Here is a 215,390-nt window from a genome sequence, read left to right as displayed (position 1 = left end):
TAATGCGTCCCATGAAAGACTACGAGATACTCTTCGTGGCATCACCGAGGTATCCGGTCAACGCCATGACCCGCTACGGAAGGGTCATCTGCCCGGGAAGCATAGGATTCCCACCTGGAAGGGAGCACAAGGCCACGTTCGCCCTCGTGGATGTTGATACACTCCACACAAAGTTCATAGAGGTTGACTACGACAAGAAACTCATAGAGGAGAGGATACGCAGGGAAGGCCTGCCAGAGGAGCTCGTCAGGATTCTCTACCACGGAAAGATTTGACCAGACTTATTCCATCCGTTATCTCCTTTCTATTGTAAGCAAGGAAAAGCAGAAATCCTCCCAGTAGAGCAAACTTTGACAGGAACACCAGGGACTGGAGAAGCAACGCCAAGGCCAGTGGAACGTATATTCTGGGGGATATATCCAGAAGGGCTCTTGCATAGTGGGCAACGCCTGCGAGTATGAGGCAGTAACCAAGTATCAAGCCCGCCATCACACCCATAGCTCCAAATGCAGGTATGAGGTAGAACCACGAAAGGAAAACTGCAAAGGCACCGAGGAGAGCAACAAGTGTCCCTCTCCTGACATAGGCCGTTGAGTTCAGGGCGACTATGCTGGGGTTGTAAGCTATGTAGACCTCCATAGCCATAAGGGCCAGGTAGAAAGCGGAACCCACATCGAAGCCAAATATTGCCGAGAGAACCTCCCTGCCGAGCAACATGAGAACAAAGACTGCAACACCGGTCACGAGTATCAAAATGGACGTGGTCTTCTCGGCGAGGAGTTTAACGTAGTCGCTCTCATTTCTCCCGTACTTGTAGGAAAAGAGGGGCATTATGGCCGACTGAAGGATCTGGGGGAGATACGTCAGAAGAAAGGCCGCGGAGAGTATCGCCGACACTCTCCCAGCAACCTCCGGGCTGGATAAATATTCACTCATAAAATAGGGACCCTGTATCAGGAATACACCTGATAGGGTACCCAAAAACGCAAAGGCCGAATATGAGATGAGGAGACCTATCTCGCTAGTTCTGGGCTTTCCAACGAAGTCAAACCTCACCAGATAAGCGGCAGAGAAAACCGCAATCAGCCCAAGGAAGAGCAGGTACGGCGCGAAGACGTTGGGGAATAAAAACCCCACCAGAAAACCCACAAAGGCCAGTGTTATTATGTACGCGTAGTGCTCCCCCCGGTGGATGCCGTAAAGAAAGTTCCTGAGGGTCAGCTGAATTCCTCTGAGTGTTGCAAGGATTCCTAGGTAGAGATTTAAAGGGATGAGGAGCAGTCCAACAAGCGGGAGGAGGAATGAGGGAAGGGTTATTGAGCGTATTGAATCAGTTTTGCCGGCCCCCAAGAATTCAGAGGCGTATTTGCCAAGGGCTATCGCAAAGAAGCTCAACGGGATGGCTAAGAAAAACGCCTGGGATATAAGGGAGTTCGCCGCCCCAAGAGCCTCAATGCCAAAGCGCCTAGCGACTACTGCGCTGTACAGAAACCTAGTTAGCCCAGTGAGGCCCAGGGCGACCACCGATGCGAGCGAATGGCGTAGAATGACCCGGCGCTCGTAGCTCATGGATGGAGAGGGAAAGGGAAAAATTTAACCTTTTTGGAAGCCCAGATAGAATCCCACGACAAACGCCCCAGTTCCAGGAAGTATCCCCAGAACTTTGTCGGACAGGCCGATTATCTCACTTGTCCATCCACTGGCAAGGTTAAACAGCCTGTCCTGGTTCACCGTTATGACTCCCTTCTGCTGGAGCCAGAACAGGCTCAGGACATAGGCCCCTATAAGGGCCAGTGCGAGCTTCATTAGTTTTTTCAGGGCATATCCTGTGACAAAACCCACAACGCCCCCAACCCCAATGTCACCCACCATTGCATTTACGTTGAACTCCATTTCAGTCACCTAATATCAGTCGTGCACTGGAGAATAAAACGTTTTTGCCAAAATGTTTAAATTACACGATTCCAAAATATTTCTAAAGCATAAAAGTAGGTGTGAAAGCCATGACGACCCCGATGGAGAGGCTCAAAAACAAGATAACAAAGGAAGTCTTGTGGCTCTACATTCTCCGGCTCCTAAAGGAGAGGCCAATGTACGCTTACGAGCTCAAGGAGAGAATAAAGGAAGCCTTCAACTTCGAGCCCGCAACGGTCAGTTCGTACGTCGTTCTCTACAAGCTGGAGAAGGAAGGATACGTTACCGCAGAATGGCAGGAGAGCGAAACGGGAAAACCGTCCAGGAAGTACTACAGGCTCACCCCAGAGGGGGAGAAGCTCCTGGAGGAAGGCATAGCTTTTCTTGAGAATATGCTCTCAAAGCTCAGGGAGTGAATTTCCATAAGTTTTTCCAGAAGTTTTTTAGTCCGACAACGCAGGCACCTAGAAAAGTGCAAAAGGGAAACCTTTGAGGGCTAAAGCCCTCAGCGTCCCATTCCACCGCGCGGCTCTCTCGCCTTCGGGCGGAGACCCTTGTAGCCACACTTTCTGCACTTCCTGGCCTTCCACGGGTTGGTAGCGCCGCAGCGCATGCAGATGTACTTCCTAAAGATTCTGGCCTCAGCCTCTGGGAATCTCGCCATCGTGATCACCTCATGATCTTAATCCAACACACCTATCCCCATAGACTTTTAAAGCTTTGGTGCGGGGGACGGGATTCGAACCCGCGCAGCCCTGCGGCAGCGGATCTTAAGTCCGCCCCCTTTGGCCAGGCTCGGGCACCCCCGCGCGAGGGTGAGTAAAGCGAGGGGAATTAAAAGCTTTCCCCTCAGGTTCTGATGATCCTCATCTCAAAGTCCTCAACAGGAACCTTGAAGTCCTCCCTGCTCTCTATCTCCTTCCTGTTGTAGAGTATCTCCCTGGCGAGTATCCAGTAGATGAGCGCGAGGGCCTTCCTCCCCTTGTTGTTGGTAGGAATCGCAACATCGACGTAGCTGAGGAAGTTCTCGGTGTCGACGAGGGCAACTATCGGGATTCCTATTTCGATGGCCTCCTTCATGGCCTGGTGGTCGGCCCTCGGGTCAGTGACTATGAGGACATCAGGCTCCATGAAGTTCTTGACCTGCGGGTTGGTCATAGTTCCGGGCAGGAAGCGTCCCGGAATGGCCCTGGCACCGGTAACGTCACCAAACTTCTTGACCGGCTTCTGGCCGTAGAGCCTGACGCTGACGGCGAGTATGTTGGCCGGATCGAACTTGGCAAGGAACTTACCGGCTATCCTGAGCCTCTCGTCGGTCTTCCTGACGTCGAGGACGTAAAGACCATCCTGCCTAACGCGGTAGATGAACTTTTTCATGTCCTGGGTCTTCTGCTGGGTGCCTATATGGACACCGGCGGCAAGGTACTGGTCGAGTGGAACAAGGTATTCCTCCATTTTTCACACCTCCTCATCCTTCAAAGGTTATTATCCTACCCCTTTCACCCAAATCTTCGGCTATTCTTATCAGCTCGTTCAGCTTGGCGATGGAATCCGAACGGAGCACCATCGCCGGACAGCGCAGACCCACCGCAAGGTGGGCCAGTGCCTCATCGGAGGACTCGTAGCGAGCCTCCGCGAGGATGGGGGTTATCCTCTCCGACTTCGTGTCGTTCACAAGGTTGTATAAGTCGGTGAGCGTGCCTAGGTTTATCGGCTTTATTGACAGGGCGTTGTAGTAGCGCCTGTCCAGTATGTCCTTCTCGCGGAAGAGGTGCTCGCCGTCAACGAACACCTCGTGGGTACCGGCTATCAGCTCAAGGAACAGCTCCTCGTCGCCGAGGGGCTTTATATAGGCCACGTTGTTGTCCTCAACTATAGAGAGCACTTCCTCGGTCTCCATCGGGATCTTCTGCACAAGTCCGAGAGCGACTTCGAGGCCAAGCTCGTCGGTGGCCTTTTCGGTGGCCTTTGAAAAGGCCTCCACAGTGCTGGCTTCGGCATGCTCAAGAACTTTGTTGGCGGCGTCAACGACGTCGGTTATCTCCATGAGGTCACGAACCATTACGTAGTAGTCAAAGGCCTCACCACCCGCTATCTCAAGGATCGGCACCGGTAGCTCGGTCGTGAAGGTGCCCCCGATGTAGCTGTAGAGAGGCATCCTCTTGACGCTCGCCGCGGCCTTGGCGACCGCTATTGACACCGCCAGTGCTGTGTTGGCACCGATGTGGCTGAAGTCCTCGGTGCCATCTATCTCCCAGAGGTAGCTGTCTATGAGCTCCTGCTCGCTGGCATCGAAGCCTATCAGCTCTGGTCCGATTATCTCGTCAACTTCGCTCACGGCGCGGTGGGCCTCGGCTATGTACAGGCTAGGGTTCTCATCTATTGGGGATGCAAAGCGACCGAAGCCCGAGCTCGTTATGACGTCTACCTCGACTGAATACCTACCACCCTTGAGCACCGCGACCCTGCCGATTACGTTCTCTATCACGGTCATCTTTCATCAGCTCGGCCTGATTACGGTGAGGGGGATTATTCCCTTCTCAAACTCAAGCAGCGCGGCGTCGAGCGGCGTGATTCCTTCCGGGACGTCGATGAGTATGGGCGCACCCATCGCTATCTGGAGGGCCCTTGCTCCAATTATACGGGCCTTTTCAAATCTCGTGTACCTGAACATTTCAACCACCCGTGCAAATTTTGGTGGGGCCGCCGGGATTTGAACCCGGGTCTCCGGCACCCCAAGCCGGGAGGATAGACCAAGCTACCCCACGGCCCCCCCAGAAATGTGGTTTTTCAGTATACCCTGTATACCATTACCTGATCTATGAGCTCGACGTGGCTCAGCAGGGTTCTCCTGCAGCAGTACCTCTCGATCCCGAGGTCGTCGAGGACCTTTTCGGGATCCTCGCCCTTCTCAACTCGGGCCTTGAACTCGTAGTATTTGTCTCCTATGACCTTTCCACACGTGAAGCACCTGACGGGAACTATCACCCGTATCACCTTCTTGAATATTAAAGGAAAGCGGTCAGCGGTAGGACTTCTGCCTCTTCGCCCTGGGACCCTTGGTTGAGCGGTTGGGCTTGTGCGGTTCGGTGCGCCTGCTGTCCCCGACGAGCATGGTCCTGTCGTACTTCATAAACTTTTCCTTGAGGTTCATGTCGTTGGTCCACTCGACGAGGGCCCTGGCTATGGCAACGCGCGCGGCCTCTGCCTGTCCCATGAAGCCTCCGCCCTCGACCTTGACGTCGATGTCAACCTTGCTGACTATCTCCTCCCCGGCGAGGACAAGCGGTTCCATGATAGTGAAGCGCGCGATTTCCGGCTCGATGATCTCAACTGGCTTGTGGTTGATCCTGACGCGACCCTTTCCTTCCCGGATGGTGGCCCTCGCGATGGCCGTCTTCCTCTTACCAGCAGTCTGGATGACCTTCATTTTCTCTCACCTCAGAACTTTCCACCGAGGAACTTGGCAACCTCGCCAACGGTAACGTACTTCGGAGTTGCGAGCCTCGACATGTGGGCCTCGATTATGGTCTCAAGCTCTCTTCCCTCGAACTCCTTCGGAACGCCGACATAGACCTTGAGCCTCTTGAAGGCCTTCCTTCCGCGGTCGGTCTTCCATGGAAGCATTCCCCTGACGGTTCTCCTGACGATCTCGTCGCTCCTCTTTGGATAGAACGGACCCCTCCTCGGGTTGGTCCTGGTTCTCAGCTCGGTCCTCTGCTTGTACTTGGCGAAGATGTCCTCGCGGTTTCCGGTGATGATGGCCTTGTCGGCGTTGACTATGATGACTTCCTCGCCCTCAAGGAGCATCTTGGCGACCTTCGAGGCGAGCCTTCCGAGTATGAGTCCTTCAGCGTTAATTATCCTCATGGCCCATCACTCCATTATGATTACTCCACTACCCTTCGGGTTCCTCTCGATGAGCTCCTCAATCGTGAGGACCTCTCCACCGGCCTCAACTATCTTCCTTTTGGCCGTCTCGCTGAACTTCCAGGCAGCAACGGTGACCTTGTGCTCAAGCTTTCCTGCACCGAGGACGCTTCCGGGGACGATGACGGTGTCACCATCCTTGGTGTAGCGGTTGATCCTGCTGACGTTAACCTCAGCCCTCTGCCTCCTGGGCCTCTCAAGGCGCCAGGCGATGTCCTTCCAGATCTTAACCCCTTCCTCGTTAGACTTCTTTCTGAGGTAGCGGATGAGCCTCCTCAGATTGATGTCAGTGGGTCCGGTTCTCTTGACCATGAACATACCTCCTTAACGCTCTCTCGCAGGTGGGAAACCGACAGGTCCAACGGGGTGAGCGTAAATACTGGTGCGGGGGCGGGGATTTGAACCCCGGAACCCCTACGGGACGGGACCCTGAATCCCGCGCCTTTGGCCAGGCTCGGCTACCCCCGCGTCAGTCGGACGCTAATTTATGGAGTTCGCTTATAAATCTATCGCTCTTCCTCATGAGGATTTTTAGGGCTATGGCCACGATTTCCTCAACGGGGAGTTCTCCGTTGGTCTCGACGGTAAACACGAACGTTCCCGGAACTACCTCCTTCCTTATCTTATCACCCTGGTAAGCCTCAAACTTCCTCGGGAGGTAGAAGGCCTTCGTGGTAGTGATGATGAGCTCCTCTTCGGTCTCATCAACCGGAAGACCGCGCCTTTCGGCAAGCTTTTTGAGCTCTTCCCACTCCGGGACTTCTTTGCTCACGTGTATCTTTGTCAGGTACTTATAATAGACGAAGCCGGGCTGCCACTTGGCGTGATCCTTTCCGCGCCCAAGCCTCGCGTAGGCGTTGAGGGTTAGCCTCTGTCCTTCCGCCAGTTTGACTATCGGGATGTCCGGGTTAGCGGGCTTAACCCCTTCGTCATCGCTCTTCAGGTCGCCGGAGTAGACCATACCCTGCCCCTCGGCCTCAAGGGAGAGCGTGACAGTATAGTCATCCAGCTCAAGGGCATCCAGCGAGAACCTCTCAACGGGGGTGGTGAGCGGAATCATCGCCAGCCTGTGGGCGATTATCTCGTCAAAAAGTGCTGAATCGTTCTCAAAGAACTCGACCTCGTCAACGGCGAAGGTGGGAACCTCAGCCAGGATGGTTCTCCTCAGGGCGTTGGCGAAGGGAACGTCGACTCCCTCAATGATGAACCTAATCGAGTCCTCCCTTTTTTCAAGAATCTGAAACTTTGGCTCCATTGGCATCACCAAAAAAGAAGTTGTGGGGTCAGACACGCCTGCCCCGCCTTCCGCCCTTCGGCCTGGTGCCGTCGTGCGGAATCGGGGTGACGTCCTCAACCCTCCCTATCCTAAGGCCGGCCCTGGCGAGGGCACGGATAGCGGCCTGTGCACCCGGCCCGGGGCTCTTGCTCTTGCTCCCTCCCGGAGCGCGGACCTTGATGTGAACGCCGACAAAGCCCTTCTCCATGGCCTCTTCGGCGGCCCTCCTGGCGGCAATCATGGCCGCGTATGGTGATGGCTCGTCCCTGTCGGCCTTGACGACCATACCACCGCTCCACCTGCTGACGGTCTCGGCCCCGGTGAGGTCGGTGATGTGGATAATGGTGTTGTTGTAGGAGGAGTAGATGTGGGCAACTCCCCACTTCTCCTTCTTCTTAAGGTTAACCTGCTGAACTTCCTCGCTCATGCCTCACCACCCTGCTTGGCCTGTTCAATAACCATCCTCTCGGGGTGGCTCTCCTTGGCGAAAGGAGAGGTCTTCGAGTAGGTTATAGCGTCTTCCTCCTCCCTGAGAACGAGGTATCCCGGGGAGCGGATGATCTGCCCGTTGACCTCGATGTGGCCGTGGACAATGAGCTGCCTGGCCTGCCTGATGGTCCTGGCGAGTCCCTTCTTGTAGACTATCGTCTGAAGACGCCTGTCGAGGACGTCCTCAACGGTGAGAGAGAGAACGTCATCCAGGACGGCGTCGGCCGGAAGGAGGCCCAGCCTGTTGAGCCTCTGGAGGAGCTGAACCCTCTCGATCTCGGCCTGCTTACCCCTCGCCGCGAGGAGGCGCCTGGCCCTACGTCTGAACTCCTTGAGCTGGGTCTCGTGGCGCCAGAGCTCCTTCTTGTTCTTGAGGGCGTACTTCTTCATGAGGACTCTCTCGCGGTCGAGCCTCTCCTTAATCCAGGGGTGAGAGGGAGTTTCGTACTTCTTCCTCTGCCTCTTAGGGTCTCCCATCTAAACCACCTCACTTCTTCTTTCTTCTCACGCCGACGGTGGTACCGTGCCTGAAGTTCGACCTGGTCCTCTGTCCCCTGAGCGGCAGTCCGAGCTCGTGCCTTATGCCGCGGTAAGCCCTGATTCTCCTGAGCCTGTTGACGTCCTCACGCCAGGCCATAACGAGCTTGGCGGTGATAAGGTGCATGTCCTTGCCGGTCTCGTAGTCCTTCGGCCTGTTGACCGCCCAGGCTGGTATGCCGTGGGCTATCGGATCTTCGAGGATATTCTCTATGGTCTTGACCTGCTCGTCGGTCAGGTAACCGGTCTTCATGTATGGGTCAATCCCTGCCACCCTGAGCACCATGGTCGCGAAGTTTATGCCTATGCCTCTAATGCCCGTGAGGGCCCATCTAAGCTGCTTATTTCCGTCCAGATCAACTCCCGCTACACGGACGATGTGTCTGAAGTTGTCCGTCATTACGAATACACCTCCGTCTCAATCCTTCATAGAGGATTTTGGCGCCGGGACGGGGATTTGAACCCCGGTGTCCATACGGACACGGGCTCTCAAGGCCCGCGCCATCCCAGGCTAGGCGATCCCGGCATACACGCGGTAGCCGCTCCCCTTCGCCAGCTCTCTCACTTCGGTGAAGTGGTCATCCATTAGAGCCTTAATATACTTTGCCCCCTGCTTGGTCTTGATAACGAGTTGCAGGAGGCCTCCATCGTTGAGATGCCGGGGAGCGTTTATAACTATTTCCCTCAGCACTTCCTTTCCCGCGTGCACCGGGGGGTTAGTGATGATTGTGTCAAACTTTTCGCCCTTAACGGGCTCGTAGAGGCTTCCCCACCTAACCTCGGCGTTTCTAACGCCGTTGATTTTTAAATTTTTCCTCGCCATGCTGACAGCCCTTCCGTTCACGTCGGTCATGACGACGTAGTCCACGAATCGGGAGGCGACTATTCCTATAGCACCGTAGCCGCATCCCAAATCCAGGACGCGCCAGTTCCCATCAAGTATCATACTTTCTATTAGCAGTTCCGTCCCCCGGTCAAGCTTGCCGAAGGAGAAAACCCCACTGGCGGTGGTGAATTTTAAACACTGACCTCTAATGCAGACCTCTATAGTTTTCGTCTTCAGGGGGACGTTCGGCTCCTCGGAGTAGTAGTGGCTCATGGTCGGGGATAAGAAAAGGGGTTTATAAAGATGGGGGAGTTTACTTGGAAGTGACCAGCCAGTCTTCCCACCATGACCCCGTCACGTCTTTGGAAACCCCGTAATCCCAAAGGAGCAGTCGAGTCTTAGCGTCGATGGCAAGTTTGAGAATAGCGTCTCTAGTTTCCGCTTTCACTATAATACATTCTCTCCCGTTTATAGTCCTCACGTCCTCCACAGTGAGATTGGCGCAGCACAGCGTGAGGGTGTAGCCCTTTTCAGCCTTTAGTCGTTCGAATACTGGAGAGTAGGGATATCCAACCCTAAACAGTTCGACTTCAGCCCGTTCCCCCTCAACAAAGATTGAACCATCAGATTGATATACAATGGGGTTTGAGCCGACTATCTCGGCTCGGTTTTCTCCTTTGGAGATAGAGTAATCGGGCGCCTGCCACTCGATTTTAAACCTCTCGAGGATTGTAGTAGTGTTCCCCTCCCGAATTATGATGAAAGTTCTCGTTGAGTTCTGAATCAGCGTCTTCCCAGAGTATTCCACGGCTTTGTATACAAGGGTCATGTTTGGACCGGTAAAGTCAAGACTCGTTGCGTTAAACTTTATCTGAGGTTCTGTGATACTGCTGGAGCCCCGGGTGTGGAAGTAATAAGCCCCGCCTGCAACCAACAGAAAAACAAGGAAAAAGACAGAGTAGAGAGTCTTGGAGCGCTTCACGCGAATCACCTCAGCATTTATCGTGCCAGCGTTTCACAAGTGTTGGCCAGAAATTGTGCAGGAAACCGTACCAGTTCTTTTCAGGGTTGGGCTCAGGACCCTCGACATAGCCCATGCGAGTTTTTGGACTGTATCTAGCCTCATAGCGGTATCCGTATCCAATTCCCCTTGTGAAGTCCCTGCCATATATGCCATAGGCAGCATACCTGTCGGTCTTGTGGTAACCTTTGCTTGTCACCTCCTGAACAAAGCTGTCCAAGTCAGGAAAGCTCTTATAGTTACTTGGCCATCCAAGTTTTGGATCAACGTTCGTGCATCCCCAGAGGCACGCTACACCCTTTTCTTTACTGCAAGATGAAGGAGACCCTGACTTTCTCCATGAACAGTGGGAGATTCCGAGCTTTTCTTTGGTGGGAATGCCCCATGCGTAGACCAATCCATCTCTGCATGAGTATGTACCCCCCGAAGAAGCGGTTATTATAGGCCTCATTTCCGTTTGCTTAAGGGCCGAGCAACGTGCGTTGGTGAGGTACACGCTAAGCAAGAGCCTGTTTCTGATGACTTTTAACTTCACCTCATCGGGCAATCTGCAGAACGCTCTGGCTTTTTTAATATCGTCCTTTGTGAGGCCCTCGCGAAGCATTTCTTCATCGCTCATGGTACACAGTTCCCTGTTGAACTCCTCAAGTATCTCGCTTGAGTACTCCTCAACCATTGTCATCACGGTTTCATTGACCTTCACCAGAGGAAGGTCTCTCTGGAGTTCCTCTGCCCAGTAGGCCTCTTCGGGCTTCAAGGCAACCGCATTTCTTGCCCCATAGGTAACGTTGAAGCCGAGACTCAGAACTATAGCAAGCAACAACACCGCACCAACCTTCCTAATCCAGCTCCCCACGAGGGCACCTCCTGCAGTTGCCATTAGATGTGACGCTAAAATCTTTAAAAGCTTTTCTAATTACAAGTTTGAATTAGTTCCATTTTTTTTCGTAGAGTTTTCAATTTCCAACCGTATCAAAACGACGAGAATGAGACGAAAGAAGCCAGAGTAAAAGAGTGAACAAAAAAGGATACAAACGATGTTACTTGTACAACCAAAGTTTCAGGGGTTGTGGGGCGAAGCCCCACATCGTTTGAGAGTACAGAGAGATAAGGGGGCGGAGCCCCCTTGTCTTTCGTTACCAGAGTTTGGGATACCAGTCCCTCGGCATGAAGACCTTGTCCACGTCTACCGCTATTCCCTTGCTCCTCTGGAGCATCTCACCGCTCGTCATGGTGGCCTTGCCCAAAGCCACAAGCTCGTCTTTAAGGGTCATGACCGCGACGAGGTCGCCCCTCTTGATGCCCTTGTGAACCTTTACTATCCCCGGGACGGCAAGGTCGGCGCCGTAGGTTACCGCCGCAACGGCCGAATCTCTAATCCAGACCTTCGGCAGGTGTTCAACGGCCTTCTCCATAGGCTGTATCGCCTTCCTAAAGTACTCCTCGATGCCGTCCTCCTTCCAGAAGTGGTAGTAGTCAACGAGGTCGTGAAGGGTCACCAGCGTTTCGTCCTCCTTGAACGGCCCGCTCCTCGTCCTCCTAAGCTCGGCCATGTGGGCACCAACACCGAGGGCAAGACCAAAGTGGTGGATAAGCGACCTTATGTAAGTTCCCGCCTCAACTCCAACCCGGAAGAGCACGTCCTTGCCGTCTATCTCCAGAATCTCGATGTAGTAAACCTTCCTCGTTCTCAGCCTTCTCTTGACCGCGCTCCTAAGGGGCGGCCTCTGGATTATCTCACCCTCGAACTCTTTCATCACTGCTCGAATTTTATCCTCGGGAACCTCGCCGTGGAGGTGCATCAGGGCGATGTACTCTTTACCTGCGGGGAGAAGGGCCTGGACGACCCTGGTAGCCCTCTCAAGCGCCACAGGCAAAACTCCGCTGACCTTTGGATCCAGAGTTCCGCCGTGGCCGGCCTTGTTAAGGCCGAAGAGCCTCTTAATCCAGGCAACGACCTCGTGGCTCGTCGGCCCGGGCGGCTTGTCGAGGTTGATTATGCCGAACTGCATGTGCATCTCCATCGGTCTCTTCTCGGGCGGAAAGCCCCACTTTGGGTTCGTCTCGGCCTTTTCATCCTTAACCAGAACTTCTCGCTTTATGTCAGCCGGAAGGATTCTCCTCACTTCGTCCCTCGCCATGAGCATCACCCGGTGAGCGTTATCGCACTAAGTTGGGGTTTCCCTTTATAAACCCGACTAATACTTGAACCGGTACGTAAAGACCGGCCAGTTGGGGAGATATTTTACGAGTTTCAGGTAGCCCGGCACAAAGACCTCTCTCTTACCCTTTTCGAGCCCCTTGAACACTGCCCGTGCAACATCTTCCGGCTCTATCGAGCCCTTCGGAACCTTCCCGTTCCAGAATCCGGTCTTCACCTGCTTGGGATACACCCTCATAACATGGATTCCCCTATCCAGGAGCTCCTTTTCGAGGTTCACTGCCAGGTAGTGGAGTGCACCCTTTGCGGCACAGTAGGAGGGGATCTCCGGTACGTTGATAAAAGCAACGCCGCTGATTATGAACACCACAGTCGAACCCTTCCGAAGCATCGGGAGAACCGCATTTGTAAGTTCCACCGGGGCGAGTGCGTTCACCCGGAACAGGTGCTCCAGCTCCTCGCCCGAGTGCTCAAGGAGAGGCTTTCTCACCGCAAGGCCGGCATTGTTTATGAGAAGGTCAATCTTTTGCGCACCGAGCCTCTCAAGCCCCTTCAGAATCGTGCCTGGGAACTCTTCTTTACTCAAATCGGCGATTATGTATTCAAAGGCAGAGAGCCTCTCCTGAAGTTCACGGAGTTTTTTCTCGTTCCTGGCCACACCAATAACACGATAGCCCCTCTCAATGAGGCCCTCAACGAGAAGCCTCCCGATGCCTCCGGTTGCACCCGTCACCAGCGCGGTTCTCATGAAATCCACCAGAAGAAGTTTGGAAGCCAGAGCTTAAAAGCATTGAGAAGTGAAGGGAGGCCAAAAGGCCTCGGTCTCACTCAAGGCTGATTCCAGCCTGCTCAAGGGCGGCCTTGACGGCCTCGTCGTCGGCGCCGCGCTCGATGTTGACCCTCTCCGGGAGGGGCTCAAGGTGCTTGACGTTCATCCTCCTGCGCTTGACCTTGTTGAGGCCAGCACCGGTAACGAGGACGAAGTTCCTGTCAATTATGTCAACGACGACGACCTTCTGGCCTGCCCTCCTTCCGGCAATAACAACAGCAAGCCTTCCGACCTCAATAGCTGGCATTCATCCCACCTCCTCATTTTTTGTTGCCCGGGTTTGCACCCGACCCCGCGTCACCGTCGGGGTATAGGTGGTCGATGGCGGCCTTCACAATCGCGAAGACGCCATCGGGATCCCAGTGGGCAGTGTTTATGATTAGATCATAAATCGACTTGTCGTCGATGTCAATCCCATAGAGGTTTAAATACCTTTTCCTGTTGCCCTTCTCGCGCTCGGCAATCTGCACGAAGGCTTCCTCAACGGAGATGCCCTCCCTGCGGGCAACCCGCCTGGCGCGCTCCATTATCGGAGCGTCGAGCCATATCTTCAGATCAGCGTCCTTAACCATCCATCCAGCGAGACGGCCCTCTATAACGACGTTGCACTCCTTGGCTGCCTCGACCTGCCTCCTGTCGACTTCACGGTCGATTTCAGGGTGGAGCTCGGCATACTCCTGAAACTCCTGGAGGCTCATCCCCATCTCCTCGGCCATCTGGCGGAAGATGAGCCCGGCGTAGATGTGCTTGAAGCCGTAGTGCCTGGCGAGGTTCCTGCAGAGTGTGGTGGTCCCTGAACCCGCTAAACCACTGACTGTTATTACGAGGCAGCCCTTGGGCATGCTAGCACCTCAGACAAAGGTGGCCCTGACCTGAGCCTTTATGACCTTCCTCATGCAGCTAGGGCAGAGGTTCGGGTAGGGCCTCTCCGGCCTCTTTGCGGTCTTCGGGAGCTTCCTGAGCTCGCTCGGCCTTCCGCGCGGAACGCCGTTAAGGGGCCTTCCGCACATAGCGCAGTGGGCGACTTTGGGCTTCTTTCTTTCGAAGTGTATGACCGTCCTTCCGCCAGGAGTCCTGACGTACTTCCTCCTCCATGACCTTGACCTGTACATCGGCTTCATTTCTCTCACCTCGCAACCCCTAATTTCAGAGTCTTTTTAAATTTAACCCATGTCCAGGAGCTTCCTGAGGATGTATCCAGTTATCATGGACGTCATTATGTACCAGCCGACATAACCCAGCTCGTTAGCGGGCAGTCCGGACCGGTAGAGACTGTGGAACCAGTCGAATATGAAGAAGTTGAACGGGGACTTCACTATGCCCACTTCAACGTACCATCTCCTGAGCCACCCGAAGAATATCCAGAATATGGGAAGGGTAAAGAGCGTAACCTTAAGCATCTGATCCTTCATGACTTCACTCTGGAGCTTCATCAGCTCCATCTGCTCCTGCTGAAGCTTTTTGAGCCTCTTCTCATCCTTGGCGGCCTGTGCCTCCTTGTACTTCTTCTGAAACTCTTTGCTCTTCTTCTGGAGCCTCTTCATCTTTTCCTGGTCGACCAGGAGGTAGTTCAGCAGGGTGAAGAGCCCACCCAGGATTATGCCTGCGACCGTAACCACCACTATCGGGTGGTGGGCCTGTATCAGGGGCCCAAACAGATTGTCAAGGAAAGCGTATATTCCCTCAATCATACTCTCCCACCGCCAGATTCAGTACTTCAACAAGCTCATGAACGGCCTCCTCAAGGCCTTTATCTTCATGGTTCTCGATTATCTTTATGAGTGCGTTAGAGTGCATGGCATAGCTCACGGCAGCGGCACGGTTAAGGTCCTGATGCCTCTGTATCTGCTCCTCAGTCTCAACGTCCCTATCGCGCTTCAGGTCGCGGAGGCGCCTTCCGAGTATTTCGCTAGGTGTGGCCTCAATTATGACTATGAAGTTGGGGTTTATCACCTCTATGACCTCCTTGGGGAAACCGAGAAGGTATCCCACAGGGGTCCTGATGGTCGCGTGAGTGTCAAGGAGTATCGGCTCTTTCTCGGCCATTTCAACGATCCTCCTGGCAGCCTTCATTTGGAGATCCTTCTGAACGTTGGGGTCGAGCCGTCTCATCTCGTCCCTGTGTTTGACCAGCCCAGCTTTAACGGCTTCCTCGAACATCAGGTCTCCAAAGTTGACGAGTCTAAACTTGACCTTCGTCTTTCTGAGGGCCATCCTGGTTATGGTACTCTTACCCACCCCTGGAATCCCTGTGATCATGACCACAAACGGCATCCCGCTCACCCAAGGAGGCTTCTGGAAGAAGTAATTAAACCGGGTTTAAAAGGTTTTGTGAAAGAAAAGAAAGACTCACTTGGTGAAGAACCTCCTTAAGGCGGGGAACATCTCGGTGGCCTGTTCTCTGGCTATTTCCTCGTAGAACCTGTAGAGGATACCCACCGTAAGGAGGATTCCCGTTCCTGTACCCAGTGCACCAAGGAAGTCCGCCAGCACCGCGACCACTGCCAGGGTGAAAGAGCCCCAGAAGGTGACGTAGGGTATGTACCTGTTGAGCACCCTCTCCAGTATCCTCGGGTCACGCCTGAATCCCGGGATCTGCAGTCCAGCGCTCTGGAGCTGTCTGGCGATGCTCTTGGCGTCAAGGCCTGTGAGCTCGACCCAGAGGAATCCGAAGAGTATAGACCAGAATATCGTCATCAGCGCGTAAACTAAAGCCCTCCCCGGATCCGCTATGACGTGGTAGATGTCCCTTGGGGGATAGAGGTAGGTAACGAAGCCGGTCAGCGGATAACCATTCTGATCGAAGGTTCCGAGGAAAGTGTAGCCAAAGTTGTTGAGGAGTCTTGCCCAGAGCTGGATGTTGGAATAGAGGGCAAAGGTCAGGATGATCGGAATGTTGCTGACGTACATGAACCTTATCGGGTACCTTCCGCGAACGGTAACTCTTCCATAGCTAAGCGGTATCTCAACGCGCATGCTCTCAAGATAAACCACCACAAGGAACACCACTATTGTAGCGAGGACATCCATCATATCCGGCAATGTTCCCCTGTAAAGCGCACCCGTGAGGTCACCGTAGAACAGATGCTGTATGAACGCAGGAATTGCACCCACTATAGCGGGCCCCCCTGTTACCGGGTCTATGTAGTCAGGTGTCGTTGCTGGGTTCAGGGCCTTCGTGATAACGGTCTGGGAAACACCCGCTGCTATGAAGAGGCTGATACCGCTCCCAATGCCCCACTTGCTCACGAGTTCATCCAAGAGTATGAGCATGACTGAGGCAAATCCGAGCTGGAGTATTATGAGTATCGCCAAGCCGAGTCCAATGTACGCCTCACCGGCGGGTGTAGTCACAGTCTGGAAGGCGCCGAGGCTGGTGTCAACCCTACCGAAGGCACCGGCGAAGACGTAGATGGCTGCCTCGAAGAAGCTCATGAAGACTGCAAACAGCTTCTGAGCGGCCTGATAAAACTTCCTATCCTCATGATTAGAGAGATCAAGGTGAACTATCTCGGAACCAACGAGAAGCTGCATAATGATGCTCGCGGTGACGATTGGACCTATACCCAGCGTCAGGAGAGAACCACTCCTTCCTGCAAGAACGAACCTGAGCGTGGCAAAGTAGTCCTGGATCTGTGCCGGGATTCCATAGAGAGGAATCTCAGCGAGGACAAAGTACAGCAGCAGAACGATTCCCGTCCACATGAACTTCTCCTTGAGTGGCACATGCCTCTTGGGCCGCTCCACCTCGGGGAAGTACCTCTCAATCGCGAACACTACGTTTCTGAACCCCATGATTAACACCCGCCAAAAGTTAAATTAAAGGGGAATCAGGCGAGGAGAACCTCGCCGCCAGCGGCCTTTATCTTCTCCTCTGCCTTCGGAGTGACGTAGTAGGCCTTGATGGTAATTGGCCTGGTGAGCTTGCCGGTTCCGAGAACCTTGTCGACACCGAGCTGAGTGACGTCAACGACTATCTTCCCCTCCTCCTCGTAGGCGACGCCCATGTCGAGGAAGAGCTGGAGGTTCTCATCGATGTCGCTGAGGTTTATGGTCTTGGGGGTGTACTGGACGGCTTTAGGCCTGTGGAAGCCACGCTTTCCAAGATGGTCAGGGGCATACTTGATCGTCCAGGTCCACTTGGTGTTCTTCCTCTTTCCGGTTCCAGCCATTCCCTTACCGCCCTTGCTACCGCCGCCGCGGTGCTTCTTCTTGCAGCCCCATCCGTGAGTGTGACTTCCGCGGAGCTTCCTAACCTTCTTCTTTCTCCTTATCATCTCTCGCCACCTCAGAGCATTCTCTCAATGAGGTCGTTTATCTTCTCGCCACGGTAGCCGAGGGCACCGCCTTCCTTAAAGCTGCGCTTTTTGCTGCCCTTAAGGCCGCCCCTCGGAGGGTGGAGCCTGAAGACCGGCTTGATGTTCGGCAGGTCGGTGAGCTTCATCTCGCCGTCAACGACCTTCTTGGCGAACTCATCGATGGTCATTCCGAGCTTCTCCTTGACGTACTCGTCGGTTATCGGTCTGTTGCCGATGAGCCTGCCCCTCTTCCTGATGAGGGCAGCAAGGGTTTCGGCGTTTATCTCTCCCCAAGTGATGTAGTCCTTGACCTTCTGAACCATTCCCTTGTAGCTCGGGTTGTCGTCAACGAGGACGAGGTGGTTTATCCTGTGGAGGCGGAGCATGGCGAGGGTGTCTCTCACCTCACCCCTCGCCCTTATTCCACTCCTAAGCCTGATGAGTGCGAGCTTTGCCATCTTCTCTCACCTCACTCAACCTGGAAGTTTGCTGACATCTCCCTTCCAACGATTATGCCGTACTTCTCTTCCATGCCAGGCTGGACTGCAACACGGTTGGTGTTGTAGAGCGCGTTGAAGACTGCCTTGGCGAAGTTGACGGTGGTTCTCGTCTCACCCAGGCTCTGTGACCAGACGTCCTGGACACCAGCAAGGCTGAGTATCTTCTTGCCGACGTCACCTATGACCAGTCCAAGACCGCGCGGTCCCGGCATGAGCTTGACGCGGACGCTTCCTTCTTTGCCCTCTACGGCGAACGGAATTGAGTGGGGCCTCCTGCACCTGCACTCCCAGCTTCCACAGCCGCGCTTGATCTCGATGATGTTCATCTTGGCGTAGTTGATGGCCTTCCGGATGGCTATTCCGACCTCCTTGCCGTGGCCGATTCCAAGGCCAACGTAGCCGTCCCTGTTGCCCACAGCGGCGAGAACACGGAACCTTATGCGCCTGCCGCTGTCAGTCATCCTGACCGTGAGGGCTATATCGAGAACCTCCTGGTTCTCCCTCAGGTTGACCTCCGGAAGGAGCACATCGACTATCTCCGGCTCCTTGATCTGGTATCCCTTCCGGAATATCTCGTGAATGTCAGTTATCTGGCCCTCTTTGACGAGCTGGCCGAGCTTGGTCCTCGGCTCCCACTCCTCCAAAACCCTCTGGGCGATCTCCCTTGGGTCGCTCATTCTCTCGCCTCCTCAAACTTCTCGATTATCCTCGCCTTGACCTCCTCAAAGTGCTCGGGGAGCTTCTCCGGCTCAAGACCTTTGACGAGGTATCCCGAGAACTGTTTCCTATAGCGCTCCTCGTCCTCCTCCTTGAGAGCCTTGGCGTAGTTGGCTATGTGCTCGCCGCTTATCCTGTAATCCTCCGGGTAAATCTCCTCGCTGTGCGGGACGTTGAGTCCAGCATCAACGGCACCCTTGAGGACTGCGAATATGCTCGAACCCCTGGTCGGCGGGTGGAGGCCTATGTCAAGGATGGCCTCCTCGATGCCAGCCTTCCTGGCCTTGTAGCCTATGAGGAGACCGAGCAGGTAAGCTGAAGGCGTGTTGCCTCCGTGTCCCTTCCAGCCAAAGTCCCTCATGAGCTCCCTGGTGTGAGCTGAGACAACTGTCCTGTCACCCTTCGGGTCATAAAGGACTATCTGGGCTATGTGGTGGTTGAGGGTCTTCCTCACAACAAGCCTGGGCTTTCCAGACTTGAGGAGGGCAAGCCTCTTGTGATAGTTAGTCTTACCTTCTCTCCTCCTCCTGAACGGAACCCTATACCTCGGTCCGTGTGCCATCTCTCTCACCTCACTCCTTCAAGATACCGTGCTCCTGCATGAACATGTAGAGCTGCCTCTTGTTCTTGAACTGACCGCCCTTGGCCCTGATGTAGAGCCTCCTGTAGGTGTGTTCGTCTATCTTTCCTTCGGCCTTGAGCTTCCTGAGCTCCTTCCTGAGGGCCCTTATGGTCATCATCCAGCGCTCCTTCTTGCCCATCCTGGCGGTCTTCTTGCCCTTCCTGCTTCCCGGACCCCTGTGGCGGCCCTTTTTCCTGGCCTCCTGATAGGCCCTGGCGCGGGCCCTGCTCTGGCCCTTAACGGGCTTCTTCTTGATGACGCCGTCGTTGATAAGCCTCCTGATGTCCTCCCTGGTGATGGCGGTTGCAACGTCATCAATCCTCTCCGGGTCAATCCAGACCCTGTTCTCACCGCACTTCAACAAATCAGCGGCAATCCTTCTCTGCATCTTGAGCATGAGTCTCACCTCGCGTTAAGAACCTTCACACCGAGCTCCTTCGCCCTGGCAAGTATAAGCTCCCTCTTCCTGGCACCGACGGTCCTGGCTATCCTGGCGGCCTGCCTGGTCGGGTCTATCGCTTCGAGCTCCTTGACGTTGTGGACGAGGACTTCCTCGTAGCCGCTCGGGTGAAGCCCACGGACGAGCCTCGGTGAGCTCCAGCCTATGCTCGGTGACCTGGCCTTACCCTTCTTCTTGAGCCTCATTTTGCTGTCGATTCCCTTCGGCCTGCGCCACTTCGGGTCGTTCTTGAACTTCGGATAGCGCCACCACTCCTGCCTAAGGAAGCGGGGCTTCTTCCTCTTGATCCTGGCCCTTATCCTAAGGAGTCTCGCCTTCTCGTTCATTTCTCACACCTCAGAACTTTATAGGCTTACCAGCCTTCTCAACGATGTAAATCCCATCCTGGAAGACGCGCCTGTCCCACTTGGTTATCCTTGTGGCCTGCTCGATGTTGGCAGCGGTCTGGCCAACGGCCTCTTTGTCTATGCCCTCGACGATGACCTCCTGACCGTGAACCTTGACGGTGACTCCAGGAAGTATCTTGGCCCTCCTCGGGTTCTTCTCACCGAGGAAGTTCTCGATGACGACCTCGTCACCCTGAACCTTGACGGTCATGGGGAAGTGGCTGTAGACAACCTTTAGTTTGTAGGTGAAGCCCTCGGTGACCCCCCTGATCATGTTGGCTATGTGGGCCTTGAAGGTTCTGGCCATGGCTATGTCCCTCTTTCTCGGGAACTCCTTGAAGACGACGACCTTACCGTCCTCGGTGAATATCTGAACGCCCGGATACCTGAGCTCCCTCTTAACCTCTCCCTTTGGGCCCCTGACCTTGACGACGTTGTTCTCAACGGTGACCTCAACGCCCTCAGGAATCTCAACCTCTTCCCTTACCCACGCGTCTATCGGCATCTCTCTCACCTCAGTATACGTAGGCTATCAGCCTTCCGCCGATTCCCTTCTCGATGGCCTCTTTGTGGGTCATGACGCCCTGGGAGGTCGAGACTATGAGGATACCGAACTCGAAGGCCGGAAGGAACCTCTTCTCCCAGGCCTCGTACTCCCTAGCCTTAACGGGGAACCTCGGCTTTATTGCTCCAGCCTTGTTGATCTTCCCTATGAGCTGCACCCTGTAGATACCGGCCCTTCCGTCGTCGATGAACTCAAACTCACCTATGTAGCCGTTCTCCTGCATAACCCTGAGAACCTCTCCAATGAGCTTGGAGGCCGGCTTGAGGTAGACCTCCTTCTTTCCGACCCTCTCGCTGTTGGTTATATGCGAAAGCGCGTTTGCCAGCGGGTCAAGCAAAGTCATCTCCTCTCACCTCACTCGTACTTCTTAAAGCCCAGCTTGGGGGCTATCTCTCTAAAGCAGTGCCTGCAGAGCATCAGACCGTGTATCCTGATTATCGGGCCGTACTGTCCGCAGCGGACGCATCTCCTCGCACCCTTCCCAAACTTTCTGGGCTTCCTCTTGTTGTAGTCAGCCTTCGCCATCTCACAATCCCTCCACGGCAACCTTAAACTCCTCCATAGCGAAGACGATACCTTCCTCCTTGGTCAGCTTATGCCTGTTCGGTATCTTCTTCCTCTGCCTCTTCCTCTTGGCGACCCTGAAGCCGGGCCTCTCAAGGGTAACGCAGACGTCCATACCGAAGATGCCTATCTCCGGATCGTACTCGACGCCCGGTATGTTGATGTGCTCGTCTATTCCAAAGCAGAAGTTACCGTGCTCGTCGAAGTTGCTCGCCTTGAGCTTGTTGTCAACCGCAGCAAGGAGTCTCTTGAGCATCTCCTCAGCTTTCTTGCCCCTCAGGGTGACCTTCACGGCGATAGGCTCTCCGCGCCTGATTCCAAAGTCCTTGTTGGTCTGCTTCGCGCGCCTCCTTATCGGCTTCTGGCCCACAAGCTGCTCAAGCATCTTCTCAGCCTTAGTTAAGCGCTCACCACTCTCGCCAACTCCAATGTTTATGGTGACCTTGGCAATCCTGGGCTTCCTCATCGGGTGAGCTTCCCAGTCTGCAAGGATAGCCTCTCTGTTGATCTGCATCTCATCTCACCTCACGGAAGGGAAATCTCCGGCTTGTCCTTACCAACGACGAAGGCGTACTCCTTCAGCGTGTCGAAGAGCTCGCCGTTCTCGTCCTCAATGGTGACGACGTCCGGCCAGCCCATCGGGAACTGCCTGACCTCAACGACTCTACCCTTCCTCGCGACGTTCTTACCCTGGGTAACGAAGACGTAGGCACCGACCTCGAACGGGATGACCCCGATGACCTCCCTGTCGGGTACCTTCATGAGGACGGTGTAGGCAGTCCTGTACTTGTCCTTCTCGTCCATGGTGACGAGGTGGTTGCTTCCGTCGTGGAGGTTGAGCTGAACCTTCGCGCCCTTGACCATGCGCTTGTTGCTTATCCTGAGCGGCTTGATGTTGGCTTCCTTCTCGCTTATCGGGTGGAGTATGAGTTTGCCGATCCTGTTCGGAAGAACCCTGTAGTGCTCGCCGGTCTCGGGGATGGAAACGACGTCCATGATTCCGACCGGGAACTTGTAGTCCTTCCTAACCCTACCATCAACGAGTATCTTACCCTCGTTGAGTATCTTTCTGGCCTCACGAGCTGTCTTGGCGTAGCCGAGGTAGTCCCTGACTATGTAGAGGAGCGGTATGGAAGTCCTCATGCTGTGCGGACCTGGCCTCGGCCTGACCGCCCACTTATAGGTCTTTCTTGAGATGTACCACTGATTTGGAGCGGCAAGCCTCTTAAGGTGCCTCTTGGCTCCTTTCCTCGCCATCAACCAGCCCTCCTATTAATTATCTTTTCCCTCTTCTCGTCCTCAAGGTTGAGGTCTATTATCATAACGTTCGAGGGGTGGATTGGGTAGAAGACCTCAGTTCCGTCGACCTTCTTCTGGGTAACCCCCTCGATGTGTATCCTGTACCTCTTGAGGTCAACCTCAAGGACCTTGCCTTCCTTGCCCTTGAAGTCGCCGCGCATAACGCGAACCTTGTCGCCCTCCCGGATAGGAAGGCTCCTCACACCGTACTTGTTCCTGAGCTCCGGGCTCAGTGTGGCGGCCATTATCTTGCTCCTAAGGTGAAGGGGAGCGTTATAGAGGAACTTCCTCTGCTTCTTGGGCTGTCTCGTATCCAGCTTCATCTTTCTCACCTCACAACACGATGCTCGCTATACTTCCGAGCCTGACCCAGCGCTCGGCGGCCTCCCTTGCTATGGCACCTCTGATCTCGGTACCCCTCGGGACACCCTCGGGGGTGACTATTGCTGCCGCGTTGTCCTCGAACTTCACGCGCATGCCGTCAAGGCGCCTGTACTCTTTCCTCTGCCTGACGACGACGGCCCTAACTACCTGGTGCCTTATGTCGGGCCTTCCCTTCTTGACTGCGGCGATGACCATGTCGCCGACGCCTGCCGAGGCGAGCCTCCTCCTGGTGCCCTTGTAGCCAACGACGCCTATGATCTGGATAACCTTCGCACCGCTGTTGTCAGCAACCTTGAGGTAGGCACCTATCGGGAGAGCACGAGTCGGTCTCACGGGACTGATACCTCTCGTAGCACCTGCACCCTTCTTCGCCATCTATATCACCTCTCGCCAGCCCTCTTGGTGACTGCAACGACAACCCAGCTCTTGGTCTTGCTTATCGGCCGGGTCTCGGCGATGAGAACCCTGTCACCGACCTTTGCGCTGATGCACTCCGGGTTGTGAGCGTGAACCTTGCTCCTCCTGAGCTCATACCTCTCGTACTTCTTGAGATAGTGGTAGTGCTGCCTCTCAACGACGACGGTCTTCTTGCCCTTATCGCTGACGACTATTCCCTCGAAGTATCTGCCGTGTATCTTGAGGTGCCCGTGCCAGGGGCAGTGCGGGTCGTCGCACTTCTCAGCGGGAGGCTGAACCTTCAATCCAATCTCTCTCATTTTCGCCACCTCTTCTTCAATCTCATCTCGGGTCTTCCAATCAGCTCTTTTCCGTTGATCCGGATCCTTTTATCGCCAACCTCAAACTCAAGGCAAACCACGTCCTTCGGGATAACCCAGACCCTCTCACCGCCGATGGTGAGGGTGTTCCTCGTCTCGTCAAGGACGTAGCCCTCGATGCCAACCAGCTCTGGATGAGATGCCCTTATAATTTTTGCTTTCAGCCCTATGAGCTCGCTCCAGATGATGTTCTTTGCCGTTACTCGATTTCTATTAAGTCCTCTGAAAATCCAAGGTCTCCCAGCAATTTCTTGACCCTTTCTCTGTGGTCTCCTTGGAGCTCTATCCTTCCTTTCTTGACCGTTCCGCCGCATGCCAGCTTCGCCTTCAGCTTTTTGGCTATATCTTCAAGGTCGAACTCCTTCTCGTCTATGCCCTCGATTATGGTTTTAAGCTTTCCGTAGCGGGCCTTCTCTATATAGACTCTAATTCTCTGCTGCTCCTTCAGCACTTCTTTAAAGAGCATCTCATCCAGAGGGTTAACAATCCTAGGCACTAACCATCACCTTTTCTCCCTAAGCTTCTCCTTCTTTATGGTCAACAGGCGCGCGATATCGCGCCTGAGGTTCCGGATGACCATGGGGTTCTCAAGCGAGGCCCCCATGGTGAGCACACCCCTCTCCTTGGCGAGTTCAAGGCGGAGCTCCCTGATCTTCTTGTCGATCTCCTCGATGCTCATCTCCCTAATCTCACTCGGCTTCATTGGCGCTCACCTCTTCCTGAACCTTCTCTATAACCTCGATCTCATCCGGGAGCTTGGCGTCGGGCGGCATGATGGAGACCTTGACACCTATAACTCCAAGCTTGAGCTTGGCCTGGGCGTAGCCCTTGCTGACGAGGGTCTCGGCCGGGTTTCCAACCTTGGCGAGGTAGCCCTGGTAGAACCTGACGCTTTTCGCTCTTTCACCGGTTAGCTTTCCGCTCAGACGAATCTCAACGCCCCTGGCGCCGTTCCTCATGATGGCGCGGATTGCTGAGTAGGCAGCCCTCCTGAAGTGTATGCCCCTCTCAAGGGCCTGGGCAAGCCTGACGGCCTGAACCTTGGCATTGAGATAGGGGTTCTTGATCTCCTCGACCTCAATCTGCGGGTTCTCAAGGTTGAACTGCCTCTCAAGGGTCCTGGTGAGCTCCCTGATGCGCCTTCCACCCCTTCCAATGACGTAGCCGGGGTTGGCGGCGAAGATGATGACCTTTGTTCCGAGGGGGGTCTTCTTGATGTCTATTCCGCCGTAGCCCGCTCTGCGGAGCTCCTTCTCAAGGTACTCGTCGATGAGCATCTCCTTAACGCCTTCCTTGATGAAGTATCTCTCGATCGCCAAAAGTCTCACCTCCTAACTTCCTCAACGACTATCTCTATGTGGGTGGTCTGCTCGTTGAACGGTGTGGCCCTTCCAAAGGCCCTCGGGATGTATCCGCGAAGTACCGGCCCGCGCTGGGCAGCCGCGTGGATTATCCTGAGCCTGTCCGGGTCGAGGCCCTTCTGCTCGGCGTTGTTCTTGGCGTTGAGGAGGACCTTCTTGACGGCCTTCGCAACCTTAACCGGGTACCTTCCGGGGCCGAAGCCCTTGCCGGGCTTGTGACCCTGGCTGTCGTTGAAGCGCCTCATTGGAACCGGTCTCTTCAGAGCGATAACGTCGTCGAGGTACTTGATGGCATCGTTAAGCATCATGCCCTTTATCTCCCTGAGGAGCTCGATGCTGTGCTTGGGGGATATCCCGAGGTCCCTTCCGCTGGCACGAGCCATCCTGTCCGGGTCAAAATTTTGGAATGAGTAGGAAAACCTGCCCCTGCTCATCTATACCACCTCACTTGATGGCCACGAACATCGATGACCTAGTGGCTCCAACACCAGGTGAGCCGTGCTGGACGATCTTCCTCGTGAGGGCGAACTCGCCGAGGTAGTGGCCTATCATCTCCTCCTTGATCTCTATTGGGACGAACTCCTTTCCGTTGTAGACGTGGATGGTCATGCCGACCATCTCGGGAAGGATGACCATGTCCCTGCTGTGAGTCCTGATCGGCTTCTTATACTTGCCCTTCTTGGCAAGCCGTATCTTCCTGAGGAGCTTCTTCTGCTCCGGGGAAAGACCGCGCTTGAGGCTCCTCCTCTGCCTGGCAGGGAGGAGCTTTGCAAAGTCCTCAAGTGACATGTTGAGCAGTTCCTCGAAGGTATAGCCCCTATACTTAAACTCCTTCCTTCTCGCCATCTTCATCACTTCCTCCTACCAGTTCTTCTCGCGGCTATGTGACCGACCTTCCTTCCGGGCGGAGCGCGCCTCGAAACGGTGCTCGGCCTTCCTATGTGGTGCTCCTTACCACCGTGCGGGTGGTTGACGGCGTTCATCTTGACACCCCTTGGCTTCGGCCAGAACCTGTTCCTTGCCTTGGCGATGTAGTAGGCCTTACCGGCCTTAACGATGGGCTTCTCAAGCCTTCCACCGCCGGCAACGACACCTATGGTGGCCCTGCACATCGGGTTGAACTGCTTGAGCTCACCGCTCGGAAGCTGGACTATGACCTTGTCCTTCTCCCTGCTGACGACGAGGGCGTAGGCACCGCCCGCTCTGACGTACTTGCCACCGTCGCCAGGAACCCCCTCTATGTCGTAGACGTAGCTTCCCTCCGGTATCATGGCAAGCGGGAGGGTGTTGCCGATCTTGATCGGGGCGTTCGGCCCGATGGCTATCTCCTCGCCGACGAGGACTCCTTCGGGAGCTATTATTAGCTTCTCCATGCCGTTCTCGAACTTGACCCTTGCCACTGGAGCGGTCCTTCCCGGGTCGTGGAGTATCTCCACGACCTTGCCGACGAGGGTCTTCTCCTTGGTAAGGTTGAGCGGAACGTACCTGACGGCACCCCTGTACCTGTGGGAGGGGGCCCTAAAGGTCGTGGTTCCCTTACCTCTCCTCTGCTGAATCAGACTCTTTCCCATCTCACTCACCCCGTCAGAACAATCCTATCCTGGCAGCAACCTCACTTGCGCTGTACTCAGGCTTGAGCTTCACGTAGGCCTTCTTCTCTCCCCTCATGGTGATGAGGGTGTTGACTTTCTCGACCTTGACCTCGAACATCGCTTCCACGGCCCTCTTGATGTCGGCCTTGGTTGCCCTTCTGTCGACTATGAAGGTGAGCTTGTTCTCGTTCTCTATCATCGCCACGGCCTTCTCCGTGACGACCGGCTTTATGATGACCTTGTACGGATCCATCTCTCATCACCCGTAAATCTCCCTAAGCCTCTCTATAGCTCCCTTCGTCCAGACGGTAAGCCTACCGGGGTGGGTACCCGGGGCAAGGAGTTCTGCACTGAGGTTCTCGACGGTAACGACGTCAACACCCGGGTGGTTTCTGGCTCCCTGGACGATTCCCTCGTTCTTGGCAACAACGATGAGCGGGCCCTTAGCCTTCTTGTAGCGCCTTCCGCGCATCTTACCCTTACCAGCCCTTATCTTGGTGTTCTTCTTGGCCCTCTCGATGTCGTCCCAGACGCCGAGCTTCTTGAATATCTCCCGGGTCTGAGCGGTCTTGAAGACCTTCTCAAGGTCATCAACGACAACGAGGGGAACCTGCGGGACGTTGTCAACGATGTGGCCCCTGGCCCTGACGAGGTCGTAGTTGGCCGTTGCCGCTATGGCGCTCATTATAGCAAGTCTGCGCTCCTTCTTGTTGATGTCCTCCCAGATTATCTTCTCGACCTTGGGCGGGTGGGTTCTCCTTCCACCGCGGGCGAAGGGAACAAATGCTGCAAACCTCGGAGAGGTCTTTATCCTCTCAACCCTCGCCATGCCGTGGCCCTTTCCGATGTTCTCGGTAACGCGCCTCTTACCGGCCATTGGATCCCTGCCCTGCGGCTGTATCCTGTGTGTCCATGAAGCAATGACAGCCCTCCTGATGAGGTCGGGCCTGAAGGGAGTGGCAAAGACCTTCGGAAGCTCTATCTCCTCCACAGGCTCGCCTTCGAGATTGAAAACCTTAACCTTCATCTATCTCACCTCACTGCTTGGATTCCCTACTGACGTAGGTTATCTGCGGCCTCTCAACCGGCGGCTTCTTCTTCGGCGGCCTGATAGCCGGCCTGACTCTGACGATCCTCTTGAAGGAACCCGGCACGGTTCCCTGTATCATGAGGAAGTCACTCCTTATGATGCCGTAGTGCGGGAAGCCACCCTTCGGAGTGATGTCGATCTCGTTCTTCTCGTCGAGCTTGAGCTTGCCGTTCTCGCCTATGGCGATGAGCCTCTTGTTGAACTCAGTCCTGTGGTGGAAGCCCATCTGACCCGCCTGCGGAACTGTCCACATGACCCTTGTCGGGTGCCACGGGCCGAGGTTACCGACGTGCCTAGCCTTTCCAGCCCTCTGGGCCTTATGGAACTGGATCTTTATTCCCCAGCGCTTGACCGGGCCCTGGGTTCCCTTACCCTTGGTGACGGCTATGACGTCGAGGAGCTCGCCCTCGTGGAGAACCTCGCTGGCGCGGAGCTCCTTGCCTATCTTCTCCTTGGCGTAGTCAAACTTGGCCTTAACGTCGTCGCCACCGATGGCGTACTCCATGACCTCGGGCTTCTTCTTGAGCTTGATGAGCCACGGCTGGGTGTGGACGAGAAGCCTGACGTCGACTATCTCGCCGTCGTTGACGAGGTCCTCAAGCTGACCGAGCTTCTCCTTGAAGGCATCCTCGCTGTACTCCTTGGGCAGGGTCTTTATCCTCCTCTTAACGTAGTCGTTGAGCTCGTGGAACCAGACCTCAGTGGCGGTCTCAAGACCGAGGTAGCCCTGCCTGTAGGCCCTGATGCCGTAGACGAAGAGCGGCGGGACTTCCACGATAGTAACCGGCATGAAGATTTCCTTACCCTTGGTGAGCCCTGGCCTGTCGTCTATCATAAGGATGTGGGTCATGCCAGCCTTGTAGCCGGCGAAACCGAGCATCCTGACTTCACTGTCCTGCGGCCACTTTCTGATTCTCGGGACTATGCTCTTGGCCCTCTTTCTAGGGGAGTAAGCCAGTGAACCTCTCCTTGGCCTGTGTATTTTTCCCATCTCAATCCCTCCTTATGAGATTAAACACTGCGAGTGTGGCCAAGACGGCCTCCTCGGTGCGGACGGTGGCCGTCCGCTGATTTGGAATGGTGTTGAGGATTAGATCAAAGTCATATTCCTCCTCGCCGAGGAGCTCCATCACGCCCTTCCTCGGTGAGCCAAAGATGAATCCGACCTCCCCCTCAAGTGGGGGAAGCTTCACCTCCCGAATGTCGCGTCCCTTCCTGGAGGTGGCAATCGCCAAATCCAGCCTGGCCTTTTTAAGTGTTTTTGCCAGTGACTTCCCCGTGAGATGCACCCTGTAGCCCCAGTATTCAACCGGTTTAGCTGGTATCACCCTGAGCGGCCTTACTGAGACGATTCTGAAGGTTGCACGTCCCTCAACGCCCCCCTCCACCAGAGCAAGATCGTCAAGGCCAATGTCCGCGTAAACCCGCCTCCCTTTCCTGAAGGCGAAGCCCTCGCGGATTTCGCCGACCTTTGGTTTTCCCTTGAGCTTGTGGTGGGGCGTCCTAAGCGGCGGGATGACGCCAACATAGCGGAGCTCCGGCATGAGGGGGAACAGCCTCTTTCTGAGGTACTGGGGCGTTTCCGCGTACTCCAAGATTGTCTTGATGAACCTTCCGTCCCTGCCGCCAGCGTTGTAGATCCATATATGCTCAACGCCGAATATAGCGCAGGCCCTGGCTATCTGACCAACCTTGTACGTCCTGATTTTCGGGTCGTCGGTTTCTTCGAGGAGCGAATCCGGAATGAAGACGTGCCAGGCCATTTTTCCGTCATCCTTCGCTGTGCTAACTTCAACGCTGAAGTGGGGTCTATGGAGAGTATTTAAAAGGCTTTCGAACCGTTCCACCCTTTTTTGGGTTGGGAGGTGTATAATTTTTTTGCAAACGAAAGACAAGGGGGCTCCGCCCCCTTATCTCTCTGTACTCTCAAACCCCCGAGGTGGGGTTTCACCCCACGTTAAGAAACTTTTCTGGAGAAAAGTTTCATCAAAAATGGCATGCCTTTTAGAGGTGCTAACCTAATTTAAGGGTTTGCTTTAAACTCCATCCTCGTGATAAGGGTTTCTTCTCCTTAGCGCCCTTCGGGCGCTGTTTTTGAGCAAACCCCATGCCAACGGGCTCTCATGAAAGTAAACCCCAAACAAACCGCCCACTTGACGAGGCATGCACCATCTTCACATCCCTCTTGAACAGTCAGAACTTTTTGGTCAAGCTTTGCTTGCGCAAAGCTTGCCGGGGGGCTAACGCCCCCACACCCCCCAGAAACTTTGCTTGCGCAAAGTTTCATCAAATGGAGTTTACTGGTGAGAAGTGCAGATAGGCCTTTGTGCACGTTACAACCTTGGCGTGTTTTAGGAGGGCTTATTCCTCTGAACCTTGTGCAAGTGTTTCATCAATAGAATGGCACCCTTAGGGTGCCAAAATGAGTGCAAAACCATGAAGTCACCTGTTTGGAGTTAAACCCTTCAAATTAAAGCGGCAAGATCAGGATTGTGCACGAAGTTAATCGTCCGCATTGAGAACCGTCGGGACCTTTTGATGAAACTTTTCGCCAGAAAAGTTTCGGGGAAAGCCTTTTAACTTGCAGGGGTGCAAGTAACTTGTGGGGGTGCAAGTTGAGCGGGAAAGGGATAAATACACCAAGGAGCAAAAATCAATGGGGATAGCATGGGAATTAGGATGAGAAAGCCCATCATAATCAACCGCGAGCTGAGTGAGCTGGATAAGTTCGTATTGAACGTGGTCGAGCTCATAGGAAAATACGCGCCCTATGTAATAGTCAGCGGCTACGTCACGATTCTCTTCGGTCGCTCCCGCGGAACTGAGGACGTGGACTTTGTAATCGAGAGAGTTTCAGAAGAGGGGTTCCTGAAGATGTGCGATGAGGCAAGGTTAAGGGGCTTCGAGTTCCTCAACCCGGAGGACTGCGGGGGCCTCTATGAAATGCTCCTCCAGAGAATGGGAATAAGGATGGCAAGGCAGGGAGAAATAATTCCAAATGCGGAGATAAAGTTTCCAAAGGACTACTTCCACCGGGAGGCCCTTGAAAAGAGAATTCCCGTGGAGCTCAGCGGCAGGAGGATTTACATCTCACCGATAGAACTGCAGATAGCGTACAAGCTCTACCTCGGAAGTGATAAGGACTTTGAGGATGCCTTCTTCCTGTACGAACTATTTAAAGAGGAGCTTGACTGGGTGATGCTCCGTGAATACGCGAAGAGGCTCAACGTCGAAGTATCGTTCTAAGCGCGATATGGAGGAGAGACTGGCCTTCATAAGGCTGTACGTGAAAAGGTTGAAGGAGAACCCAGATGAGGTTTTCAAACAGCAGGTAAAGCTAATAAACTCATTTCTCAAGTCCGCTAAAGAATTCCCGCTCACCAAGGAGGAGTACCTCAGGATTAAGGAGGAGACCAGAAAGAGGGCTTAAATCCTCTCGATCTCTCCCAGCCTCTCGAAGTTTCCGCTCTTTATCATCTCGACTGCAAAGGCGCAGAGGCCAAGCTTTTGAAGGTTCTCGGGCGTTAGCTTCTCGGCGGAAACTTCCCCTATCCTTGCGGAGAGTCTCTCGATAGCCTTCTGCTTAGCCTCCTCGGAGAAGCCCGCAAATTCGAGGCCGTGAAGAATGGAGAGGACTTCGAGCTTTGCCTCGGCAAGTTCTCCGGAGGGTTTGGGAACTCTCGCCACGTTTATTTGTCCCTCTGGTTCCACCTTCTCCCCGCCGATCTCCGCTAGGAACTGCAGGAACTCCTCAAGTTCTGGCTCTATGTCGATGCCCGCCTGTTTGAGGATGTGGATTGGATCGTCAGCAATGCCTGATATCGCATCTCCAACGGCCCGTACTTTCTCGGGATCTTTGAAGTCTGGCGGCATCTTATCAGTGATTTTTATCGCTTTCTCCAATGCTGCACGCAGGTTTTTTCTGCGAGTTCTTTGTTGATTATCGCCTGTCTTTTCTCTAGCTGTCTGAGGAGCTCATTTATAAACAATTCTGGATTTCGCTTTATGTCTTCATAGTAATATCCACGAAGTATCCAATTGTCTAGTGCTCTTCGAACAGCCTCTCCGAGGGTTTCGTAGCTCGTTCCGGTGTGATGGATTAGTGCGAGAGTAAGTAGTCCGTGGAGTATTGGAAATCTTGCCGCACGGGGGTCTCGTTCGTGTTTTAGTTTTTGGTAGTCAGCATCTTTTATGTGAGTGATATATATCCTGAAGGCATCTTTTTTGTCCCAAGGGCTTTTGAAACTCTGTCGTGTCGCCCTTCGGGATCCGCTCTTGCCAGTATTTTGAGAAGTCCTTTGTTAGCATTCACATACAGGAAAGCAATGTGTTCTATGGACTCCTTCGGCAGGCCATGTCTCTTTGCCCATTCCTCCAACTTTTCTTCGAAGCTCTTCTTTGGCTTTTCCTCCTTTTTCTTCTTCCCCCCAAATATGAACATTCTGGCCAAAGGCAAAAGCGACAAGGGTACCACCATCTCAAACTCCGCTTTCAGAAGAGATAAGCCTTTCGAAATCAGCCAAATCCCACACGAGCCAGCCTCCAGCCCTGAATTTTTCCTTTCCCTCGATGCCCTTCGCCACCAGTCCGCAATGCTTCCCCCACCCTTCCAGCCCCACAAGCTCGGCCTTCCTCTCCAAGTCCTTCAAAATACCCCGAGCCTCCCTCAAGCTAAGGTCTTTCCACTTGACTTCCACAAAGAGGGCTTTCTTCTCCCCCTCGTTGAGGGCAACGATGTCGATCTCCTCCCTCTTGTGCCACCAGCGGCCGATTTTCGTAAACCTAAAGGGAAGCTTTCCGGCTTTGTTCAGCTCAATGAGGAACTGCCTCGCCATATCTTCAAATGCCTTTCCCACGTAGGCGTTGAAGGCATTCCAGTCCATCTCGAACGTCCCGATCTCTATCCTTCCCCGGTTCGGCTTTACGAAGCGGAACCAGAATGCGAAGAAGTTGTCGTTGAGATAGTAGCGGGCCTTTCTGCTCCTCTCGGATTTCGTAACGGGAACCTCGCGCCTAACGAGTTCGAGAGAGATTAAAGTCCTCAGGTACTTTGGCATGTCTTTGACTTCGATTCCCGCGAAGTTCGCAATCTCACTCACCCTGTGCTTTCCAAGGGCCATCGCCTCAAGAATTAGATAATACCTGTGCACGTCACCCAGTTCCTCCCTCAGGATGAACTCTGGCTCCTCGTAGAGTATGGACGTAGGCGAGAACGCCACCCTCAAAAGCTCCTCCTCGAAGTTCTTTCCCTCAAAGAGCCGGAAGTACATGGGCACGCCGCCAGTTACCGAGTATATCCTCACGACGGTTTCGATGGGCGCGTTTTTGAAGTATTCTCGAACATGGAAGAAGTTCAAGGGCTTAAGCTTAAGCTGTGCCGTTCTTCTGCCATAGAGGGGGTTGGTATAGTTCATCAACCCTTCCATAAGGCCGATTATCGAGCCGCTCAAAATTAGGAAAAATCGGTCGTCAAGGATTTCATCTATCACGTGCTGGAAAACCGCAGGAGTATTCTTGTCCGCGAGGAGAAGGTAGGAGAACTCATCTATGACAACGACAAACCTCTCGGGTGCCCTGAGCTTTATCAACTCGAAAGCCTCTCTAAAGTCCCTCACCTCCAGCTTAGGAAGTCCAAGAACCTCCACCGCTTCAAAGTAAAATCTTTTAGCATTTGACTCCAGTCCGTCCCTGTCGGCTAAAAAATAGAGGGCATTCTTCCCCCGAATAAACCTCTTTAGGAGTTCGGTCTTTCCAACTCGCCTGCGCCCGTAGAGAATCAGGATCTCCTTTTTGCCAGAAGAGTAGAAAGACTCAATGAGAGCCAGCTCATCTTTTCGATTGACAAACATTATCTTCACCAAGATAATCTTTGACAGGATAATAATTTAAGCCTTTCGGCTTCAATCCACAAACGCCCTGCCGTTCCACAGCTCCCTTATCTCCCGCGTGGCGTCCGGATAGACCCTCTTGAATGTTATCCTCCAGTAGCCGTTGCCCAGATCCTCTATGTCCTCGATGTGGATCTTCACGCCGAGCCTCTCGAAGTGGGTCACCATTTTATGGGCGGTGCTTATGCTCTTCACCCTCACCGTAAAGACCTCCTCGACCTCGCCGCCGTTGGCGACCTCGTGGATGCTCTCAACGAAAGGCCGGAGGAGGGCCTTTCCGAGGGCCTTCGCGTACTCATCGAACTCCTCGCCCCTGAGGTGCTTTTCGGCTAGGTAGAAGGCGAGGCGCTTAATCCGCCCCATGAAGTAGCCATGGGGCAGGTCGAAGAATATGTGAGAGCCTATCTTAATGTCGTTGATGTTGGCGTAGGGAGTAACGTATTTCGCGATTCTCTTCATGTCGGGCGTTTTCATCACTACTCCCTCGCGCTTCTCCCTGCTGAGCCGTTCGATGAGGTCATAAAGTTCATCTATACGAGAGCGGTTGAAGAGACCGAATCTCTCCACCTGTTCGATCCCGTACTCCTCGGCAAGTTTATATCTTTCCTCCACCGGAAGGCTTCGCCCGGTTCCCTTCTCCTGGATGTCAAAGAGGAAGAACTCTATGTCCTCCTTCACGTAGGGAGGCCCTTCGACAATGTACGGACTCTCCGGCCCGGCCATCTCGCCGGCCAGGACAAGGTTTGGGTAATCTTTGAAGAACTCATCGTTTATGAAGTCCAGTATCCTCTCCGTCGTGAAGGGACAGATAAATCCGCCCCTCGTTAGAGCGAGAACTCTGTCCTTCACCTTCACGACGCGGACGTTGTAGCCGTCCACCTTCTCCTCGACGTAGAAGGGTCTGTTCTTAAAGACCCTCTTTATCCCCCTACCCAGCTGGACGACGCGCTTTATGTGGGGGAAGCCCAGAACAACGTCGCCGTTCTCAAAGACGACCGTCCCGCGCCGGAAGCCCTTGGCGGAGTCCCGGAAGCGGACGTATCTTATGCCTTCGAATTCCCCCTCCACAACTCCACCCTTGCCCTCAAGAACCGCCAGCCTGTCCTCGGGAACGCCGAGCTTGAGAAGGGTTGCCCTAAAGCTTGAGCTTACCATCGTCCCACCAGTCTAAGTTGGGTGGCATCGTTAATAATCATTATGAATATATGACAAAAGCCATCGGCCAGGGGCACAAAACACACAATGGAAAATGTAGAAGAGGACAAGAGCTGCGCTTCAGCGTTGCGCTTTAGCGCTTCATGGTCGAAAGAACCTTGGTGGTGATGTCGTTGCCTTCCTTGTCGTAGATCCTGTAGTAGGCACTGTAGGGCAGCTTCATCTTGGCCCTGTGCATCGCTCCAAGGGCGAACTTGAGGTGGTTCTCGTTTACCCAGACGGTGAGTATCTTCTGATCCTTCTTGACGCGGGCAGCAAGTCCAATCGGCTTTCCAAAGGGCCTGCGCATACCGTTTCCGTAACGGTCGGCCTTCCTTCCGGTGGCCATCGGGTTCTCACGGAGAACCTGGAAAGGATAGACCCTTATCTTGAAGTGGTAGTTGCTCCTTCCGACGTTCTTCTGGAGGTACCTGTTCACCTGGATACGGATGGCCTCAAGGGCGTTCTGCCTTATCTGCATGGCCTGCTCGGCGTGAAGGCTGACCTCGTACTGGAATTCAGCCGAAAGGTTGCCCATGTCGAATATCGTTATCTTCGGACCGGGCGCACCGCGTATGTATTCCCTCCTCGTGTAAGCGGGCTTGTCAACGTCCCTATCAATCTTGGCTGGTCTCAGTCCCATACTCTCACCTCCAAATGAGCCTGACCTCCGAGTGAATCGGTTTACGGGCTTTTCCTACTCCCATCGCCGGTTTCGGACATCAGCCCGAAGGCCGGGTCTTCGGCCCGTTACCCCTTCAAGGGGTTATCAGCACCCGCAGTAATCCCAATGAGAGCTAAGCCTAAACTTAGCTTGCCGTCGCTTTTATAAAAGTTTTGGAGTTTCCACCAAAGGGCACTCACTCCCCTCCGCCTTTAAGCTTAACACTCTGCCAGAGCAGAGCCACCGAAACCGGCGTGAATGCCAGCAGGGCAAGGTTGAACGTCAAGATACCGTGAAGCTCGCCCAGCGAGTACGCAAAACCGAACAGCATTCCTCCCAGGAAAGTCGATAGGTTCTGGACGCCGTTTACACCTCCAATGGCCAGCGATGAGCGGTGGTAGGAAGCGAGTATTTTTCTAGACACCGGTCTGAAGCTCTGGAAGGCGAAGAGGGCGAGGAATATCCCCAGGAAAACCGTCGGGGCGGTCTTTACCGCGGCGAGGAGCGGCGAAAGAGCCGCTAACAGAGAGGTAAGCAGAACCATCCGCCTCTCGCTCCTCACGTCGGCGAGCCAGGAAGCGAAGTAGCTCAGCATCGCGGCGAGGAAACCCGCCCAGCCGATGAGCGTGGCGGTTCTTGCTTTCTCCATACCAAGGGCCTCAGAAACGTAGACGTAGGTTATCTCACCGGAAGTGAAAGCCACTATCACCGCCATGAGCGAGGCGATGATTAGAACCCTCCTCGGGTCGAGGCTCGGCCTTTCACCGTCGGGTGTTCTCTTTCTCCTGGGCGTTATCCTCCCGTATAGAAGAGCATAGCTGGCCACCATTATCAGACCCGTCAGGACAAAGAACGCGGAAGAAATCCACATCTGCTTGGCAAGTCCGAGGTCTATCGTGTAGGCGTAGACGTAGTTTCCAAGGAGGGAAGCAATGCTGCCGAAGAAGAAGTATATCGCCGTAACCCTCGCCCTTATCTCCTTCGGCGTTGCGACTGCTATCACAAACTGCGCCATCGGCCAGCTGAGGCCGTTTAGAAAGCCGTTGAGGAGCTTTATTCCCGCAACCTGAACCCAGGTTGAGGTCAGGGGGTAGAGCTGGACAGCCAGGGCGTTCCCCATCATCGCCATCGCGCCGATATAGACGAGCTTTTTACCCCTCTCAAGGATAAACCCACCCAAGACCGAGGAAAATGCCCTCGCGAGCACGAACGACATCGAGACAATTGAAACAGAGAGCATCGAGGCCTGGAGTATATCACGGGTATAGAAGGCTATGGCAGGGGTGGCGAGGCGGAAGGCTATCGTGCCGGTGAAGGCCGACAGTATGAGCAGCAGTATTCCGACCAGACGTCTGGATTCCATACGACCACCTTCTAAACGTTGGGGTGAAGCTTTTAAAAGTCTTGACTGTGCCGAAGATTTTTCAGCAAAGAATTAGGTAAAAGAACGGAGCTTCAGAGGAGAACCCGGACCGCCAGCGAACCCTTTTTATATCTCCCCTCCAAACTCCCGCCGAGGTGATGCTGATGGAGCTTAGGTTCAACATGGAGTATGAGGAGGCCTACCGGGAGGTTTACGAGCTCGTCAAGCCGAAGTACAAGCTCTTTACCGCCGGACCAGTCGCATGTTTTCCAGAGGTTCTTGCAATAATGAGCGTTCAGATGTTCAGTCACCGCTCGGCCGAAGCGAAGGAAGTTCACGTTGATACCCTCAACAGGCTCAAGGCTTTTCTTGAGGCAGATAAGGGCGAGATAATTATCTTCCCCAGCTCCGGAACGGGCTTCATGGAGGCCGCGGTGAGAAACACCGTCCCCAGGGGAGAAAAGGTTCTGGTCACCACGATAGGGGCATTCGGCAACAGGTTCAAAGATGTCGTTGAGACCAACGGCCGGAAAGCTGTCGTCCTCGAAAAGGAGCCCGGGAAAGCCATCAAGCCCGAGGAGCTCGACGAGGCCCTGAGAAAGAACCCCGACGTCGTTGCGGTTACGATAACCTACAACGAGACCTCGACCGGCGTTCTCAACCCGCTCCCGGAGCTGGCGAAGGTCGTCCACGAGCACGACAAGCTCCTCTTCGTTGACGCCGTTTCCGCGATGGGCGGCGCCGACATCAAATTTGACAGGTGGGGTCTCGACATGATATTTGCCAGCTCACAGAAGGCATTCGGCGTCCCGCCTGGGCTTGCCGTTGCCGCCGTCAGCGAGCGCGTCTTTGAGATAGCCGAGAAGATGCCGGAGCGCGGCTGGTACTTCGACTTGCCCCTCTACAGGAAGTTCAACGAAAAGAAGAAGGGAACGCCCTCAACCCCACCGCTCCCGCAGGTGTTCGGTCTCAACGTCGTTCTGAGGATTGTCGAAAAGATGGGTGGAAAAGAGAAGTGGCTCGACATGTACAGGAAGAGGAGTGAGATGATCAGGGAAGGTGTCAAGGAGATGGGTCTCGGAATTCTCGCCGAGCCGGGCTACGAGAGCCCGACCATCACTGCTGTCGTCGTCCCTGAGGGAATGAAGGGCGTCGACGTCTACAACGCCATGCGCGAGCGCGGCTTCGAGCTGGCCAAGGGCTACGGAAGCGTGGCAGAGAAGACCTTCCGCATAGGCAACATGGGCTACATGACCTTCGAGGACATCGAGGACATGCTCGCCAACCTCCGTGAGGTCATAGAAAAACTTAAGGCTTGAATTCCTCCCCTTTTATCCCGTGGATGTTATGGTACCAAAGAAGTGGCTCGCCGTATGGCTCCTTCTCAACTTTTTCATATTCTGGCTCGTCGGTCTCACCTCAAGCGGGTACTCCCTTGAGGGATACATGCCCGGAGAGAGCGAGAAGGTCTACCAGTATGCACCCATAGTCCATACAGCTCCGGATGACAGGCCCATTGGAATCCTCTACATGGTAGACTATGGCGGGGACCTCTACTACTACATCGTCTGGGAGGACGAGTACTTCAGCAACTCCCTGATAGACGAACTCTACCGCCTCTTCCGGGGTCTCGTCTACGGCGGGGCGACTCAGGACATAGAGGTCGTGAAAGTGAACCCAGACAACGGCACCTTCTATTTCCAGACCTATGACCACACCAACGTCCACGGGAGGTTCCTCAGTAATGGAAGCTGCCTCTGGGAAGAGGAGAACAGGGTAATACCAAACTGCACCGTCAACGGAACGCACATCAACGTTTACACCGTAACCTGGAACCACATGCTCTCACTGCTACCACAGAACGGGACGGAGAGAGCCGTTCTGCCCATGAGGCACATGACCCCCAACGACTACGTCGCCCTCGGAATGTTCAGGAGGACGCAGAAAACGATAGCCGGTGTCGCCGTCAACTCCCTGCTCCTAGCAGTGGTGGCCACGCTCGCGTTCAACGGCCTCATGTACGTCACGTGGCGGAAGGGCTACCTCACGAGGGAAGAACAGAGAAAGGTCAGAGACGCGATAATGGACGGATGGAGAAAGCTGAAGGAAAAGGTAAGAGGGTCTAAATGACGGCCCTCAGCTCTCCGTCCTTTACCTCATAAATGCGGTTTATCTTCTTCATTCCCGTCCTCCAGTCCCTCCTGAGCTCCACGACGATGTCGAACTTGTTGAAGGTCTCCCCGCTTATCCTGAGCCAGTGTCTGACCTCGTCCTTTATGTCGTTCGTGAGGGCAAGGGAGGTCACTATGAACGCGTAGTCGTCTATGAGCTCACGGAAGATTCTTGAAACATCAACCGTGTGGATGGTGTCGATGACGATATAGTCGGGGTTCAGCGCTTTTATTTTCGATATAACATCCGACGTGCGTCCCTCAAGGGACTGTCTGTCGAACTGAGTATCGATGACGACTATGTTGGGCTTGAAGGGCTTAAACTCCCCATAGGCGGTTATAACGGCCCCCTTCCAGTCGTCGGGTATGAAGTGCATCAGAGCCTCCACCAGTTTGGTCTTTCCGGAGCGGCTCGATCCGACCACGAGTATGTCCTTCCTGGAGAGAACCGCATTTTTCAAGACCTCGAAGTGCTCCTCGGTTGCCGAGCCGTATCGTATAAGGTCCTCCGGCGTGAATATGTACACTCCCATGTCTTACCACCGTATAAGGTTCTCGACTGGCGTTATAACGCTATCGCCAGCACTGTCCACCAGATGTCAATTATCACACGGGGCATTGTCAATTATTCGAAAATAGCTTCAGTTTAATGTCAGATTTTGCCCAAAATCCAAAAGTTTTTGCATAAAAGTCATAAAGGGGAAAATCAGTGACAAAAATCAGGTGATATACATGAACGCTCTCCAAATCGTGACCAGAAAAATTGAACCAGTTATGGAAATACAGACGAGAGTTATTGACTATATGACAAGATACATGGTGGCGAAGGGCTTCAAGTGGATGCTGCCGGTCATGCTCAGCTCCATCACAGACCCGCTCTGGCCGGATCCTGCGGCAGAGGAAGCCCTAAAGCCCCCGGAGGTCGAGGTCTACGGCTCAAGGCTGAGGCTGACCCACAGCATGATACTCCACAAGCAGATGGCGGTGGCGATGGGGATAGATAAGCTCTTCATCCTCTCGCCGAACATAAGGCTCGAAGGTCGCTCAGCCGACGACGGAAGGCACGCCTACGAGTTCACCCAGCTCGACTTCGAGATAGCCTACGCCAGCATGGACAACGTGATGGGCCTAATCGAGGGGCTCATAAGCGGCCTCTTCAAGGAGGCGAGAAGCTGGGGGCTGGAGAGAGAGGTGCCTAAAGTGAGACCACCCTTCAAGCGCTTCACGCTGGAAGAGATAAAAGAGGAGTTCGGGGACGAGGACGAGGCCAGCAAAGTCATGGACGAGCCGTTCTGGGTTACCGACATCGAGAGGGAGTTCTACGACAGAGAGGACCCGGAGAGGCCAGGCCACTTCAGGAACTACGACCTCTACCTGCCGGAGGGCTACGGCGAAGTGTCGAGCGGCGGCGAGAGGGAGTGGGAGTACGAGGTCATCGTGAGGAAGATGAAGAAAGCGGGGATAAGCCTCGAAGCCTTCAGACCGTATCTGGAGGTGGCCAAGGCTGGCCTGTTAAGGCCGAGCGCGGGAGCGGGAATCGGCGTAGAGAGGCTGGTCCGCTACATGGTCGGGGCAAAGCACATCGCAGAGGTGCAGCCATTCCCAAGGATTCCGGGCGTTCCGGCGGTGATTTGACCCCCATGACTTTTTACATTCCTCTTAGTCTTCAGTTAAAACGCCCGGAGAAGCTCCTCCGCCCCTTCAAACTTCCCTTCTTCAACCAGCCTAAGCACTACCGTGTAAAGGCCTATGAGCTCGAGTTTCCATAAGGCTTTTTGAGGAGTTCTTCGAGCCGTTCCTCCCTTTCCCCGGTTTTCTACACCACATAATATAATCTCCAGTCGAAATTCGAGAATATGCATAATGACAGCAAAAAAGATGAGAAAAATCACGAGAAAAGCTCCACCGGCGAGTAGCCTTCCCCCACCTTCTCCATTTTCAGCTCCATCCCGAAGGCGTTCGTTACCGTTCCGCTCTTCTCTGCCCACACCCCAGCCGGAATCACGAGGACGTCCCCGGGCAGTTCTTTTGCCGGCCGGCCAACGACGACATAGGCCTCGCTCTCCGGGATTCCAGTTATTCCCGCCTTGATAAGACCAGCGGCATTGACGCCTTCGTGGAGGATTAACGTCGGCACCTCCAGCGGTTCAGCTGACCCCTCAAGTATCACAACGTCGTAGTCCTCCTCGACGAGCTCCTTCCCCTTCAATAGTATCTTGAGGAGCGGGAACTTCTCAACGTCGGCCTTCAGGAGAACGCGCTTTGCCTTCTTGATGTCCTCCAGTGTGGCGATTGATGGGCTTCCGCTCACGGTCGAGCCTATCGGGATGCCGTTTTTAGCCGCGAACTCCTTGAAGAACGCTATCTCCTCGTTGGTGAGCTCCGGCGTCAAAATCAGGGCGTAGCTCCTCTCGGTGAGGAACTTCTTGGCTTCTTCCCAGCTCACCGGCTTTCCGTTGAGGAGCGGCCCGGTTAAATCCTCGGCCCAGGGCCTGTTAAAGCGACAGACGTCACAGATATGCTTGTTCCACGAGCCCTCGACGCGGGAAGCCCTCACGAGCATGCCGTCGTAGACCTCAATAGCCATCTCGCAGGCAAAGGAACAGCCGTTGCAGACGGTTTTGATGGGCTTCGTCTTCCAGGGCCCGGGCTTGACGAACGGAAGCTTCTCGGTTATCGCCCCAACGGGACAGAGGTCTATCATCTCGCCTATAAACCGGCCCTCCATGTCTCCGAGGCTCTCCCCGAGCGGCGGTGAGATTCTAGTCTTAAAACCCCGGAAGAGGGAGTCGAGGACTCCCTCTCCGGCTATCTCGTGGGTGAAGTTGACGCACTGGCCGCAGAGGACGCACTTGTTGTTGTCGAGGGTAACGAAGGGGTGGCCCTCGTCGAGCTCGAACTTGTTTTGCTCTCCCTCAAAGGCGTGCTGTTGAGCGTTGTAGAGCGTTGCGTACTCCCTCAGCTTGCAGCGGAAGACCTCCATACAGCCGCAGCTCATACAGCGCCTCGCTTCCTCAAGAACCTGCTCCTCGGTTAGGGCCGGCTCGACCTCCTCAAAGGTTCTCTTCCTCTTTTCCGGGTCGAGGAGCCTAACCCTCGCCCTCGGCTTTCTTTCAACGCCCTCGTAGTCCTTCTCCGTTACTTTCTTCCAGTGGTTGTAGGGCCTGAGGTCGAAGAGAACCTTGTAAAGGTCATCATCGCTTAAAACTTCCTCGATGTGCTTCTCGGGCTCGGTGAGAACGGCTTTAGCCTTCTCCAGCTTGCCCTTGAGGTACAGGTCTATCATTATCGCGGCCCTTCTTCCGGTGGCTATGCTCTCGATGACCGTTGATGGCCCGAGGACGAGGTCGCCGCCAGCGAATACACCTGGAACGCTCGTCTGGAGCGTCACCTCATCAACGACCGCCTTTCCGCGCTTCGCCTCGATGCCGAGGGCCTTTAAGAACTCCTCGTCGCAGTACTGGCCTATCGCCAAAATCACGTTGTCCGCTTTAACTTTGAAGTTCGAGCCCTCTATCGGTATCGGCCTCCTCCTTCCGCTTGAATCCGGCTCGCCGAGGCGCATCCTGACCAGCTCTACCTCCTCGACCTTATCTTTTCCAAGAATCTTCACCGGGTTCGTGAGGAAGAGGAACTCGACGCCTTCCTCGATTGCCTCTTCAACTTCCCTCTCGTTGGCGGGCATCTCAGCCTTCGAGCGGCGGTAAACGACGGTAACCTTGGCTCCAAGCCTTAAGGCAGTCCTTGCAACGTCCATCGCGGTGTTTCCGCCGCCGACGACTATGACGCGCTCGCCTAGCTTGACCTTTTCGCCGGTGTTGACCTTCCTGAGGAACTCTATGCCGTGCATCACTCCCTCAAGCTCCTCGCCAGGAATCCCCATCTTTCTGCTTCTCCACGCGCCGACGCCGAGGAAGACGGCATCGTATTTCTCGCGGAGCTCGTCGAGGGTCACGTCCCTTCCGAGAGCGGTGTTGGTCTTCACCTCTATTCCCGTGTTTATGACCGTCGCTATGTCCTTGTCCAGAACGTCCCTCGGCAGCCTGTAGGGCGGGATTCCGTAGCGCATCATTCCTCCTAAGTGAGGCATCGCCTCGATTATCGTGACCTCGTGACCCATCGTCCTGAGGTAGTATGCGCACGCCAATCCTGCCGGCCCACCGCCGACGACGGCTATTCTCTTTCCGGTTGATGGTGGAATCTCCGGCATCCACGGGCCGTGCTCAAGGTCGTAATCTGCTGCGTATCTCTTGAGCTGCCTTATCGCGAGGGGCTCCTCCACGAGGTTTCTCCGACATCTCTCTTCACAGAAGGCCGGGCAGACCCTTCCGAGCACAGCCGGCAGGATGTACTTCTCCTTCATCAGCTTGACCGCCTCGTGGTACCTGCCCATCGCTATGAGTGCGAGGTAGCCCTGAACGTCGCTGTGCGCCGGACAGCCGTCCTGACAGGGGCCGATACAGTCGCCGTAGTGGTCAGAGAGGATTAGCTCAAGCGCCGTTTTCCTCATCGAAACGACTTCGTCGCTCAGCGTTTCTAACTCAAGCCCCTCCATCGGCCTGAGGGTGCACGAGGTGGTGACCCCCCTCCTGGTGGAGACGAGACAGAGCCTGCAGGAGCCGTAGGGGTCGAGCTCGCTCGTGTAGCAGAAGCCGGGAACGTGCTCCCCGATTTCACGGAGAAAGTCTATGAGCGGCTTTCCTTCCGGAGCATCGATTTCCTTCCCGTTGACTATGATCTTAACCATTTCACTCACCCCCCGCATCGACTATCTCTATGGCGTTGAACCGGCACACCTCGTAGCAGGTTCCGCACTTGATGCAGGCAGACTGGTCAATGATGTGGGGCTTGAGCCTCTCGCCGCTGATGGCCTTGACGGGACAGAAGATCGCACACGCTGTACAGCCCGTGCACTTCTCGGTTATTATGACGTACCTGATGAGCGGCTTGCAGACCTTGGCGGGGCATTTCCCTTCGATGTGGGCAAGGTATTCGTCCCTGAAGTAGCGGAGCGTCGTCAGAACCGGGTTAGGTGCCGTCTGTCCGAGGCCGCAGAGAGAGCCGGCCTTGACCTGATAAGCCAAACGCTCAAGCTTTTCGAGGTCCTCCTCCGTTGCCTCGCCTTTGGTGAACCTGTCCAGAATCTCCCACATCCTTTTAGTGCCCAGACGGCAGAAGGTGCACTTTCCGCAGGATTCCTTCACGGTAAAGTCGAGGAAGAACTTTGCCACATCGACCATACAGGTGTCCTCGTCCATGACGACCATTCCGCCGCTCCCCATTATCGCTCCAGTAGCGTTCACGCTCTCGTAGTCAACGGGGGTGTCGAAGAGGTACTCGGGAATACAGCCGCCCGAGGGACCACCGAGCTGGACGGCTTTTATCCTCTTGCCGGTCTTGGTTCCCCCGCCTATCTCGTAGAGTATCTCCCTCAGCGTCATTCCCATCGGAACCTCGACGTTTCCGCCGTGCTTTATCTTGCCCGAGAGGGCGAAGACCTTCGTCCCCTTGCTCTTCTCGGTTCCTATCGAGGCGTAGGCTTCCCAGCCGTGCTTGATTATCCACGGCACGTTCGCCCACGTTTCCACGTTGTTGATGTTCGTCGGCTTGCCCCAGAGGCCCTTCTGGGCCGGATAAGGCGGCCTCGGTCTCGGCATTCCGCGCCTGCCCTCTATCGATGCTATCAAAGCGGTTTCCTCACCGCAGACGAACGCTCCGGCGCCTTCCTTGATGACGATGTCGAAGGAAAAGCCCGAGCCGAGGATGTTCTCGCCCAGGAAGCCCCTCTCCTTAGCCTGCTTCAGCGCTATCCTCAGCCTCCTTATGGCGAGCGGGTATTCTGCTCTAACGTAGATGAACCCTTTGGTTGCCCCAATCGCGTAGGCACCGATTATCATGCCTTCAATAACTCGGTGCGGGTCGCCTTCGAGCACGTTCCTGTCCATGAATGCCCCGGGGTCGCCCTCGTCGGCGTTGCAGACTATATACTTCACGTCCCCCTTGGCCTCCCTGGCGAACTTCCACTTCAGGCCGGTCGGGAAGCCCGCACCGCCCCTCCCCCTCAGACCGGACTTCATGATGACGTCTATTATCTCCTCGGGCTCCATTTTGAGGGCCTTTTTGAGGGCTTCGTAGCCTCCAACGGCGATGTACTCGTCGATGTTCTCGGGGTCTATGTAGCCGGAGTTTTCGAGCACTATCTTCCTCTGTTTTGCGAAGTAGCCGTCAACGTCCCACGTCTTTCTCTCGCCGTCCTCCCACCAGTCGCGCTTGACTATCCATTCCTCGACCGGCTTTCCGTTGATAACATGCTCCTCTATAATCCGGGGGACCTTCTTGGGGTCGACGTGACCGTAGGTGATTATCTCATCATCGGTGATTATGTCAACCAGTGGCTCGCGGTAGCACATGCCGACACAGCCGACTATCTTGAGCTTCACGTCGAGGTTTCTTCTCTCAATCTCGGCCTTTATGGCCTCGTAGGTTTCCCTCGCGCCGGCAGCTATTCCACAGGAGTTCATGCCGACTGCGATGGCCTTGATTTCAGACATCGAGCTTCCCCTCCCTTAGCTTTCTCATCAGCTTCCTGACCTTGTCAGGATTCAGCTTTCCGAAGACCTTGTCGTTTATCATTATGACCGGGGCCAAACTGCAGCATCCGAGACAGGCGACGCGCTCCAGCGTCACGAGGCCGTCCTCTGTCGTCTGCCCCTCTTGGATTCCAAGCTCCTCCGTTATGGCCTGGGATATATTGACGGCACCGTTCACGTGACATGCCGTCCCGTGGCAGATTTTGACGACGTATTTTCCGAGGGGTTCAAACCTGAACTGGGCGTAGAAGGTAGCGACGCCGTAGACCCTGCTGAGCGGGACACCGACGTAGTTCGCTATCTCCTCAAGGGCCTCCCTGGGGAGGTAGCCGAACTTTTCCTGAGTTCGCTGGAGAAGGGGAATCAGCGAGCTCGGTTCCGGCGGATAAGAGCGGATATAACCAAGGGAGGATTCCATTTTGCATCACCGCAAGGGTTTTTCGGAAAAACTTCGACTTTGATGTTTATAAGCGTGCACTAAAGTACAAGTTAGTAACATTTGGTTGGTAACCGTTTGTTTGAAAAATTCTTAAATCAATCCTTTACAAACTTAAAATCGTAAGCCCGTTAGAGGCGGTGATGCCCTTGAGATACATAAAATTGCCTTCCGAAAACTTTGAGAAGTTCTTCAAGTCACTCGAAGCCTGGGGCACTGTCTATGCTCCAGTAAGGAAGGGGAGCATATATTCTTTCCAGGAGGTTCATGACCCCAGCGAGATGGCTCTCGACTACAACAGAACCATGCTCCCGCCAAAGAAGTTCTTTTTCAGGCCCAAAGAGGCCATTCTCAGGCTGAAAAACGGCCGCTGGGAAGATGAGGTAGAAGCAGAGCCGATGGTTCTCTTTGGACTCCATTCCTGTGATATCCACGGCCTCAAGATACTCGACAGGGTGTACCTCGATGAGCCCGCTGACCCGTACTACAAGAGCAGGCGCGAGAAGACCCTGATAATAGGGATAAGCTGTATGCCGGACGAGTACTGCTTCTGCAAGAGCCTCGGCACGCACTTCGCCATGGACGGCTTCGACCTGTTCCTGCACGAATTGCCCGACGGATGGCTTGTGAGAATAGGCAGCGTCCGCGGCCACGAGATGGCCTGGGAAAACGGTGAGCTGTTCGAAGAGGTGACCGACGAAGACCTGGCCAACTTCAAGGAGTTCGAGGAGAGGCGCGCAAATGCGTTCCAGAAGGAGCTCCCGCAGGAGGGCCTCGCCGATATGCTCGATCTGGCATACAACAGCCCGGTGTGGAAGAAGTACGCCGAGATATGCCTCGCCTGCGGCAACTGCAACATGGTCTGTCCGACGTGCCGCTGCTACGAGGTCTGCGACCGCTGGATGGACGCTTACAAAGCAGTCCGCGAGAGGCGCTACGACTCGTGCTTCATGGAGAACCACGGGCTGGTTGCCGGAGGCCACAACTTCAGGCCGACTCGCTTGGACCGCTTCAGGCACCGCTACTACTGCAAGAGCTACTTTGACCCGTCAGCGGGCTACAACTGCGTCGGATGTGGAAGATGCGACGAGTTCTGCCCGGCGAAGATAGAGCACGTTAAGGTTCTTGAGGAGGTTAGGGGGTCTCTGAAATGAGCGAGAACCCGTACCAGACGTACGACGCAAGGATTCTCGAAGTGAAGGATCTGACATCGAGGGAGAAGCTCTTCACACTACGCTTCCTCGACCCCGAAGTTGGAGAGAAGTTCGAGTTCAGGCCCGGGCAGTTCGTCATCGTTGACATACGCGGTTTCGGAGAGTTCCCGATAAGCATATGCTCGTCCCCAACGAGAAAGGGCTACCTCCAGCTCTGCATTAGAAAAGCCGGCAGAATGACAAAGTTCATACACAAGATGAAGGAGGGCGACATAATAGGGATCCGCGGGCCCTACGGAAACGGCTTCCCCATGGAGGAGATGGAGGGCTCGAACCTTATCCTCGTCGCCGGCGGCCTCGGGATGGCGCCGTTAAGATCCGTGCTCTGGTACGCCATAGACACCGGCAAATACGAACACATCTGGCTCCTCTACGGCACGAAGGCCTATGAGGACATCCTCTTCCGCGACGAGATAATACACCTCCTGAAGCACGGCGAGGCCATGAACTGTAGCGTCAAGCTTGCCTACGAGGTTGAAAGCCCATCGTGCATCTATCTGGAGAGGGGCTTCTCCGACAGGGTGTGCAGGGGTGTCGTCACAGACCTATTCAGGGGAGAGGAGTTCGACGTGGAGAAGACCTATGCCCTCATCTGCGGCCCGCCGGTCATGTACAAGTTCGTGATAAGGGAGCTCCTCGACAGAAAACTCTCACCGGGCAGGATTTACATGACGCTCGAAAGGCGCATGCGCTGTGGGATAGGCAAGTGCGGCCACTGCATCGTCGGAACGAGCACGTCCATCAAGTACGTCTGCAAGGACGGACCGGTCTTCACCTACTGGGATGCTCTCTCCACGAGGGGGTTGATATGATGGACAAGCTCAAGCTGGGGGTTTTCGAGCTTACAGACTGCGGCGGCTGTGCACTAAACATTCTCTTCCTCTACGAGAAGCTCTTCGACCTCCTCGAGTTCTACGAGATAACCGAGTTCCACATGGCGACCAGCCTGAGCGAGGGGAACCACTACGACGTGGCACTCGTAACGGGAACCGTCTCGACCCAGCGCGACCTGAACCTGCTCAAGGAGGCGAGGAACCACTCGGAGTACCTCATAGCCCTGGGGACATGTGCGACCCACGGCTCCGTTCAGGGGAGCGTTGAGCTACCCATCAGAGAGAAGCTGAAGGCAGTTTACGGAGACGGTGGGGACCCGATGCGCGCCCTCGACTCCAAACCGGTCGTCGAATACGTCGCCGTTGATTTCGCCCTCCCCGGATGCCCGTACGACAAGGAGGAAGTCTACCAGGTGCTCATGGACATCGCCAAGGGCATCGAGCCCGTTAGAAAGGACTACCCGGTCTGCCTTGAGTGCAAGCTCAACGAGTACGAGTGTGTGCTGGTGAAGAGAGGCCTTCCCTGCCTCGGCCCGATAACCTACGGCGGCTGCAAAGCCGTCTGCGTGCGCTCCGGCCTTGGGTGCATAGGGTGCAGAGGCCCGCTACCCGGAGAGGTGAACCCGGCCAGCGAGTACGAGATACTCAAGAGCCTCGGCTACGATGACGAGTACATCATAAGGAAGTTCAAGACCTTTGCGGGGTGGGAGCCATGATAATTGAGATGCGGGAATTCACGCGTGTTGAGGGCAACGGCAAAGCCGAGATAGTCATCGAGGACGGCGAGGTAAAGGACGTCAGGCTTCAGATCATCGAAGGGCCGAGATTCTTCGAACTGCTCACCCTGGGGAGACACTACTACGACGTTCCGGACCTTGAAGCGAGGATATGCGCCATCTGCTATTTATCGCACAGCGTTGCCTCAGTCATTGGAATCGAGAGGGCCTTTGGGGTTGAAGTCCCGGAGGAGATAACGCTCCTCAGGGAGCTCGGTCTGATAGGGGAGTTCCTTGAGAGCCACTCACTCCACCTATACCTCCTCGTTGCACCTGACGTCTTCGGCTACCCCGACGCAATAAGGATGGCCACGAAGCACGGCGAACTCGTGAAGGAGGGACTGGCGCTCAAAGCCTTTGGCAACAGGCTCAGGGTAGTGGTGGGCGGCAGGGAGATACACGGCATAAACGTCAAGCCGGGAGGATTTGGGAGGTATCCGACCGTTGAAGAACTGGAGGAAATAGAGAGGGAAAGCGAAGCCCTTCTAAGACTGGCAAGACGTGCCGTGAGGCTCTTCGCACAGTTAGACCCCTACGGGGCAAAAGCGAAACACTTCGTCGCCACCGACGGCTACCTCTGGGGTGAAAAGCTGATATCCGACGAGCCCGGGGAGTTCCACTACACCGAGAGGATAGAGGAGCGCTCCCTCGTTTACAGCTTCGCCAAGCAGAGCCGCTACAAGGGCGAGGCGTTCTTTGTCGGAGCGCTACCGAGGCTTCTCCTGAAGTCGGAGATGCTCACACCCACCGCCAGGAGGCTCTTTGAGGAGCACAGGGAGAAACTGGAAACCGGCTACGTCAGCTACAACAACCTGGCCCAGGCGATAGAGCTTGTGTATTCCCTAGAAAGGGCGAACGAAATAGCAAAGACCCTGCTCGATAGGGGCATCGAAGGGGAAAACGTCCCCGTTGAGCCAAGGGAAGGGGAGGGAATCGGCTACGTCGAGGCCCCGCGGGGGCTGCTCATCCACCACTACAGGATAGACAATAGCGGCAATATCGCTTACTCCAACATCATAACCCCAACCGCGCTGAACCACGCGATGATAGAGGCCAGCCTCCTGAAAGAGGCCAGGGAACTTTACGGAGAAGTCGACGAGGGCAGGATGATAGGGCGCCTTGAGGAGACGGTGAGGGCATTCGACCCTTGCATCTCGTGTTCGGTGCATCTTGTCAAATTGTAAGTTTCACTTTTTACTTTTCTCTGTATTTCCCCGGTGCCTTCGAAAATTTTCCAAAGATGTAAACAAAAGGAATATATATCACCCGGAATAACCATGTTATACGGGGGATGTGCAATGGACAGCATCGATGAACTTTTGAAGGCAATAGACGCCGTAAAGCCCGGGGAAACCGTCCTGGTCGAGTACTACCCATCATACGTTCCGGAGTTCGCGACGCTGACTCTCCTGATGTACGCACGGAAAAAGGGAGTGCCCGTTGTGATAGACGACAACTTTGACGCGCTCCACGTCATACAGAAGCACCTCGCCCTGTGGGGGATTCATGAGGACTTCAGCGATGTTCTGGTAATAAAATCCGACGGGCATGTTGACGTCGGCAATATAGTATCCAGGATAAACTTCAGCGACTCTCCAGACATCTACGTCAAAAAGTATGAAGATGTGGGAAAAAAGATAGTCTCATCCGTGGGCGAATCCATAAACATAGTCCTGGGCTTCGAAAAAATATTCGCCTTTGTCCATACAATCAGGGAGTTCTACCTCGTCATGACGCGGATACAGAAGTTCCTTGGAAACCCAAGGCGGGCCTTCTACCTCGTGAACAAAAAGACCGCCGAGGGGCTGGAGTTCAACCCCCTGCCGGAGATGGAGCGCATAGCCAGCACGGTGGTCGAAATATTTCCCACCCCTGCTTCAGGCAGAATCATCTTCAAAAAAAGCCCCATTTTCGAGCTGATCGGGAGGGAGCTTGAGATTCCAATAGGGGTGATAGTAAATGCAGCCGGTGGCAAAGGAGACCACGTTTAAGTTCATAGAGGCCGCCCCCTTCGGGGACGTAATACTGATGGAGGACGACTCACCCTACGGAACAGCGCTGGCCACCTATGTCCTCGTGAAGTATGCCAGGGAGAGAGGTCTGCCTGTTTACATTGACGACGTGTTGGACTCCCTTGCACTCGTGAGGAAGCACCTGAGGTTACTCGACATTGAGGAGGATTTCTCCGACGTAAGGGTGATTAAAACCGGGGGCATGGAGACTTTCGGAGTGGTAGTCGACAGGATACACCTCGATGTCGAACCGGTATTTTATATAACAAGACACAGGAAAGTTGCCAACGCCACACTCTCATCCGGAAAACACATCCATATAGTCCTGGGCATGGAGAGACTGTTTGCGTTCCTTGAGACACGCAGGGAGTTCTACATGTTCATAGCATACCTCAAAGAATTCTTGGGGAACCCCAACAGGAAATCCTTCTACATAGTCAACAGCCCCGTGCTGTCAACGCTGAGGTTCAACCCGCTCCCGGAACTTGAGGAAATCGCCAGCACCGTCGTTGAGATAAAGATAAAAAACGGAACCCACGTTGTCATCCCCAAGAAGGCCCTGTTTCCAGATATAATAGGAAAAGAATTCCCAGGAACCCCCGAGGAAATCGCTAGATGGTAGCCTAAAACACCATCGCGAAAAAAGTTGCCATCAACACCACAACTCTAAATTCCTGAGAGTTACTCAGCACCCCTTTAACTAAACATCATTGCAAATCTTTATATTAATTCATTCAGAACCTAAAAAGGTGGGACTTATGAAGTGGGAGAAAGCCACCGAAATTATAGACTCAATTCTGCCCGGAGAGACTGTCCTGTTAAAATACCGCACATCATACATTCCAGAGTTCGTCCTAAGATTCTTCATTGATTATTCTCAAGAAAAGGGGATTCCCCTACTTGTGGATGACAACTTCGATTCCCTCCACACCCTAGCGATTCATGCCAAAACCCTGAATCTCCCCCTTGACCTCGATAGCGTGTATGTCCTGAAAACCGGGGGGAAATATGAACTTGGAAACGTGATGGCCAAAGTACCCTTTCATCCCGATCCGAGGGTCTACCTTGAAAACTACGAAGAAGCAAGCAAAAAGACCCTTAACGAGCTGCGGCCCCCTATCATAAACCTTGTCCTTGGAGTTGAGAACATCTTCCTTGTGATACGAAACCCCACGGATGTCTATCGCATCTTCCTGGCGATCCAGCGGTTCGTGGGCAGAAAGGAAAGAAAGGCATTCTACGTTATTAATGAAAACGTCATCCAAAGCCTCCCGTTTAACGTAGTACCAGAACTTGAGAGAATAGCGACAACGGTAATGGAGATGCTGCCATATCCAACAGGAGCAAGCGTTAGGGTTCTGAAAAGCATTAATCCTGAGCTGATCGGCAGAGAGCTCAGAATCAATGTCGGGGGGTGAGTGTAATGGAGACTATAAAATCCGTAGTAAGTTCCAAAGAGGATTTGAACGCCCTGATAGATCAGCTCTGGCCAGGAGGACTAACAGTAATCAAGAACAGAGCATTTCTCGGAGGGGAGTTTATACTGCACGCCTTTGTTTATTACTCAAAAATAAAAGGTATCCCCTTGATTATCGAGGATGTCTTCGATACCCTTCCAATTTATATGAAACACCTCGAAATAATGGGCGTCTATATCGACAAAAGCGACGTGAATGTCATCAAGGTGGGTGGAATTCAAGAATACGGAAATATCCTGGGCAAGATAAAGTTCGAAAATGACCCCAACGTATATCAGAGAAAAATCGAAAAGAAACTGCAGGAAATAATGTCTAAAGGCAGGTACATACATCTGGTTCTTGGTTTGGAAAGATTTCTGACACTCCAAAACGATGTCCACAGCACGTACATTCTTTTAAGCCTCATAAGACAAAAACTCGGGGATCCAAGGAGTATAAACGTATACCTGGTGGAACCCTCTGTCCTGGAAAGTGTCAACTTCAACCCCCTCCCAATGCTTGAAGATATGGCCACTTCGGTAATAGAGCTGGAAGACGATGAAGAACTAATAAGGATAAAGCTCGTAAAGTCAGTATTCACCCTCCTGAACAACAAGAGATACATCATCGTGTCCCCAAGGGAGATACTTCGGTGGTGGACGTGAGCATTCTAAAACGCCTTCTCGGGAGAAGAGATTACCATGAAGTCGATGTGGTCTCCAGGGAACCCGTCGGGAAATTTCGTGTTGAAAAGATCCTAAAAGTTCTCAATCGACAGGTTCTTGTGGGGGAAGTCACAAAAGGTCTTATCTACCCCGGCTACAAGGTAAAGGGAAAGTCCGTCAGCCCGATCATGAAGATAGAGAGGAACCATCAGAGGGTTGACTTTGCCGTTGCGGGCGATAGAGTTGCTCTCATGCTCGAGCACGAAGTCCCATGTGAGGAAGGCGAGGAGCTGGAAATCTACCGGTCGTGAGGTGGTGGCATGATAATCCTCGATAATCATTTCCACGTTGACCCATACAAGGGCCTCTTCCTTGAGGCTGTCAGGCAGTTCCACCGCGCCGGAGGAACGCATCTCGTCGTTGTCTATAAGACGGCCCACGACTACGGCTTCCCCGGGCTGAAGGCGGAGGACTTCACGAAGGCGATGGACTTCCACATCGAGCTGGTCGAGAGAATCAACAAAGAAACGCAGGTCAAAGCTTATGCCGTCGTCGGCGTTCACCCTGCGGAGTTCGTCTACCTGGCCGAGCAGAAGGGGTTAAGCTATGCCAAAAACGAAGTCATGAAGGCCCTCGAATACGCCCAGAGGCTCTGCATGGAGGGTAAGGCTATAGCGATAGGCGAAATAGGCAGGCCGCACTACGAGGTGAGCGAAGAAATTTGGGAGGCGAGCATCGAGCTGATGAAGTACGGCATGGCCCTCGCCAAAGAGGCCGACTGCGCGGTCCAGCTTCACACGGAGAGCTTCGACGAGGCCAAGTTCCGCGAGCTTGGGGAGTACGTGAGGGAGGTCGGGATAAAGCCGTACAGAGTGGTTAAGCACTTCTCACCGCCCCTTGTGAAGGTCGCTGAGGAGGTCGGCGTCTTCCCGAGCATCATCGCGAGCAAGAAAAACATCAAGGCGGCCATAGAGCAGGGAAACAGGTTCATGATGGAGACGGACTACATAGACGACAAGAGCCGTCCAGGAGCCGTTTTAGGGCCGAAGACCGTGCCGAAGAGGACTAAAGCATTCCTCCAGAACGGCCTCTTCACCGAGGAGGACGTCTATAAGATACACGTGGAGAACCCGAGGAAGGTTTACGGGCTTGAGCTTGAGGGGTGAGGGAAAGCGATTTATACACCTTCGAAAGAAACGCATAAGAGGGTCTCACATGGGAAGACTCAGAAGGGTTCTTCCACTCCTCATGATTTACTACATCGTCAAGAAGGCGGATAAGAAATACGAGAAGAAAGTCGGGTGGATGAAGAAGATTTCCGCGGACTTCGCAATAATCGACAGTGTTGACTTCACACACTAGCAGGACACCGTCTCAAACTAAGAGAGCATATCAGAAGAAAATACGGGGAGATCCCTGGAAGCCCGAGCACAGACATAAAAACAAGAGAGTACGCGATAAGCGAGGCCCTAACACACACTGGTACTTCGATTACTACGGGAAAAAGTACATCCACAAGAGCCTCGAAGATGCCCAGAAGTGGAATACGCTCGTCGGTCTGATGACGATCCTGCCGGCAATGTTCCACAAACTTACAGATACTAAAGAACTCGGGAAAAGAACAGACGCGATGCTGGAAAAAATAGCAGAAGGGCTGATATTTTACAATCATAGGAAAGAAGTAGAAGAAGAGTATGGGACATTAAAGATCCCGCCGCCAAAGGAAGCGGTGCTCTCTGAGGGCTATCTGCTGCCCGAATTTGAAAAGCTAAAAAAAGACCCCCAGTTCCAAGATAAGTTCCTCGATGCCCTTGCCGAGGCATACCACTTGCGAATATGGCCAAAAGAGCGACTGAGGGACTACCTCAAATTGGCAATAGATGCCGCTGAAGAGGTATCTAGCTACCTCGGCAAAGACGGGAAGGTGCACATACCTGCAGAAGAATTTGAGAAGTTTGAGAAGTTAAACAAATTCTTGGATACGCTGTTCACCAAAGAGTTTCATGCTCGGAAGAGACCCCAAAAACCACCGGCGGAGATGGGTGGGAAGAAGGTAGAACCTAAGTTCGGGCTGGCAGTGAGTGATACGTCAGCAGGAGAGCAAAGGGGCAGGTACAAATGGACGGATCAAGCCAAAAACCTCAAAAGCGAAGCCACGAGACTCCTCGGCATCGTCCAAAGCCTTAAACTCCTCAACGCTGGAGAGGAGGAGTTAAAGAAGGTCGAGGACGAGCTCTGGAAGGCAATTAAGGAAACACAAAACCTTGAGCTCGCTGGCCTCTACGCCAAGCTGATTACATACCTCCGCGGGAAAGACCCTGAAGGGGCCGAGGGGTTCCTCGCTTTTATTGTTGAGGAGTATCGTTGATTTGTCTTTGTCACATTGATTTAAAGAATTCCGTGGAAAGACTACGGCAAGAAGCTCCTACAACCCCAGAATGGGAAAGCTGAGATGCCAATCAAAATCTAAAGCTCTCCTACTTCCTTCAATATTCTCCCGTAAAGCTCCTCGCTCAGCCAGAAGCCGGTCTCTTTTAGCTTATCGAGCTCATCTTTTATGCTCTCAATCTTCCCCTCAAATTTCGCCCGCAGGAGGATTCCAATTGTGCCTGTGGTTTTTAACCCTAAAGCCCGGGCAATCTCCCTGCCGTCGTAGTCGTCCATCAAAAGTATCCCAGCCCCTTTTTCAATCGCCAGGACTATCGCCTCGCTCTCGCCCTCGTCGAGCTCTATCGTGAGGGACTTCTTAAGTCTCTCGTCGCGTATCCTCTCAACCCGAATCCAGCTGGCGTTTTCGATGAGTTTCGCATCCTCCGAACTCTTGCCCTCAATCATGCACTTCCTGCAAACCGCCTAGGGAATGAAAACCTCTCCAAAGAACTCCCTCAGGAGTTCAAGCCTCCCGATCTTGGCGAGGTGAATCAGTGGAGTGGAGTCGCTAACCACGGGCAAACTCCAGATTCTCCTCAAGCTCTCTCTCGGTGTAGTGCCTTGGGATCTTTCTCCTCGCAAGCTCCTCTAAAAACTCCCTCTTCGTGAGGCCAGCCAACCTTGCCGCCTTTCCCAGGGATAGAGCACCCTTCGAGTAGAGAATCAATGCTAACTCAAGCTTCAGCTCCCTCTCCATCTCTGCCCTGGGAAGCTTGATGGACACAAGGACGTCATCGGGTATGACTATCTCCATTTTTCCACCTGGGGATATTGGGGCTTCCAGGTATTTAACGCCTTCGCTATATTATACCCTTCGGGAGAAGGGAAATTTATAAATACCCGGAGGGAGAAGGGAAATGGAAGCTAAGGCAGGAAGGAACGTTGGAGAGTTAGTAAGTCGAATAAAAGGTTGGGACGCTGATGTAAAACCCTGGATTGCGTTCCTTGTAATCTCTTTTGGTTTTGGAGTTGGAGCAACAATTCTGGCCATTGATCTTAACAAAAGCTCTTGGGGAACAATTGTGGGAATGAGCGGTGTGGCAGTTGGAATCGGCATTCTGTTCCTTGGCCTTATCATGGCATTCTTTATTCATGCAGACCCAGACAGATTCGTTGAAGCTTACACCAAGGACAACAGGGATGAAGACGTTTCGGACATAGAGATTATTAGGGCTGCCTATTCCGAGTGCCTCCCTTATGTCAATGAGGGGTTGAATATAGCTTTGATAAGCTGGTTGCTACTTGGAATATGGACAGCGTTCATTGAACTCGGAATTACAACGGGGACAGTAGTGATAAAGAACTGGTCTCTGTTCTGGTTGTTGATATTCGTTTCATCAATTGGTTCCCTGCTGGGGTTTATATTGACAGTTATCTTCTTCCTCAGGAAGAGATCTATCAGAAAGGCCCTCTTAGCAATCCAGCTCAAGAAGAGCGACAAAGCAGAGATTTCAATCAAAATCTAAAGCTCTCCAGCGCTTTCCAGTATTTTCCGCACGACTTCATCAGAGATTCTAAAGCCGTTCTTCCTGAGTTCCTCGATGTAAGGTTCAATAGCATCAATCAGCCCCTTTCTTCTGGCAAGGAGAAGCAGCCCGAGGGTTCCCGTCACCCTCAACCCAAAGCCCCTCGCGACTTTTCTCGCGTCCTTGTCGTCGAGAACGACCAAATCAACGTCGTTTTCAATGGCAAAGGCTATCGTCTCGGCCTCACCGTGGTCAATCATCTCAAGCAGGAACTTGACGACCCTCTGGTTTCCAACTGAAGCCCTCTTCAGAAAACCTGCGTTTTCGATGTCAATCGCCTCCTCATGTCCAGCGCCTTCTACAACCGTCTCTTGATAAACGGCGTCGGTGATGTAGACCTCATCGAAAAGCTCTTTCAGGATATTGAGCAACTTCAGCTTGGCGAGGAAGATGAGGGGAGACGAGTTCACAGCAACCCTCACGAGAGTCCCTCCAGAGCACTCAAATCGTTTTCAAGCTCCTCCTCGTCGTAGGTAATCCCCGCACCTTCTTTTGCGAGGAGTTCAATGAACTCCCACTTGCTCACTCCAGCGAGCCTTCTCGCCTGCCCAAAGGAGAGTATGCCCTTTTCGTACAGCCGGAGTGCAAGCTCAACCTTAACTCTCTTCTCGATTTCCTCGTCGGGTATCTTCACCATTCCCGGAAGCTCGACGACTACTTTCTTCCCCATTCTCCCACCGATTTAATGTTATGGCAGGCGGGATTTAACGCCTTCGCCATATTATACCCTCCGGGAGGAGGGAAATACATAAATACCCGGAGGGAGGAAGGAAATGGCAATTTCCTCGGCGGCCATTTACCTTATGATCAGTGCTGTAATTCCCCTATTATATGCGGAATGGATCTCTTGGCCCAATGAGATCATTAAAAAGCCCGAACCTTATTACTATGAGCTTCAAGATGCTCTCAACAGGAGCCTTAAATACATAATAGCAACGGGGCTTGGATTGAGTCTCTTTTCTCTGGGCATGACTCTGATTGTCCCTCTTTTTGGATACCTATCGTGGGGAGCAACTGGAGTTATATTAATGTGGCTCAGGCACGGAAGAGAACAGCTAAAACTCAAGTTCCAAGAACTCATGATGAAAGAGGCCATAGCCAAGGGCGTCGAACTCGGAATGAAGAAGGCAAAGGAGAGCTAACCCCCCATATCAACCCTTTCGAATGGTTGTATATCCTCAGCCCCTCCACATTCTCAAAATCCCTAACGTTCCTTGTAACAAGCGTGAGGTTGTGCCTCAATGCAGTGGCTGCTATAACAGCATCGGGGAGCTTTACTTTAACCTTTCTCCGGAGTTCGATGGCAATATCTGCTATCTCATCGGTGAGAGGTATGACGTGCGCGAAGCTTATGAACTCCTTAGATTTCTCAAAGCCCTCCGGAGTGTGGCCTTTCCAGCCGAGGAACTCTATCTTGGTGATGATGGAGACGTTAAAGCTCTTCCGAAGGATTTCCTCTACCTTAGGGAGCTCCTCCTTAGGAATGGCGTCGGCGAGATAATAGATTAAAATGTTCGTGTCGATCAGAAAACCCTCTCCCATTCGTCCCTCAGCTCCCTCAGGCTTCTCTCAAGGTCTTTTCTGCCCTTGTAGATTCCCCTGTATCGTGAGGGCTCAAAGAGCTCTCCCTTCAGTTTCTCCCAGAGCTCGGGAGGGACTATGACTCCTTTGATCCGTCCGTGTTCGTCATATATATATATATTCGACACTTTCCATCCTTACACCCGGAAGGTGTTTCGTTCCGCGCATATTTAACATCTTCGCTACAGCTCTGCCTTTCTAACCACCCTCACAACCCCCGGCTCCCCGATTTCTCCTTCTATCTCAAAGATCCTGCCGAGGAACCGCTCCACGACCCAGACGTTGGTAACGAGGTGGTTGGTTATCTCCGCCACCCCAATCTCCCCGCCGGTGAAGGCCAAGAAGGGTATCAGCTGGTCGCCGAGGAACTTATCAACGGCTTTTCCCGGTGTAAGCTGTTCTATCAGCTCTTCTGCCGCCTCCTTGCCTACCACTTCAGCGGGCTTTCCGCGCTTGCCGAGGGCATCTCCGGCGAGCCTGAGCGAATCGGTCTCGGCCCAGACGACGATGCCGCTTCCCAGGCCGAGGGAGCGCGATACTTCCGTCTCTATCTCCACGGGGACGCTGTAAAGCTCCTTAAGTCGTTCTTTAGCGGCCTTTGCCTGCCTCTCCGCCACGTGGGCCGGCAAATTGGTGGCGTGGCTTATCCCGGCGAAGCGCTCCACCTTTTTCCATGCAAGGGCCACGAGCGGTTTTCTCTCCTCCCAGGGCTCTACCTTTCCGACCACCAGTCCGCCGCCCTTCGGATAGTGCCCCCTGCGCTTGATTTCGAGTTCCGCTTTGAGGCCCATCTTCCCGAGGGCAAAGAGCGTTACGTTCTTCAGGTAATCAACCGGTGGGCTCCAGGGGACGTCGGTTCCGCCGGTTATCTCAAAGCTTCCCCCAATGAAGGCCATCACCGGAATTAGAGCCTGAAGGACCAGCGTGACGCTCCCGGCCGTCTTTATGGGAACGCGGATGTGCTTTGGCTCGGCCTTTCCGGGTATGAACTCAAGAACCGTCGAGCCGACTTGAGCCCCTTTAACCCTCGCATTGCTCAGCTCCTTCAAAGCCAGAATCCCGTGGAGGTGCTGGGGCCTTAGACCGGGGTTCGGCCTGTTGGCGCGAATGTTGCGTATCCTCACCGCTTTTCCCGTGATGACCGAGAGAGCTACGGCAGTTCGAAGTATCTGTCCTCCGCCTTCACCGTATGAGCCGTCTATCTCAACCCACTCCATCCTCTCACCGGGGAAGTTTTTCTCCCGACGGCCTAAAAACCTGACGAAAGGCTTTTACTCAATGGGACGAATTTTCGGTGGTGTTAATATGGACGAGCTTGAGTTCTGCATTAAAAGCCTGAGCTATCCCCTCGGGATGCTCTTGGAGGGCCTTGAGAGAAGGGAAGGCGAAAAAGTTGAGGTGAAAGAGGGCCTCATAACCCTCCCCAGAGCCCCCTTCGCGGCCCTCTGCTATCTCACGGGAATAGCCCTCTTCGATGCCCTGGACATAGTGGACAAAAAGCGCCTTGGGGACGACTACGGTGCCATTGAGGGGTTCTGTAAAAAGCTCCTGAACTCCAAGCTCGGCGCAAGGCTGAAGCCGTACCTTGAAAGCCCAGGCAGATACATCTCCCCTGGAGAGGGACTCTCAATCGACTGGCTGGAGTTTGAGAAGAGGGAGGAAAAAGTACGCCCTCACCTTAAGAGACTTATGGAACTCAGGGAACGCACCTGTGACCGCTCCGAGTTTCTGGCCAAGACGGACTTTCTGGCCGAGCTGAGCGTTGACGAGGCACTGCTCGTAAGCTACCTCTCCGGCGAGGCCGGGCTGAGGGAGCTCGTAAACGCCGCCCTCGGCAAGCACAATTCCGAATTCAGAGATGCAGTGAAGGAGTACTTCAAGGCCCTAAGGGGCTAGTCCTCAAGCCTGAAGTCCGATGGAACGAATCCGAGGTTCACGAATATGGCAGTCTCCAGGGCTTTCTCCTTGTCGACCCCCATCTTCAAGAGCTCCTCAACGATATGGGCTATGCTCTCAATGCTCCGGTAGTTCAGCAGCTCTGCGGGATAGTCGTCCAGCATGTTCTCATCAACCTGAACCCCTATCCTGTCCTCAAGCTCCCGTGCGAACTCCTCCTTCGAGAGGGGAGGGATTTTAATGCGCACCCCAAAGGGAACCGCGAAGTACTTCTCGGGGAAGACCGTCTCAACTACAACCTGGGGGCTGGTTTTCATGGCCTCAAGAACCTCCGCCGGGGAGGGCTCCCTCAAAAGGGTCGCATCTTCAGGAACCAGAGGCTCAACGTTTATCCCCCTCCAGTTGACTATCAGGGTGTGGAGGCCGAGGCTCAGGGCGCTCGATATGGACAGGGAACCCCCTCTCTTTTTGACCCCCTGTGACTCCCTCATCCGCCTGAGCTTTGCGTAGAGCTTTTCACTAACCAGGGTGAGCTGGTAGACCCTTTCAATGCCATCCAGATAGAGAACCCCGTTGGAGAGGAGCCTGAGGCCGAGCCTGGCGAGGGATGAGCTCAGCTTTTCCTCGCTCTTCGTTGTTATCGCCTTCCTATCTCCAACCTCCTCGCTGCCCCTGCCCACGAGCCGGTAGTCAGCCGGAAAGAGGCCTTTAGCGTTGAGGAACGCCTCAAGTGTCTCCTCTGCCTTCTCCTCGCTGACCGCGTAGACCTTTATGAACTCCACGTTTTCACCGCGGTCCACCCCTATCAGCACGACAGCGTCGCGCCTTTCCTTCGGAATCAGTATATCCTCCATACCCATCGCCGGTTCTTTTCTAATATTTAAGCGGCAAAAATCGAGAGCACAGAGAGGCAGACCTTCAGAGGTGTCCGGTAGAGACGCTCGTTAGAGACTCATTGCACCCAGGAGCCCACCGGTGTCGAGGTTGACTATCTGCACCTCCCTCTTCCGGGTGTCCAGGAGGGCAACGCTCCTCACGCCGCTGACGTAGCCGCAGACCTCGCCGGGGTTGACGAGTATGGTCCTTCCCTCCTCGCGTATCTCGTAGCGGTGGGTGTGGCCGACTATGACAACGTCGTAGAGCCTGCTTCTGGCCAGTGCACGGACGATGCGCTCATCGGTGCCATGAGTTACCGCTATCTTCATGCCGTCAGCCTCGATTTCCAGTATCTCATCGTAGATCCCCAGCGCCTCGTAGAGACCCTTCCTTTCGCCGTCGTTGTTGCCGAAGACACCCTTGAGCGGTGCCTTGAGCTTCTTGAGTTCCCTGGCCACGAACGGGGCAACGTAGTCACCCGCGTGGATTACAAGCTCAACGTCCCTCCCGTTGAACAGCTCAACCGCCTTGGAGATGGCCGGCAGGTTGTCATGGGTATCGCTCATTATACCTATCAGCATGCTCTCACCACAGGTATCTACGGTGCTGGGCTTATAGGGTTAACCGTTATTTACGGCCCATCGTCTTAGGGTAAAGTTAAAAGCATCATGGGGTATGGGTATATTCGAGAGGGTGGTGTCATGTTCACGGGTAGAGCCGTCATAGCGGTTAAAATCCTCCGTCCTCTTGGGGACTGGAGCGCCGGCGATGTCGTTCTCCTCGAGGACTGGAAGGCGAAGGAGCTCTGGGAGGCCAAGATGGTTGATGTCATCGATGAGACCGACAAGGTCATAGGTGAGATAGACCGGGCCATAGCCGAGGAGCGGGAGAACGAGCCCCTGATGCCCCTCCCCGCGGGGCTGTACGAGAGGGCCGAGTTCTACATGTATTATCTAGAAAACTACGTTAGGATGAACGCGGGAGAGAGTATAGAGACGATAAACGTCAAGCTGACCAAGCTCGCCAACCTGAAGAAGAAGCTGGAGCACCTGAAGACGATACGCTTCAACAAAATCCTGAAGGCGGTTATGCTGAGGCCGAACAGCCTGGAGCTGCTGTCGAGGCTCTCACCGGAAGAGAGGAGGATATATCTCCAGCTGTCCAAGATCAGAAACGAATGGTTGGGTGAGGACTGATGGACAGGGAGGACATGATAGAGCGCTTTGCTCGCTTTCTGAGGGAGTACGTGGACGACAGCGGGAACGAGGTGTATCTCAACAAGCTCAAGGACCTGCTTACGGTTACCCCCAAGCGCTCGCTGGCGATAGACTGGACGCACCTCAACTCCTTCGACCCGGAGCTTGCTGGCGAGCTCCTCGAAAACCCCGAGGAGAGCATACTCGCCGCGGAGGATGCCATTCAAATAGTCCTCCGCGAGCCGCCCCTTCTCAAAGAGGAGGAGTTCAAGGTTCACGCGAGGTTCTACAACCTTCCGAGGACTCTCCTCGTCAAGGAACTCGGGAGCGAGCACATAAACCGGCTCATTCAGGTGGAGGGCATAATCACGCGCGTGAGCGAGGTGAAGCCCTTCGTCGAGAAAGCTGTATTCGTCTGCAAGGACTGCGGCAACGAGATGGTAAGGCTACAGAGGCCCTACGAGAACATAGTCAAGCCGGCTAAATGCGACGCCTGCGGCTCAAGGAACGTTGACCTCGACGTCGAGAAGAGCCGCTTCATAAACTTCCAGAGCTTTAGGTTGCAGGACAGGCCGGAGAGCCTCAAGGGAGGCCAGATGCCCCGCTTCGTTGACGCGATACTCCTCGACGACCTGGTGGATACTGCCCTTCCCGGAGATAGGGTTCTCGCCACCGGAATCCTCCGCGTCATCCTTGAGCAGAGGGACAAGAGGCCCATTTTCAAGAAGGTTCTGGAGGTAAACCACATCGAACAGCTCAGCAAGGAGATAGAGGAGCTTGAAATCTCGCCGGAGGACGAGCAGAAGATACGCGAGCTGGCGAAGAGGAAGGACATCGTCGATGCGATAGTGGACTCAATAGCCCCTGCAATATGGGGCCACAAGACTGTTAAGAAGGGCATAGCTCTGGCCCTCTTCGGCGGTGTGCAGAGGGTTCTTCCGGACGGGACGAAGCTAAGGGGAGAGAGCCACGTTCTGCTTGTTGGGGATCCGGGAGTAGCGAAGAGCCAAATTCTCCGCTACGTGGCAAATTTAGCGCCGAGAGCGATTTATACGAGCGGAAAGAGCAGTTCTGCTGCCGGTCTCTGCATTGCCCCTGACTCAGTTATTGAGACCAACATGGGGAGGTTTGAAATAGGCTCCCTCGTGGATAAGGTCATTCCCCAAAATGTAGGGGAACACAAGAGCGTCGATGCCGAAGCCCTTGGACTCACCGTGAAAACGAAAGACGGCGAGCGTAGAGTTCTACGTCTTTGGAAGTTAAGGTCCCCGAGAGAGCTGGTTCGCATACGCGCTGAAGATGGGAGGGAAATTATTGTAACTCCAGAAACGAGACTCCTAACACCCGAGGGCTGGAAGCAGGCTAAGGACATTAACGGTCGGGTCTTAACCGATAGGGGGGTAGTCGAAGTCTCAACCGAGATAATAGACTCCCCCTACGATCACGTCTACGACCTCACGGTTGAAGGCTCCCACAGCTTCATCGCCAGCGGCTTCGTCGTCCACAACACGGCCGCCGCAGTCAGGGACGAGTTCACCGGCTCGTGGGTTTTAGAGGCGGGTGTTCTTGTCCTAGCAGACGGTGGGTTCGCCTGTTTGCACCCGAACTCAAGGGTATTGGTAGATGGGAAGTACGTTCGCATAGAGGAGCTTTTCGAGCTTGAGAAATCCTACAAGGCGCTCTCCGACGGTCAGGTTGTGGACATTCAGGAGAAGGAGATGGGAGTTACCGCGCTAGACTTGGGAAGCATGAGGACGAAGACTTCCAAGGCCACTATAATCCGCAGGAAGCCCTGGAAGGGAGAGCTACTCAGGCTGAAGTTCCGCTCCGGCAACGAGGTAACCCTAACCCCAGACCATCTCCTCATAGACGGCCAGACCCTTGAGTGGAAGGAGGCGGAGAAGTTCAGGGCTGGAGACAAGGTAGTTGCCCCGCTAAAGCTTCCCCCGGTGAGAAACAGGGTTTACATACTTGACATCTTGCCGTCCACTTGGAAGGTCAAACTGACTCCCGAGGAGAAGAGAGAGCTGAAGGCCGAAGTTCTTAAGAGATTTAAGAGCCTCGCTGAGTTTAACAGGAAGTATGGCGTTTCAAAGGACTTTCTCTCTGGTAAGGGCTCTATAAGTGTCGGAAAGTTCAGGGAGATACTCCGTGAGCTGGGAATCTATGAGAAATGGCGCGAGAGGCCGTTAACGTACGGTCCAAACTATCGCAGGGAGCGCCTCAAAGTCGCGTACATAACCCCCGAACTCGCTTATTTCCTAGGCTTCCTTTACGGAGACGGGTGGATAAAACGGAACGGCTCGAAGGTTCACGTTCGCATAGTCCAGTCAAAGGTGCATAACCTGCAGATTGAGAACCTAAAGCGAGCCTTCAAGAGCTTCTACGATGGACGGCTGAGGGAGTACGAAAGGACCACGAGGAGTAAACTCGCGGGCAACGAGATAGAGAGTAACACGATTACGTTCCACGTCAGCTCACCATTGCTCGCGTATATTTACGAATACGTCACCAAAGACAACTTCAGGAATGCATTCTCCCTGGACGACGAGGCCCTGAAGGCCTTTGTTGCCGGGGCCTTGGACTCGGACGGCTGTGTATCAATCAAGAGCGGCAAGAGGGGAAGTGTTGTTCACGTTGATTTTCTGCTTTCGAACGACCTGGAGATGGACAGGGCCTTTGCACTCCTGCTCCGCAGGTTTGACGTGTACGCGCGCGTAATTCCTGGAAAGGGTGTGAATAGGATTCAGATAACAGGAAGAGAAGATGTAGCAAACCTACTTAACGCGGTTAGGGCGTACAGTGTCAAGATTAAGGAGATACCCGTTAAAAAGCACCTCGTCTCGTCGAGGAGTGATAAAGTTCCCACCAAGCCCGTTGAGAGAATCGCAAGGGATATCATCGAAAGTGTCCCGGCTAAGTTACTACAGGAGAGGGGGCTGTGGAGCACCGTTTATTCATACGCCAAGGGCAGGTACCAGCCCAGCAGGATTCAGCTGAGAAAGCTCATTGAGAAGCTCGGCGATGTTCTGAGTCCAGAAATCAGGATTAAGCTTGAAGTCCTCGCTACGAGGGATTACTTCCTCGATGAAATCGTCTCCATCGAGAGCGTTCCCTACGACGGCTACGTCTACGACCTCTATGTTCCGGGCGAGCACAACTTTCTCGCTGAGGGAATCATAGTCCACAACTGCATTGACGAGTTCGACAAGATGAGTGACCGCGATAGGAGTGCGATACACGAAGCACTTGAACAGCAGAGCTACCACCACGACTTCGAGCTTCTCCTGGCCGACGGCAGGAAGGTCAAGATAGGCGAGTTAGTGGATTCGCTCATCGAGGGCAACCGCGATAGAGTAATAATCGGCAAGGACACCGAGATTCTGCCCGTTGATGACATTGAGCTCCTCGCCTACGACCTTGAGAGGAAGGAAGTTGTGAAGGTCAAAGCCGACCGCGTGAGCAGGCACAAGGCCCCTGAGAAGTTCATAAAGATTAGATTCTCCAACGGAAGGGAGATAGTCGTTACGCCGGAGCACCCGATAATGGTATGGGAGAACGGTCCCAAGGAAAAACCGGCCGAGAAGGTTAGGACAAGCGACTACGTGATAGCGGTGAGGGAATATCCCAAAATCGGGGAGGAGTGCATCCCCGCCGGAGAGCTTTTGGAAAAGGTTATGAAACCCCAGAACCGGAGAAAAAAGTTTATAAGGGACAGCAGACTTCCGAAGGAAGCCTTTTTAATGAAAAAAGAGTGCGTTGAAGCCTTTCTCCGGGAGCTTTGGAAGAAAGCCGGAAGGAGCAAAGGTGCCACGCTGAGCATCGAGATCCCAAGCAGGGGGCTCGTCGAGGACATTCAAGACCTCCTGCTGATGCTGGGAATCCCATCGTCCATAGAAAAATCACCCATCGGATGGAAACTCGTCCTGCCGGCTGAAATGGCGTACTTTATGGAGAGTCAAAAAACCCGGGGAGAGTCCAACATCTATCCCCACGTTCCCGGCGAGTTCGTGAGGGATCTCCTCAAAGCTTCCAAGTTATTACGGGCAAAGCTCAAACCTTCCGAAAAGCTGGCACTCAGGAGGGAAACCGTCTCCCTAAAGATAGTCAGAAGGGTCATTGAAAGACTCGAAGATAGGATAGAAGAGGTGGGAAAAGCGATAGACGCCGGAGACGTGGCGACCCTCAGAAAAGTCGCACGGGTGTGGAACGTTTACACGAAATACGGTCTAACACAGCTGTCAGAGAGGAAAGAGCCGGAAAAGTACATTGAGGCCCTCAGGACGGAGGCCAGGCTTAAGGTCGAGGAGGCCGAAAAAATCCTCCAAGAGGTCAAGGAGAGGATCTCTCAAAACTTAGTTTTGCTTAAGGTGAAAAACGTGGAGGTAATCCCCAACGACCGCTGGAAGTGGGTCTACGACGTAACCGTTGAGCCATATCACCTCTTCGTCTCTCACGGGCTGGTTCTCCACAACACGATAAGCATCTCCAAGGCAGGCATTACCGCGACGCTGAACGCGAGGACGACTGTCATAGCGGCCGCAAACCCGAAATACGGACGCTTCAACCGCCACAAGTCCCTTCCGGAGCAGCTCGACCTGCCGCCGACCCTGCTCAGCCGTTTCGACCTCATCTTCCTGCTCCTCGATGAGCCCGACGAAAAGGTAGATGCCAGCATAGCCGAGCACATCCTCAAGGTGCGCAGGGGAGAGGCAGAGGCAGTTACTCCAAAGATACCCTACGACCTGCTCAAGAAGTACATAGCCTACGCGAGAAAGAACGTCCACCCTGTGCTGAGCAGAGAGGCAATGGAGGAGATAAAGCGCTACTACGTCAGGATGAGGAAGGGCTTTAAGAGGCCCGGCGAGGACGACGGCGTACAGCCGATTCCGATAACGGCGAGACAGCTTGAAGCTTTGATAAGGCTCAGTGAGGCACACGCGAGAATGAGATTGAGCGAGACCGTAACGAGGGAAGACGCCAGGGCGGCGATAGCGATAATCGAGGAGATGATAAGGAAGATAGCCGTTGACGAGGAGGGAACGCTCGACGTCTCGATACTTGAGGTCGGCAAGAGCTCCAGGAAGATCAACAAGATAGACAGGATGGTCGACATCATAAAGAGCCTTGAGAGCGAGGGCGAGTTCGGGGCACCGGAAGACAGCATAATCGAGGCGGCGAAGCAGGCCGGTCTCGGCTCGGAGAACGAGATAAAGAAGCTCATCAACGACCTCAAGCGGGACGCGAGGATATACGAGCCGCGCGCGGGCTTCTACCGCGTGCTCTGATTCCCACCCCTCCCCCTCCAAAAGGTTATAAACGTCTCCAGGTAGTTAAGATGGAGGTGAGAGCATGAGCGAGAAGAAGGTTGACTTTTACGATTTCGAAGGCTTACTCGATAAGGCTTACGATGAACTGCCGGAGAACGTCAAGCATCACACTTCCCGTTTCGAGGTTCCAGCGGCGATAGTCACGATAGCCGGAAACAGAACTATAATCGAGAACTTTGTGGACATAGCCGAGGCCATGAACCGCGACCCGAACCACCTGCTCAAGTTCATCCTGCGCGAGGTAGCAACGGCAGGAACACTAGAAGGAAGGCGCGTCGTCCTTCAGGGACGCTTTACCCCCTACCTCATAGGCAACAAGATGAAGAAGTACCTCAAGGACTACGTCATCTGTCCGGTCTGTGGAAGTCCGGATACGAAGATTATCAAGCGCGGACGCTTCCACTTCCTCAAGTGCGAGGCCTGCGGTGCAGAAACTCCAATCCAGCACCTCTGAGACTATTTTTCTTTTCCAAATCTGCCGGCCGATAAAAACTCTTTTAAACTTTACAAACTACAAGTAGGCGACACCTCAGCACCCAGGGGGAGTTCTCATGAGCATGGAAGAGAAAGTTAACGACCTGTATGAGAGAAAAAGGAAGATTCTTGAGATGGGCGGCGAAAAGGCCGTCGAAAAACAGCACGCTAAAGGAAAGCTGACCGCACGCGAGAGAATCGAGAAGCTCCTCGACCCGGGAAGCTTCGTTGAAATAGGTGCGTTCGTCAGGCACCGCGGAACGGAGTTCGGCATGGACAAGAAGGAGCTGCCCGCGGACGGCGTCATCACCGGTTACGGTACCATCGATGGTCGCTTGGTCTTTGTGTTTGCCCAGGACTTCACGGTCATGGGCGGTTCCCTCGGTGAGATGCACGCGGCAAAGATAAAGCGCATCATGGAGCTTGCCCTTGAAGCCGGAGCACCGGTGATAGGCCTCAACGACTCCGGCGGGGCGAGAATCCAGGAGGGCGTCGACTCGCTCAAGGGCTACGGCGAGATCTTCAAGATGAACACCATCCTCAGCGGTGTCGTTCCGCAGATAACCGCGATAATGGGCCCCTGCGCCGGTGGAGCCGTTTACAGCCCCGCCATAGGGGACTTCATCCTCATGGTGGACAACCCGGCGAGCTTCATGTTCATCACCGGCCCGCAGGTCGTTAAAGCTGTGACGGGTGTCGAGGTCACGCCGATACAGCTCGGCGGTGCCATGGTTCACGCCCAGCGCTCCGGACAGGCCCATCTCGTGGGCAAGAGCGATGAAGAGGTTCTGGCACTCATAAGGAGGCTCATGAGCTACCTCCCGTCCAACAACATGGAGAAGCCGCCGCGCGTCAAGACGAACGACCTGCCCTTCAGGAAGACCGAGAACCTCTACTCCATCGTCCCGGACGACCCGAACAAGGGCTACGACGTGAGGCAGGTAATTTACGAGATAGTTGACCGCGATGAAAACGGCAACCCGGACTTCTTGGAGATCCTTCCCTACTTCGCCCCGAACGCGGTTGTTGGATTCGGAAGGATGAACGGCCAGACCGTCGGTATAGTAGCCAACAACCCGATACACTTCGCCGGCGTTCTCGACATAGACAGCTCCGATAAGATTGCCAGGTTTGTTAGAACCTGCGACGCATTCAACATCCCGATAGTCACCCTAGTTGACGTTCCGGGCTACCTGCCGGGAACCCAGCAGGAGTACGGCGGAATCATAAGGCACGGCGCAAAGGTTCTCTACGCCTACGCGGAAGCTACAGTCCCGATGGTGACAGTTATCCTCAGGAAGGCCTACGGTGGAGCATATCTCGCGATGGGAAGCAAGCACCTCGGAGCTGACTTCGTCTTCGCCTGGCCCACCGCGGAGATAGCGGTCATGGGGCCGGAGGGAGCGGCCAACATCATCTTCAGGAAGGAGATAGCTCAAGCCGAGAACCCTGAGGAGGTTCGCCAGCAGAAGATAGCCGAATACCGCGAGCGCTTCGCCAACCCGTACGTTGCCGCGGCAAGGGGCTATATAGACGACGTTATTGATCCCGCCGAGACCAGGGCAAAGATAATCCTCGCCCTTGAGGCGATGGAGAGCAAGCGCGTCAAGCTCCCGCCGAAGAAGCACGGCAACATACCGCTGTGAGGTGTTAGGGATGGTATCAATGGCAGAGTTCATGGAGGGCCTGAACATCACGGCCCTCGGAGTGACGGTGGTCTTCGCCGTCCTCACCATTTTGGCACTGGTGCTCTACTTCGTCGGCTGGCTGGAGAGGCGGCTTATTGAGAGGGAAGAAACCGCCGCGCCGGTTTCAGCAGCTCCCGAAGTCAGAGAGATCAAGGAGGAGAAGCCGGCCATACCGCCGAAAGACCTCGCGGTCATAACCGCTGCAATCCTCGCGTACACCGCCGAGAAGGCCTCACAGCTCAGGCCCCTCCCGTTCAAGAGGAAAGTTTCAGACGCCTGGCGCCTCTACGGCGTCCAGTCGAGCATGGAGGAAGTTGAGGACTTCAACTATGAACTTGGGAAGTGGTGAAGATGGCGAAGGTTAAGGTCATCGTTGATGGTGTTGAATACGAGGTTGAGGTTGAGGAACTCGGAATGGGTAGATTCAGGGTTGTCTTCGAGGAGAAGGAGTACACCGTCGAGGCCAAGGGGCTCGGGATAGACGTGAGCACCCTGAGCGCGGTTCCTGCCGCTGGCGCCCCGAGTGCCTCTGTGCCTGTCCCGGCCCCCGCCCCAGCTCCTGCCCCGGCCGCGCCGGCAACCCCAACTCCCGCCCCAGCAGGAGAGGGCGCCGTCACAGCCCCAATGCCCGGCAAAATCCTCAAAATCCTCGTCAAAGAAGGCGACCAAGTCAAAACCGGCCAAGGACTCCTAATCCTCGAAGCAATGAAAATGGAAAACGAAATACCCGCACCAAAAGACGGAGTAGTAAAGAAAATCCTCATCAAAGAAGGCGACACCGTAGACACAGGACAAACACTAATAGAGCTCGGGTGATGGGTGATGGCAGCACTGGAGCAGGCAATAATAGACTTCTTCGAACACATGGGATTGCTCAACCTCACAGTAGGAAACATAGTCATGATAATCGTCGGTCTGACGCTGGTGTATCTGGCCATCAGATACGGGATGGAGCCCCTCCTGCTGCTCCCGATAGGCATCAGCGCGGTTCTCGTCAACCTGCCGCTGAGCCACCTCGTCAACTGGCCTGTGGCACCGCAGCTTCCCCCTGGAATGGAGGAGAACATATTCGCCACGATGGCATATCTCAACCAGCAGTACGGACCGCCGGGGCTCTTCGACCTGATATACTACCTGCTGATAAAGACGGAGATAGTGCCTTTGCTGATATTCTTCGGTCTCGGGGCAATGACCGATTTCGGCCCCATGATAGCCGACCCCAAGACGGCACTCCTCGGTGCCGCTGCCCAGATAGGTGTTTTCATAGCCATGCTGACTGCAATAGCCCTCGGATTTTCGCTGAATGAAGCCGCCTCGATTGGTATCATCGGTGGCGCCGATGGGCCGACGACGATATACCTCACGACGAAGCTCGCGCCCCACATCCTGGGTGCGACGGCAGTTGCTGCCTACAGCTACATGAGCTTGGTTCCGCTCATCCAGCCACCGGTCATAAAGGCACTGACCAGCAAGGAAGAAAGGAGGATACGAATGGAACAGCTCAGGCCAGTGTCCAAGAGGGAGAAAATCATCTTCCCGATAATCAGCATGATAGTCATAGCCCTTCTCGTCCCCACGGCCGCACCCCTCGTCGGGATGCTCATGATAGGAAACCTCTTCAGGGAGAGCGGCGTCGTCGAGAGGCTCAGCAAAGCGGCCCAGGAGGAGCTGATGAACATCGTCACGATATTCCTTGGCCTTGGCGTCGGCTCCACCATGCGTGCCGACAGCTTCCTCACGGCACAGACCCTCATGATCCTGGGACTGGGAATAGTCGCCTTTACCAGCGCCACCGCCGGAGGCGTGCTCCTCGGAAAGCTCATGATGAAGCTCTCGGGGGGCAAGATAAACCCGATGATTGGCGCTGCCGGAGTCTCAGCGGTTCCAATGAGCGCGCGCGTCGTCCAGAGGATGGCCAGCGAGGAAGACCCAGGGAACTTCCTCCTCATGCACGCAATGGGCCCGAACGTTGCCGGTGTCATTGGAACGGCCGTCGCGGCTGGAGTGCTCCTCTCTGTTCTGGGCTGAGGCCTTCCCATCTTTTTGTCAATTTTTGAATGAAAAGCTTAAAATAGGAGAAGGGCCCTTTAACTTAAAGCGGTGGTGAAAGAAATGCGCGTGAAGACTTTGATGACCCCTGATCCGGTCGTGATAGAGCTTCCGGCGACGAGGGAGTACGCCCTCAACCTCTTCAAAAAGCATAAGGTAAGGTCATTTCCCGTTATCAACAAAAACACCAAAGCCCTCGCAGGGATTATAAGTATAAAACGTGTCCTCCTACACCCCGACGAGGAGCAGCTCGCCATGCTCATAAGGAGGGAAGTGCCCACCGTCAAACCCAACGATGACCTCAAAAAAGCTGTTCGGGCAATGCTTGAGATGGACTACAGGCGCGTCGTGATTGTTGACGAGGAAAAGAGGGTTCTTGGAATACTTACAGTTGGGGATATTGTAAGGCGCTATCTGGCAAAGAACGAGAAGCTGAAGAATGTGACGATTGAGAAGTACTACCAGAAGAACGTCGGTCTCGTCTGGCAGGGCACTCCCCTCAAAGCAGCACTCAAGGCGCTCCTGCTCTGCAACGCCATGGCAATTCCGGTTATAGACGACGATGGTAACCTCGTGGGGATGGTCGACGAAACCGACCTCCTCAAGGACAGTGAAGTTGTAAGGGTCATGAAGCAGACGGCACTGGCGGCATCAAGTGAGGAGGACTGGATACTGGAGAGCAATCCGACACTGCTCTTTGAGAAGGCAGAGCTCCAGCTCCCCAAGAAGCCCGTGTCCGAGATAATGAACCGCGAGCTCGTAGTTGCGACGCCCCACATGAGCGTCTACGACGTGGCTCAAAAGATGGTGCAGTACCACATCGAGCAGCTCCCAGTCATCAGGGGCGAGGGCGAGCTGGTGGGCATCATCAGGGATATGGACATTATAAAAGTCATCCTCAACAAGTGAGTTCCCTGCATTAATCTCTCTTTTCTTAAGGGTGGTGTCTGTGAGGGAGATAAAGCTCTCCATTTTCGGCTTTGGAAACGTTGGGAGGGCCGTTGTACGGGTTTTGCTGGAGAAGGGGGCGCTCTTCCGCGAGAGATACGGGGTAGAATTCAAGGTTGTGAGCGTGGCGGATACCAGCGGAGTTGTCTGGCTCCCCGAGGGCATAGACCCCAGGGAGGCGCTCATCATAAAGGAGAACTTCGGAAAGCTATCGTCATGGACGAACGACTACGAGGTCTATAACTTCACACCCAGCGAAGCGGTCAGGGAGATAGATTCTGATATCGTCGTGGACGTCACCAACGATAAAAACGCCCACACCTGGCATCTAGCTGCTCTGAAGGACGGCAAAGCCGTCGTTACGAGCAACAAACCGCCCCTGGCCTTTCACTACGCCGAGCTGATGAAGGAGGCTGAAGGGAGGAACCTGCCCTATTTCTTTGAAGCAACAGTTATGGCGGGGACGCCGATAATAACCGTCCTCCAGGATGGACTGAAGGGAGACACCGTTGAGCGGATAGAGGCGGTTCTAAACGCGACAACTACCTTCATTCTAAGCCGGATGGAGGCAGGGCTTGATTTTGAGGAAGCACTAAGGGAAGCCCAGGCCCTCGGGATAGCCGAGAGGGACCCGAGCGGGGACATCCTTGGGATAGACGCGGGGTACAAAGCAACGATACTCCACTGTCTTGCGTTTCATCCTCTGACGTTCGATAGGGTGAAAAGACGGGGAATAGAAGAGATAACCCCTGAAGATGTCAGACGTGCCCAAGGAAGGGGGAACACCATAAGGCTCGTTGCCGAGATTGAAGACGGAGCGGTCACCGTGGAGCCGAGGGAAGTTCCGAGAACGAACCCTCTGGCTGTTGAAAGCCACGAGAACACCGCGGTGATAAGGACTGACCTGCTCGGAGAGCTGGTCATCACGGGTGCTGGAGCCGGGCTGAAGGAGACGGCAAGCGGAGTGGTGGGCGACATCATAAAGGCCTCGATGAAGCTTAGGGAATCCTGATTCTCCCCTCTCCTGCTTTTACTACCAAGTCCACCTTCCCGAAGCGGTGGGGGGTCACCTCAACGATGATTTTCCCACAGGGAGTTTCTATTTCCCTCTTCCCAACCGGTGGGAACAACTCCCTCCTGAAGATTTCGCCGGAGGAATCTCTGATAACCAGGCTTGAAGTCAAGTAGTCAGGGACGAGAAGGAAGGTCTTTCCTTCGCACGACACTCTAATCGCTCGAAGCCGGTTCGCCAGAACCAGAAAAAGGAGAGCTACGGAAACGTTCACAAGTGGGAAAACCACCCGGTTTGTGGTTAGACCTATGGCAAGGAACGGAATTGACAGCGCGAGGTAGAATAGCCCCAACCTCCATAGCCGTTCGCTCTTCACGTGGACTTTTTCGAGCCTCATCAAGGCAGCCTCCCCAACGGTTCACCTTCAAACCTCACGAGGAGCTTTCCATCAACGAGGTCAAAGTAGAAGTCCCCAACTTCAACGTAGTCGGCAACCTCGCCCTTCCAGAGGGGTCTGCCGTTTTTCTGGATAATGACATTGAAGGGTGGCTTTCTTCCCCTGACGATAACTTTAAACTCGTCTTTACCAGAGGAGACCATGAGGGCACTCTTTCTGCAGGCCTCGAACAGGAGGGAGAGGCCGAATATTCCGAAGAACATGCCGAAGAGTTCTTCCACGTAATGGCCCACGAGAACCCCAATCAGCACAAAGATTACTCCGATGGAGAGATAACCCGTCCTCCATGCCGTCACCCTTCTCACCGAGGACATATTACCATCACCAGTCCTAATTGAAAGCCAAGATTTTTAACCTTTTTTCAAAAGTGTGTGCGGTGAAACTATGGAGCACGTGATAGCGCTCCACCAGGTCTACGCGGAGCTGATATTCCGCGGACTGAAGACGGTAGAGCTGAGGAAGGCCAGGGCATTCAGCGAGGGGGACACAGTTTTCCTCTACGTTGCAAGAGGGAACCCCTACGAGCTGAGAGACACGCTTAGAAGGCTCGGCCTCCACGAGGAGCAGACGTTAACGAGAAGGGGAACCATTGCAGGAGGCTTCGAGGTGGGCGAGGTAATAAAGGCAGACCTCGACACGCTCTGGGAGATGACGAAGGAAACCAGCGGGCTGGCCCTTGTCCACGGAGAGAACGGGAAGCGCTGGCTGGGAGAGTACATCAGGGAGTACGGCTACGCATTCACAATAGAGAGGCCTTTCCTCTTCAAAGAGCCGATGAGCAGGGAGGAGATGAAGGAGCGCTACGGAGTCCACGTTGAGGGCATAATCCACCTATCAAGAAAGACGAGAAAGGGGTGGGTTAAGAACCTGATAGAGGACCTCCTCACCAGGGATGCAATATATCTTTAACCCCCGTTCTCTTTGTCCCCTTCCGGCTCAACGAGGACGTATGGGCCGAGACTGAGGCTCCTGATTTCCTCCTGCGTCAAAAGCCTGCTCTTTACCTTCTCGCCGATGAGGGCGCTGTTGCCGAGGGGATCCATGATCCTCACGGTGAGCGGTTTTTTGCCCTCCTTAACCTCTTCTATATAATCGAGTATCTCCTCGGCTTTTCTGACGGCCTCCTTATCCCCCTCCTGTTCTCTGAAGTGCTTGGCCATTATGAGGGTCTCCCTGACGCGCTCTAAAACGCCTTCAACGTTGCTGACGAAGCCTTCAGCGGCAGGCCCGGGTTCTATCTTGACCCCTATCTCCTCCAGCTCGATGGTTCCGCTCTTGCTCCTGACGACTCTTGTAAAGAGATCCTTTTCCTCCTCAACCTTTACGCTGTAGAGCTTCGGCGGCCTGTCCTCCAGTATCATGACGTCAGCGTTTCTATATCCACAGCGCTCACAGATTATCGTGCTCTCCATGACCTTCCCGAAGTAAGGAATGTCGTGAACGTACTGAAGGGCTTTGAGAGTACCCTTGCCGCCGCAGATTGGACAGTCCCCCAGCCGGATTTCCTGAATCTCACCTTGCCTCTCGGTCATCTCTCACCACCGAAGAATAGAGTCACCAACCATTTATAAAATCGTGGGTAGAAAAGAAAGGCCTCACTTGGCAATCCTTATGTCCGCAGGGACGAGAATCAGCTTTATCTCGTGCTTGCAGATTTTAGCGGCCTGTCCTCCGAGGGCACTGACCATTCCCTTTATCTGCTCGGCAACCTTTTCAAGAACCTCCGGCTTGACCTCAAGCGGGGTGAGGTCGACCAGAATTATGTTGCCGTTCTGGAGCTCCTCCGAGATTCTCTCAAGGTCGGCGTAGCTGGTAACGACGATCTTCTTGAGGTACCTGACTTGGGGCTTGACTATCTCCTTAGCAAGAACATCCTCCTCAAGAGGAATGACATCGATGTCACGCCTGGGAGCTACCTCCTTTTTAATCGCCGCGGGCGGCTTCTTCTTGGCCTTTTCGTCCTTCTTTTTGAGGCTGTCAAACAATCCCATAACTGTTCCCCCCAGTTAATCGTAAGGCTGGATTAATTTGGGCATTGGTGTTTATATCTCTTTCTGAAATGTTCTCCTGGCGTACCATTCAAACGTTGTCAAATACCCATAGCTAAACCCAGCTTCTGCCAAGGATGGTACATAGGCCTTATAATCTATTATTACCCTCTTTGCTTGACGAAAAATTGGAGGTTTCAGAATGATCTACAAAGACCCAACCAAGCTAAAAATCCTAAAGAGCATGGAGTTTATCAAACAAATAGGGGTTTATACCATTCTCTGCGTTGGCAGATTTTTCTTCCCCCATCCAGAGCTCAAAACCTCACCATCTTTCGAGTTCTATGGAACAGTGGCAGCGTACTTCCTGCTAACACTGGCACTTGTTTTCAGCTACGAAATTCTTCACGACGCTTTTTCATCCAATAGAGACGAGTTCTCAAAGGCAACTCCTAAAGAAAGATGGATGCTCAGGCTCTTCACTTCTGCATACTTTGCATTTCTACTGGCGACTCCAGAGGAAGAAAAACTAACGCTTTTGGTCGCGTGGGTATTTGGGACAACCCTGGCGTATACTGTCACAAAGGTAAGGCTTAGAACGCTTTAAACAAACAGAAAGAAAGGTTCACTCGGCCTTAACGGCCTCAAGAACCTTCTCCCTTATCTCGGCGGCCTTCTTCAGGGCGAGGTCAACTGCGTACATGACCTCCTCCAGTTTGAAGCTCCCGCCCTCGCTCTTCTGGACAGAGGAAATCATGCCGTTCTCGTCGATGGTGATGGTTATCCTGCCGTCCATGACGCGCTCCTCGTCGAGGTTCGGGTCGGCGAGCAGGCTGCCGCCGATCTTGGCTATGGTCACCGGGATCGGTATCTTGCTCACCGGCAGGGGCTCGTACTCGTCGAGAACCTGGACCTCATCCTTCTCCTCGTCGTAGATGACCTTCGGCATCTTCGTGCTCAGCAGTGCCGCTATGGCACCTATTCCGCTGGCATCGAGGAGGTTCCCGTCGTAGTCAAGGACGTGGACGTCGATGAAGACGACACGGACGAGCTTGCCGGGGACGATGACGAGCTTCTCCAGCTCCACTGCCTGGCTTTCCCTTATGCCCCTGTCCACAACTCTGGCCAGCTCTATGGCGTTCTCGTCCGGCGGACCGGGTTCAAAGCTCGGGGAAGCGAGCGGCACGAGCTCGACGTTGGTGGTTATAACGCCCTTTTCGGGGAGGTCGGGGAACGGTTCACCCATATCGACCTTTATGCCAACGAGAACCTGGGTGTTGCCGAGCCTGACCCACGCCGAACCTTCCGCCTTCTCAATGACGTTGACCCTGACCTCAAGGTCACGGTAGTCTTCAAGGCCGCGGCCGTCTATGCGCCTGCCCTCCTTGAGGAGGCTCAGGATGTGGTCGCGCATTATGCTGGCCATCACTTCCATCTCACTCACCTCCACCGACCTCCTCGGCTATTTTGAGGTACTTGACTTTCAAAGCTTCGCGCTGCTTCTGGTAGACTGCCTTGGCGCCCTTGATGGCGAGCCTCACCGCCTCGATGAACTCCTCCTTGGTCAGATAGCCGTCCATCTGGAGGAGCGTTATGTCGTTCTTGAGGGGCATTATGGCGACCGGAACATCGGCCTCGCCGTAGTTGTCCTCGTCCTTGTTGAGGTCGAGGACTATCTCCCCCTCTATCTTACCGGCGGCGCAGGCCGCGACCAGGTCTCTCATGGGCACTCCAGCGTCCGCCAGGGCGAGGGAAGCGGCAGTTATTCCGGCAACGCGCGTTCCGGCATCGGCCTGCAGAACCTCGATGAAGACGTCTATGGCAGTCCTGGGGAACATCTCAAGTAGGAGCGCAGGCTCAAGGGCGCCCCTTATGACCTTGCTTATCTCCACACTCCTCCTGTCAGGACCGGGCTTTTTCCTCTCCTCAACGCTGAAGGGGGCCATGTTGTACCTCACGCGGAGTATCGCCCTGTCTGGCCTCTGGAGGTGTTTGGGGTGAATCTCCCTCGGTCCGTAAACAGCGGCAAGAACCTTGTTCTTGCCCCACTCAACGTAGGCAGAACCGTCGGCGTTCTTCAGCACGCCGACCTCCATCTTAATAGGCCTGAGTTCGTACTTCTTTCTCCCATCTATCCTCTTTCCATTCTCATCTATGAGCTTTAAACCCTCTGGCTTGCCCATCATTCTCCTTCACCCTCTCCAGCGGTTTGCTCCTCAATCTGGGGTATCTCTTCAACGATTCCCCGTTCCTTGAGCTCCTGAAGCCGGGCCACGAGAAGTTCCTTGACCCTGTCCGTGAGCCCCTGGGTGTGGCTTTCTCTGTCGACCTTGAGTATGGCCTCGATAGCGAGCTTCTCAAGCTCCTCCTTCCTGCCGCTGACCCAGACCCAGCCGTTCTGGCCGACTATTATCCTCGTGTTTGTCAGCTTCTTGATGAGGTTAATCATCGAACCGCCCTTGCCGATGAGCCTGGGCACCTTGGAGGGCGTTATCTTGACTATCTGCCCTCCCCTGAGCGGGCCGCCCTTGAAGGGCATCCCCTTCGTGGTCAGGTCTATCTGGTTTATCTCGTTGTACGCCTTTATCCTAGCGTAGATTATGTCGCCGATGTCGAATATCTTCCTCAGGTCGGTTTTCAGTATGTCTATGCGCTCCTCTACCGCGTCCTGGACACGCAGATTGGCCTCGTAGGGTGCCCCTATGTCCACGCTCCAGTTGGAGAACCTGACGTCGGTTATCTTGCCGAGAACGTTGTCACCAACCTCGGGTATGTACGGGCCCTCAAGGGGTATCACCCTGATGGCGTCTCCCCTGATCTCCACCAGTCCTACTACTGTTGAGTATATCCTGTTGCCTTCCCTGAACGTCCCTCTTCCGCTCTTAAACGGCCCCTGGGCAAGCAGAGTCCCAGGGACGACAAGTTCCCTACTCTTTACAAAAATCCGTCTCATAGTCCCTTCCTCTCTATCAGTTTAGTTATCGCATTGCCCTTCGTGAGGGCGTTAAGCTTCTCATAAAACTCCTCCTCGACCCCTCCGGGGATCTCGATGAGAAACATCCACGAGCCGTCGCTGGCCCACTCTTCGCGCTTTATCGTTCCGAACTTCCTTACCTCACCGTATGCCCTTCCCACGTAGTCCCCGGGTATCTTGACTGCTATAACCTTCATCTCAAGCTTTATCGGCAGGAGGGGTCTTATGGCCTTGATCACTCCTGGAACCTGCGCTTCAGCATCCTTGAACAGGTCAACGTGGACTCCGGCCTCTTCCATCGCCCGGAGGATTCTATCAACCGGATGTGGGTAGCCGGTTCTCGGGTCAACGGCGTGGCGGTGGATTATCGTCGCTATGTAGCGCCTCTTGTCCTCAAGCATCTGCCTCCTCTGCTCCGCCGTCAGCTGAACGTCACCCTTCCTGAGGATTATCTTCGCCACCTCGTAGGGGTCGCTGGTGCCGAATATCTTCTCCATCTCGTGCTCGCTGGCCTTGTCTCCCTTGTGGGCGTCTTTAAAAACGTAGGGAGTGGCGAGGATCTCCTCTATTGGAACCTCCTTGCCCTCCTTGAAGTCCCTGGCCAGATAGGGATCCACCAGTATCTCAAACGTCTCGCCGTGCGTCTTCAGACGGGCGATGACGGCCTTATCAACGCTTATGGGCATCGCCCGTCACCTCAGTAGTTGCTATCCAGCTCAGAGTAATCCTCTTCCCTCTCCTCGACTTCCTCTTCCTTGACCTCTTCGAGGATTTCATCGAGGTACTTGGCCAGCTCTTCCTTGCCGAGCTTCTTCCAGCGCTTGTCTTTCATGGTTATGTAAGCGACCTCTATGGAATCTGCACTCGGCTCCTCAAGGGTCTTCGCGAGCGCCATTATGGCCAGCTTTATCGCACCTTCCATGTCTATGTCGTCGGTGTAGTGCTCCTCGAAGATTGCCATGACGGTGTTCCTTCCGCTGCCTATCGCGACGGCCTTCCACTCGAAGTAGGCCCCGCTCGGGTCGGTCTCGTAGAGTTCAGGTTTGTCGTTCACACCGGCCATAAGAAGGGCCGCGCCGAAGGGCCTCACACCGCCGTACTGGGTGTGGGCCTGCTTGAGGTCGCAAATTTTCTTCACCAGAACGGTGAGCGGAACGGGTTCGCCGTAGGTCAGGCGGTAAACCTGGGCCTCAAGCCTGGCCCTGTCAACGAGAACCCTCGCATCAGCTATTATGCCGCTCGGAGCGGCCGCAATGTGGTCGTCGATCTGGAAAATCTTCTCGTAGCTGCTCGGCTCGATGAGCTTGCTGGTTATCCTCTTCTCGACGGCGAGAACAACACCTTCCTTCCACTTAACACCGACGGCGGTTGCTCCCCTCTTAACGGCCTCTCTTGCATAGTTTACCTGGAAGAGCCTTCCGTCAGGGCTGAAAACAGTAATGGCCCTGTCGTAACCTGCCTGCGGTGGTACAAACGCCATTTTACATCACCTCTAACGTATTATCGTCATATCTCCTACTCCCTGGCCATAATTCTCGGGCGGCATAATTAAGCTTTTCTATTCACCCCGCAAGGCAATAATCGCCATCTTTCTGGCTATTCTTCTGGCGAACTCCAAGGGAATGAACGCTATCACGAACAGCACCGCGGCCAGAATCAGCGACGGCTCCCTGCCGAGAGGTTGAACTATCATCATACCGAAGGCTACTATGAGAAACCCCATGCCAAGCGCGAGGGACCTCCGATAGGTTTTGTTCATTGCCTCAAGGTTTTCCTCCATCCTACCCCACCGAGGGCTTTTTATTCCGAACCGGTTTTAAGCCTTTGGTGTTGCCGATGGAGTGTCCGTTCTGCAATGCAAAGCGTGAGGCGATTCTTTACGATGACGGGATCATCAGGATACTCATTGACTCATATCCGGCGAACCGGGGCCACCTGCTGGTGGTTCCTGGGAGACACGTCGAGAGCTGGGAAGAGCTGAGCGGGGAAGAAAAGGCCGCCCTGATAAGGGGCATGGAGCTGGCGATGGAGAAGCTGAGAGAAGTGTTAAAGCCGGACGGGTTCAACGTCGGGATGAACCTCGGAAGAGCGGCCGGCCAGACCGTTCCGCACATTCACCTCCACGTGATTCCCCGCTGGATGGGTGACTGCGCTCATCCCCGGGGAGGGGTTAGAAAAGCCGTGCTCGATTTGGAAGATGAGAACCTGAGCATGAGGGAGCGCTGGGTAAAGAACAGGCTGAGGGAGGAAGAGGTCGAGCGGCTGAGGGAGGCGTTCAGGTCCTGAGCGGGTACTTCTCCCCGTTCTTCCCCAGCTTCCTCTCAACAGCTTCGCCGATGTCTATGCCCAGCTCGTGGGCGAGGAGGGTTAGGTAAATCACGACGTCGGCTATTTCGTCAGATATGGCCTCCTTTTTGGCCGGGTCCTTCACGGATTCGAGTATCTCCCCATCGCTTTCCCACTGGAAGTGCTCCAAAAGCTCGCCCAGCTCCACCGCGGCAGATACCGCCAGGTTCTTCGGTGTGTGATATTTCCCCCAGCCACGTGCATCGCGGAATGCCACAAGCTTCTCCTCAAGCTCCCGGAAATCCATGCAACCACCTCAGTAGGCGTGGGCATCGGCGTTCCTGAGGAGCTCTAAAAGCCTCAAAAACTCCTCAAGCTCCTCCCCTGAGAAGTGCTCCTCGACTTCGCTCTCGGGGTCGAGCTTGGCGAGCATCTCTCTCGCCTTCATTAGATCATCCAAATCCTCCTGGAGCTCAAGGGCACGCTGGGTGAACTCGTAGCTCGTGTGCGGGCTCTCAAAGGCCCTGTTCTGGTTCGCGATTATCGCTATCTTCAGGTTGGCTATTGTCTCATCGACCAGCTCAATAAGCTCCCCCACCTTCATATCCACCACGTCATAACCTACGCACCGGGGTATTTAAGCTTCCCCCAAAAGCTTTTTACACCGAAGGGACAAAATTTTACACGGTGGCAGAGATGGACTTCGACCTCTTCATGGAGAGGTACGGATACAAGATCCTCTTCGGCATATTTGGGCTCGTCCTTTTAATGATACTTGGAGTTCTGGCGTTTTCTGTCTATGCGGTTCTCAAGCTCTTTGGCCTATTCGCCGGGGGGTTGCTCCTGCTGTTTGGAATCCTCTACGCCTTCACAGTAAAGAGACGCGTCATGGACGCCCAGGCCCAGGCCCATGCGAAGTACTTCTACGATGACCGACCCAAGAGGTGAAGAAGATGGATTTGGGTCTGTTTATGGAGAGGTACGGATACAAGCTCTTCCTCTTCGCTTCCATCGTGATGGACTGACCCCCCATCTGCCTAAAGGGCAAGATTTCAAAAGAAAAAGTGATAACCAACACTCACAGTTTTACCACCTGGGCCTTAAAGTACTCTTCGGTCCTCTTAACGAGGACTTTGTCTTCCACCTTCCGGCCGATGCGCTTGAAGGTGAGTCCAACGATTTTCAAACTGAACTCGGCTTTGTCTTCCAAAATGTCACGGTAGCACTCCTCATCAGTCAAATCGATTTCCCCTATTGAAACGAGCAGTTTATAGTTATCAATGGTTTTGACAAGCACGTACTCCCTCTCCCAGGCCTTTCAATCAGTTCATAAAGGACCGTCCTTTAGATCTAAGAGTTCTTTTTTTACTGCTGTGAGAGCTGAGGGGAGGACTTCGAGTTTTCCTGTTTTAATTGCCTCGGGAAGCCAGTTTATGAACATGAGCCGATTGTTGTGCTTGAAGCCGAGTTTTGTCAGGTCTGTATCATCCCGGTAGCCGCATATCAACAAGGGTCCCCCTTTCATAAACTGTTTTAGGAGCCTAATGACTTCCGAACTGAGGACGGACCACCATCTGCTTCTTGGATTGGGGTGGAGTTCAAGGATCGTAAAGCCCTTGGCAGTGTAAATCCTGAAGTCTGCATTGAGTATCGTCTTCCCCTCATCAGTCCTCAGCGGTGGATCAAAGAGCAGTTCGCCGGGGATAATTAACTGAAAATCCTCCCCCAAAAGACCTTTTTCCCTGAGGTAATCCATCCAAGGATTACCAAACTCCTCATCCTGAACCTCAACTTCAAACTCCCTCATAATGAAGTCCTCAACATCTTCTGGCTTTCCATCAAACACAAAGTAAATGTAATTATCAACACCCACAAGCATCACCTCATTGCTGTAGTTTGGAGAAAAATAAAAAAGCTTAGTTAAAGTTTGACCCGAGATAAACCAAGCTTATATCAACGTTGTATTTTGAACTGATCTCCCTGAGCTTCTGGAGGGTGTAAGTGGATGGATATGATGGACCCTTTGCGTAGTAAATTTTTATTGTCCTTATTCCGTGGTTCTTGGCATATCCGGCCTGCTTTGCTATCTGCCCGATGTCTATTTCATCAAAGCTCCTCTTGCACTCAACGTAAACTGTCCTCCCGTTCTTTTCGGCGATTATGTCAATCTCCGTTAGGGTTCTCCCCGATGCGTCCCTAACCTCCTTCTCGACTTCCTTTATCCCCCACCCACTCCTCTTGAGGTGACTCACAACCTCAGCCTCATAGAGTGGGCCCAGAGTTTTTCCTCCCCTACTGGAATACTATAACGAATCACATTGACTTTGATTGAAAACTTTATCAAAAAGTTCTTTTAAGAGGAATAATGCGAGCTTCGTACCTCTCTTAAGTTCTTCGATGTGTTTTATCTCCTCCTCTGGAGATAGTTCTTCTGAGAGTTTCGTGTTGGCGAGTATTTTTCTGTTCAGGTACTTCTTCCTCTCCTCCAGCATTTCTAAGTACTCCTCAGCAAGCTGAATCACATCAGTAACAAAATCCCTGAGCTTCACAGTAACCCTGACAATTTCACCTTCCTTGCGCTTTCTGACCCATTCCGGGCAGTTTTCAGTACCCCAACTCTTAAAGAAAACATCAACAACCTTTTCACCAGACCCCCTAAGAATAAAAATCGTGCTTGAGTAATAGAACCCAAGGTAGGCAATATAGTAGGCAATTACATCTTCTGTAAGCTTAATGTTGAACTCCCTAATTGTCTCATGCCATGACTCTAGCCAGCTCTTTGTAGGCTCGGGATTAGCTATTTGATATAAACGCTCTAAGTGCTCCTCGTTATTCTGTGAGGTTCCGTAGATTTTCCTGAGAAAATATACGGAAATCCTCACTAGATCACTTACAAGCTCTGAAAGATCACATGTATCCTTTATGAATTCACCCATTTTATAACATCCGCCAATGGCTTCATTGTTAATTATTAATGTTGTCGGAACATAATCATTAACATTCAAATTAATCTTAAATGGCACATCATCACGAACCACACGAAACGCCATTATTTGCCCCCTCCAATCAGGATTTCTGTGTATATTTTTATCCCAAAAAAATTAAAAGGTAGTGGGGGTTTACCTGACTGGAAACATTGTCAGGAAATAAAACCCGTCTCCCGATTTGTAGTATACTACTAAAACTTCTCCTATGCCTTTAACGTAATACTTTATCCTTACTTTACCATCATATCCAACTTTTGAAAATTCCTCTGGATGAGCCTTTGCCGCGTCCTCGGCGATCCTTGCAATGTCCCCCGCAGTGAAGGTTGATGGAAACATTGACGTGTATGTTTTTCTGCTCCTCCAGCCAATAACATGTCTGAGATAAGCGTGAATTATGCCCTTGTTTTCATTGCCTTTCTGTATTACGACTTTATACCTTCCCACATTTATAGTCTTATCCCTGACTCTTGAAATGTCCCTGAGTATCTTGTTAAGGTCTGCTCCTTCCTCGACGAGTTCTTTGAGGGCACGTTCGCTTATTCCCTGGTTCCTAAGTCTCTGAAGAATTCTTACAACATCATCGAAGTTCTTGCCTTTCTTTACGACGTATTTTTCCGCGATTTCCTTGATGTACTTTTCGCCAAGAGCACTTTTCACCCACCTGGCACTGCTGGCACTGACGTCAGTGATGGTTTTGACGACTTTGGTGCGCCACCAGTCCTTTTTGACGATTACGATGGAGTACTTTGTGATTTCATCCCCGTGCTTTGCCAGGACTTTAATGCCGAGCTTGAGGCCGTCCCCAGGGTCTGGAATTAGAAGCGAGACGGCATCATACACCATTGCCGCCTCAGGGGAAACGTACCTCTCCAGCGCCCAGCTTAGTAGCAAATCCAGCAGAATCATTCCAACAAAAATCAAAACCGGAGCGACCTGGGGCTGGACCTCATCTCCAGGCTTCCCCAGACTGAGATCTCCGGGTAGCGTTGCCGTACTGTTCACCGTTGCATTAACAAAGCTCGCAGTGGCGCTGGCACTACTGAGGGCCATTCCAAGGAAGAGCAACACGAGGGTTAGAGCAAGGAACCTCTTCCAATCCAAGCGAACACCTCCTTAGAGCTGTCTACATGGATAATAAATCCAAACCTTAAAAAATTTACTATTGTTAATATTAACAAGGCAATGGCAATTAAAATTAGATCACTACTCCACAGGGAGTCCAGATTACAACCGCCAAAACATGACAATCTAAGAACAGCTAAAAGCCCCCCAGAATCCAAATCCCAAACTGTGGCAGGAACGAGAAAAAACGCCCGTGATTTTCCGAAAATTTTTCAGTTTTCCTCGGGGTTTTTCTGAAGGTAGGGTTTTAACCCTTCGACGGTAGTTTTATCGGTGGTAACATGGAGGCGGTTAAAGCTTATCCTTCTGACTCAGCAGAACTCAAGGCCAAGAAGCGTGAGAAAAAGCTCCTCATGGGCAACGAGGCAATAGCATACGGCGCCCTTGAGAGCGGTGTTGTCTTTGCGACAGGATACCCCGGAACCCCTTCAACGGAGGTAATCGAGACCATAGCGCATCTCAAGCCGGAGGTATTCGCCGAATGGGCCCCCAACGAGAAAGTGGCTTTAGAGGAAGCGGCCGGCGTTGCATACACCGGCCTCCGGGCGCTAGTCACGATGAAGTGCGTCGGCCTGAACGTTGCCGCCGACCCGCTCATGAGTTTGGCATATTCCGGTGTTGAGGGTGGCTTGGTCATCCTCGTCGCCGACGACCCCGGTCCGCACACCAGCCAGACCGAGCAGGACGACAGGTATTATGGAAAAATCTCACTCCTCCCGGTTCTTGAGCCAGCCGACCCGCAGGAGGCCCACGATTTAATCATCTACGCCTACGAACTGAGCGAGCGCTACAAGGTTCCCGTGATATTCAGGACGACGACAAGGGTCAACCACACCACGGCCGACGTGGAAGTCGGCGAGTTCGTCGAGCTTGAGCGCGAGCCGAAGTTCAAGAAGGACATAGAGCGCTATGTCAGAGCCAGCATGGAGGGCAACAGGAAGAGGCACAAGTGGCTCAACGAGACGCTGGCGAAGATAGAGGAGGAGTTCAGCTCGATGCCCTTCAACTGGGTCGAGGGCGAGGGAAGGATTGGAATAATCGTCGAGGGCGCGCCCTACAACTACGTGAGGGAGGTTCTGCCAAAGCTCGACGGTGACTTCAAGGTTCTCAAGCTCTCCACGCCACATCCTCTTCCGCGGAAGCTCGTGGTTGAGTTCCTCAAGAGCGTGGAGTTCGCGGTGGTTATAGAGGACGGTGCCCCGTTCCTTGAGGAGGAGGTCAAGATAGCGGCCTACGAGGCGGGATTAAGCGTTCCAGTCTACGGCAAGAGAACCGGCCACTTCCCGCTTGAGGGCGAACTGACGCCGAGCCTTGTGAGAAACGCGCTGTTGAGGCTCATCGGAGAGGAAGGGGAGACCTACGAGAAGCCGGAGGAAGTGAAACTGGCAGAAAGCCTCGCCCCGAAGAGGCCTCCGGTGATGTGTCCCGGCTGTCCGCACAGGGGGAGCTACAGAGCGGCCCTCGACGCTTTGAGGGATTTAAAGCTCGGAAGGTACAGCGTCCCGATTCACGGCGACATAGGCTGCTATGCACTGTCACTCCTTCCGCCGCTTGAGGCGATATGGACAGAATATGTCATGGGAGCGAGCATAAGCCTTGCCAACGGCCAGAGCGTGGCGCTGAACAAGAAGGTGATAGCCACCATCGGCGACTCGACCTTCTTCCACAACGGAATTCAGCCCCTCATAGATGCCGTTTACAAGAACCTGAACGTTCTGGTCATGATACTCGACAACAGGACGACGGCGATGACCGGCCACCAGCCCCACCCCGGAACCGGAGGTAGCGAAACCGGCAGGAGATTCAACGAGATTGACATAGAAGCGCTCGTCAAGGCTCTGGGCGTCAGGTACGTCAAGACCGTTGACCCCTACGACCTCAAGGCCACGAGGGAGGCCATCAAGGAGGCCATGAAGATTGAAGGGCCGGCTGTGATAATAGCCAAGCAGGAGTGCGTCATCCCGGTCATAAGGCGCGGTGAGATAGGCGAGATACCGCTCGTCGTCGAGGAGAAGTGCACCGGCTGCAAGGCGTGCATACTCTTAACCGGCTGTCCGGCGCTCGTTTATGACCCGGAGACGAACAAGGTGCGCATAGATTCCCTGCTCTGCACCGGCTGCGGCGTCTGCAACCAGCTCTGCCCATTCGATGCGATAAAGTTTCCGGGGGAGCTGGAGAAGAGCTAATACCACCCATAGCGCCAGCCACCTTTTCTTTCCCTCCTTGCATCTTCAACCTCGTCCGAGATTATTGCGTAGAATACAGCCATGTAAACGACAACTAAGAAGAATCCAATCGCCAAGCCAAGCTCAAAGTTCACCAATGACAGCAGCCAGATGAGTGTGGAGAACGGCAGGAAAAGCCGCACCGCCCCGTTCCTTATCCTCGCCCAGTTGTCAGGGCCGAGGTAATCTGGGCTCCCCGGGCGGGAAAAGGGGTCATGGAAGAACCAGTAAAGCCCGCTGGCCATTATCGATGATATCCCAACGGGAACCAGCATCAGGAAGGTGTAAATAATGGCAGGCCAAGGCTCCATTGTTACCCTCAATAAAAGTATGAATGTAACGCTTTTAAGTTTTGCCCTCACTCCCTCCACACTTCCAGCACCATAAAGCGCCTCACGAGGGGGTTCGGGTAGATCTCCCAGCCGATTCCCTCCGTGTTTGCCTCGATTTCCCCGAAGAGGCCGCCCTCTCGGGGGTCTAAGCTTTCCCCATAGATTTTCCCGGGACGAATCTCCACCGTCATGTACCTCGGCAGACCGACGATGGCCTTCCCGTTTTCCCTTGCATACTCAACCGCCCACTTTGCGGTGTAGATGCCTGAGTAGATCTCCGCTATCCTCACCGGGACGCTGGACTTGCCGATGGCGATTATTTCAATGCCAGTCTCCTCCCAGAACTTCTTTGCCAGGGGCTGAAGGTCTTTAGCGAGATCCTTCCAAACTTCCTTGCCCCGGTCGGTTATAGTTAAAGCGTCAATCGTCGGTCCGTCGAGCTTTCTGACCTCGATCCCGCCGAGGGTCGAGTCGAGATGTATCACATCTGGCCTTACCTTTCTGGCAAGTTCAACAGCCAGAAAAGCCTCCTCTCGGACGGCCTGTCTTCCGCTCATGTCGTAGTCAAAGGGGTTTCCGTACTTAACGATGCTCAGCGTTGCCGTCCTGTAGGGCTTGTCAACAAGTACAGCCGCGGTCGCTATAAGCCCGACCGGCTCGTAGTCCTCGGTCAGCAACGCACCGCCTGTGTCGGCCGAAACTATCCTCATCGCAACCACCGTTAACGGGCAATTACCAATATACCACGGGGCCAAATGTATAATGGTGATAGCATTGGATGGGTCAGGCGGTGTGGTTTATGAAGCTTTGGGTTCATACATAGACGGTCTCTGCAGTTCAAACTTTCTCGGAACCGCCCGGGGAAAAGTCGTCCTGTACAAAATGGGCACGTATCCCCTGACGCCTACGAAAAAACTTCCGTTTCTCAATGTGTTCTATTCCAGGGGCATGCTGGAGATAACTGGGATATGGAACAGAGATGGCAAGAGCGGAGCTTTTCTCCTGAAGATGGTTCCCTCAGGGATAGAGGTCAGGGAGAAGGGCATCATCTATATAACCTTCCGTCCACGCGATGGGGGTATAGTTCTGGTCATTCTGTACGGAAACGAAGGGCTGGCAAGGACTCTCAAAGGCGCGGTTATGGACTGCGGAAGAGGCAGGGGCAAAGAGGAAAAGATACTGTCCTCGGTATCTCCCCGCTGAGTCATCTTTCACCTTTCCGACTGAGCAGGGAATCCCTGAGCCTCTTTATCTCCTCTCCCAGAGAACCCACGCTTTCTTCATCGAAGCTTGCAATTCCCGCGTACCGTGATACAACACCGTAAACTTCGGGATGCCGGCTTTTCAGAATCCCCACCATCTCCCGGGCAGACATGAGAAGGCCAGTATCAAGATAAACGAGGTACGCACCGATGGTATAGAGGGCGTCCATGTAGGCATTGTAGGCCATATCAAACCGCCTTTCCTCCAGATAGTAATCCCCACGACGTATGTATGCCAGAACCTTCTCCACAAGCTCCGCTTCCATTCCTCCCACCACGCATGGTTTATAAGGGGAGACCTAATAAACCTGTCGAGGGGCTATGAGGGCAGAGAAACTGGTCTGGGCGGCCACGGTGCTCATAATAATCTACATCTCATGGGAGGCTATCAGCCCGCTGATAACACCGATGTTCTTCGGCCTGATTTTAGCTTACGCGGCCCATCCAATCCACCGGCGGCTGAGCCCCAGGATTGGAGGAATGAAATCAGCCCTCCTTCTTACGATGGGGATGCTCGGTCTTGGAAGTATCGTTACCTTCGAGATCCTCATGATATCGGTTCAGGTTGCATCGTCCTTCTACCACAGCGTTGTCGATTTCTTCAGGTGGCTGATGACACAGCCACTGCCCCCCGAAGTTCTCGACTTTCTCCAGAACTTCTTCAATCAGCTGGTTCCCAGGCTTTCGGACTATATATCGAGGCAGGCGTTCTCGCTCCCCATGTACCTTCTCCAGCTCGTTGTCTTTCTGTTCACGTTCTATTACGCGCTCGCCTTTTCCAGGGAGATAGCGGAGGAGATACGCCTGGCGATACCCGAGAGAAACCGCCACCTGGGAGAGGAGATACTGGAGAGCCTTAACAAGACCCTCGGAGCGCTCGTGAGGGCGTGGCTCGTCCTCAATGTCGTTAAGGGCGTGCTCATGACACTGGGCTTCATAGCTTTTGGGGTCTCCGACGTATATACGGCGATAGTTGCGGGCTTCCTGACGTTCATCTTCTCATTCGTGCCCCTCTTCGAGGGCTGGATGATATGGCTTATCGCGGCTGCATACTTTATCAAAAACGGGGCATACTTCCACGCGGCAGGAATAGCGCTCTACGGCTTCCTGCTGGTCTCCCCCATGCCAGACTACACTATAAGGCCCATGATGGTGGCGAAAGACACAAACCTAGACGAGACCCTGGTCTTCATCGGAATGATAGGCGGAACCTGGGCCATGGGAGTGAAGGGCCTGATAATCGGCCCGATAGTCCTCAACCTTCTCCTGGTTCTCCTGAAAGAATGGAAGAGGGCCATATCTAAAGAACCTTCACACCAGCACTCTCAAGCTCCCTTAAAGCAAGCTCCTCGTCCTCAGGCTTAATGCCCTTAACTGCGTCGCGGAGGAGGTAGGTCTCAAAGCCGTGTTTGACGGCATCGAGGGCCGTCGCTTTAACGCAGTACTCCGTGGCCACTCCGCAGATGTAGACCCTCTTGACCCCGCGCTTTTTAAGTATCTCAGCCAGCTCGGTGCCCTCAAAGCCGGAGTATGCCTCCTTATCCGGCTCCGTCGCCTTGGATATTATCACCGCATCGGCCGGAAGTTCCACCACGAACTCTGCCCCTGGAGTGTTCTGGACGCAGTGCTTCGGCCAAGGGCCGCCACGCTCTCTAAAGCTGATGTGGTTCTCTGGGTGCCAGTCGCGGGTGGCAACTATCAGCGCCCCCCGCTCCATAAAGGCTTTGATGTAGCGGTTGCACCTGGTGATTATCCTGTCGCCATCCGGAACGGGCAGAGCACCGCCGGGCATGAAATCCCTCTGCATGTCAACAACTATAAGGGCCTCCTCGGGCATGACCACCACCGAAAATGGATTCGCGGAAAAGGTTAAAACCCTTATCAGAACAGCTCACCGTTTATGAACTTCCGGGTCAGTTCGTTCTCCGGGTTTTCAAAGATATCCCTCGTTTTCCCCACCTCGACTATCCTTCCAGCGTACATGTGGGCGACCCTGTCGGCGAGCCTCTTCGCCTGGAACATGTTGTGGGTCGAGAAGACTATCGTCGTGCCGTTTTTCTTGGTGATTTCCTTTACGATGTCCTCTATTATGGCCGAGTTCGTTGGGTCAAGGTTGGCTGTAGGCTCGTCCATCAGGAGGAGCTTCGGCTCAAGGACTATCGCCCTCGCTATGGCGACCCTCTGTTTTTCTCCGCCGGACAGCGTTTTGGCCTTTCTCTTTTCGTAGCCCTCAAGCCTCACAAGGGAGAGCACCTCGTGAACTTTTTTCTCTATCTCTGCCCTGGAGTAGCCCCTCAGCTTTAACCCATAGGCGATGTTCTTGAAAACGGTCGTGTTGAACATTACCGGGGTCTGAAACACCATGGTGATGTTTTTTCTCAGCTCCCCCGGCCGGCTCCAGTTGACAGGCTTCCCATCGAAAAAGTACTCCCCCGAGTCGGGCCTCTCAAGTAAAGCTAAAATCCTCAGCAGGGTGGTCTTCCCGGCCCCGCTGTGCCCCATGACGCAGAATATCTCGCCCTTTTTGACCTCAAGGCTCACACCGTCCAGCGCTCTGTGGTCTTCGTAGCTCTTGACTAAGTTCTCGGCCCTCACTATCATTCCAACCACTTCCTCACGAGGTTTGAGAGCAGGTTTACGGCGAGGACTATGCCCATGAGGATTATGCCGAGGGCAATCGCTATGCTTATCTCCGCCCTGACGGTGTACATCTGTATGGCAGTGGTGAGAACCCTGGTGTTGTAAACGCCGCCCCTGACGTAGATGTTACCGCCTATCATTAAGGCTATGCCAAGCTCGGCTATGGCCCTGTTGAAGGCCGCGATAATCGCCAAGACTATCCCTCCGACGCTCTCCCGGACCACCTGGAAGGATGCACGTAATTCATCGGCCCCCAACGTCAAAGCCAGCTCCCTAATCTCGCCCTCTATCGACTCCAGCGAGTTCACGACTATACTCATGATTATCGGGGTTATCAACAATGCTTGACCGACGCTTATCCCCATCTCCGTGTAGAGAAGGCCGAGAGAACCGAGCGGGCCGAGGGGGACGAACATCAGGTAGAGCACCAGGCCCCAGATAACGGTCGGAACTCCCATGAGACCGTTTATCAGAGTCTTAACCAGCCACTTGCAGGGGAAATCTTTCAGGCCGAGGAGCACTGAAATCGGCAGAGACCATGCCACCGCCATCAGTGTGGCCATGCCAGAAACCTTGATGGAACGGATGGCTATCTCTATCACGTAGGGGTCGTCTATCAGCTTCACAGCCTCTGAAAATCCCTGGATTATGTAGTCCCACGCCATCTTTCATCCACCCTGAGATGGAGGAAAGAAATAAAAGGCTTAGCCTTCAACCACAGACGCTGGGAACTCGAAGAAGTCGTATTTGGGCTGATACCTGAACTTCTCCGGGCATTCGGTGTATTTATCCCCGTCCTTCATGAAGCCGTACTTGAGGATCCACCTGAAGACATCCCCCTGCTCGCTCTTGAGGACCGGAACTGCCGGATAGAACAGGGGCCTTCCAAACTCGTCCTTTCCGTACTCCGCTATGGCCTTCTGTCCCTCCTCGCTGGTGAGCCACTCGGCGAGGAGCATTGCACCCTCAAAGTCCTTGTCGGGTATCTTCTTTGGGTTGATTATGATTATGGCGTAGACGTTTATGAGCTCCTCCCCCTTGTCAACGAGGACGTCCAGGTTTATCTTGCCCTCCTTCTGGTATTTGAGGTAGGTTCCTATGTCCGAGAGGGTGTAGGCCTTCCTCTCGCTCGTGTATAGGAGCGTGTTGCCCATTCCGGCACCGGTGGTTCCGAACCAGCTCTCGTTCTTCAGCTCGTTGAAATCGAAGCCAGCGTTCTTCCACAGGGCTATTTCCTTCGTGTTTGTTCCGGAGCCGTCGTCCCTTGAGACCCAGACGATTTTGTCGGGATGGGCCCTGCCGTACTCGACGATCTTCTTGAGCGCCTCGGAAACGCTTAAACCTCTAATTCCAGCCGGGTCGTCCTTGGGACCAACTATCACGAAGAAGTTGTAAGCAAAGACCTTTCTGTTCACCCCGTAGCCCTCCTCCATGAAGGCCTGTTCCTTCGGGAGTGCATGCACGAGTATGGCATCGCTGGCACCGCTTTTAGCATCGAGAATCGCTCCCCCTGTCCCCTTGGGGATGAAGCGGAGCTCTATGTTGTACTTCTCCTTGAAAATTGGTGCAACCACGTTCTCAAGGATTCCGGTATCGTAGAGGCTGGTGGTGGTTGAAATCGTAAGAACCTTGGGCTTCTCCGTCGCCGTTTGAGTCCCGTTGGTGCTCCCTATACATCCGTAGGAAAGCCCAGTTAGGAGCAGAACCAGCAAAACAAGTGTGTTTACCCTCTTATTCATAGTGCCCACCGTTAGCTGGACGAAGACAGAATTTATAAACATTTTTGTCCATTTTAAGCAATTTTGTTTAACAACCTACCGAAAAAATTAAGGCTAAAGCTCAAGCCTGTCCCTGAACCGGGACATATCAACGCCCTTGTCCATCCCGAGGAGATAGACCAGAACCCTTTCGTCCAGGTCGCCGTAGCGCTCGCGAAGGGATTTTATCCCCTCGATGACCTCCTCCCTCTCCCAGCCGAGGGCCTCAGCTATGTAAGAGACCATTTCATTGAAAAAGTCCTCACCTGCCTCTTCCTCCGAGAGCAGGGCTTTGTTGACAACAAGAAGGCCGCCCTTTTCCTCCAGGAGTCCCTCCTCCAGGGACTTTGCTATGAGTTCCTTCGCGCTCTTCACATCCATTAGGCGGAGGCTGAAGGCAAGTATCCCAACGAGCTCGCTCCGGGTGAACTCAATAGAGCCCTTATACTCAACCGCCCGTTTTATCGGGTGCACGCAACCACCTAACTTTTTTAGGGCGCTGGAATAAATAAACCTTTGCATAACTCCGTTAGATGTTTAAGCACGCGCGAGAACTCTAAACGGTGATGCCGATGGAGCAGAGGACTCACAGACTGACCTCCCAAAAATTGGTTGGAAAGCCCGTGAAAATCGAGAAGAACTATGCGGAAGTCCTTCTGAAGACCACAGAGGAGATGGCCGTCGATGAATACGGCCTCGTGCACGGCGGCTTCACATTCGGTTTAGCCGACTACGCGGCGATGCTCGCTGTGAACGAGCCCACCGTCGTCCTCGGGAAGGCTGAGGTAAAGTTCCTGAAGCCAGTTAAGGTCGGTGAAAAGCTGATAGCCAAAGCAGAGGTTATAGAAGAGTCTGGAGGGGGTGTGAGGGACGGAACGTCCCCCCGGAGGAAGAAAATCGTAAATGCAGAGGTCTTCAACGAGAGGAACGAGAAGGTCTTTGAGGGAACCTTCCACTGCTACGTCCTAGAGAAGCACGTGCTCGAATGAGCCAAAATTTTTTAAGCCTGAATATCGCACTCCGATATCGGTGTTCGATATGAAGTACCGTGACTTTCTCACCCTGCACATACTCCACCATGCGAGCGAAGAACCCGTCACAGGTTCGTTCCTGATGAGAGAACTTGAGAAACACGGCTACAGCATCAGTCCAGGAACCATTTATCCTCTCCTCCACTCCCTCGAAGGGGAAGGCCTCCTGAAGAGCCACTGGGAGGTAAGGGACGGCAGGCGGGTTAGGGTCTACGAGATAACTGAGAATGGGAGAGAGATACTGGAAGAGGGCAAGAAGAAGCTGAAGGAGCTCTGTCTCGAACTGCTGGGGGAGTGAACGATGGAAGAAAAAGAAAAGAAAATCTTCGGCGTGAGCTGGAACGTCTTCCTTCTCGGAATCGTCAGCTTCCTCAACGACATGAGCAGCGAGATGATAATGCCCATAATGCCGAGCTACCTGATGGAGGTCCTGAATGCTGGAAAGCTCCTCAGCGGCTCCGTCATGGGTGCGATAGAGAGCATGAGCTCCCTCTTCAAGGTTGCCTTCGGTTACGTGAGCGACCGCTTTAGAAAGAGGAAGGCCTTTGTCTTCGCCGGTTACGCCCTCTCGACCCTGGCCAAAGGGGCTTTAGCGCTGACCCGCTACTGGTGGGACTTTCTGCTCCTGCGCGCGGTGGACAGGATAGGCAAGGGGATAAGAACCGCCCCCAGGGATGCGCTTATAGCGGAATCAAGCGAGAAAGGAAAAACAGGCAAATCCTTCGGCTTCCACCGTATGATGGACACCCTCGGGGCCGTAGCCGGTCCGCTCGTTGCAATAGGCCTCATAGAGCTCCTCAAGAGCATTCCCTCCGAGACCATGTACCGCTACATCTTCCTGCTCTCGGCCCTTCCTGGGGCTATATCTCTCTTCGTAATAATCCTCTTCGTGAGGGACAGGGGCGGTGAGGTCAAGAAGAAGATCAGGGGAATCTCAACGCTGAGGGACAGAAACCTGCAGCTCTTTCTGGCGGTCATTGCCATCGGGGCACTGGGGAGGTACAGCTACGCCTTCACGATGTGGAAGGCACAGGAGCTCGGCTACTCCGTTGTCCAGAGCATAGCCTTCTACGCCCTCTTCAACCTCATCTACGCCCTCTCAGCTTATCCCCTGGGGGTTTACTCGGACAGTTTCGGCAAGAAGAGGATGATAACCATCGGCTTTGGTGTCGCCGCGCTGGCGGCCTTGGCTTTTGCCTACGCGGAGGACTTCTACACGCTCATAGCGGCCTTCGTTCTCTACGGAATCTACATCGCCATCGAGGACACCATCCCAAGGGCCTACATGGCTGACCTGGCAAGGGAATACGAGAAGGGCACCATAATAGGTGCGTACCACACCGTCTTTGGAATCTTCGTCCTTCCGGCGTCGGTGATAGCGGGCTGGCTCTGGGGGAGCTACTCCCTGGCATATTCTTTCACCTTTGCGGCTTTGATGAACGTTACTGCCATGGTTCTAATGACCTTTGTGGAGGAATAGCTCCCCCAATTTCATTATAGAAAAGATAAGAAGGGCACAGTTCAGGCTTCTAGCTTTTCCAGCTCCTCCTTTCCAACGAGAAGGGGTCTCTCTGCTTCAATAACGTAGCTGAGCTCCCACCTGACTTCGCCTTTGTTCATTGCCTCTGCATAGCGCTCGGCTATTTTCTCGGCCTCCCCGAGTGAAGACGCCTCTATGATCCTCCTGACGTACCACTTCATATCGCCGAAGCGAAGCTTGAACTCCGCCATGTACACGGCCATCACCGCAGAAAGTTGGAGGAGAACTATAAAAACCTAAGGCTCGACCGCCCGATAAATCCCGTCAACCTCTCCAGCCTCAAAGACCTTCCCGCCCTCCTTCGTCCTCAGCTCAACGAGAACCTTCCTCGGAGCCTTCTCAACCTCTTCCTCAACCTTCCTCGTGCTGAGAACCTGGATGAAGGCATCTCCAAGGCGCTCGAACTCGAAAACCAGCGCATCGTCCTCCCAGCGATGGCCACGGTAAGAAACGCCCCCCATTCTAAATGTAACCTCAAGAACTATTCTCATCAACATTCCTCCAGGTGTCTTTATATCAATGGGTAGTCGTGGGGGTTAAAAAGATTGCCTAGAAAAAGAAAACTCCCTCAGCCCTTTTTCTTCAGCTTGAGAACCTGCTTTGCAAACTCCTCAAGGACTTCCTTCCTCATGCCCTCGAAGAACTTTATCGAGCCCGCGTAGCTGTGGCCGCCGCCCTCTATGCCGGCGCTCGGCAGGGCCTCCTGGAGCTTCGGGATTATCTCGTTCAGGTCGAAGCCGTAAGCTGCCATGCCGTCGGCGGCTCTCACAACTGCGAAGTCCGGGCCGTAAGCTAAAGTCAGTATCGGCGCATCCTCGCCGTACTTCTCCTTGAAGTGGTCGTGTATCAGGCCGGATAGCTTGCCCGGAGAGGGATAAGAAAACTTCGGGGCGAAGAGCTCGATGTCTATCGTGTTGAACCTTATGCCGTTGGGCAGGACTACGCTCTTGACGTGGGGCAGTGAGGCCTTTAGAGCCTTCTCCTGCTTCTCCTTTACCTCTGGGTATATCGCATTGATGAGCTCGCGGTGCCTCTGGAGGTTGCCGGTGAGGAGGAGTATCTCGTCTATTACGCCGTGCCCGTCCATGAACTTCCAGTAGAAGGCCTCGTGGTCTATCACCTCAGCTATCTTCTTGAGGTCCTCCTCGTTGAGGCCCTTCGCTTTCTTGGCTATCTCAAGGTACCCGTAGAACTCCGGGGCTTTGCTCCTGTCGCCGGTTCCAGCGATAGCTGGCAGGTGCTTTATCCTGTCCTCAACGTCAGGGTTGATAAAGCGCGCCACCTCCGTTGCCAACATTCCCGCCGTTAACTCGTAGTAGCCGCGCTTTATGTGGTGGGGATTGACGTGGACGTCAACGTAGTCGTCCACCTTTGCCCTGTCCTCGCTCACCCATTCACGCGGGTCATGGTGGTCTATCACGACTATGGGCACGCCGTAGGCCCTTATACGCCTGTACGCCGGGATATCCTCGCTGGTTCCGCCGTTGTCAACTATGACGAGGAGCGGGAGCGGGTCGCCGAACTTCTCGTGATCCTCGACCATGAAGATAATGTCTTTGAGCACATCCTCCAGCTCGTAGAAGGGCGCCCTGCTCGGTCTGCGCTTGAAGAGCTTCCATCTGGCCCCCGAATCCGGAGAGACTTCCTCGATGAGCGGGACTATCGCATACTCTAAAGCTAAGCCGGAGGTGTAGCCGTCGGCATCTGCGTGGTGCCTCAGGAGGATGGGCCTGCCCTCGTATATCGCCCTGCGTATCATGAATGCCGCCTTCATTATCTTGGGCTTGAGCTTCTCCAAAACCTCGCTCTCCACAAGGAAACCGACGTCCCGTGGCTGGGCGCGCCTGTCAAGCTCCTCCTCTATACGCCTCTTCACTTCCGCCGCCTCGGGCCCCCACAGCCTGGCCATGTCGCTGACCTCAATCTGTATCTCGCCCGAGTGGAAGGCAACCTTGCCTATTACCTCGACGACGTCACCCACGTTGATGTTGGGATATGCCCTGACGCCGGGGGCCTCAAAGGCGGCGGCCCACGTTATTCCGGTTCCATCCGTTATCGTGAAGACCGTTGGACCGCCGGTCACCTGTATCTGGGTCACCTTACCGCGAAGCCTGACCGTCTGACCGGCCATGTCCTTGCTCAGCTCGCCGATGAGCGTCACCGGGAGCTCCTTCCGGACGGTTACGGTCTTGTAGTGTTTGAGTGCCGACTCGATGAAGTCCACCTCGCCCTTGTCGGGCCTGACGTCGAGAACCTGAACCAGTATCTCCTCACCGGGCCTGTATTCCCTGCCGCCGAGAAGGTCTTTGCGCCTTATTAGACCCCTTACGTGCGGATTTAATCTGACAAAGACTCCAAAGCGCTCCACCCTGTCAATCGTCCCCTTGTAGACGTTTCCAACCTCTATGTCTTCCAGGTCACAGGTCTTGTCCAGGATGTAGACGACCTTGTACTTCCTCATGCATTCCGAGCAGACCCACGTTGTTTCCATGCCGGGCTCCCAGGGCTCTTTGACCTTACCGCAGATGTCGCAGGCAAGAACTCTACCCGTCCCGCCACACGTAGGACAGGTGTCGTAAACAGGAACCACACCCTTTCCGTGGCACTCGGGGCATGGTATCTCATCCACATCGTCCTCAACGCCGAGGTAGTCGAGGTTTCTGTAGCCCTTCAGCTTGTCTCCCACTTTGAAATCAGCGGGAACGTAGCCCCAGCCCTCGCAGACGGGACATTCTTTCTCGCCAGCCTTGATTTTCCCGGTTCCGTGGCACTCGGGACAGTCCTTAACCACCATGAGCATCACCCTAGAAGCCTCTCATCTGAGAGACCTAGGCCGGCTCCGGCTTATAACCTTTTGTCTCCGCCTTACCGAAGAAGCCCCAGAACACGACCATTGAGAGGCCGTAGAGCAGTGCGGTTATCATGAACGGCCAGGTGAGGGAGAGATCAAAGAGCCTGCCGCCGATGTACTGGCCGATTCCAAAGGTAGCAGTCCATGAGAGGTTGTTGAGGGCCATGACCGTTGAACGCTCCTCCTTTTTGAAGAAGCCCACCATAAAGGAGTTCCAGATCGGGTTGACTATGTTCATCAGGATCGTCCTTACGGTGTAGACGGCCGCGGCCAAGAAAAAGGTCGGGGAGAAGGGCATCGCCGCTATGAGGATGCTTGCGCTCCCGTTGAAAGACACTATGGTTTTGACGCTGCCGAACCTGTCGGCTATCATCGGAAGCAGAAAGGTTCCCAGCCCCATGATAAACTGCTGGAAGGCGAACAGCCATCCTATACTCTCCAGACTCGTCCCGAAGCGCCCGTTGAACCACAGACCAACATAAGGAATTGTGATCCCGGCCCCCAGGCCTATGAGCGCACTCGGGAGTGCGAAGCGCCCTATCCTCACGAGAAGGCCCCTGTCAAGCCTCAGCTTCTTCTCACTCTCGGCCAGAACAGACCTTACAAACAGCACCAGAAGGAACCTCACGGGGATTATTAAGAGAACCAATGCAAAGACGTCCCGGTATGAAATGTATCTGGGCAGGAAGCCGGCCAGGATCAGGCCGACGGCTGAGCCTATGGTTCCCATAGCGGAGGAGAGGCTGAAGAGGTAGTGCCTCTTCTCGTCGCTCACCTCGCCGCTCAGCAGTGCCATGTATGATGGGTTTTCAAAGGCCATGCCGATGCCCACAAGAACGCCGCCGAGGGTAAGAAGGGCTATCGTGGGGTAGGTTACCTGGATCAGCCTGCCGAGGAACATCAGGGAAACGCCCATGAGAACCGCCTTTTTGTAGCCCATCTTCGTACCGAGGGGGCCGGAAAACAGGAGAACGCTGGCTTGAGCTATTGTGGACATGGAGAAAACTATCCCGATGTCGGTGTAGCTGAAGCCGAGCGACCTCAGGTAAAACGGGAAGATGAACCACGCTATGTTGCCCCCGAGCCAGGAGATGAATGAGTAACCCACGAGCAGCCATGCGTCCTTACTGAACCCCCTGTAGTTCTGCAGCGACATGAACGTTCAGACCGCTGTCGAGTATATAAACTTACCTCCTCCAAAACCGAAAAGTTTATTTAGAAAAACAGACGATTACTCAGCGTTTAAATCAAAAATACGGCTTATTCCTTGCTCAAATTGAGGGGCGTAAAATTAGAAAAACATGGTAAAATAAGATTTCACATTTCTTCCATGAACTTCTCGACAGCCAGCCTCGTCTCGGCGTACGTTTTTCCTGCGAGGATTATGACCCTGTAGTTCTGGTTGTTCGGGTTCTTGAGCTCCTTTATCACGTAGCCCTTCTGCTCTATCTCGGACTTGATGGCATCGACGGTGTCCTTTCCGTAGGCCTGCTCCAAAAGCGCCCAGGCCTTGTTGCTCACCCATCCACCGACTATTATGACGTTCTTGTCGGAGGGGAAGTCCTTGAGCTGGGTGTCCTCGATTATGAACTTGTAGACGTCATCAGTCGCCTCAACCTTGGGCGCGGTTATGGCGACCGTCTTGGTCACTGAGGCAACACGGACGAAGCGATAGCCCTCGACTCCGATTATCTCGCCCTCGTTGTTCTTTGTGAACACCGGGACTACCTCAAGGCCCCAGTTAGTGGGCAGCTTAAGCGTTGCCCCTTCGCCGATGAAGACCCTCTTGAAACCGGCACTTTCGTTGACGTGAAGGTAGAGGATGTAGAGATTGTTATTCGGGTCTATGTCCCAGACCCACTGCCCGCTGTAAACATCGCCGTCCTGGTACTGCTTGACCTTCTCGTAGTACCAGTAGTTGTAGGTGACCATGAGGGTTCCGCCGACACCAACGAAGAAGTCGGTTGGAGCAAAGAGGAACAGCTCCTTAACGCCCCTCTCAAGGAGTTCGGTGATCCTTGCAGATGGGTATGTGCTGAAGGTCTCAAAATCCTCGTTCCCGTTTGCATCAACGTACATGATGTAGTAGCTTCCCTTCTCCATGGTCTTCTGTTTTATCATACCGCTCGGATAGATTAGGTCAATGAGCATTTCCTCCTGGTTTATGTTTATGTCCACGAACTTCATGCTCCAGCTTCCAACAGACAAGCTCTCGCCAAGGGAGCTTGAGGTGGAGTCAACCTCTGTATAGGCGTAGAAATACATTGTGTCCTTTCCGTCAACGGTTGTGGCAACAACCTTATAGTCACCGCCGATGTCGAGAGGGGTCGTGTTCTCGTTGAATACTATCTCCACGCTCCTGTCGGTGAACTCGACAGCCTTTTTAGTGGAGTTGAAATCGACGCGCGAGAAGTTTACCTGGATGACTACCCCGTGTCCAACCGGCTCGTCGCTAACGTTAACCCCGACATCGGGCATGTCGCGGGAGTTGAGCTTGTAGGTCTGGTTCTCATCGGGAATGAGCACGCTGTGGTACTCAACCGGTATGGAGACGGTTTTCGTATACGTTCCCTGAGAAACGCCCTGGAGGACAAGAAAAGCACCGAGTCTCGAACCCGTTATGGCGTCCTCACCTATGTGAAGCGGCACTCCATTGACTATCTTGGTAGTGGGCAGAACTATTACCGTGTTGGAGGAATTGATTCCCGTAACCGCTGCGTTAATCGGCGTAAGGAGCAGGCCCAGAACTACCAGGCCCATAAACAGAGTCAAAGCCCTTTTCATCGTTTATCACCGATTTAAAGTGCATCTCAACCTTTATAACCTTTCCCCGGAACTTATTTCTGCGATGATGAGTGAATCCAATGCTGACCGGATGATGAACCCCGAACCTGAGCACCGGATTGAAAACGAAAGGCGAACCGGAATGGAGAAACAGCTTGAAGAGCTTTACTCCAGCATTCAGGAGCTGAAAAGAGAGAACGAGAAGAGAAAAGCTCCAGATCAGCTCGGATGGGACGATATCGCCCAGGAGATCATCGGGGCAGTCACCTTTGCCCTCCCGTTCCTCTTCACGGCGGAGCTGTGGGAGATAGCCAAGGACATCTCGGTTGAACGCTCCCTTCTGGTATTCCTAATGACCCTTGGCGTTGCGTACCTCTTCATTGCCAAATCCAGAATAGGGAATCTAAAAAGGGAGGAGCTGTTCCACGTTCCCAAGAGGCTCCTTACGGTCACGGGAATAGCCTACATGATCTCCGCCGGGCTGATATATCTCTACGGAATAAACAGCCTGGCCGACTTTACGGCCAGACAGTATCTCAACGCCACCATACTCATAAGCACCTTCGCCGTGATAGGCGCAATAACCGTTGACATGGTGAAGTGAATGAGGCTCGTAACGGGAAAAAAGTGGGAAGCGTTCGCGGATGAAAAATCCATACTCTTCCCGGAGTACAGGAGGAACCGCGACGAACTCATCGATTTTGTGGACTCCCTAACTGGGGAGGAGACCGTCGTTACGGCGAGCCTGGAGCTCATCGATTTAATCGCCTGGAAGTTCAGGCGGGGCGAGGAGAACGTCCTGATATATTCTGATACAGGGAAGATCCTCACCCTCAAGGAGACCTATGAGCTGAGGAAGTACCTCGACTTCGATGTAAGGGGCGGCTTCTCCGGGGAAGAAGCAAGGACAAGCGTCCTCTTCGTCGAGGGCAAGACTGACGCCAAGTTCTTCAAGGCAGTCTTCAAGAAGCTCTTCGAGTTCAAGGAGAGCAGGGAGGCACCTTACAGCTTGAGGTTCATAGAGAGGGTCTTTGAGCGCGACAACTTCGACCTGCTGAAACGGGAGGAGGATAGCTACTATCTCGCGGTCATACCGAGCGAAGGAAACTCCGGCGTCATAAGGAACCTCGGGAACTTCCTGCGGGCGATGTATATATTCGACTTCCGGGTTGAGAGAATCGGAGTGGCTATCGACATCGACGAGGACAGGGACGCGGCTCTGGCCTCTATAGCCGGGAAGCTCTCGGGTTTCGAGCACAGGAAAACATCCATCGGCTACCTCGTAGGAAAAACCGAAGTGGTTCCGCTGATAATCGGCCTGCCCTTCGAGGACGAGGTCATCGAGTGGAAAAAGCCCACCGTCGAGGATTTGATGCTCCACCTCATAGCGAGGGAGGGACTTCTTGAGAGAATAAAGCCTGGCCTCAAAGCCCTGAACGAGAGCCTCGGGAGGAAGCTCAAGCCCAAAGAGGTCATGTACCTGGCCCTGTCGGCCTACGGGCACTGGGGCAACCTTGAGGGCTTCTACGAGCTCTTCGTCATGCGTTCCAGGTTCAGGAATCTAAAAGCGGTTCTCGGGGAGGCGGGCCTCATGAAGGGGCTCATTTATCTCGCGGGAAGGGAGAATGGGAGGCGTTGAATTTTTATTCCTCCCCCTCAAACAGAACCCGGTGGTGAGTATGAAGCTGGTCTCATTCGACGTCTGGAACACCCTCCTCGACATCAACGTCATGCTCGACGCCATGGCCATTGAGCTCTCCAAGCTGATGGGAACGTGCCTGGTAGACGTCGTCGAGGGAATGATTCTCACCCGCGGGAGAATAAAGCGGATGAGGGCCGAAACAGCAGGAGACCCTGCCAGGGCTTTGGAAGAGAGCCAGGAGCTTTTGGCGGAACTCTTCGAGATAGACGTCGAGCTCGTGAAGAGGGCCGCTGCGAGGGCCGTCCTGAAGGTCGGCGACGATATAGTCCTTCCGGGGGCAAGAGAAGCCCTCGAAGGCGTTAAGAGAAAGGGCCTGAAGGTTACCGTAACCGGCAACGTGATGTTCTGGCCCGGCTCCTATACAAGGCTTTTGCTCGAAAGGTTCGGGCTTATGGACTACATTGACAAAACCTTCTTTGCGGATGAAGTTCTCGCCTACAAGCCGATGAAAGAGATGTTCGAGAAGCCGCTCAGGGTTTTCAATGTTTCTCCGGACGAGGCAATCCACATAGGCGATACCTATACGGAGGACTTCGAAGGAGCCTTAAAGGCCGGTCTCTGGGCGGTCTGGATAAATCCCGAAGCCGAGGAAATAAGGAAGATCCACGAGAGGGGCTTTGAGGTGCCAAACGTTGAGGGGATTTTAGAGGTGCTGGGGATGATAGAAGCGGGAAGTATTTAAGGTTGGAAGGAAAAGTATGATTGGTGAGAGCATGAGCGAGGTGGTTGAAAGGTTGGAGCGAATTGAGCGACTACTTGTAACGCTAAACGCTAAGATAGACAACTTTCTTGGCTATGAAGATCTGACGGAAAAAGAACGAGAGGAGCTCAAAAAAATGCGTGAGGAAGTCAGGAGAGGAGAGTTCGTTCGCTTTGAGGGGCTTTTTGAGGAGTGAAGTATGTACGAAGTATTCTTTACCAAGAAAGCCGCCAAGCAGGTAAGGGCATTGTAGCCTCCCATAAAAGAAAGTTAAAGGAGATAATTCTCCAGTTGTCTGAGAACCCTTTCTCATACCCCTATAAGAAAATTCGAGGGGAAGAACATACTTACAGAATCCGAGTGGGTCAGTTCAGAATTCTTTACGAGGTCGACGATGAGAACTTCAGGGTCATAATCTTCAAGATTGAGAGAAGGGAGCGGGCCTACCGTTAGCTCCAACTGGATTCGGACTACATGCTCTGGATTTCTACTATTCCACGCAAAAGGAGCATCTTCATTGCGATGAAGCACCACCGAAAACCTAATTAACCTACAGGCTCACCCTTTAAACGATGGGTATGAGCGAGGCGATTCACAACACTACCTCAATTCTCCAGAAGATTAATGAGATGGAGAAAGAGCTGGAGAGGTTGAAGATTGAAGTCCTGAAGATGAAGGCCGAAAGCCTTCCGGTGGAAGAGGTTGACGAAGAAACCCTGAAAGCTTTTGAGAAGGACCTAAAGGACATGATAGAGGGAAGGGTAGGAACTATTAGCGGCGATGAAGCCATTAAGATGCTTTCCGAACTTTTAGACGAGTGATTAGCGTTTTTTATATGCCTTCTCCCTCGGATCTAATCGAACTACATAAACGATCTTCCTACCCCAGTCCACGGCATAGAGGAGCCTATAATCACCAAGACGAAGGCGATAACTGTCACATCCATAGATTTTAACATCAGTCAGCGGTTTAATATCATACCCCTCAGGAATTGGGTTTTCCGGAAGCTCCCTAAGAAAGTCCCTAAACCTTCTCAAATGTACCGGTTTTAGAACCATGGGAGCGGATTTTATCACCTTGGGATGAACTTCAACCCGAAACACCATTATTTTCCCTACATGATATAAAAATGGCGGGATTTAAATGATTTTTTTGACAAAATGGAAGTTCTCAAGCTTAACGACTTCCCATCGGAAATCCCTGGTCATCAACACCTGGAAAGCTTTTTTAGGATTGGAGGAGTAGGAAAAAGGGATACGAATCCCTGGGGGCAATGAGCTTGGCAATGGCGTTACCAAGTTGGGGGGCGCTCGGAGCGGGGGATTCCTGCGACGGGTTTACCGTTGGAGGGTACAAGTGGAACTGCCCGTTGGAGATTCAAAGCTGGCGATCCCCGCGGCACAGATATCAGCAACCGGATCGCCTCGCAGGGGGGAGGTAACGGTAAAGCAATAAAAACCACCGCGGAGTAGTGATTACAATGATCGGGTACGTGGTTAGGCGGACCGGAAAGATGCACAAGAAGAAGTTGGGATTCATGAAGGCAAAGCATGCAGAAATAGTCGTCGTAGATACCCTGGACCACACACACTATCTCGCAATTCTGGAGAGGTAGAAGAATACATACATGACAAGTACTGGATGCTGCCGCACGGTAGGAAGGTTGGCCTAGGAGATGCATCCTACGCGCTGAGTAAAGCCCTAACACACACACTGGTACCCGGGCCTAACGGGGAGATACGACCACATCCACAGAACGTTTGAAGATGCCCAAAAATGGAACCTGTTTCTTCAGCTCGTGAGCATCATCCCCGCACTAAATGAAGGGATAAGGGATACCGAAGAGTTCGGACGCAGGACGTACGCACTCCTAGAAGAGATAAGAAAAGAGTACGGAGAACCCGTATTTTTCTACCTGCTTGGAAAGGAAGCAAAAAAGTACGGGGACATCATCTCCCTGCCAGTGGACAAGACGCCGAGGGAAGGGTACATAATGCCGGGGTTTGAACAGCTAAAGAAGGATCCAGCACTCCAAGAAAAGTTCGTTAATGCATTCATACAAGCCCACGAGCTGCCAACACCATACAGATCAAGATTAAAGGAATATCTGCAACTTGCAATAGATTCCGCAGAAGAGCTTGCGGAATACATTGGCAAGGAAGGAAAACACAGAATCGACCCCAAAAAGTTCTATGAGTTTAAGAAATTCGACAAGTTCATAGAGACGATAATGGAAAGAGAATTCGGCGCGCGCCCGAGAGAGGTGCCAACACGACGAGTAGAAAAGCAAAGAAAGAGAAAAATAGTAAGGCCCGAAGAGGTACTAGAAAAACCATTAGCGGAATTTGAGGAAGAAGATACAATCTCTGCCCCGAAGTTCCCCCAGGTCCAGAAGAAGAGAAGAATAGTGAGACCCGAGGAAATACTCGCAAAACCATTAGCCGAACCTGAAGAAAAGAGTACAACCCCGACGCCGAAGTACCCCGCAACTAAGAAGGAAGTAGAGGAGGAACTGAGAAAGGCAGGAATACCTGAGGAGAAGGTGAAGGTCGTTGCTCCTCGGCTGGCGACGGCGGTGTGGTTAGATAAGTGGTTCGAGAACGCTGTAAAGTCCTACACGTACAAGAAACTCGGTGGGGTCCCGCTGGACGAGATCAAGAACCTGAGGAACATGATACTGGCGAAGAAGCACGTGGCGGAGGTGGCAGCGAAGGTCATGGAGGAACACTGGGCGAGGAACAACCACGTGAAGATTGGGGAAAGGCACGTGGACAGGAAGATGCTGCCGCTGGTGAGGGAGCATGCGAGCGGGATGTTTGAGGATCTGGAGAACATCAGGAAGGCAGTGAAGGAAGGAAAGATGAGCGTAGAGGAGGCACTTCTAAGGCTCCACGCCGAGCTCTTTGTTATATCCAAGGCACTTGAGTCCATCGGGGAGCTCACAGGGACCCCCGAGTACTTAGCCCCGAACCCCCGCCCCCTCGGAGTGAGCGACAGGTACGTGGTCACGCTCGATAAAGTGAGAAAAACCCACGAAAAGCTCAGAGGAACACTGAGAATTTACCTCCAGTAACTCACCTCTTTTTCACCTTCAGCCACGCGCCAAGCCCAACCTGCCGTGTCTTCTGGTAGCGCAGGTCGTCCTTGCGGTAGCCGAAGGCCTTTAGAACCCTCTCCACAGCCGGCAAAACCTGGTTCTCTATGTAGTATTCCGCGTCGTATTTGTGCTTCGTCGGATCGAACTCGTCAAACGGAATCGCCCTGTCGCCTATCCTTCCAGAGCCCTTAAGGACGATGTAGCTTATCACCGTGCCGGGGCGTATCTTTATTCCCCGCTTTGCCAGGCGCTTCGCTATGGCCACGTGCGGGCCCGTTGCCCTGTAATCCTTCAGCTCCCTGGTGATCTGCTCGTGGATTACCAGCTTCTCCGGCGGAACCTCGTACTTGCTCAGCTTTTCCGTTACTTCCTTGACTATCCTCACCGCTTCTTCCACGTCACCGTGCCTGAGAATAGCCTCCAGAACCCTCGCCTGCGTCTCCTTGGCTATCTCGCTCCAGTCGCGCCTGACTATTTCAAGCCCGCGCGTGGTTATCTTGCCTTCCTCGTCTATGACGGCGTATTTCTTCTTCGTGACGAAGAAGCCCCTGGCGTAGAAGCCCTCGTATTCGAGTTCAAGGAGGCCGGGCAGTTTGGGATTGATGTACTTCAAGAACTCCATTGCCTTTTTCTTGACCGTCTCGGCGTCTGCTCCGGGAATAGTGGCATGGAGACCATCGGTGTCAGCATAGAGGACTTTAAAGCCGAATTTTTCCTCAAGTTCCCTGATGGCCATCTCGATGTACTCCCTGCCCCACGCCGTAACGCTCTCCGCGCACTCCCTGCAGTACCACCTCGCCCTGGCGTAGCCGTAGTAGCCGTAGTAACTGTTGTGGGCGTAGAGAAGCCCAAAGCCGGCCAGGAAGTTTTCATCCTCTTCAACGCTCAGGTCGTAGACATAACCATCATAGTGCTCCCTCTTAACCTCAACAACCTTGTCGAGAGCTATGTCCCCATCAAGAAGCCACTCTATTCTCTTGGCCCTCTCTTCGTCAAGCTTCCCGCTCTCAACCAGCTCCCTGAACTTTTCACGGCTCATGTTTTTCTGGAAGACCTTTCGGAAAGTTTCTTCGAGAACTTCCTTGGGTATAACGTGGGAATAATAGACGTTTTTCTTTTTCCTGTACTCAGTGAACGGCAGTTCCTCGTTCACGTAGACCCTGTGGACCCCGCTGTCATGGCGGATCTTTATGGCGGAGATGCCAAGCGAGTTGAGGAGCAGGACGAGGCCATTTACCAAAAGCTCGCTCTTAGTGGAGAGCCGAACCCTCTTGCCCGGGTGAACGTCGCCGTCGCCGATAAAGTAGCCCCCAAGGAAGGCCCAGCGTACGTTTTCGGGGGAGGTAAAAACAACTTCCGGAACCCTTTTGTTCTCGGCTAAAACACCACAGAGTCCCTCAAATATTATGTAAGCCATCTTCCTCGGAATCTCAACATAGTTCTTTCCACGCCTCGTTCTTCCAAAGAATTTCGATGCCAGCCTTTCCATATCGTCGAGAACACTCTCGTCTTCGTTGTAAAGCTTAACCGAGTAGCTCCAACCCCCAGTATGGTTTTTCCACTTTCTCGCGTTCCCTTCGCTCACGTAGTATCCAAGGAGCTTCGCAAAGTCCTCGTTAACATCTATGAACGGTCTCATCCTGAACCCGTTTCTGGTCCCGATCAGCCACTCCTTAAGTTCCTCCACGGGCATTAGAGGGATAACGTCGCGGATGGCGTTGAAATCAACTAGGTATTCCCTCCTGTTGCCGTTGTAGCGAACCGTCTGGGCGAGCTTTTCGTACAGCTTCCTGTAACTTTCAAGTCCCCCCCCATCAATGACCTCGTAGCCGATTTTCCTGAGCTTCACGTAGCCGAGCCTTTCAAGGTGCTCCAGGTAGCGTCTGGCGGTCCTTAACCTTTTTTCTTCCCCAAAAATCCAGCGGAGGGTTCTAAGCATTCCACTGAAGAAGTTCTTTCTTCCCTTAACGGGGATGGTCATGACTATGTCCTCGGTTTCACTCTCCGGGAGTTTAAGGAGCAGTTCAACGATGTCGAGCCTTTCTTTCCTTTCGGGGAGGCTTACTCTCTTCGGCACCGCCAGAAGATCCCCGGGTTTGACTTCACCGCCGGTTATCTCTACGAGTTCACCGTTCCTATACGCGAAGAGGCTGTGGCCAGTGGTTACCCTTATCCTCCTCCCTGAGCTGAGGACTATCTCGTAAACGTCCCCAGCATAACGATGCCTGATTACGGCCTTCACGGGCATCGTGCGTGCTTTCTTTGACTTCCTGTTAAATGACAGGGCACGGATTTCTTTAACTTCGAGAACTTCTGTGTCGCCGTCCCTCCTCACCAACTCCGAATCAGTCTTCATCAGTGCATCAACGAACTCCCCTATGCGAACCGGTTTAACTTCGTCTCCTACGATTACCGGAACCCACTCCTCGGGCAGTAGACTGTTTGCCAGAATCTTGATGGCGCGTTGCCTGTAATCGAGGAGCTTCTTCTCGATCGGGTCTATCGTGGCCTTCATCTTCCTCTTTATCTTCTGCCTCTCATCGAGGAGGGAACCCAAAAGGCTCGGGATGAACCCCGGGACGTCTTTACAGAACTTGTGGCCGACCTGGGGGGCCCTGTCGTACTCCTTACAGCCCTCGCGGTTGAGCGTGTCCGGGGAAACGTTGTGGGTGATGATTATCGAGGGGTAGAGAGAGCGGAAGTCCAAGTACACAATGTTGTCCCATAATCCCCGTTCTGGTTCTTTGACGTATCCCCCAGCGTAGCCCCCGCGCCGCCTCGCCAGTTCTCTCTCGTTGGGCTTGTTTGGGGCGAGCTCGTTTCTCTCGTAGGCCTTCCGCAGGAGAAACCATTCCACGAGGTTGCCAGTGCTTGACCTCGAAACGTCCCAGAGGCTCTGACCTATCAGCCTTGAGAGCTGGGCCTCCATCGGGAAGAACTCCCTGCCGAGTTCAAAAGTAACCTTAGCATCTTCCATTGAGTATCTTGCCACCCTTTCAAGCCCCTCTCCGCTCTCCCAGGCTAAAGCTATCTCCTCTGCATAAACTTTTTCCTTCGGCTTTCCAAAGACTGCCTCGTAAACCGCCTCAAGGGTGTAGGTTGGGAGGTTTATCGTGCGCCTTATCAGCGGGTAGAGGTCGAAGTGTATTCTGCCCTTCACCTCGACCGCAAACCTGTCCCCCATGCGCTGGATTTTTGGTTCAGAACCATCTCTCCCGAGGGTGAACTTTATCCCGAGCTTCTCGCACCGCTTCTTGAGATAGGCGAAGTCGAAGTTGTCGCCGTTGTAGGTTATGAGAACATCGGGATCCTTCTCCTTCACGACCTTGAGGAAGCGCTTTATCATCTCCTTCTCGGTTGAGACGACGTCAACGTAGGGCAGGTCGATCTTCTTCCACGTTATGACCCTCGCCCCGTCCTCGTCGGCGTAGCTTATCATGAGAATCGGCCCGGTTCCGAACTCCTCGCCCTCGTGGTAGAGCGTCTCGATGTCGAAGGCGAGCATCTTCAGTTCTTCGTCGCCCTCCATCGGAATAAGGCCTTTGTCGATGAGGTATCTCTTTGCGAAGGGTATGTCGTACTCATAGATGTCCACCACAGCGGGGTGCTTCCTTATCTCGTCTCGAATAGCGGGGACGTCCTGCGGGTGTGTGAAGTAAAGCTTCCAGACCTCTATCGGTCTGCCGAGGAACTTCTTTTGCACCTTCTCGGCGCGCTTGACCTTAACGACCTTGCCGTGGCGGTCGGCGGTTATCTTTTTGATCTCCTCAATCGCGGAATCGTCCCTGAGGAGCGCATAGATGTAGGGCTCGAACTCGCGGTCATATTCGATCTTGAACTCGCCGTTCTCCTTCTTGAATATCCTTACGACGGGTTTTCCGTCCTCGGTGATGTAGTCGGCATCGAGGATCATAACCAACACCTGTGGGATTATCGAATCCAGAACTAATAAACTTCGCCATATTTAAGAGCAGAAGACAAGAAGAAAGCGGGCAATCATGGATTTTCAACCTTCTGTATAAGGGCACTGCACTTCTCCTGAAGCTCAACGTTGGCCTTCAAAAGCTCTTCACTGGGATAGTTGTCGTTCTCTCGCACTCCGTTGTGAACTCGTTGATAATCTCTAACCCTTCACGGACGGCAGAGATGTTGGCGGTTCCCTTTAATGCATTTCGGGAAAGTTCTATGAATGTGATGCACCGGTTGCTTTTTGTCATCTTAACCAACGTTTCATTGTCAGGAAAGTCCTTCGGGAAAATATACATTGCTGAACGTGCAAGATTTGATTCTAATCTCGAAAGATCGAGGGCTGGCTCTATCATCGAAAGGTTAAAAACCTCCGTGGAGTTCCGCTCTAGCGAATCGAGTGCTTCCTGTGAATGAAATTGAATGTCGCTGAGAGTTAGCGAGGCCATCTGACGAATGCAGAGTCTCTCGTAGTCCCTCTGCCCCTCTATGAACCTTTGGGAACTATACTCGTTACTATTAAATAATACAAAGCTCCCCCAATAACAATTAACGCAAGGATTGTGATGATGAGATTTTATTTGCCTTGGGTTTCATATGCGCAGACCTCCGACGTGATTTTAAGATTTATGAATGCCCCAACTTTAAACACACTTCTCCTTCGCCCGTCTGATTCTCTCGGAGGAAGCCCACTCGTATGGATAATCAATATTGCTCAACATCTTCGCCGATGTCAGTGCCCATATAATCGCGAGTATCGCTAAAATAACATAATTCTGATTTAAATACCTGCTAACCAAACTTGCGGGAATTATTATCCCAATGCCCGCAGAATCAATAAGAGACTTCTTTAGAAGGATATCACATAACGGCCTGCATTCAAGTCGTTTGGATAACCCACTACACCGGTACCCGTTATACACAATCCAGACCAAACTGGACATTACCCATGAAACTATGGCCATAAACACTACGCCTGGACTGTCCAGCGTCCCAAAAAGAAAAGACAGGCCAAAGGAGACTATGCCCTCCCTCAAGAGGTTGGTTCTAAACCGTACTCTGTAATATTCATCCCTCAACTTATACTCCCCCCAATGGATGTAGGGCAGATTCCGCCTGGAGAACATGGTGGCCACGGTGGAGTTGATCTCCATGGATATTCACTGGTGGAATAAACTATTTCCCTCTCGTCTTTTTTCTCCCAAAGACCTTTGCCCCTTCCCAGTACATCACCGAGTATTTTCTCGACACCCCACGTCACGGTAGTTGAGACAATCGGATTTGTATATTTAATGCTTACGAGTGTATTGAAGGCAGTCATGGTTGGCCTGATATAGTCCCAATTGTGAAAGTAACCAAAATGAGTCCCCAGTGTTATCTTTTTCTTTGGGGTTATCCCCACCCACACAATGCCCCATGGGACATCATCATCTACTGGAATTTTGATGAACATCTGGTAGATTCTGTGGTAGCCACCATTGTAAAACAGTAGTTCCTTAGTGGGTTCCATAGAGAAGCTTACAGGGCCAACTTTGTACTCCATGCCATGTACTGTTTCAATACGAACTTCTGGCAGATACTCATAGAATATGTAGGGGTCAGGATAACCATGGATTTCCCAAGGAAATGAGATTACAATGGCATCTTTGCCTCCACCAAATAGTTCCGGCAACCCGCTCCATTTCCACTCAAATGCGAGGTACAACTTCCCGTTAAGAACGAATGACAAGTCCTTTCTAAATCTAACTGTAAGCTGGTTCTTATCCCCAAACACCATTGGAGATATTGGCGCAGGTCTAGATACCTCCGGAGACCTCTCCGAAGCAACCGATCCCTGAGGTACGGACACTTCAGGATATGAAGTTGCCAATGTAGTTCCTGATGCTCCCAGCACCAGCAGTCCTACTAAGACTGCCATCAAGCCTCGCCACTTCACGGAGTTTCACCTCCTAGTGTTTTTGCAATACATATAATCCAACTTGTCTTTATAAATTTTTCCTTTTACTATAAGTAAATTTTCTTCATTTTTTTCAAGTATAATTTTTTCAGAGTTGAATTTTCCCATTGGAATGGACGAGAATAAGCCGGAGTAAAAGAGTTGCATACTCATGCACACACCACCACCTTTTTAAACTCCATCTCAAAGCCCCGTCCATGGAGCTGTTTTACCGCGTGAGCTTTCAGGAAGTGGTCGCTGATGCCCTAAGCTTAGTTGAGGAGCGCGAGCTCTCGTCGAAGCACGCCCTTGAGAGAGTCTTTAAGCGGGTAGCCGGGAAAGACCGCGAGAAGGCACGCGGACTGGCCCACGCCTACGTCTTCGAGATAGAGAAGTGGAGAAAAAAGGTAGACTTCATAATCAACTCCGTCCTCAAAGGCTCAACGGTCGAAGACCTCGACCCCTACCTGGCCAGCCTCCTGAGGATAGGCACCTTTGAAATCCACTTCAGGAAAGTTCCGCCTGCTATAGCGACCGACTCAATAATCAGGGTAGTTAAGGAGCGCTTTGATTTCTCCCGCGCCAAGTTCGTGAACGCGCTGATGCACTCGATAGAGAAGTTCGACGTGGAGAAAGCCCTGAAAAGGCTCAAGGAGAGGGACAGGATAGAATGGCTGAGCGTGCGCTTCTCGCACCCGAGGTGGTACGTCGAGTACGCTATAGACCTCCTTGGTTACGACGAGGCTGTCCGTTTGCTCCTCAGCAACAACAAAGCTCAGCGCTATTACGTCAGGGCAAACACCCTCAAGACGGACGTTGATTCCCTCCGCGATTACCTTGAGGAGAACGGCGTGAGAACGGCCTTAACCCCTCTCCCGGACGTTTTGAAGATCCTCGAATACAAGACTCCGGTAACGAGGCTCGACTGGTACAGGGAAGGGAAGTTCGTTATCCAGGATCTGGCTTCAGCCTATGTTGCACACGTTTTGGCCCCAGAGCCGGGTGAGAGGGTTCTCGATCTGGCAGCCGCACCGGGGAGCAAGACCTTCCACGCGGCGGCGCTGATGGAGAACCGGGGCGAGATAGTGGCCGTTGACTACTCCTACGACAGGCTCATGCGCATGAAGGAGAAGATGAAGCTCCTCGGCATTAAAAACGTCAAGCTGGTTCACGCCGACGGCCAGAGCTTCAGGAATAAGGAGAAGTTCGACAAAATCATCCTCGATGCGCCGTGCTCAAGCTCCGGAACCTATCGGCAGTTCCCGGAAGTCAAGTGGCGCTTCGATGAGAAGAAAATCAAGCGCATCATAAACGTCCAGAGGAACATGCTCCGCAATGCCTACGAGAACCTTCGCGACGGCGGTGAGATGACCTACTCGACGTGCTCGATTAGGACTGACGAAGACGAGGAGAACGTCCTCTTCGCGATAAACAGGGTAGGGCTTGAGCTGATGGACTACCCCTTTGGCTGGGGCGACCGGGGCTTCCTTGAAATCGGCGATAAAGTCTTTAGAGCGTGGACGCACAGGCACGACTGCAACGGATTCTTCATTGCGAAGATGAGGAGGGCAGACTAGCCGCCCTCAAGCTCCTTCATGGCATCAATGAGCATGCCAACAGCGTCCCTTTCCAGAACGTATGCCTTCCTCACCAAGTGGAGCCTTGGGTACGTCGGTATCGCTCCCCAGACGCGGAGCTTTATGTCATCGAGGTTGTCCGTATGCCATGCCTCCATCATCATCTGGGTCGCGTTCTCGTGGAGCTCCTTTGCTAGAGCAAGGGTCTCGTTATCGACCCCCATGACGCTTGCGTTGGCGTAGACTTCATCAAAGTCGTCGTGAAGCCTGAAGAAGTACATTGTCCACACTTGGGCGATGACCATCATACGGTTGTATATAAAATACGCCGGCGGAACATCGAACTTGAGGTCGTCGATCAGAACCGTCGTGTCAACGATGCTGTCGCCCTCATCCCCAACCTCCAGGACCAGCGTTATCTTTTCGCCCTGGTATTGGGAAACATCGACCTTGGCCACGTATATGGAGCTCATTCTCCACAGCACAACGCCATCCTGGCCGTTGATGGGCGTCAGATACGGCTCAATTATGGTTATGTAGGGAATGGTTCCGTTGAGTACCGTGGCGGCGACCTTTTTGGTGCCATCCGGGAAAACGACGTATGCGTAGAAAAAGTCGTTGTATGGAGAATACTCGTCCGAGACAATCCTCCAGCGGAAGGACAGTTCCTTGGCACCGTAGGGCACTTCGAGGGTTATCTCAAGCCTGGCAACGTCGTATATGGTCTCCCCTGTCACTGGATGGCCTCCTGATATGGAGAGTCCTCCCACATTCTCAACGTCGTACGTGCTCCCCTGGGTGACGTACCTCGCATCGCCGGAGCTTAGGATCACGTAGGAGCCTCCTTCAATCGGGAAACCGAGCAGCGGCTTCGTGGTCACCAGAATCTGCTCCTCAACACCCCTGAACTTGGCGCTCACCAGCGAATTCTGAAAGTTGGAGTTGAGAATGGCCTTGGCCTCATTGGCCGCATCCCTTGTAATAACCGTCCCATAGGTGGCCCCAACGTATCCCAGAGAGACCACACTACCCAAGACCAGCAGGAGGGCCAGGACCACCAGAACTTGTCTTTTCTCCAATCTAACCTCACCTTATTTTGATATATGTTCCATAACTATTTAAATATTTTCAAGAAATTTTGGTAATTATCCGAAAAATTTCCAAGACCGTCACAGCGGCTTTCTTTTGACTGGCCCTCCCGGTTTTTCCTCCTCAAAAATCTCGGCCGTGAAGCGGTAGACCTTCGTGTCTTCGTCGAGCCAGCAGTCGGGCGGAAGGCCGGCCTTCCAGCAGGTCTGGGCCAAAAACTCCTCCTCGTCCCAGCCCCACTCTACCGGCACCTGCGGGAGCAGTAAGCCGGAGTAGATGCCCTTCTCGATTATCAGCCCGTCCCTGCCGACCTTTATCTTCCTCGGCCTCTCCTCGGGCGATCCTTCTATGAGCTCCGGCGGCGTCAGGACACTGACCTCAATAACCAGGTCATTCAGCTCACTCTCCCTGACCGGCGGGAAGCGCGGGTCGTCAACGGCGGCGTATATGGCCGCCTTTATCGTGGCCTCAACCAGCGGATATATCGGGAGAGGGAAGCCGATGCATCCCCTAAGTGCCATCTGCGGAGGAGCGTGACGCCTGTTGAGGGTCACGAAGACCCCCATCCTCTCCCACAGCTGGGGAGGCGTGTCCTCGGGCGGTTTTATAGTCCTGCCGTTTCTAACGTACTCTTCAATAGCCCTCCTCGCGAGCCTGACGAGGAACTCTCCCCATTCGTCCTTGATCTTGTACATCGCCCTCACCCTTGGCTCCTACGGTGGGAAGGGTTATTTACCTTTCCCGCAAGATTTAAAAGATTGCCGAAAAAAGTTAAGTCGGGTGTCGAAGATGGTCATAGTGGAGTTCGTTATCGTTCCCCTTGGAGAGAAAAGCCTGAGCAGGTACGTCGCAGAGGTGGTAAAGCTTTTAGAGAGAAAGGGTGTTAAATATCAACTGACCCCGATGGCAACAATAATAGAGGTTCCAACCGTAAGGGACGCGTTTGAAATAATAGAGCAGGCCCATGAACTCATGTTCGAGCTCGGGGCCGAGAGGGTCTCTACAACCGTGAGGATAGACGACAGGCGTGATGTGGAAAGAAAAATGGAGGACAAGGTGAAATCCGTGATGGAAAAGGTCAGGGGTGGTTGAGATTAAGGCCCTGATTCTAGCTATAGACCGCGATGACGACTTCGGAGAAAAGGCAGGGGTTGAAGGGCCCGTCATTGGAAGAGATGCATGTGTTGAGGCGGCCCTAAAGCTCAGCCTGGCCGACCCAGAGGACAGTGACGCCAACGTAGTTTACGCCGCGGTCAAGCTCTACGACGAGCTCAAAGGGAGCGGCGAGTTCGATGACGTAGAAGTTGCACTGATAACCGGCCATCCCAAGGTGGGGGTAAAAAGCGATATGGAGCTGGCCAGGCAGCTTGAGCTGATCCTTGAGAGGTTTCCCGCCGATGGGGTTATTACCGTCACCGACGGGGCAGAGGACGAGCAGATATTCCCGATAATAACCTCAAAGGTCCCCATAATAAGCTCCCACAGGGTAGTCGTCAAGCAGAGCGAGGGCATAGAGACGACCTACTACATTATCTACCGCTATCTGAGGGAGATACTCAGCGACCCAGAGGTGGCAAAGGTAGTCCTCGGGATCCCGGGGATGATACTCCTGCTCTACGGTATCGCAAGGCTCATCGGTGTCTGGTACCCTGACAGCGTCAAGATAGTCTCCGCCACGATAACCGGAACAATACTCCTCATCATAGGCGGGTACTTCTTCACAAAGGGATTCCGGCTCAACTTCAGGGAGACCATCGCAAAGCAGTTCGTGTTCGTAATATCCGCGGTTGCGGGAGTCCTCATAATCATCGGAGGTTCCATCAACGCCTACTTCAGGCTTGAGGAGTACGCGAAGGAGATAATCGGCGGCTGGCCCGGGACACCTCTGCTGGCGACGCTCATATACATAAACGCCATAGGCGCCCCGCTGATAATAGGGATATCCGTGATGATAATGGGTAAGACCATCCAGGCCTACCTCCGGAAGGACTACCACATCTGGTACTACGTCTCAGCCCTGCTCCTGATGCCCGCGCTCTGGATAACGATAGACCTGACGACGAGGTACGCGATGGCCATACTCACGATATCCGACATAGATGTCTTTGCAAAACTCCTTCTCGCCATTGCCGACGTGGCCGTGGCGATTCTTGTTGGGATCTACATGAGGGGAAAAGTTAGGGGATGGGAGAGAGTTGAAGCTGGAGCAAGCGCTTGAGGAGTATGAGAGACGGAAAAGGAAGGCCGAAAAAGAGGTCGAGAAGATAAGGAAGAAGTACAACACCCGCCTGGAAAAGAGGATACGGGAAGTCCTGAAGAGAATAGACGCGCTGGAGAAAAAAGAGGTCCCCAAAAAGGTCGATGAGAACATCAAAAAAATAGTCACTGCTGAAAAGAGGAACTACGTCACGGCACTTAGGAACGTACTGAGCAGTATAAGCGACATGGACGACCTCGGAAAGCGCCTCCCTGACTTAGCCAAGCTCCACGTGGGTCACGGAAAGTACCTCCTGATAATATTCGAAAAGGACGTTTACGCCATAAACCGCCTGCTGAAGGAGCTGAACGAGGACTACGTGAGCTACTACAATGAGCTGAGCAAAAAAGGCCTGCCGGATCTCCGGTTGAGGGAGATCCTCTGGGAAGAGGAAAAAACCAGGGAACATATTCAAGGGATTGAGCGGGAAAAGCTGGAGCTTGAAAGGGAGGTAAAAGCCAAGGAGGAGGAGCTTAAGGGGCTCTACAGCAGGCAAGGACTTCAGGAACTTGAAGAGGCCATAAAAAGCCTCTCTTCGTCGCTCCGGAGTGCCGAGATGGAGATCCGTTCAAAGGCCTCAAAGCTTCAGAAGCCCATAAAGAGGATGCGTCTCCACGAGCCGATAGCCGGTGAGCTCATAAAAGACAGCAGCGTTGCCCTCAGAAAGCCCGACGAGTTCGTCTCCCTGCTCCAGAGGATATATCCAAGACTGGAGGGCAAGTACAAGAAAACTGCCCAGTGGCTGATAGAGAACCTCAGGGAGAAATCCGAGGTCATCAGGCAGGAAAGAGAAAGGCTATCAGAGCTTGAAAAGAAAAGGGACGAAATCCTGGCCAGTGGAGAGAGTAAAAAGAAGGAGATATGGGAGCTCCACCGCCTCATCGAAGAAAAAGAGGCAGAGATACGAAAGCTCAGACGCCAGCTGGAGCACCTGGAGAGGGAGCTGAAGGATAGCCTTGCTAAACTTGAAGAGATACTCGGGCAGAAAGTCGAGCGATAGATTTATGAATTAGGCTTCCCTAATTCTTTTGGGTGGTGAGCATGTTTAAAGTTGACAGACTGCGCTTCGGAACGGCCGGAATACCCATCTCAACCCCAAAGCGCTCAACGCTTGACGGAATAGTCCACGTGAGAAACCTAGGCCTTGACGCGATGGAGCTGGAGTTCGTCCGAGGGGTCAACCTCAGGCCGGAGCTGGCGAAGAAGATAAAATACGTCGCCAGAAAGCACGATATTCTGCTGACCGCCCACGCACCGTACTACATCAACCTCAATGCAACGGAGAAAGCCAAGGTCGAGGCCAGCAAGAAGAGGATAATCCAGAGCGCCGAGCGCTTACACGAGGCCGGCGGCTGGAGCGTGGTTTTTCATGCGGGCTACTACCTCAAGCAGGATCCTGGAAAGGTTTATGAGAAAATACGGGGGGAGATTAAGGATATCGTAAAGAGCCTCCAGGAGAGGGGCATCGAGGTGTGGGTAAGGCCCGAGCTGACCGGCAAGCCGACCCAGTTCGGAGACCTGAGGGAGCTGGTAAAGCTGAGCGAAGAGATCGAGATGGTTCTGCCGACGATAGACTTCGCCCACTGCCATGCCAGGAACGTCGGGAAGTTCAACAGCGCCGAAGAATGGCGCGAGATGCTGAGCTTTATGGAGGACAGGCTCGGCAGAGAAGCCCTGGACAACATGCACATCCACATAAGCGGCATAAACTACACCTCAAAGGGCGAGAGGAACCACCTCAACCTCCAGGAGAGCGACATGAACTGGGAAGACCTGCTGAGGGTTCTCAAGGAGTTCAAAGTCAAGGGAGTGGTCATAAGCGAGAGCCCGAACATCGAAGGCGATGCAATCCTGATGAAGAAGAAATACGAGGAGATACAGATTTAAGCCCTCTCAATCCTCCCGTATCTTTCCATGATTTCCACAAGCCTATCAACCGGAAGGGCGTAGCGGATCCTGCCGTTTCTGCCCTCCATCGTCCTGGCCTGCAGGAGGGAGTTGATTATCGCCTCTTCAGTGGAATCCGCGGCGGCTATGAAGAGCCTGTTGAGCGCGTCGTCCGGGAGGAACCCGATGGAATGAGCCTCCTTGCCGCTCGGGACGGTCTGGGCCGTCGAGAACGCCAGAACTATGTCCCCGCTCCCGTTGTGACCGTAGGAGCCTGTCCTGGCCAGGCCAAGGATGGCCCTCCTCGCCACCCTCGTGAGCTGCCTCGATGTGAGTGGGGCATCGGTGGCTATGACTATCGAGATACTGCCCCTCATGGAAAGCCCCCTGCCCGGGTAGTCCCTCAGCTCCCAGCCGACGGGAACCCCTGCTATGACCAAATCCTCCCTCTTGCCGAAGTTGCTGAGGACGAGCGACGCAACTGTGTACTCCTCGCTACCGATCTCAACAATCCTGGAGGATGACCCTATACCGCCCTTGAACTCAAAGGCACTCATTCCGGTGCCTGCTCCAACGGAGCCCTCTTCAAAGTCAAGGGAGGCGCTTTTGAAGGCCTCAAAAACGTGTTCCTCCCTAACGGCACGCTTTTTATTATCGTTGAGGTAGCCGTCGTTGCACTCCATTACGAGCGGGTTTACCGATATCCCTTCGGGGTTCTCCCCTGCCCAGAGGCTTATCAGAGCGTCCGCAACACGGTAGCCGTTCAGCGTGCTGGTTAAAGCTATTGGAGTTTCGATGTATCCCAGCTCCCCCGTCTGGATAAACCCAATCGGCTTGGAAAAGCCGTTGAAGGTGTAAACTCCTGCGAAGAGCCTCTCTCTGAAGGGGTTCCCCACCGGCGGGACGAGGATCGTAACTCCCCTTCTAATGTCGTCCCCCTCGATTATCGTCGAATGGCCGACCCCGACGCCCAAGTCGGCAATGGAGTTATTTTTCCCGTGCTCATAACGGCCTATCTTTATTCCCAGCTCGGGTGCCTTCATGGTATCACCACAGTGATTTGGACGTGGGCACTTAACACTTTTGCCCAATCAAGGCTTATAAACCCCTAAAACCGAGTTTTGCCCATGAGGGTGAAGCCTTCGAAGCTCTTCCTGCTCATCCCTCTGGCATTCCTGCTCACCTTTTTCTACATCCCGTTAGCCAGTATTCTAAAAACCGGCCTCGGGGAGAACGGGTTCACTCTCAGGCACATCTCCGCCGTTCTGGGTAACGACTACCACCGAAGGGTTATCCTATTCACGATAGGACAAGCGGTTGCCTCGACGCTCCTTACCCTGGCACTCGGCCTTCCCGGGGCGTACATATTCGCCCGCTATGATTTTCCCGGGAAGAGCATCATAAAAGCCGTCCTAACCGTCCCGTTCGTCATGCCCAGCGTGATGGTGGCTCTCGGCTACATTCTCCTCTTCGGAAAGAGCGGTTTTATAACCGGCCTCATCGGCCGCGATCCCGGCATAATCTACTCCTGGAAGGGTATTCTCCTAGCCCATGCATTCTACAACTTTCCGATAGTCATACGCATGGTCTCGTCGCTGTGGCAGCGTGTTAATCCCCACTACGAGGAGGCGGCGATGGCACTCGGAGCGAGAGGCTGGACGCTCTTCAGAAAGGTTACCCTGCCGATGATCTCCCCAGCGATTTTTGCCTCCGCGATGCTCACCTTCGTGTTCTGCTTCCTGAGCTTCTCGATTCCGCTCATCATCGGCGGCTACCGCTATGCCACCATAGAGGTGGATATCTTCACCTCGATAATGGTTCTCCTAGACTTCAAGACGGGTTCAGCCCTCGCGATAATCCAGATACTCCTCAGCATGGCCTTCATGTACCTCTACCTGAGGGCGCTCGATGCCTACACCAAGCGCGAGGAGCAGAGGGTTTTCAGGAAGCCAGTTCCATTCACGAGGCGCGACTGGCTGAGCGTTAAGGGACTGCTAGTTGGGGTTTATTCCCTCATCGTCTTCCTCTTCATAGTCTCACCCCTCCTGGCGGTCCTCTACGACTCCCTGCACTTCAACGATGCCTGGAGCCTCGAATGGTACAGAAGGATATTCTCGACCGAGTACAACCCGATGTTCGGGACGACAACTCTCGACGCGATCAGGAACTCTCTGGCCTTCGGTCTGGCGACCATATTCCTCTCCGTCATCACAGCCCTTCCCATAGCCTACGCCCTCCACCGCTGGAACTTTAAGGCCAAAAGGCTCTTTGACGTCCTGGTAATGCTCCCGCTGGCGAGTTCGGCCATAACCCTCGGTCTGGGATACATAAAGGTCTTCAGCGGCACTCCACTCTATTTCACGGCGTGGATAATAATCGCCGCCCACACGGTTATAGCCTACCCCTTCGTTTTAAGGGCAGTTTCAACGTCCCTGAAGAAGATAAGGCCGAACCTCTGGGAGGCGGCGCTGAGCCTCGGCGCCAGGGAGTGGAAGGCCTTTCTAAGGGTGGAGCTTCCGCTGGCCCTGGGTGGGGTCATCGTCGGCGCGATATTCGCCTTCGCCATGAGCATAGCAGAGCTTGGAGCGACCTACATGCTCGCGAAGCCGGAATACACCACCATGACCGTGGCTATATACAAGTTCCTCGGGGCGAGGCAGTTCGGTTCCGCCTCGGCCTTAGCCGTTCTCCTCATGGCAGTCTCAACGCTGGGCTTCCTGATAATCGAGAGGGCAGGTGAGGAGGTATGGTGAGGGTGGAACTGAGGGGAGTCCTCAAGGAGTGGGAGGATTTCCGGCTTGAGATAAGTGAGTTGGCAGTTAAGGACGGCGAGTTTCTCACGCTCCTCGGGCCTAGCGGCTGCGGAAAGACGACGACACTCAGAATTATAGCAGGCTTTGAAAAGCCGGATAGGGGAGAGATACTATTCGATGGAAAACCCGTAAACGATCTACCCCCCTACGAGCGCGGGATCGGCATAGTCTTCCAAGATTATGCCCTTTTCCCCCATATGACGGTCTTCAAGAACATCGCTTTCGGGCTGGAGATGAAAAAGCTCCCGAAGGCCGAAATCGAGAGGCGGGTGAAATGGGCCCTGGAACTCGTCGGTCTGGAAGGCCTCGAAAACCGCTATCCGGAGCAGCTGAGCGGTGGCCAGCAGCAGCGCGTAGCTCTCGCGAGGGCCCTTGTCGTCGAGCCCGATGTCCTTCTCTTGGATGAACCACTCAGCAACCTCGACGCCAAAATAAGGGAAAGGCTTAGGGGGGAGATAAAGAGAATCCAGCGCGAGCTTGGCATAACGACGATATACGTCACCCACGACCAGGAGGAGGCCATGGCGGTAAGCGACAGGATTGCCGTTATGAACTTTGGAAGAGTGGAGCAGGTGGGAAAACCGCTGGAGCTCTACTACCGCCCAAAGACCGAGTTCGTGGCGCGCTTTCTGGGTTTGAGCAACATACTAGAGCTTAAAGCGGAAAACGGGAGGGCCTGCCTCAATGGACTGTGCTTCAACGTCGGAAGGGACGGGAAAGTTAGGGTCTTCTTCAGGCCGGAGAGCGTCTACGTAAAACCCGGGGATGCTGCCGAAATCATCGACTACGAACTCCTGCCCGGCAGGATAAGGCTCAAGCTTGAAATCGAAGGCAGCGTTATCCTCGCGGAACGCTTCCTCGATGAGCTGCCCTTCGGAGTTGAGGCCATGCCCGAACGTGTGGGCATAGAGGTGAGGAGCTTTTCGGTGCTGGGATGAAAGGCACATATTTTTCAAAGCAAAAGTACATTGACAACACTATGAAGTCCAATTGAGTATAACTTGATTGTATCTTAGCCTTTCACTTTTAGTGATAGAAAGGGTTAAATAATCCGACAGAATATTTTGTAATGCAATCCCCTATTGGAGGTGCAGGTCATGAACTGGAAGGCCCCTGTAGTGTTACTCATTGGACTTTTCTTGTTAGGGGGGGTCGTGACGGCGGCACCGGTTGAAAAACCAGAAGCAGTACCATTAGCCACAGTCAAAGCACTCGCACTCAGGGAACTTCACAAGTTCCCGGAATTCAACGGGGCAATCCCAACCAACCCAACACCCCTCTACTTCCCCGACGGCAGGTTGGCGGCTTACGAATTCAGAATGGTCAAGAACGGAAAAACCATAGGCTACATCATAGTATCAGCCAACAGGAATTTGCCGCCGGCAATTCTCGAAGCAGGCTTTGGCGAGAAGACCCCAAGCGACCTGATGAAAGAACTCGCCGCGAGAAAAGGAGTGAAAAACTATCGCCTCACATACTTTGGAGGGCTAAGCTACGGCCTGCTGGCAGGAGACAAAGTAGTAGACATGAAAGGAGGAGAATACAAAAAGCCAAGCAGATACACTCTCTCACTGGAAGTTGATGCCATCAGAAACCAAAAAGAGTGGAAATCACTCTGGACAGAAAAAGCCCACACCTCCGTTGAGGTGAGGTATCCAACACTGCTTGCCAGTGCAGTAGAATACAAAGTCATCCTCACAGTTCCGGCGTGGTCTTGGCAGGATAGCGATGAAGGTGGTGCAGATAATGGTTTGCCCCCAACACCCCACCCAATTGAGGTTACAGAACTCGGTTACGATTATGTTGGACCCGATCCCGATCCCTGGGAAAAGGATGATGGATGTGCCCCGATCTCAGGAGCCATGATAGTAGGGTATTATGAACTTCAGTATCGAGACAGCTGGTACCGCGAGGCGGTGATAGACATACTCCACATAACCATGGATACTCAAGGAAAAGAAACATCTTATCAAAACATTGCCCTAGGAATGAAGAGGTTCTATGAAAAAGCTGTGGAGTTGTACAACAGCGGTATAATTTCCAGAAAACCCAGATATGACTACGATTCGTTTACGTTGTATCCTTCGAATAATCTTCAGCTGTACACGTACATTAAAAGCGAGATCAACATGAACAGACCAACTATACTAACATCCACTCATGGAGTAAGCGAAGATGGCAATTTTGAATGGCCTTCTCAGGGTCTCGGCAATTATCATACAGTAGCAGTAACGGGATACAAAGCTTTTGACGACGGTAGCAAGTACATATACGTCCACACAACAGAAAACAGTCCCTATGCAGCATGGATACAGCTCGAAAGTATAACTAATCCAGTATTGACCATAGTCAGACCTATTTACAAGGGGTGAATGACTATTATGAAAGGCGCCAAAGGGTTTAAGTTTCGTCTTTTTATTTTTCTATTGATTGTTCTGATAGTAGTCACTGCATTAGGTATACATCACTGGGAAAAAGAAACTATCTCTCCCAACAACCAGACGTTGAATCTCCACGAATACAACCAGAAATGCAAGCTTATTATCCACTCAAAACAACCAAAAAATACCTCAGTAGGCAAATGGATAGACAATAAAATCACCGAAGTAACCAACGGCTCCGAGATTACGCTGAAGGACTGGTTCGCCGTTTACCCCCACATTAATCGCACCTCCCCACCCGAGGGCTGGAACGCATACCTCATCTACTGGCCGGAGAAGTTCAACCTGACGTTGCCCTGCTCCATAGGCGGTTTTACAATGGCCCTGGTGGGGAGAAAGAGCGGAGAATCCTTCTACCAGGCAGCTTTGATTAACGAGACTTTCCCCAAACACGAAACGGAGTGCTGGGATGGAGGAAAAGGGCGATGGTTGGAACTGCCGCCGGGAAAGGCCTACTTCGCGGTCCAGTTCATTCCAACGGCTAACACAACCTGGAAACTCACCGTCCTGACGCCGACCAAGACCTGGACGGACTTCAGGGACTACCACATCTTCATTGAGACCCCCATAGAGCTGAACGCAACCTGCACCTGCCCGATAGAAACGCTGGTCAAGAGGTTTGAAACTTCTATTAAAGCCCAGGGCTTCGAAGAGACCGAACTCTGGACCACACCCGGAGAAAACGACTGCTTCAAGCCGCTCAGCGTCAAGCTATATCGCAGGGGCGACGAGTACCTCTACGTGGAGTTCGCCCAGGTGAAGGGTCTGGACCTGGTCAGGGTTCTCATGGTACTCAGCGAGGACGAGGGAGTCGTGAAGGCCTACGCGAAAGCCTTCAGCGCAGTGGGCGATGAGGGTTAAGGTTCCGCCCGTCCAAATAGTGCCCACGTTCCGTCTCCTTTTCTTTGACATTTTTACGTCAAAAAAACCTTTAAAAAACCAAATTATTAGCAAGAATCAGTCAACTCAAGGGGTGAATCTCATGGGCTGGTTTGAGAACTACTTCGAGTTTGACGAACACAGAACCGACATGAAGACTGAAATCCTGGCCGGTGTCACCACCTTCATGACCATGGCCTACATCCTCTTCGTGAACCCTGCGATACTCAGCGATGCCATGGGTAAGGAGGCATTCAATTCACTCGTCGCCGTCACAGCCCTGGCCGCTGGCTTCGCGACCATTCTGATGGGCCTCTACGCCAAGAAGCCCTTTGCCCTTGCTCCCGGAATGGGGCTGAACGCCTACTTCGCCTACAGCGTGGTTATCGGCATGGGCTACGACTGGCGCGTTGCCCTCGCGGCGGTCTTCGTTGAAGGTCTCATCTTCATAGTCCTCAGCGTCACCAGAGTTAGGAGTGCGATAATCCACGCGATACCGCTCAGCCAGAAGTACGCCATTGGAGCCGGCATAGGCCTCTTTCTGACCTTCATAGGCCTCAACGACGTCGGCCTGCTTTCGGCCAAGGTCGTCGCCCCCAAGGGCTCCGAGCTCCTCATCGACAACCAGGTGAACCTCATCGGAACCCTCAAGTTCACCGGGCTGAACACCTCCCTCCTGACCAGCGGCGAAATACTGCTCTTCTTCTTCGGCCTGTTCCTGGCGATGGTTCTCATAGCCCTCCGCATCAAGGGTTCACTGCTCATCTCAATCCTCGCCACGAGCGTCATCGGCTGGGTCACCGGCGTTGCCCCCTGGCCGGACCAGCTGTTCTCAACGCCGGACATAAGCTACACCTTCATGCAGATGGACCTTAAGGGACTCCTCAACGTCGGGGCGCTCGGCGTTATCTTCGCCTTCTTCATGGTGGACTTCTTCGACACCCTGGGAACAGTGACTGGACTCAGTGCCAAGGCCGGCTTCCTCACCAATGACGGAAAGGTCCCAGAGGCAGAAAAGATACTCCTCACGGATGCAGTGGGCACAACCGTTGGAGCGGTTCTTGGAACGTCAACGGTAACCACCTACATCGAGAGCGCCGCTGGCATAGAGGAGGGCGGAAGAACCGGAATGACCGCACTCGTTACCGGCCTGCTCTTCCTCGGCATAGGCCTCTTCATAGCCCCGCTGGTCCAAGCGATACCAGCCTTCGCAACCGCCCCGGCGCTCGTCATAGTGGGCTACTACATGCTCAGCGCGGTCAAGGAGATAGACTTCACAGACCACACCGAGGCGATTCCGGCCTTTCTCGTCCTCATAACGATACCCTACACCTACTCGATAGCGGACGGCATAGGTGCGGGCTTCATAAGCTACACCCTGCTCAAGCTCTTCAGCGGCCGCGGAAAGGAGCTCCACCCTCTCATGTACATCCTGGCGGTAATATTCGTGGCCTACTTCGCCTACCTCGGCGGAGTCTTCTGAACTCCTTTTATTTTAGAAGAGCAAAAACTTAGTGAACGAAGGAATCACTCCGATTCAGCGTTCTCGGCCAGCTTCTCCTTGATGAACTGCTTCAGCACGTAGGGGCACTCCTCCTGGATAAACCGCGCAAACTCCCTTATCCTCTTCACAGTTATCTCGCTGACGTAGTGCTCGAACTGGCAGGCGTCGCGCTCCGCTATCTCCGGCGGAATGCCAAGGATGTCTATGAAGAACTTCGTGAGGAGGAGGTGTTTTGAATACGTTCTTTCGGCGACCTCCCTGCCCTCATCGGTGAGAAGAATCCTGTCGTACTTCTCGTATTCAACCAGTCCCTTCTCATTGAGCTTTTTGAGGGCATCGACGACACTTGGGGGCTTGACGCGCATCATTTTGGCGATGTCCTTGACCCTAATTACGCCCTTGTTCTTGTGGAGGATGTACATCGTCTCAAGGTACTCCTCTTCCCTCTTGCTTATCTCCAACGTCCTCACCTGATTAGGCTACCCAAAAATGTTTAAGTAGTTTTCGCATGGGGCAAAGCTTATAAAATCTCCCCGCCGTTATCCCATCGGGCGTGGGCCGGTAGCTCAGCCTGGTTAGAGCGCGGGGCTTTTAACCCCGTGGCCGCGGGTTCGAATCCCGTCCGGCCCGCCACACAAACTTCGCCTGCGCGAAGTTTGATCAAGGCTCGTGGTTAATTTTTGGAATGCTAAAACTCAAGAGGATTCCTTTTACGAGCTGTTTTGGATTTAAATTCCCCCATCAATGCCTTTCTCAAGGAGTTCCTCTTCTTTGACGCTCTTCGGGTGTCGGTTAAAATTGAACTCCCATTAAAAAGCAAAATAACAAAAGCAGAATTTTTCAAAATTCACTCCAGCATGTTTCGATGGAATCCCTCTCAAACTGACAAATTTAAAGGGAACCACGAACTTCGATGAAACTTTGCTTGCAAAGTTCCTGTACTCTCAAATCCTAATGTGGATTGAAGTATCACTATAGAAATTCTGAAGATACCAAAGAAACTTGAAAAAGCTTCACCAAAAGTTGGTAGCTCTTCATCCAAGGTTCAAATGGGAGAGGTTTTACTCATGAACACTCATCTTTCAGAAGAGAACACCATCAGATAAAGACCTCGACAAGAGGTTTATTCTCTCCTGACCCCCAAAGGGCGTCGATTCTTAAAGTTAAACCCACGCTCAAAGAGCAACTTGAAAAGTTCTCAACTTTAAAACAGCCAATTGATAAGAAATCACACAGAATTGAGCCATGAAAAGGAGCTACTGACTTTGGTAAAACTTTTGCTTGGTAAAAGTTTCTATGGCGCCCGGGTCGGGATTTGAACCCGAGTCACGGGAGTGACAGTCCCGTATGATGGGCCTGGCTACACCACCCGGGCGTTTGAGTGGCCGGCGGCGTCCCCGGCTTCCCGCCCCCTCCCGGAGGGCAGTACAACCGGGATCGCTGGCGGGCTTAACTTCCGGGGGCGAAACGAGACCGGGTGTGACCCCGCCGCTATGACCGCCGTACCGGTACAGACCTCCCAGGTTGGGTTTATAAAGATTACGGTCGCCAGCAGTCCATACTAACATCTGAATCCCCACGCGGTAGCCAAAGATTTTTATAGAGTCAGAACACAAATTAACAGTTGGATACCGTGGGAGGGTCAAGATGAACACCACCGTGCTCCTGCTGGGCCAGTTTTTCAGCCTCTCTGCCAAGTTGGTGGTCTCTGCAGTACTCCTCACCGTCTACATAAAATCGCGGAGAAGATCCGCGGTCGTGTGGGCATTCGCATGGCTTGTAGCCGCCATGAGCATAGCCGCAGATGCGCTTGGCGTCCTCCAGCTTGTTTCATTAACAGAGGCCACATTCTCATCCCTACTCTTTCTCGGATCGCTGGCCTTCCTCTCAGAGGAACTGGGAAGGCCTGTTAGGTACCAAACCCTGTGGGCCGCACCGCCCCTTGTCACGGCCATGTACGGAATACTACTTGGGAACGACTGGAGTTCTGTCGTGGGAATACCCTATGGTGTTGCCGCGTTTTTCATCGTTCTCACCGGCATTATGATCATCACAACGATAAACAGTGCCTTCACAAACGCCCGGAGGACTGCCTTTTCACTGTGCCTTCTGGGACTTCACAAAATGGACTATCCTTTCCTCAGGGATGTGGAGTGGTTCGCCCCTCTCGGGTTCGTCCTCGGGGCAATCCTCACAGTTTTCTCAGCGTACTTTATGGCAAAGATGGTTCTGTCCAGGGAATTCACACACTTGGGAGGAGAGATAAAGATAACTGTCAAGCCGGGAATCGAGCTAGTCGCCAGCAGGGAGTACAAGAGGATCAAGGAGGACCTCAATGGCTATCCTGTTCTGGCATTCATACGGGAGCTCAGCGTCCCGGACAAATGGAAGGCCTATTTCCTCACCAGCCTGCCGGGAAAAGACACCATACCCCCGACGAACCTCCCACGCATCCTTGAGCTCTCCGGGAGATACCTTCAGGAGGCGGAGACGAGGGGTATTACAGGGGTCGTCCTGATAGATGGAATAGAGTACCTGATAATCCACAACGGCATGACTGCAGTGACAAAATTCATTGGAACCCTCAGAGATTTGGTCATACTGCGGGACGGTCGCCTAATCGTCGTTGCCGATGAAAAAGCGCTGGACAGAAAGGACTATCTGACGATCAAGCGTGTTCTTATGGGGGGATAAACCCTATAAGGAATCGCTCAATTTTCAGTGTGGTGATAATAATGGGACTCCTTGAGGACAAAGCGCTCGTTGAGGCCGCTCTTTTCGTTTCTGGAAGGCCGCTTAGTGTGAAGGAGCTTTCAAGGGCTCTGGGAATACGGTCTCTGGACTACCTTGAAAAGCTGATAGAACTTATAGCGGCCGAGTACGCGGAGAGAAAGAGTGCGATAGAGGTTGTAAAGGTTCTGGGGGACAAGTACGTTATGCAGGTAAAGCAGGAATACAGCCAGCGCGTGGTCCACCTCATGCCGAGGCCGGACCTTAGAACAGGGGAACTGAAGACCCTCGCCCTCATAGCATACCTCCAACCGATAGAACAAAGCAAGGTTGTGAAGCTCAGGGGGAGTCAGGCATACGAGCACATAAGGAAGCTCCTTGAAATGGGCCTGATCTATGCCGAGCCCTATGAGAGGACGAAGCTCCTCGGGACGACGCCAAAATTTGCCGAACTCTACGGCTTCCCTGAAAACGACCCCAACATCATCAAGGATGCCTTTAGAAAGGTTGTCCACGCCGAGTACAGTGACTTGATAGCCAAGCTCAACGGCCGGGAAGAGGAGGTTTCAACTGAGCCGGAAGATGTCGCCGTGGGGAGCGGAGAGTAATTTCCCAGCCCTCTAGTTCCCCCATTTCTTCTCAAAAGATTATATTATGCCTTTTTTCTGGAAACTCGGTCACCGGAGGGGGTTTAGAGAAAGGTTTAAATAGTCCGAGCTATCATTACCATTAAGGTGAGTGTTATGGGAGTGCTGACAAAGGAGCAGATTATCGAGATGATCGAGGGGCAGAAAGGCCTCTCAAGAGATGAAATCGAGAAAAAGATATCCGAGATAGCCTCGCGAGAGGGGATTTCCGAGCACGCTGCCGCTCTAATGCTGGCAGAGGAGCTCGGCGTGAATCTTGAGGGCAAGGAAGAGCTTCTCCACATAGCAGACCTCGTTCCCGGAATGACCGGAGTTAACGTTGTTGTGAAGATACTGAGGAAGTATCCGCCCAGGGAGTACCGGAAGAGGGACGGCTCTACAGGACAGGTGGCCAACGTAATAATATACGATGCCACCGGGAAGACTAGACTCGTTCTGTGGGACGGCCTCGTAACCAAGTACTACAACGAGCTCAACCCCGGGGATGTTATCAAGATCATCGACCCCAGCGTCAGGGAAGGCAGGAGCGGTATAGAGCTCCACGCCAACTTCAGGACGAGGATAATCCTCAACCCAGAAGACCCGCGCGTGGAGGAGATACCACCCATAGAGGATGTCAGGAGCTACAACTACCAGAGAAGGAAGATAGGCGAACTGATGGGCGGGGAGCGCTTCGTTGAAGTTCGCGGAACAATTGCGAGGCTCTACCGCGTTACGGTCTACGACGCCTGTCCGCAGTGCAGGAGGAAGGTTGACTACGACCCCGCAACGAACACCTGGATATGCCCCGAGCACGGCGAAGTTCAGCCGGTGAAGATAACGATAATCGACTTCGGGCTTGACGACTCCACGGGATACATAAGGACAACCCTCTTTGGAGACGACGCGGCCGAGCTGGTGGGCAAAGACCCTGAGGAGATAGCCGAAAAGCTCAGGGAACTCGTTGAAAGCGGCCTGACGCTGAGGGAAGCCGGAAGGAAGCTGGCCGAAGATGAGTACTACCACCTGCTCGGCAGGGAGATAGTAGTCAGGGGGAGCGTCGTGGACGACAAGTTCCTGGGCCTCATACTGAAGGCCTTCGGCTGGGACGAGGTAGATCCAAAGCGCGAGATTGCCAGGGTCAGGGCCGAGCTGAAGGAGGTTCTCAAGGAGTTCATGTGAGGTGTTGGGTATGGAGGAAGTTAAGTTCAGACGCAGGAAGCCCGCCGTTGAAAGGAAGATTGGAGAGATACGGGAGGACGACACGAGGGTTTCTCTCATCGGGAAGGCATTCAAGGTTGATAAGATGGACTACACATTCTGGCTCGACGATGGAACCGGAGTCATACTCATCGAGAGCGAGGAGAACGTTCTTCCAGAGAACGGTCAGGTCGTGAGGGTCATCGGCAGGGTCATCAGAAACGAGGAGGGAGTTCACATCTACGGCGAAGTCGTCCAGGACTTCAGTGGAGCGGACTTGGAGGCACTGGAGGAAATCAGAGAGCTTGAGCGGAGGGTTCTGCCCAAAGTTGAGGGCATCATAGAGTTCTTCGGAGGTGAGGAACTATGAAGAAGCGCCTTCCGGCCAGCAGGGTCTACATCAAGGACATCATCGACGGCTACTACGTTAAGAGCGAGGGCGACTTCGAGCCCAACTATCTGATAACGAGGGATGCCAGAAAAGTCTACCGCGTTAAGGTCGTTGCAACCGTCGTCAGGGAGCCCATAATGAGCGAGGACGAGACCTATGGAAGGTTCCAGATTGACGACGGTACCGGGACTCTCTGGGTCTTCGGTTTCAGGGAGAACACCCGCTTCATAAACCTCGTGAAGAAGGGAGACCTGGTTCAGATAATCGGGAAGGTAGCGGAATGGCGCGACGACAAGCAGATACTCGTGGAGGGCATAGCGAGGGTCGAGCCGAATATGTGGATACTCCACCGCTTCGAGACGCTGAAGGAGAAGGCCGAGCACGCCAAGAAGGCCAGGATAGCCTTCGAGATATACGACCGCTACGGGATAACCGCCAAGGCCAAGGTTATAGCCAAGAACAAGGGGGTAAGCGAGGACATGCTCATGACCATAGACGAACTCTATACAATGATGCTCGAACAGAGGAGCACCGAGGAAGCACTCTTTGAGGAGGAGGTCGTCGAAGAGGAGCCCAAGGTAGAGAACCCGGAGCTTGAGAAGGCCAAGAAGGCAGTTTTAGAGCTCCTCCGCGAGAAGGGCAAGGCGCTATCGCACAAGTTCATAGTCAAAAAGCTCTCGAAGGAAATCGACGAGGAACTGATTGAGGAGGCAATAACACAGCTCCTGGCTGAGGGCGAGATATACGAGCCCGAGATAGGCTACTACGAGCCGCTGTGAGCTTTTTAATCTTTTAATTATCCCGGAAGATATAGGAGCGGGAGTCAATACTGCTCCCGCATAGTTCTTATGACCGGGTCGTATATCAGCGTCGAGGTTATGCTGTCCACCATGCGGAAGAACTCGTCCTTCCCCTTCTCAAGGGGCATGTTTTCGACACCGATAAGTTCGCATTTTGAGCCGAGTATCCACTTACCGAGCACTATCTTCTCCCTGTTGCCTTTCCGGGCGTCTATCCTAGCGAGTCCGTAGGGTATGTCGGCGGTCCACCAGTTGGCCTTGAAGGTAACGCGCCAGCCGGACTCTTCTACGATTTCGATGAGCTTTTCAAGGGTTTTAGCGGGCCCATACGGTGTCTTAAATGTAATTACCGTCCAGAGTTCTTCGGATTCAAGGTTTCTCACGACCTCGGCTTTAAACACCATAATCCCACCCCCTCACACTATCGCGGCTATTATAAACGCCATGACGGCGAGGAAGATGCTCGTCTTGAGCAGCTTCTGCGCCCTGTGTGCCGATTCCCTGTCCTGGTTCTTAAGTATAATGTATGTGGCGTAGAGTATGATCAGGTCAACCGGTACCATCGCGTAGTAACCGAGGCCGACCCCTGCCCTCACCGGTAAGAACGAGGCCGCAACGGTCAGGAGGGCGAACAGGGCCCCGACGTAAGCTGCTCTTTTCTCGCCCCATATTATGGGAAGCGTTCTGGCGCCCTTGGCAACGTCGCCCTCTACGTCCTCGATGTCCTTTATCACCTCCCTGGCGACGTTTACCAGGAAGGCACATAGCGCGAGGTAGCCGGCCAAACCGATGTGCTCAACGGCAAGGGCACCGTAGAGCGGTGTCGCGCCGGTCAAACCTGCAACAACGAGGTTTCCTATAAACGGCAGAGGTTTGAGCTTCCAGGCGTAGAGAACCATCGCCGCATAGGCGATAACTGCCAGTATGAAAGCCTGGATGTTTATGAAATGAGCGAGAACCAGCCCCACTGCGAACAGGAGGAGTGAGTAGTATAGGGCGACCTTTCTGCCCATTGCACCCCGCGGAAGGGGCCTCTCCGGGCGGTTGATTTTGTCTATCTCGTAATCGAAGTAGTCGTTTATGGTGTTTCCCCCGGCACAGCCAAGTGTAACGACGAGAAACACTCGAAGGGCGGTAATCGGATCCGGGAAGTGCCCTACCGCAACTATCGAGCCCAAGACACCCACTATCCCGGCCAGAATGCAGTTGTGGGGCCTGGTTATTTCCACGAAAGCTTTGAGTTCCATTAGGGACACCTAATTTGATTGGGTTGTTGCCTTAAAAATCTTTGCTAGAGCTCTTCCCTCCTGAGGAGGCCAAGCTCTTCACCGGTTTCAAGCACCCTAATCCTGCCAAAACGGAGCTCGACTGCGTTGCCAACTTCCTGGGCCGGGAGGGGCGTCAAAACCTGCGCCTTCATCTCACCAAAGTTTATCCACTTCAGTATCCCGACACCAAGACAGAGGCCGTTCCTATCGATAAACCCCACAAGAAGGTTGCTGAGCCTATCAAAATCGACGGCATTGATGACCGAGCGAGTGTGCCCCCTGATTCCGCCCTCTTCTTCAGCTTTGACTACAACGTAGCGCTCCCCCTTCCAGCCCGCTATGACGAGCCACCTGAAGAGCGCCGACAGCAGTTCCCTCTCCTCCTGAGTCAGAGGCCTGCCCTTGAAGAGCTCCGTCCCTGTGGGAAGGATCCCCGAAAGATTAACCTCAACCAGCGAAGTATTTGAGAAGTACGTCCTCCACTTCTCCTTCCTGACCTCCCTGCGCTCGCCCCTTGAATGCTCCCTCACCTTCTCACTGATGGAAAGGGTCAGGGCTTCCCCATAGGGGGAAAGGAGCCTCTGAAGGTGAGTTAACTCGCCGTTCCTTTCGAGGAAGACGATCAGCTCGGGCCCCACAAGCTCGGCCTTGAGGCGCTTCATCTCAATTCCCTGACCGGTAACGAAACCCGTAGTGTCTATGAGAACCACGTCAGCTTTTTCAATGGCCATATCTGCAAGCCGCTTAACTCCAACGGCCATCTCCCCAGTGTAGCTTCCGGGGGTTATGGTGCCTATGAAGTAGTGTGCATATGCCCTAAGCTCACCGATCGACTCAAACGGCCCCTCTGGAAAAGCCAGACTTACCGTAGCCGGGGGAAGAATACCCTTCTGACCGACATCGCTGTCAACCACCGCAACCCTGAGACCCTCCTTAAGGAGTCTGTTTGCCAGAAAAGTCAGTAGGGTTGTCTTCCCGCTGTCGGTTGGGCCTATCAGCATGACCTTTGCGGGCCTCTCCAGGTTCATTATCCGTTCAAGGAGCTCAAACCTATCCGGCGGAACGTCCTCCGTGTAGGTTGCTTTGTTCATGTGCGTTCATAGGGGGATTGGAATTAAAAAGGTAACTTTTAGAAAGACTTATAAGAGTGGTAGTGGCCATAATTTATGGATCATGAAAAGTTTACATAAGACTTAAAAATGTTTGGTTTAATAAAGCTGTAAACGCTAATCTTGCAAAAAGGAGGTTTTAGAAATGGAAGGGAAGGCCACCCTTACTCCGAGACAGATAAGGTTGCTCAGGAAGTTCTATGAGGAAGGAAAGACCATCGAGGTGCACACCGTTGAGAAGACTCAGGACGAGCTTGCAGAAGAGCTTGGAATCACCAGACAGGCCCTCAGCAATCACCTCAAGGTGCTTAAAGAGCTCGGCTACATAAGAACCGGAAGGGGCTTTATAGACCTGACCGATAAAGCCCTCGACCTTCTAGGCGAGAAGAAAGGCGACGTCTTCGCCTTCGTGAAGATAGAACCCACAAAGAGAAAGCACGTCTACGAACATATAAAGGAGCTTAAAATAAAGAGGATATACCGCGTTACAGGTGACATTGACCTTATCGTCGAGGCCGACAAGACCAAGCTTGATGAAATACTTGAGGAGATAGCCTCACTCGACGGTGTCAAAGAGACCATCACCCACATCGTCCTTGAGGTCCTTTGATTTAGCTGGGGGCTTTTTCCTGCCCTCTTTGAGCTTCTTCTCCATAAGCTTCCTGAGCTCCAGCAGGTTCGTTCCGAACTTCGCTGAAATGGGCACAAACGTCTCGGGTATCTCGCTGTAGGGAACGCCGAACTTCTCAGCGAGAAAGTTTATGGTCTTCTGGAGGTTCTTTATCTTGTCCACCTTGTTTACGGCCACTATCACGGGAATCTCCAGCTCCCTGAGGAACTGGTAGAACTCGACATCGATGGGTATCTCCCCCCGCTTCTCCCAGCGCTCTATTATCTCCGGGGCGGCCTTGCCGTCAACCACCAGAACAGCCAGCTCTATTTTCTCGGCGTTGTCCTCGATGAAGTGCACTATCTCGTCCTTGATCCTTTCCTGCCTAGCCTTTGGAACGCCGCTCATGAAGCCGAAGCCGGGCATGTCCACCACCAGCTTTCCGCGCCAGTTTATCTCCACTGGCTTCCTCGTGACTCCCGGCCTTTTGCCCCTCTTGACCCATTTCCCCGTCAGGCGGAAGATGAGCGTGCTCTTGCCAACGTTCGAACGTCCCACGAATATTATCATCCCTCTCACCGTAAGCGGTGAAGCTTTTTCGCCTTATAAGCCTTGGCGGAAAAGTTAAGTAGGCAAAGGGATAAGTCTCAACGGTGGTGTTTTATGGTAGAGGGTGGCGAAACCAAGGCCAATCAGCTCATCAACAAGTTCGTCATATCCCTGACGGACGGGAAGATACTGGGCTACGTTACCGATATAAACGTTGAGGTTGAGGGTGACCAGTTCTACTTCATCCTCAAGATGAAGGAAGTGGAGAACCTAGGAAAGGGCCAGAGCATGTTCTCCAGCGAAAGGAAGCTCAAAATAAGGCCCGGGGATATAGTCAACGTTGGGCCGGACGTTATAATCCTCGGGAACGGTAAGGTCCCGCCGCTCAGGGAGATAGAGAGACTCAACCAGATAGCTGAGGAGTACAACTCCCTGGTTAGGGAGCTTGAGGCCAAGGAGAGGCTGATAGAGAAGCTCAAGGAGGAGAACTATGAGCTGACAAAGAAGCTTGACGAGATACAGAGGGAACTGAGAAAGCTCCAGGTGATGAAGGAGGACTTCGAACACCTCAAGGAACAGCTGGTAAGGCAGGAAGGGCAGTTAGAGATGGCCAAGGACTACATAAGGCTCCTGGAGGGACTCAGGCACGACATAGACAAGATAAAGGACGACGTGGACAGGCTCATACAGACACAGCTGGAAGAAGTCGTCAGGGCAATAATCAACGAGGAGCTGAACGCAAGGGGATTAAAGAAGACGAGCTTTATTTAACCGAAAAGCTGCGGGCCGAATGCGTGGAGTAGTATCTCAAGGGCAACCAGGATAAGCGTAACCGCTATGACCCCCCTCGGGCTTATCTTTATCGCCCTAGTGTCCTCATCGAAGAACCTCATGAGACCGGCACCGGTTGGCGGAAGTGTTGCTCTTTCTTTTGCCATCCATCTCACCCCTCAAGGAGTGGCTACCGCTGGAAGTATAAAAAAGTTTTGATGAGAAACTTTTTAAACACCAAGCCACAGCGCTCACTGGATAAGGGGTTTACCCAATGAATCCCGCTAATGACACAGGAGGTGGGAGGAAATGGCGACCTTTAAGCTCGTTATATCCAACCCGAAGAACGGCATAGCCAGGCAGGTTGAGATAAGCGGTGAAGAGGCTGAGAAGCTGGTAGGAAAGCGCATAGGGGAGGAAATCCCCGCGAGCGAGCTCGGGCTCAACCTCACCGAGATATTTGGTGAGGAGATTCCGGGCGACGTTAAGCTCAGAATAACCGGTGGAACCGACAAGGACGGCTTCCCCATGAGGCCCGACGTTCACGGCCCGAGGAGGGTCAAGATCCTCGTTTCAAAGGGGCCGGGCTTCAGGCCGAAGGAGAAGGGTGAGAGGAGGAAGAAGACGGTTAGGGGCAACACCATCAGCCCCGAGATCGTTCAGATCAACATGAAGCTCGTCTTCTGAGCTTCTTTTCCTTAACCCTTTCTGCAGTCGGTTAAGTTCTCCAGTTGCATCACCGTGCAACTCTTTTACTCTGGCTTCTTTTGAACTGTTCTGCAAGGAAAACTTACGTTAGAATGAATTTATACTCGAAAAAAAAATGAAAAAAATTTACTTATAGTAAAAGGAAAAACTTATAAAGGCAAGTTGTTCATATGATGATGCAAAGCCACAAGGAGGTGAACCACGTGAAGTGGAAAGGCCTGTTGGCAGTCCTGCTGGGACTGCTGATGGTTGGAGTAACAGCAGGGAGCGCAATGGCTACGCCAATTAATGACACGCATAACCCCCAGGGTGGCATTGGAGGAGGTTCAATAATTGATACGAGATTCATTGGATCTGGTGTTATCTCCACTTCAACATATCCAATTTATATCCCAAAACTTCAAAGGTATCTTGTATATCAGAAGGTTAGGCATGGTTCCAGTGGATACTTCACTTTGAGTGTATATAGAATTCCTGTTTTCGGTTATGATACATTGATAGTTTTCCCTGAAAACATGAAGGTATATCCCAGCAGAGCAACAGGAATGGAATACGAGGGGAAAGTGGGCATAGCATACCATTTCAGAAAAGGTGGCTGGTTCGTATGGAAAGCTCAGTTAAAACTTCCCGTTAAGTTCACAGCAGGCAAAGGACTCCACGCAGTCCTCTCCTTTGGTGGGAGTCCAGAAGTACTTATTGGGGGTCCGATAGCATCTCTCGTAAACGGAGAAAAACCAAAGCTTTTTACAGCACTTAAAGCTTTGCTAAGAGGACAAATAACCAGGAGCAATGTCATTACAATAATAGCGTTTGCACTGGCCTCAGGAGCTAATGCTGACGTGCTGGTGTTTAAGGAGGTATAGCGCATGAAAGCTTCCAATTTTGTCTTCTCCATTTTTGGTTCCCTTTTGTTTTATTCTTTTGCTAAACGCATTGTATCCAACAGTGAATCGACGCTCATGCAAGCAGTTTTCTTAGCGAGTGTCATGACGATCGGTTTACTCATAAGTGATTTTGGAGAATTCGTCGAAAGAGTAGAGATGGGGAATTTCAAACATATATTTGTCAGATTAGCTATGGTGTGGCTTTTTGGTTTTGTTGGAACAATAATATTAGTTTATGACACATCATTTCTGGCTTTAATTGGGATTATTTTCATATCTCTCTTGATTACTTGGATAAATCATCTTGTCACAAGATAGTAGGGGGTATAACATGGGACATAAGGGACTGATAACAGTCCTAAAAATTTTAGCCTACGGGTGGATGTTTTACATACCACAGATAGTAGCTCTCTCTGTACTTGGCAAACTGGCTGGATACTCTGGACTCCTGGCTATATTCATAGCGGCTAGCGTTGGATATACTCTTAGGGCCCTACTTATGATGGCGATATCCGTAGGACTTATGAGTATAATATTTTGGAAAAAACCTTCCATAGAGTTTTTTAAATATTTTCTACCTCTATCGTGCTGGGGTATTTTGTCTTTGCTTTTGAGATTCGCTAATTTGATAGTTCCACAGATTTTACAAGTTAGAATACTCATAGAACAAATATCTCTGGTCATGGCTTGGTTTGTCTCATACTATAGATTAGGAACACTATTTAGAACAGACAAGAATACTACAATGTGGCCAATAGTTGGGGCACTTTTAATTGGGATTTTGGTGTTTTTACTGCTTCCTCCTCCAATTTAGTGTTTTGTCTTATTTTGGGGGCATTAAAGAGAGCGACGTGAAGAAGCTCTCATCCTTAACTTTATCACGAGGCTAATCTCATTGGGAGTAGTAACTTTGTGATCTTCGGAGGAGGTGTTTGATTAGACTCTCAGAGCCTCAGGAATCAGCCTAAAAAAGTCATGAGGGCATGATGCAGTGAAAACACTACTTCCGAGAGAGGACAAGGTTAGAATCCTAATCTTAGCGGAGTTCATTCTTTTCTTGCTATTTATCTTCCCCCTATTTACAGGCTATTGAAAGAGGAGTTCTGCATTACGTGATTTTATCTGTGATCTTTCTGACGGATTTAGCACTCAAAAAGTGTTTTAATAGTGAGCAGGTAGACATACTGACTAAGTCTGGCAACGTAGTTCAGATCATAGAACACGCCGAAGCATGGAGACAGACACAAATCACATTGCGACTACTCATTCAAATGTTGAAACGGAAGGTGGCCAGAATGAGGTGAGAAACTACCCTTGATCGTCCTCCTCTCCTTAATTATTTCCTCCTCCGCCCTTGGCTGGACGGTGGTATCAATAGCGTTGGGGGAAATGAAAAAGGACGGAACTTCCATGTTAGCCAGCATCTTAACGGATCTCTACCTAGACATTCTAATCCCCACTGCGGTGTTCCTGTACTTTGGACACTTCCTTGGAAAGTTACTGGGACGAGAGAAACTTGAAAGCATAGGAATACCCGCTCTTATCGGTTCGTTCCTGTTCCTTCTTACTGCTAATCACGCCACTGGACAGCATTTTAACACCCTGGGAAGTCTCCCCAGAGGGGATATGTCAGAAGGCACCTTATATGCCCGAGGAACATCTTCTGACGATGGCGTTTATGGTGATCGTATCCTCACTTTTTATAGTGGCTGGGCTTTTGCAACTGCGGGAGACAACAAGCAACAAGGTAAATCCAAATATAGATGAATCCGGTATATTTTTCCCTTAATACACCAAATTCTCTCCCGTAGGAATTCTATCGTGGCTTCATAAATACTAATGACCTATCGAGGAATGAAGAAACCTTAATAAGCGCCCACCATTTTTACTCCATAGGGGTGAGAGAAGATGGCAAAGAAGAAGGAGTTTAGACAGGCCGAGGTTAACATTGGAATGGTTGGTCACGTTGATCACGGTAAAACGACACTCACGAAGGCTTTAACCGGAATATGGACTGACACCCACAGCGAGGAGCTGAGGAGAGGAATCACAATCAAGATAGGATTCGCAGATGCCGAGATAAGGAAGTGTCCGAGCTGCGGCAGATACTCCAACTCACCGGTCTGTCCGTACTGCGGTGCCGAAACCGAATTCGAGAGGCGCGTTTCGTTCATAGATGCACCTGGCCACGAGGCACTGATGACCACCATGCTCGCCGGTGCCTCCCTCATGGACGGTGCCGTTCTCGTAATAGCCGCAAACGAAGGTGTGATGCCCCAGACCAGGGAGCACCTCATGGCCCTTCAGATAGTTGGCAACAAAAACATCGTCATAGCCCTCAACAAAATTGAGCTTGTTGATAGAGAAAAGGTCATCGAGAGGTATCATGAGATAAGAGAGTTCGTCAGGGGGACTGTGGCAGAAAACGCCCCCATAATCCCGATATCAGCGCTCCACGGCGCCAACGTCGACGTCCTCCTTCAGGCGATAGAGGAGTTCATACCCACTCCAGAGCACGACCTCAACAAGCCCCCCAAGATGCTGGTTCTGAGGAGCTTTGACGTCAACAAACCGGGAACCAAGCCTGAGAAGCTCGTCGGTGGAGTCATTGGAGGTTCGATAATCCAGGGCAAGCTCAAGGTGGGCGACGAGATTGAGATAAGGCCAGGCGTTCCCTACGAGGACCACGGCAGGATAAAGTACGAGCCGATAACCACCGAGATAGTCTCCCTCCAGGCCGGCGGAAGGTTCGTCGAGGAGGCCTATCCGGGTGGACTCGTCGGAGTGGGAACCAAGCTCGACCCCTACCTCACCAAGGGCGATCTGATGGCCGGAAACGTCGTCGGAAAGCCGGGCCAGCTGCCGCCGGTATGGGAGGATCTGAGGCTTGAGGCCCACCTCCTTGAGCGCGTTGTAGGAACCGAGGAGGAGCTCAAGGTCGAGCCGATAAAGAGGCGTGAGGTTCTCCTCCTCAACGTTGGCACCGCCAGGACGATGGGCCTCGTCACCGGCCTCGGAAAGGACGAGGTCGAGCTCAAGCTCCAGATACCGATATGTGCGGAAGTCGGCGACAGGGTGGCAATAAGCAGGCAGGTCGGCTCAAGATGGCGTCTCATAGGCTACGGCTTCATCAGGGAGTGAGCTTTTCTTATCCCTTTAATTTCGGTGAGGTTGATGGGCGAAAGAAGGGAGTGGCTGGTAGTTCCTGACACGAACTTTCTCCTCGTCCCGGGGCAGTTCGGCGTCGATATAATATCCGAACTGAACAGGGTTCTCGACGTGAGGTTCAGGGTGATTGTTCCAAACATCGTCCTCCAAGAGCTGGAGGTCATAGAGAGGAAGGCTAGGGGAAAGGACCTAATGGCCATCAGGATGGCCAAGAAGCTCGCGGAGAGGTTCGAAGTCGTTGAGATGGGCCGCTTTGGCGAAAAACCTATAGACGACCAGATTTTTGACTTTGCAGTGAAAAACGAGCGCGTGGTTGTATGCACCAACGATAAGGGGCTGAAGAGAAGGCTGAGAGAGAGGGGCGTTCCAGTCGTCTACCTCCGCTCGAAGAAGATCCTTGAGCTTGAGGGCATGCTGGAGTAACTAAACGTCTATTATTTCAAGGAAGTCAACTCGTTCAAAGTCAGAATCGAAGGTAGCTATCTTTTTGATACCTTCAATCCTGCACGTCAATGCTATGGAAGCGTCGTTTGGGAGGAGCCGGTAAGTTGAGATTACCCCAAGAAGGTCGTTCACGGAATACGCTGGGTTCACAAGCGTAAAATCTGACAAAAGCTCCCTGACAGGTGACAAATCCATGCTAATCTTCGAAAACTTTTTCTTTAAGTTGTACGGGCTCAAACCTGTCATCAACCGTAGATACCCATAACTCACTTCAGAGAGAACAACAGGATTAATGACCGTTCTGGTTATCCGCTACTTTTGGAACTTGTGAACCAATCGTAGCAGATAACCTTCCAGCCTCCCGTTTTCATCGGCCGGCTTTCGGGGGGAACGGAAACTCCCCACATCTTCAAGGCCCTCAAGCGAACATTCCAACTTCCAACCACATCCCTATCAGCCTCAAAACCACACTTTGGACACTTCAAAACCCTGCCCCCATTCGGGCTTAACTTACCCCCACATACCGGGCACAGGGAGGAAGTGTGAGCAGGATTCACGAAAACAACCCTAACTCCCCTTAGTTTAGCCTTGTATTCAATGATTGATTGAAGCTTGCGAAAACTCCACCTGTGAAGCCTACCATTCATCTCAGCCGAATACCTAATCGAATCCCGGATTTCCGTCAAGTCTTCCAGAGCAATCCCACCGTATTTCCCAGCAATTTCCACGATTTGTTAGCCAACTTGTGATAAAGGTCATTAAGCCTGTTCCTCTCCCTCTGTCCGTATTTTTCAAGGAGTTCTTTCCTTTTCCTGCCGGTTCTCAACTTTCTTTGAATTCTCCGCCTCTTCACATAGTAGCCCGTCCTAATTTCCCTTTCATGAGTAATGATTTGAACGAATTCACCGTTTGGGAGGGAGAGGGTTACGTTATTCTCGTTCAAATCCACGCCAACAAAAGCTTCAAGCTCTCTAACCTCAACCTCCTTAGAGAAGACTACGTTCACGAAAACACCCTTCGGCGTTCTAACGAGCCAAGCCTGCCCAACCTTCCAGCCCTTGAACTTCTCGTGATACCTTGCAGGATAAAACTCCAACTGAATTCTCCCGTTCGGAGTGGAGAGTTTTATGGTTTTATTCTCCAAGTCAAGTTTGAACAAGTGGTCGTCGAGCATTATGACTTCTTTTTTGAATACTGGCTTCCCCTTAGCTTTCCTCTTCTTCCTCCTCTTTCTGAAACTCTTAAATATTGCAGTCGCCATCTGGCAGGCCGTGTAAAGGTAATGACTCGGGAGTTCGTGGTATTCTTTGCGTAATCCCTTGTAAGTTTCCTTCTTCAGCCGGTAAAAGCCCGTAACGTTGTTCTCAAAAGCGTAAGTTATGAGAAAGTTCACAATCTCCCGATAAGTGGAGAAAAGGCTGTCTAACCTCGCCGGAGTTTCCTTCAGCTTGAATTTGGCCGTCAGCTTAATCGTCTCTGAGGGCATTCTTTACCGCCTCGACGAGGCGTTTTTTCTTGTGAGAACGCATTCCGTAAAGTTTTCCAGCGAAGGAAGTTACAATGGCTAAAAGGTCTTCGACCAGTTCTTTCTCCGGCGTTTTCTTATCGTCATCGAAGATTACTTCGATTTCAACGCCGTGGGAGTTGAAGTATTGTTCGAGGTATCGAAAGCCAAAGCGGGTCAGCCTATCCCTTAAGGTTATGACTACCTTGGTTATTTCTCCGCTCTCAACGAGTTTGAAGAGCTGTTTTAAGCCTCTCCTGTTCTCGTTTAGGCCTGAAGAGACGTCAGTTATGATTTTTGCCACTTGGTAACCTTTTGAGGAGCAGTAGTTTTTAATGTATTCGACCTGTCGTTCCAAGTCCTCTTTCTGGTCTCTGCTTGAAACTCTGGCATAAATGACAACTTTATCAGGAAGTTTTCCTTCGAGAATTCTCAGGATTTCACTCTCTGGAACTCGATATTCTTTTCCAATTCTGTGAGCTTTCAGCTTGCCTGATTTAATCCATCTCAGAACCGTCATCTTTGAAACTCCAAGTTTCTTGGCGACTTCACCAGTCCGATAAAGTCGCACTCACCCCTCACCAAGAAGAATTGAGTAACAAAAGTATTTAACCGTCTCGCTTGTTATCATCTATAGAACAGCCCCTTCAATTTCTCCCAACTCAACGAGCTCAATAAGACTGCGGGCTTTTTCCTCGCCTCCAAGGAACTTCAGGAACACGTTGCTGTCAAAGAACACCCTCATTCTCTATCTCCTCTATGACCTTTTCAACGTCCTCCTTTTTAAATATGCCAAAATACCTGTCAATCCTACTCGGCTTTTTAAGGACGATGATTACCTCTTCACCTTCTTTTAAATCAAGCCTATTCTCAGGAACCAGCACCCCATGCCTGTAAACTGCCCTCACACTTTCCATACCTACCACAGCTATTATTTCAGTGACCTCATATTTATCCATTTCGACACAATTCTTAAAACCCCTTCCTCCCCACGCCCTTGGGTGAAAAAGATGTACACGGAAAAAGAACTGCTGGGCGAGATTAAGAAACTTCTCGAAGATGAGGAGCTCTACGGGCTCTACGAGAGGGCATTCAGGGAGTACCGCTACTACTTCGAGACCACCAACTACATCGTCCTGAACGTTTACCAGTTCAACGACCACGGGCCGATCCACGTCCTCCTAACCACCAGGCGCGCGCTGGAGCTTCTGAACATCATCCGGAAGTTCGGAATCCAGACGACGGCAGAAAAGCTCGGCAAGCCCTTCAGGTGGAGCAAGTTCATAGTCGCCTTTGGGGCCCTGTTCCACGACATAGGGAACATGGTTCACCGCGTCAACCACTACGGGTTCAGCGCCTTCCTGGCCGAGCCGATAGTGGAAAAGCTCGTCGCGGAGTTCGAAGGGGACGACCCGCTGCTGCTCAAGGCACTGACACTGAACGCTATATACACCCACGACGAACACGTCCCGTGCACCACCATAGAAGGCTCGCTGGTTACCGTAGCCGACGGCTGCGACATGGAGGCCGGAAGGAGCAGACTGGCCCACAAGAGGGACAGGGTCGACATACACGCCGTTTCAGCACTCGCCATAGAGAAGGTCGATATCAAGGAGGGTACTGAAGAGCAACCCATAGTCATTGAGATATGGATGAAGCATCTCGCAGGCATCTTCCAGGTTGATGAGATACTGACAAAGAAGGTGAAGAGCTCCCTCCTGAGCGGGAAGGTAAAGCTGAGGATCCACGTTGGGGAAGAGCTCATGGAGAAGGTTATTTAACTCCCTCCCCCAAATTTTCACCATGCTCTTCGAGGCCTACCGTGACCTTAAATACCTCCTCAACAGGGGCTACAGAAAGAAGTATGCCCTCGAATTCGTGGCCAACCACTACAGGCTAAGCAGAGAGGAGAGGCACCTGCTGGCCAGGTGCGTGTTTCCCGACTCATGGATCGAGGAGGTCGGGAAAAAAATTCTGGGGCCCAATGAGCTCAGGGGGAAAGTTCTGGCCATAGACGGCTTCAACGTCCTGATAACCCTCGAATCGCTCCTTGAGGGAAAGGCCATACTCTGTGAGGACGGGCTCGTGAGGGACTTAAAATATCAGGGAAAGTACAGGCTCAAAGAAGAGACAGAAAACCTGCTCCGTGAAATAGCCGGGGCGCTCCTTGAGCTGGAGGTTTCAGAGGCGGTTTTCTTCTACGGCAGAAGCGTTTCCCAAAGCGGCATCATCAGAAAGCTCACCGAGGAGGCACTAGAGGTCGAGGATGTGGCAGGGGAGGTCCGACTCGTCAAGAGCCCGGATTTCGAGCTTAAAACTCACGACACCGTGGCGACCGCCGATGTCGGCATCATCGAAAAGGTTCCCTCCATTTTTGATCTGGCGACCTACACGGGCCTCAGGCTGGGGAAGGAAGCAAAGTCATTTTTCAGACTTTTCAAATCGGCAGCCTTGAGAGAGTAGGGGCATATATTCAACCGCTTCAGTTTTGTTTGAAGTCTTAGAAAGTTTTTAATATGACGAGTGACAAGAATATAACATGTCTATACGACCCGCTTCCTTTTTTGCGGGTTCGGAGGGATTTGGATGAAACGTGTCGTAACGGCCGTGTTGGTATTGTTGCTCCTCGGAATGGTCGTCGCGAGCGGCTGTCTCGGGGGAGGTGGGGAGACCTCAACCACTCCCTCGTCCCCAACAACCACCCCGGGAACTTCTACCGAGGCTACATCACCGTCATCCGCCCCCAGCCCTTCAGCTCCCTCCGGGACAACCCCATCCCCGGTGACGGAAACCCAAACAACCGCGACCGAGACCAGCTCTGCCACTGAAACCGAAACCCAGACCCCTACTGAGGAAGCCTACTGGGAGAACCCATGGGAGTATGCCCCGATAAACATCAAAGGCGAGACATACTGGATAACCTACTACAAGTACCGCTACAAGATTCAGCCGGATCAGAACTCACAGATTTATGAATACGTCATAGAGAAGAGCGTTGATAAGACCACCGTCAACGTTTGCGGTATGGACATTATGGGGAACAAGAAAGATCTGGGTGAGCAGGAAGCTTACGCCTATAGAACCGTTGTTAACCCCATCAAAGCCGCGGGGCTTGACGATACCCTCACCATAACGGTCTGGTACCTCTCCAACATGAGCGATGCGTTCATCTATCCGTGGGACGTGTTGTGGTTCTCGTACATGTCCCCGACCGGAGCCGGAGACAACGTTTTTGTCGGCATCCAGTTCGACTACAAGGGACGGAGCTTCAGTGTCATGAACCCCGCCCCGTTCCAGAGCGGCCTCTTCCCGTGCTTTGATGGGGACATGACTCTGCCCGATGCTGTGAACGAAGACCTCGGATACCTTTACATGGGATGGGTTGCCCTCGTACATCTGGGATTCTGGTATGAGTGGAGCAACGTTAACGTTCTGGTTCCGCAGTCGGGCGTCTGGAGCGACGGAATGGGTCACACCTGGACATGGAGCACAAGCCCCGACGGCGTTACAAGCTACTCCGGATTCACCTTCAAGCTGGTCAACTACCAGTGGAAGTACGAAGGAACTGTGGAGGGCGTCAAGCTCCAGGGAGAAGGAAAATTCTCACCCGATCTGCCCCTGGTGATTGAGAGCGAAGGCTACTACTCCTACAAGGATCCAAACACAGGTCAGACAACTGTCGTTTACGGCTACCTGAAACTGGAAGACCTGAAGCTGGATAAAAACCTGCCCTGAGGCTCTTCTCCTCATTTCTTTTACCTGACTATGCAAATGTTTAAGTATTTCCCAGTTGTATTTGATGTAAGATAACTGGGAGTTGGGACAATATGAATGTCAAGACCAAGACTGTTTTTGCAATTTTTGTCGTTCTTTTGGTTTTTATAAACGTGAGCGGATGCTTGGGAGGAAGCGGGAGCACAACAACTCCTGCGACCTCGACCCAGGGGGAATACACGAGCACGGGCGAGACCACTGAAACGTACAGCGAAACCGGGACGGGAGAGGAAACGACCACCGCCACATCGGAATACGCCACCTGGGCCAACCCCTGGGACGCATCGAAGCCAGTCCGCATTGGGGACGGCGTTTACAGGATAACGTATCTTAAGTACAGCATCAAGGTCCGGCAGGCAGAGGGGACACCGGTTTATGAATACGAAGTCGAAAAGAGACGCGGCCCCGGCAAGGTCACAGTTTACGGAACCGAATGGGACATGCAGACTGGGGAGGCCAGGAAAGTCGAGCTGGGCGAGTACGATGCCTACGAGTACTATGGGAAGCTTATACCAATAAACGCAGATCAGCTCGATGCACCGGTGGAGTACTGGCTGTGGGGAACTCAGCCGCTGGAGTTCTATGAGGGCTTTTTCCTGTTCCCGATAGCCCAGACTTTTGGAATGGGCTATCCAGAGGTCATTGGATTCAAGATCAAGTACAAGGACAACGTCTACGAGGTTTACAATCCGAGCGCCGTTGGAAAGGACGACTATGACTTCTACATGAGCGAGGGTTTCAGTCTCGCTGACGTTCCGGACACTGACCTTACGTACACGGCATTCTTCGCGATGACGACGTTCGGCTTCTGGGGAGTGCTGGAGGAAGAAAACCTGATGACATCAACCGAGGGAAGCTACGGCTTCATGAACTACCAGTACAAATACAAAATAGAGCCACAAGGAACCACCAGCATAGGCGAAAAGACCTTCAAGACCGTGAGGGTTGAATGGTCATACATCGTTGGCGACGCAAGGGGCAACGGATGGGCGATAATAGCACCAAACCTGCCGGTTCCCCTAGAGGCAGAGGGGCTCTTCGTGGCAGGGGGAACAAACATATACTCCTATATGAAACTTGAAGACATCGGATTCGAGGAGGAGTGAATTCCTTCTCCCAATTTTAGACAACTTTAAATTTTCCTAGCCCTATTTCTATTCATGTTTGGAGAGCACGAGCTGAAGACCCAGTTCATCAAAATCCTGGACAAAAAAATTCACCTCGTTGAGAAACCCGGGGACACCGTTCTCTACAGACGTGATGAAGTGAGGGTTCTCATAAAGAGGAGTGAGAACGGACTGTTCGTCCTTCCGGCTCCAGCTGAGGGCTACGGCGTGAGGTTCCTGATGATAAAGCTCCAGGAGAAGATAGCGGTTCCCCCAAAGGACAGGCTCACCGGATACCTATCCGCCCCGATAGACATCACCGTCAGGAGCGGAGGGACAGAGATAGACCGCTTTGTCGTCGGGAGGGAGAAGTACGCGCTTTACGGAAGGATAACGTCCGGGGTCATAGCCAGGTACCACACCAGCGGATTCTACACGGAAGTCCCCGAGGCACCGGGTGTTGTAAAACTCATCATAAACAACCCCACCGGGGACTGGAAGCTGGTGGAGAAGGTCGTCATTCCGATAAAGGGAAGTGCCATGTTTTATTCAAAAGACAAAGCCTATTACCCCCTGGTTGTGCTCACAACGAGGGAGCCCTACGAGGTGAACAACACAGGCAATCCACCTGACGGAACCCTCGGGAAGACCCATGAGGCGGAGCCGATACCCAACTTCAGGATGAGGTGGTAGGTATGGCCAACGTCACACTGCCCTGGCTACCTCCCCTGCCGGTTGAACTGGCCGTTGAGGACATCCTCAAGGCGGCAGTGATAATTGTGGTTGCCCTTCTGGCTGGGAGGGTCATCAGAAAGCTCATCATCAGAAAGTCCAAAGAGACTTCCCTGAAATGGATAATAAACCAGGATACGGCTGACATACTCTTCAGGATGTTCGTCCTCGGGGGGGCGATCTGGGCGCTGTACGTTCTCGGGATAATGAACTACAGCATCGGGCCAACAACAGTCGGGAACATCGCCTTCGCCGCGGGGTTCTTCTACTTCACGTACCTGATAGCAAGGAAGTCCAGGGACTACATGATAGAGGGCTCCGGGGGAGAGCCCGGGCCCGACGTTGTTATCAGGGCCAAGCTGTTCTACTACGTCCTTGTAACCATCGCATTCTTTATGGCGCTGAGCTTTGCGGGGGTTAGCGCCCAGCTCAGCGCCCTCCTGGCGGCGGCGGGAATAACCGGTATCATCCTTGGTTTCTCGGCCCAGACAGTAGTTTCGAACTTTATCTCGGGAGTCTTCATGTACTTCGACAAGCCCCTCCAGATAGGGGACGCGGTTAAAGTCGGAGACGCAGGTGGAATCGTTGAGGACATAAGGATATTCTCCACAAGAATACGCTCCTGGGACGGGACGCTGATAAGGATACCGAACGAGAAGCTATTCAACAGCAACATCGTGAACCTGATGCGGCACCCCGTCAGGAGAGTGGACATCCAGGTCGGGATAGCCTACAGCACCGACGCCGACAGGGCGGTGGAGATAATCAAGGAGGTACTGGACGCCATCCCCCTGGTGCTCGCCGAGCCCGAACCGGCGGTGTACATAAGCGAGCTTTCCGACAGCGCTGTCGTGATAGCCATCAGGGCGTGGGCACCCAGCGAGAAGTGGTTCGATGTGAGAACCCGGATAGTGCTCGATGTCAAAAAGGCCCTCGACAGAGAAGGCATAGAGATACCGTTCCCGCAGAGGGTGAACTGGTTCGCCAACGATCTGAGGGTCAGAATCGAGGAACCCCCTGAGAAACCGGAGGGGAGCGGAGAGGGCACCTAATCCCCTCTCTTTTCTATCAACGCGTAGAAGAACCCTATAGTCTTATGCCTGTGGGGCCAGGCCCTCATCGTCCCCGGCAAGAAACCAGGGTCGTAGGGGCCGGTCAGGGGGATAAGCCCCGCATCGGGGTGCCTGCCCAGGAACCACTCCACAACGCCCTCGTTCTCCTCACGGAACATCGAGCACGTCGAGTAGAGTAACCTTCCACCAGGCTTCAGGAGCTTCCAGGCGCTCTCAAGGAGTTCTTTCTGAAGCTCCACTACCTTTGGGATGTTCTTCTCGCGGAGGCGCCACCTCAGCTCCGGGTTCTTGGCTATCGTCCCGTCGCTCGTGCACGGCGCATCGAGCATCACCCTATCGGCGATCCCCTCCCCAAGAATATCAGGGGCCTTCCTTCCGTCCGCTCTGAGTGTCTCGGCAATTTCAACGCCAGTACGCCTGAGAACCTCATTCATGCGCTTTATTCTGGCTTTATCAACATCGAAGGCGTAGATTTTCCCCTCGTTTTTCATCAGCTCCGCCATGTGGGCTGTCTTGCCACCGGGAGCAGCTGCCAGGTCGACGACGGTCTCGCTGGGCTTCGGAGCCAGTACAAGCGATGCGACGGCAGCAGCCTCCTCCTGGGCTACGGCGAAGCCCTTGTTGAAGAGCCATTCCGGGTTGAAGGGGTCAAGAATCCTGATGACGGTCTCTACCCGCTCGCTCCTCTCGAAGCGGACGCTCTTTTTTCTCAGATAGTGCTCAACGTCCTCAACGCTTGCCTTCAGGAGGTTGACCCTGATGCTCGTGGGCAGGGTCTCGTTGAGTGCCTTGAGGAGCTCCTCGGCCTCGTCCCCCACCAGCCCCCTCATCTTCACTATGAACCACTCCGGGAACAGGTAGTCCCATTTCAGCCGCTTTTCCTCCGTATCGATAACAGGGACGTATTCGAAAACCTTCGGGAGGAAGTCGTAGTAGTAATAGCCGACGTAGGGGTGCGTCCTCTTCGACAGAAACCGGGCAAGGCCCCTAAGGTGCCCCCGGGTTTTTTCGCTGGGATCCCTGAAAACCGCAATCTCAACGGCCACCCTGAGGGTAGCCCTCAGCCAGGGGTCGAGTACCAGCGGGGAAACTCCAACAAGCTCCTCGATAACCTCATCTATCAGCCCGAGCCTCCTCTGGATGGAGTAAAATATCCCCGTCAGCTTGGAGTTCTCCCAGCCGTTGATTTTGTACTTCGCGAAGGCCTTCCTCTTCGCCTGCTGGCTCGGCTTTACCTCCTCGCCGAGCTTCACGGCCTCAATAAGTGCATACAGCTGTCTGTCACTGAGCTTGAGCTTTCCCAAATTGTCTCCCCCCGTGTGAGCTGGAGTCACGCAGTTTTGAACCTTTCCATGACCCTTCTCGCAACCTTACGTATCTCATCGTCGTCCGAGTTAATGAGGCCCTCAAGAATTGGCAGGAAGCTTTCCCTGTCTATTTCGGGGCGTATCCCCCACATCGTTACCGCATCGAGAACCATGAGGGCAGAGAACTGAAGTTCATGGTTTGAAAGAGCCCCCTTCAGGAACCTCAGTACTCTAGACACCGCCTCCTCGTCCCAGGTGTAGATAAAGTAGTAGCTGAAGAACTCCAGCGCAGGAACTGGATGCTCCGGGAGCAGGGAGAGCATCTTTTCAAGGATATCTTGCCTGCCGCCTTTTGAGGCAAGGATTGCAAGAATTTTTGCTCCCTTGTTCCTCTCCCAGGGGTTTCCGGAATCGGCCACGTCAAAGAACGTAGGTATCAGGGGATACAGCAATTCAAATTCTCCATTGTTCATCCTGTTTACAAGCCTTGAGAGTGTCCAAAGGGCGTTCGACCTCTTTCCAGGGTCTCCCGAACGGAGGAACCTCTCAATCTCCCGAACGGAATCCGGCCGCGAGCGGAGGATATCCAGCAACGCCTCGGCGTCCCCCTCCTCTATCACCCTCTCAAGGGAGGGTATGGATTCTACGTCGGAAAACTTCTCCACAGTAATTCCGGCAGGTTTCCTCTGTCGTTCAGAGGGAGCTGGAGGCGAAAACTCCACAACTCCAGCAGAGCCACCTCTCGGGCCACCGACAACCTGAACCCTGGGGGTGAACTCCTCCACTCCCTCTTTTTCGAGGGTCTTTGAGAGCCACTTAATGAGAAATTCATCGCCGAGTGAAATGGCCAGATCCATCGCCGTGGAGTATTCTCCGTTCAGCACAAGCCTGTGAAGGGTGTTCTTAGCCTCTTCTGGCCTGGAGCGGTAGTAATTATAGAGCGCCTCCTCACCCATACGGGCCAGTCTTTTTGCCTTTGAGCGGATAAAGAAATCATCACTGCGGGCGACAATCCTTTTAACCCTCGAAAGAACCCGGGGAAGAACTTTCATGGCATCCTCCGGAACCCCCCTCTGAAGTGCCTCCGCGAGCACATCAAGGACGAAGTCCACCAGTATGTCATCATCGCTCAAAAGGAGTTCCGATGCCCCCTCAAGGAGCGTTTTAAAGCTTTTAGGGTCTCCTGTAAACACAAAGATGTTGAGCAGAAGCCTGAGCCCCATTCCCTTCAAACGGGGATTGTCACTGGAAATCAGCCAGGCGACTTTGGAGCGAACCGCAGGAGAAGGCTGGGCAACTGTTAGCTTCGTAACCAGCTCGGCCATTTCAATGGAAGCAAACTCCATTCCAGGGTCTTTTACCAGCTCAACCAGGATATCCACCAGCTTCAGAAACTCCTCCTTCCTCAGGGGAAATCCCTCCACCAGTGCAGAGAGGACCTTCAGGGATTTCGTTACAAGGCGGGGTTCTTTTGACTTCAGTGCAGAAATTATTGCATCAAAACCTTCGTTGATTACAAGAAGCTTTGTTTCCCCGTCCTCTCCCTTCAAAACCTCGTAGAGGGCAAGCAGCGCTCTAACCTTTGTATTCACGTCATCCTCCCTAACCAAGTCCAAGAGCATCAGGAGGACGTCGCTGTCTTCCATAGCCAGCCTGACGGCCTCCTTTATCTGCCACGAGAGCACCAGTTCGCGCAGTTCATCTTTAGATAGGACGGCCCCTCCGGACGGCACAATGTGTAGTATAGTCAACTTTACATATATCACTTTCGCCCCTTTGTTATCCGGAGTTAGGGCGTCCTGGAAGGCATAAGTAGCTCCATTAACTTTGGATCGGGATCACCACTCTCGCCTGTCCACAGGCTCAAAAGGAGCGAAGTTCCGCCGAGTATCAATGCAAGGTGCAGGGCCTCTTCAACGTGCCTGCCAAGGAGAAGTTCTTTTATTACCTCCAGTGCCTCCTCAGTTCTAGAGCGGTAGTATGAAAACAGCACCCTCTCGACTTCAGTTCTCACACTAGAAGCCCTGGAACGGACAAGAACACTCTCGGCCCCGTTTTCAAGGCCCTTAAGAACGTGCAAGAATCTTACGAGATGCTTCATCATATCGGGAGAGAGATGGAACGCAAGGACTTCCTCCAGAAAATCCAGCCCTGCCTCAATGAGCAGGACGTTACTGCTGGTCAGAAGGTCAGTAATGCACCCCAGCACCACTTTGCCCTTCCCATCAAGGCTTCCCGAATTGAGGAGGAGGCGCATACCAAGTGTCCGCAGGTATATGTTGTCCGCATTAAGGAGTCCATCTATCTTAGCCCCCACCCTCCAGCTTAAGGGGGGCATTTGGAGTTTACGGAACAGCTCCAAGAGCGAGAGGTATATGAAGGTGTCCCCCCTTTCCGCCACCGGAACCGAGGCTTCTATCAGCGTTAGAAGTCTGTTCTCGTCTATCTGCACCCCCTCAAGAAGCCTGAGAAGAACCTCCAGAGTTCTTGAGACAATCCTGCCGTCTTCATCGCCCAGAAGAGTCACTAAGCGGTTAAAACCTTTTTTCAACACTACGGACTTTATCTTGCCGTCAGGATCTCCGAGGAGTTTTCCGATGGCTGTGAGTGCCCGCAAACGGGTGGTTGTGTCTTCGTCCCCCAGAAGCCCGAGGAGAGATTCAACCACGTATTCATCTCCATTTGCAATGTTTATTATATCCATCGCCCGCCAGGACATCACTAGCTCCCTAATTTGATCCATGGGCCTCACCCCTCATTATACCCACGAGATATTGAACTTCATCCAATATATTGTTTTCGCTTTACACACGTTGGAACCTGTACACGTCGACGGGTATCCTTTCCAGCCTCTTCCGGTGAAAGAAGAACTGAGCCGGAATCTCAAAAGAAAGAGTTACTCTGTGTGTTATTGAAAAATTGAAGTCCCTCACAAAGGCTTCGATAAAGCGTCTGACCTCTGGCTTGGCAAGGTGTATGGAGTAAACAACGTCGCTTACCTCGAAGGCCTTTATCAAAAACGGCCTGTCCGCGTGGGGGTTCTGGCTGCCGAAGGGCGGGTTCATGACGACCGTGTCGACTTTCTCCGAAAAATCTGACACATCCCCGTGAAAGACATCAACGCAGTCCAGCAGGTCGAGGGATTCCAAGTTCCCAAGAAGAACCTCCACAGCATCACCGTCAACCTCAACCGCGTAAACCCTCTCCGCCCCAAGGAGACAGGCCCCGGCCGAGAGAACCCCTGTCCCTGCACCGAGGTCGGCCACGATTTTGTCCCCTATGTCCCCCTGCGAGTACGCCAGCCAGAGCAGCTCTGCCGCAACGTCCCCCGGCGTCCTGTACTGCTCAAGCTCGGGCTTTGGGTTTCTGAAGCCGCCCAGCCTCGAAAGGGCAATGGCGAGGTGCTTTTTTTTCACATTATCCCCCTTCCAAAATTCTAACGAAATGTATTTATATTTTTACTGCAATAATATCCCCATGGGAGAAAAAATGGGGCTAATAGCCACCGGCATACCCAGTCTTGACAAGGCCCTTGCTGGAGGTTTCTCCAAGGGAACCAGCATTTTAATAGCGGGAAACCCCGGGACAGGAAAAACCCACCTGGCAATCCATATTCTCTACAACAATCTGCAGAAGGGTCTAAAGGGTGCGTACGTCTCTTTTGCTGAAAGCAAAAAACAATTTTACAAAAATGCCCTGGAAAGCGGTGTAGATTTTCGGGAAATGGAAAAACAGGGGCTCTTTAGGTTTTACGATATGTTAACAATGCCAAGGGAGGAGATGAAAGAATTCATTGACTTCCTTATCCGGGATCTGATAGAATGGCAACCGGAGATAGTAGTTTTTGACTCAGTAACCGTTGTGGGCCAGATCTTTGGAGAGGTCATGCTGAGGTCTTTCCTCCATTCGATTATAGGTAGAATCGTTAATGCCCTGGATGTCCTGGCCATACTAATAGGTGAGATACCCTACGGGGAAAAAAGGGTGGGTTTTGGCGTTGAGGAGTTCGTCGTAGATGGAGTAATAGTCCTTGAAATGGAACGGAAAGGCGAGGTCATAAAAAGGTACCTGACAATACCAAAAATGCGGGGCAGACGGATAGTGAAAAGCGCCTACGAGTATATAATCACCAATGAGGGCATTGATGTCCTTTCAGTCCCGGAACTGGAATTTACCAAAAGGAGCATAGACACCAGTGAGCGGTTTGAGACGGGCATGCCCGTACTCGATGACCTGATCGGCGGAGGACTATACAAAGGCAGTATTACGATGATAACAGGGCCCACCGGCAGTGGCAAAACGATACTGGCCCTCACGATAGCATCCAACATGGCCAAAAAGGGTAAAAACGTGCTCTACATAACCTTCGAGGAGTCAATTGGCGCAATACAGGAAGCCATGACCAAGCTGGGGCTCACAGGCAATATTAAAATCGTGGCCATGGTTCCGGAAGCGAAGACCCCCGTTCAGTATTACGCGACAATAAGAAAGTTATTGGATGAAACATCGTCAGATGTCCTAGTCATAGATTCCCTGTCTGCCATGAAAAGCCACATGGATGAGAGGGATTTTATAAAGGCCCTGAGATACCTCCAGCTGTTGACCAAGGAAAGGGGAATTACGTTTATCCTGACTCACACGTCTAGGAGCGCCGAGGGGTTTATTTCTACAGGGTTCAGCACATTAATGGATACGATAATAGTACTCGATTACCAGCTGCCCAAACACCCGGGGGAATCCATGGAACGCCGCATACTTGTGCTCAAGTCAAGGCATTCTGAACACAAACCATTGCTCAAAGAGTTCTACATAGGTGAAGGGGGTGTTATAATTGAGTAGCATCAAGATAACCCCCGCATTTGTGGCCGTTACAACCCATGAAATCCTCCAGAAGTTGGGGAAACCTTTTGAAGCCACAATTAACACATACCTTCTTTCTAAATACGGGAAGGGCATAGAAATCATAGAAGACAATCCCCGCACTTTTTACACTGCTCTCAAAGAGCTTTTTGGAGAGTTCGCGGCGAGAGTCTTCATCTACGACCTCATAAAAGAACTAGACATTCCAATTAAATCAACCGATATCGAGGATATGATAACGGCCTTGGAGGGGTATCTCGGTGAATAGGTATGGCCGAAGAGGTACTCAAAACTCTCCGAAGAAAGCACAGCTTTTTGAGTGCAATGATCGAATGTGTTGAATACGCCATGAAAGAGCTTGAAGAACAGGGAGACCCCGAAAGTATATACACGACATTAACAACTTTTCTCGGCGAGTTTCCAACTAAAAAGTTGATACAAGATTTGGCAAATGAAAATGGCATCAGAGTGCGGGTAAGAACGCGGGAGGATGCCCTAAACGTTCTGAGGAGCCTTGAAAGGAGCGGTAGAGCTACCTGACACTCACTCCAAGAGGCTCATCGAATTTTCGTTCAGCCCCGAGTATCTCATCGAAAGCGTAGTCCTCGCGGAGGCCAAGCAGTACCTCCACCTCGGCCGGCGTCAGCACGGGCTTCCTCCAGTTCTCGTAGTCGTCTATAGGCACTCGGGGACAGGCAACGACGACGTAAGCATCGAAGTCGAAGCCTTCCAAAGCCGGGTAGTTAATGTGGTTCATGGCTATGAGCCTCGCGTATTTCCCGTGCTCCCGGAGGAGGTTGACGATGCGCTTCGCCTCAGCCAAGCGAAGCTGGCCCTTTTTGGTGCTGGTTACTACGCCGAACTTTTGAGCGTCCATGGCCTTTGCTATCTGAGCCCAGCGCTTCCTTATGAGTCTCTCAGACTCCCGGTCCATCCACATAGCATCGCCGGAGTAGGGGTTGACCGCCAAGGTCGGTTTACCCGTCGCGACCGCAACGCCGAGGGGGTGGAAATAGCCGGCGCCGATGAAGAGAACTCCTTCCGCATCAACCTTTGCCGCCGTAAAGTTACATCCGAGAACCTGGCCGGGCCAAGAAACGCGGGAGTCGCCCTTTCCGATTAGGACCTCAAAGCCTTTCCCTTCCAGGAACTCCTTCGCCCTTCTGAGCTGGTGAATGTGCTGGGCCGTCGTGACGAGGGCTATCCTCTTCCCGAGCTTTCGGACTTCCCCCAGATTCTTCTCCAGGGCCGGAACAACGTCCACCCCGGCAAAGGCCGGGATAAATATCGTGGGAACCTCCAGATGGAGGCGCATGTAGCTGTGACCGAGGTGTATCAGTGCGTCGCAGCCGAGTAGCTTTGCTTCCCTATCGGCCGGATCGCAGGCGCCGTAGTTTATGTCCCCGCTTATTATTGCCTCGATCCCGTTCTCCTCAAGGAAGTCGGCCAGAGACTGGGCCTCTCTCTTCAGCCCCTCAGGTGTCTGGATGAGTACCCGCTCAGCGTTGAGCTCTCGAAGGGTTTTCAGTATCTCGCGGCTCGAAACTTCGTGCATTGAACCCACCAACAAATGTTGGAAGGAACCCTTTAAATCATCACCGATTCGCAGAAGTGTACAGTGTTTTAGTGAACGTAAAAATACATTATATGCCACAAACGTGCAACCGAAATCTTTATTAAACATTAATGCACTAAATTTTTTCAATATTTTGGAGGTGTTCCGAATGAAAACGGCCGCTCCAATAGTTGCCCTGTTGATACTCGCGACAATGTTGAATCCGGTTGCAGCATCCGGCAGTCTGGGCGGTTCAAACTACTACCACCCATACCCAACCGGAATAGTGCCCGGAGACATCGTCATAGGACACAACCCATTGAGCAGCATCGTAATCCCAGGCTACTGGACGCACACAGGGATCATAGCCTACTATGACTACTACGCAAACGACTGGGTTGTCGTTGAGGCATGGGATGACCCAAGTGCGGTCAGACTTGTTTATCTCTCAGACTTCCTCAGGAGGTACGACACGGTTGCGGTTCTGCGCGTTGCCACCACCGACTACGTAAGGCAGAACGCGGTTTCCTTCGCCCTCCAACAGCTGGGCAAGCCCTACGACTGGGGCTGGTGGACGAAGCAGGTCTACGGTGACAGCTACTACTGCTCAGAGCTTGTGTGGGCATCCTACATAGCCGCCGGCGGACCGGATATAGATGCAAACCCCGGCTTCAGCTGGAAGTACCTCAACGGAGTCGCGCCGCAGGAGGTCTACGACGACGGTGACACCTACGTGATATACTACCACTCGGCCTGATTCTTCTCCATTCTTTTTCCGGACAGAAATCCTTAAATATTCTAAAGCAGATAATACCTCGAAGTTCGATGCATCGGGGTGGTGGGTATGGATGAGTTCATCATAACGACCACCGAGAAAATTCCGGGGTATAGGGTGGTCGAGGTCAGAGGCCTTGCCAGGGGTGGCATAGTCAGGGCAACCCACGTCGGGAGGGACATAATGGCATTCTTCAAGAACCTGAAGGGCGGTGAAGTGCAGGAGTACACCCAGATGCTGGCAGAGGCCAGGGAGGAGGCGCTGAGGAGGATGAGGCTCCACGCGGAGGACATGGGGGCCAATGCCGTCATAGGGGTCCGCTTCATGACTTCAGCTGTTGCCTCGGGCATGGCTGAGATATACGCCTACGGTACGGCGGTGGTCGTTGAAAAGCTGGAGGAGTGAGCATGTACCTCCTTCCGTTCCCCATACTCGGCGGACTGCTGGCATGGGCAACGCTGTACTTCCTCGGCTTCGAAAAGCAGAGGTGGGGCGAGTTTCTCTTAGGCTTAGCGGCCTTCTTCATTGCGATGATAATCCAGAATCCCCTCCAGCAGCTCCCGCTCCTCGGAATGGGGATAAAGTCCAACGCAGACGTCATAGCCAGGGGGACGGCCTTCGTCGTGGGTGTCTCGATATGGTTCGGACTCATCGCCGGCATAGTTCAGGAGGGGGCAAAATACCTCCTGGTAAAGGGGAAGAGTCTGAACACCGGCCTGTTCATGGGGCTGGGCTTCGGAGTAACGGAGGTCTTCCTCATAGCCGGGGCGGCCCTCGCCGGAGCTATGGCGACCGGAAAACCGCTCGACGTACCGTTAAGCACGGCGCTCCTCTCAATGGTGGAGCGCTACTTCGTGGTGCTCTTCCACGTTGGGACAGGGATATACCTGGCCTATACTTACAGCGAAGGCTACGGGAAGGAGGGACTCCTCGCCATGATAGGTATTCATACCCTCATCGATTCCCTGGCAGCTTATTACCAGCTCACGAAAAGCGAGCCGGTCATGTACGCGGTAGAGTTTATAACCGCCCTCGCCGCACTGGGGCTGCTCTATTACATGATTCCAAAGGCAAAGGTCGAGCTCCCGAAGGAAGAGGAAGCCCTGTGGTGAGCGACGTGCTGGTTGACAGAAAGGAGAAAGCCCTCAAGAAGCTGAGAAAAGACCTCCGCTCTGGGCTCTACTCGTACCTGGTGCTCCTGCTCCTGGAGAGGGAGGAAGAGCTCCACGGCTACGCGATACGGAAGAGGTTAATCGAACTCAGCGACGGCAGAATCGTGCCCAGTGAAGGGGCCCTGTACGACATCCTCAAGAGCCTGAAAAAGACCGGGCTGGTTCAGGACACCTGGGCCGAGGTTGGCGGAAGGCCGAGGAAGTACTACTCCCTGACGAAGCTGGGCAGGGAAGTCCTGAGCGAGCTGAGGATGGAGATAGGGGCGATAATGGAGACGCTTGAGAGGATGGAGATGGGAAAATGATGAGTCCCGAGGTAACCTTTGGGCTTTTCATCTCAGCCACCATGTTTCTGGCCGGATTCCTGACGTACCTCTACAGGGACAGGCCCAACCACGCGATAGGGGTGAGGATAGGCTACACCTACCTCTCGGAGGAAGCCTGGAGAGACGCAAACACTTTCGCAGGAAAGGCCTTCATGGTACTCGGCGTTTTCCTGGGGATTCTCGGCTTAACGGGGAACATCATTATCCTGATCGTGGTGATGCTCATAGGGGTCTCGATAATAACCTGGAGGAGCTACGCCATAGCAAAGGAAACCTTTGAGCGCGAGACCATCTCAACCCCAGCTGAGGGGAAGCCAAAGCCCCTTGAAAGGGTGGACGTCAAGCCCTATCTGGTGGTTCAGCTGACTCTCCTCTTCTCGTACCTGCTTCTTCTCTGGGTGAGCTGGGAGAAAATGCCCGAGATCATAGCAACTCACTTTAATGCCCAGGGAATCGCCGACCGCTTCGAGCCTAAGTCGGTCGGAGCTTTCCTAATACCCCTCGGTGCTTTCCTGTTCCTTATTGGGTTAACTTACCTCGGCCGTGATCCCGTGGCCCTGAGGATTCCCAGGGGGAACACAAAGACAGCGAAGATAGTTCTGGAGCTGTTGACGGCCCTCCAGTTCATAATGTGGGGTGCGTTCGTCTATTCAATCCTTTACAACGCGTACTCCTTCAGCTCGCCGGTGTTGCTTGAGGCCATCGTCATTGGTGGTGTGGGGTTCATAGTCATTGAGACTATCAGGTTAATAAAGACCGTGAGATGGGGAGTTTGACAAAACCATGTGGAATGGCCGGTGGTGGGATTAGGGTGAACGGGTATGATCTCCTCAGAGTCCTCTGGGCGACCTTCCTGGGCCTCGGTATAATCGCCATGGGGATCCTTACATTTACCTCGAAAGGTGAGCCTGGAATAGGGTTCAGGATAGGCTACACCTACCTCTCCGAGCGCGCGAGGAGGAAATCCAACCGCGTTTCAGGAATCGGGACGGTTCTCACCGGGTTTCTTCTAATAATCCTCTCCCCGTTTCTGAGCTTCCCACGGCTTGCCGCCCTACTGCTCCTGGGCATCGGAACAACCATGCTCCTCGCCTATCTGACTGCAAAGCGCGAGTACGAGCTTGAGGAGTTCTCGGAGGGAGCCCCTGAGAAACCTGGAAAGGCAATAAAAACCCCAAATTTAAAAGGGTACATCGCCCTCCAGGCCGCCTTTCTGGCCATCTTCGCTGGCCTTTGTATAGCTGGAAGAGTTCCCCGGGAAACCGCCATCGTTATCGGCGGGGCGCTCCTCCTGCTCCTCGCACTGACGTTTTTAGTTTCCCGGCCGCTGGTTTTCCAGCTGGCGCCCGGCTTCTCTGGGATTATGGCGCGGAAGTTCGCAAGGGCGCTGACCCTCGTCTCGGGATTGACAACGGCAGAGATGGCCTTAGCGGCACTCGGCTATGAACCCGGGCCGCTTGGTGTCGTCTTGCTTATTATGGCCTCGCTCGGCGTTATCTTCTATGCCGCTTTCATCGCCCTAACGGGAGCCTACGAGGAGGGCTACTATTAACTCTCAAGGGCCTTTATCAGCTCTTCCCGTTCGGGTTTTCTTATTATCCCCATCTCAACTGCGTGCTCAATCACATACTCCGGCAGATCCTCTCCGAAGAATGCCCTTATCCCCTTCCCAGGGAAGTAGAAGGCGTAAACTCTAACGTTTTTATCTAAGCATTTTCCCCTCGCGACCATGAAGCCCTTCTCCGCGTTGACCCTTATCACCTCGAAGCCAAACACTCCGGCGATGCCAAAGAAGGCCTCAAAGAGCTTCACCCGCGCGTCCTTCAAAGCTTTATTGACAGCCTGACGTGAGACACCGAGGGCCTCGGCTATCTCGACCTCTCTCATCCCCTTGGCCCTCATCAGCCAGACCCGCTCCATGCCCTCAGGAAGTCGAAGCATTTTTCATGGCCTCCCTAATGATTTTCAGGGCCTCCCTTGCTCGCCTGGATGAAAGGAGGTAAGCCTTTCCTTCCGCGACCACCATGATCAGGCCATCATCGGAAAATCCCCTGATGATAAACCATATCAAAAGCACAAAAAACATCCCGGGGATTAAGGTTTTGGGGCCAAGTTTTATGAGGGGCACCACTAAGAGAAAGACTGCACAGCAAAGCGCCCCCACCTGGAGAGGAGTTCTCCAGCTCCTCGGAAGTGTTAAGGAAAGGAAGAAGACCATGAAAAGCGCCGCCACGAAAACGTCCACGTACAATCTCAGTCCCCCCTCAGCCCCTCCCAAAACAGTCAGGTCAAGGAGGGCCCAGAGAGCAACAATGAACCACGTGAAAGTGTATGCCTTGAAGTATTTCACAACCCTTCCCTTTTCCAGTCCTGAGAGCATGGCAACCTCTTCGATTGAGCTGAGGTCTATCCTCTGCCGTATTAATCCGAAGCCATAGAGGAGGACGAGATTTTTCCCTTCGATTTTAGCACCCATGCCGGTTGAAAATATCCAGAGGAATACAAAAACCGGTTGCAGGTAAACTCCCGTGAGTCGGGAGATGTAATCTGAGATGGAAATCCCTATAAGCCCTGCGGAGAACAGGAAAAGAGGCAGTCCTCTAACTGGAAAGGGGCCAGTTCCCTTAATCCACATGATAAATCCCCCAATATATTTGCCTCTTAAGCTCTTCAATGAACCCCTCGGCCTCTTTTTCATCATAGGTTGTGGGGAGAAAGACTCCCCATACTATAGAGGGATAATGTCTAAGCGCCATCTGCACCACCCAGTGCCTTTATGACCCTTTCAGCGTCGTGACAGCCTATCAGGAACCTGCCATTCTCCACTAGAACCTCAACGTACTCCATCGAGACCCAGGAAAGGACAAACCAGAAACCTATTAAGGAGGTAAAAAGCGAGAGCCCGAACCACTGGAACTCCATCCCCGAGGCCGCGAATGGCGCTGAAAGGGCCCAGGGAAGAAGGAGTGCAAGCAGGAAAAGCCTCCCCATCCTTTCTTTTAGAGTCCTTACCGGGAACGCCAGCGTTATCCAGTAGAGAACGAGCCAGTAAGCAACGAAGGGAAGGACCAGAAAACCCTTAACGCCGAAGAGCACGAAAGAGAGCAGCATGAAGAAGAACGGGACCAGCAAAGAGTTTGCAAGGTCTTTCCAAAGCGTTCCTAGTTTGAGTTCTCCGACGTTCTTGACCTCAAGCACCTCGCCGGCGTTAACGCGGAGGATGCCAAAACCGTAGACCAAGGTCAGCCCCTTCTCCGAAACCTCAACCTTCCAGCCGGAAGATACCCCAAAGAGGAAGGCACTCGCGAGCAGAAGCGCGAAGTATCCAGCTGGGCCATAGTTCTCCATAACCCACCCGACTGAGGACAGCAGGGCAACGGCAACAAAACGGAGGAAGAGCGCGATCCCCGGTGCGGAAAGGGGCCACGCTCCCCTAAGCCTCACCACTGCCAACTACCCCCATTAGCCTTTTCATCTCCTTCCGCGATGAGAGGACGAGGGAGTAAGTGCCCTCTTCAATTGAGGTAATTCCCTCGCAGTTCCGGTTCTCATGTACTTCGCCTTTGTCAACCTATGTAAGTTGACAAAATATTTAAGTCTTTCGATGGGTTTAAATAATTTCACACATTCTTCATCGTGGTGATGGCATGTCCCTGGAGGAGCTGTACAGGTACGCGAGGGGATATATGGAGCCGGGCAACGAGGGGGCGAGAAAAAGGTTCATGGAACTGTCGGAGTTCTTTGAAAAGCTGAAGCTCCCCAGAGGTGGAAGGATCCTTGACCTCTGCGCTGGCACGGGAATAGCCGGAAGCGCGGCAGCAAAGGCAACGAATGCCAAAAAGCTAACCCTGCTTGACCTCAGGGCCGAAGATCTGGAGAGAGTCCGAGAATGGCTCGAATTCGCAGGCCTGGGAATTGTCCCGACAAAGGTTCGCGGGGACGTGAGAGAAGCAGCAGAACTTATTGAGGAGCACGAGGTCGCGCTTCTCTTCGGCAACACCATGATACACTTCGATCCCTTCGACGCGGTCAGGATATTCGCCAACGTAGCCTTGACATTGACCGAGGACGGTGTTTTCATTGTAGAAGACACCGACAGGGTTTACAGGATATTATACAGCATCGGCTACAAGGAATTCTTCGTCGAGAGTAAGGGAGAAAACCACACCCTCGCCTCCGTCCACGAGGGATACGACGTCAGAAGGGGGACGTTCAAAAGAGCCTACTACCTACTGCCTGGCTTCAGAAAGGTGGGGGAGTTCGACTTCCACCACTGGGACCTGGCGACACAGCTGGCGATCGGGCGGATATTCTTCGGTGAGGCTAGGCTCATAAGACCGGGGGAGCACGGATTCACGCGCGTGGGAGACGTCCTCTATTTTAAACACCCGAGAAAAGACGTTGCAGAGCTTGTCCTAAGTGACTTCAGCGCTCCGCTCTAAACCTCATTTCTATTTCCTGGCTAACGTTGCCGTTTTTGATGACGAGGTAGTAGTTTCCGTCGGAGACATTGAAATCAAGGTTGACCTCGGTGACGTTTTCCCAGCTGAGAACGACGTTATCTCCGTCAACATCCTCAAAGTAGCCAGACTTCGAGACGATAACATAGGCCGAAAACGGGTTCTTGGCTGTTATCTGGCCGCGTATATGTGAATTCGCCGGAAGAAGCTCAGCCTGGACGTTGTGGGGCCCAAAAATGCCTTTCTGGTATGAATAGTCTGCAGGGAACATCTCGGCATTGACCACTAGTCCAATCACGAGGGCAACCGCAACGGGCGCAACCAAAAGGATGTACTTCCTTTTTCTCGCCATCATCTAGCATCTACTGCCCTAGTTCTTAAAATACTTTCGGAAGAGGACACAGAACCGGGAACAGAGCCCCTCGGGGCGAGTTTTATGGGGATTTTCCAACGGACAGTGCATTCCATTGGATGTTATTGGATGCTGCCCTTCAAATATTGGCAACATTACAACACGGTTGGTAATGGCGCAGGATTGGAGCAAAAAAGATGCAAACACTCCAAAATACAAAGAAATGGATAGGATGGATATTATCACAGCGAGTAGAACTCAGGTCGTCTGTCCCTGAAGACATCGTTGATGTCATTGAGCCGCTTGTCCCTCGCGAGCGAGAGGTCGACCTCGACAACGGCAACCTCCTCCTTATCCTCGCTTCCCAGGGCCAAGACCTCAGCCCTCGGGGAGGCTATTGTGCTCTTACCTATGAAGCGCAGACCTCTCTCCTCACCGATCCTATTGGCGGTTATCGTGTAAACACGGTTCTCCAGGGCCCTTATCGGCATCGCCCTCGGGGCGTAGGGCATGACGAGGTTGCTGGGGTGGGCTATGATGTCGGCCCCTTTGAGGGCAAGGGTTCTCGCGCTTTCAGGGAAGAACCAGTCGAAGCATATCATCACCCCAACTTTGGCTATGCCGATGTTGAAGACGTGGAAGCCGAGGTTGCCCGGCTCGAAGAAGAGCTTCTCGCGGTAGAACAGGTGGACCTTGCGGTACTTGCCTATGTATCCGCTACCTATCGGGCCCGTCATCACGGCGGAGTTATAGAGCCTGCCCTTCTCATCCTTTTCAGCGGTTCCGGCCACGATGAAGACCCCCAGCTCGTTCGAAAGCTCCATGAGGAAGCGGGTCGTGGGGCCGTCCGGAATCTGACCTGCAACCTCTTCAACCTCGCTCCTGCTCTCGAAGTTGTACCCTGTGTCAAAGAGCTCCGGTAAAACCACGAGTTTGGCTCCCTTATCCACAGCCTCACGAACCATCTCCTCCGCCTTCGAGTAGTTAACCTCGGGCTCAAGGAGGGCCGGCTCCATCTGGACATATGCCACTTTCATACTACCACCGTTCAAAGTTGTCTCCAGAATAGATAAGATTAGCGGAGGCGTGTCTCGCATTTATCTGGGTCTTTATGAATGGTTTACCCAGAATCCTGTATCCAACATTGAATTGCAATATCAACAGTAACGCATTCATACAAAAATAGGATTTACAGAGCAAGATATGGATAAAAAGCCGTTAAAATTCTGGAAATTTTTGAGGGCGGGAAGCCGCTGTCTTCGGAGGTTTGTGCCCCACTGGGGCGTTGATACACCGTTTCGACGGTTCAAAGGTAACCGACACTCTCTCACGGAAAAGCTTAAAAAGGAACCGCTGGAGCTAAGGCTGGAGAGAAAAGTCAGGGGTGATGATCATGAAGAGGCGCCCAAGGAAGTGGAAGAAGAAAGGAAGGATGAGGTGGAAGTGGATCAAGAAGAGGATTAGGCGCTTGAAGAGGCAGCGCAGGAAGGAGCGCGGGCTGATCTGATGCTCTTTCCCCATTTTTGCCCGGTGGTTCCATGTACTCTTTTGAAGCCTTCGAGCGGCTCTCAATGGAGATCGAAACTTCCCGGGGGAGGACTCTTCTAATAGCGGACCCTCACATCGGCTTTGAGCTCTCAAGGGGGTTAAGGGTACGGACTCACTTTGAGGAGAGGCTCGCGGAGTTCATAGCCGAAAAAGACCCCGACCTGCTGATCCTTCTCGGTGACATCAAGGAACCGATAGGGCTGAGCTTCACGATGAAGCGCCTCCTTATGGGCTTTTTCTCAGACCTTCGGGGAACACCCACTATAATCACCAAGGGAAACCACGACGGCAGGATAGAGGAGATAGCCGAAAAGTTTCCCAACGTTGAGGTCGCTGAGCACTCGCTTATAGACGGGTTCCTCTTCCTCCACGGGCATAGGAACCTGCCAGAGGTCGAGTTTTCCGAAGGCTACCTGGGGCACATACACCCCGCGTATACATTCAAAAGGGGCGGGACATCCAGGAAAACGAAGGTCTTCTTCCGCGTGGGCAGGTTTCTCATCCTCCCCACGATCAACCCCTTCATCGAGGGCTTTGATGTGAGGCAGGGAATAAAGATGGTGCCTTTCCTGAAGGATTTTAGGGAGGGGGAGGCTTTCCTGCCGGAGGGAATTTACTTGGGGCGTATTTCACTCTAGGGCAATAGAGAGTCGTTATAACATTCGCGGACAGGCAAAGTTTATTAAGGTTATGAAGATAATACTTCATAGGTGGGATAAAAGTATATCAGGTGACCTGAAGATGAGCGACGTCTACGAGAGGCTTGAGGCACTGCTGCGCTCACTTGGCGTTAAGAAGACGGAGCTGAGGATATACCGTCTCCTGCTTGAAAAGAGTGAGCCCATGAGGATAACCGAGATACAGAGGGAACTAGGCATAAGCGAGCGCTCGGTTAGGGAGCACGTGCTCAGCCTCTACCGCAAGGGGATACTCAGAAGAAAGCTCATTGAACAGGGCTGGCTGGGCTACGTTTATACAGCCGTTTCACCGAGCGAGGTTCTTGAACACATCAAGGAGAGCTTGATAAAGAGGATAAACGAAATCGAAAAGGAGCTCAAAAGCACATCCAAGCAGAGAAACTAGAGCCTCTCTATAACCCCTATCTCCTCCAGAAGGTCCAGGAGTCTTTCGAGCTTTTCTTCTTCAACCTCCCCGAACTCTTCCCGCAGGGAGCGCATTGCTTCTTCCTTTGGAAGGAGCTCGCCGAGCATCAGGAGCTCGTGGAGGTGCACGAGCATCTTCCTGTCCCTGGTAAGCTCCTTGAATTCTCCATGGACATTCTCATCGATGCTCTTTATGAGCTCACCCGAGATCCTGCCCTTCCGCACCCACCGCATCCACGGCTTTCTCTCAAAGGGGTGACCGCTCTCGATGCCAAGGAACCTGGAATCCCTGGCCAGACCCATCATCACCAGCTTTTCTGCGTTTTCCGTGTCCCTCTCCATGGAGAGTTCGCCGAGGTACTTCATGGCGTAGCCGCGTGCAAAGCGCCCGAGTTCATCCCCAGTTGCCTTGGCAAGGGCCAGGGCGGTGGCCAGAACTGCTTTACCGATGATCTCTATGCTGGTCTTGCTCACCTTTTCAACGGTGTCCTCGCTGGAGTGGTAGAAGCGGTCGGGCCAAGTAATGGGCATCACTGAGGGGATTCCAAAGAAGTTGAAGACATCGTGGTCGCTGCCCATCTCGTAGGGATAGCTCTTGAGCTTTAAGCGCGGCATCGGGCTTCCCGAGAAGCTCTTTCCTTTCCCATTGGCCAGCTCCAGGAAGTACTCAAGAACCCCAGAAACCACCGAAAACCTCGACAGCGGAGTTCTTACAAGCATTATCGTTGAGCCGGCCCGGTCCTCGCTTCCCCCCACCATATCGAGGTTTATAACGGCGTAGTATTTTTCAAGCTCGGCGTATCTCTCCACGAAGGCCTGCGTGCCGTAGTACTCCGGGATCCAGAGGAAGGCAAAGCCGAAGCGGAAGGAGTCGTCGTAGAGCCGGCTGAGAACCCTCGCCAGCTCCATGAGCATCGCGCTTCCGCTGGCGTTGTCGTTGGCACCGGGCTTCGGATGGCAGATGTGGGCGGTGAAGAGGATGAACGGCTCCTTTCCAATCTCGGCATAGAGGATCGGCAGAACCTGGTGCTCGTTTATCTGGGCTTCAACCTCGACCCTGGCCTCAACTCTCTCCCCGGCGTTGAGCTTCCCCATTATGCCTCTGGCCAGACTTTCGGGAATGGCAACGGCGGGAATCTTTGCCCATTCGAGGTCATCTTTGGTAAGAAACAGGCCGATGTAGGGTATGGCTTCCCCGGTTCCTTCGCGGTAAGCGATGAAGCCCACCGCTCCGGCCTCGTTGGCCTTCCTATAGGCGTCGCGCCACTCCTTCCCAACCAGGACTATCTTTCCTCCGGCGTTCTCCCAGTCCTCCTCGCGGACTATGTGAACCACTTCGCCCTCGGCCTTTCCGCTTGGTGAGTGGGCCATGACGACGAGGGGACTTTGAGAGGTCGTCAGGGTTTTATCCAGAACCTCGACCTTTCCGTGCACCAGATCCCAGGCTATGGGGGACTTGAGGGTCAGGAACCAGCTTTTGCCGTCGTAGAATTCCTCGTAAAGCCCCGCGTTGATCCCCCATATCCTGAGCTCTTCCCTGATAAAGCGAACCGCCTCGGGGAGTTCTTTTGAGCCCTGTATCCTGTGGAACTGGCTTATCTCGGCTATGTAGTGGAGAACGTTTGAGGAATCAAAAACCTCGGCTTCCTTTAAAAAGCGCTTCATGGTTATCCCCAAGGATAATCTTCCACCGAATATTTAAGGTGCTCGCATGGAAGAGAAGAGCTCAGTGCCCTATACGGAGCATCTTCGGAGGCCTCAGGTGCTTCATGGTATCCAGAAGGTCGGGAGGGAGGAAAAGCCGGGTGGTTTCAAGGAAGCGCGCAAACTCCACCTCCCCTGTCTCTTCCTCTGTACCTTCAGGGAGAGCCGTCTTTGGTCCCGGGCGCTGCTCGCCTGCGCCCTCCTTTCCAAGCCCCTTTCTTATCTCCTCTTCCCTCTTCTTCGCCCCGTCCAGTTTTCCACGGTTGTAGGCGTTCTTTACGAGCTCGTAGACGCCGAGCTCCTGTGCCCTTGCGTAGAGCCTCTCCCTGCGCTCGCGAACCCACTCGGCCCATTCGCTGTGTCCTTTGTAGCCCACGAAGTAGCCGAACTCGTAGGCCTCCTGAACGAGCTTTTTCACTTCTTCCATGGTTCCACCTCAGAACGGTGCCTCTGGATAGACCCTGAGCCCTTCTTCGGTGAAGCGAAGTTTCTTGAGGTTGCTGTCGTGGGCAACGCCATGCATCTTCAGAACCTGAAGGGCCCGCACCATCTGGTAGTTCCTCATGAAGTGGTGGAGTACTATGACACCATCGGTGAGGTAGTAGTCCTCGGTGTAGGTCTCAGAACTCATCATCTCCGCCAGTACAAGGCACGTAATCCCCATCTCGTGGAGCTTCCTTATGAACCTGCCCAGGGCCATCCTCTTGTGCTCGGGGTCAAGGACCGAATACTCCAGCGAAGTGAACGAGTCTATGACGACCCTTTTAACGTCCTCCGTCTCAATAATGCGAAGGATTCTCTCAAATATCTCGCTCCATGTAAACCTTCTTCCAGCGCCAAAGATGCTCTCTCCCATGTCGTAGAAGAGTATCCTCTTCGACTGGAGGTGGGTCAGGAGGCCAAAGTTGTAGCGGAGCATGTCCTGTGTTATTATCTTCGGATGCTCCAGAAGGGATATAAAAAGCCCCTTCTCGTCTTTTTTAGCACCCTCAATAAGAAACTGAATTCCAAAGGTCGTCTTTCCGCTTCCAGGGGGGCCGATTATAAGATAAACCCTGCCCGGGATGAATCCCCCTCCGATGAGATTGTCAAGTCCAGGAACGCCAGTTGAAACCCGGTCAAGGCTCTTGAGGAGTTCTCCCACGTACATGACCACTCCCTCCGTACTACATAAACGCTCCAAGGGTATTTAAGGTTGAAGTGTCCATTGATGTCCACATGAACCTACGATGTGAAAAGCGGGTTGAAACGTGACGTAACCGAGTGACACACTGGATATCCCAACGTTACCTTTCAAAGAGCCATAGCCCAACGAAAAGAGGATATCATAACACTATGGAGCAAACAGGCAGATAGCGTCCCGAAGATTTATATGCCGGCCTATGTCATTACCCACCATGAGAACCGGAACCCTGGGAGGAATCTTCGGGCTTCTCGCATCATGGCTCACTGCCGGCCTCTTTTTGCTGGAGGATTACTTCAACCCCTCCTGGTTCTTCAGGAAGCACCTCTGCCCTGGGATTGCCGACGTCGAATGGAGCCTTCGGTGCCACGATTTCTTTGAACTGCTTTTCCTTGTGCTCCCAATTATCGCCGTGGCCCTGGTCACATGGCTTTGCAGGAAGTGGAGAAACGTCGATGGACTCTTACTCTTTGCCTCCACGGCCGCTCTGGGACTTCCCGGAACACTGGCATTTTTCGTCACTACCACAATAGCGACCTCCAAAAGGCTCCCCGCCGGAATTGGGGAAGACTTCGCCCTCGTCGTGTTCTTCTTGTACCTCATGACGCTGATAGGAGTTGTCATAGGGGCGCTAGCCCCACGTCACGTGCCTGTTAACGAGGAAGCGCACGACGAATGAAACCACGATACCGAACATGTTCGCCACGAGGTAGTTCATCCCGAGGAGCACAAGTCCAGCGTAGATAATCCACTGGACAACCGCCCCGGTTAAGGCCGCGATGTGGAAGTTGACGAGCCTCCTCCACAGCGGCTTTCTCTTGAGGTCTCTGAACGTCCAGAGGTCGTTCCAGGTGAAGTTGTTCAGTATGGCCAGTTCGGTCGCGGGTATGTTGGCCAGTATTTTGTCCCAGCCGAAGCCCGAAACAAAGAGCCACAGAAAACTCTGGTTAACCACAACCCCTGAGAGGCCAACGAGGGTGAACTTAATCAGCCTATCCAGCTCGCCCTCCCAGCGCATGAGCCGGTAGACGTGCCTGAGATAGTTCAGCATGGTCTTCGTCCCAAGCTTGCTCTCTCCCGCCCGTCTGAGGCCAAATGTGAAGGGGACCTCGGTAACCTTCTTGTACCTGCCTTTAATCAGAACCTCCATCAGGATCTTAAACCCGACTGGATTGAGCTCCACCCCTTCAACGACCTCCCTTCTGAGGGCGAAGAAGCCGCTAACCGGGTCTTTGACGTCCCTTATCCTCGGGAGTGCGAGGCGGCCCACCATAATCGCGCCCCTGGAGATAAGCTTCCGGTACCAGTACCAGTTCCTCACACCGCCGCCAGGGACATACCTGCTTGCGATTGCCACATCGGCGCCGTTTTTAATGGCGTTCAGGAGCTCGGGTATCACCTCAGGTGGATGCTGAAGGTCGGCGTCCATGACGACAAATATATCGCCATGGGCCTCTTTAAAACCCCTGATGACGGCGGAGGAGAGGCCTTTCTCCTCGGTTCTCCGTATGACCCTGACGGGGTACCTTTCCGAAAGCTCCTGGGCGAACTCCCATGTCCTGTCAGGAGAATCGTCATCGACAACGATGATTTCATAGTCGTAGTCTTTCAAAGTCCTGCTGATTCTCTCAAAGAGCTCTTCAAGGTTTTCGCGTTCGTTGTAGGTGGGAACTATAACGCTGACTTTCACCCCTATCCCTCCACCTTCATCAGGGTGTTCCGTAAACTTTATAAGTCCTGCGACTGCCCTTAACAGCGGGCATGGGGCCGTGGGGTAGCTTGGCCTATCCTTCCGGCTTCGGGAGCCGGGGACCCGAGTTCAAATCTCGGCGGCCCCACCAGTACAAACTTTTGCTCTGCAAAAGTTTGATCAAAAGATCGTGATTCCTTTTGTGGGGTTGATTTTTAGTGGGTTTTTGCTTTGGTGACCTGATTGCACGTTGGATTCAATAACCCAGGAAAACTTTTAACGGGTTCAACTTTAACCCGCGCTCCTACGGAGCGCTAAAAAACTTAACCTTCTTAAACAAGCTCTGGAAAGAGAATCCAATTCTACCAAAAGGGCAATATCCAGAGAAAACCACTCCAAAATAAGCCGCACAAAAGGAATCACGAACTTTGATGAAACTTTGCAGGGCAAAGTTTCGAGGGATAAAATTTATAAATCCATTCCTTAAGCTATCAACGGGCACAGCCCCGTGGTGTAGCGGCCAAGCATGCGGGACTCTGGATCCCGCGACCGGGGTTCGAATCCCCGCGGGGCTACCATTCAACTGGGCTCCAGACCCTCGAACCCCACCATTTTCTCCCGGCTTCAAGTTCGGTTTTCAACCCTCATGTTCAACTCCACAAAGTTTCATGTAGAAAAAGGCTTTTCAGAAACCATTCAGGAAATAATCCAGATCCCCCATTCTGCCCGGATTTTTACTGGGGACATCCCAAGATTCCGCATGAGTTTGGATTTTTTTCCAAAGCCTTGAACACGTTCCAAAAACCTCCATTTAATAAATGCCCCCTTATCGGCAGTTCTAAACGATAATCCCCCCATTTTCTATAAGAAGGCACAAAACGCTAAAAAACACGGAAATCGAACTTTTCAGGAACTTTTAAATAGTCGGCCACCAACTTATGATAATGTTACATACACATTGCTTAACATGGAGGGGGTGAGGATGTGAGCAACGTAGTTAACCTGGAGGTTGAGATTACAGACCTCCTCAGAAGGCACGGATCGCTCAGTGTTGCTTTTCTGACCCGGTTTCTCAACGAAAGAGGCATCTTCTGTACAAGGCAGAAGGTTGAGAGAACCCTCAGGAAACTCGTGGAGCAGAAGAAAGTAGAGGCATTCTACACCAACGGGAATAAAAGAAAGCATTACAGGCTGCGGTGATACGATGGCCGGGAGTATTGACAGCTCAACCGTGATCCTCGGAAACACAAGGAGGATGATGATGATTGAGTTCCTCCAACAGAGAGAGGGCCATGCCGAACTCAGGGAACTGGTGGAATACATAGCTGAGAGGGAGGGAGACACCAACCGGAAGCACAGGAAAAGCGTCTATGTCAGCCTGATCCAGACGCATATCCCTAAGCTGGAGCGGGAAGGTGTCGTAACATTTAACCACGGCATAGTTACCCTTCTGAAGATTCCGGAGGATGTAACTGTCTATATGGAAGTTGTCAACAAGCACGACATCAGCTGGAGCACCTTCTACATGGGGACGTCGGTAATATTCATAATCGCGGGCTGGTATCTCGGCAGCATGTCCCTATTGCTGGCTGCCATGGTGTACCTGGTCATAAGTATAATCCACCACAGGAAAATTAAGAGGCTGTTTTAGCGAATCACCGCTATATCCCGCCTGTTTTAATCAAATTAAGTTGTTTCATCCCAGGTAATGAGGGATTACCACCCGGTAAGCCGGAATTTACTATATAGGTTGACCCCGCCACAGTCAATGAGGCATCCCCATGATGGCCTTCTGCCTAGGGTGTCGGTATTGGAAGACATGGAGGAATGTACCATGAAGAAAGTTTTGGCCCTGGGTATGCTGGGGCTGATGATCGCGGCGGCCTTTGCACTAGGCACGAGCGCAACCTTCAGGGACTACAGGGCCCAGAGGAGCGTTCATATCGCCGTCGTTCCCGACGACAGCGAGCTCATTGACCTGACGCCGGTTCAGCCCTACGCGTACCTGAATGATGGTGGGCAACTTGTTATTGACTTCTCAGCGGACAATCCCAACTGGCCAGGATGGGATGATGAGAGCTGGTGGAAGTGGGACGAGGAGCAGAATATGTCAGTTCCTGCAAGGGGAATGGGACTCAGCCCGCAGAGCAGGTACAACTTTGACGAGGTATTTAACGTGAGCAACCACCTCTGGGAGCAGGAAACCATCGTAGTCAGAATCACCTCATCGGATCCCGGAATGGTCTCATTCTACGAGCCCAACGGCATGATGTACAACACAAACGGAGGCGGTCAGCCTTACAACTCCGATACAGCCGTCGGAGATGTCTGCTTCTATCTCGAACCCGGGGAGGCACTTGGCGTTGGGATGGAACTCGCAGCAGCCAACACCTTGGGAAGCTACGACATAAACATAACCATCCAGGCATGGCCTGCCAGCGAAGCACCTATTGAGTGTGGAGGTGGCTGAGATGAGAAAGATCATAGGACTCTTTGCACTTATGATAGGGCTCCTAGTTGCAGTAGCAGCAAGTAGCGCTCACTTTGCATACTTTGAAGCCGACAGAGGCGTCCATATACAGGTTGTCCCGGATGACAGTGAGCTTATAGACCTACGGCCTATGCAGCCTTACGCGTACATTAACGACAACGGTATGCTGGTCATAGACCTGAGCAAGTACAACGGAAACTGGCAGGAAGGACTCGGTGAGGGCGTCAGCCCGAACAGCACTTACGTGTTCAAGGAAGTCTTCGGTGTCAGCAACGACCTCTGGGAAGGGACCCCCATCTGCATGCACATAACCTACAGCGGAGACGGTGGTGTCAAGTTCTTTGTCGGGAACTACACAGGCCAGCCCGGTGAGACCACCCTCGATGTAACCGTGATGCCCGGCGAAGTCGTGCCTATTGGACTTATTCTGGACAGCACTGGCTTGGTTGATGGAGACGCAATAAACGGACAGGTTCAGTTCTACGCGGTTCCTGGACCGTGCGATGAAGAGTGAACAGTTTAGTTCCGGAGCATTTGCTCCTTTTTATCATATATGTAGGGGGAGAGAGATGTGAAAAGGACAACAAAGGTTGGCACAAGTATTGGAATCATCATAGTTCTACTCATAGGAGTGTGGGAGCTATACTCCGCAGACCCCCTCACGGTTGTCTACGCTACTCCAGAAAACGGAACATTATCGGTTGATTATCCCGTTCCCCCGTACGCTTACTCTGATAGTGGTGTTCTTGTTATCGATATCTCACCGGATAGCCCATTGTATCCAGGATACGGGGAGGGACTGGGTGCAAATTCCACATATGTATTTAATAACGCCTTTATCATTAAAAATAACCAGAGCCAGACCGGATATAGCGAGATATGTGTGAGGATAGGCTCAGAAAACCAGAAGGTGGGGTTCTTTGTCGGGAAGTTTGAGGGGAACTGGAGCGGTACAGTTGAAGTCCAACTGAATGCCAACGATAGCGTAGGTGTTGGAGTGAGGATTGACACCTACGGCCTCCACCTGGGAGACTACAGTGAGGGAATTACAATAGAAGCCTGGGGAGGAGGCTGCGGATGAGAAGGGTAGTGGAGTACCTCGCACTAACGGTCATAGGCATCCTCGTTACGGGCTCCCTCGTAGGCATGCTCATTGACAGGCCGGTTTTTATGTCGTACGCATACTCCGGGAGCATGGAACCCACCATAAACAAGGGAGATGTATTTTTCATCAACCCCATTTCAAGAAATCCCGAAGTGGGGGACATCATCGTTTTTCAAACTGGAGATGTATGGACAGTTCACAGGGTTTACGCCATTACCGAAGACGGGTACATAACAAAAGGGGACAACAACATAGCAACCGACCAGCAAAGCCACGACATCCCCCCGATACCCAAAGAGAGAATAGCGGGCACGGTGATTACAGTTAAAGGCACTCCCCTAAGGATACCCCAGCTTGGAAACTATCTCGGAACAGGCCTCTCAGACCGAGGAAAGGTGCTCCTTGCAGGTGCCCTAATACTAGTCGGGATTTTAGCATTCGCAGGAGACGAGACTTCACACTCCAGAAAAAGAAAGAAAAAAATCACAGTAAAGTTCAGGACACTCTATGCACTGGCATCAGTGTTCCTCCTAATCATGGTGGCCGTATCCACATTTGTTTCGTGGGAAACAGTACCCATAACCTATTCCGTCACCTCAGCGGGGGGACTAAGGGAGGGCTGGTATCTTCCAGGGGAGGAATTCCAGCAGGAAATTACCATAAAGAACAGAAACCTGTACCCTATGACGTATTTTGTCTCAATGGGGCCGACCATCACAGCCGTATCAGAGGACGGGTTCATGCTGGAGGAGGGGGAAGAGAGGTCCATCACGGTTACCCTGAAGGCCCCCCAAAAAACTGCAATGTATTCGCCCAGATTACAAGTCAACGCATACATGCCAATCCTTCCAGTCCCGGTTCTGGATGCACTCTACAGAATTCACCCGATGGTGCCTCTCCTAGCCATTCTGGTGGAGATTTCCCTGTTTCTCGGAATTTTCTACGTAATATTGGGCATTGGGAACGAGGACATCCTTAGAATCAGGAGAAGGAGGACTTCCCTCCTTAGAGAGATATCGGAGGTGTTTAGGACATGAAAGCTCTGTTCTCAATTATTATAACGTTCGCACTGGCATCGCTGATTCTCGTAGGCTCCAGTGGGACCTTTGTAAGCCTTGAAGCATCGAGAGAAGTCAAAGTTGCCGTCGTTTCCCATGATAAGGAGTACCTCGGCTTTGACTGTGAAGACGGCTATGCCGCGGTTGTTGAGGTCACCCCACACAGCGAAACATACTTTGACGCGCTGACGGTAAGAAACTATCTGAACGAAATGAAGGATGTATGGATCTCCCTCGACCCGGACTACTCCAGTCTTCCGGGCAACGTGGACATGTTCATAGAAACCGAAGACGGCGCTGAGCGGATGATAGCCCCAGAGGATGAGTACACCTTTGCCGGCCACGTGAACGTAACCGATGTCGTCCCGGGAGAGTACATAATCCCGATTACAATGCGCGCCCGGTGGGATGTCGGAGATGCCGTTGTAGAAACCTGCCCAATAAAACTCGTCGTCACTGGTGACCCGACCATAGAAAAGATACTCCTCTACGGCAACACCAGCGGGATACCCCTGAAGACGTACCAAGAATGGGTCTTCCAGATACTGGTAACAAACCCAACCGGGGATGACCTCACCCTGACCATAACCGACACGATACCTGCGGAGTTCAACGTTAGTCTCAGCGAGACCGGTGCAAGCGCCGGCACGTACAGGTTCTGGGCAGCAAACGATGGCAACCAGTGCGGAGGACACTGTGGAGGAGGACACGGGGGACACGACGCCCAGCCTGCCACAAAGATGGAATGGAACGTAACCGTTCCAGCGGAGGGGAGCGTCCACATGAACATAACGATATCCACCAGAATGAACCCCGGAGGACAGCAGGAGTTTACCTCGTGCGGCGAGTACAGCCTGAACGAAGGGGCAACCATAGTTCAGTACGGCATAACGAGCAACGCTCTCGTCGTGACCGTGGATTGCTGTGACGACCACGACGGGTGCTGTCAGGAGCAGTATGAGTGCGGATGCAATCACGACCACAGTTCCAATCATGAAAACGGCACAGGAGAATGTGAAGGATGAAGAAGGAAAAGTTTGCTGGATTTATTAGAAGGAAGGAAGTCCTGGGAGTATTCCTGATTCTCTTCCTGGTCTTTGCATTTTACTCAGTGAAGCTCATGAGCGCAAGTCCGTACGTGGTGAACACCCAGACCCTGGGAACGTTTAAGGAAGAGGGACAGCTGAAGCACGCCGCTTATCTCAAGCCCAACGAAATCTACGGGTACATGGTCTTCAGAGACGAATATCCGATATCCCTCGTTGACAGGTTCCTGCTGACGTACACATACAGCTCAAACCCGCCGCTCAGCACCGGCACCTATGAAGTCACAGGAAAGGTTGTGTACTACGTCACCAAGGGGAGCGAAGAAGTCACCATGTGGGAAGGCACGCTCTTTGATGAGAAGGGCAAGCTCCAGAACGGCGGATTCACAGTGGAGTATACGCTCGACATGGGAGAGCTGGACAGGATGACCGCAGAGGTGTCCAATGAGCTTGGAATGAAAAGGCTAAACAGAAGGGTGATAATAACGACAAAGGTCTTGGGAACCGGCAACGTCGGTGGAAAGGAGATAACCAGGAGCTTTGACCATGAGGTTGAACTCATCAGGGACAGCGGAGCCGGGCTTTACTACTTCACTGACACCAGCAAGAGCGCAAAGAAAACCCTGACAACGACAACCAAGGAAGAAGTCAGCGCAAGCGTTCTGGGAGTAACCAGCAGCCTCGATACGGCGAAGGTAATGACCACACTGCTGGCACTCCTGATGCTGATACCCCTGGTGGGATACGTTTACACATCAAGGCCATCCAAGGATGAGCTGGCCAAGATAAGGCCGTACATCGTCAAGGGCGCACCCGGGCCTGTCCAGAAGAGGGTCGTCCTGAAGACCCCCAAGGATTTGGAGACGACCTTCGAGCTTGTGGACAAGCCGGTACTACACTACATAGAGGGTGAGGACGAGGTCTTCGCCATAATAGACGACGGAATATCGTATGAGTACCGGAAGCCATTGCCCCAGGGAGGGGAGGAGGCCAGCTGAGGGCCCTCCCCTTCTCCTACTGCTTTTCTGGTTTTCATAACCAACAACTTTAAAAGCACTATCCGAAAGGCTAACCTAGAAGTTCTACAAGAGGTAAGAGGTGGTTAGAGATGAACCCGTTCCACGAGCTTGAGCCCGGACCGGAGGTTCCAGAGGTCGTTTACGCTCTCATAGAGATACCGAAGGGGAGCAGGAACAAGTACGAGCTCGACAAGAAGACTGGTTTACTTAAGCTCGACCGCGTCCTTTACAGCCCGTTCTTCTATCCGGTCGACTACGGAATAATCCCGCAGACCTGGTACGACGACGGCGACCCCTTCGACATCATGGTCATCATGCGCGAACCTGTCTACCCGCTCACCATCATCGAGGCCAGGCCGATAGGCATCATGAAGATGGAGGACTCTGGCGATAAGGACTGGAAGGTTCTCGCCGTTCCGGTCGAGGACCCCTACTTCAACGACTGGAAGGACATAAGTGATGTTCCCAAGGCTTTCCTCGACGAGATCGCCCACTTCTTCCAGAGGTACAAGGAGCTGCAAGGAAAGACCACCAAGATAGAGGGCTGGGGCAACGCCGAGGAGGCCAAGAGGGAGATACTCAGGGCCATCGAGATGTACAAGGAGAAGTTCGGCAAGGAGGAGTGATTTTCTCTTTCTATTCCTATCCCAAGGGGAGGTAAAGGCATGTACAAGCTCCTGAAGATTAAGGACGTTGTGAGGATCCCGCCCAGGATGTTCACGATGGATCCAAAGGAAGCCGCCAAACTCGTCCTCCGCGAGACCTACGAGGGTATCTATGATAGGGACGAGGGCGTTATTCTGGCGGTAATGGACGTTGAGGAGATAGGCCAGGGAGTCATCGTGCCCGGAGACGGTGCAACCTACCATGAGGTTGTCTTTGACGTCCTCGTCTGGAAGCCCGAGATGCACGAGGTCGTTGAGGGCGAGGTTATAGATGTCGCGCCCTACGGTGCCTTCATCAGAATCGGCCCGATGGACGGTCTCGTCCACATCAGCCAGCTCATGGATGACTACGTCGTCTTCGACGAGAAGAACAAGCAGTTCCTCGGTAAGGAGACCAAGAGGATCCTCAAGCTCGGGGACGAAGTCAGGGCAAGGGTCATCGCCATAAGCATCAAGAGCAGGGTAATCAGAGAGAACAAGATAGGCCTCACCATGCGCCAGCCCGGTCTCGGAAAGAAGGACTGGATAGAAAAGGAGAAGCGCAGGGAGGCTGAGGCATGACGAAGGAGAGGGCGTGCAGGCACTGCCACTACATAACCACGGAAGACCGCTGTCCGGTCTGCGGCAGCAGGGATCTGAGCGACGAGTGGTTTGACCTCGTCATAATCACCGAGCCAAAGAAGTCGAGGATAGCCGAAAAACTGGGCGTTAAGGTCCCAGGAAAGTACGCCATAAGGGTCAGATGATGCTGTTCGTACTAACGCCCGAACTCAGACGGGAGCTGAAGGTTCCCCTCGGTGAGCTCGTAGAGGGCGAGATTCCCGAGCCGTACCTCCGGATTAGGGAGGAGCTTGAAAAAGCGCGACACGTTGTTACGGTTGGAGACGTGGTCACAGAAAACGTCCTCAGGCTCGGGATAAAGCCGAGCGTGGCGATATACGACCACAAAACGAAACGCCGGGAGTACAACCCGGACATCGAGACCGGCGCTGTGGTGATGACCGTCCAGAACCCGGCCGGGACGATAACGAAAGCTTTATTAAACGCAATCAGAAAGGGCTTTGGACTGGCCGAAAGGGGCCGGAGGGTTTACATAAAGGTGTGCGGTGAGGAGGATTTGGCGGCCATTCCGGCCGTGCTCTACGCGCCCCTTGGCTCGATCGTGCTCTACGGCCAGCCGGATGAGGGAGTAGTGCTTATAAGGGTAACACCCGAATGCAAGCTCAAGTGTGGGAAGCTCATGTCTAAGATGGAGGTGGTTCGCGATGGAGATTAAGGTTACCGAGATAAGGGAGAACAAGCTCCTCGGGAGAAAGGAGATATACTTCGATGTCATCCACGAGGGTGAACCGACGCCGAGCAGGGCCGATGTCAAGGGCAAGCTCGTCGCCATGCTCGACCTCAACCCGGAGACGGTCGTGCTCCAGTACATAAGGAGCTACTTTGGCAACCGCGTTAGTAAGGGCTACGCGAAAGCTTATGAGAGCAAGGAGAGGATGCTCTACATCGAGCCCGAGTACATCCTCATAAGGGACGGAATAATCACAAAGGAGGAGGAGTGAAATGGGGCAGAAGTGGAAGATGTACGAGGTTCAGGGCGGTAAGGTCAGGAGGAAGAACAAGTTCTGCCCGCGCTGCGGTCCTGGAGTGTTTATGGCCGAGCACAAGGACCGCTGGAGCTGCGGTAGGTGCGGCTACACCGAGTGGAAGAGGAAGTGATTTCTTTTTCTCTTCATACAAAATTGTCTCAGAACGTTTCTTGAGAATCATCTCTCCGATTGTTGCAAGCTTTTTAACAGGGGATGGCAAAAATAAGAAATGAAAATCAGCCGATGGCCGCCTGAACGGCTAAGTCTGCCCGGACTATTCCGTAGCCGTAGTATATGTCCCAGCCAGCGTCCCCAAGGTCATCGGCCGTAACGTGGAGGATTCCCCTGACGGTGTTGGTTCCCATGTCGTCGAAGGTTCCAACCGGGAGAACCTTGCCGTACTTGTTGTAGTAGGCCGCCTGTATGAGAGCAACCACACCGCTGACGTGTGGCGTTGCCATGCTGGTTCCGCTGAGGGTCTCGTAGGTGTCGTCCGGGTAGGTGCTTAGAATGTCAACGCCCGGAGCACTAACTTCTGGCTGTCTGTTGCTCCAGGAAGCGATCTGATCGTTTACATCACTCGCACCAACGGCTATGACCTCAGGATATGCGGCGGGATAGCTGGGACTGGAAGCTCCCTCGTTGCCGCTCGCTGCCACTATAACCACACCGTAGTTGTATGCCGTGATAATCATGTCGTGGAGATACTGGTCGTCCGTTGGGCCTCCGAGGGACATGCTTATAACTTCTGCGGCATCGTCGTCCGGGTCGCCGACGATTATCCCGTCGCCGTCCTTGTCGAGAATTCCATCGGGGCCAAGGAGGGCCTGTTCGATTCCGATGGCTATATCGCTGTAGGAACCGCTCCCGCTTGCATCCAGAACCCTGATGGAGTATATTTCAACCCCGGGAGCAACACCAACAACGCCGATGTCATTGTTGAGCGCGGCTATTGTCCCTATAACATGTGTCCCATGACCATTCTGGTCTTTACACTGGGCTGGATTTGTTGTAACCCTGCCCCGGAGAGTGCTAACACACCATGCTATATTACCAGCCAGATCCGGATGGTCGTAGTCAACCCCAGTATCAAGAACGGCGACCTCAATAACACCTCCAGAGCCATCGGTTATGCCCCATACATCCGGGGCTCTGACTCTGCTGATTCCCCACGGAATCTGCTGGGAAGGCTGTCCACCTCCGAGCCAGGAGGGTGGCCCGGCAAGTATCCTCGCCTTGTGGTCAAACTCTACCATTTTGACTCCCGGAAGCTTCTTGAGCCTTCCCACGGCTGTTGAAGGCACTTCCACTACTACCGCGTCTATCAGCTTAAACTGATAAACAACGTGGCCGCCTATCGTGGCAACGTCTGCCGTGTTGAAGTGTCCCCTGTCCACGTGCACTATCACTCTAACAAGCTCAGGCTTTTCTGCCGTCGCTGGAACCCCTAAAAGGGAAAGCACAATCAGGGCCACTAGAGCAATTGTTATATCCTTCCTGCCCATTTACATACATCCACAAGCAGTCAAGAACATTGATGACAAATAATTTAAGCCTTGGGTTGTGACCAGTGGAAAAATTGAAAGTTCTGAGGATGAGATGTTGTCCCGGATCCAACTTGAAAAAAAGAACGTGTCAGATTTACAAAGTATCAGCGGCTTCGGTTAACACTCTCCGTTAAGTTCAAAAACTGAACATCATACCCCACGTCATGCCCACCTATTACGGTATCAAACTCAAGCTTCATCCAGATGTCTATGAACCAGCCGAAGACACGTTCCTCTTAGCGGAGAACCTCGCGGTCAGGGAAGGCGACAGGGCACTCGACGTCGGCACGGGCACAGGGCTGATAGCCCTTCTGATGGCCAGAAAAGCCCGCTTCGTTCTGGGGGTGGATATTAACCCCCTCGCGGTTGAACTAGCTAGAGAAAACGCCAGGCTGAACGGCATCCAAAACATTGAGTTCCGCCTGAGCGACCTCTTTGAGAACGTTTCCGGAAAGTTCGACGTGATAACCTTCAACGCCCCCTACCTCCCCGGCGAACCGGAGGAGCCGATAGACCTGGCACTGGTGGGGGGCAAAAGTGGAAGAGAAGTCCTCGACAGGTTTATCCGGGAAGTCCCAGAATACCTCAAGCCCTGCGGAGTCGTCCAGATAGTCCAGAGCTCGATAACCGGGGTGGATGAGACCATTAAACAGCTGGAAAAAGCCGGGCTGAGGGGAAAAATAGCAGCTAGGATGCATGTATTTTTCGAGGACATCGTCCTGATAAACGCTACGCTGAGCGATTGCGTTTGACCTCGAAGAGGAATTTAATCCTGGGCCTCTCAACCGGCTCAACCTCGTCCTCAAAGAAGTCAATTTTAATCTCCTTTGCATTTAGCGCGGGTTCTGGCTTCACTCTCTCGAACATGGAGGAAAAAGCGACGGCCAGCTTTTAAAGTTTTCGCAGATTGCCGAACTATTTTTCGACGATAAAATATCCCACTCCTGACCCATCACCTTTTTAAAAGGATTCCATGAGTTGAACCCAGAGAGAGATTTAGGTGAGGCTAATGGCATTAACTTTCAAGTCTAACCCCAACATGCCCGAGGAGATCGCGAGACTGTTTAAGAAGCAGCACTACGCCCTGGTGGGAAGGCACAGCTCGGTCAAGCTATGCCACTGGCTAAAGGAGAGCATAAAGAAGGACAGGTTCTGCTACAAGCAGAAGTTCTACGGGATACACAGCCACCGCTGCCTCCAGATGACACCAGTTACAGCGTGGTGCAGCCACAACTGCATATTCTGCTGGCGCCCGATGGAGGGCTTCCTTGGAACCGAGCTTCCAGAACCATGGGACGACCCCGCCTTCATCGTTGAGGAGAGCATAAAGGCCCAGCGCAAGCTCCTCGTCGGCTACAAGGGCATGCCGGGCATAAACATGAAGAAGTTCGAGGAGGCGTGGAACCCGAAGCACGCCGCCATAAGCCTCTCCGGCGAGCCAATGCTCTACCCCTACATGGGTGACCTGGTGGAGGAGTTCCACAAGCGCGGATTTACCACCTTCATAGTCACGAACGGAACCGTCCCGGAAAGGCTTGAGGAGATGATCAGGGAGGACAAGCTCCCGACCCAGCTCTACGTCTCGCTGACAGCTCCGGACATCGAGACCTACAAGGGCGTCAACGTGCCGATGATTCCAGATGGTTGGGACAAGATAAAGGAGTTCCTCAGACTTATGGGCAGCGCCGATACGAGGACGGTGGTCAGGCTCACCCTCGTCAAGGGCGAGAACATGCACAACCCGGAGGGCTACGCGAAGCTGATAAAGCTGGCCAACCCGATGTTCGTTGAGGCCAAGGCTTACATGTTCGTCGGCTTTTCGAGGAACAGGCTGACTATCAACAACATGCCCCGCCACGAGGAGATACGGGCCTTCGCTGAGGAGCTCGTCAGGCACCTCCCCGGATACCACATCGAGGACGAGTACGAGCCGAGCAGGGTCGTGCTCATCATGAGGGACGACGTTGATTCTCACGGCTCCGGCAGGGAAGGCAGGTTCATAGGACACTGAGCCCCCTCTTCTCCCCATTATGGAAAAAGTTTATTTATTCTGGCCGCTTAGAATGAGCTTAGGGGTGTAAGGTGATGAAGAAGGTTCTGGCTCTAGTAATGATTGTTCTCATGCTGATTCCAGCCGTTAGCGCCGGAGCAATAGACGGCTCCGCAAGGTTTCTCAAAGATGCCGCCAAATCCACCCAACAGACGAGGGAGATAAGCCTGGCCATAATGGCCCTCTCGGTGGGGGCCAGTGACCTGAACTGGGACATAACACCCGACCTGGTTACCCTTGTCAACAGCATGCTCAGCTATCAGAATCCGGACGGCGGATGGGGTCTCTATCCCAGGGAGACCAGCAACGTGCTCGACACGGCCTATGCCGTCATAGCCCTCAAGAGGGCTTATCCGCACCTCAAGACCCTGGAGAGGCTGGAGATAAAATCAGCCCTCAACCGCGGCCTTTCATACCTTCTCTCTGCCGAAAACAAGGCGGGTTGGGGGTACGTGCCCGGAACACCGAGCTCCTGCTATCCGACGCTGCTGGCCCTCTGGGCCCTAGGCGAGAACGGATACAGCTACAACAGCAGGGTAGTCAGAAACGCTGTTGAGTACGTGGAGAACGCCACCTGCGATATCCCCGAGTACGAGGCACTCGCCCTCAGGCTCATAGCCTACCACAGCATAGGCTACCAGGTATCCAACGAGACGTTGGAGAGCGTAAAGGAGCTCCTCCTCAACGAGGACGGCCTGAAGATGAAGGAGCGTGCCATGCTCACGTACGCCCTTGTCCTGTACACTCCCGTGGATTTTGACACCGCGAGAATACTAATCAAACTCGAATCATACGGCAAAAGCACAAACGACCTTGTGTACTGGATGAACACTCCGGATCTGTTCTCATCAACGGAGCTCATAGCCACCACATCTTACGCCCTCATGGCCCTTTCAACCACCTTCGAACTGCCCCCTGCAAAGGAGGTCAAGAACCCCTACGAGATGCCGTGTCAGGAGCTCAAAAACATGCAGAACCCTGACGGCGGATGGGGCCTCGGACTCAACGAGCCCTCGGATGAAAAGGCCACCTATTATGCACTGACCGCCATTCAGGCGTGCTATCCTGAGGAGGAGAGCATAGAGAAGGCCCTCGCGTGGACGAGGGAGGCATTTAAGAACGACGCGGCCTGGATGGAGAAGAACCACAGGATGTCCGTCGGATACTACTACGCCCTTAAAACGCTTCTCATGTACAGCAACATAACCACCGAGGAGAAAGCCCAGGCGGAGGAACTGATACGGAGTGTCCAGCTCGACTACGGCCTCTGGGGCAACACTGTACTTGGGCCGCAACCCTACGAGACCGCCCTGGCGATCAAGGCCCTCCGTGAGCTCGGGGTTTCCGCAAACGATCCCCTTATCCAGAAGGCAAAGGACTGGCTCCTGAGCATAAGCAACGGCGGATGGGGGACATACGTAACCACCGAGTACTACTCCTACATGCTCAAACCGGACGTACTGACGACCATAACCGTCCTGGAGGCCCTGGAGGGGATAGCCACCCCAGAAGAGCTTAAGCCCCATATCGAGTGGCTCATCGATCAGAGACTCAATGGGGGCTGGCCGTACTGGAAGACGTACTACGTCTGGGAAAAGAACAGGGAATTCCCCGGAACCCCGACAGTTGAACTCACGGTCAGGGCGACCGACCTCCTCATCGGCTACGGTTACAACTACACCAACCAGACCCTTGACTTCGTCATGAACGCCAGAGACTCCGGTGCCATAGACAAAAAGACGATAGAGATTGCCAGTGCAATAGACTACCTCTCACGCTTCCAGTACGTTCCTCCAGTGAGCCTCTACGACATAAGGAGTGCTCTTGACAGCGATGTGTTCGGAATAATAGCGCCCGGCATGGACAACGAGAGCGTCGGGGAGATAATAAATACCCTCAACGACCTCTTCAGCGGCGGCTTTATCCAGCTCAACACGACCTCGATTGACGAGGACAGTTACATAGTCATGGCAAACTTTGGAGACTACCCGCTCAGGCCATACAACCCGTACCTGAAGTTCTACGTGGAGGAAGGAACCGTCACCGTCGGAAACATCACCGTACCCACCAACAAAGCCGTTGTCCTCGTCCCGGGTAAGACCCCCAAGGGGGTAGTCCTCTTTGTGCTCTACGAACCGGAGAACGCAGGAATCGCCAAAGAAGTCTTTACCACCGGCTTCATCAGATACATAAGGGGAGACGCGATGGTTCTCCTCATCGAGAACGGAAGGGTGAGGGTAATAGTGGCGGGGTGATTAAGAGGTGAGGGCTCTAATCATCGGGGTCGGCCAGTGCGGGACGAAGATAGCCGACCTCTTCGCTCTGGTTGATTTTGAGGCTCTGGCCATAAACACGTCGAAGGGAGACCTGGATTACCTCAAGCACGTCCCACATGAGCGGAGGATACTGATAGGCGAGAGCCTGACCGGAGGCAAGGGGGTCAACGCGAACCCGATACTCGGCAGGGAAGCCATGAAGCGCGACCTACCGCTGGTCATGCGCAAAGTAGGCTCAATAATAGGCTACGAGGACATCGATATATTCTTCCTGACCTTCGGTTTCGGAGGCGGGACGGGCGCCGGGGGAACGCCCGTTTTAGCTAAAGCCCTCAAAGAGGAGTACCCAGACTCCCTTGTGGTGGCGATAGGGGCGCTCCCCCTCAAAGAGGAGGGCATAAGACCGACCATAAACGCCGCAATAACCATCGACAAGCTCTCCAAGATTGCCGATTCCATAATAGCCATAGACAACAACAAGCTCAAGGAGGGCAGTGATGACATAACGCGCGCCTACGAGAGGATAAACTACACCATCGTTGAGAGGATAGCGTCGCTCTTAGCCCTGGTTGACGTCCCCGGCGAACAGACGCTGGATGCGAGCGACTTGAAATTTGTCCTGAAGGCCTTCGGAAGCTTTGCAACAGTCGGCTATGCCAAAGCCGAGGCGAACAAAGTCAAAAGCCTCTCCAGGTTAATAATAAAGTCCTTCGAGAGCGAGGGCCTGTACCTTGAGGCGAACATTGAGTCGGCGCTCTACGGACTGGTCGCCATCCACGGCCCGCCGGAGACCCTGAAGGCGGCGGAGATCTTTGAGGCCCTAGATTACCTCACCAACAAGATAAGGGGCAAGCAGATATTCCGGGGCTTCTATCCAGACCCGCGCGAGAGGGAAGTGGAGGTCGTTACGCTCCTCAGCGGCATCTATGAGAGCAGGAGCATAGAGGACATAATAATCACCGCAAAGAGGTACGCCCAGTCATTCATGGAAGCGAAGGAGGAAGCGGAGACCAAAAAGAAAGAGCTCCTAAGCGGCCTGCCCGACTTCGACGACGTGTACGCTAAGGGGGGAAGTGAGCTCAAGGAGATATTCCCCGACGGGGTAGGGGACATAGAAGGGGTAATCAGGAAGCTCCGGAGGGGGGAGAATGACTGAGCCCATCCGGGATTCCGTGGAGGTGGCCTTGGAGCTGGACGAGAAGGAGGTCTACTCCCACATAGCCCACGAGAGCGCCGAGGACATCATCAGGATTATATCCTCCCTCGATGCGGAGAGGGCAAAGCTCCACGGGGAGGTAATCTACTACAGGGACGACTGGGACGACCTCATCAGGGAGCGGATAGCGAAGGGAAAGCGCCATACCGCGTTTGACTTTTACAACCCTGCCCTGCTGGACATCTGGGAGCAGAAGGTCAAGGAGATCAAGGAAGCGAAGAAGAGGGAAAGGATGAGCTACGCCGCAGTAGGTGCGCTTATCGCTGCCGCATCAGTCGCTACCGCAGTGCTGGGCCAGCCTTACCTTATACTTGGGCTTGCAGTGCTCCCCACGGTTCTTCTGATAAGGGATTCCACCCGGGAAAAGCTTGATTTAATCTACTACGAGCTGACGCAGTTCTTTATTGATGAACTGAAAGGGCTCATTGAAAAGCATTCCCTTCAGCCAGAGAGGTATAAGTTCAAAATATTCAGCGGTGATTACTTCGGTGTCATGACTATAAAGGCTGGAACAGGTCTTTTCGCCGTCGTAAACGCTGAAAAGCCCGGGAGTAACGATTAAATAGATGCTCAGAGATATACCATACTGAGGGGAGAAATATGGTGATAAAAAAGCGCGGTCAGGTCTCACTTGAGTTCATGCTGATCTTCGGAATGATGCTCATCCTCCTGCTGTACTCGGTAAACAACATAACCTTCAGGGAGGGCTCCACGTCAACCGAGACCCTGCGCATCCAGATAAGCCTCGAAGAGAAGAACCTCGCCAACGCCATATCAAACACCATTTCCCAGGTCTACGCCCAGGGTCCGGGAGCGAAGTCGACCACCTACGTGAGGATCACGTACCTGCGAGACCCGGATATGCTCCTGAAAGGCCTGGGTGTGAACAGCCCCAAGGTATTCATAACATACGGAAACTACAGCACCGAAGGAAACGGTACGTACGTTACCGTCGTGGGAACCAATGTTAATGCTGTCCTCAGTGGCGGGGATAAAAACGTATTCTGGAGCCGTGCCATGTACCAGGCCGTCCTTTACACCAGCCCTTCCGTGTGGTCGCCTTCGGGAAGTACCACGTTCAACGCAACCACAGTTTACGGCCTTGAGATCGATCCAACCGACCTTCCCGGAACCCTTGAGATAGTCGTGGAGTGGAACCCTGACAACCCCAATTCATGGACATTTGATTCAGCTACTGGCGAGCTCCACATAAACATAAAACCCGGTGGCTGAAGATGAAGCGGGGACAGATTAGCCTTGACTTCCTCTTTGCAGTGACCCTGATAACCATCACGATGCTCAACCTAGCCTATATTGCCGACAGCGAGAGAGCCCATTCCGAAACCTTTGACACCATCGCAAAGCTGAAGGCATTTTCCATCGATGTCAGGGACTCAGTTGTCAAGGTCTACACCGCCGGAGAGGGATTTACCGTGAGAAAGGAACTCCCGATAAACCTGGATGCGGGGGACAGGGTAACCGTCAGTCTTGTTGCCCCTGACAGCGTCGTTGTTAACGCCACAATAGGGGGGAGGGGATACCGGGTGATCCAGAAGAGCCCAGTACCGATATACGAGAACACCTCTGTGACCCTTACAGCGACGGATAAGGACTTTGAAATAGTGGCAACGTACAACGAAACGGGGGGGAGGCTGGATGTCACCCTCTCGCCGTAAGGCACAGACGGCCATAGAGGTTCTATTTATAACAGCGATAATTCTCGCAGGGATCCTTCTGGTGGTTCCCACGTATCTGGACGAGAACACAGCTTCTTCGATAATATCCTACATTAGGGGTTCCGCCTCAGATGCATGCGCCTACCTGAATACCGGAGTCATTATTAACGAGAGCATCTACACTCCCCTGAACGCAATAATAAACGCCAGTAACTACACGTACAGGGCGTTTCAGCTCGCAGGGGTGCGCACGGCAGAGATTAACGGCACGATACAGGTCAACGTCACGATAACCTATACTGGAGCCGGGCTTCCTGAAAGCACCGTTGAGGCGAACATAAAACAGTACATCGAGGACGACCTGATATCCAAGACCAACGTGGTCAAACAGAATGGAAAGCTCTACCTCGGCGGGAGAGAGATCGAGATAAACGTTGATGTGGTGAGAGTATGAGGAGGGGCCAGCTACTCTCGCTCGATGCTATGCTGTCAATGGTCATAATAATCCTGCTACTTGGCACTATAACCACCACTTCAAGCACCCTGAAAGGTGAGATAACAACAGTACTCGGCTGGTACGAGCGGGCCAACGTGGGAGACAACATGCTGGACATACTCGTCAAAAACCCAGGAACTCCGAACAACTGGCAGACCGACCCCAGCAATCTGGCTTTCATCGGGCTGGAGAACAGCCAGTACCCCACAACCATAGACTATGCGAAGATAGAAGCCCTCAGTGAGGCCGTTGCCAACGAGGACCCCACAGTACGGGCGCTGTTGGCAAACATCAGCATGGGAAAGGACTTCACCCTGGGGTTCTACCTCACAAGGGTCGAGATTGAGGGGAACGTAACAGTCATACCCCCCCAGACCGAGGGCTCAGTGGACATCCCATCCGGGGGCCATCTCTCCGTCACTCCCCGCACCGGATATGCATATGGACTGGGGCTCATCGCTGAATGGATAAGCCCCGAGAGGAGCGACGCTCCCGGTGTGGGGAACATAGCGAACGTTACAAATGTAACCGCTGGAGAAAGCTTCGTCTTCAAGCTCGCGGAGGACGGGAGTGTCAGGCTCGACCTCGTCGGCCCAGGAAATCAGGGAGGCCCGGTGAACTACAACATACCAGCGGGTTCAATCGTCCACATAGACGTTGAGACAGGGTACCTTCTCATAGGATGGAACAGGCTTGCCGACGGCACCTACGAGCTCTGGATTCCCCTGCACCGTCTGGGACAGCAGGTATGGACCACCTGGACGGGAACAGTATGGTGGGGACAGGGGGGAACAGTCTCCTCAACCAACCTGACGATCAGGTACGTCTACGCAACCAGGGTTGTGAACGCAGACTACAACATAACCATGATAAACGGCACTTTCGTGAGTGACCCAGCAGCGATAACGGCCTCCAGGGAGCGTTCACCATGGGTCACATACACCGAGAGGAGGATCCCCCTGACAAAGATGGTCTACAACAGGAGCTACACCGTCACCGCCGATTCTCTCCCAGCTGAACTCTACGTTGGGACAATATACACTCCAATCCCCGACTACATGGCGCTCAAAGTTGCATTCAACAGCACCGGCCACATTGTTGCCGTGGCGTGGATGAGGGGCACCAACATATCGGGGTACTCTGTCATGGCGGTATACAAGACCTCCGCCGATTCAAACGTCAAGGCGATCATAAACCAGACGGTCAACGGGAACTCATATGTCAAATCATACACCTCGGAGAATCCGTACTACGTGATAATCCCCTGGAAGGAGTTCCTTACCCAGATAAACCCGGGAGAGAGCCTCGACATCTACGTCTGGGTCTACGAGATGAAGGACATAGCGACGGCCGAGATAACAGACCTTAACGGGATTGATACCATCATGAAGCCCCAGGCGAGTCTGGCGGTGCTAAAACTGTGGGTGTGGGATGACTCATGAAGAGGCGAGGCTTTATATTCACCCTGGACGCCATACTTGCCCTCCTCTTAGTCACCATGTTCGTGGTCAGTATAACCCAGATTAACCCCAGCACCCAGGTTTATTCCACGTACATGCGCTCCCAGTCAAAATACGTCGCTGACGATGCACTAACCATGTTCAGAACCCTTCCCTTAAGGGAGCTGGTTCCCCCAGAGAAGCTGGAGGAGTGGATGACCGGCCCAGACCCCGTCATCAACACAACGCTTGTGACCCCCGACATGTCCCCGATAGATATAGTCGCCACTTACTGGGCAACGGCGCCGCTCTTTCCCTCCGCAGACCTAAAGCACAAGGCCGAAATAATTTTGGGGTACGTACTTAACAACACCCTCAGGGACTACAACTACGAACTGATGATAAACAACTACACCAGCCCGTACCTCCGGAAGGTTGGCTCCAACTACTCCGCGGCCAGAGACGTAACACCGGCAACCCTGATACTGAGCGGATACGCCCACAATCAGACGCCGAGGGGCTACATGGCGAGAGCGTTTCTCAACAAGCTGGGAAGCAAGGAGAACACGTACACCATAAGGGGCGGGTACATATACTCCCGGACGGACAATCAAAACGATGAGGTCATAATCAGATACATAGTCCCTGCGGACGCCATTCCGCGAGATGCGCAGGTGGAGGAGATAACGTGGTTCCTAGAGCCCGCATGGGTGGGATCCAACTACGAGATATACCTCAACGGCCAGCTTATCTGGTCTGGGTACGTTAACAACAACCAGCTGATCCAGGATACAAACCCCAGCGGTGGGTACGCCCTTATAGAGAACTTCCACCCCGGGGAAGACAACGTGTTCGAAGTTAGGGTTTACAAGCCCGGATACGACGGCGGTGAAGACGGCGCTCAGTATATAAGGATAAGATACCGCACGGCAATACCATCCACGCTCAGGTTTACTGACAGATTCTACTTCGAGGACGTCACAGCCAGATATGGGATAACCGCGTGGAAGTACCTCTTCGTTCCAGGCGAGATAGACTCTCTCAGCGTCCAGATAGCCGTTGGGAACGTCTCACCCACCACCCCGGTTACCCTCTCGTTCATGTTCAACAACGAGGTCTCCGTACCGCTCAGCGCCCCATGTCAGTACAACTCCACCACCAGAGTGAAAGTGTGCTACTGGGACAACGCGACGATAGCAAACGCGCTGGCCAGTGCGGGATACAACTACACCCACATATCCAGCAGGTACACAACACTAATCGTGAGGGCTGGAAATGAGAACACCAGGTACAGCCCGAACATTCACCTAATAGGGAACGAATCGTTCGTCTATGCAGATTACACTCCAGGCGTTCTTATCACATCCTACACGATAGACGTGACTGAGCCTATCACCCTTCCCAACCAGGATTGGACGCGCTCGGTGACCATAAACTTCAACGTCCCCCAGGGCGTCACTCCACTGTGGGTCAAGTTCCAGTTCCCGTGGCTGTACTACGTTAACTACGGGGAACCCTCGCAGTCAATCCGCGTTGACAATCCCGCGATAGACCCCACCTACATATACCAGCACCCCCCGAACCCCTTCATCTACGCACTCGCCAGGGTTGGCTATACCAGAGACACCTTCGATTACCAGTACAACCCCCTCCCCAACGCGATAGCGCCCGGGACCAATACGATAAACATCAATCTCGGCCAGGGTTACTACCTCCAGCCGAGCAACGGAGATGGCGAGCTCACATACGTTATTCAGGGATTCGCCGGCTATGGGGACGTTTTCCCGGAACTTCTGAGGCCCGGTTGTTCCGGTTACAACATAACGTACTACTGGAGCGGGGATACATCACCACACTACGTGACCGCGGGAGATGCCCCGTACTGTGACGTCACCGCTCAGGATCTCCTCGATGGAATGGACAGATACGCCGTTGATGATGCGATAATAAGGCTCTTCCGCAACCTCGGTGGAGATGGAACGCAGGAAAACCCAATACTAGTGCAGCTACCACCAACGGTAAACATAGTCTTCGTGTCGATGGGAAACATACCCGGCCTGTTCCAGCCCATTACAATAACACTTAGAGTCTGGAGGGAGAACGGATGAAGAAACGGCGGGCATTTCTGATGAACTCAACGGCCATACTCCTGCTGATACCCCTCATGCTTCTCTTAGCCACGTATGAGGACGTTTCATCCCAGATAATAATGAGTCAGAGCGAGAGAACCCAGGTTGAGAGAACGTACAGGGTGGTATCGTACGTTGAGATGGACTTCCAGAGAACCCTTGAGATATCCGGAAAGAGGGCGATAGTTACCGTTGTAGATTACATTGCAAACACCCGGGACTTTCTGGATCCAAACGACCCGGACGGTATGGCGAATGCCACTATACGCGACCTAGTTTTGTTCGGCCAGTCACCTCAAGTCGCGAGTAACTATTCCGAAAGGCTGATGAGAGACCAAACCGTCTTAGGCTGGCTCGGCAACATGTCAACTGAACTTAGAAAACAGGGCTATGAGCTGAAGATAGCGAACAGAACCATTGCCGAAATCGAGGCTATGAGCGTATCCCAGAGGAGCAGTTTCCTCAGGAGCAGCATAGAACTAACCGTTGCCCCCCTTGACGCGTTCAGGATCGTCATACGTGCCAGAATAAAGGACGTGACGATTTCAGACGTCTCAGGCAAGGTTGTCTATACCGGCCCAATACCGAGGGAGAACTACGTTTACTCGATAATCTCAATCGAAAACCTTGAGGATCCCATATTCTCGGCTCTCACCTATGGCAGGTACTACCGCTCAATTGAACCCTGCGAGTACACCTTCCCTGAACTCATGGATAGGCCCGTTAAAACACTCTACGGGAACGGCACCAGCACCAGTGACCATGTACTCGGCAAGTACTCCTCCACAGCCTGGGACACAGGACACATATTCTACGGCAACTCATACCCCGGAGATGGGGCAGATGGATACGTGCTTCGCAGCGGGGACATAACCGGCATTACCGCCCCGATAATCGTCAATACCACAATAAACGGCGTCCCAATCTCTCCGCTTGAGATCTTCAACGACGATGACGTGGGTGTCCTCGTGTTCGGCAATGTTAGTGCGACTAACCACTGGTGCGGATCCAACTACAAGTGGAGGGTTAACATCACGATACCCAGCTACGCTGACGGAAGCCTTGTGCTCCTAAAAATACCAGCCTCAATATTCCCCGGCATATACCACACCGATGGAACCGCCTCGATGATGATTTATGAAAAGTCCGATATCGCGTGCACCCCGGTGCCCTTCTGGATAGAGTACTGGGGAACCTCCTACGTCTGGATATGGATAAGGGCCAGCGGCACTGACTACTCGATTTACTTTACAGACAGCCCGTCCTATGCCACCGACGGATATAACAAGGAGTATCTGTTCTGGCTCATTGACACGTTCGACGGCACCTCAATAAATCCCGTCCTGTGGAGCAGCCTAGCCGACGCGTATCTTGACGGGAACGGCCACCTCGTTGTTCCAGGCGGGACTGAAAAGCTCGCCCTCCAGACGGTCAACGCAATAGACGGCGCATTTTTCGTGAGGTTCAGGATGAAGCCGGACAGCACCGCTCTGGACTTTGATGGAGGCGTTGAGACGGAGTTCAACTACACGGAAACCCAGGCTTTAGGAAATTATCTTAAGGTCATCGTACGCTACGATGGGCCGGAGCTCATAGACACGACAAACGTTCAGGTGCCAATACGTCTCAGCGCCGCAAATATAAGCGGCATAAACGCCGACCCCGCAACTAACAGAGCGGAGATACTCACATACTCCGACCCGCTCCTCCAGAACAGGATACCCTTCTGGATAGAATACTGGGACACGGCCGGCGCCCAGATATGGGTAAAGACTAACCTCACGTACACCGGAAGAACCTGGAGCAACGGATGGGTGTACCACTACAACGCCACAGTTTACATTAAATACAACACGGGCACACTCACCCGGGGAGACGGGAACCAGGTCTTCGAGTTCTTCGATGACTTCACAGGCACAACTTTGGATACGGGGAAGTGGGACACCCATGGAAATCCGACCGTAAGCAACGGCTATCTCCGGCTTCCGAGCAGGAGCTGGATATGGTCAAAGGCAACTTTCCCGAGCACATACATAATGGACATTAGAGGAAAGCTTGTCGACAACCCTGGAATCATGTGGAACATCCGCAGGAGCACGGGATGGGGCCGCATTGAGGACATCAACTACTACGGCGATGGAAGGGGGTATCTGTGGTGGTTCAACGTCCTGACGAGCAACTGGATTGGATGGTATGACTCCAGTACGACGGAGTACACACTAAACTCATTCCAGAACATAGAACTGAGAGTAACACCCTTCTGGACCGACATATACCAGTTCTCAGACTGGACTAATAAGGCACTGAGAAGCTCCTACAACGCTGGGGCCAGCAACAACCGCGCCGTAGGCCTGGAGCAGTGGAATGGAGGCCCCAGCGAATATGACTGGGTATTCGTCCGCAAGTACCTAGAGGACGAGTACCTGAGCTACACCATAACGCAAGCCGGAGGTACCCAAACAACAACAGAGACAGAGAAGGTACAGTTTATCGACGACAATCCAGGATTCAGCGACCACAATGAGGACACGCTGGCCATACTCGAAAACTGGGAAAACAGCTTGGTGTCAGACAACCCCACCACGCTGTCTGACTACCGCAGGTACCAGATTGTATTTACACCTGTTTCCGGCGGGGTAGATCTTGAGTTCACGGACGTTGACAATCCACTAAGAAGCGCCACCGTGAGAATAAACAAAGAGCCCGTATCACCTACAAAAGTTGGCATCGTGATTGACAGCCAGCCCCAGGGCGCCCTCATAAATGCCGCATACTTCGATTGGATAGTTATAGGCAGGATGCCCTACTATACAACCGACTCCGTAAGCTCCACCACCGTTGAATCGGCACCCCAGACAGGCAGTGCATACAATGCCCGTGCCTACGACCTGCAACCACTGATATCATGTATAGTAGATCAGAAGTACTTTGGGACGTATAACGGAATATCGTTCTTTGAACGCCTTGAAAACAGTGTGACCAACCATGCCAAATACTTCCAGCTGGCAAAGGAGATGCAGGACGAGCTGGGAATGAAATATGGAGGCGAATACTATCCCATCGGGCTCGTCAGCTTTATGGTGCCCAATGCTGACTACGACCGTAAGCTCTTTGATATATTCAACAACTTTGGAATAACGGTAGAAGATGGGCAGAGCAGCGTGGATTACTACTTCCTCAACTATTACTTCGGAAGGATGGACAAGACGCCAGCATATCGTGTCTGGGGTATATCCTACGGTACGAGCGCCCTCACAGGCGATTTGAGCGTTGTGCCGTTCTTCCTCGACAATCAAACGGCGGCGGCCATCCTTGGGCCAACCGGAGCAGAAGACCTGCTGAAGAGGTGAAATCATGTCGACGGAAGACGTCCTCTACAGAATCGGTGAGGCTGTGGATTCAGGAATCAGAAGACTCGTTGATTTCATACATCCCTCTCCCTCCGAGGAGCCGCCAAGCTTTAGATATCTCGGCAGACTCGTGAAGAAGAGGTTCACTGCCCACGAATACCTCAGCCTCAAGCTCCAGCTGGCCTTTCTAAGCTACCTTATTCCCAATCTAATCCTGCTCTTCATTAAGGCCAGTCCACTGTGGTTAGTGTGCGTGGCGGTGGTTTACTTCCTCTATCTCCGCTACACATTGGTCAGGAACCGGGAGTTCTTTGTGGAGCATGAACCCTACAGGTTCTTTTACTACGCAATATCCCTTATTTCCCTCGCCGTTTTCCTGGGATACCTCGTGATACGGAAGATAGCCACGAGCATCTACCATTACTACGCATACCTCTTAGCGGCCTTTGCGGTGGTCATGGCATTCCGGTGGTACTTCAAGCAGAGATACGGAAGAGACTATACCTACGGCGTCGTTGAGGAGATCAAGGGCGATGCCGTCAGGGTCTTTGTTCACGACGACATAGCGGCGAACGTCAAGCCCGGCCACTACTGGGTTGATGCCGTGGGAGACCTGGAAGTAGGCAGGGTTGTGAAGCTCATAGTGGGGGACAGGAAGCTCAAGGGGGCAGTTCCGGTAAGGATAATCGAGGTCTATCTCACGGATCAGTCCTCCCAGAGCTCGACAGAGCCGAAGGAAGAAACCGAATGAAGCACGAGGAGATATATCGAGTGGCAGGGTTCAACGAGGTTCGTCTTGACGAATCCCTTACCGTTTTTCTTCATCTCCAGGGGCTCGACTCCCCGGCATTCTGGAAAGATCATAACGGTGTCTTCTCCCTCGACAAGACGGAAACCCAGCCCTCCACAGACCTTCTCCAGGAAATCCCTGAACTCCCTCCATCTATCAATCCTAGTGACGTAGTAGACCGTGTGCCCCAAGCTATCACCATAAAGAGTAAGTGCAGAAATTTTAAAAAGTTTTCTGATTTGCAATCTATAGTCGTAACCAATAATGCTTTTCAGGGGTGACCTAAAAGTGATGGAGAGCGATGATGAGAAAACCCGTTGCCGAGAAAAATGACGAAAGGATCGACTAGCTGAGCCCCCCGCAGAGCTCCGCGAAGTTGCGGTATATATCCGCCCCCCTCTCCGTGTGAGCGACCTCGGGATGGAACTGGACGCCGTAGATGGGAAGGCTCTCGTGCTTCATTGCCTCGACCGGGCAGGTCTCACTCATCGCGAGGAGTCTGAAGCCCCCAGGAAGCTCCTTTACCTCGTCCATGTGGCTCTCCCAGACCTTGAGCCTCTTCGGAAGCCCGCGGAAGATATCGTTCTCCTCCAGTATCTCCACCTCAACGAGGCTGTACTCGGCCTTTTCGCCCCTTCCGACCTTTCCGCCGAAGTGCTTCGCTATGAGCTGGTGGCCGAGGCAGATACCGAGGATTGGAACGTTGAACTCGTCATAGTGCTCCAAGATGGCGGAGCAGTTGCCGGTCTTCTCGATGTCCGGACCGCCAGAGAAGATGATGCCTTTCGGCTTCATTGCCTTTATTTCCTCAAGCGGCGTCGTGTTGGGGATTATCTTCGCCTCGACGCCGAGGTATCTCAGAGTCCTCCAAATCCTGTGGACGTATTGACCCCCGTTGTCCATTATAACTATCATTCATCCACCTCCAGGAGTTTAAAGAAGGGATCGGATTCTTTGAGGATGTAATACACATCAACACCTGAACCTCTGGCATTCTCTGCCATTCTCTTATCGTTGGTCAACAGAACGCCTCCAACAATCATCGCAGTTGAAATGTAGTAGGTGTCAGCCGCCCTCGAATGAAGCCTGAAGGCCAGTTCAACGGCCTCGTCAAAGAACTCACTTTCCCCAACTAGGTTAAAGAAATCGAAAACCTCCAGGAACTCTCTGACCTTTTCCTCCGGTGTAAATCTAGACAGGACGTTCACGAACTCGATCATGCATATCCTGGGAACATAGATCTCGTGGCCTTCAATCGCTTCAAAGACCTTCAGCGCAAGCCTTCGCCGTTCCTCGTTAAATTTGGAGAAAGCGTCAATAAGCAGGGAAGCATCAACGACGAACCTCATGACTACTCCCTCACCCTTGCCAGGAGTTCCAGGGGATCCTCCTCTGGTCTTTCAAGTTCCCCCTCGACACTCTTGATGAATCCAGATAGCCCGGTACTCAGAATCCTCACCCTGAGCCTCTGGCCCTCCTTCAGCTTGAGGGGCTTGAGGGGTCTCAGCACGCCGTTTTCGTAAATCACTTCGATAATTTCTCCCATACTCTCCACCATGTAAAAATTGGAAACGAAGGTAAATAAGCTTTCACTCAAACTCTATCGTCGCCGGAGGCTTGTTGGTGATGTCGTAGAGCACCCTTCCAACCTCGGGTATCTCGCTCGTTATCCTGAAGGCTATCCTCTGGAGGACCTCGAAGGGAACGTTCATGGCATTGGCGGTCATGCCGTCGAGGCTCTCAACGACGCGGAGGGCGATCGTCTCCTTGTAGGCCCTTATGTCGCCCTGGACACCAACGGTCTTCACTCCCAGCAGAACGGCAAAGGCCTGCCACGGCCTTAAACCGGCCTTCGCGATCTCCTCCTCGACTATCGCGTTCGCCTCTCTAACGATGGCGACCTTCTCCGGAGTAACCTCACCAAGAACCCTAACCGCCAACCCCGGCCCTGGGAAGGGCATCCTGTTGTATATATTCTCCGGCAGACCGAGTTCCTTACCCAGCTCTCTGACCTCGTCCTTGTAGAGGTCGCGGAGCGGCTCTATCAGCTTGAGGTTGAGCCTCTCTGGAAGGCCTCCAACGTTGTGGTGGCTTTTGATCTTGCCCTTACTCTCTATCCAGTCCGGGGCGATTGTACCCTGGATGAGGAACCCGGCGTCAATCTTTCTCGCGACATCCTCAAAGACCTCGATGAAGACCCTGCCGATTATCTTCCTCTTCTCCTCGGGGTCGGTGACACCCTTAAGCCCACTGAAGAACCTCTCGCCGGCATCGACGTAGTGCAGGTTGAGACCGAACTCGTCCCTGAAGGTCTTGACGACGAATTCAGGTTCGCCCTTCCTCATGAAGCCGGTGTTGACAAAGACCGCGTGGAGTCTATCTCCTATGGCCTTGTGGGCAAGCACCGCAGCTACCGAGCTGTCAACGCCTCCGGAGAGTGCTATTATTGCCCTACTATCGCCGACCGTCTTCCTTATCTCCTCAACCTTCTCCTCGATGAACCTCTCCCACATGAGCACCACCTTTTTGCCAACATGTGAGTGCTAATTTATAAACCTATCCGAGCGGGAATTAGACAGTTTCACGTCAAAATTTCGTCGAGCCTTTCTTCATCCTCAGCTTGCTTCAGCTCCATCGCTATCCTCCTCCCGGTGCTGACCGGGTAGTCGTAGCGGAGCCAGCTGTAGGGGGAGCCGTGGACGAAAGGGTTCGTCCCAGCGACTATCCTGGCGGAAATCTCGAAGACGACGAACTCAAGCTCCTCGGTGAAGACGCCCTCCAGACAGAAGGGGCCCCAGAGGCCACCCATAAGCTTCTCCGCGGCTTCCACAACCCTTTCACCAGCATCGATGACGTCCATCAGCAGGCTCTCGCGGAGGACGAGGGGTATGTTGCCTATCACCGTATAGTTGGTGTTGGGTTCGAGGTCGAGCTGCTCCTTGGCCGGGATCCTGCCTATCGCGTCGGCGTTTGACTCATACCTTCTATCAATGCTCATCAGCTCAAGCTCTCGGTTGAGCTTCGAGTAGAAGTAGTGGGGGTAAACCGGAACGCCGAGGACGTACTCCTGAATCTGGATTCCGCTCAGCTCCTCCTTGTTCTGAACCCCGAGCCTTTCCGCCTTTCCCCAGAAGTCCTCCGGAGAGCTGGCCAGAAAGTAGCCCCTTCCGCCCTTTGCCCCGTGGGGCTTGACTATTACCGGCCCGTCTATGTCGTCCGGGTCATCGTAAACCCTCGGGAGACGGAGTTTAGCTTTCTCAAGCCATCTCCTCTCCAGTGAGCGGTCGCTCTCCCACTTGAGCACTTCTTTGTTTCCGTAGTATGGGACGCGCGTCTTCTCGACCAGCTCGATTCCGAGGTGGGCGACGAAGGAGCCGGTAGGAATGACGACGGCGTTCAGCTCAAGCAGCATCTCCTCCGGATAAGTTCCCTCAATGAAACGGTCAGCCACCGGGAAGTACTTCGTGTAGAGCGGTCTGACCCGGGCTTTTCCGAAGGCCACCGTCTCGAAGCCCTCCTGCTTGGCCCCTTTCAAAATCTGGAGGGCAGAATGGGAGGCGTAAGTTGAAACCCTCATTCCTCCTCACCCAAAAGTCTCGGTAGGGACTCGTGAACCTCTTTAAGCTCTTCAAGGGGCTTCCGAAAGAGCTCCCTTCCGTCCCAGAGGAAGACCGCATCACTTCCCCCCGCCTTTCCGATGACCGCGAAGTGCCTGAAGGTGGACCTGAGCTCGTCAAGGTTTTCCTCGGGGAAGGCAACTATGTAGCGTCCATGACTCTCGCTGAAGGCGACCTCTATGGGATTCGAGGTCTCGGAGAAAACCCTTGAGAGGTCTGCCGTGAAGCCCACATTTCCTGACACGGCCATCTCCACGAGGGCAGCGGCTATCCCGCCCCTGCTCACGTCGTGAACCGCTCTGACGAGGCCTTTCTGTATAGCCTTCAGAATTCCCTCGGCGTTGGCTTTCTCCTCGTCGAGGTTCACGCGGGGGGTAAAGCCGCCTTCGACGCCGAGCCTCGCGAACAGCTCCGAGCCGCCGAGTTCGGCCTTCGTTATTCCAATGATGCCTATGAGCAGTCCATCGCCCAGCCCCATCTCAGGGATTTCCTCAAGCTTGGCCTTCCCAAGGCCTGCAACCACAGGGGTAGGCTTTATCGGCCTTCCTGCAACTTCGTTGTAAAAGCTGACGTTCCCGCTGACGTACGCCAAACCAAAGGCTTTGGCCGCATCGGCCAACCCCCTCACAGTCTCGGCGAAGCTCCAGTAAACCTCGGGCCTCTCGGGTGAGGCGAAGTTGAGGTTGTCCACCAAGGCCAATGGCTTGGCCCCAACGCTCACGAGGTTTCTGACAACCTCGGCAACGGCTCCCATAGCCCCATGATAGGGGTTCAGATAGCTGTGGCTTGGGTTCCCGTCGGCAGTGAAGGCCAGACCATACTCGTCGTTGAGCTTTAGGATGGCAGAGTCACGGCCGGGCTTAAGGACGGTCCTCCCCTGAACCTCGTAGTCGTACCCCTCCCAGACCCAGCGCTTGCTTACGACGTTCGGACTGCTCCAGACAAGGCCGAGGGCATCTCCAAAAGAAACATCCGGCGTCTCAGCAGGCTTTTCGATGCTGTAAGACCGCATCTCCCACTCTATCGTCGGCACATCTGCGAGGAGTTCTACTGGAAGGTCCGCTGCCTTCTCCCCCATCCAGTATATCACAAAGCGCGGCTCCTCGATGATCTCCCCGACGACCGTCCACTCAAGGCCGTGCTTCTCGAAAATCTTTCCAAGGGCATCAACGTCTTCCGGCTTAACCGCGAAGAGCATCCTCTCCTGGCTCTCTGAAATCATGACCTCGGTCGGGGTCATTCCCGGTTCGCGGAGTGGAACCCTGTCGGCGTAGATTACCGCGCCGAAACCCTTTTTGCCAGCCATCTCAGATGCGGCGCAGGTCAAACCGCCGCCGCCCAAATCCTTCAGCGCTTTCACCCTGCCGGTGTAAACGGCCTCAAGCGTGGCTTCAATCAACAGTTTCTCCGTGAAGGGGTCGGGAATCTGAACCGCCGAGCGGTCTTCCTCCTCCGCGTTCTCGCCCAGCTCTTCACTCGCAAAGGTGACACCGTGAATGCCGTCCCTTCCCGTTCTGTTGCCGACGAGGATGAGCTTGAGACCCGGTTCCTCAACAAAGCTGTGGACGAGGTGCTCAGGCTTCATAACTCCGACGCAGGCGACGTTGACGAGCGTGTAGTTGTCGAGGCTCTCATCAAACTCCGTTTCGCCCCCAACCGTTGGAACGCCTATCCTGTTGCCGTAGTCGGCTATGCCCTTGACAACGTACTCAAAGAGGTATCTGTTCCGCTCCTTATCCAACGGACCGAAGCGTATGGGATCAAGCAGAGCAATCGGTCTCGCCCCCATGCATAGTATGTCCCTCACTATTCCGCCGACTCCCGTGGCGGCACCACCGTAGGGTTCCACAGCGGAAGGATGGTTGTGGCTCTCGATTCCAACGGCTATCCATGTTTCATCGTCGAACCTCACTATTCCAGCGTCCTCTCCGGGGCCCAAAATCACGTGCTCGTTCTCGGCCGGCAGGAGCTTCAGCCAGGGCCTGCTCGACTTGTAGGAGGCGTGCTCGCTCCACATGACCTCGAGCATAGCGCATTCGAGCTCGTTCGGCTCTCTCTTCAAGCGTTCACGGATGAGCTTCTCCTCGTGGGGGAACATCGTGAACCCTCCATTAATTGACGAATTAGTGTAAAAAAGTTTTGTTTTTAAGGTTTATTTTGACAGAAAAATGGCAAACAAAAGATTATCCGAAAGCGACGGCTCTTTTAAGGCTCGTTATATAGACAAAGTAATGATAGTTTAGCAGGTTTTCATCCCCACCTCCGGAGGGCTTCCTCTTGAACACGTCAGGTGATCCTGCTATTAAAAGGACGTACCCTCCACCCTCAGGATTGTTCAGAGCTTCGACGATGAAAATCCCCTTGGAGTATTCAACCCCGTTGAGAACGACATGGTTACTTTGTATCTCCACGTACCTGTTGAGTTCACGAACAACGGGAGAGCTTAGCGGTGCAAGGACAATCAGATTGCCACTCTCAAGACCGCTCGTGAACGTCACCTCAAATCCAGCCTTCTCAAGCATATTAACGTAGCTTTTCACGTAGGTGCTCTCCGAGAGGTTCGGAGAATACACCTTAACGCCCTTCGTTTTAAACATAATTAAAACCGTTCTGATTGTTGGTTCCGATGAAACGTTCCTCCAGAAGCCCTCTCTGTACCAGATATCCATGAGTCTTGCGAGTTCTGGCATAAAGCTCTCGAAGGTAGGTATTTGTCTCTGTTTCGAAGGTAATCTGTGAGATAGGCATTGTATACTCTTCCTACAAGGTATAAACCGAGGCTCTCTTGGTTCTCTATGAACCTCTCGGCGCTTTGATTATCCTGAGTTTCGAGTATGTAGTAGGCCTCGAAAGCCCTAACAAAGGTTTCATCCAGGTAGGTTTTCCAGCTGGAGTATCCCATGGAGGTCATAACATTCTTTACAGGTGAGAACATTTCCTCGTACTTCTTGAACTCCCAGTAGTGTCTCTCCACCGCAGGGTTAACGAAGCTGTGGGCGAGCTCATGGGCGGAAGCACTGCAGTAGTAGAGCGTTCCGTTGGAAAAAGAGCAGACACCAAGAAAGGCGTAAACGGTGTTGTTTCTCCAAGCGCTGTAGCTGTAGTATGCCTCAAGAGGCTGAAGGACGAAAACCCAGCGCTTCCATTTCTCTCCAAAGAACTTCTCCTCAAAGTGGGGAATGTTAAAGACATCGGGATTCTCCTTTAAAAAGAGCCTTATCTGCACCCTGTAAAATGCTTCGTGGTTCTCGTAGAAGGTGGAAAAGTTCGAGTCCTGGGCGAAATCTTTTATGGCCATGGCGAGTTCGTTGAGGAGTTTTTTGTTTCCATGAACTCTCCCTATAAGGTACCCGCTCCATTCCGTGAAGTTCAGCTCCAGCGCAAACTTAGGGATGGCATCGTATGATAGGCCCGCTCTCAGGGCTTTTCTGGCGAGAAGCACTGCCCTGTGATTTCTGTAGGGGGAAAAGTAAGACTCAACCTCTTGGGAATAGGGTGTACTATTGCTGGAATCCCAGCCAGCAAGGTAAAAGACGACGTTTGTCAGTTCAACGTATGGGTTTACCTCAATACAGATGTTATCCAAGCATTCTGATGTGGGGACAATACTTAATTGAAGGAATGCTTTTTGTCCAGTCCACATACTGTGCACAAAAAGTGTACAAAGGAGTAGTATGATTATGAGTGGAGGTAGGATCTGGTGGATGATTTTGGAGAGTGGACTTTTCAAAATTCACACCTCCACGGGACACATAAAACAAATGAAAGTATTTAAATATTTCCGTATAAAAAACCGAAAGGTTAGTAGTGATTATTTCTTCGCCCACTCCACCATGCTCCTGAAGAGCCTCAAGCCGTCTTCACTGCCTAAAAAGCGGTCGCTCGCACGCTCCGGGTGGGGCATGGTCCCGAGGACGTTGCCCCTCTCGCTGGCTATCGCCGCTATGTTGAGAACCGAGCCGTTGGGGTTGGCCTTTTCGGTTACGTTGCCCTTTTCGTCGCTGTACTGGAAAACCACCCTGGCCTTCGATGGGTCGTCAACGTAGTAGTTGCCCTCCGCGTGGGCTATCGGCATTCTGATAACCTCACCGGGTTCGTATAGTGAGGTGAATGGCGTCTGGATGTCTTCAACGCGGAGATGAACCCACCTGCAGAGGAAGCGCGGAATCCTGTTCGGCCTCAGTGCTCCCGGAAGGAGACCCGCCTCCGTCAGAACCTGGAAGCCGTTGCATATCCCGAGGACAGGTCTTCCCTCGCGGGCAAACTCCTTAACCTCTTCCATTATCTCCTGTCGAGCGGCTATAGCTCCAGCGCGGAGGTAATCGGCGTAGCTGAATCCCCCGGGCAAAACAACTCCATCAAAGTCCTTGAGATTTGCTTTATACCAGACGCGCTCCGCTTTTCCTCCAGCATTTCTTATGGCCCTCTCGGTCTCAAAGTCGCAGTTGGTTCCCGGAAACACCACCACTGCAAAGCGAACCATCTCAGCTCACCGGCTCGATGCTGTACTCGTAGTTGTGGACGAGCGGGTTAGCGAGGAGCCTTCTGCACATCTCCTCCACTTCCCGCTCGGGCTCTTCGCTCTCCAGCTCGAACTCGAAGTACTTGGGAACCCTGAGGTTTTCAACCGCGTAGCCGAGGTTCCTGAGGGCGTTTCCTATAACCCTCCCTTCCGGGTCGTTGAGGCCTTCCTTGAGGCGGACGATGACGGTAACCTTCCATCTCATGAGTACCACCTCACGTGACGACCTTCTCAAGCTCGTCCAGCTCTATCGCGCGCTTAATCTCAAGGGCAACTCTCCTTCCTGTGCTCATCGGCCTCCTCCAGAGGGCGTTGCCGTAGGGGTGACCCACCGCCATGTGGATGTTGGTTCCGCCGCCCGTTCTCGGCGCCACGTCGTAGATGTAGAAGTTCAGGTCTTTATCAACGGCCGTCTGGAGCGTGAAGGGCCCGATGATTCCCGGCGGATAGTACTTTTGGGTTGCCTTCACGTAGCTCTCGGCCATGTCGAAGACCTTCTCAAGGAGGGACTCCCTGAGGGTTGAAGAGGCATGGCCGGTTACGGTGTACTCGGGCTCGAACTGGTGCTCCGGAAGGGTGAGCTGCTGGTGAGCAGGCAGGCGAACATGGCCGTCCAGGCTGGTCTCGAAGCGCCAGTCTATGCCCAAAAGCTCTATCTCCCCGTCGATCGGCGAGTAGAAGAAGTCGAAGTTGAAGACCGGGCCGATGATGTAGCGCTCGATCCTCGCTTTGGAAAGGTCTTCCTCGGTGATTACACCGAGCTTGATGAGCTTCTCAGCCTTCTCGCGGAACTCCTTGTAGCTTGCAGCCGTGAAGAAGCCGCGCTCAAGCCTCTTCTTGGCATGGGGAAGCTTGACGATGACGAGACCGACCTCGTCAATCTCTTCTGGTTTAACGGGTTCAGGGTAAGGAAGCCCAGCCCTCTCAAGGAGCCAGTAGTAGCTCTTCTCCTCGCCCCTCTCCTCGCTTCTGAGTAAATTTCTGCTCCCGAAGAGCGGGACGCGGAAGTCATTCTCCACCCTGTCAATGCCGGTGTAGACCACAAAGGAGCGGTTTGGCACGAAGATGACGTTCCTCTTTACCAGCTCGTCCTGAACGTCGATGATTTGGGCAAACTTCTCAAGGACAACAACCTCGTCGATGAAGCCCTTGGTCAGACCGTCCCTCGTCTTCCTCAGCTTGAAGTACTCGGCGTAGGTCCTGTGCCTGCCCCTCTGGGCAACCACCAATACGGGAAGGCCCTCTTCCTTTGCTCCATCTCCTATGTCCAGCGCGGAGTGGCTCCCTATTACTCCAACGGTGATTTTCTCCGGATTATAGCTTTCGAGAACGCTCAAAATCTCCTCACGGCTTATCATCCGGACCACCTCAGCATGAATTCGGCTCGAAATCCTTTCCGAGCTCTTTCATCAGCCTGATCCTCTTCTCAACGCTCTCCCTCGTTCCAACGTCTCCCCGGTAGAAGAGCTCGCCCTTAACGTGGGGGACGGCTTTCTCGGCTATTCTCCCCGCCTCTTCAAGAGTATCCGCAATTCCAACGACCGCTATGGCACGCGAGCCGAGGAGAGTGAAGTTCTCGTCAATGGAGGCGTAGTAGATCCTTGCCCCGGCTTCGACTATGGCCTCCTCGTCCACCTGAACTCTAACTCCCTTAATTGGGTTCAGAGGATAGCCCTTTGGGGCCAAATATTTGACGACCGTTGCCTTTTTCTCGAATTCTGCCTTTCCAAGGCTGCCGTCCACGATTCCCTCTGCGATATCAACCAGGCTCGTCTTCAGGAGGGGGAGGACGTTCATTGCTTCCGGGTCGCCGAATCGGGCGTTGTACTCTATGAGAACTGGCCCGTCTTTGGAGAGCATGAACTGGCCGTAGAGGATTCCCCGGTAGGGCGTTCCGTTCTTCCGCATGGCTTCAACGGTCGCCTTGAGTGTTTCAAGGGCCTTCTTGTAGTCCTCACGTGTGACAAAAGGGAGCAGGTGGTTCCCGCATGAGTAAGAGCCCATGCCGCCGGTAATGGGGCCCCTATCGTCCTCGTAGGCGTGGGGGTAGTCCTGGGCGAGGGGCATTGGGATTACCCTCTTCCCGTCCGTGAAGACCTGGAAGGTGAACTCAACGCCGTCGGTTCTTTCTTCAATCAGAACCTTTCCGTCCTTTCTGATGAGCTCCTCAGCGTAAGCCTTGGCCTCCTCGTTGTCCCGCAGCTGGTAGCCAACGACCTTAACGCCCTTTCCGCCGGTCAGACCAAGGGGCTTCACAACGACGGGCCCTCCGAAGTCGTCTATCCACGAGCGCATCTCTGAGACGTCTTCAAAAACCTTGAAAAGCTTCCTACCAGGAATCTCATATTCCTCCATGAGGGAGCGGGCGAAGGCCTTGTTGGTCTCAATCCGGGCGGCATCCTTAGTCGGCCCAACCGCCGGGATGCCCTCACGCTCAAAGGAATCGACTATACCCTTCTCAAGAGGCGCCTCCGGGCCTATGAAGGCAAGTTCTATCCCCCATTTCCGAGCGAGTTCGAGGACTTTCTCAACATCCGTTTCATCAGCCAGTCCGTAGCCCCTTGCAAGCCTGGCCAGTCCGGGGTTCCTGTGCTTTGAGATGACGTACAGCTCGGCACCGCTCCTCACGAGCGCCTCACCGATGGCGTTCTCCCTACCGCCGCCTCCAACGAGCAGAACCTTCATGAGCTTCACCATATATTTGTCAAAAACTTAAGTTTTTAAGCTTTGTTTTTACATTAAAATGGCAAAATTTATAAAGGTCAAGAGGAACTCAATCCGGTGAAGTCCATGAAGGTGCTCGTGGTGATGGGAAGCAAGAGCGATTCCCATATAGCTGAGAAGGTTACGAAGGTTCTCGAGGAGTTTGGCGTTGAGTACGACGTTGAGGTCGCCTCGGCCCACAGGAACCCGAAGAAGGTTGAGGAGCTGGCGAAGAAGGACTACGACGTTTTCATAGCCATCGCCGGACTGAGCGCAGCCTTACCGGGAGTTATAGCGGCCCACACCGTCAAGCCCGTCATCGGAGTTCCCGTTTCGGCCAAGCTCAACGGTCTCGACGCCCTCCTGAGCATAGCCCAGCTCCCCCCTGGTGTCCCCGTGGCAACGGTTGGTATAGACAACGGCAAAAACGCCGCACTGCTTGCAGTGGAGATCCTCGCGGTAAAGGACGAGAAGCTGAGGGAGAAGCTTGAAGAGTACAGGGAAAGGATGCGGGCATAGGCCCGCATCAGGACAATCTCTTATTCAATCCTCACTTTATTTTAGAAACACCTGATTCAAGGCCACATTTTGGAACATTTTAGTCCTTTTAAATCTTTCCTTTTTCCGTCGAACTGTAACAAGGTGTTAATCAAATGAGGTGTTTTCTCCTCTCGTAGTCCTGGGAGTGCCACCCCGAACCCCGGGTTCTAAGCTCAACCGTGTGTGCCACCAGCTCGGCACGCCTCCTTGCCTCCCCCACATCCTTATCCCACGCGAGCACAACCCCGAGCCTTCTGCCCGGATACGCCTCAGGCTTTCCAAAGAGCCTCACAGTTGCGTTCGGAACGCTTAAAGCCCTAGCCAGCCCGCGGAAACGTGGGGAGTAGCCGGAGCCGTTGGCCTTGATGACGTGGGTGGCGGCGGGCGTTAGGATTGGGAACAGGCGGTAGTCTTCAACCCACTCGCCGGGAATGGGAAGTCCCAAAACCGCTCTGAGGTGAAGCCCGAACTCGGAGAAGCCCGTTGGATGGGAGGCTAAAGTCACCATGCCCGTGTCGTGGGGCCTCGGCGAGACCTCGTTGGCATAAACCTTATCTCCCTTCACGAACATCTCGACGCCAAAGAGGCCGAGGCCGCCAAGTACGTCGGTAATGCGCTTGGCTATCCTGTAAACCTCGCGTTCGGCCTTTTCACTTATCTCCGCCGGCTGCCAGCTGGAATGATAGTCCCCGTCAATCTGGTAGTGGCCGACCGGCTTCGGGAAGGTCGTGACGATTTCACCGTTCTCGTCGTAGTGTCTGACGGCAAGCTCGGTTATCTCAATGTCAAACTCAATGTGCTCTTCAACGATTATCTTGTCGGCGCTGCCGCGGGCCTTCTTCTTGGCCTCCTCCCAGGCCTTTGGAACATCCTCCGGTCCCTTAACGAAGTAAGAACCCTTACCTGAGGAGCTCATTATGGCCTTGGTGTGGCAGGGGTAGCCTATTCTCTCACAGGCCTCGTAGAGCTCGTCGAGAGTGGTGGCGTAGGCGTAGCGTGAAGTGGGAACTTTGGCTTCCTTCGCGAGGGTCTCCCTCGTCCTCTCGCGGTGCATGGCTATCCACGTTGCCCTTGCATTGGGAACGACGAAATACTCCTTCTCCAGCTCGAAGAGGGCGTCGAGGTTTATGGCCTCTATCTCAGGGATTATCGCGTCGGGCTTTTCCCTCTCTACGACCGAGAAGAGGAAGTCAGCCTTACGCATGTCTCCAACGTAGGAGCGGTGGGCGACCTGCATGGCCGGAGCGTTGGCGTAGCGGTCAACGGCGATGACTTCAACGCCGAGCCTCTGGGCCTCGATGGCTATCTCCTTTCCCAGTTCACCGCTTCCGAGGAGGAGTATCTTCTGGGCAGAATCCGTCATAGCGGTTCCGAGCTCGTCCCGGGGCTTGATCATTATCATCACCCCAAATTTTGACGTTAAAATGTTAAAAATTCATGATATTTAAGCCTTTTTAAGCATGAATATGGCAAAGCTTTTAAGCCCCCTGTGGAACTCTCACCGGTGGTGCTCATGCTGACCTACGCCCAGGCAGGAGTCGATGACGAAAAAACCACGAAGGCCCTCAGGGGAATCATAAGCCTCGCGAAGGAGACGTTCAGGTTCAGAAAAGGAAAGCTCGGCGAACCGGCCGAGAACCTGGGCCACTACGCGGCGCTTATGGACTTCGGAGAATTTTACCTCGCAATGACGACTGATGGCGTCGGCACAAAGGTTCTTGTAGCGGAAGCCGTCGGCAAGTTCGACACGATAGGAATAGACATGGTAGCGATGAACGTCAATGATTTGCTCTGCGTTGGGGCCGAGCCTATAGCTCTCGTTGACTATCTCGTCGTGAGGGAGCCTGACGACAAGGTCTTTGCCGGGATAGCCAAGGGCCTCTACGAGGGGGCGAGGCAGGCAGGGACAGCGATAGTGGGTGGCGAAACCGCTGTGATGCCCGACCTGATAAACGGCCTCGATTTGGCCGGAACCGCCATCGGGATAGTGAGGAAGGAAGAGGTAATAACCGGCGAGGAGATAAAGCCAGGGGATGCCGTCATCGGGATCGCCAGCTCGGGGATACACTCCAACGGTCTGACACTGGCGAGAAAGCTCCTCATCCCAAAGTACGGCCTCGACTACGAATACGAGGGAAGAAAGCTCTGGGAGTGGCTTCTGGAGCCGACCAGGATTTATGTGGGGGCAGTCTTGGAGCTCATCGAGAGCGTTGAGGTTCACGGATTGGCACACATAACGGGCGGTGGCCTGACCAACCTGAAGCGCCTCACCAGCCACGGTTTTTCCCTTGAGATGCCACCCATCGAAGGAATATTTAAGCTCATCCACGAAAACGGCGTCCCCCTGGAGGAGATGTTCAGGGTGTTCAACATGGGCGTTGGCATGATAGCTGTAGTGCCGGCGGAGGAGAGGGAGAACGCACTTGATGTCCTCAACAGGCACTTTGAGGCCTTTGAGCTTGGAACCGTCACAGAAAGACCGGGGATAGTAGTGATGAACTACGGGGTAAAGCTTTAAGCCCCTCCTGAAACTTTTCTTCGGTGGTCGCATGGAGATCACGGTAAAGAGGAAGGCGTTCCTTGAAAACCTGCCGGAGCTGGTTGAAAAGGCCGTAAGCGAATACGGAACCCGGCTGAGGAAAATAGTGATAGAGGAAGATGAGAAGGGCTGCTACACGGTTCTCATAACCTATGAGAGCGAACTGCCAGTGAGACGCTCGTAGAGTTCCTCGTAAGCTTTAACGAGGTCGCCTTTATCAAACCTGAAGACGTCCTTGTCGAGGCTCTTCTTTGTCTCAGCGTCCCAGAAGCGGCAGGTGTCCGGGCTTATCTCGTCGCCGAGGATTATCTCACCCCTCCCGTTCTTTCCGAACTCCAGCTTGAAGTCCACCAAGATTACCCCGCGCTCGGCGAAGTACTCTCTGAGGATCTCGTTCACCTTGAGGGCTATGCGCTCCATCTCCCTTATCTCATCCTGGCTTATCCCGAGAACCTTTGCGTGGTGGTGGTTTATCATAGGATCGCCGAGGCCGTCGTCCTTGTAGTAGAGCTCGACTATCGGCTCTTTTAATTCGGTTCCCTCCTCAAGGGGAAGGCGCTTCTTCAGGCTCCCCGCTACAACGTTTCTAACCACTACCTCAAGGGGATACATCTTGAGCCTCTCAACGATGAGCCTGTTGTCGCCTGCAACGCCTATGAAGTGCGTCTTAACGCCCCTCTCCTCAAGGACTTTAAAGAGAACCGCGCTTATCTGGGCGTTGAGCCAGCCCTTGCCCCTAAACTGACCCTTCTTCCTACCATCGAAGGCTGTTGCATCGTCTTTGAACTCCATAATCGCATTTCCATCGTCGAGAGGGATAACCTTCTTGGCCTTACCTTCGTAAACCTGCATGGGCTTCACCATTTTTATGTAAAATTTCTCCATATTTAAGGCTTATTTAAGCATATAAATGTTAATCAATGGGCAAAGCTTTTAAACACAAGAAGGCCAAAATATTGTGATAGAACCCATATTTATTAACATATTCACGTCAAAAACTGGCGGGGTTCCTCATGAGGGAGAAGTGCGGCGTCTTTGCGGCCGTTGCTGAGAACGCCCCCAAGAAAGCCTACTACGCACTCATAGCCCTGCAGCACAGGGGACAGGAGAGCGCGGGAATAAGCGTCTGGAAGCACAGGATAAAAACGATAGCTGGTAGGGGGCTCGTTTCGGAGGTCTTCAGGAACGGCGAGGTGGCGAAGCTGAAATCAGGAATGGCAATAGCCCACGTCCGGTATTCCACCTCCGGCTCCCTCACGGAAACCCAGCCGCTGGAGACAGGCTGTTGCGGGAAGAGCATCGCGATAGCCCACAACGGGACCCTCACGAATTTCCTCCCCCTCAGGCGGTACTACGAACGGCTGGGAGTTAAGTTCAGGCACTCGGTGGACTCTGAGCTGCTGGGCATCTCTTTTCTCTGGCATCTAAAAGAGACGGGAGATGAATTTGAGGCCATGAAGGCCGTCTTTGAGGAGGTTAAAGGGGCCTACTCGGTCGCATTCCTGTTCGACGGGAAGATACTCGTGGCCAGGGATCCGGTCGGCTTCAGGCCATTAAGCTACGGGAGTAGAAACGGCCACTATTTCGCCTCGGAGGATTCCGCACTGAGGCTCTTCGTTGACGACGTGAGGAACGTGAAGCCCGGGGAGGTCTTCCTCCTCTCGGAGGATGAAATCGAAAGCAGGGTCGTGGCAACGGGAGAGCACCGCGGCTGCGTCTTTGAGTACATATACTTCGCCCGCCCGGACAGCACGATAGACGGTGTAAACGTCTATACTGCGAGGGTCAGGATGGGAGAAGAACTGGCAAGGGAAAGCCCCGCCAATGGAGACGTCGTCATAGCCGTGCCGGACTCTGGAAGGGCTTCCGCCTTGGGTTTCTCCAGGGTCAGCGGGATTCCCTACTCGGAAGGTTTGATAAAGAACCGCTACATAGGAAGGACATTCATAATCCCAGGCCAGTTCTACCGCGAGCTGAAGGTTAAGCTCAAGCTCTCGCCGGTGAGGGAGGTAATAGAGGGCAAGAGCGTCGTTCTTGTTGATGACTCAATCGTCAGGGGAACGACCATGAAGCGCATCGTGGTAATGCTTAGAAG

General features: G+C 53.2%; 269 protein-coding genes, 8 tRNA genes, 1 rRNA gene and 1 pseudogene (2 of these 279 cut by a window edge). 124 read left to right on the top strand and 155 right to left on the bottom strand.

Features of this window, described 5'->3' with window-relative positions; all coding sequences use genetic code 11:
* Window positions 1–275, top strand: partial view of a metallophosphoesterase family protein gene (locus A3L14_RS02765; RefSeq protein ID WP_055430122.1) — the end only. The gene continues 481 nt to the left of window position 1, outside the view; the window shows 275 of its 756 coding nt (coding positions 482–756); its start codon lies off the left edge, out of view; it ends in the stop codon at window positions 273–275.
* Here the strand turns inward: A3L14_RS02765 and A3L14_RS02760 are convergent.
* Both A3L14_RS02760 and A3L14_RS02755 read right to left on the bottom strand, forming a co-directional pair.
* A complete protein-coding gene (locus A3L14_RS02760; protein ID WP_055430123.1) occupies window positions 247–1,569 on the bottom strand; it encodes a lipopolysaccharide biosynthesis protein in 1,323 nt (440 codons plus the stop codon). The genes A3L14_RS02765 and A3L14_RS02760 overlap by 29 nt on opposite strands.
* A 24-nt stretch (window positions 1,570–1,593) precedes the next feature.
* Window positions 1,594–1,893 carry an FUN14 domain-containing protein gene (locus A3L14_RS02755; RefSeq protein ID WP_055430124.1) on the bottom strand — a complete coding sequence of 100 codons (300 nt, stop codon included), beginning with the start codon at window positions 1,891–1,893 and terminating at the stop codon, window positions 1,594–1,596.
* Between the two features lie 110 nt (window positions 1,894–2,003).
* On the opposite strand from A3L14_RS02755, the gene A3L14_RS02750 reads away from it, so the two are divergent.
* The gene (locus A3L14_RS02750; RefSeq protein WP_055430125.1) at window positions 2,004–2,330 is read left to right on the top strand and encodes a PadR family transcriptional regulator; all 327 of its coding nucleotides are present in this window, start codon (window positions 2,004–2,006) and stop codon (window positions 2,328–2,330) included.
* Between the two features lie 89 nt (window positions 2,331–2,419).
* Here the strand turns inward: A3L14_RS02750 and A3L14_RS02745 are convergent, their stop codons facing one another.
* The 52 genes from A3L14_RS02745 to A3L14_RS02490 form a co-directional block, all read right to left on the bottom strand.
* Window positions 2,420–2,578: a 50S ribosomal protein L40e gene (locus tag A3L14_RS02745; protein ID WP_055430126.1), complete on the bottom strand. Its 159-nt coding sequence runs from the start codon at window positions 2,576–2,578 to the stop codon at window positions 2,420–2,422.
* A 57-nt stretch (window positions 2,579–2,635) separates the two neighbouring features.
* Window positions 2,636–2,723: transfer RNA gene (locus A3L14_RS02740), tRNA-Leu, on the bottom strand.
* Between the two features lie 40 nt (window positions 2,724–2,763).
* Window positions 2,764–3,369, bottom strand: coding sequence for a 30S ribosomal protein S2 (rpsB, locus tag A3L14_RS02735; RefSeq protein ID WP_055430127.1), 606 nt, complete (start codon window positions 3,367–3,369; stop codon window positions 2,764–2,766).
* 13 nt (window positions 3,370–3,382) lie between these two features.
* Window positions 3,383–4,408, bottom strand: a complete 1,026-nt coding sequence (locus A3L14_RS02730; protein WP_055430128.1) for a hypothetical protein — start codon at window positions 4,406–4,408, stop codon at window positions 3,383–3,385.
* A gap of 6 nt (window positions 4,409–4,414) precedes the next feature.
* Window positions 4,415–4,588 (bottom strand): DNA-directed RNA polymerase subunit K, encoded by a 174-nt coding sequence (locus A3L14_RS02725; RefSeq protein WP_055430129.1) that lies wholly within the window; start codon window positions 4,586–4,588, stop codon window positions 4,415–4,417.
* Between the two features lie 21 nt (window positions 4,589–4,609).
* Window positions 4,610–4,687: transfer RNA gene (locus tag A3L14_RS02720), tRNA-Pro, on the bottom strand.
* Window positions 4,688–4,704: 17 nt separating this feature from the next.
* Entirely contained in the window at window positions 4,705–4,902 is a 198-nt protein-coding gene (locus A3L14_RS02715) for a DNA-directed RNA polymerase subunit N (protein ID WP_055430130.1), read from the bottom strand.
* A 34-nt stretch (window positions 4,903–4,936) separates the two neighbouring features.
* Entirely contained in the window at window positions 4,937–5,344 is a 408-nt protein-coding gene (locus A3L14_RS02710) for a 30S ribosomal protein S9 (protein WP_055430131.1), read from the bottom strand.
* A gap of 11 nt (window positions 5,345–5,355) precedes the next feature.
* Window positions 5,356–5,784 (bottom strand): 50S ribosomal protein L13, encoded by a 429-nt coding sequence (gene rplM / locus A3L14_RS02705; RefSeq protein WP_055430132.1) that lies wholly within the window; start codon window positions 5,782–5,784, stop codon window positions 5,356–5,358.
* A 6-nt stretch (window positions 5,785–5,790) separates the two neighbouring features.
* Window positions 5,791–6,156 (bottom strand): 50S ribosomal protein L18e, encoded by a 366-nt coding sequence (locus A3L14_RS02700; protein ID WP_055430133.1) that lies wholly within the window; start codon window positions 6,154–6,156, stop codon window positions 5,791–5,793.
* Window positions 6,157–6,224: 68 nt separating this feature from the next.
* Window positions 6,225–6,312: transfer RNA gene (locus A3L14_RS02695), tRNA-Leu, on the bottom strand.
* A 1-nt stretch (window position 6,313) separates the two neighbouring features.
* The gene (locus A3L14_RS02690; RefSeq protein ID WP_074631417.1) at window positions 6,314–7,099 is read right to left on the bottom strand and encodes a DNA-directed RNA polymerase subunit D; all 786 of its coding nucleotides are present in this window, start codon (window positions 7,097–7,099) and stop codon (window positions 6,314–6,316) included.
* 28 nt (window positions 7,100–7,127) lie between these two features.
* On the bottom strand, window positions 7,128–7,547 hold the full coding sequence (locus A3L14_RS02685) for a 30S ribosomal protein S11 (protein WP_055429679.1): 420 nt from the start codon (window positions 7,545–7,547) through the stop codon (window positions 7,128–7,130).
* Entirely contained in the window at window positions 7,544–8,086 is a 543-nt protein-coding gene (locus tag A3L14_RS02680) for a 30S ribosomal protein S4 (RefSeq protein WP_055429678.1), read from the bottom strand. The genes A3L14_RS02685 and A3L14_RS02680 overlap by 4 nt, the downstream gene beginning before the upstream one ends.
* A gap of 10 nt (window positions 8,087–8,096) precedes the next feature.
* Window positions 8,097–8,546, bottom strand: a complete 450-nt coding sequence (locus A3L14_RS02675; protein ID WP_055429677.1) for a 30S ribosomal protein S13 — start codon at window positions 8,544–8,546, stop codon at window positions 8,097–8,099.
* 39 nt (window positions 8,547–8,585) lie between these two features.
* Window positions 8,586–8,672, bottom strand: a tRNA-Ser gene (locus tag A3L14_RS02670).
* A complete protein-coding gene (locus A3L14_RS02665; protein ID WP_088886105.1) occupies window positions 8,658–9,245 on the bottom strand; it encodes a class I SAM-dependent methyltransferase in 588 nt (195 codons plus the stop codon). Before A3L14_RS02665 ends, A3L14_RS02670 begins: the two co-directional genes overlap by 15 nt.
* 40 nt (window positions 9,246–9,285) lie before the next feature.
* A complete protein-coding gene (locus tag A3L14_RS02660; RefSeq protein WP_055429676.1) occupies window positions 9,286–9,954 on the bottom strand; it encodes a hypothetical protein in 669 nt (222 codons plus the stop codon).
* Window positions 9,955–9,964: 10 nt separating this feature from the next.
* Window positions 9,965–10,873 carry a hypothetical protein gene (locus tag A3L14_RS02655; RefSeq protein ID WP_143597812.1) on the bottom strand — a complete coding sequence of 303 codons (909 nt, stop codon included), beginning with the start codon at window positions 10,871–10,873 and terminating at the stop codon, window positions 9,965–9,967.
* Window positions 10,874–11,129: 256 nt separating this feature from the next.
* Window positions 11,130–12,134, bottom strand: a complete 1,005-nt coding sequence (locus A3L14_RS02650; protein WP_055429674.1) for an RNA-guided pseudouridylation complex pseudouridine synthase subunit Cbf5 — start codon at window positions 12,132–12,134, stop codon at window positions 11,130–11,132.
* 57 nt (window positions 12,135–12,191) lie between these two features.
* Complete coding sequence (locus tag A3L14_RS02645; RefSeq protein WP_055429673.1) at window positions 12,192–12,902, bottom strand: SDR family NAD(P)-dependent oxidoreductase; 711 nt, start codon at window positions 12,900–12,902, stop codon at window positions 12,192–12,194.
* 76 nt (window positions 12,903–12,978) lie between these two features.
* Window positions 12,979–13,230, bottom strand: coding sequence for a 50S ribosomal protein L14e (locus tag A3L14_RS02640; protein WP_055429672.1), 252 nt, complete (start codon window positions 13,228–13,230; stop codon window positions 12,979–12,981).
* A gap of 13 nt (window positions 13,231–13,243) precedes the next feature.
* Complete coding sequence (gene cmk, locus A3L14_RS02635; protein WP_055429671.1) at window positions 13,244–13,825, bottom strand: (d)CMP kinase; 582 nt, start codon at window positions 13,823–13,825, stop codon at window positions 13,244–13,246.
* A gap of 9 nt (window positions 13,826–13,834) precedes the next feature.
* Entirely contained in the window at window positions 13,835–14,104 is a 270-nt protein-coding gene (locus A3L14_RS02630) for a 50S ribosomal protein L34e (RefSeq protein ID WP_055429670.1), read from the bottom strand.
* A gap of 42 nt (window positions 14,105–14,146) precedes the next feature.
* Window positions 14,147–14,674 carry a DUF106 domain-containing protein gene (locus tag A3L14_RS02625; protein WP_055429669.1) on the bottom strand — a complete coding sequence of 176 codons (528 nt, stop codon included), beginning with the start codon at window positions 14,672–14,674 and terminating at the stop codon, window positions 14,147–14,149.
* Entirely contained in the window at window positions 14,667–15,257 is a 591-nt protein-coding gene (locus A3L14_RS02620) for an adenylate kinase (protein WP_055429668.1), read from the bottom strand. The genes A3L14_RS02625 and A3L14_RS02620 overlap by 8 nt, the downstream gene beginning before the upstream one ends.
* A 75-nt stretch (window positions 15,258–15,332) precedes the next feature.
* Entirely contained in the window at window positions 15,333–16,778 is a 1,446-nt protein-coding gene (gene secY, locus A3L14_RS02615) for a preprotein translocase subunit SecY (RefSeq protein WP_055429667.1), read from the bottom strand.
* A 35-nt stretch (window positions 16,779–16,813) separates the two neighbouring features.
* On the bottom strand, window positions 16,814–17,260 hold the full coding sequence (locus A3L14_RS02610; RefSeq protein WP_055429666.1) for an uL15m family ribosomal protein: 447 nt from the start codon (window positions 17,258–17,260) through the stop codon (window positions 16,814–16,816).
* 11 nt (window positions 17,261–17,271) lie between these two features.
* On the bottom strand, window positions 17,272–17,739 hold the full coding sequence (locus A3L14_RS02605; RefSeq protein ID WP_055429665.1) for a 50S ribosomal protein L30: 468 nt from the start codon (window positions 17,737–17,739) through the stop codon (window positions 17,272–17,274).
* An 11-nt stretch (window positions 17,740–17,750) separates the two neighbouring features.
* On the bottom strand, window positions 17,751–18,458 hold the full coding sequence (gene rpsE, locus A3L14_RS02600; RefSeq protein WP_055429664.1) for a 30S ribosomal protein S5: 708 nt from the start codon (window positions 18,456–18,458) through the stop codon (window positions 17,751–17,753).
* Entirely contained in the window at window positions 18,455–19,060 is a 606-nt protein-coding gene (locus A3L14_RS02595; protein ID WP_055429663.1) for a 50S ribosomal protein L18, read from the bottom strand. The genes rpsE and A3L14_RS02595 overlap by 4 nt, the downstream gene beginning before the upstream one ends.
* A 10-nt stretch (window positions 19,061–19,070) precedes the next feature.
* Entirely contained in the window at window positions 19,071–19,517 is a 447-nt protein-coding gene (locus A3L14_RS02590) for a 50S ribosomal protein L19e (protein WP_074631420.1), read from the bottom strand.
* A 5-nt stretch (window positions 19,518–19,522) separates the two neighbouring features.
* Window positions 19,523–19,906 carry a 50S ribosomal protein L32e gene (locus tag A3L14_RS02585; protein WP_055429662.1) on the bottom strand — a complete coding sequence of 128 codons (384 nt, stop codon included), beginning with the start codon at window positions 19,904–19,906 and terminating at the stop codon, window positions 19,523–19,525.
* 10 nt (window positions 19,907–19,916) lie between these two features.
* Window positions 19,917–20,471 carry a 50S ribosomal protein L6 gene (locus tag A3L14_RS02580; RefSeq protein ID WP_055429661.1) on the bottom strand — a complete coding sequence of 185 codons (555 nt, stop codon included), beginning with the start codon at window positions 20,469–20,471 and terminating at the stop codon, window positions 19,917–19,919.
* Window positions 20,472–20,481: 10 nt separating this feature from the next.
* Window positions 20,482–20,874, bottom strand: coding sequence for a 30S ribosomal protein S8 (locus A3L14_RS02575; protein WP_055429660.1), 393 nt, complete (start codon window positions 20,872–20,874; stop codon window positions 20,482–20,484).
* A gap of 11 nt (window positions 20,875–20,885) precedes the next feature.
* A complete protein-coding gene (locus A3L14_RS02570) occupies window positions 20,886–21,056 on the bottom strand; it encodes a 30S ribosomal protein S14 (RefSeq protein WP_012571038.1) in 171 nt (56 codons plus the stop codon).
* A gap of 1 nt (window position 21,057) precedes the next feature.
* A complete protein-coding gene (locus A3L14_RS02565) occupies window positions 21,058–21,609 on the bottom strand; it encodes a 50S ribosomal protein L5 (protein ID WP_055429659.1) in 552 nt (183 codons plus the stop codon).
* Window positions 21,610–21,620: 11 nt separating this feature from the next.
* Complete coding sequence (locus tag A3L14_RS02560) at window positions 21,621–22,352, bottom strand: 30S ribosomal protein S4e (RefSeq protein ID WP_055429658.1); 732 nt, start codon at window positions 22,350–22,352, stop codon at window positions 21,621–21,623.
* The gene (gene rplX, locus A3L14_RS02555; protein ID WP_055429657.1) at window positions 22,352–22,717 is read right to left on the bottom strand and encodes a 50S ribosomal protein L24; all 366 of its coding nucleotides are present in this window, start codon (window positions 22,715–22,717) and stop codon (window positions 22,352–22,354) included. Before rplX ends, A3L14_RS02560 begins: the two co-directional genes overlap by 1 nt.
* A 10-nt stretch (window positions 22,718–22,727) precedes the next feature.
* A complete protein-coding gene (locus A3L14_RS02550; RefSeq protein ID WP_055429656.1) occupies window positions 22,728–23,153 on the bottom strand; it encodes a 50S ribosomal protein L14 in 426 nt (141 codons plus the stop codon).
* A 5-nt stretch (window positions 23,154–23,158) separates the two neighbouring features.
* On the bottom strand, window positions 23,159–23,494 hold the full coding sequence (locus A3L14_RS02545; protein ID WP_055429655.1) for a 30S ribosomal protein S17: 336 nt from the start codon (window positions 23,492–23,494) through the stop codon (window positions 23,159–23,161).
* Window positions 23,491–23,868 carry a ribonuclease P protein component 1 gene (locus A3L14_RS02540; RefSeq protein ID WP_074631421.1) on the bottom strand — a complete coding sequence of 126 codons (378 nt, stop codon included), beginning with the start codon at window positions 23,866–23,868 and terminating at the stop codon, window positions 23,491–23,493. Before A3L14_RS02540 ends, A3L14_RS02545 begins: the two co-directional genes overlap by 4 nt.
* A complete protein-coding gene (gene yciH, locus A3L14_RS02535; RefSeq protein ID WP_206204009.1) occupies window positions 23,754–24,020 on the bottom strand; it encodes a stress response translation initiation inhibitor YciH in 267 nt (88 codons plus the stop codon). Before yciH ends, A3L14_RS02540 begins: the two co-directional genes overlap by 115 nt.
* 36 nt (window positions 24,021–24,056) lie before the next feature.
* A complete protein-coding gene (rpmC, locus tag A3L14_RS02530; protein WP_055429654.1) occupies window positions 24,057–24,257 on the bottom strand; it encodes a 50S ribosomal protein L29 in 201 nt (66 codons plus the stop codon).
* Window positions 24,244–24,873 (bottom strand): 30S ribosomal protein S3, encoded by a 630-nt coding sequence (locus A3L14_RS02525; protein WP_055429653.1) that lies wholly within the window; start codon window positions 24,871–24,873, stop codon window positions 24,244–24,246. Before A3L14_RS02525 ends, rpmC begins: the two co-directional genes overlap by 14 nt.
* Before the next feature lie 5 nt (window positions 24,874–24,878).
* Complete coding sequence (gene rplV, locus A3L14_RS02520; RefSeq protein ID WP_055429652.1) at window positions 24,879–25,349, bottom strand: 50S ribosomal protein L22; 471 nt, start codon at window positions 25,347–25,349, stop codon at window positions 24,879–24,881.
* Between the two features lie 10 nt (window positions 25,350–25,359).
* Window positions 25,360–25,761 (bottom strand): 30S ribosomal protein S19, encoded by a 402-nt coding sequence (locus tag A3L14_RS02515; protein WP_055429682.1) that lies wholly within the window; start codon window positions 25,759–25,761, stop codon window positions 25,360–25,362.
* Between the two features lie 5 nt (window positions 25,762–25,766).
* Window positions 25,767–26,486, bottom strand: a complete 720-nt coding sequence (locus tag A3L14_RS02510; RefSeq protein WP_074631423.1) for a 50S ribosomal protein L2 — start codon at window positions 26,484–26,486, stop codon at window positions 25,767–25,769.
* A 13-nt stretch (window positions 26,487–26,499) separates the two neighbouring features.
* Window positions 26,500–26,760 (bottom strand): 50S ribosomal protein L23, encoded by a 261-nt coding sequence (locus tag A3L14_RS02505; RefSeq protein ID WP_055429651.1) that lies wholly within the window; start codon window positions 26,758–26,760, stop codon window positions 26,500–26,502.
* A 6-nt stretch (window positions 26,761–26,766) separates the two neighbouring features.
* Complete coding sequence (rpl4p, locus tag A3L14_RS02500; protein ID WP_074631425.1) at window positions 26,767–27,534, bottom strand: 50S ribosomal protein L4; 768 nt, start codon at window positions 27,532–27,534, stop codon at window positions 26,767–26,769.
* 10 nt (window positions 27,535–27,544) lie between these two features.
* Complete coding sequence (locus tag A3L14_RS02495) at window positions 27,545–28,588, bottom strand: 50S ribosomal protein L3 (protein WP_055429649.1); 1,044 nt, start codon at window positions 28,586–28,588, stop codon at window positions 27,545–27,547.
* A 1-nt stretch (window position 28,589) separates the two neighbouring features.
* Entirely contained in the window at window positions 28,590–29,360 is a 771-nt protein-coding gene (locus A3L14_RS02490; protein WP_074631426.1) for a putative RNA uridine N3 methyltransferase, read from the bottom strand.
* A 904-nt stretch (window positions 29,361–30,264) separates the two neighbouring features.
* Here A3L14_RS02490 and A3L14_RS02485 point away from each other — a divergent pair.
* Window positions 30,265–30,843, top strand: coding sequence for a hypothetical protein (locus A3L14_RS02485; protein ID WP_055429648.1), 579 nt, complete (start codon window positions 30,265–30,267; stop codon window positions 30,841–30,843).
* A complete protein-coding gene (locus tag A3L14_RS11640) occupies window positions 30,803–31,027 on the top strand; it encodes a hypothetical protein (RefSeq protein WP_157628443.1) in 225 nt (74 codons plus the stop codon). Before A3L14_RS02485 ends, A3L14_RS11640 begins: the two co-directional genes overlap by 41 nt.
* Here the strand turns inward: A3L14_RS11640 and A3L14_RS02480 are convergent.
* The 6 genes from A3L14_RS02480 to A3L14_RS02455 form a co-directional block, all read right to left on the bottom strand.
* Complete coding sequence (locus tag A3L14_RS02480) at window positions 31,024–31,470, bottom strand: hypothetical protein (RefSeq protein ID WP_055429647.1); 447 nt, start codon at window positions 31,468–31,470, stop codon at window positions 31,024–31,026. The genes A3L14_RS11640 and A3L14_RS02480 overlap by 4 nt on opposite strands.
* A 316-nt stretch (window positions 31,471–31,786) precedes the next feature.
* Entirely contained in the window at window positions 31,787–32,074 is a 288-nt protein-coding gene (locus A3L14_RS02475) for a hypothetical protein (RefSeq protein ID WP_055429646.1), read from the bottom strand.
* A 1-nt stretch (window position 32,075) separates the two neighbouring features.
* Complete coding sequence (locus tag A3L14_RS02470) at window positions 32,076–33,446, bottom strand: ATP-binding protein (RefSeq protein WP_055429645.1); 1,371 nt, start codon at window positions 33,444–33,446, stop codon at window positions 32,076–32,078.
* 51 nt (window positions 33,447–33,497) lie between these two features.
* A complete protein-coding gene (locus A3L14_RS02465) occupies window positions 33,498–34,640 on the bottom strand; it encodes an RNA ligase (RefSeq protein ID WP_055429644.1) in 1,143 nt (380 codons plus the stop codon).
* A gap of 133 nt (window positions 34,641–34,773) precedes the next feature.
* Complete coding sequence (locus A3L14_RS02460; RefSeq protein WP_055429643.1) at window positions 34,774–35,322, bottom strand: 50S ribosomal protein L16; 549 nt, start codon at window positions 35,320–35,322, stop codon at window positions 34,774–34,776.
* A 217-nt stretch (window positions 35,323–35,539) separates the two neighbouring features.
* A complete protein-coding gene (locus A3L14_RS02455; protein ID WP_055429642.1) occupies window positions 35,540–36,706 on the bottom strand; it encodes an MFS transporter in 1,167 nt (388 codons plus the stop codon).
* A 164-nt stretch (window positions 36,707–36,870) separates the two neighbouring features.
* Here A3L14_RS02455 and A3L14_RS02450 point away from each other — a divergent pair, with 164 nt between their 5' ends.
* Window positions 36,871–38,025, top strand: coding sequence for a pyridoxal-phosphate-dependent aminotransferase family protein (locus tag A3L14_RS02450; RefSeq protein ID WP_055429641.1), 1,155 nt, complete (start codon window positions 36,871–36,873; stop codon window positions 38,023–38,025).
* Window positions 38,026–38,053: 28 nt separating this feature from the next.
* Window positions 38,054–38,836: a hypothetical protein gene (locus tag A3L14_RS02445; protein ID WP_088886104.1), complete on the top strand. Its 783-nt coding sequence runs from the start codon at window positions 38,054–38,056 to the stop codon at window positions 38,834–38,836.
* On the opposite strand, the gene A3L14_RS02440 is transcribed toward A3L14_RS02445, so the two are convergent.
* On the bottom strand, window positions 38,829–39,410 hold the full coding sequence (locus tag A3L14_RS02440) for a P-loop NTPase family protein (RefSeq protein WP_088886103.1): 582 nt from the start codon (window positions 39,408–39,410) through the stop codon (window positions 38,829–38,831). The two genes, A3L14_RS02445 and A3L14_RS02440, sit on opposite strands and share 8 nt — an antisense overlap.
* Before the next feature lie 193 nt (window positions 39,411–39,603).
* Here A3L14_RS02440 and A3L14_RS02435 point away from each other — a divergent pair, with 193 nt between their 5' ends.
* Window positions 39,604–40,512, top strand: a complete 909-nt coding sequence (locus A3L14_RS02435) for an asparagine synthetase A (protein WP_257789389.1) — start codon at window positions 39,604–39,606, stop codon at window positions 40,510–40,512.
* Between the two features lie 35 nt (window positions 40,513–40,547).
* Here A3L14_RS02435 and A3L14_RS02430 read toward each other — a convergent pair whose 3' ends face one another.
* Genes A3L14_RS02430 through nuoE form a run of 4 tightly spaced genes read right to left on the bottom strand, consistent with a single transcriptional unit; the run spans window position 40,548 to window position 45,885 of the window.
* Window positions 40,548–40,769, bottom strand: coding sequence for a hypothetical protein (locus A3L14_RS02430; protein WP_055429637.1), 222 nt, complete (start codon window positions 40,767–40,769; stop codon window positions 40,548–40,550).
* The gene (locus A3L14_RS02425; RefSeq protein WP_088886102.1) at window positions 40,766–43,624 is read right to left on the bottom strand and encodes an NAD(P)-binding protein; all 2,859 of its coding nucleotides are present in this window, start codon (window positions 43,622–43,624) and stop codon (window positions 40,766–40,768) included. The genes A3L14_RS02430 and A3L14_RS02425 overlap by 4 nt, the downstream gene beginning before the upstream one ends.
* 1 nt (window position 43,625) lies before the next feature.
* A complete protein-coding gene (gene nuoF / locus A3L14_RS02420; protein WP_055429635.1) occupies window positions 43,626–45,428 on the bottom strand; it encodes an NADH-quinone oxidoreductase subunit NuoF in 1,803 nt (600 codons plus the stop codon).
* On the bottom strand, window positions 45,421–45,885 hold the full coding sequence (gene nuoE / locus A3L14_RS02415) for an NADH-quinone oxidoreductase subunit NuoE (RefSeq protein ID WP_055429634.1): 465 nt from the start codon (window positions 45,883–45,885) through the stop codon (window positions 45,421–45,423). The genes nuoF and nuoE overlap by 8 nt, the downstream gene beginning before the upstream one ends.
* A gap of 167 nt (window positions 45,886–46,052) precedes the next feature.
* Here nuoE and shyB point away from each other — a divergent pair, with 167 nt between their 5' ends.
* The 12 genes from shyB to A3L14_RS02360 all read left to right on the top strand — a co-directional run bounded on the left by shyB (window position 46,053) and on the right by A3L14_RS02360 (window position 55,228).
* A complete protein-coding gene (gene shyB, locus A3L14_RS02410) occupies window positions 46,053–47,057 on the top strand; it encodes an NAD(P)-dependent hydrogenase/sulfhydrogenase 2 subunit beta (RefSeq protein WP_055429633.1) in 1,005 nt (334 codons plus the stop codon).
* Complete coding sequence (shyC, locus tag A3L14_RS02405; protein WP_055429632.1) at window positions 47,054–47,929, top strand: NAD(P)-dependent hydrogenase/sulfhydrogenase 2 subunit gamma; 876 nt, start codon at window positions 47,054–47,056, stop codon at window positions 47,927–47,929. The genes shyB and shyC overlap by 4 nt, the downstream gene beginning before the upstream one ends.
* Window positions 47,926–48,666: an NAD(P)-dependent hydrogenase/sulfhydrogenase 2 subunit delta gene (shyD, locus tag A3L14_RS02400; protein WP_055429631.1), complete on the top strand. Its 741-nt coding sequence runs from the start codon at window positions 47,926–47,928 to the stop codon at window positions 48,664–48,666. Before shyC ends, shyD begins: the two co-directional genes overlap by 4 nt.
* Window positions 48,663–49,910, top strand: a complete 1,248-nt coding sequence (gene shyA, locus A3L14_RS02395; RefSeq protein WP_055429630.1) for an NAD(P)-dependent hydrogenase/sulfhydrogenase 2 subunit alpha — start codon at window positions 48,663–48,665, stop codon at window positions 49,908–49,910. The genes shyD and shyA overlap by 4 nt, the downstream gene beginning before the upstream one ends.
* Window positions 49,911–50,024: 114 nt before the next feature.
* Entirely contained in the window at window positions 50,025–50,717 is a 693-nt protein-coding gene (locus A3L14_RS02390; RefSeq protein WP_055429629.1) for a DUF257 family protein, read from the top strand.
* Window positions 50,686–51,360, top strand: a complete 675-nt coding sequence (locus A3L14_RS02385) for a DUF257 family protein (RefSeq protein WP_055429628.1) — start codon at window positions 50,686–50,688, stop codon at window positions 51,358–51,360. The genes A3L14_RS02390 and A3L14_RS02385 overlap by 32 nt, the downstream gene beginning before the upstream one ends.
* A gap of 136 nt (window positions 51,361–51,496) precedes the next feature.
* Window positions 51,497–52,156, top strand: a complete 660-nt coding sequence (locus A3L14_RS02380) for a DUF257 family protein (RefSeq protein WP_055429627.1) — start codon at window positions 51,497–51,499, stop codon at window positions 52,154–52,156.
* Between the two features lie 5 nt (window positions 52,157–52,161).
* The gene (locus tag A3L14_RS02375) at window positions 52,162–52,860 is read left to right on the top strand and encodes a DUF257 family protein (protein ID WP_055429626.1); all 699 of its coding nucleotides are present in this window, start codon (window positions 52,162–52,164) and stop codon (window positions 52,858–52,860) included.
* Entirely contained in the window at window positions 52,848–53,171 is a 324-nt protein-coding gene (gene pbp11, locus A3L14_RS02370) for a tRNA-binding protein Pbp11 (protein WP_335755241.1), read from the top strand. Before A3L14_RS02375 ends, pbp11 begins: the two co-directional genes overlap by 13 nt.
* Window positions 53,172–53,180: 9 nt before the next feature.
* A complete protein-coding gene (locus tag A3L14_RS02365) occupies window positions 53,181–54,026 on the top strand; it encodes a TatD family hydrolase (RefSeq protein ID WP_055429624.1) in 846 nt (281 codons plus the stop codon).
* Window positions 54,027–54,075: 49 nt separating this feature from the next.
* Window positions 54,076–54,222, top strand: coding sequence for a hypothetical protein (locus tag A3L14_RS11635; RefSeq protein WP_157628442.1), 147 nt, complete (start codon window positions 54,076–54,078; stop codon window positions 54,220–54,222).
* Window positions 54,206–55,228 carry a hypothetical protein gene (locus A3L14_RS02360; protein ID WP_074631428.1) on the top strand — a complete coding sequence of 341 codons (1,023 nt, stop codon included), beginning with the start codon at window positions 54,206–54,208 and terminating at the stop codon, window positions 55,226–55,228. Before A3L14_RS11635 ends, A3L14_RS02360 begins: the two co-directional genes overlap by 17 nt.
* A 98-nt stretch (window positions 55,229–55,326) precedes the next feature.
* On the opposite strand, the gene A3L14_RS02355 is transcribed toward A3L14_RS02360, so the two are convergent.
* Window positions 55,327–55,695 carry a DUF3368 domain-containing protein gene (locus tag A3L14_RS02355; RefSeq protein WP_232473397.1) on the bottom strand — a complete coding sequence of 123 codons (369 nt, stop codon included), beginning with the start codon at window positions 55,693–55,695 and terminating at the stop codon, window positions 55,327–55,329.
* A gap of 103 nt (window positions 55,696–55,798) precedes the next feature.
* Window positions 55,799–56,044 (bottom strand): UPF0175 family protein, encoded by a 246-nt coding sequence (locus A3L14_RS02350; protein WP_055429621.1) that lies wholly within the window; start codon window positions 56,042–56,044, stop codon window positions 55,799–55,801.
* 103 nt (window positions 56,045–56,147) lie between these two features.
* Here A3L14_RS02350 and A3L14_RS02345 point away from each other — a divergent pair, with 103 nt between their 5' ends.
* The gene (locus tag A3L14_RS02345; RefSeq protein WP_055429620.1) at window positions 56,148–56,756 is read left to right on the top strand and encodes a hypothetical protein; all 609 of its coding nucleotides are present in this window, start codon (window positions 56,148–56,150) and stop codon (window positions 56,754–56,756) included.
* Here A3L14_RS02345 and A3L14_RS02340 read toward each other — a convergent pair.
* Together A3L14_RS02340 and A3L14_RS02335 are read right to left on the bottom strand one after the other, a co-directional pair.
* Window positions 56,753–57,238 carry a DUF3368 domain-containing protein gene (locus tag A3L14_RS02340; RefSeq protein ID WP_074631430.1) on the bottom strand — a complete coding sequence of 162 codons (486 nt, stop codon included), beginning with the start codon at window positions 57,236–57,238 and terminating at the stop codon, window positions 56,753–56,755. The two genes, A3L14_RS02345 and A3L14_RS02340, sit on opposite strands and share 4 nt — an antisense overlap.
* The gene (locus A3L14_RS02335) at window positions 57,235–57,486 is read right to left on the bottom strand and encodes a UPF0175 family protein (RefSeq protein WP_055429619.1); all 252 of its coding nucleotides are present in this window, start codon (window positions 57,484–57,486) and stop codon (window positions 57,235–57,237) included. Before A3L14_RS02335 ends, A3L14_RS02340 begins: the two co-directional genes overlap by 4 nt.
* Before the next feature lie 103 nt (window positions 57,487–57,589).
* Between A3L14_RS02335 and A3L14_RS02330 the strand changes: the two genes are divergently transcribed.
* Entirely contained in the window at window positions 57,590–57,958 is a 369-nt protein-coding gene (locus A3L14_RS02330; protein WP_055429618.1) for a hypothetical protein, read from the top strand.
* Here A3L14_RS02330 and A3L14_RS02325 read toward each other — a convergent pair.
* The 3 genes from A3L14_RS02325 to rtcA are packed head-to-tail and all read right to left on the bottom strand — an operon-like array spanning window position 57,894 to window position 59,614.
* Window positions 57,894–58,358 (bottom strand): type II toxin-antitoxin system VapC family toxin, encoded by a 465-nt coding sequence (locus A3L14_RS02325; RefSeq protein ID WP_143597815.1) that lies wholly within the window; start codon window positions 58,356–58,358, stop codon window positions 57,894–57,896. The two genes, A3L14_RS02330 and A3L14_RS02325, sit on opposite strands and share 65 nt — an antisense overlap.
* Window positions 58,340–58,525, bottom strand: coding sequence for a hypothetical protein (locus A3L14_RS02320; RefSeq protein WP_055429617.1), 186 nt, complete (start codon window positions 58,523–58,525; stop codon window positions 58,340–58,342). Before A3L14_RS02320 ends, A3L14_RS02325 begins: the two co-directional genes overlap by 19 nt.
* A gap of 54 nt (window positions 58,526–58,579) precedes the next feature.
* Window positions 58,580–59,614, bottom strand: coding sequence for an RNA 3'-terminal phosphate cyclase (rtcA, locus tag A3L14_RS02315; RefSeq protein ID WP_055429616.1), 1,035 nt, complete (start codon window positions 59,612–59,614; stop codon window positions 58,580–58,582).
* A gap of 88 nt (window positions 59,615–59,702) precedes the next feature.
* On the opposite strand from rtcA, the gene A3L14_RS02310 reads away from it, so the two are divergent.
* Complete coding sequence (locus tag A3L14_RS02310; RefSeq protein ID WP_055429615.1) at window positions 59,703–60,293, top strand: hypothetical protein; 591 nt, start codon at window positions 59,703–59,705, stop codon at window positions 60,291–60,293.
* Here A3L14_RS02310 and A3L14_RS02305 read toward each other — a convergent pair.
* The gene (locus A3L14_RS02305) at window positions 60,290–61,147 is read right to left on the bottom strand and encodes a hypothetical protein (protein WP_055429614.1); all 858 of its coding nucleotides are present in this window, start codon (window positions 61,145–61,147) and stop codon (window positions 60,290–60,292) included. The genes A3L14_RS02310 and A3L14_RS02305 overlap by 4 nt on opposite strands.
* Window positions 61,148–61,237: 90 nt before the next feature.
* Window positions 61,238–61,750 (bottom strand): metallophosphoesterase, encoded by a 513-nt coding sequence (locus tag A3L14_RS02300; RefSeq protein ID WP_055429613.1) that lies wholly within the window; start codon window positions 61,748–61,750, stop codon window positions 61,238–61,240.
* Window positions 61,751–61,870: 120 nt separating this feature from the next.
* Between A3L14_RS02300 and A3L14_RS02295 the strand changes: the two genes are divergently transcribed.
* From A3L14_RS02295 to A3L14_RS02255, 9 genes are all read left to right on the top strand, one after another.
* Complete coding sequence (locus A3L14_RS02295; RefSeq protein ID WP_055429612.1) at window positions 61,871–62,365, top strand: hypothetical protein; 495 nt, start codon at window positions 61,871–61,873, stop codon at window positions 62,363–62,365.
* Window positions 62,365–67,653: an LAGLIDADG family homing endonuclease gene (locus tag A3L14_RS02290; protein ID WP_055429611.1), complete on the top strand. Its 5,289-nt coding sequence runs from the start codon at window positions 62,365–62,367 to the stop codon at window positions 67,651–67,653. Before A3L14_RS02295 ends, A3L14_RS02290 begins: the two co-directional genes overlap by 1 nt.
* A gap of 64 nt (window positions 67,654–67,717) precedes the next feature.
* Window positions 67,718–68,149 carry a translation initiation factor IF-2 subunit beta gene (locus tag A3L14_RS02285; protein ID WP_055429610.1) on the top strand — a complete coding sequence of 144 codons (432 nt, stop codon included), beginning with the start codon at window positions 67,718–67,720 and terminating at the stop codon, window positions 68,147–68,149.
* A gap of 97 nt (window positions 68,150–68,246) precedes the next feature.
* A complete protein-coding gene (locus A3L14_RS02280) occupies window positions 68,247–69,815 on the top strand; it encodes a carboxyl transferase domain-containing protein (RefSeq protein ID WP_055429609.1) in 1,569 nt (522 codons plus the stop codon).
* Window positions 69,816–69,834: 19 nt separating this feature from the next.
* Window positions 69,835–70,206: an OadG family protein gene (locus tag A3L14_RS02275; protein ID WP_055429680.1), complete on the top strand. Its 372-nt coding sequence runs from the start codon at window positions 69,835–69,837 to the stop codon at window positions 70,204–70,206.
* A 2-nt stretch (window positions 70,207–70,208) separates the two neighbouring features.
* Window positions 70,209–70,673, top strand: a complete 465-nt coding sequence (locus A3L14_RS02270; RefSeq protein ID WP_074631432.1) for an acetyl-CoA carboxylase biotin carboxyl carrier protein subunit — start codon at window positions 70,209–70,211, stop codon at window positions 70,671–70,673.
* 6 nt (window positions 70,674–70,679) lie between these two features.
* Window positions 70,680–71,885, top strand: coding sequence for a sodium ion-translocating decarboxylase subunit beta (locus A3L14_RS02265; RefSeq protein WP_055429812.1), 1,206 nt, complete (start codon window positions 70,680–70,682; stop codon window positions 71,883–71,885).
* 84 nt (window positions 71,886–71,969) lie between these two features.
* Window positions 71,970–72,815 (top strand): CBS domain-containing protein, encoded by an 846-nt coding sequence (locus A3L14_RS02260; protein WP_055429813.1) that lies wholly within the window; start codon window positions 71,970–71,972, stop codon window positions 72,813–72,815.
* A 40-nt stretch (window positions 72,816–72,855) separates the two neighbouring features.
* A complete protein-coding gene (locus A3L14_RS02255) occupies window positions 72,856–73,866 on the top strand; it encodes a homoserine dehydrogenase (RefSeq protein ID WP_055429814.1) in 1,011 nt (336 codons plus the stop codon).
* On the opposite strand, the gene A3L14_RS02250 is transcribed toward A3L14_RS02255, so the two are convergent.
* Window positions 73,853–74,263: a hypothetical protein gene (locus A3L14_RS02250; RefSeq protein WP_055429815.1), complete on the bottom strand. Its 411-nt coding sequence runs from the start codon at window positions 74,261–74,263 to the stop codon at window positions 73,853–73,855. The two genes, A3L14_RS02255 and A3L14_RS02250, sit on opposite strands and share 14 nt — an antisense overlap.
* Complete coding sequence (locus A3L14_RS02245; protein WP_055429816.1) at window positions 74,263–74,637, bottom strand: hypothetical protein; 375 nt, start codon at window positions 74,635–74,637, stop codon at window positions 74,263–74,265. The genes A3L14_RS02250 and A3L14_RS02245 overlap by 1 nt, the downstream gene beginning before the upstream one ends.
* A gap of 70 nt (window positions 74,638–74,707) precedes the next feature.
* Here A3L14_RS02245 and A3L14_RS02240 point away from each other — a divergent pair, with 70 nt between their 5' ends.
* Window positions 74,708–75,232 carry an ASCH domain-containing protein gene (locus A3L14_RS02240; RefSeq protein ID WP_055429817.1) on the top strand — a complete coding sequence of 175 codons (525 nt, stop codon included), beginning with the start codon at window positions 74,708–74,710 and terminating at the stop codon, window positions 75,230–75,232.
* Here the strand turns inward: A3L14_RS02240 and A3L14_RS02235 are convergent.
* Together A3L14_RS02235 and A3L14_RS02230 are read right to left on the bottom strand one after the other, a co-directional pair.
* Window positions 75,229–75,855 carry a ZPR1 zinc finger domain-containing protein gene (locus tag A3L14_RS02235; RefSeq protein ID WP_055429818.1) on the bottom strand — a complete coding sequence of 209 codons (627 nt, stop codon included), beginning with the start codon at window positions 75,853–75,855 and terminating at the stop codon, window positions 75,229–75,231. The genes A3L14_RS02240 and A3L14_RS02235 overlap by 4 nt on opposite strands.
* Window positions 75,856–75,918: 63 nt before the next feature.
* Window positions 75,919–76,314 carry a cell division protein SepF gene (locus A3L14_RS02230; RefSeq protein WP_055429819.1) on the bottom strand — a complete coding sequence of 132 codons (396 nt, stop codon included), beginning with the start codon at window positions 76,312–76,314 and terminating at the stop codon, window positions 75,919–75,921.
* Window positions 76,315–76,513: 199 nt separating this feature from the next.
* Here A3L14_RS02230 and A3L14_RS02225 point away from each other — a divergent pair, with 199 nt between their 5' ends.
* The gene (locus A3L14_RS02225; RefSeq protein WP_055429820.1) at window positions 76,514–76,918 is read left to right on the top strand and encodes a hypothetical protein; all 405 of its coding nucleotides are present in this window, start codon (window positions 76,514–76,516) and stop codon (window positions 76,916–76,918) included.
* A gap of 18 nt (window positions 76,919–76,936) precedes the next feature.
* On the opposite strand, the gene rrp42 is transcribed toward A3L14_RS02225, so the two are convergent.
* From rrp42 to A3L14_RS02195, 6 genes are all read right to left on the bottom strand, one after another.
* A complete protein-coding gene (rrp42, locus tag A3L14_RS02220; RefSeq protein WP_055429821.1) occupies window positions 76,937–77,746 on the bottom strand; it encodes an exosome complex protein Rrp42 in 810 nt (269 codons plus the stop codon).
* Window position 77,747: 1 nt separating this feature from the next.
* On the bottom strand, window positions 77,748–78,497 hold the full coding sequence (gene rrp41, locus A3L14_RS02215; RefSeq protein ID WP_055429822.1) for an exosome complex exonuclease Rrp41: 750 nt from the start codon (window positions 78,495–78,497) through the stop codon (window positions 77,748–77,750).
* A complete protein-coding gene (gene rrp4, locus A3L14_RS02210; protein WP_055429823.1) occupies window positions 78,494–79,264 on the bottom strand; it encodes an exosome complex RNA-binding protein Rrp4 in 771 nt (256 codons plus the stop codon). The genes rrp41 and rrp4 overlap by 4 nt, the downstream gene beginning before the upstream one ends.
* Window positions 79,261–79,971 (bottom strand): ribosome assembly factor SBDS, encoded by a 711-nt coding sequence (locus tag A3L14_RS02205; protein ID WP_055429824.1) that lies wholly within the window; start codon window positions 79,969–79,971, stop codon window positions 79,261–79,263. The genes rrp4 and A3L14_RS02205 overlap by 4 nt, the downstream gene beginning before the upstream one ends.
* A gap of 11 nt (window positions 79,972–79,982) precedes the next feature.
* Window positions 79,983–80,765, bottom strand: coding sequence for an archaeal proteasome endopeptidase complex subunit alpha (psmA, locus tag A3L14_RS02200; protein ID WP_055429825.1), 783 nt, complete (start codon window positions 80,763–80,765; stop codon window positions 79,983–79,985).
* A 78-nt stretch (window positions 80,766–80,843) separates the two neighbouring features.
* Window positions 80,844–81,065 (bottom strand): hypothetical protein, encoded by a 222-nt coding sequence (locus tag A3L14_RS02195; RefSeq protein ID WP_055429826.1) that lies wholly within the window; start codon window positions 81,063–81,065, stop codon window positions 80,844–80,846.
* Between the two features lie 56 nt (window positions 81,066–81,121).
* Here A3L14_RS02195 and A3L14_RS02190 point away from each other — a divergent pair, with 56 nt between their 5' ends.
* Complete coding sequence (locus A3L14_RS02190) at window positions 81,122–81,571, top strand: HIT family protein (protein WP_055429827.1); 450 nt, start codon at window positions 81,122–81,124, stop codon at window positions 81,569–81,571.
* On the opposite strand, the gene A3L14_RS02185 is transcribed toward A3L14_RS02190, so the two are convergent.
* Window positions 81,561–81,878: a nucleotide pyrophosphohydrolase gene (locus tag A3L14_RS02185; protein WP_055429828.1), complete on the bottom strand. Its 318-nt coding sequence runs from the start codon at window positions 81,876–81,878 to the stop codon at window positions 81,561–81,563. The two genes, A3L14_RS02190 and A3L14_RS02185, sit on opposite strands and share 11 nt — an antisense overlap.
* Before the next feature lie 9 nt (window positions 81,879–81,887).
* Window positions 81,888–82,175, bottom strand: coding sequence for a hypothetical protein (locus A3L14_RS02180; protein WP_055429829.1), 288 nt, complete (start codon window positions 82,173–82,175; stop codon window positions 81,888–81,890).
* Window positions 82,176–82,267: 92 nt separating this feature from the next.
* Between A3L14_RS02180 and A3L14_RS02175 the strand changes: the two genes are divergently transcribed.
* Window positions 82,268–82,519, top strand: a complete 252-nt coding sequence (locus A3L14_RS02175; protein ID WP_055429830.1) for a hypothetical protein — start codon at window positions 82,268–82,270, stop codon at window positions 82,517–82,519.
* A 130-nt stretch (window positions 82,520–82,649) separates the two neighbouring features.
* On the opposite strand, the gene A3L14_RS11905 is transcribed toward A3L14_RS02175, so the two are convergent.
* From A3L14_RS11905 to A3L14_RS02155, 5 genes are all read right to left on the bottom strand, one after another.
* The gene (locus A3L14_RS11905) at window positions 82,650–82,868 is read right to left on the bottom strand and encodes a hypothetical protein (protein WP_232473395.1); all 219 of its coding nucleotides are present in this window, start codon (window positions 82,866–82,868) and stop codon (window positions 82,650–82,652) included.
* A 30-nt stretch (window positions 82,869–82,898) separates the two neighbouring features.
* Window positions 82,899–83,450 carry a hypothetical protein gene (locus tag A3L14_RS02170; RefSeq protein ID WP_232473393.1) on the bottom strand — a complete coding sequence of 184 codons (552 nt, stop codon included), beginning with the start codon at window positions 83,448–83,450 and terminating at the stop codon, window positions 82,899–82,901.
* A 37-nt stretch (window positions 83,451–83,487) separates the two neighbouring features.
* A complete protein-coding gene (locus A3L14_RS02165; protein WP_143597816.1) occupies window positions 83,488–83,850 on the bottom strand; it encodes a YraN family protein in 363 nt (120 codons plus the stop codon).
* Between the two features lie 24 nt (window positions 83,851–83,874).
* Window positions 83,875–84,621 (bottom strand): hypothetical protein, encoded by a 747-nt coding sequence (locus A3L14_RS02160; protein ID WP_055429832.1) that lies wholly within the window; start codon window positions 84,619–84,621, stop codon window positions 83,875–83,877.
* A 69-nt stretch (window positions 84,622–84,690) separates the two neighbouring features.
* Window positions 84,691–85,659, bottom strand: coding sequence for a hypothetical protein (locus tag A3L14_RS02155; RefSeq protein ID WP_055429833.1), 969 nt, complete (start codon window positions 85,657–85,659; stop codon window positions 84,691–84,693).
* A 302-nt stretch (window positions 85,660–85,961) separates the two neighbouring features.
* Between A3L14_RS02155 and iorA the strand changes: the two genes are divergently transcribed.
* The gene (gene iorA / locus A3L14_RS02150; protein ID WP_055429834.1) at window positions 85,962–87,866 is read left to right on the top strand and encodes an indolepyruvate ferredoxin oxidoreductase subunit alpha; all 1,905 of its coding nucleotides are present in this window, start codon (window positions 85,962–85,964) and stop codon (window positions 87,864–87,866) included.
* Here iorA and A3L14_RS02145 read toward each other — a convergent pair.
* Both A3L14_RS02145 and A3L14_RS02140 read right to left on the bottom strand, forming a co-directional pair.
* Window positions 87,863–88,216 carry a hypothetical protein gene (locus tag A3L14_RS02145; RefSeq protein ID WP_074631434.1) on the bottom strand — a complete coding sequence of 118 codons (354 nt, stop codon included), beginning with the start codon at window positions 88,214–88,216 and terminating at the stop codon, window positions 87,863–87,865. The two genes, iorA and A3L14_RS02145, sit on opposite strands and share 4 nt — an antisense overlap.
* A 47-nt stretch (window positions 88,217–88,263) precedes the next feature.
* The gene (locus A3L14_RS02140) at window positions 88,264–88,947 is read right to left on the bottom strand and encodes a DUF4152 family protein (RefSeq protein WP_055429836.1); all 684 of its coding nucleotides are present in this window, start codon (window positions 88,945–88,947) and stop codon (window positions 88,264–88,266) included.
* Between the two features lie 52 nt (window positions 88,948–88,999).
* Here A3L14_RS02140 and A3L14_RS02135 point away from each other — a divergent pair, with 52 nt between their 5' ends.
* Window positions 89,000–89,440 (top strand): hypothetical protein, encoded by a 441-nt coding sequence (locus tag A3L14_RS02135; protein ID WP_198300096.1) that lies wholly within the window; start codon window positions 89,000–89,002, stop codon window positions 89,438–89,440.
* 1 nt (window position 89,441) lies between these two features.
* Here A3L14_RS02135 and A3L14_RS02130 read toward each other — a convergent pair whose 3' ends face one another.
* A complete protein-coding gene (locus A3L14_RS02130) occupies window positions 89,442–89,765 on the bottom strand; it encodes a hypothetical protein (protein ID WP_055429837.1) in 324 nt (107 codons plus the stop codon).
* A 55-nt stretch (window positions 89,766–89,820) separates the two neighbouring features.
* Here A3L14_RS02130 and A3L14_RS02125 point away from each other — a divergent pair, with 55 nt between their 5' ends.
* Window positions 89,821–90,864, top strand: coding sequence for an AI-2E family transporter (locus A3L14_RS02125; RefSeq protein WP_055429838.1), 1,044 nt, complete (start codon window positions 89,821–89,823; stop codon window positions 90,862–90,864).
* Here the strand turns inward: A3L14_RS02125 and A3L14_RS02120 are convergent.
* From A3L14_RS02120 to A3L14_RS02100, 5 genes are all read right to left on the bottom strand, one after another.
* On the bottom strand, window positions 90,800–91,336 hold the full coding sequence (locus A3L14_RS02120; RefSeq protein ID WP_055429839.1) for a nicotinamidase: 537 nt from the start codon (window positions 91,334–91,336) through the stop codon (window positions 90,800–90,802). The two genes, A3L14_RS02125 and A3L14_RS02120, sit on opposite strands and share 65 nt — an antisense overlap.
* A gap of 44 nt (window positions 91,337–91,380) precedes the next feature.
* Entirely contained in the window at window positions 91,381–92,100 is a 720-nt protein-coding gene (locus A3L14_RS02115; protein WP_055429840.1) for an ABC transporter ATP-binding protein, read from the bottom strand.
* Window positions 92,097–92,804 (bottom strand): ABC transporter permease, encoded by a 708-nt coding sequence (locus tag A3L14_RS02110; protein WP_055429841.1) that lies wholly within the window; start codon window positions 92,802–92,804, stop codon window positions 92,097–92,099. Before A3L14_RS02110 ends, A3L14_RS02115 begins: the two co-directional genes overlap by 4 nt.
* 39 nt (window positions 92,805–92,843) lie before the next feature.
* Window positions 92,844–93,878 (bottom strand): substrate-binding domain-containing protein, encoded by a 1,035-nt coding sequence (locus tag A3L14_RS02105; RefSeq protein ID WP_055429842.1) that lies wholly within the window; start codon window positions 93,876–93,878, stop codon window positions 92,844–92,846.
* Between the two features lie 93 nt (window positions 93,879–93,971).
* Entirely contained in the window at window positions 93,972–94,370 is a 399-nt protein-coding gene (locus A3L14_RS02100; RefSeq protein WP_055429843.1) for a DUF2240 family protein, read from the bottom strand.
* Between the two features lie 98 nt (window positions 94,371–94,468).
* On the opposite strand from A3L14_RS02100, the gene A3L14_RS02095 reads away from it, so the two are divergent.
* Genes A3L14_RS02095 through A3L14_RS02085 form a run of 3 tightly spaced genes read left to right on the top strand, consistent with a single transcriptional unit; the run spans window position 94,469 to window position 96,407 of the window.
* The gene (locus tag A3L14_RS02095; RefSeq protein WP_055429844.1) at window positions 94,469–94,885 is read left to right on the top strand and encodes a PaaI family thioesterase; all 417 of its coding nucleotides are present in this window, start codon (window positions 94,469–94,471) and stop codon (window positions 94,883–94,885) included.
* Between the two features lie 49 nt (window positions 94,886–94,934).
* A complete protein-coding gene (locus A3L14_RS02090; protein ID WP_055429845.1) occupies window positions 94,935–95,225 on the top strand; it encodes a PadR family transcriptional regulator in 291 nt (96 codons plus the stop codon).
* A gap of 3 nt (window positions 95,226–95,228) precedes the next feature.
* Window positions 95,229–96,407, top strand: a complete 1,179-nt coding sequence (locus A3L14_RS02085) for an MFS transporter (protein ID WP_055429846.1) — start codon at window positions 95,229–95,231, stop codon at window positions 96,405–96,407.
* Window positions 96,408–96,448: 41 nt separating this feature from the next.
* Here A3L14_RS02085 and A3L14_RS02080 read toward each other — a convergent pair whose 3' ends face one another.
* From A3L14_RS02080 to A3L14_RS02060, 5 genes are all read right to left on the bottom strand, one after another.
* Entirely contained in the window at window positions 96,449–96,664 is a 216-nt protein-coding gene (locus A3L14_RS02080) for a hypothetical protein (protein ID WP_055429847.1), read from the bottom strand.
* 39 nt (window positions 96,665–96,703) lie between these two features.
* Complete coding sequence (locus A3L14_RS02075) at window positions 96,704–96,958, bottom strand: hypothetical protein (RefSeq protein ID WP_055429848.1); 255 nt, start codon at window positions 96,956–96,958, stop codon at window positions 96,704–96,706.
* A 77-nt stretch (window positions 96,959–97,035) separates the two neighbouring features.
* Window positions 97,036–99,261: a DHH family phosphoesterase gene (locus A3L14_RS02070; RefSeq protein WP_055429849.1), complete on the bottom strand. Its 2,226-nt coding sequence runs from the start codon at window positions 99,259–99,261 to the stop codon at window positions 97,036–97,038.
* A 34-nt stretch (window positions 99,262–99,295) separates the two neighbouring features.
* Window positions 99,296–100,474, bottom strand: coding sequence for an MFS transporter (locus A3L14_RS02065; protein WP_055429850.1), 1,179 nt, complete (start codon window positions 100,472–100,474; stop codon window positions 99,296–99,298).
* Window positions 100,475–100,635: 161 nt separating this feature from the next.
* Window positions 100,636–102,102 carry an S-layer protein gene (locus A3L14_RS02060; protein ID WP_055429851.1) on the bottom strand — a complete coding sequence of 489 codons (1,467 nt, stop codon included), beginning with the start codon at window positions 102,100–102,102 and terminating at the stop codon, window positions 100,636–100,638.
* 64 nt (window positions 102,103–102,166) lie between these two features.
* Between A3L14_RS02060 and A3L14_RS02055 the strand changes: the two genes are divergently transcribed.
* From A3L14_RS02055 to A3L14_RS02030, 6 genes are all read left to right on the top strand, one after another.
* A complete protein-coding gene (locus A3L14_RS02055; RefSeq protein WP_162840172.1) occupies window positions 102,167–102,706 on the top strand; it encodes a DUF2391 family protein in 540 nt (179 codons plus the stop codon).
* Window positions 102,707–103,741, top strand: a complete 1,035-nt coding sequence (locus A3L14_RS02050) for a DUF3226 domain-containing protein (RefSeq protein ID WP_055429853.1) — start codon at window positions 102,707–102,709, stop codon at window positions 103,739–103,741.
* Between the two features lie 40 nt (window positions 103,742–103,781).
* Window positions 103,782–104,486, top strand: a complete 705-nt coding sequence (locus A3L14_RS02045) for an HAD family hydrolase (protein WP_055429854.1) — start codon at window positions 103,782–103,784, stop codon at window positions 104,484–104,486.
* Between the two features lie 31 nt (window positions 104,487–104,517).
* Window positions 104,518–104,700, top strand: a complete 183-nt coding sequence (locus A3L14_RS02040) for a hypothetical protein (protein WP_055429855.1) — start codon at window positions 104,518–104,520, stop codon at window positions 104,698–104,700.
* Window positions 104,697–104,957 carry a type II toxin-antitoxin system RelE family toxin gene (locus tag A3L14_RS02035; RefSeq protein ID WP_055429856.1) on the top strand — a complete coding sequence of 87 codons (261 nt, stop codon included), beginning with the start codon at window positions 104,697–104,699 and terminating at the stop codon, window positions 104,955–104,957. The genes A3L14_RS02040 and A3L14_RS02035 overlap by 4 nt, the downstream gene beginning before the upstream one ends.
* A gap of 119 nt (window positions 104,958–105,076) precedes the next feature.
* A complete protein-coding gene (locus A3L14_RS02030) occupies window positions 105,077–105,325 on the top strand; it encodes a hypothetical protein (RefSeq protein WP_198300095.1) in 249 nt (82 codons plus the stop codon).
* On the opposite strand, the gene A3L14_RS02025 is transcribed toward A3L14_RS02030, so the two are convergent.
* Window positions 105,326–105,610 (bottom strand): type II toxin-antitoxin system RelE family toxin, encoded by a 285-nt coding sequence (locus A3L14_RS02025; protein ID WP_074631438.1) that lies wholly within the window; start codon window positions 105,608–105,610, stop codon window positions 105,326–105,328.
* A gap of 374 nt (window positions 105,611–105,984) precedes the next feature.
* Between A3L14_RS02025 and A3L14_RS12000 the strand changes: the two genes are divergently transcribed.
* Entirely contained in the window at window positions 105,985–106,119 is a 135-nt protein-coding gene (locus tag A3L14_RS12000) for a hypothetical protein (protein ID WP_257789385.1), read from the top strand.
* 183 nt (window positions 106,120–106,302) lie between these two features.
* Window positions 106,303–107,577: a hypothetical protein gene (locus A3L14_RS02020; protein ID WP_055429859.1), complete on the top strand. Its 1,275-nt coding sequence runs from the start codon at window positions 106,303–106,305 to the stop codon at window positions 107,575–107,577.
* A 1-nt stretch (window position 107,578) separates the two neighbouring features.
* Here the strand turns inward: A3L14_RS02020 and A3L14_RS02015 are convergent, their stop codons facing one another.
* The 4 genes from A3L14_RS02015 to A3L14_RS02000 form a co-directional block, all read right to left on the bottom strand.
* Window positions 107,579–111,514 (bottom strand): DNA polymerase domain-containing protein, encoded by a 3,936-nt coding sequence (locus tag A3L14_RS02015; RefSeq protein WP_074631441.1) that lies wholly within the window; start codon window positions 111,512–111,514, stop codon window positions 107,579–107,581.
* A 145-nt stretch (window positions 111,515–111,659) separates the two neighbouring features.
* The gene (locus tag A3L14_RS11630) at window positions 111,660–111,923 is read right to left on the bottom strand and encodes a hypothetical protein (protein WP_143597817.1); all 264 of its coding nucleotides are present in this window, start codon (window positions 111,921–111,923) and stop codon (window positions 111,660–111,662) included.
* A 288-nt stretch (window positions 111,924–112,211) separates the two neighbouring features.
* On the bottom strand, window positions 112,212–112,646 hold the full coding sequence (locus A3L14_RS02005) for a hypothetical protein (protein ID WP_055429861.1): 435 nt from the start codon (window positions 112,644–112,646) through the stop codon (window positions 112,212–112,214).
* Window positions 112,643–113,485 (bottom strand): hypothetical protein, encoded by an 843-nt coding sequence (locus A3L14_RS02000; protein ID WP_143597818.1) that lies wholly within the window; start codon window positions 113,483–113,485, stop codon window positions 112,643–112,645. The genes A3L14_RS02005 and A3L14_RS02000 overlap by 4 nt, the downstream gene beginning before the upstream one ends.
* 236 nt (window positions 113,486–113,721) lie before the next feature.
* Between A3L14_RS02000 and A3L14_RS01995 the strand changes: the two genes are divergently transcribed.
* Complete coding sequence (locus A3L14_RS01995; protein WP_055429863.1) at window positions 113,722–115,080, top strand: RsmB/NOP family class I SAM-dependent RNA methyltransferase; 1,359 nt, start codon at window positions 113,722–113,724, stop codon at window positions 115,078–115,080.
* Here A3L14_RS01995 and A3L14_RS01990 read toward each other — a convergent pair.
* Together A3L14_RS01990 and A3L14_RS01985 are read right to left on the bottom strand one after the other, a co-directional pair.
* A complete protein-coding gene (locus A3L14_RS01990; protein ID WP_055429864.1) occupies window positions 115,077–116,159 on the bottom strand; it encodes a choice-of-anchor L domain-containing protein in 1,083 nt (360 codons plus the stop codon). The two genes, A3L14_RS01995 and A3L14_RS01990, sit on opposite strands and share 4 nt — an antisense overlap.
* 90 nt (window positions 116,160–116,249) lie before the next feature.
* Window positions 116,250–116,864, bottom strand: coding sequence for a TIGR00296 family protein (locus A3L14_RS01985; protein WP_055429865.1), 615 nt, complete (start codon window positions 116,862–116,864; stop codon window positions 116,250–116,252).
* Window positions 116,865–116,958: 94 nt separating this feature from the next.
* Here A3L14_RS01985 and A3L14_RS01980 point away from each other — a divergent pair, with 94 nt between their 5' ends.
* The 4 genes from A3L14_RS01980 to A3L14_RS01965 are packed head-to-tail and all read left to right on the top strand — an operon-like array spanning window position 116,959 to window position 120,313.
* A complete protein-coding gene (locus tag A3L14_RS01980; RefSeq protein ID WP_055429866.1) occupies window positions 116,959–117,261 on the top strand; it encodes an MTH1187 family thiamine-binding protein in 303 nt (100 codons plus the stop codon).
* Window positions 117,254–118,387 carry a DUF373 family protein gene (locus A3L14_RS01975; RefSeq protein ID WP_055429867.1) on the top strand — a complete coding sequence of 378 codons (1,134 nt, stop codon included), beginning with the start codon at window positions 117,254–117,256 and terminating at the stop codon, window positions 118,385–118,387. Before A3L14_RS01980 ends, A3L14_RS01975 begins: the two co-directional genes overlap by 8 nt.
* Window positions 118,365–119,426, top strand: a complete 1,062-nt coding sequence (locus A3L14_RS01970; protein ID WP_055429868.1) for a coiled-coil domain-containing protein — start codon at window positions 118,365–118,367, stop codon at window positions 119,424–119,426. Before A3L14_RS01975 ends, A3L14_RS01970 begins: the two co-directional genes overlap by 23 nt.
* 41 nt (window positions 119,427–119,467) lie before the next feature.
* The gene (locus A3L14_RS01965) at window positions 119,468–120,313 is read left to right on the top strand and encodes a deoxyribonuclease IV (RefSeq protein ID WP_055429869.1); all 846 of its coding nucleotides are present in this window, start codon (window positions 119,468–119,470) and stop codon (window positions 120,311–120,313) included.
* On the opposite strand, the gene A3L14_RS01960 is transcribed toward A3L14_RS01965, so the two are convergent.
* Window positions 120,310–121,356: a DmpA family aminopeptidase gene (locus A3L14_RS01960; RefSeq protein WP_088886100.1), complete on the bottom strand. Its 1,047-nt coding sequence runs from the start codon at window positions 121,354–121,356 to the stop codon at window positions 120,310–120,312. The two genes, A3L14_RS01965 and A3L14_RS01960, sit on opposite strands and share 4 nt — an antisense overlap.
* Window positions 121,357–121,440: 84 nt before the next feature.
* Between A3L14_RS01960 and A3L14_RS01955 the strand changes: the two genes are divergently transcribed.
* The 5 genes from A3L14_RS01955 (at window position 121,441) to A3L14_RS01935 (ending at window position 127,929) form a co-directional block, all read left to right on the top strand.
* Window positions 121,441–123,066 carry an ABC transporter permease gene (locus A3L14_RS01955; protein WP_055429871.1) on the top strand — a complete coding sequence of 542 codons (1,626 nt, stop codon included), beginning with the start codon at window positions 121,441–121,443 and terminating at the stop codon, window positions 123,064–123,066.
* Window positions 123,060–124,064 carry an ABC transporter ATP-binding protein gene (locus A3L14_RS01950; protein ID WP_055429129.1) on the top strand — a complete coding sequence of 335 codons (1,005 nt, stop codon included), beginning with the start codon at window positions 123,060–123,062 and terminating at the stop codon, window positions 124,062–124,064. The genes A3L14_RS01955 and A3L14_RS01950 overlap by 7 nt, the downstream gene beginning before the upstream one ends.
* A 159-nt stretch (window positions 124,065–124,223) precedes the next feature.
* Complete coding sequence (locus A3L14_RS01945) at window positions 124,224–125,498, top strand: cysteine peptidase family C39 domain-containing protein (RefSeq protein ID WP_055429130.1); 1,275 nt, start codon at window positions 124,224–124,226, stop codon at window positions 125,496–125,498.
* 54 nt (window positions 125,499–125,552) lie between these two features.
* Complete coding sequence (locus A3L14_RS01940) at window positions 125,553–126,428, top strand: hypothetical protein (RefSeq protein WP_232473391.1); 876 nt, start codon at window positions 125,553–125,555, stop codon at window positions 126,426–126,428.
* Window positions 126,429–126,549: 121 nt separating this feature from the next.
* Window positions 126,550–127,929, top strand: coding sequence for an NCS2 family permease (locus tag A3L14_RS01935; RefSeq protein ID WP_074631443.1), 1,380 nt, complete (start codon window positions 126,550–126,552; stop codon window positions 127,927–127,929).
* 44 nt (window positions 127,930–127,973) lie between these two features.
* Here A3L14_RS01935 and A3L14_RS01930 read toward each other — a convergent pair whose 3' ends face one another.
* Window positions 127,974–128,411 carry a metal-dependent transcriptional regulator gene (locus A3L14_RS01930; protein ID WP_074631445.1) on the bottom strand — a complete coding sequence of 146 codons (438 nt, stop codon included), beginning with the start codon at window positions 128,409–128,411 and terminating at the stop codon, window positions 127,974–127,976.
* Between the two features lie 94 nt (window positions 128,412–128,505).
* Here A3L14_RS01930 and A3L14_RS01925 point away from each other — a divergent pair.
* A tRNA-Lys gene (locus A3L14_RS01925) sits at window positions 128,506–128,583 on the top strand.
* A gap of 664 nt (window positions 128,584–129,247) precedes the next feature.
* Here the strand turns inward: A3L14_RS01925 and A3L14_RS01920 are convergent.
* Window positions 129,248–129,325, bottom strand: a tRNA-Asp gene (locus A3L14_RS01920).
* 8 nt (window positions 129,326–129,333) lie between these two features.
* Window positions 129,334–129,455, bottom strand: a 5S ribosomal RNA gene (gene rrf, locus A3L14_RS01915).
* Between the two features lie 142 nt (window positions 129,456–129,597).
* On the opposite strand from rrf, the gene A3L14_RS01910 reads away from it, so the two are divergent.
* From A3L14_RS01910 to A3L14_RS01890, 5 genes are all read left to right on the top strand, one after another.
* Complete coding sequence (locus A3L14_RS01910; RefSeq protein WP_055429133.1) at window positions 129,598–130,644, top strand: DUF835 domain-containing protein; 1,047 nt, start codon at window positions 129,598–129,600, stop codon at window positions 130,642–130,644.
* Between the two features lie 41 nt (window positions 130,645–130,685).
* On the top strand, window positions 130,686–131,288 hold the full coding sequence (gene scpB, locus A3L14_RS01905; protein ID WP_055429134.1) for an SMC-Scp complex subunit ScpB: 603 nt from the start codon (window positions 130,686–130,688) through the stop codon (window positions 131,286–131,288).
* Window positions 131,289–131,423: 135 nt separating this feature from the next.
* A complete protein-coding gene (locus A3L14_RS01900; protein ID WP_055429135.1) occupies window positions 131,424–132,488 on the top strand; it encodes an OB-fold nucleic acid binding domain-containing protein in 1,065 nt (354 codons plus the stop codon).
* 10 nt (window positions 132,489–132,498) lie between these two features.
* Window positions 132,499–132,876 (top strand): hypothetical protein, encoded by a 378-nt coding sequence (locus A3L14_RS01895; protein ID WP_055429136.1) that lies wholly within the window; start codon window positions 132,499–132,501, stop codon window positions 132,874–132,876.
* Complete coding sequence (locus tag A3L14_RS01890) at window positions 132,873–133,676, top strand: OB-fold nucleic acid binding domain-containing protein (RefSeq protein ID WP_055429137.1); 804 nt, start codon at window positions 132,873–132,875, stop codon at window positions 133,674–133,676. Before A3L14_RS01895 ends, A3L14_RS01890 begins: the two co-directional genes overlap by 4 nt.
* A gap of 44 nt (window positions 133,677–133,720) precedes the next feature.
* Here the strand turns inward: A3L14_RS01890 and A3L14_RS01885 are convergent, their stop codons facing one another.
* Genes A3L14_RS01885 through A3L14_RS01875 form a run of 3 tightly spaced genes read right to left on the bottom strand, consistent with a single transcriptional unit; the run spans window position 133,721 to window position 136,056 of the window.
* Entirely contained in the window at window positions 133,721–134,101 is a 381-nt protein-coding gene (locus A3L14_RS01885) for a hypothetical protein (RefSeq protein ID WP_055429138.1), read from the bottom strand.
* 12 nt (window positions 134,102–134,113) lie between these two features.
* A complete protein-coding gene (locus A3L14_RS01880) occupies window positions 134,114–134,944 on the bottom strand; it encodes a geranylgeranylglycerol-phosphate geranylgeranyltransferase (RefSeq protein ID WP_055429139.1) in 831 nt (276 codons plus the stop codon).
* A gap of 44 nt (window positions 134,945–134,988) precedes the next feature.
* Window positions 134,989–136,056, bottom strand: a complete 1,068-nt coding sequence (locus A3L14_RS01875) for a Clp1/GlmU family protein (protein ID WP_055429140.1) — start codon at window positions 136,054–136,056, stop codon at window positions 134,989–134,991.
* A 163-nt stretch (window positions 136,057–136,219) separates the two neighbouring features.
* Between A3L14_RS01875 and A3L14_RS01870 the strand changes: the two genes are divergently transcribed.
* Window positions 136,220–136,684 (top strand): Lrp/AsnC family transcriptional regulator, encoded by a 465-nt coding sequence (locus tag A3L14_RS01870; RefSeq protein ID WP_055429141.1) that lies wholly within the window; start codon window positions 136,220–136,222, stop codon window positions 136,682–136,684.
* On the opposite strand, the gene engB is transcribed toward A3L14_RS01870, so the two are convergent.
* Window positions 136,631–137,254, bottom strand: a complete 624-nt coding sequence (gene engB / locus A3L14_RS01865; RefSeq protein ID WP_055429142.1) for a GTP-binding protein EngB — start codon at window positions 137,252–137,254, stop codon at window positions 136,631–136,633. The genes A3L14_RS01870 and engB overlap by 54 nt on opposite strands.
* Window positions 137,255–137,347: 93 nt before the next feature.
* Here engB and A3L14_RS01860 point away from each other — a divergent pair, with 93 nt between their 5' ends.
* A complete protein-coding gene (locus tag A3L14_RS01860; RefSeq protein ID WP_055429143.1) occupies window positions 137,348–138,004 on the top strand; it encodes a GAS domain-containing protein in 657 nt (218 codons plus the stop codon).
* Here the strand turns inward: A3L14_RS01860 and A3L14_RS01855 are convergent.
* Window positions 138,001–138,171 (bottom strand): preprotein translocase subunit Sec61beta, encoded by a 171-nt coding sequence (locus A3L14_RS01855; RefSeq protein ID WP_055429144.1) that lies wholly within the window; start codon window positions 138,169–138,171, stop codon window positions 138,001–138,003. The two genes, A3L14_RS01860 and A3L14_RS01855, sit on opposite strands and share 4 nt — an antisense overlap.
* Before the next feature lie 142 nt (window positions 138,172–138,313).
* Between A3L14_RS01855 and A3L14_RS01850 the strand changes: the two genes are divergently transcribed.
* The 6 genes from A3L14_RS01850 to A3L14_RS01815 all read left to right on the top strand — a co-directional run bounded on the left by A3L14_RS01850 (window position 138,314) and on the right by A3L14_RS01815 (window position 143,187).
* On the top strand, window positions 138,314–138,691 hold the full coding sequence (locus A3L14_RS01850) for a 30S ribosomal protein S6e (protein ID WP_055429145.1): 378 nt from the start codon (window positions 138,314–138,316) through the stop codon (window positions 138,689–138,691).
* A 224-nt stretch (window positions 138,692–138,915) separates the two neighbouring features.
* On the top strand, window positions 138,916–139,575 hold the full coding sequence (locus A3L14_RS01845) for a hypothetical protein (RefSeq protein WP_157628432.1): 660 nt from the start codon (window positions 138,916–138,918) through the stop codon (window positions 139,573–139,575).
* 352 nt (window positions 139,576–139,927) lie between these two features.
* Window positions 139,928–140,410 carry a hypothetical protein gene (locus A3L14_RS01835; protein WP_055429148.1) on the top strand — a complete coding sequence of 161 codons (483 nt, stop codon included), beginning with the start codon at window positions 139,928–139,930 and terminating at the stop codon, window positions 140,408–140,410.
* Between the two features lie 500 nt (window positions 140,411–140,910).
* A complete protein-coding gene (locus tag A3L14_RS01825; RefSeq protein ID WP_055429149.1) occupies window positions 140,911–141,363 on the top strand; it encodes a hypothetical protein in 453 nt (150 codons plus the stop codon).
* A 141-nt stretch (window positions 141,364–141,504) separates the two neighbouring features.
* Window positions 141,505–142,737: a translation initiation factor IF-2 subunit gamma gene (gene eif2g / locus A3L14_RS01820; RefSeq protein ID WP_055429150.1), complete on the top strand. Its 1,233-nt coding sequence runs from the start codon at window positions 141,505–141,507 to the stop codon at window positions 142,735–142,737.
* A gap of 33 nt (window positions 142,738–142,770) precedes the next feature.
* Window positions 142,771–143,187, top strand: coding sequence for a PIN domain-containing protein (locus A3L14_RS01815; RefSeq protein ID WP_055429151.1), 417 nt, complete (start codon window positions 142,771–142,773; stop codon window positions 143,185–143,187).
* On the opposite strand, the gene A3L14_RS01810 is transcribed toward A3L14_RS01815, so the two are convergent.
* The 4 genes and pseudogenes from A3L14_RS01810 to A3L14_RS01795 form a co-directional block, all read right to left on the bottom strand.
* On the bottom strand, window positions 143,188–143,502 hold the full coding sequence (locus A3L14_RS01810; RefSeq protein WP_257789388.1) for a PIN domain-containing protein: 315 nt from the start codon (window positions 143,500–143,502) through the stop codon (window positions 143,188–143,190). It abuts the gene before it with no gap.
* A gap of 11 nt (window positions 143,503–143,513) precedes the next feature.
* Window positions 143,514–144,694: pseudogene (locus A3L14_RS01805) on the bottom strand (RNA-guided endonuclease InsQ/TnpB family protein).
* Window positions 144,675–145,283 carry an IS607 family transposase gene (locus A3L14_RS01800; RefSeq protein ID WP_055429153.1) on the bottom strand — a complete coding sequence of 203 codons (609 nt, stop codon included), beginning with the start codon at window positions 145,281–145,283 and terminating at the stop codon, window positions 144,675–144,677. The pseudogene A3L14_RS01805 and the gene A3L14_RS01800 overlap by 20 nt, the downstream one beginning before the upstream one ends.
* Before the next feature lie 157 nt (window positions 145,284–145,440).
* Window positions 145,441–145,671, bottom strand: a complete 231-nt coding sequence (locus tag A3L14_RS01795; RefSeq protein ID WP_055429154.1) for an antitoxin family protein — start codon at window positions 145,669–145,671, stop codon at window positions 145,441–145,443.
* Window positions 145,672–145,722: 51 nt separating this feature from the next.
* Between A3L14_RS01795 and A3L14_RS01790 the strand changes: the two genes are divergently transcribed.
* The 6 genes from A3L14_RS01790 (at window position 145,723) to A3L14_RS01765 (ending at window position 151,376) form a co-directional block, all read left to right on the top strand.
* Window positions 145,723–146,493, top strand: a complete 771-nt coding sequence (locus A3L14_RS01790) for an HD domain-containing protein (RefSeq protein ID WP_055429155.1) — start codon at window positions 145,723–145,725, stop codon at window positions 146,491–146,493.
* A 22-nt stretch (window positions 146,494–146,515) separates the two neighbouring features.
* Window positions 146,516–147,175 carry a DUF434 domain-containing protein gene (locus A3L14_RS01785; RefSeq protein WP_055429156.1) on the top strand — a complete coding sequence of 220 codons (660 nt, stop codon included), beginning with the start codon at window positions 146,516–146,518 and terminating at the stop codon, window positions 147,173–147,175.
* A 123-nt stretch (window positions 147,176–147,298) separates the two neighbouring features.
* Entirely contained in the window at window positions 147,299–148,447 is a 1,149-nt protein-coding gene (locus tag A3L14_RS01780; protein WP_074631452.1) for a hypothetical protein, read from the top strand.
* A 152-nt stretch (window positions 148,448–148,599) separates the two neighbouring features.
* The gene (locus A3L14_RS01775; protein WP_143597820.1) at window positions 148,600–149,592 is read left to right on the top strand and encodes a hypothetical protein; all 993 of its coding nucleotides are present in this window, start codon (window positions 148,600–148,602) and stop codon (window positions 149,590–149,592) included.
* A 54-nt stretch (window positions 149,593–149,646) separates the two neighbouring features.
* The gene (locus A3L14_RS01770) at window positions 149,647–150,285 is read left to right on the top strand and encodes a DUF432 domain-containing protein (protein WP_055429159.1); all 639 of its coding nucleotides are present in this window, start codon (window positions 149,647–149,649) and stop codon (window positions 150,283–150,285) included.
* Between the two features lie 2 nt (window positions 150,286–150,287).
* Window positions 150,288–151,376, top strand: a complete 1,089-nt coding sequence (locus A3L14_RS01765) for a mechanosensitive ion channel family protein (RefSeq protein ID WP_055429160.1) — start codon at window positions 150,288–150,290, stop codon at window positions 151,374–151,376.
* Here A3L14_RS01765 and A3L14_RS01760 read toward each other — a convergent pair.
* From A3L14_RS01760 to A3L14_RS01745, 4 genes are all read right to left on the bottom strand, one after another.
* Entirely contained in the window at window positions 151,373–152,701 is a 1,329-nt protein-coding gene (locus A3L14_RS01760; RefSeq protein ID WP_055429161.1) for an RsmB/NOP family class I SAM-dependent RNA methyltransferase, read from the bottom strand. The genes A3L14_RS01765 and A3L14_RS01760 overlap by 4 nt on opposite strands.
* A 26-nt stretch (window positions 152,702–152,727) precedes the next feature.
* Window positions 152,728–154,470, bottom strand: a complete 1,743-nt coding sequence (locus A3L14_RS01755) for a hypothetical protein (protein WP_143597821.1) — start codon at window positions 154,468–154,470, stop codon at window positions 152,728–152,730.
* A 23-nt stretch (window positions 154,471–154,493) separates the two neighbouring features.
* Window positions 154,494–155,447 (bottom strand): hypothetical protein, encoded by a 954-nt coding sequence (locus A3L14_RS01750; protein ID WP_055429163.1) that lies wholly within the window; start codon window positions 155,445–155,447, stop codon window positions 154,494–154,496.
* Between the two features lie 61 nt (window positions 155,448–155,508).
* Window positions 155,509–156,120: an METTL5 family protein gene (locus tag A3L14_RS01745; protein ID WP_055429164.1), complete on the bottom strand. Its 612-nt coding sequence runs from the start codon at window positions 156,118–156,120 to the stop codon at window positions 155,509–155,511.
* Window positions 156,121–156,181: 61 nt separating this feature from the next.
* Between A3L14_RS01745 and A3L14_RS01740 the strand changes: the two genes are divergently transcribed.
* From A3L14_RS01740 to A3L14_RS01730, 3 genes are read left to right on the top strand one after another with little or no spacing between them, the layout of a single operon-like run.
* Entirely contained in the window at window positions 156,182–157,543 is a 1,362-nt protein-coding gene (locus A3L14_RS01740; RefSeq protein ID WP_232473387.1) for an ATPase domain-containing protein, read from the top strand.
* Window positions 157,536–157,832 (top strand): NitrOD5 domain-containing protein, encoded by a 297-nt coding sequence (locus A3L14_RS01735; protein ID WP_055429165.1) that lies wholly within the window; start codon window positions 157,536–157,538, stop codon window positions 157,830–157,832. The genes A3L14_RS01740 and A3L14_RS01735 overlap by 8 nt, the downstream gene beginning before the upstream one ends.
* Window positions 157,833–157,834: 2 nt before the next feature.
* The gene (locus A3L14_RS01730; protein ID WP_055429166.1) at window positions 157,835–158,104 is read left to right on the top strand and encodes a hypothetical protein; all 270 of its coding nucleotides are present in this window, start codon (window positions 157,835–157,837) and stop codon (window positions 158,102–158,104) included.
* On the opposite strand, the gene dph2 is transcribed toward A3L14_RS01730, so the two are convergent.
* On the bottom strand, window positions 158,097–159,119 hold the full coding sequence (gene dph2 / locus A3L14_RS01725; RefSeq protein ID WP_055429167.1) for a diphthamide biosynthesis enzyme Dph2: 1,023 nt from the start codon (window positions 159,117–159,119) through the stop codon (window positions 158,097–158,099). The genes A3L14_RS01730 and dph2 overlap by 8 nt on opposite strands.
* 169 nt (window positions 159,120–159,288) lie before the next feature.
* On the opposite strand from dph2, the gene A3L14_RS01720 reads away from it, so the two are divergent.
* The 6 genes from A3L14_RS01720 to A3L14_RS01695 all read left to right on the top strand — a co-directional run bounded on the left by A3L14_RS01720 (window position 159,289) and on the right by A3L14_RS01695 (window position 162,944).
* Window positions 159,289–159,876 (top strand): YiiX/YebB-like N1pC/P60 family cysteine hydrolase, encoded by a 588-nt coding sequence (locus A3L14_RS01720; RefSeq protein WP_074631456.1) that lies wholly within the window; start codon window positions 159,289–159,291, stop codon window positions 159,874–159,876.
* 87 nt (window positions 159,877–159,963) lie between these two features.
* Window positions 159,964–160,299: a heavy metal-binding domain-containing protein gene (locus A3L14_RS01715; RefSeq protein WP_055429168.1), complete on the top strand. Its 336-nt coding sequence runs from the start codon at window positions 159,964–159,966 to the stop codon at window positions 160,297–160,299.
* A gap of 2 nt (window positions 160,300–160,301) precedes the next feature.
* Window positions 160,302–161,006 carry a hypothetical protein gene (locus tag A3L14_RS01710; RefSeq protein WP_055429169.1) on the top strand — a complete coding sequence of 235 codons (705 nt, stop codon included), beginning with the start codon at window positions 160,302–160,304 and terminating at the stop codon, window positions 161,004–161,006.
* A 5-nt stretch (window positions 161,007–161,011) separates the two neighbouring features.
* The gene (locus A3L14_RS01705; RefSeq protein WP_055429170.1) at window positions 161,012–161,371 is read left to right on the top strand and encodes a PadR family transcriptional regulator; all 360 of its coding nucleotides are present in this window, start codon (window positions 161,012–161,014) and stop codon (window positions 161,369–161,371) included.
* Window positions 161,368–162,168: an SdpI family protein gene (locus tag A3L14_RS01700; RefSeq protein ID WP_055429171.1), complete on the top strand. Its 801-nt coding sequence runs from the start codon at window positions 161,368–161,370 to the stop codon at window positions 162,166–162,168. Before A3L14_RS01705 ends, A3L14_RS01700 begins: the two co-directional genes overlap by 4 nt.
* A gap of 35 nt (window positions 162,169–162,203) precedes the next feature.
* Complete coding sequence (locus A3L14_RS01695; RefSeq protein ID WP_055429172.1) at window positions 162,204–162,944, top strand: hypothetical protein; 741 nt, start codon at window positions 162,204–162,206, stop codon at window positions 162,942–162,944.
* Here the strand turns inward: A3L14_RS01695 and A3L14_RS01690 are convergent.
* Genes A3L14_RS01690 through A3L14_RS01680 form a run of 3 tightly spaced genes read right to left on the bottom strand, consistent with a single transcriptional unit; the run spans window position 162,941 to window position 164,839 of the window.
* Window positions 162,941–163,333, bottom strand: coding sequence for a sigma factor-like helix-turn-helix DNA-binding protein (locus A3L14_RS01690; RefSeq protein ID WP_055429173.1), 393 nt, complete (start codon window positions 163,331–163,333; stop codon window positions 162,941–162,943). The two genes, A3L14_RS01695 and A3L14_RS01690, sit on opposite strands and share 4 nt — an antisense overlap.
* Complete coding sequence (locus A3L14_RS01685; RefSeq protein WP_143597822.1) at window positions 163,317–164,093, bottom strand: hypothetical protein; 777 nt, start codon at window positions 164,091–164,093, stop codon at window positions 163,317–163,319. The genes A3L14_RS01690 and A3L14_RS01685 overlap by 17 nt, the downstream gene beginning before the upstream one ends.
* Window positions 164,094–164,137: 44 nt before the next feature.
* On the bottom strand, window positions 164,138–164,839 hold the full coding sequence (locus A3L14_RS01680) for a hypothetical protein (RefSeq protein ID WP_055429175.1): 702 nt from the start codon (window positions 164,837–164,839) through the stop codon (window positions 164,138–164,140).
* Window positions 164,840–165,039: 200 nt separating this feature from the next.
* On the opposite strand from A3L14_RS01680, the gene A3L14_RS01675 reads away from it, so the two are divergent.
* Window positions 165,040–165,834 (top strand): class I SAM-dependent methyltransferase, encoded by a 795-nt coding sequence (locus A3L14_RS01675; RefSeq protein ID WP_055429176.1) that lies wholly within the window; start codon window positions 165,040–165,042, stop codon window positions 165,832–165,834.
* Here the strand turns inward: A3L14_RS01675 and A3L14_RS01670 are convergent.
* Window positions 165,818–166,207: a multidrug transporter gene (locus A3L14_RS01670; RefSeq protein ID WP_232473385.1), complete on the bottom strand. Its 390-nt coding sequence runs from the start codon at window positions 166,205–166,207 to the stop codon at window positions 165,818–165,820. The genes A3L14_RS01675 and A3L14_RS01670 overlap by 17 nt on opposite strands.
* Window positions 166,208–166,446: 239 nt before the next feature.
* Window positions 166,447–167,241, bottom strand: a complete 795-nt coding sequence (locus A3L14_RS01665) for a nitrilase (RefSeq protein WP_055429177.1) — start codon at window positions 167,239–167,241, stop codon at window positions 166,447–166,449.
* Window positions 167,242–167,742: 501 nt separating this feature from the next.
* Between A3L14_RS01665 and A3L14_RS01660 the strand changes: the two genes are divergently transcribed.
* The gene (locus A3L14_RS01660) at window positions 167,743–168,390 is read left to right on the top strand and encodes a metallophosphoesterase (RefSeq protein ID WP_055429178.1); all 648 of its coding nucleotides are present in this window, start codon (window positions 167,743–167,745) and stop codon (window positions 168,388–168,390) included.
* 103 nt (window positions 168,391–168,493) lie between these two features.
* On the top strand, window positions 168,494–168,835 hold the full coding sequence (locus tag A3L14_RS01655) for a transcriptional regulator (protein ID WP_055429179.1): 342 nt from the start codon (window positions 168,494–168,496) through the stop codon (window positions 168,833–168,835).
* Here the strand turns inward: A3L14_RS01655 and A3L14_RS01650 are convergent.
* From A3L14_RS01650 to A3L14_RS01640, 3 genes are all read right to left on the bottom strand, one after another.
* A complete protein-coding gene (locus tag A3L14_RS01650) occupies window positions 168,832–170,520 on the bottom strand; it encodes a DUF4910 domain-containing protein (RefSeq protein ID WP_055429180.1) in 1,689 nt (562 codons plus the stop codon). The two genes, A3L14_RS01655 and A3L14_RS01650, sit on opposite strands and share 4 nt — an antisense overlap.
* A 61-nt stretch (window positions 170,521–170,581) precedes the next feature.
* Entirely contained in the window at window positions 170,582–170,986 is a 405-nt protein-coding gene (locus A3L14_RS01645; protein ID WP_055429181.1) for a hypothetical protein, read from the bottom strand.
* 9 nt (window positions 170,987–170,995) lie between these two features.
* Window positions 170,996–171,709, bottom strand: a complete 714-nt coding sequence (locus tag A3L14_RS01640; protein ID WP_055429182.1) for an RAD55 family ATPase — start codon at window positions 171,707–171,709, stop codon at window positions 170,996–170,998.
* Window positions 171,710–171,956: 247 nt separating this feature from the next.
* On the opposite strand from A3L14_RS01640, the gene A3L14_RS01635 reads away from it, so the two are divergent.
* Window positions 171,957–172,421 carry a hypothetical protein gene (locus tag A3L14_RS01635; protein ID WP_074631457.1) on the top strand — a complete coding sequence of 155 codons (465 nt, stop codon included), beginning with the start codon at window positions 171,957–171,959 and terminating at the stop codon, window positions 172,419–172,421.
* Here the strand turns inward: A3L14_RS01635 and A3L14_RS01630 are convergent.
* Window positions 172,374–173,432 carry a glycosyltransferase gene (locus A3L14_RS01630; RefSeq protein ID WP_055429184.1) on the bottom strand — a complete coding sequence of 353 codons (1,059 nt, stop codon included), beginning with the start codon at window positions 173,430–173,432 and terminating at the stop codon, window positions 172,374–172,376. The two genes, A3L14_RS01635 and A3L14_RS01630, sit on opposite strands and share 48 nt — an antisense overlap.
* 73 nt (window positions 173,433–173,505) lie before the next feature.
* On the opposite strand from A3L14_RS01630, the gene A3L14_RS01625 reads away from it, so the two are divergent.
* From A3L14_RS01625 to A3L14_RS01550, 16 genes are all read left to right on the top strand, one after another.
* Window positions 173,506–173,583: transfer RNA gene (locus tag A3L14_RS01625), tRNA-Pro, on the top strand.
* Window positions 173,584–173,934: 351 nt separating this feature from the next.
* Window positions 173,935–174,010 (top strand) — tRNA-Gln (locus A3L14_RS01620).
* 406 nt (window positions 174,011–174,416) lie between these two features.
* Window positions 174,417–174,632 carry a hypothetical protein gene (locus A3L14_RS01615; RefSeq protein ID WP_055429185.1) on the top strand — a complete coding sequence of 72 codons (216 nt, stop codon included), beginning with the start codon at window positions 174,417–174,419 and terminating at the stop codon, window positions 174,630–174,632.
* Window positions 174,633–174,636: 4 nt separating this feature from the next.
* The gene (locus A3L14_RS01610) at window positions 174,637–175,083 is read left to right on the top strand and encodes a DUF7344 domain-containing protein (RefSeq protein WP_055429186.1); all 447 of its coding nucleotides are present in this window, start codon (window positions 174,637–174,639) and stop codon (window positions 175,081–175,083) included.
* 168 nt (window positions 175,084–175,251) lie between these two features.
* A complete protein-coding gene (locus tag A3L14_RS01605) occupies window positions 175,252–175,902 on the top strand; it encodes a DUF1102 domain-containing protein (RefSeq protein ID WP_232473433.1) in 651 nt (216 codons plus the stop codon).
* 1 nt (window position 175,903) lies between these two features.
* The gene (locus A3L14_RS01600; RefSeq protein ID WP_055429188.1) at window positions 175,904–176,437 is read left to right on the top strand and encodes a DUF1102 domain-containing protein; all 534 of its coding nucleotides are present in this window, start codon (window positions 175,904–175,906) and stop codon (window positions 176,435–176,437) included.
* 57 nt (window positions 176,438–176,494) lie between these two features.
* Entirely contained in the window at window positions 176,495–177,004 is a 510-nt protein-coding gene (locus A3L14_RS01595) for a DUF1102 domain-containing protein (RefSeq protein ID WP_055429189.1), read from the top strand.
* Entirely contained in the window at window positions 177,001–178,065 is a 1,065-nt protein-coding gene (locus A3L14_RS01590) for a signal peptidase I (protein WP_055429190.1), read from the top strand. The genes A3L14_RS01595 and A3L14_RS01590 overlap by 4 nt, the downstream gene beginning before the upstream one ends.
* Complete coding sequence (locus tag A3L14_RS01585) at window positions 178,062–179,111, top strand: hypothetical protein (protein ID WP_074631459.1); 1,050 nt, start codon at window positions 178,062–178,064, stop codon at window positions 179,109–179,111. Before A3L14_RS01590 ends, A3L14_RS01585 begins: the two co-directional genes overlap by 4 nt.
* Complete coding sequence (locus A3L14_RS01580) at window positions 179,108–180,130, top strand: DUF5305 family protein (RefSeq protein WP_055429191.1); 1,023 nt, start codon at window positions 179,108–179,110, stop codon at window positions 180,128–180,130. The genes A3L14_RS01585 and A3L14_RS01580 overlap by 4 nt, the downstream gene beginning before the upstream one ends.
* 110 nt (window positions 180,131–180,240) lie before the next feature.
* Window positions 180,241–180,777, top strand: coding sequence for an inorganic diphosphatase (locus tag A3L14_RS01575; protein ID WP_074631464.1), 537 nt, complete (start codon window positions 180,241–180,243; stop codon window positions 180,775–180,777).
* A gap of 39 nt (window positions 180,778–180,816) precedes the next feature.
* Window positions 180,817–181,377 carry a DNA-directed RNA polymerase gene (locus A3L14_RS01570; protein WP_055429192.1) on the top strand — a complete coding sequence of 187 codons (561 nt, stop codon included), beginning with the start codon at window positions 180,817–180,819 and terminating at the stop codon, window positions 181,375–181,377.
* A complete protein-coding gene (gene spt4, locus A3L14_RS01565) occupies window positions 181,374–181,562 on the top strand; it encodes a transcription elongation factor subunit Spt4 (RefSeq protein ID WP_055429193.1) in 189 nt (62 codons plus the stop codon). Before A3L14_RS01570 ends, spt4 begins: the two co-directional genes overlap by 4 nt.
* On the top strand, window positions 181,559–182,092 hold the full coding sequence (locus tag A3L14_RS01560; RefSeq protein ID WP_055429194.1) for a GTP-dependent dephospho-CoA kinase: 534 nt from the start codon (window positions 181,559–181,561) through the stop codon (window positions 182,090–182,092). The genes spt4 and A3L14_RS01560 overlap by 4 nt, the downstream gene beginning before the upstream one ends.
* Window positions 182,082–182,378, top strand: a complete 297-nt coding sequence (locus A3L14_RS01555) for a 30S ribosomal protein S24e (protein ID WP_055429195.1) — start codon at window positions 182,082–182,084, stop codon at window positions 182,376–182,378. The genes A3L14_RS01560 and A3L14_RS01555 overlap by 11 nt, the downstream gene beginning before the upstream one ends.
* A gap of 1 nt (window position 182,379) precedes the next feature.
* On the top strand, window positions 182,380–182,535 hold the full coding sequence (locus A3L14_RS01550) for a 30S ribosomal protein S27ae (protein ID WP_055429196.1): 156 nt from the start codon (window positions 182,380–182,382) through the stop codon (window positions 182,533–182,535).
* Between the two features lie 106 nt (window positions 182,536–182,641).
* On the opposite strand, the gene A3L14_RS01545 is transcribed toward A3L14_RS01550, so the two are convergent.
* Window positions 182,642–183,910: a S8 family peptidase gene (locus A3L14_RS01545; RefSeq protein WP_055429197.1), complete on the bottom strand. Its 1,269-nt coding sequence runs from the start codon at window positions 183,908–183,910 to the stop codon at window positions 182,642–182,644.
* Window positions 183,911–184,116: 206 nt separating this feature from the next.
* Here A3L14_RS01545 and A3L14_RS01540 point away from each other — a divergent pair, with 206 nt between their 5' ends.
* Window positions 184,117–184,704, top strand: a complete 588-nt coding sequence (locus A3L14_RS01540) for a HemK2/MTQ2 family protein methyltransferase (RefSeq protein ID WP_055429198.1) — start codon at window positions 184,117–184,119, stop codon at window positions 184,702–184,704.
* On the opposite strand, the gene A3L14_RS11790 is transcribed toward A3L14_RS01540, so the two are convergent.
* Window positions 184,682–184,819: a hypothetical protein gene (locus tag A3L14_RS11790; protein ID WP_162840173.1), complete on the bottom strand. Its 138-nt coding sequence runs from the start codon at window positions 184,817–184,819 to the stop codon at window positions 184,682–184,684. The genes A3L14_RS01540 and A3L14_RS11790 overlap by 23 nt on opposite strands.
* A gap of 142 nt (window positions 184,820–184,961) precedes the next feature.
* Here A3L14_RS11790 and twy1 point away from each other — a divergent pair, with 142 nt between their 5' ends.
* From twy1 to A3L14_RS01485, 11 genes are all read left to right on the top strand, one after another.
* On the top strand, window positions 184,962–185,963 hold the full coding sequence (twy1, locus tag A3L14_RS01535) for a 4-demethylwyosine synthase TYW1 (RefSeq protein ID WP_055429199.1): 1,002 nt from the start codon (window positions 184,962–184,964) through the stop codon (window positions 185,961–185,963).
* A 74-nt stretch (window positions 185,964–186,037) separates the two neighbouring features.
* Window positions 186,038–188,257 carry a prenyltransferase/squalene oxidase repeat-containing protein gene (locus A3L14_RS01530; protein ID WP_055429200.1) on the top strand — a complete coding sequence of 740 codons (2,220 nt, stop codon included), beginning with the start codon at window positions 186,038–186,040 and terminating at the stop codon, window positions 188,255–188,257.
* Window positions 188,258–188,264: 7 nt separating this feature from the next.
* Complete coding sequence (locus tag A3L14_RS01525) at window positions 188,265–189,434, top strand: FtsZ/tubulin family protein (protein ID WP_055429201.1); 1,170 nt, start codon at window positions 188,265–188,267, stop codon at window positions 189,432–189,434.
* Window positions 189,427–190,056 carry a hypothetical protein gene (locus A3L14_RS01520; protein ID WP_055429202.1) on the top strand — a complete coding sequence of 210 codons (630 nt, stop codon included), beginning with the start codon at window positions 189,427–189,429 and terminating at the stop codon, window positions 190,054–190,056. Before A3L14_RS01525 ends, A3L14_RS01520 begins: the two co-directional genes overlap by 8 nt.
* A gap of 38 nt (window positions 190,057–190,094) precedes the next feature.
* Window positions 190,095–190,727: a class III signal peptide-containing protein gene (locus A3L14_RS01515; protein ID WP_198300094.1), complete on the top strand. Its 633-nt coding sequence runs from the start codon at window positions 190,095–190,097 to the stop codon at window positions 190,725–190,727.
* Window positions 190,728–190,729: 2 nt separating this feature from the next.
* Entirely contained in the window at window positions 190,730–191,170 is a 441-nt protein-coding gene (locus A3L14_RS01510) for a hypothetical protein (protein WP_055429203.1), read from the top strand.
* The gene (locus tag A3L14_RS01505; protein WP_055429204.1) at window positions 191,151–191,624 is read left to right on the top strand and encodes a hypothetical protein; all 474 of its coding nucleotides are present in this window, start codon (window positions 191,151–191,153) and stop codon (window positions 191,622–191,624) included. Before A3L14_RS01510 ends, A3L14_RS01505 begins: the two co-directional genes overlap by 20 nt.
* Window positions 191,621–193,108: a hypothetical protein gene (locus A3L14_RS01500; RefSeq protein WP_055429205.1), complete on the top strand. Its 1,488-nt coding sequence runs from the start codon at window positions 191,621–191,623 to the stop codon at window positions 193,106–193,108. Before A3L14_RS01505 ends, A3L14_RS01500 begins: the two co-directional genes overlap by 4 nt.
* On the top strand, window positions 193,105–195,213 hold the full coding sequence (locus A3L14_RS01495; RefSeq protein ID WP_055429206.1) for a hypothetical protein: 2,109 nt from the start codon (window positions 193,105–193,107) through the stop codon (window positions 195,211–195,213). Before A3L14_RS01500 ends, A3L14_RS01495 begins: the two co-directional genes overlap by 4 nt.
* Window positions 195,210–198,584 (top strand): DUF2341 domain-containing protein, encoded by a 3,375-nt coding sequence (locus A3L14_RS01490; RefSeq protein WP_074631466.1) that lies wholly within the window; start codon window positions 195,210–195,212, stop codon window positions 198,582–198,584. Before A3L14_RS01495 ends, A3L14_RS01490 begins: the two co-directional genes overlap by 4 nt.
* Window positions 198,585–198,588: 4 nt before the next feature.
* Window positions 198,589–199,335 (top strand): DUF2101 family protein, encoded by a 747-nt coding sequence (locus A3L14_RS01485; protein WP_055429209.1) that lies wholly within the window; start codon window positions 198,589–198,591, stop codon window positions 199,333–199,335.
* Here A3L14_RS01485 and A3L14_RS01480 read toward each other — a convergent pair.
* From A3L14_RS01480 to purD, 13 genes are all read right to left on the bottom strand, one after another.
* Window positions 199,290–199,565, bottom strand: coding sequence for a hypothetical protein (locus tag A3L14_RS01480; protein WP_055429210.1), 276 nt, complete (start codon window positions 199,563–199,565; stop codon window positions 199,290–199,292). The genes A3L14_RS01485 and A3L14_RS01480 overlap by 46 nt on opposite strands.
* Window positions 199,566–199,719: 154 nt before the next feature.
* Window positions 199,720–200,289, bottom strand: coding sequence for a GMP synthase subunit A (locus A3L14_RS01475; protein WP_055429211.1), 570 nt, complete (start codon window positions 200,287–200,289; stop codon window positions 199,720–199,722).
* Window positions 200,286–200,723 (bottom strand): type II toxin-antitoxin system VapC family toxin, encoded by a 438-nt coding sequence (locus A3L14_RS01470; protein WP_055429212.1) that lies wholly within the window; start codon window positions 200,721–200,723, stop codon window positions 200,286–200,288. Before A3L14_RS01470 ends, A3L14_RS01475 begins: the two co-directional genes overlap by 4 nt.
* Before the next feature lie 2 nt (window positions 200,724–200,725).
* Complete coding sequence (locus A3L14_RS01465; RefSeq protein WP_055429213.1) at window positions 200,726–200,920, bottom strand: antitoxin family protein; 195 nt, start codon at window positions 200,918–200,920, stop codon at window positions 200,726–200,728.
* A gap of 43 nt (window positions 200,921–200,963) precedes the next feature.
* On the bottom strand, window positions 200,964–201,887 hold the full coding sequence (gene guaA / locus A3L14_RS01460; RefSeq protein WP_055429214.1) for a glutamine-hydrolyzing GMP synthase: 924 nt from the start codon (window positions 201,885–201,887) through the stop codon (window positions 200,964–200,966).
* Between the two features lie 68 nt (window positions 201,888–201,955).
* Window positions 201,956–202,951 carry a formate--phosphoribosylaminoimidazolecarboxamide ligase gene (locus A3L14_RS01455; RefSeq protein ID WP_055429215.1) on the bottom strand — a complete coding sequence of 332 codons (996 nt, stop codon included), beginning with the start codon at window positions 202,949–202,951 and terminating at the stop codon, window positions 201,956–201,958.
* Entirely contained in the window at window positions 202,948–205,089 is a 2,142-nt protein-coding gene (gene purL, locus A3L14_RS01450) for a phosphoribosylformylglycinamidine synthase subunit PurL (protein ID WP_055429216.1), read from the bottom strand. The genes A3L14_RS01455 and purL overlap by 4 nt, the downstream gene beginning before the upstream one ends.
* An 85-nt stretch (window positions 205,090–205,174) precedes the next feature.
* A complete protein-coding gene (locus A3L14_RS01445; RefSeq protein WP_055429217.1) occupies window positions 205,175–205,588 on the bottom strand; it encodes a hypothetical protein in 414 nt (137 codons plus the stop codon).
* Between the two features lie 2 nt (window positions 205,589–205,590).
* A complete protein-coding gene (locus tag A3L14_RS01440; protein WP_082431986.1) occupies window positions 205,591–206,721 on the bottom strand; it encodes a DUF4932 domain-containing protein in 1,131 nt (376 codons plus the stop codon).
* An 81-nt stretch (window positions 206,722–206,802) separates the two neighbouring features.
* Window positions 206,803–207,474 (bottom strand): phosphoribosylformylglycinamidine synthase I, encoded by a 672-nt coding sequence (gene purQ / locus A3L14_RS01435; RefSeq protein ID WP_055429219.1) that lies wholly within the window; start codon window positions 207,472–207,474, stop codon window positions 206,803–206,805.
* A gap of 1 nt (window position 207,475) precedes the next feature.
* Window positions 207,476–207,718, bottom strand: a complete 243-nt coding sequence (gene purS / locus A3L14_RS01430) for a phosphoribosylformylglycinamidine synthase subunit PurS (protein WP_055429220.1) — start codon at window positions 207,716–207,718, stop codon at window positions 207,476–207,478.
* Window positions 207,719–207,728: 10 nt separating this feature from the next.
* Window positions 207,729–208,871 (bottom strand): formate--phosphoribosylaminoimidazolecarboxamide ligase family protein, encoded by a 1,143-nt coding sequence (locus tag A3L14_RS01425; RefSeq protein ID WP_055429221.1) that lies wholly within the window; start codon window positions 208,869–208,871, stop codon window positions 207,729–207,731.
* 10 nt (window positions 208,872–208,881) lie between these two features.
* Window positions 208,882–210,198, bottom strand: coding sequence for a phosphoribosylamine--glycine ligase (purD, locus tag A3L14_RS01420; protein WP_055429222.1), 1,317 nt, complete (start codon window positions 210,196–210,198; stop codon window positions 208,882–208,884).
* 105 nt (window positions 210,199–210,303) lie between these two features.
* Between purD and purE the strand changes: the two genes are divergently transcribed.
* Entirely contained in the window at window positions 210,304–210,735 is a 432-nt protein-coding gene (gene purE, locus A3L14_RS01415; protein WP_055429223.1) for a 5-(carboxyamino)imidazole ribonucleotide mutase, read from the top strand.
* Between the two features lie 130 nt (window positions 210,736–210,865).
* Here purE and purT read toward each other — a convergent pair whose 3' ends face one another.
* Complete coding sequence (purT, locus tag A3L14_RS01410; RefSeq protein ID WP_055429224.1) at window positions 210,866–212,152, bottom strand: phosphoribosylglycinamide formyltransferase 2; 1,287 nt, start codon at window positions 212,150–212,152, stop codon at window positions 210,866–210,868.
* Between the two features lie 117 nt (window positions 212,153–212,269).
* Here purT and purM point away from each other — a divergent pair, with 117 nt between their 5' ends.
* Both purM and A3L14_RS11785 read left to right on the top strand, forming a co-directional pair.
* Window positions 212,270–213,274, top strand: a complete 1,005-nt coding sequence (gene purM / locus A3L14_RS01405; RefSeq protein ID WP_055429225.1) for a phosphoribosylformylglycinamidine cyclo-ligase — start codon at window positions 212,270–212,272, stop codon at window positions 213,272–213,274.
* Window positions 213,275–213,305: 31 nt separating this feature from the next.
* Complete coding sequence (locus A3L14_RS11785; RefSeq protein ID WP_162840174.1) at window positions 213,306–213,479, top strand: hypothetical protein; 174 nt, start codon at window positions 213,306–213,308, stop codon at window positions 213,477–213,479.
* On the opposite strand, the gene purC is transcribed toward A3L14_RS11785, so the two are convergent.
* Window positions 213,446–214,147: a phosphoribosylaminoimidazolesuccinocarboxamide synthase gene (gene purC, locus A3L14_RS01400; protein ID WP_074631470.1), complete on the bottom strand. Its 702-nt coding sequence runs from the start codon at window positions 214,145–214,147 to the stop codon at window positions 213,446–213,448. The genes A3L14_RS11785 and purC overlap by 34 nt on opposite strands.
* A 161-nt stretch (window positions 214,148–214,308) precedes the next feature.
* On the opposite strand from purC, the gene purF reads away from it, so the two are divergent.
* Window positions 214,309–215,390, top strand: the 5' portion of a protein-coding gene (gene purF / locus A3L14_RS01395; RefSeq protein WP_055429227.1) for an amidophosphoribosyltransferase. The gene runs 253 nt beyond the window's last position; only the first 1,082 of its 1,335 coding nucleotides appear in the window; it begins with the start codon at window positions 214,309–214,311; its stop codon lies beyond the right edge, outside the window.

The sequence above is a fragment of the Thermococcus thioreducens genome (genome assembly GCF_002214545.1).
GTDB lineage: Archaea > Methanobacteriota_B > Thermococci > Thermococcales > Thermococcaceae > Thermococcus > Thermococcus thioreducens.
This window is presented reverse-complemented; position numbering and strand designations above follow the sequence as displayed.

Excerpts from the sequence above, each read along its gene's own strand:
- A3L14_RS02390 (WP_055429629.1), top strand. The coding sequence starts at position 50,025 with ATGGACAGCATCGATGAACTTTTGAAGGCAATAGACGCCGTAAAGCCC.
- A3L14_RS02690 (WP_074631417.1), bottom strand. The coding sequence starts at position 7,099 with ATGGAGCCAAAGTTTCAGATTCTTGAAAAAAGGGAGGACTCGATTAGG.
- A3L14_RS02235 (WP_055429818.1), bottom strand. The coding sequence starts at position 75,855 with ATGACCGAGAGGCAAGGTGAGATTCAGGAAATCCGGCTGGGGGACTGT.
- A3L14_RS01470 (WP_055429212.1), bottom strand. The coding sequence starts at position 200,723 with ATGAGGTTCGTCGTTGATGCTTCCCTGCTTATTGACGCTTTCTCCAAA.
- cmk (WP_055429671.1), bottom strand. The coding sequence starts at position 13,825 with ATGCCCAAGGGCTGCCTCGTAATAACAGTCAGTGGTTTAGCGGGTTCA.
- dph2 (WP_055429167.1), bottom strand. The coding sequence starts at position 159,119 with ATGCACGAAGTTTCGAGCCGCGAGATACTGAAAACCCTTCGAGAGCTC.
- A3L14_RS02560 (WP_055429658.1), bottom strand. The coding sequence starts at position 22,352 with ATGGCGAGGAAAGGAGCCAAGAGGCACCTTAAGAGGCTTGCCGCTCCA.
- A3L14_RS01605 (WP_232473433.1), top strand. The coding sequence starts at position 175,252 with ATGGAGGAATGTACCATGAAGAAAGTTTTGGCCCTGGGTATGCTGGGG.
- A3L14_RS01785 (WP_055429156.1), top strand. The coding sequence starts at position 146,516 with ATGCTCTTCGAGGCCTACCGTGACCTTAAATACCTCCTCAACAGGGGC.
- A3L14_RS02090 (WP_055429845.1), top strand. The coding sequence starts at position 94,935 with ATGAAGTACCGTGACTTTCTCACCCTGCACATACTCCACCATGCGAGC.
- A3L14_RS02590 (WP_074631420.1), bottom strand. The coding sequence starts at position 19,517 with ATGCTCAAGATGCAGAGAAGGATTGCCGCTGATTTGTTGAAGTGCGGT.
- A3L14_RS02105 (WP_055429842.1), bottom strand. The coding sequence starts at position 93,878 with ATGAATAAGAGGGTAAACACACTTGTTTTGCTGGTTCTGCTCCTAACT.
- A3L14_RS02595 (WP_055429663.1), bottom strand. The coding sequence starts at position 19,060 with ATGGCACACGGACCGAGGTATAGGGTTCCGTTCAGGAGGAGGAGAGAA.
- A3L14_RS01610 (WP_055429186.1), top strand. The coding sequence starts at position 174,637 with ATGGCCGGGAGTATTGACAGCTCAACCGTGATCCTCGGAAACACAAGG.
- shyD (WP_055429631.1), top strand. The coding sequence starts at position 47,926 with ATGATGGACAAGCTCAAGCTGGGGGTTTTCGAGCTTACAGACTGCGGC.
- A3L14_RS02745 (WP_055430126.1), bottom strand. The coding sequence starts at position 2,578 with ATGGCGAGATTCCCAGAGGCTGAGGCCAGAATCTTTAGGAAGTACATC.
- A3L14_RS01600 (WP_055429188.1), top strand. The coding sequence starts at position 175,904 with ATGAGAAAGATCATAGGACTCTTTGCACTTATGATAGGGCTCCTAGTT.
- A3L14_RS01590 (WP_055429190.1), top strand. The coding sequence starts at position 177,001 with ATGAGAAGGGTAGTGGAGTACCTCGCACTAACGGTCATAGGCATCCTC.
- A3L14_RS02180 (WP_055429829.1), bottom strand. The coding sequence starts at position 82,175 with ATGAAGGTGGGGGAGCTTATTGAGCTGGTCGATGAGACAATAGCCAAC.
- nuoE (WP_055429634.1), bottom strand. The coding sequence starts at position 45,885 with ATGGAATCCTCCCTTGGTTATATCCGCTCTTATCCGCCGGAACCGAGC.
- A3L14_RS02075 (WP_055429848.1), bottom strand. The coding sequence starts at position 96,958 with ATGAGAATAGTTCTTGAGGTTACATTTAGAATGGGGGGCGTTTCTTAC.
- rpsE (WP_055429664.1), bottom strand. The coding sequence starts at position 18,458 with ATGAGCGACCCAAGGGAGATCGCCCAGAGGGTTTTGGAGGAGTGGGAG.
- rplX (WP_055429657.1), bottom strand. The coding sequence starts at position 22,717 with ATGAAGCTGGATACGAGACAGCCCAAGAAGCAGAGGAAGTTCCTCTAT.
- rtcA (WP_055429616.1), bottom strand. The coding sequence starts at position 59,614 with ATGGAGTGGGTTGAGATAGACGGCTCATACGGTGAAGGCGGAGGACAG.
- A3L14_RS01665 (WP_055429177.1), bottom strand. The coding sequence starts at position 167,241 with ATGAAAGTGGCATATGTCCAGATGGAGCCGGCCCTCCTTGAGCCCGAG.
- A3L14_RS02580 (WP_055429661.1), bottom strand. The coding sequence starts at position 20,471 with ATGCCGATAGACGCGTGGGTAAGGGAAGAGGTTGAGATTCCTGAGGGC.
- A3L14_RS01660 (WP_055429178.1), top strand. The coding sequence starts at position 167,743 with ATGTACTCTTTTGAAGCCTTCGAGCGGCTCTCAATGGAGATCGAAACT.
- A3L14_RS01700 (WP_055429171.1), top strand. The coding sequence starts at position 161,368 with ATGATGAGTCCCGAGGTAACCTTTGGGCTTTTCATCTCAGCCACCATG.
- purL (WP_055429216.1), bottom strand. The coding sequence starts at position 205,089 with ATGTTCCCCCACGAGGAGAAGCTCATCCGTGAACGCTTGAAGAGAGAG.
- iorA (WP_055429834.1), top strand. The coding sequence starts at position 85,962 with ATGGAGGCGGTTAAAGCTTATCCTTCTGACTCAGCAGAACTCAAGGCC.
- A3L14_RS01575 (WP_074631464.1), top strand. The coding sequence starts at position 180,241 with ATGAACCCGTTCCACGAGCTTGAGCCCGGACCGGAGGTTCCAGAGGTC.
- shyA (WP_055429630.1), top strand. The coding sequence starts at position 48,663 with ATGATAATTGAGATGCGGGAATTCACGCGTGTTGAGGGCAACGGCAAA.
- A3L14_RS02300 (WP_055429613.1), bottom strand. The coding sequence starts at position 61,750 with ATGCTGATAGGTATAATGAGCGATACCCATGACAACCTGCCGGCCATC.
- A3L14_RS01730 (WP_055429166.1), top strand. The coding sequence starts at position 157,835 with ATGGCCGAAGAGGTACTCAAAACTCTCCGAAGAAAGCACAGCTTTTTG.
- A3L14_RS01880 (WP_055429139.1), bottom strand. The coding sequence starts at position 134,944 with ATGGAACTCAAAGCTTTCGTGGAAATAACCAGGCCCCACAACTGCATT.
- spt4 (WP_055429193.1), top strand. The coding sequence starts at position 181,374 with ATGACGAAGGAGAGGGCGTGCAGGCACTGCCACTACATAACCACGGAA.
- A3L14_RS01495 (WP_055429206.1), top strand. The coding sequence starts at position 193,105 with ATGAAGAGGCGAGGCTTTATATTCACCCTGGACGCCATACTTGCCCTC.
- A3L14_RS01570 (WP_055429192.1), top strand. The coding sequence starts at position 180,817 with ATGTACAAGCTCCTGAAGATTAAGGACGTTGTGAGGATCCCGCCCAGG.
- A3L14_RS02345 (WP_055429620.1), top strand. The coding sequence starts at position 56,148 with ATGGAAGCTAAGGCAGGAAGGAACGTTGGAGAGTTAGTAAGTCGAATA.
- A3L14_RS01485 (WP_055429209.1), top strand. The coding sequence starts at position 198,589 with ATGTCGACGGAAGACGTCCTCTACAGAATCGGTGAGGCTGTGGATTCA.
- A3L14_RS02375 (WP_055429626.1), top strand. The coding sequence starts at position 52,162 with ATGGAGACTATAAAATCCGTAGTAAGTTCCAAAGAGGATTTGAACGCC.
- A3L14_RS02685 (WP_055429679.1), bottom strand. The coding sequence starts at position 7,547 with ATGAGCGAGGAAGTTCAGCAGGTTAACCTTAAGAAGAAGGAGAAGTGG.
- purD (WP_055429222.1), bottom strand. The coding sequence starts at position 210,198 with ATGAAGGTTCTGCTCGTTGGAGGCGGCGGTAGGGAGAACGCCATCGGT.
- A3L14_RS02160 (WP_055429832.1), bottom strand. The coding sequence starts at position 84,621 with ATGGCGTTTCGTGTGGTTCGTGATGATGTGCCATTTAAGATTAATTTG.
- A3L14_RS02725 (WP_055430129.1), bottom strand. The coding sequence starts at position 4,588 with ATGTTCAGGTACACGAGATTTGAAAAGGCCCGTATAATTGGAGCAAGG.
- A3L14_RS01585 (WP_074631459.1), top strand. The coding sequence starts at position 178,062 with ATGAAAGCTCTGTTCTCAATTATTATAACGTTCGCACTGGCATCGCTG.
- A3L14_RS01690 (WP_055429173.1), bottom strand. The coding sequence starts at position 163,333 with ATGCTTCGACTTCCTGAGGGCATGGAGCGGGTCTGGCTGATGAGGGCC.
- A3L14_RS02175 (WP_055429830.1), top strand. The coding sequence starts at position 82,268 with ATGGACTTCGACCTCTTCATGGAGAGGTACGGATACAAGATCCTCTTC.
- A3L14_RS02290 (WP_055429611.1), top strand. The coding sequence starts at position 62,365 with ATGGACAGGGAGGACATGATAGAGCGCTTTGCTCGCTTTCTGAGGGAG.
- purS (WP_055429220.1), bottom strand. The coding sequence starts at position 207,718 with ATGAGATGGAAGGTTACCGTCATCGTCCGCCTCAAGGAAGGCCTCAAC.
- A3L14_RS01520 (WP_055429202.1), top strand. The coding sequence starts at position 189,427 with ATGACTGAGCCCATCCGGGATTCCGTGGAGGTGGCCTTGGAGCTGGAC.
- A3L14_RS02065 (WP_055429850.1), bottom strand. The coding sequence starts at position 100,474 with ATGTCGCTGCAGAACTACAGGGGGTTCAGTAAGGACGCATGGCTGCTC.
- A3L14_RS02505 (WP_055429651.1), bottom strand. The coding sequence starts at position 26,760 with ATGGATCCGTACAAGGTCATCATAAAGCCGGTCGTCACGGAGAAGGCC.
- A3L14_RS02230 (WP_055429819.1), bottom strand. The coding sequence starts at position 76,314 with ATGGGATTGTTTGACAGCCTCAAAAAGAAGGACGAAAAGGCCAAGAAG.
- A3L14_RS02645 (WP_055429673.1), bottom strand. The coding sequence starts at position 12,902 with ATGAGAACCGCGCTGGTGACGGGTGCAACCGGAGGCATCGGGAGGCTT.
- A3L14_RS02565 (WP_055429659.1), bottom strand. The coding sequence starts at position 21,609 with ATGCAGATCAACAGAGAGGCTATCCTTGCAGACTGGGAAGCTCACCCG.
- A3L14_RS02120 (WP_055429839.1), bottom strand. The coding sequence starts at position 91,336 with ATGCCCGAGGAGGCCCTTATAGTTGTTGACATGCAGAGGGATTTCATG.
- A3L14_RS02040 (WP_055429855.1), top strand. The coding sequence starts at position 104,518 with ATGAGCGAGGTGGTTGAAAGGTTGGAGCGAATTGAGCGACTACTTGTA.
- A3L14_RS02380 (WP_055429627.1), top strand. The coding sequence starts at position 51,497 with ATGAAGTGGGAGAAAGCCACCGAAATTATAGACTCAATTCTGCCCGGA.
- A3L14_RS01530 (WP_055429200.1), top strand. The coding sequence starts at position 186,038 with ATGAAGAAGGTTCTGGCTCTAGTAATGATTGTTCTCATGCTGATTCCA.
- A3L14_RS01870 (WP_055429141.1), top strand. The coding sequence starts at position 136,220 with ATGGAAGGGAAGGCCACCCTTACTCCGAGACAGATAAGGTTGCTCAGG.
- nuoF (WP_055429635.1), bottom strand. The coding sequence starts at position 45,428 with ATGTCTGAAATCAAGGCCATCGCAGTCGGCATGAACTCCTGTGGAATA.
- A3L14_RS02450 (WP_055429641.1), top strand. The coding sequence starts at position 36,871 with ATGGAGCTTAGGTTCAACATGGAGTATGAGGAGGCCTACCGGGAGGTT.
- A3L14_RS02275 (WP_055429680.1), top strand. The coding sequence starts at position 69,835 with ATGGCAGAGTTCATGGAGGGCCTGAACATCACGGCCCTCGGAGTGACG.
- A3L14_RS01515 (WP_198300094.1), top strand. The coding sequence starts at position 190,095 with ATGGTGATAAAAAAGCGCGGTCAGGTCTCACTTGAGTTCATGCTGATC.
- A3L14_RS02665 (WP_088886105.1), bottom strand. The coding sequence starts at position 9,245 with ATGAGCCACTACTACTCCGAGGAGCCGAACGTCCCCCTGAAGACGAAA.
- A3L14_RS01980 (WP_055429866.1), top strand. The coding sequence starts at position 116,959 with ATGGTCATAGTGGAGTTCGTTATCGTTCCCCTTGGAGAGAAAAGCCTG.
- A3L14_RS01550 (WP_055429196.1), top strand. The coding sequence starts at position 182,380 with ATGGGGCAGAAGTGGAAGATGTACGAGGTTCAGGGCGGTAAGGTCAGG.
- A3L14_RS02225 (WP_055429820.1), top strand. The coding sequence starts at position 76,514 with ATGATCTACAAAGACCCAACCAAGCTAAAAATCCTAAAGAGCATGGAG.
- A3L14_RS01645 (WP_055429181.1), bottom strand. The coding sequence starts at position 170,986 with ATGGAAGAAGTGAAAAAGCTCGTTCAGGAGGCCTACGAGTTCGGCTAC.
- A3L14_RS02195 (WP_055429826.1), bottom strand. The coding sequence starts at position 81,065 with ATGGAGGAAAACCTTGAGGCAATGAACAAAACCTATCGGAGGTCCCTC.
- A3L14_RS02755 (WP_055430124.1), bottom strand. The coding sequence starts at position 1,893 with ATGGAGTTCAACGTAAATGCAATGGTGGGTGACATTGGGGTTGGGGGC.
- A3L14_RS02325 (WP_143597815.1), bottom strand. The coding sequence starts at position 58,358 with ATGGGAGAGGGTTTTCTGATCGACACGAACATTTTAATCTATTATCTC.
- A3L14_RS02465 (WP_055429644.1), bottom strand. The coding sequence starts at position 34,640 with ATGGTAAGCTCAAGCTTTAGGGCAACCCTTCTCAAGCTCGGCGTTCCC.
- rpmC (WP_055429654.1), bottom strand. The coding sequence starts at position 24,257 with ATGAAGCCGAGTGAGATTAGGGAGATGAGCATCGAGGAGATCGACAAG.
- A3L14_RS01540 (WP_055429198.1), top strand. The coding sequence starts at position 184,117 with ATGCCCACCTATTACGGTATCAAACTCAAGCTTCATCCAGATGTCTAT.
- A3L14_RS01950 (WP_055429129.1), top strand. The coding sequence starts at position 123,060 with ATGGTGAGGGTGGAACTGAGGGGAGTCCTCAAGGAGTGGGAGGATTTC.
- A3L14_RS02000 (WP_143597818.1), bottom strand. The coding sequence starts at position 113,485 with ATGGCAGTCTTAGTAGGACTGCTGGTGCTGGGAGCATCAGGAACTACA.
- guaA (WP_055429214.1), bottom strand. The coding sequence starts at position 201,887 with ATGTGGGAGAGGTTCATCGAGGAGAAGGTTGAGGAGATAAGGAAGACG.
- A3L14_RS01580 (WP_055429191.1), top strand. The coding sequence starts at position 179,108 with ATGAAGAAGGAAAAGTTTGCTGGATTTATTAGAAGGAAGGAAGTCCTG.
- A3L14_RS01855 (WP_055429144.1), bottom strand. The coding sequence starts at position 138,171 with ATGGCAAAAGAAAGAGCAACACTTCCGCCAACCGGTGCCGGTCTCATG.
- A3L14_RS02295 (WP_055429612.1), top strand. The coding sequence starts at position 61,871 with ATGTTCACGGGTAGAGCCGTCATAGCGGTTAAAATCCTCCGTCCTCTT.
- A3L14_RS01765 (WP_055429160.1), top strand. The coding sequence starts at position 150,288 with ATGGCCAACGTCACACTGCCCTGGCTACCTCCCCTGCCGGTTGAACTG.
- A3L14_RS02480 (WP_055429647.1), bottom strand. The coding sequence starts at position 31,470 with ATGCCGCCAGACTTCAAAGATCCCGAGAAAGTACGGGCCGTTGGAGAT.
- shyC (WP_055429632.1), top strand. The coding sequence starts at position 47,054 with ATGAGCGAGAACCCGTACCAGACGTACGACGCAAGGATTCTCGAAGTG.
- A3L14_RS11785 (WP_162840174.1), top strand. The coding sequence starts at position 213,306 with ATGGAGATCACGGTAAAGAGGAAGGCGTTCCTTGAAAACCTGCCGGAG.
- A3L14_RS11630 (WP_143597817.1), bottom strand. The coding sequence starts at position 111,923 with ATGATAGAGCCAGCCCTCGATCTTTCGAGATTAGAATCAAATCTTGCA.
- A3L14_RS02250 (WP_055429815.1), bottom strand. The coding sequence starts at position 74,263 with ATGAGGCTCGAAAAAGTCCACGTGAAGAGCGAACGGCTATGGAGGTTG.
- A3L14_RS02605 (WP_055429665.1), bottom strand. The coding sequence starts at position 17,739 with ATGGCAAAGCTCGCACTCATCAGGCTTAGGAGTGGAATAAGGGCGAGG.
- A3L14_RS02355 (WP_232473397.1), bottom strand. The coding sequence starts at position 55,695 with ATGATTGAGGGCAAGAGTTCGGAGGATGCGAAACTCATCGAAAACGCC.
- A3L14_RS01640 (WP_055429182.1), bottom strand. The coding sequence starts at position 171,709 with ATGTACGTGGGAGAACTCCTCAAGAGCCTTGACCGGGTTTCAACTGGC.
- rplV (WP_055429652.1), bottom strand. The coding sequence starts at position 25,349 with ATGAGCAGGGGCAGGTTTTCCTACTCATTCCAAAATTTTGACCCGGAC.
- rrp42 (WP_055429821.1), bottom strand. The coding sequence starts at position 77,746 with ATGGAAGTGATGGCCAGCATAATGCGCGACCACATCCTGAGCCTCCTC.
- A3L14_RS01960 (WP_088886100.1), bottom strand. The coding sequence starts at position 121,356 with ATGAAGGCACCCGAGCTGGGAATAAAGATAGGCCGTTATGAGCACGGG.
- A3L14_RS01985 (WP_055429865.1), bottom strand. The coding sequence starts at position 116,864 with ATGTACAAGATCAAGGACGAATGGGGAGAGTTCCTCGTCAGGCTCGCG.
- rrp41 (WP_055429822.1), bottom strand. The coding sequence starts at position 78,497 with ATGATGGGCAAGCCAGAGGGTTTAAAGCTCATAGATGAGAATGGAAAG.
- rrp4 (WP_055429823.1), bottom strand. The coding sequence starts at position 79,264 with ATGAGACGGATTTTTGTAAAGAGTAGGGAACTTGTCGTCCCTGGGACT.
- A3L14_RS02475 (WP_055429646.1), bottom strand. The coding sequence starts at position 32,074 with ATGGTGGTACCCTTGTCGCTTTTGCCTTTGGCCAGAATGTTCATATTT.
- twy1 (WP_055429199.1), top strand. The coding sequence starts at position 184,962 with ATGGCATTAACTTTCAAGTCTAACCCCAACATGCCCGAGGAGATCGCG.
- A3L14_RS02140 (WP_055429836.1), bottom strand. The coding sequence starts at position 88,947 with ATGAGGATAGTTTCGGCCGACACAGGCGGTGCGTTGCTGACCGAGGAC.
- A3L14_RS02095 (WP_055429844.1), top strand. The coding sequence starts at position 94,469 with ATGGAGCAGAGGACTCACAGACTGACCTCCCAAAAATTGGTTGGAAAG.
- A3L14_RS02025 (WP_074631438.1), bottom strand. The coding sequence starts at position 105,610 with ATGGTGTTTCGGGTTGAAGTTCATCCCAAGGTGATAAAATCCGCTCCC.
- A3L14_RS02510 (WP_074631423.1), bottom strand. The coding sequence starts at position 26,486 with ATGGGAAAGAGTCTGATTCAGCAGAGGAGAGGTAAGGGAACCACGACC.
- A3L14_RS02245 (WP_055429816.1), bottom strand. The coding sequence starts at position 74,637 with ATGTCCTCGGTGAGAAGGGTGACGGCATGGAGGACGGGTTATCTCTCC.
- A3L14_RS01560 (WP_055429194.1), top strand. The coding sequence starts at position 181,559 with ATGATGCTGTTCGTACTAACGCCCGAACTCAGACGGGAGCTGAAGGTT.
- A3L14_RS02460 (WP_055429643.1), bottom strand. The coding sequence starts at position 35,322 with ATGGGACTGAGACCAGCCAAGATTGATAGGGACGTTGACAAGCCCGCT.
- A3L14_RS01670 (WP_232473385.1), bottom strand. The coding sequence starts at position 166,207 with ATGATGGCGAGAAAAAGGAAGTACATCCTTTTGGTTGCGCCCGTTGCG.
- A3L14_RS02365 (WP_055429624.1), top strand. The coding sequence starts at position 53,181 with ATGATAATCCTCGATAATCATTTCCACGTTGACCCATACAAGGGCCTC.
- A3L14_RS02350 (WP_055429621.1), bottom strand. The coding sequence starts at position 56,044 with ATGGAGATAGTCATACCCGATGACGTCCTTGTGTCCATCAAGCTTCCC.
- A3L14_RS01650 (WP_055429180.1), bottom strand. The coding sequence starts at position 170,520 with ATGAAGCGCTTTTTAAAGGAAGCCGAGGTTTTTGATTCCTCAAACGTT.
- A3L14_RS02610 (WP_055429666.1), bottom strand. The coding sequence starts at position 17,260 with ATGATAAGGAGAAAGAAGAAGGTTAGGAAGCTCCGCGGAAGTCACACT.
- A3L14_RS02425 (WP_088886102.1), bottom strand. The coding sequence starts at position 43,624 with ATGGTTAAGATCATAGTCAACGGGAAGGAAATCGATGCTCCGGAAGGA.
- A3L14_RS02540 (WP_074631421.1), bottom strand. The coding sequence starts at position 23,868 with ATGCGGCGGAACGGTCAAGAAAGGAAGGATAGAGCTCCAAGGAGACCA.
- A3L14_RS01465 (WP_055429213.1), bottom strand. The coding sequence starts at position 200,920 with ATGGGAGAAATTATCGAAGTGATTTACGAAAACGGCGTGCTGAGACCC.
- A3L14_RS02125 (WP_055429838.1), top strand. The coding sequence starts at position 89,821 with ATGAGGGCAGAGAAACTGGTCTGGGCGGCCACGGTGCTCATAATAATC.
- A3L14_RS02190 (WP_055429827.1), top strand. The coding sequence starts at position 81,122 with ATGGAGTGTCCGTTCTGCAATGCAAAGCGTGAGGCGATTCTTTACGAT.
- A3L14_RS02115 (WP_055429840.1), bottom strand. The coding sequence starts at position 92,100 with ATGATAGTGAGGGCCGAGAACTTAGTCAAGAGCTACGAAGACCACAGA.
- A3L14_RS02170 (WP_232473393.1), bottom strand. The coding sequence starts at position 83,450 with ATGCTTGTGGGTGTTGATAATTACATTTACTTTGTGTTTGATGGAAAG.
- A3L14_RS02135 (WP_198300096.1), top strand. The coding sequence starts at position 89,000 with ATGGTGATAGCATTGGATGGGTCAGGCGGTGTGGTTTATGAAGCTTTG.
- A3L14_RS01945 (WP_055429130.1), top strand. The coding sequence starts at position 124,224 with ATGAACTGGAAGGCCCCTGTAGTGTTACTCATTGGACTTTTCTTGTTA.
- A3L14_RS01710 (WP_055429169.1), top strand. The coding sequence starts at position 160,302 with ATGTACCTCCTTCCGTTCCCCATACTCGGCGGACTGCTGGCATGGGCA.
- A3L14_RS02515 (WP_055429682.1), bottom strand. The coding sequence starts at position 25,761 with ATGGCGAGAAGGAAGGAGTTTAAGTATAGGGGCTATACCTTCGAGGAA.
- A3L14_RS02470 (WP_055429645.1), bottom strand. The coding sequence starts at position 33,446 with ATGTTTGTCAATCGAAAAGATGAGCTGGCTCTCATTGAGTCTTTCTAC.
- A3L14_RS02385 (WP_055429628.1), top strand. The coding sequence starts at position 50,686 with ATGCAGCCGGTGGCAAAGGAGACCACGTTTAAGTTCATAGAGGCCGCC.
- A3L14_RS01655 (WP_055429179.1), top strand. The coding sequence starts at position 168,494 with ATGAGCGACGTCTACGAGAGGCTTGAGGCACTGCTGCGCTCACTTGGC.
- A3L14_RS02335 (WP_055429619.1), bottom strand. The coding sequence starts at position 57,486 with ATGGGGAAGAAAGTAGTCGTCGAGCTTCCGGGAATGGTGAAGATACCC.
- A3L14_RS02185 (WP_055429828.1), bottom strand. The coding sequence starts at position 81,878 with ATGGATTTCCGGGAGCTTGAGGAGAAGCTTGTGGCATTCCGCGATGCA.
- A3L14_RS01750 (WP_055429163.1), bottom strand. The coding sequence starts at position 155,447 with ATGGATCAAATTAGGGAGCTAGTGATGTCCTGGCGGGCGATGGATATA.
- A3L14_RS01790 (WP_055429155.1), top strand. The coding sequence starts at position 145,723 with ATGTACACGGAAAAAGAACTGCTGGGCGAGATTAAGAAACTTCTCGAA.
- A3L14_RS02640 (WP_055429672.1), bottom strand. The coding sequence starts at position 13,230 with ATGCCAGCTATTGAGGTCGGAAGGCTTGCTGTTGTTATTGCCGGAAGG.
- A3L14_RS02305 (WP_055429614.1), bottom strand. The coding sequence starts at position 61,147 with ATGGAGGATATACTGATTCCGAAGGAAAGGCGCGACGCTGTCGTGCTG.
- A3L14_RS01635 (WP_074631457.1), top strand. The coding sequence starts at position 171,957 with ATGAGAACCGGAACCCTGGGAGGAATCTTCGGGCTTCTCGCATCATGG.
- A3L14_RS02750 (WP_055430125.1), top strand. The coding sequence starts at position 2,004 with ATGACGACCCCGATGGAGAGGCTCAAAAACAAGATAACAAAGGAAGTC.
- purM (WP_055429225.1), top strand. The coding sequence starts at position 212,270 with ATGCTGACCTACGCCCAGGCAGGAGTCGATGACGAAAAAACCACGAAG.
- A3L14_RS02260 (WP_055429813.1), top strand. The coding sequence starts at position 71,970 with ATGCGCGTGAAGACTTTGATGACCCCTGATCCGGTCGTGATAGAGCTT.
- A3L14_RS02710 (WP_055430131.1), bottom strand. The coding sequence starts at position 5,344 with ATGAAGGTCATCCAGACTGCTGGTAAGAGGAAGACGGCCATCGCGAGG.
- purE (WP_055429223.1), top strand. The coding sequence starts at position 210,304 with ATGAAGGTGCTCGTGGTGATGGGAAGCAAGAGCGATTCCCATATAGCT.
- A3L14_RS02240 (WP_055429817.1), top strand. The coding sequence starts at position 74,708 with ATGGAGCACGTGATAGCGCTCCACCAGGTCTACGCGGAGCTGATATTC.
- eif2g (WP_055429150.1), top strand. The coding sequence starts at position 141,505 with ATGGCAAAGAAGAAGGAGTTTAGACAGGCCGAGGTTAACATTGGAATG.
- A3L14_RS02055 (WP_162840172.1), top strand. The coding sequence starts at position 102,167 with ATGATGAGTGAATCCAATGCTGACCGGATGATGAACCCCGAACCTGAG.
- A3L14_RS02265 (WP_055429812.1), top strand. The coding sequence starts at position 70,680 with ATGGCAGCACTGGAGCAGGCAATAATAGACTTCTTCGAACACATGGGA.
- A3L14_RS01545 (WP_055429197.1), bottom strand. The coding sequence starts at position 183,910 with ATGGGCAGGAAGGATATAACAATTGCTCTAGTGGCCCTGATTGTGCTT.
- A3L14_RS02310 (WP_055429615.1), top strand. The coding sequence starts at position 59,703 with ATGGACGAGCTTGAGTTCTGCATTAAAAGCCTGAGCTATCCCCTCGGG.
- purT (WP_055429224.1), bottom strand. The coding sequence starts at position 212,152 with ATGATCAAGCCCCGGGACGAGCTCGGAACCGCTATGACGGATTCTGCC.
- psmA (WP_055429825.1), bottom strand. The coding sequence starts at position 80,765 with ATGGCGTTTGTACCACCGCAGGCAGGTTACGACAGGGCCATTACTGTT.
- A3L14_RS01955 (WP_055429871.1), top strand. The coding sequence starts at position 121,441 with ATGAGGGTGAAGCCTTCGAAGCTCTTCCTGCTCATCCCTCTGGCATTC.
- A3L14_RS02060 (WP_055429851.1), bottom strand. The coding sequence starts at position 102,102 with ATGAAAAGGGCTTTGACTCTGTTTATGGGCCTGGTAGTTCTGGGCCTG.
- purC (WP_074631470.1), bottom strand. The coding sequence starts at position 214,147 with ATGCAGGTTTACGAAGGTAAGGCCAAGAAGGTTATCCCTCTCGACGAT.
- A3L14_RS01510 (WP_055429203.1), top strand. The coding sequence starts at position 190,730 with ATGAAGCGGGGACAGATTAGCCTTGACTTCCTCTTTGCAGTGACCCTG.
- A3L14_RS01995 (WP_055429863.1), top strand. The coding sequence starts at position 113,722 with ATGGAGCTGTTTTACCGCGTGAGCTTTCAGGAAGTGGTCGCTGATGCC.
- A3L14_RS01475 (WP_055429211.1), bottom strand. The coding sequence starts at position 200,289 with ATGATAGTTATAATGGACAACGGGGGTCAATACGTCCACAGGATTTGG.
- A3L14_RS01900 (WP_055429135.1), top strand. The coding sequence starts at position 131,424 with ATGGGAGTGCTGACAAAGGAGCAGATTATCGAGATGATCGAGGGGCAG.
- A3L14_RS02440 (WP_088886103.1), bottom strand. The coding sequence starts at position 39,410 with ATGGGAGTGTACATATTCACGCCGGAGGACCTTATACGATACGGCTCG.
- rpsB (WP_055430127.1), bottom strand. The coding sequence starts at position 3,369 with ATGGAGGAATACCTTGTTCCACTCGACCAGTACCTTGCCGCCGGTGTC.
- A3L14_RS01715 (WP_055429168.1), top strand. The coding sequence starts at position 159,964 with ATGGATGAGTTCATCATAACGACCACCGAGAAAATTCCGGGGTATAGG.
- A3L14_RS02680 (WP_055429678.1), bottom strand. The coding sequence starts at position 8,086 with ATGGGAGACCCTAAGAGGCAGAGGAAGAAGTACGAAACTCCCTCTCAC.
- A3L14_RS02760 (WP_055430123.1), bottom strand. The coding sequence starts at position 1,569 with ATGAGCTACGAGCGCCGGGTCATTCTACGCCATTCGCTCGCATCGGTG.
- secY (WP_055429667.1), bottom strand. The coding sequence starts at position 16,778 with ATGGGGTTCAGAAACGTAGTGTTCGCGATTGAGAGGTACTTCCCCGAG.
- A3L14_RS02620 (WP_055429668.1), bottom strand. The coding sequence starts at position 15,257 with ATGCCGTTTGTGGTCATGATCACAGGGATTCCAGGGGTGGGTAAGAGT.
- A3L14_RS01740 (WP_232473387.1), top strand. The coding sequence starts at position 156,182 with ATGGGAGAAAAAATGGGGCTAATAGCCACCGGCATACCCAGTCTTGAC.
- A3L14_RS02545 (WP_055429655.1), bottom strand. The coding sequence starts at position 23,494 with ATGAGAGAGATTGGATTGAAGGTTCAGCCTCCCGCTGAGAAGTGCGAC.
- A3L14_RS02550 (WP_055429656.1), bottom strand. The coding sequence starts at position 23,153 with ATGGCGAAGAAGGGTGCAGGTGCTACGAGAGGTATCAGTCCCGTGAGA.
- A3L14_RS02145 (WP_074631434.1), bottom strand. The coding sequence starts at position 88,216 with ATGGAGCCTTGGCCTGCCATTATTTACACCTTCCTGATGCTGGTTCCC.
- A3L14_RS02455 (WP_055429642.1), bottom strand. The coding sequence starts at position 36,706 with ATGGAATCCAGACGTCTGGTCGGAATACTGCTGCTCATACTGTCGGCC.
- A3L14_RS01685 (WP_143597822.1), bottom strand. The coding sequence starts at position 164,093 with ATGATGAAAAAGAGGCCGAGGGGTTCATTGAAGAGCTTAAGAGGCAAA.
- A3L14_RS02625 (WP_055429669.1), bottom strand. The coding sequence starts at position 14,674 with ATGATTGAGGGAATATACGCTTTCCTTGACAATCTGTTTGGGCCCCTG.
- scpB (WP_055429134.1), top strand. The coding sequence starts at position 130,686 with ATGGGACTCCTTGAGGACAAAGCGCTCGTTGAGGCCGCTCTTTTCGTT.
- yciH (WP_206204009.1), bottom strand. The coding sequence starts at position 24,020 with ATGCTCTTTAAAGAAGTGCTGAAGGAGCAGCAGAGAATTAGAGTCTAT.
- A3L14_RS01965 (WP_055429869.1), top strand. The coding sequence starts at position 119,468 with ATGTTTAAAGTTGACAGACTGCGCTTCGGAACGGCCGGAATACCCATC.
- A3L14_RS01490 (WP_074631466.1), top strand. The coding sequence starts at position 195,210 with ATGAAGAAACGGCGGGCATTTCTGATGAACTCAACGGCCATACTCCTG.
- A3L14_RS02445 (WP_088886104.1), top strand. The coding sequence starts at position 38,054 with ATGGTACCAAAGAAGTGGCTCGCCGTATGGCTCCTTCTCAACTTTTTC.
- A3L14_RS02700 (WP_055430133.1), bottom strand. The coding sequence starts at position 6,156 with ATGGTCAAGAGAACCGGACCCACTGACATCAATCTGAGGAGGCTCATC.
- A3L14_RS01445 (WP_055429217.1), bottom strand. The coding sequence starts at position 205,588 with ATGTTTAAAACGAAGGGCGTTAAGGTGTATTCTCCGAACCTCTCGGAG.
- A3L14_RS01835 (WP_055429148.1), top strand. The coding sequence starts at position 139,928 with ATGGGACATAAGGGACTGATAACAGTCCTAAAAATTTTAGCCTACGGG.
- A3L14_RS02045 (WP_055429854.1), top strand. The coding sequence starts at position 103,782 with ATGAAGCTGGTCTCATTCGACGTCTGGAACACCCTCCTCGACATCAAC.
- A3L14_RS02205 (WP_055429824.1), bottom strand. The coding sequence starts at position 79,971 with ATGCCCATAAGCGTTGATAAGGCCGTCATCGCCCGTCTGAAGACGCAC.
- A3L14_RS12000 (WP_257789385.1), top strand. The coding sequence starts at position 105,985 with ATGATCGGGTACGTGGTTAGGCGGACCGGAAAGATGCACAAGAAGAAG.
- A3L14_RS01720 (WP_074631456.1), top strand. The coding sequence starts at position 159,289 with ATGAAAACGGCCGCTCCAATAGTTGCCCTGTTGATACTCGCGACAATG.
- A3L14_RS01885 (WP_055429138.1), bottom strand. The coding sequence starts at position 134,101 with ATGGTGTTTAAAGCCGAGGTCGTGAGAAACCTTGAATCCGAAGAACTC.
- A3L14_RS02585 (WP_055429662.1), bottom strand. The coding sequence starts at position 19,906 with ATGAACGAGAAGGCGAGACTCCTTAGGATAAGGGCCAGGATCAAGAGG.
- A3L14_RS02485 (WP_055429648.1), top strand. The coding sequence starts at position 30,265 with ATGGGAATTAGGATGAGAAAGCCCATCATAATCAACCGCGAGCTGAGT.
- A3L14_RS01425 (WP_055429221.1), bottom strand. The coding sequence starts at position 208,871 with ATGATAAGCCGTGAGGAGATTTTGAGCGTTCTCGAAAGCTATAATCCG.
- rplM (WP_055430132.1), bottom strand. The coding sequence starts at position 5,784 with ATGAGGATAATTAACGCTGAAGGACTCATACTCGGAAGGCTCGCCTCG.
- A3L14_RS02495 (WP_055429649.1), bottom strand. The coding sequence starts at position 28,588 with ATGGGAAAAATACACAGGCCAAGGAGAGGTTCACTGGCTTACTCCCCT.
- A3L14_RS02675 (WP_055429677.1), bottom strand. The coding sequence starts at position 8,546 with ATGACGGACAACTTCAGACACATCGTCCGTGTAGCGGGAGTTGATCTG.
- A3L14_RS02015 (WP_074631441.1), bottom strand. The coding sequence starts at position 111,514 with ATGATCCTCGATGCCGACTACATCACCGAGGACGGAAAACCCGTCGTA.
- A3L14_RS01505 (WP_055429204.1), top strand. The coding sequence starts at position 191,151 with ATGTCACCCTCTCGCCGTAAGGCACAGACGGCCATAGAGGTTCTATTT.
- A3L14_RS01875 (WP_055429140.1), bottom strand. The coding sequence starts at position 136,056 with ATGAACAAAGCAACCTACACGGAGGACGTTCCGCCGGATAGGTTTGAG.
- A3L14_RS02270 (WP_074631432.1), top strand. The coding sequence starts at position 70,209 with ATGGCGAAGGTTAAGGTCATCGTTGATGGTGTTGAATACGAGGTTGAG.
- rpl4p (WP_074631425.1), bottom strand. The coding sequence starts at position 27,534 with ATGAAGGTTAAGGTTTTCAATCTCGAAGGCGAGCCTGTGGAGGAGATA.
- A3L14_RS01455 (WP_055429215.1), bottom strand. The coding sequence starts at position 202,951 with ATGAGGGTTTCAACTTACGCCTCCCATTCTGCCCTCCAGATTTTGAAA.
- A3L14_RS01500 (WP_055429205.1), top strand. The coding sequence starts at position 191,621 with ATGAGGAGGGGCCAGCTACTCTCGCTCGATGCTATGCTGTCAATGGTC.
- A3L14_RS02030 (WP_198300095.1), top strand. The coding sequence starts at position 105,077 with ATGGGTATGAGCGAGGCGATTCACAACACTACCTCAATTCTCCAGAAG.
- A3L14_RS02730 (WP_055430128.1), bottom strand. The coding sequence starts at position 4,408 with ATGACCGTGATAGAGAACGTAATCGGCAGGGTCGCGGTGCTCAAGGGT.
- A3L14_RS01850 (WP_055429145.1), top strand. The coding sequence starts at position 138,314 with ATGGCGACCTTTAAGCTCGTTATATCCAACCCGAAGAACGGCATAGCC.
- A3L14_RS01860 (WP_055429143.1), top strand. The coding sequence starts at position 137,348 with ATGGTAGAGGGTGGCGAAACCAAGGCCAATCAGCTCATCAACAAGTTC.
- A3L14_RS01910 (WP_055429133.1), top strand. The coding sequence starts at position 129,598 with ATGAACACCACCGTGCTCCTGCTGGGCCAGTTTTTCAGCCTCTCTGCC.
- A3L14_RS01770 (WP_055429159.1), top strand. The coding sequence starts at position 149,647 with ATGTTTGGAGAGCACGAGCTGAAGACCCAGTTCATCAAAATCCTGGAC.
- A3L14_RS11635 (WP_157628442.1), top strand. The coding sequence starts at position 54,076 with ATGGGAAGACTCAGAAGGGTTCTTCCACTCCTCATGATTTACTACATC.
- A3L14_RS02050 (WP_055429853.1), top strand. The coding sequence starts at position 102,707 with ATGAGGCTCGTAACGGGAAAAAAGTGGGAAGCGTTCGCGGATGAAAAA.
- A3L14_RS02490 (WP_074631426.1), bottom strand. The coding sequence starts at position 29,360 with ATGGCCTGGCACGTCTTCATTCCGGATTCGCTCCTCGAAGAAACCGAC.
- A3L14_RS02130 (WP_055429837.1), bottom strand. The coding sequence starts at position 89,765 with ATGGAAGCGGAGCTTGTGGAGAAGGTTCTGGCATACATACGTCGTGGG.
- A3L14_RS02070 (WP_055429849.1), bottom strand. The coding sequence starts at position 99,261 with ATGGTGGTTAAGGACTGTCCCGAGTGCCACGGAACCGGGAAAATCAAG.
- A3L14_RS01935 (WP_074631443.1), top strand. The coding sequence starts at position 126,550 with ATGGGCTGGTTTGAGAACTACTTCGAGTTTGACGAACACAGAACCGAC.
- A3L14_RS02285 (WP_055429610.1), top strand. The coding sequence starts at position 67,718 with ATGAGCGAGAAGAAGGTTGACTTTTACGATTTCGAAGGCTTACTCGAT.
- A3L14_RS02330 (WP_055429618.1), top strand. The coding sequence starts at position 57,590 with ATGGCAATTTCCTCGGCGGCCATTTACCTTATGATCAGTGCTGTAATT.
- A3L14_RS11790 (WP_162840173.1), bottom strand. The coding sequence starts at position 184,819 with ATGTTCGAGAGAGTGAAGCCAGAACCCGCGCTAAATGCAAAGGAGATT.
- A3L14_RS01890 (WP_055429137.1), top strand. The coding sequence starts at position 132,873 with ATGAAGAAGCGCCTTCCGGCCAGCAGGGTCTACATCAAGGACATCATC.
- A3L14_RS02280 (WP_055429609.1), top strand. The coding sequence starts at position 68,247 with ATGAGCATGGAAGAGAAAGTTAACGACCTGTATGAGAGAAAAAGGAAG.
- A3L14_RS02085 (WP_055429846.1), top strand. The coding sequence starts at position 95,229 with ATGGAAGAAAAAGAAAAGAAAATCTTCGGCGTGAGCTGGAACGTCTTC.
- engB (WP_055429142.1), bottom strand. The coding sequence starts at position 137,254 with ATGATAATATTCGTGGGACGTTCGAACGTTGGCAAGAGCACGCTCATC.
- A3L14_RS01895 (WP_055429136.1), top strand. The coding sequence starts at position 132,499 with ATGGAGGAAGTTAAGTTCAGACGCAGGAAGCCCGCCGTTGAAAGGAAG.
- A3L14_RS02570 (WP_012571038.1), bottom strand. The coding sequence starts at position 21,056 with ATGGCGAAGGCTGACTACAACAAGAGGAAGCCCAGAAAGTTTGGGAAG.
- A3L14_RS02650 (WP_055429674.1), bottom strand. The coding sequence starts at position 12,134 with ATGGCGAGGGACGAAGTGAGGAGAATCCTTCCGGCTGACATAAAGCGA.
- A3L14_RS01815 (WP_055429151.1), top strand. The coding sequence starts at position 142,771 with ATGGGCGAAAGAAGGGAGTGGCTGGTAGTTCCTGACACGAACTTTCTC.
- A3L14_RS01780 (WP_074631452.1), top strand. The coding sequence starts at position 147,299 with ATGAAACGTGTCGTAACGGCCGTGTTGGTATTGTTGCTCCTCGGAATG.
- A3L14_RS02575 (WP_055429660.1), bottom strand. The coding sequence starts at position 20,874 with ATGACTTTGCTTGACCCGCTGGCAAACGCGCTTTCGCATATAACCAAC.
- A3L14_RS02630 (WP_055429670.1), bottom strand. The coding sequence starts at position 14,104 with ATGAAGCCGATGTACAGGTCAAGGTCATGGAGGAGGAAGTACGTCAGG.
- A3L14_RS01795 (WP_055429154.1), bottom strand. The coding sequence starts at position 145,671 with ATGGATAAATATGAGGTCACTGAAATAATAGCTGTGGTAGGTATGGAA.
- purQ (WP_055429219.1), bottom strand. The coding sequence starts at position 207,474 with ATGGTTCGCTTTGCAGTGGTGGTGTTTCCGGGAACCAACTGCGACTTT.
- A3L14_RS01675 (WP_055429176.1), top strand. The coding sequence starts at position 165,040 with ATGTCCCTGGAGGAGCTGTACAGGTACGCGAGGGGATATATGGAGCCG.
- A3L14_RS01555 (WP_055429195.1), top strand. The coding sequence starts at position 182,082 with ATGGAGATTAAGGTTACCGAGATAAGGGAGAACAAGCTCCTCGGGAGA.
- A3L14_RS02655 (WP_143597812.1), bottom strand. The coding sequence starts at position 10,873 with ATGGCAACTGCAGGAGGTGCCCTCGTGGGGAGCTGGATTAGGAAGGTT.
- A3L14_RS02110 (WP_055429841.1), bottom strand. The coding sequence starts at position 92,804 with ATGGCGTGGGACTACATAATCCAGGGATTTTCAGAGGCTGTGAAGCTG.